The organism is Janthinobacterium sp. 61 (assembly GCF_002846335.1).
Lineage (GTDB): Bacteria > Pseudomonadota > Gammaproteobacteria > Burkholderiales > Burkholderiaceae_D > Janthinobacterium.
The window spans coordinates 5717127-5946371 of record NZ_PJMQ01000001.1; the positions used below are offsets into that span (position 1 = coordinate 5717127).

Here is a 229245-nt window from a genome sequence, read left to right on the forward strand (position 1 = left end):
GTCGCCATCTATGCCCCCTCGTCCAACCCCATGCATCGGGTGAATCTGGTGCGCAAGCGCCGGGTGTCGGCCGACCACCAGTTTACAACGGAAGCGGACGCCATGACGGAAGCGGGCGAGGTGGCCGTCAAGCTGGTCGAGCGGCGCCAGCGCCGCTATGTCTTCCATCCCTGATGCCATTGCGCAGCATCCTGCAGCGCGCGCCATGGCAGGATTTGCACGCGGCCGGAATGCACGGCTTCCAGCGCCACGTGCGTGACGGGTTCATCGGGCGTGGCAGCTGCGCATAGCTTGATGACGAGGAAGTGTTTTTCCTTGTTGGCTGGCGTGACGGCCGTCCATTTACTGTTCAGTAATTTGCTCGGACGTACGTTGTTGTGCTTTTGAAGGTGCATGGCGGCTCCCGGATTGGCGTGATGGCGATGTTGCCATTATCATGCCATACCTGCCACGCACGAGGACCGCCATGAAACGCCAGCTGCACCTGCTCGTCATCGACCCGCAAAACGATTTTTGCGACTTGCCCGCCACCTGGCTGCCGCCAGGTTCCGCGCCGGCCTTGGCCGTGCCCGGCGCCCACCAGGACATGCTGCGCGTGGCGCAGCTGATCCGTGAAGGGGGCGGCGGTTTGACGCAGATCAGCGTGACCCTCGACGCCCACCACCGCTATGACATCGCCCACCCCGCCTTCTGGCGCACGGGCGATGGCGGTCCCGTCGCGCCGTTTACGCAGATCAGCGCGCAGCAGGTGCGCGCCCGCCTGTTCCTGCCCGCCGCCAGCGACGCCTTGCCACGCGCGCTGGCTTACCTCGATGCCTTGCAGCAAGCGGGGCGTTACCAGTTGATGGTGTGGCCCGTGCATTGCGAGATCGGCAGCTGGGGCCAGAATATCCATGCGGCCGTGCGCGCCGCCTACAACGCCTGGGAAGTGGATCAGCTGCGAGTGGTCGCCAAGCTGAGCAAGGGTTCCAACCCCTGGACCGAGCATTACTCGGCCGTCATGGCGGAAGTGCCCGATGCCCAGGATGCGGCCACCCAGCTCAACCTGGATTTCCTCGCCACCCTGCTGCCGGCGCAGCAGATCTATGTCACGGGCGAAGCGGGCAGCCACTGCGTGAAAGCCAGCACCGAGCACATCGCCGATTATCTGGAAGCGCAGCAAGGCAAGCCGGCCCTGTCGCGACTGGTGCTGCTGACCGACTGCATGAGTCCCGTCACGGGCTTTGCAGCGCAGCAGCGCGACTTCCTTGCCGCCATGCACGAGCGCGGCGCGCGCCTGGCGTCGTCCGCCGAGGTCTTGCCCGAGTTGCTGTCCAACGCGCTGGCCTGAGCCACTGTCGAGCGTTCCCTGCTGAAATGCTTGCGGTGGCGTACTATTCTGGCTTCAGGAAGTTGGAGAAAACACACATGACCCCGATAGTGCGCAGTTTGCTGGAAACCGATCTGTATAAATTTACAATGTGGCAAGCATTGCTGCACGGTCATCCGAACACCCATACCGAATACGAATTTGTCTGCCGCAACGCGACCGCCTTCCCGCTGGCCGAACTGAAGGTCGAGCTGGAAGAGCAGCTCGACCACCTGTGCTCGATGTCGTTTGCCGACGACGAGCTGGCCTATTTGCGCACCCTGCGCTTCATGAAGAGCGATTTCGTCGACTTTTTGACGGTGTTCCGCTTCCAGCGCAAGTTCATCGACGTCAGTACGGATGGCGACACCTTGCTCGTGCATGCGGCCGGGCCGCAAGTGCACGTGATGGGTTTCGAGATTTTCGTGTTGTATATCATTAATGAACTGTATTTCCGCCGCTTCGACCTTGATGTGGCCATGCGCGAAGGGCGTCACCGCCTGGGCTTGAAAGTGGCGGCCGTCAAGGAGTTTGGCAAGCTGCCGCGGCGCAAGCATCCGTTTGAGTTTTCCGATTTCGGCGTGCGCCGGCGTTTTTCCGGCGCCTGGCACGATGAGGTGGTGCAGCGCCTTGCGCATGAAGTGCCTGAGTATTTCAAGGGCACGTCGAATGTGTACCTGGCGAAGAAGCTCGGTATCGTGCCGATCGGCACGATGGCGCATGAATACATGCAGTCATTCCAGTCCTTCGGCGTGCGCCTGCGCGACTTTCAAAAGGCGGCTCTGGAAGACTGGGTGCAGGAATACCGGGGCGACCTGGGCATCGCCCTGACGGACGTGGTGGGCATGGACGCCTTTCTGGCCGACTTCGACCTGTATTTCGCCAAGCTGTTCGACGGCTTGCGCCACGATTCGGGCGACCCCGTCGAGTGGGGAGAGAAGGCGCTGGCCCACTACGCGGCCCTGCGCATCGACGCCAACACCAAGCGCCTCGTGTTTTCCGACGGCCTGGACCTGGACAAGGCCTTCGCCCTGTACCAGCACTTCGCCGACCGCATCATGACGGGCTTTGGCATCGGCACCAATCTCACCAACGACGTCGGTTTGACGCCGCTCAACATCGTCATGAAACTGGTGCGCTGCAATGGCCAGTCGGTGGCAAAACTGTCCGATTCGCCGGGCAAGACCCTGTGCAAGGATGAAACCTTCCTTGCCTATCTTCGGCAGGTGTTTCACCATCCTGCCGTGCAAGTACCGCTCTAGAAGCCTGCGACCACCGTGTTCATGTGCTCGACCTGGGGAGGGGCGGCAAAGAATTCGCCCACCAGGCCGCGCCATGCCTGGAAGTCGTCGCTGCCGCGGAAATGCACGGTATGGTCTTCCAGGGTGCTCCAGCCCACCACCAGGCGGTAGGCATCGCCGTTTTCGATCGAGCGCTCCAGGCGCATCGATACGCAGCCGCGCGCGCGCTGGAACAGGGGCACGGCTTTGGCGACGGCCGCCTCGAAAGCGTCATGCGTGGCCGATTTGATCTGGATGTGGGCAATTTCAAAAATCATGGCAAGTTCCACTGTGGAATGAAGGAAGCCTGATCTTGCCATAGTTTGGCCGCGCGGGGGAGGGCCTCAGCCCGCAAGCGCGTGTGCGCCTGCGGGATGGCATGCGCCCATTCCCGTTTCCGTTCCCGTTACTGTGGAGTGCCGATGTCGACAACGAGGCGGAATATGCCGCGCCATGCCGCCATGCCGCCATGCCCTGCTTCGACCTGCGAGCCTGTAAAAAATTCTGCCTCAGCCTGTAAAATCCTCGATCAAGTCGCAAAAGTTTGATAAATATCCAGTATGGCTGCCAAGTCGCGCTAAGATACGCCTTGCGGTGCATTCTGCAGGCAGGGATGCGGGATCAATCTTTCATAGGAGAACTAAATGGCAGCGAAGAAAATTCTGTTTTTGACCGGCGATTTTGCAGAAGATTATGAAACGATGGTGCCGTTTCAGGCCTTGCTGATGCTGGGCCATACCGTGCATGCCGTCTGTCCCGGCAAGAAAAGCGGCGAGACGATCAAGACGGCCATCCACGATTTCGAGGGCGACCAGACCTACACGGAAAAGCCGGGGCATTTGTTCACCCTGAACGCCAGTTTCGACGAGATCGACCCGGCCGACTATGACGCCGTGATGATCGCCGGCGGCCGCGCCCCCGAATACCTGCGCCTGAACGCGAAAGTCATCGCCGCCGTGCGCCACTTTGCCGACGCGGGCAAGCCTGTCGCGGCCGTCTGCCACGGCGCGCAATTGCTGGCCGCGGCCGATGTCATCCGCGGCAAACGCATTTCCGCCTATCCCGCCTGCGCGCCGGAAGTGACATTGGCGGGCGGCACGTATGCCGACATCGCCGTCACGGACGCCGTCACGGATGGCCAGTTCGTCACTGCCCCGGCCTGGCCCGCGCATCCGGCCTGGCTGGCACAGTTCGTCAAGCTGCTGGGCACCGAAATCCGTTTGTAACGTCACACTTGCCCGGCGTGCCAGCATGCCGGGTGTTTATCCTCCCTAGAATCGATTCGAGTTTTTCATGCATGCGCCGCGCAGTCAACCTTCCCGCAAACAACTTCCAGCCTCGCGCTGGCGCCAGCGCCGCCTGGCGCAGGCCGAATCGGGCCTGAGCGCCGCGCAGGAACGCCAGCTGGCCACCCTGCATGAGATCTCCACCCTGCTGGCGGGCCAGCACGCCATCGATGCGCTATGCCGTGGCTTCCTGCGCCATGTAATGCAGTTTGCGCAAGCCGAAGGCGGCACCGTGCGCATCCTTGATCCCCAGCACGATACCGTGCACATCATCGTGCATGAGGGCATTTCGGACGCCATGGTGGAAGAGGAACATTGCATCCGCAACAATGATTGCCTGTGTGGCGCTGCCGTGGCGCAGGGCGTGATCCAGATCCGCGATTTCCGCCAGGTCGATGCGCTGCAGCGCTTCCGCTGCCAGGACGAAGGTTTTATCGCCATCGCCGTTTTCCCCATCCTTGCGCGCGAGCAGGTAGTGGGCAGTTTTTCGCTGCACTTTGCGCGCCCGCAAGCCGTGCATGCGCAGCAGCAGGGCTGGCTGGAGACGCTGGGCCAGAGCCTGGGCATCGCCATCGAGAACCAGCGCCTGATCGCGCGCGAGAAAGAATTTGCCGTCGCGCGCGAACGCAGCCTGCTGGCCGAAGGCTTGCATGACAGCATCGCGCAAAGCTTGAACTTCATCAGCCTGCAAGTGCAGATGCTCGACGATTCCGTGCGCCGGGGCCAGCTCGACGAGGCGGCTGAAGTGCTGCCGCTGATGCGCATGGGTGTCGAGCAAAGCTACCAGGATGTGCGCGAATTGCTGGTCAATTTCCGCACGCGCTGGCATGGCAGCGACCTGGAAAGCAAACTCAGCGAAGTGCTGGCCAAGTTCGAGCTGCAGACGGGCGTCGTCGGCACCCTGGACATGAGCGGCAATGGCGCGCCGCTGGCGCCGGAGCAACAGCTGCAGATCCTGTTCATCGTGCAGGAAGCGCTGTCGAATATCCGCAAGCACGCGCAAGCGAGCAACGTGGCGCTGCGCGTGGAAAACGGGCGCGATTTTGCGCTGCAGGTGCGCGACGATGGCGAAGGCTTCGCCGCCAACCTGCGCGACAAGAAAACGGAGTTGCAGATCGGCTTGCGTATCATGCAGGAAAGAGCCGAGCGGCTCGGTGCGCAATTTGCCATCGACAGCACGCCCGGCGGCGGCACGACGATCTCGCTGGCCTTGCCGGCAGCCCGGCGCCAGGCCGCGTAACATCAGATTCATTCCTACCAGGTAGAAGATACAAATACGTGAACGCTCCAATCAAAATCCTGCTGGTCGACGACCACACCTTGCTGCGCAGCGGCGTCAAGCTGCTGCTGCAGCGCAATCCTCTGTTCCAGGTGGTGGGCGAGGCATCAAACGGGCTTGACGGCGTGCGCCTGACGTCCGAGCTGCGGCCCGACGTGGTACTGATGGATTTGAACATGCCCGGTGTAACGGGCGTCGAAGCGCTGCAGTTGATCTTGCAGGCCATGCCGCAGATGGTGGTGCTGATGCTGACCGTGTCCGAAAACGCGGCCGACCTGGGCGCTGCCCTGCGCGCGGGCGCACGCGGTTACTTGCTGAAAAATATAGAAGCCGAACAGCTGGGCCAGGCCATCTGCCGCGCCGCCGCCGGCGAATCCGTGATTGCCGACGCCATGACGGCCAAGCTGGTGTCCCAGTTCCGCGCGGGGCAGAACGCGCCCCAGGCCGACTACGACAAATTGACGCCGCGCGAGCGCGAAGCCATGGCTTGCCTGGCGCAAGGGCTGAGCAACAAGGAAATCGCGCGCCAGCTGGATGTGGCCGAAAGCACGGTGAAAATCCACGTGCAAAACATCCTCAAAAAGCTTAAGCTCAGCAGCCGCGTGCAGATCGCCGTGTATGCGGTCGAGCGCGAACTGGGCAGATAAAAATCAAGCAAAGCGCAAATAAGCCACGAGGAATGCGCGATTGTTTGATCTGCATGGCGTTCCGGCCTAGACAACCCTAGTTCCTTTGACGTATGGCCTTGACGGTGCCTGCGCATTACACTCTTAGTCATTCGCTAATCTAATAAGAGAGTGTCATGCATAAGGTCAACGTCGATGGCTTGCTATCGAGCCAGGCTCTGTTCCGCCATATTTCCCCTTCGCAATTAGAACAATTGCGCCAGGATGTCGTGCGCGTCGAAGTGGAAAAAGGCAAAGTGCTGTTCCGCAAGGGCGAAGTGGCGGAAGGCGCCTATGTGGTGGTCTTCGGCCTCGTCAAGCTGAGCGTATTCTCCATGGAAGGTACCGACAAGGTACTGGAACTGATCCGCCCGGGCCAGAGCTTCGGCGAAGCCATGATTTTCCTCGATGAGCCGTACCCGTTCTGCGCCGAAGCGCTTGAGCACTGCCTGCTGCTGCGCATCCCGCCGCACGCGCTGCTGCGCCTGCTGGACCAGTCGCCCCGCATCGCGCGCCAGATGATGAACAGCCTGTCGCACCACCTGATGGGTTTTATCCGCAACGTGGAACGCTGCTCCGTGCAGAACGCCACCCAGCGCGTGGTCGAATACCTGCTGCAGGCGTCGGACCAGCAGCGTTCGAACGAGGTCAAGCTGGACTTGAAGAAAAGTCTGCTGGCATCGTTCCTGAACCTGGCGCCCGCCACCCTGTCGCGCGTGCTGCACCAGTTGACGGACTTGCATTTGATTAAAGTTAGCGGTTCGCTGATCCAGATCCAGCCCGATGCCTTGAAGACGTACCGCCATGGCTCCGCCACGGCCCTGCTGAGTTAAGCTTTTTCAGCAGGCAAGGTCAGCCGCCAGAACAGCAGGGCGAGCAAGCTGACCGCCGCGCCCAGCGCGCATACCCCATGCCAGCCCGCCAGCGCATACACGCTGGTGGCGGCAATCGCTCCCATACCGCTACCCACCGCATAAAACAGCATGTAGCACGCCACCAGGCGGCTGTGCGCGTCGCTGTCCTGTTTGAAAATCAGGCTCTGGTTCGTCACGTGGATGGCCTGCCCTGCCAGGTCCAGCGCGATGATGCCGACGATCAGGGGCCACAGGGCCGTACCGGCAAACCCGAGCGGCAGCCATGCAGCGAGCAGCAACAGCAGGGCCGCGCCCGTCGTCCATTGCGCGCGGCCCTTGTCGGCCAGCGCCCCGGCACGCGCCGCGCCCAGCGCGCCGATCACGCCCACCAGGCCAAACGCGCCGATGGCCGCATGGCTATAGCCTTGCGCCGTCAATGGCAGCACCAGGGCACTCCAGAAAATATTGAACACGGCAAACATCAGCATGGCCAGCGTGCCGCGCACGCGCAACACCTTGTTATGCATCAACATGTCCAGCATGGAGGCGAGCAGGGCGCCGTAGGCCAGCTTCTGATTGGATGGCTGCGCTGGCGGCAGCTTGCGCCGCAGCAGCAACAGCAGGGCGCAAGCCATGGCCGCCGAGACGAAATACACGGCGCGCCAGTCGGCGAGATCGGCCACCACGCCGGACAGCGTGCGCGCCAGCAGCAAGCCGATCACCACGCCGCCCTGCGCCATGCCCACCACCCGGCCCCGCTCGTGGCTGGCCGCCGCGCTGGCCGCGTAGGCAATCAAGCCTTGCGTCATGGCCGTGCCCAGCAAGCCCACCAGCAGCATGCCGCCCAGCAGGGCGGCCGTGGAGCGGGCGCAGCCCAGCGCCGCCAGGGTGATGGCCAGCAGGCCCAGCTGGATCAGGGTCAAACGGCGCCGGTTCAGCATGTCGCCCAAGGGCACGAGCAGCAGCAGGGCCAGCGCGCAGCCGATCTGCGTGGCCGTGATGACCATGCCGCTGGCGGCGTCCGTCATGCCGAATTCGTGCGCCAGGGTAGCCAGCAAGGGCTGGGCGTAATACACATTGGCCACGCTGAGGCCGGCTGCCGTGGCAAACAGCCAGACGAGGGTGGGCGGAAGTGCGGTCGTGAGGGGAGGGTTTGTGTCGCGCATAGAGTTGTATATAAGTGGTTTCAAATTAAAACCAGTTGGAGTCTACGCCGGGAAGTTTTAAAATGCAACCACTCAATCGTGGAGACTGCCCGTGGCCAAGCGCAAAAGCCTGAAAACCGACCCCTGTCCCGTGGCGCGCGCGCTCGACGTCATCGGCGAGCGCTGGTCGCTGCTGATCGTGCGCGATGCCTTCCACGGCATGCGCAGGTTCGGCGAATTCCAGAAAAGCCTGGGCGTGGCGAAGAACATCCTGGCCGACCGCCTGCATACGCTGGTGGAAGAGGGCATTTTTACGGTCGCGCCCGCCTCGGACGGCACGGCCTACCAGGAATATGTGCTGACGCAAAAGGGGCTGGCGCTGTTTCCCATCGTCGTCGGTTTGCGCCAGTGGAGCGAGGAGCAGCTGTTCGAGGCGGGCGAGGCGCATTCCACCCTGCTGCAGCGCGGTTCAGGCTTGCCCGTGCGCCGCATCGACGTGCTGGCCGAGGATGGACGCGTCTTGCAGGCGGGCGATACCGTCGTGCATAAGGTGGTCACTGAGGTGGAGCCGAAGGCATGAAGCGCGTGGCCGTCATCGGCGGCGGCATCACGGGCGTCACCAGCGCTTACGCGCTGGCGAAACGGGGCGTCAATGTCACCCTGATCGAACGCCACCGCTATGCGGCCATGGAAACATCGTATGCGAATGGCGGGCAATTATCGGCCTCGCATGCGGAAGTGTGGAACCACAAGGCGACGATATGGAACGCCTTGAAATGGATGGCGCGGCGCGATGCACCACTGCTGCTCAATCCGACTCCCGGCTGGCACAAGCTGAGCTGGTTTGCGCAATTTCTCGCCGCCATGCCGCACTACGAGCGCAACACGATCGCCACGGCGCGCATGGCGATCGCCGCGCGCGAACAATTGTTTGCGTGGGCGCAAACAGAAAACATCGCTTTCGATCATCGCCGCGCCGGCATCCTGCACATTTACCGGGACCGGCGCGGCTTCGAGCGGGCGGCCGGCGTGTCGCGCCTGCTGGCGCAGGGCGGCTTGCAGCGGCGCGCCGTCACGCCGCAGGAGATGCGCGCCATCGAACCGACCCTCACCGGCGACTTTTACGGCGGCTACTACACGGACAGCGATTCCACGGGCGACATCCACAAATTCACCAGCGGCCTGGCCGACGCCTGCGCCCGCCTGGGCGTGGCCTGCCGCTATGGCGCACAGGTGACGGCGCTGGCGCGCGAGCACGGCAAGGTGCGTGTCAGCCTGGGCGAGGACAGTACCCTGTTCGACGCCGTCGTCATTTGCGCGGGCACGGCCAGCCGCGCCCTGGCGGCATCGCTGGGCGACCATGTGAATGTGTATCCGGTGAAAGGCTATTCGATCACCGTGCAGCTGGACGACGAAGCCAGCCAGGCGGCCGCACCCAAGGTCAGCCTGCTCGATGATGCCACCAAGCTGGTCAGCAGCCGCCTGGGCGAGGACCGGCTGCGGGTGGCGGGCACGGCGGAATTCAATGGCATCAATTACGATATCCGCGCCGACCGCATTCGCCCGCTGCTGCAGTGGGTAGAGCAGTGTTTTCCTGGCGTGAATACGCGCAAGGTGATCCCGTGGGCGGGCTTGCGCCCCATGCTGCCCGCCATGCTGCCAAAAGTGGGGCCTGGCAAGGCGCCGGGTGTGTACTACAACACGGGCCATGGCCACCTGGGCTGGACCCTGGCGGCTGCCACGGCGGAGCTGGTAGCAGAGGTGGTGGCTAGTTCTTTGGCAACAAATCGCTGAGCGCGGCGCGACCCTTGACGGTCAGGAAGGGGCCGACCTTGTTGTAGGGCAGCAGGAAGTCGTTTTCGCAGCCGCTGCCGTTCGAGTCTTCCCAGAAGGACACGCCTTCCGGCTTCAGCGACAGGTGGAAGCGGCCGCGGCCGTCGTAATCCGTGCCCTTGCACTCGGCATCGATCTTGACGTCCTTGAACAGGGCTTGCCGCAGGCGGTCCGGCAATTCTGCCTTGTCGTCGCCATCGCTGGCGCTGGCGCCAAACCAGTTCCACACGTCCGTCTCCTGGCCCGTTTTTACGTCCCAGGTGCGGAACCGGATGGAGATGCCATTGGCGCCATAGCCGGCCGGCCAGCGGTAAAACTTGATCGTCACCCAGCGCGGCGACCAGTAGGTGGGCTCCGCATACACTTCGTCTTCCGTCGTGAAGCCGTTGCGGCCCAGGTATTCGCGGCGCGTGGCATAGAAGTCGGCCAGGTCTTTCTTGTTCCTGGCCAGCACGGCGCGCAGTTGGGTATTGATTTTCGCCACGCCATCGCCGGGCGCCATCAATTCCACGGTGATGGTGTCGCCTACTTGCAGGTTGCGGTACTGCTTGCCTTCGAAGGCAATGGCTTTACTCACCTTGGTGCTGGGAAAGTCTTCCAGCGCCAGGTTGTAGGCGTCGCTGGCGCAGGATGGATGGTCGCGGTCGCCTGCCGCTTCCAGCAGGGTCAAGGCCAGCGGCAGGGTCTTGCCGCTTTTCGGGGCTGTCCAGGTGCCGATGAGCTTGTCACTTTGCTTGCCGCCCTGCGGCACATGCAATGACCACGTGCCCGTCGTGTCGCCCTTGGCATCGGACTCGCTCCAGTCGCTCTTGCCGTTCGGCTTGGCCAGCATGATGGGCGTCTTGTAGCGCGTGTAGTAATAATTGCCGCTGCGGTCAGACCCTTGCGTGGGGCTGGGCTGGTTGAAGCAGGCCACGATATTGGCCTTGCCCAAGGTGCCCTGCCACACCCCTTGCACGGGTGGCTCGGCCGCCATGGCGGCGTTCAGGGCGGGCAGGGACAGGCATACAAGCAATGAACGTGGCAAAAAACAGCGCATCGGGTTTTCCGGTGATTGGCGATGGCCGATTCTACATGGCCACTGCCTGGATGTGCCGCACGACAACTAACTGCGAGGGCGCTCCTGCGCCACCACGGTCATGGCCGCACCCAGGTATTGCAGCATGGCCCCGTCGACAAAGCTGCCTTCCATCAGACGCGGTTCCTGCTGGTGCGCCTGGCGGAATTTCAGCTGCGTGGCCGGGTCCGTGCCTGCATAGGAGCGGAACAGTTCCAGCCACTGCCGCGCCAGTTGCAGCACGGCCGGGGCGGTGGGCGGCGTGCGCGCATCCATGGCGGCGCGCACGGCGGCGATCAGGGCCGGCCACTCGCCAGAGCGCTTGCCATAGTTGGCCACGAGGTATGCGTACTCCTGTTCGTCGAGGAAGGGCTGGTACAGCGCTATGCGCGAGGCATTGAAGGCGGCAATGATGAATTGCATCAAGTTCGCATCGATGCTGGTCGTCGCTTGCATGGATGGCTCCTGCGCGTGCATGTCGTTCAGGCGCGCGAACAGGCCGGGGTGGGCGCCCGTGTCGCGCACCAGCTTGACCATCCATTCCGTGGCCAGGGCTTGTGCTTGCGCATCGCCGGGGCCGGCGCCCGCGTCCCTGGCGGCGCGCACTCTTGCCACCAGTGCTTTCCATTCCTGTTCCACAGCCGCGTCCGACAGCAGCGGCAGTTGTTGCAGTTCTTCGTGACTAAAATATTTGTCGTACATGGTCATTAACTCCATCGTGGTGAGCCACTCGGCCAGTTCCGGGGCTTGCCCTTGCGCCAGTTGCGCCTGCAAGGTGCACAGGCGTGCGCGCAGGGTGGATGCCTGTGCGATCTGGCGCTCCAGCATGGCGATCTGCTGCGCCACGATGGCGCTCAAGGGCAGATCCGGGCCGGCGAGTGCGTTGGCGATCTCGGCCAGCGACAGCCCGAACTTGCGCAGCGCCATGATCCGGTGCAACCGGTCCATGTCGCTGTGCTGGTACAGGCGGTAGCCAGCGGGTGTGCGCGCCGAAGGCGAGAGCAGGCCGATGCTGTCGTAGTGGTGCAGGGTGCGGATAGTGAGGCCCGTGAGCCTGGCCAGTTCACCGATTTTCAACAGCATCGTCTTCTCCCTTTCTTCAGTGCGTGCAGCCACGATGGCGCCTGACGCTACGTCAGGGTCAAGCAGGAATGTAGCAGAGGGCCCTGAAAAAAACGGAAAAAGAATCCGTTGACCTTCATTTTTTTGTACGGTATATTTATAAAACCGCATGACGACGTCAGCCAAACAAGCAGGTTCGGGTCAGGTGGAATGACGGAATAGTCGTTGTGCGGCGCAGCAAGTTGCGCCATTGGCCGGGCTGGAAAGATAATCCGCGCAGACGGATTTTTTTCGCAGTTGAGTTGTACGTTAAATATAATATGCCACCGGCAAGATCCGGGCGGCGAGAGAGACGACCATGATGAAAAGTATCGTTTGCGATACGCCCGGCAGTTTGCGCATGGAGCAGCGCCCCGTGCCCGTGCCAGGCGAGGGCGAAGTGCTGCTGCGCATACGTCGCGTCGGCATCTGCGGCACCGACATGCATATCTTCCGCGGCACTCAGCCTTTCCTCAGTTACCCGCGCGTGATGGGCCATGAATTGTCCGGCCATATCGACAGCGCGCCAGCCGGCTCGCGCCTGGCAGTGGGCGACCAGGTCTACGTGATGCCCTACCTTTCCTGCGGCAGCTGCGTGGCGTGCCGCCAGGGCAAGACCAACTGCTGCACCCGCATCGAAGTGTTGGGCGTGCACCGCGACGGCGGCATGAGCGAATACCTGGCGCTGCCCGAGCGCTTTGTCTTCAAGACCGAAGGCATCTCGCTCGACGACGCGGCCATGATCGAATTTCTCGCCATCGGCGCGCATGCCGTCAAGCGCGGCGCGGTCGATGCGGCCAAGCGCGTGCTGGTGGTGGGTGCAGGCCCGATCGGCATGGCCGTGATGCTGTTCGCATCGTTGAAAGGCGCCGAGGTGACGGTGCTCGATGGCCGCGCCGATCGTCTGCAGTTTTGCCGCGAGGCGCTGGGCATCGTCCGCACGGTGGCGCTGGGCGAGGGTGACAAGGAGCAGTTGTCGGATGCCACCGGCGGCGAATTTTTCGACGTGGTCTTTGACGCCACTGGCAATATCGCCGCCATGGAGCGAGGCCTGGATTTTGTCGCCCACGGCGGCAGCTACGTGCTGGTCTCCATCGTGCGCGATCGCCTGTCCTTTTCCGACCCTGAATTCCACAAGCGCGAAACGACCTTGCTGGGTAGCCGTAACGCCACCGTCGACGATTTCGAGGAAGTGGTGGCGGCCATGAAGGCAGGCCTGGTGCCGACCGCGCTGCTCAATACCCACCGCACCACGCTCGACGACTTTACCGGCGTGCTTGATCGCTGGATGCAGCCCGAGGCTGGCGTCATCAAGGCCATCGTCGAGGTCTGAGATGGCGCATTCCAACCCCATACTTCAATTTGGCACCAGCCGCTTCCTGCAGGCGCACGCCGACCTGTTCGTCAGCGAAGCGGCCAGCCAGGGCGAGGCGCTGGGCAATATCACCATCGTGCAGACCACGCACAGTGCGCAGGGCGCGGCGCGCGTGGCGGCGTTTCGCCGCGGCGGCGGCTATCCCGTGCGCATCCGCGGCTGGCAGGATGGCGCGCCAGTCGATGAAGAGCGCCGCTCCCACGCTGTCACGCAAGCCTGGCAAGCCGGCAGCGACTGGCGGCAGGTGCGCGATGCGGCCCAGGCCGCGTGCGTGATTATCTCGAATACGGGCGACACGGGCTACCAGCTGGATGAGGCCGACCACGCCGGCATGCTCGACGGCGCGGCCGTCCCCGCCAGCTTCCCCGCCAAACTGCTGGTGCTGTTGCACGGGCGCTTCCAGGCCGGCGCCGCACCCATCTCGATTTTTCCGTGCGAACTGGTGGCCGATAACGGAAAGGTGCTGCGCCAGGTGGTCGTGACACTGGCGCGGCAATGGCGGGTTTCGCCAGACGCCATCGCCTATCTGGAAACGGGCTGCTTGTGGATTAATTCCCTGGTCGACCGCATCGTTTCCGAGCCGATCGAACCGATAGGCGCGGTGGCCGAGCCCTATGCGCTGTGGGCCATCGAGGCGCAGGAGGGCATGCTGCTGCCGTGCCGCCATCCGCAACTGGTGGTGACGGGCAGTCTGCGCGAGTATGAACAGCGCAAGCTGTTCCTGCTTAACCTGGGCCATACCTATCTGGCGCAGCTGTGGATGGAGCGCGGCAGCCCGGTTGGCATGACGGTGCGCGAGGCGATGGAAGATGGTGGCATGCGCGCCTCGCTGGAAGCCGTGTGGCAGGAGGAGGTGCTGCCCGTGTTTGCCGCCATGGGGACGCCGCACGGTGACGCCGCGCTGGCCTATGTGGCGCAGGTCAGGGAACGTTTCGGCAACCCCTTCCTTGCGCACCGCCTGGCCGACATCGCCCAGCACCACGCCGGGAAAATCCAGCGCCGCATGGCGCCCGTGGCGGCACTGGCGCAGCAGCTCTGTCCCGCCCTGGCGCAACCGCGCCTGCGCGCCATGCTGGCGCCGGGAGCGCAGCCATGAACGCCCCGGTCAACGCAGTTGTTTCTTTTTCGGCATGCCGATCCAATCCGATATCGACTAAAATGGCCTACTTATCCACTTTCCTTTTCGCTGGCATAGCGCGTTCATTCATCCATGTCCAAACCCGCCACCGTCTTCAAGCGCAGTACCAATCTGCTGTTGCAATTTCTCGCAGAGAATGTCGCAGTGGGCGAGATGCTGCCGACGGAGCAGTTCCTGACGACCATCTGCCAGGGCAGCCGCACGGCGATCCGCAGCGCGATCGCTTACCTGTCGACGCGACGGCTGATCGGCAGCCCGGCGGACCGGCGCTTGCTGAGAAAGCCCATACCGGGCGACTACTTCGATATCTCCGAATTGCAGTCGGGGGCAGAGCGCATCCAGCAAGTGCTGATGGAGCGCGTCTACCAGCGCGACATGCCGCCCGGCGCGGAATTTTCGGAAGCGGAGCTGGCGCGCGAGGCGGGTGCCAGTACCGTCAGCGTGCGCGAATTTTTGATCGGCTTTTCGCGCTTCGGCCTGATCGAAAAGAAGCCCCGCGGCGGCTGGCGCCTGTGCGCGTTCGACCGCTCGTTCGCCACCGAACTGGCGGACATGCGGCGCATGTTCGAAATGGCGGCCGTGGAGCAGTTTGCGCACCTGCCGCATGGCGATCCGGCGTATGCGGAACTGGCGCGGCTGATCAAGCAGCACGAGAAGCTGGCGGCCAGGATAGCCACGCGCCACAATGCCTTTCCGGCGCTGGACCGCGAGTTCCACACTTTCCTGATTGGCCTGCTGAACAATCGTTTCGCCCAGGGCTTCTACGATATCGTCTCGTTTGTCTTCCACTATCACTACCAGTGGGACAAGGGCGAGGAAAAGGGCCGCAACCAGTACGCGGTGCAGGAGCACCTGGCAATCTTGCGCGCGCTGGCGGAGCACGACATACCGAAGGCGCTCGCGTGCATGCAGGAGCACCTGGATTCATCGCGTCGCACCATGCTGTCCTCGATAGGCACGCGCGAAAAACTGAGCCAGCCAGGCGCCTAGCAGCCTTTGCCGGGGAGGGTGCGCCATGAGCCTCGCTTCCCCGCCTGCCAGCCTGCTGCTGATGTCGCCCGAGGACAACTGCCTGATCGCCAGGACAGCCCTGGCCTGCGGCGACGTCGTGGCCATCGATGGCCAGCCAGTCACCCTGGCGCAAAACATCCTGATCGGCCACAAGGTGGCGCGCCGCGCGCTGGCCGTGGGCGACAAGGTGTTGCGCTATGGCGCCCTGATCGGCAGCATCACGGCCCCCGTCGCCATCGGCGAGCACATCCATACGCACAACCTTGCAAGCGATTACATCCCCACGTTTACCCTGGGCCAGGACGGCCACCATTTCCTGGACAAGGACGACCAAGCATGAACGCTCCCGTAACGACACCCGCCCTGTCGGGCTACCTGCGCGCCGATGGCCGCAAGGGCATCCGCAATATCGTGGTGGTGGCCTATATGGTCGAATGCGCGCATCACGTGGCGCGCCTGATGGTCAACGCCTTTCCCGGCCAGCCCGTGCACCTGATCGGCTTTACTGGCTGCTTCCCGAACGAGTACGCGGACCAGGTGATGCGCCGCCTGCTGACGCACCCGAATGTGGGTGCCGTGCTGCTGGTGTCGCTGGGCTGCGAAGGCTTTAATAAATATGGCCTTTCCAGCGCGGTGGCCGACAGCGACCGTCCGGTCCACACGATCACCATCCAGGAAAACAGCGGTACGCGTCCCAGCGTGCGCAGCGGCACGGAATGGATAGGCTGGGCCCTCGAGCATCTGGCGCGGCAAGAGCGCGTGCCGATGGGGATAGATGAGCTGATCGTCGCCACCATCTGCGGCGGCTCCGACAGCACCAGCGGCATCAGCGCCAACCCCGCCGTCGGCGTTGCTTTCGATACCCTGATCGCGGCCGGCAGCCCCTGCATCTTCGAAGAGACGGGCGAACTGGTGGGCTGCGAATACCACATGCAGCGGCGCGCCGTCAGTCCGGACCTGGGCAATGCCATCGTCGAGACCGTGGCCAAGGCCGCTCGTTATTACACCATCATGGGGCACGGTAGCTTCTCGCCGGGGAACGCCGATGGCGGCCTGACCACGCAGGAGGAAAAGTCGCTGGGCGCCTACGCCAAGAGCGGTTCCTCACCCATAGTCGGCATTCTGAAACCCGGCGACCAGCCAGCCGGCGGCGGCCTGTACCTGCTCGACGTGGTGCCGGACGGCGAGCCGCGCTTCGGTTTTCCGAACGTGTCGGACAACGCGGAAATCGTCGAACTCATTTCCTGCGGTGCCCACATCACCTTGTTTACCACGGGCCGCGGTTCCGTGGTGGGCTCGGCGATTTCGCCCGTCATCAAGGTGTGCGCCAATCCGCAAACCTTCGAGCGTCTTGCCGACGACATGGATATCAACGCCGGCAAGATACTCACAGGAGAAGCCACCCTGGAGGAAGTGGGCGCGGAGATTGTCGCCGCCGTGCTGAACGTGGCCAATGGAGAACTGAGCCGCTCGGAAGACCTGGGTCACCAGGAATTCGTGCTGACCTATAAACAATTCGATGCGGTGGGGCCAGGCTGTTTCCCGCTGCGCGCAGCATGATGGCCACGGCGATGGATGTCATGGATACCACGCGACGCCGTACCCTGCCGCGCGGCGGCTTGTCGCTGCCCTGCATTGGCATGGGCTGCGCGCCGCTGGGCGGCCTGTACCAGCCCGTCTGCGACGCGCAGGCGCGCGCCACGCTTGATGGCGCCTGGGACGCCGGCGTGCGCTTCTTCGACACGGCGCCGTTCTATGGCTATACCCAGTCCGAACACCGGCTGGGCGCGGCGCTGCGCGAGCGGCCCCGCAATGAATTCGTGATCAGTACCAAGGCAGGGCGGCTGATGCGGCCCGACGCCTCCGTGCGCCCCGGAGACGACGGCTTTGCCGCGCCGCTGCCGTTCCGCCCCCATTACGACTACACATATGACGGCGTCCTGCGTTCGCACGACGATAGCCTGCAGAGATTGGGGCTTGAGCGCATTGACATCCTGTTCGTGCACGATATCGGCAAGGTTACGCATGGCGAGCGCGATCAGCAATACTGGCGCCAACTGACGGCCGGTGGCGGCTTTCGCGCGCTGGAGCAGCTGCGCGCCAGCGGCCAGGTGAAAGCCGTGGGCCTGGGCGTCAACGAATGCGACGTCGTGCTACGGGCGATGGCGGAGTTCGACCTCGATTGCACCCTGCTGGCCGGCCGCTACACCTTGCTGGAACAGGCCTCGCTGTCACCGCTGCTGGACGCCTGCGTGGAACGCGGCAACGCCATCGTGGTGGGCGGTCCATTTAATTCCGGCGTGCTGGCCGGTAACGGCAAATTCAATTACGCCGATGCGCCGAGCGCGATACTCGAGCGCGTGGCGCGACTGGACGCCGTTTGCCGCGAATTTGGCGTGCCCTTGCAGGCTGCCGCCTTGCAGTTTCCGCTGGCCCATCCGGCCGTCGCGTCCTGCATCCCGGGCGGCCAGGACCTGGCGCAGCTACGCCAAAACCTGGACTGGTTCGCCACACCGCTGCCCGACGCCCTGTGGCTGGCGCTGCGGGAAGCGGACCTGATTGATGCGCGCGCGCCGCTGCCTACGGGAGTGGCCGCATGATGCGCATCGACGCCCACCAGCACTTCTGGCAGCTTGCCGCGCGTGCCGGCAGCTGGCCGCCGCCATCGCTGGCCGCCATTCACCGCGATTTTTCCCCGGAAGACCTGGCGCCGCTGCTGGCCGAGCATGGCATATCTGGAACCGTGTTGGTGCAATCGCTGCCTTCGGAAGACGATACGTACTGGATGCTGGCGCTGGCCGGACAGGACAGCTTTATCCGCGCCGTGGTGGGCTGGACCGACTTGATGGCGCCTGATGCACCCGTAGCGATTGCGCGCCTGGCGTCGCACGCCAAGCTGAAAGGTTTGCGCCCCATGCTGCAGGACCTGGATGACGATCAGTGGATCGCCGATCCTGCACTGGCGCCAGCTTTGACCGCCATGGTGGAGCAAGGCCTGCGGCTGGACGCGCTGGTGCTGCCGCGCCACTTGCCCGCGCTGCTGCGTTGTGCCCGCAACTATCCGCTGCTTCCCATGGTGATCGACCATGCGGCCAAGCCGCCGATAGCCGATGCCGCCTTCGGCTCCTGGCGCGAAGACATGGCGGAACTGGCCGCGCTGCCGAATGTGCACTGCAAGCTGTCCGGGCTGGTGACGGAGGCCCGGCCTGGCTGGCGCGCGAACGATTTGCAGCCGTATGTGCGGCACGTTCTGGACGTATTCGGCCCCCGGCGCGTGATGTGGGGCAGCGACTGGCCAGTGGTGGACTTGGCCGGCGGATATGCGGCGTGGCTGGCCGCCAGTGTAGCGCTGCTGGCACATCTGGGACAAGAGGATAGAAACGATATTTTTGGACTCAACGCACTGCGCTTTTACGGCATCAACCAGGAAACGCCATGAAAAGAATGGGCATGGTCATCGGCATCGCGCCGGACCGCATCGCTGAATACAAAACCTTGCATGCCGCCGTCTGGCCGCAGGTGCTGGCCAGACTGTCGGCAGCGCATGTCAGCAATTATTCGATCTTCCTGCGCCAGCCGGAAAACCTGCTGTTTGGCTACTGGGAATACCACGGCGAGGATTTTGACGCCGACATGGCGGCCATCGCCGCCGACCCGGAAACGCAGCGCTGGTGGACCTTTTGCGCCCCATGCCAGCTGCCCCTTGCCTCACGCGCCGAGGGCGAGCATTGGGCGATGATGGAACACGTATTTCACATGGCTTAGACCTAAAAAACAAGGAGACAGCATGACCGCCAGACTACAAGGCAAAATCGCCCTGCTCACCGCCGCTGGCCAGGGCATCGGCCGCGCCACGGCCGAAGCGTTCGTGCGTGAAGGCGCTACCGTGATCGCCACCGATATTAACCAGGCCCAGCTCGATGCGCTGAAGGAAGCGACGGGCTGCGCCATCCGCCTGCTCGACGTGACCGATGGCGCGGCGATCACCGCGCTGGCCGACGAGATCGGCCCCGTCGATATCCTGTTCAACTGCGCCGGCTTCGTTGACGGCGGTACGATCCTCGAGTGCGACGAAGCTGCCTGGGATCGTTCCTTCGACATCAACGCCCGCTCCATGTACCGGCTGATACGCGCCGTCCTGCCGGGCATGCTGGCCAGGGGTGCCGGCTCCATCGTCAATATGTCGTCCGTGGCATCGAGCGTGAAGGGGGCGCCGAACCGCTTTATCTACGGCACCTCGAAGGCGGCCGTGGTGGGCATGACAAAATCGGTGGCGGCCGATTTCGTCACGCACGGCATCCGCTGCAATGCGATCTGTCCAGGCACCATCGAGTCGCCCTCGCTGAAGGAGCGCATTGCCGCCCAGGCGGCAGCGACAGGCGTGAGCATAGCTGAGGTGCAGGCCGCCTTCGTGGCGCGCCAGCCGATGGGCAGAGTGGGCCGCGCTACGGAAATTGCCGCCCTGGCTGTCTATCTGGCCTCCGACGAATCCGCTTTTACCACCGGCATGGTGCACGTCATCGATGGCGGCTGGTCCAACTGATTACTACAACGAGAGAAGCACATGAAACTGATGCGTTATGGCGCCAAGGGCGCTGAAAAACCTGCATTGATCGATGCCAACGGCGCCGTGCGCGATTTGTCCGGCGTACTGCCGGACATCACGGGCGCGACCCTGAGCAAGGATAGCCTGGCGAGCCTGGCGGCCCTCGATATCGGCAGCCTGCAGGTGGTGGACTATCCGGGGCGCATCGCGCCGCCATGGAAGGGCGTGGGCAAGTTTTTGTGCGTAGGCCTGAACTATGCCGATCATGCGGCCGAGTCGGGGATGGCAGTGCCGTTGGAACCGGTGTTGTTCATGAAGGCCTCCAGCGCCATCATCGGCGCCAACGACGCGGTGGTGATGCCGCAGGACTCGAAGAAATGCGACTGGGAAGTGGAGCTGGGCGTGGTGATCGGCACCACCGCGCGCTATGTGAGTGTAGACGATGCGCTGTCGCACGTGGCCGGCTACTGCGTCGTCAATGACCTGTCCGAACGCGAATACCAGCTGGAACGCGGCGGCCAGTGGGACAAGGGCAAGGGTTGTGACACCTTCGGCCCGATCGGACCATGGCTGGTGACGGCCGACGAAGTAGCGGACCCGCAAAACCTGGGACTGTGGCTGGAAGTCAACGGCAAGCGCGTTCAGGACGGTAATACTAAAACCATGGTTTTCGGCGTAGCTAACCTGGTCAGCTACATCAGCCGTTTCATGACCTTGTACCCGGGTGACATCATCAGCACCGGCACCCCGCCAGGGGTTGGCATGGGGCAGAAACCGTCGGCCGTGTATCTGAAGCCGGGCGACACCATGCGCCTGGGGATCGAAGGCCTGGGTGAACAGCGTCAGACCGTGCATGCCTGGAATCCGGAACTGATCGACAGTTAACAAAGTGACAGACAGGCGCGCCGCCAAGATGCCTAGACATCGGCGCGCCAGCCTATAGCAGTGGAGTGGAGGAGACACACCATGAAGCAATCCGAAGAGATACTGGCGCTGAACAAGGTCAGCAAGCGCTTTCCCGGCGTGCTGGCGCTGGACAACGTCAGTTTCAGCCTGCGCAAGGGCGAGGCGCATGCGCTGTGCGGCGAAAACGGCGCTGGCAAGTCCACCCTGATGAAGGTGATGAGCGGCGTGTACCAGGCCGACGAGGGAGAACTGGTCTACAAGGGCAAGGTGTGCAGTTTTGCCTGCAGCGTGGATGCGGAAGCGGCCGGCATCGCCATCATCCACCAGGAATTGAACCTTATCCCGCACCTGAGCGTGGCGGAGAATATTTTCCTGGCGCGCGAACCGGTGCGCGGCCTCTTTATCGACCGCAAAAAAATGCACGCCGACGCGCAGGCGCTGCTGGATCGTTTGAAACTGCGCATCGACCCTCGCCAACTGGTCAAGAACCTGTCCTGTGCGCAGCAACAGATGGTGGAAATCGCCAAGGCGCTATCGCTCAATACGGAAGTGCTGATCATGGACGAACCCACGTCCTCGCTGACGGAAAGCGAGACGGGCCAGCTATTCGACATCATCAATGAACTCAAACGCAACGGCGTGAGCGTGGTCTACATCTCGCACCGCCTGGAGGAGATGCAGCACATCATCGACCGGGTGACGGTGCTGCGCGACGGCAAATTCGTCAGCACCGACGATTTTGCCGCCACCACCCTGGATGCCATCGTCGCAAAGATGGTGGGCCGTACCCTGGATGAAAAATTTCCCGACCGCGTATCAAAGCCGACTGATGAAGTACTGCTGAGCGTGAAGGATTTGCACCGCAAGGATGTCTTCGGCCCGCTGAGCTTTGATTTGCGGCGCGGCGAGATACTCGGCTTCTCCGGCCTGATGGGGGCGGGGCGCACGGAAGTGGCGCGCGCCATCTTCGGCGCCGATCCCCTCAGTAGCGGCGCGATCCACTTGGGTGACATGGCGGTGACGATCACTAGCCCCATTGACGCCATCGGACACGGCATTGCCTATCTGTCGGAAGACCGCAAGAGCCACGGCCTGGCGATCCGCATGTCGGTGGCGGCCAACCTGACCTTGACCAATGTAGCGGGGCTGGCTAACCGTTTCGGCTTCATCGATTTCGCCAGGGAAGAGGCGGTGGCGCAGCAGTACATCGCAGCGCTTGGCATCAAGACGCCGACCTCGAAACAGATCGCGCGCAACCTGTCCGGCGGCAACCAGCAAAAGATCGTCATCAGCAAATGGTTGTACCGCGAATCGAAAATCATCTTCTTCGATGAACCCACGCGCGGCATCGATGTGGGTGCCAAGTTCGCCATCTACCAGCTGCTCGACAAGCTCGCTTCGGAAGGCATCGGCGTGGTGCTCATCACGTCCGAGCTGCCCGAGATCATGGGCATGACCGACCGGGTGGCCGTGTTCCATGAAGGGCGTATCAGCGGCATCGTCAATACACGCGAATCGTCGCAGGAAGAGATCATGCAGCTGGCGTCGGGGCGCGTAGTCTGTCCCACCCTTGGCCAGGTGGCAGTCCATTAGAAACAGAAAGCTAAAAAAAATGAATAAAGAACTGATACAAAAATTCGCCGCGCTGGGCAGCCTGTCGCTGTTGCTGCTGGTGTTTTCCCTGACCAGCAACGCCTTTTTCTCCGTCAGCAATGGCATGAGTGTGGCCTTGCAAGTCACGTCGATCGCTTACTTGGGCATTGCCGCCACCTGCGTCATCATCACGGGCGGCATCGACCTCAGTTCCGGTTCCGTGCTGGCGCTGGCTGGTGTGGCCGCCGCGCTCCTGGTCAAGAGTGGCGTGCCCGTGCCAGTCGCGATGCTGGGTGGCATCTTGGTGGGCGCCATGTGCGGCGCTGTCAACGGTTTTTGCATCACGCAATTGAAACTGCCGCCCTTCATCGCCACACTTGGCATGATGCTGATCGCGCGCGGCCTGGCGCTGCAGGTGACGGGCGCGCGCGCCATTTCCGGCCTGGGCGATTCGTTCGGCGAACTCGGTAACGGCGTGCTGTGGCGCATCGAGCGCGACACGGGCGGCACCTTCCCCGAAGTCGTCTTCCCTGGCATTCCGTATCCGGTGGTGCTGATGGTGGTGATCGCCGTGGCCGTCTCCATCATGCTCAGCCGCACCACCTTTGGCCGGCATATCTATGCCGTTGGTTCGAATGCGGAAGCTGCGCGCCTGTCGGGCGTGAAGGTGGGCCGCGTCACCCTGCTGGTATACACATTGTCCGGCGCCTTGTCTGGCCTGACGGGCTGCGTGCTGATGTCGCGCCTGGTGACGGCGCAGCCGAACGAGGGCGTGATGTACGAACTCGATGCGATCGCCAGCGCCGTAATCGGCGGCGCCTCGCTGATCGGCGGCATAGGCACCATTTCCGGCACTGTCATCGGTTCCTTCGTCATCGGCATCCTGCGCAACGGCCTGAATATGAACGGAGTGTCGAGCTTTATCCAGCAAATCATTATCGGACTGGTCATCCTGCTGACCGTCTGGATCGATCAGAAGCGCAACCGCGCCTGAAGCAGCAAGCAGTACGCCGTGAAGTCAATCTACTAAATCTATAATTAAATGAGGACGACAATGAAAACCATCAAAGCTGTGTCGCTCGGTCTGTTGACCGCAGCCTTTGCCCTGAGCTCCAGCGCTGCCTTCTCCGCCCCGGGCGAGATCGCCGTGATTGTCAAGACGACCAATTCCAACTACTGGCAAAACGTCAAGAAGGGCGCCACGGCCAGCGCCGCCGATGCCAAGGGCTACAGCCTGACCTTCCAGGGACCCGCCTCGGAATCGGCCATCGCCGACCAGGTCAGCATGGTGGAAAACGCCGTCACGCGCAAAGTGGCCGGCATCGTGCTGGCCGCGTCGGACCCGGACGCGCTGGTGCCGGCCTTGAAGAAGGCGTGGGAAGCGAAGATTCCCGTTGTGCTGATCGATTCGCTGGTGGCCGACAGCGGCAAGCGCTACTACCAGTCTTTCCTGTCGACGGACAATGAAGCGGCCGGCGAGCAAAGCGCCAAGGCCCTCATTTCCCAGGTCGGCAAGACGGGCAAGATCGCCGTGATGTCATATGTGGCGGGCGCCGGTTCCGAGACGGGCAGGGTGGGCGGCTTCAAGCGCTATATCGAAAAGAACTCGCAGCTGCAGATCGTCGGCACGTATTACTCGCAGTCGCAGATGGCCACGGCGCTGAACCAGACGACCGACGTGCTAGCCTCGAACCCAGACTTGAAGGGCATCTTCGGCGCCAATGAGCCGACAGCCGTGGGCATGGGTCGTGCCATTGCGCAGGCGGGCAAGGCTGGCAAGGTGATCGCCGTGGGCTTCGACGGCAATGAAGACCTGAAAAACTTCGTCAAGGACGGCACTCTGTACGCGACCGCCGTGCAGGGTTCCTACTCGATGGGCGCGCTGGGCGTGAAGACCCTCGTCAGCCTGATCGAGGGAAAGAAGGTCGCGCCTTTCGTCAACACGGGCGTGGTGATCGTCACCAAGGCCAATGTCGATCTGCCGGAAGCGAAGAACGTTCTGTATTGAGCGTCAGCTGATTGTCAGGCGCTGCTTCAATTCCTTGAGCAGCGTGCCGGTCTTGGCAGTGAGCTGGCGCGCCAGCGGCCACGCCAGGGAGAGCGGCAAGCCTGGCGTGGCGCAGGCAGGCAGTACTTCGACGATGGCGCCACTGGCCAGGTGTTCCTGCACCAGCCAGGTCGCCTGCTGCGCGATGCCCAGGCCAGCCAGCACGGCGGCGGTCTGCGCCTCGGCGTCACCCACCGTCAGGCGTGGACGGACCGCGCGCCGTTCCACCCCGTCCTCGCCGGCAAACAGCCATGGCGCCGCCGTGCCGTCGCCCCGGCCATAGGCGATGCAGTCGTGGCCATCGAGATCGGCGATGGTGACCGGCGTGCCGCGCCGCTCCAGGTAGGCGGGCGCCGCGCAAAAGATCAGGCGCTCTTCGCCCAAAGGCATCTGCCCCAGCGTTTGCGGCCAGTTGCCAGGTGCGCCGATGCGCACGGCGATATCGATGCGCTCCTCGAACAGGTCGACGAAGCGGTCGCTGAAGGCGATCGACGGCTGCAAGCGCGGATACTGCGCGCACAGCTCCAGCAGGGCCGGCATCACGCGCAGCCGGCCATACGAGGCGGGCACGCCGATGCGCACCTTGCCGGCCAGTTCGGTCGCGTGTTCAGCCAGGACGTCTTCCGCGTCCGCCAGTTCCTGCAGCACGCGCTTGCAGGTGGCGTAGTAGGCGCGCCCAGCATCGCTCAGTTTCAGCCGGCGCGTGCTGCGTTCGAACAGCAGCACGCCCAGCCGTTCTTCCAGCCGCGCCACGCTCTTGCTGACGGCCGAACTGCTCAGGTGCAGGCGCTCGGCCGCCTTGGTAAAACTGCCCGCGTCGGCCGTGGCGAGGAAGGGCGTGAGGCCCTTTAAATGTTCCGATGAAAACATGATTCGAGAATTTTATTCATGAATGAGGTGAAATAGTATCGTAGATAAGAAGTTCAGTCGCGGATATGATGGTTTTTTCTTTTGGAGGCTTTCTCTCATGCAAAAACACGCCCTCATCATCGGCGCCAGCGGCGTCATCGGCAGCAACCTGGCCACGCATTTGTTGGCGCAAGGCTGGCAGGTGACAGGCGTCTCGCGGGGGCGCACGCCAGTCCCCGCCGGCTGCACGGCCTTGCCGCTCGATGCGACGGATGGCGCCGCCGTCGCCTCGGCGCTGGCGGGCCTGGACGCCAGCCACGTCTTCTTCACGGCCTGGGCGCGCCAGGACAACGAGCAGGAAAACATCCGCGTCAACGGCGCCATGGTGGCCAATGTGCTGGCCGCGCTGGGACCGCAGGGCCACTTGCGCCATGTAGCGCTGGTGACGGGCCTCAAGCATTACCTGGGACCGTTCGATGCGTATGGACAGGGCAGCGTGCCCGTCACGCCCTTCCGCGAAGAGCAGGGCCGCCAGGACATCGACAATTTCTATTACGAGCAGGAAGACCGTTTGTTCGCAGCCGCCGCCCAGTACGGCTTTACGTGGAGCGTGCACCGCCCGCACACCATCATCGGCTACGCGCTGGGCAATGCCATGAACATGGGCCTGACCCTGGCTGTGTATGCGAACCTGTGCAAGGCCAGCGGCCAGCCTTTTGTGTTTCCCGGTTCATCCGCACAGTGGCATGGCCTGTCCGACATGACGGATGCGGGCCAGATCGCGCGCCACCTGGCGTGGGCTGCCGATAGCCCGGCCGCGCGCAACGAGGACTTCAATATCGTCAATGGCGACGTGTTCCGCTGGAAGTGGCTGTGGCCCCGCCTGGCAGCGTACTTCGGCGTGGCAGCGGCGGACTTGCCGGAGACCATCGCGCCCCTGGCCGGCCGCATGCAGGATGCGCCTGCACAATGGCGTGCCATTGCGCAGCAGCATGATCTGGTGGAAACGGACATCAGCCGCCTCGTTTCCTGGTGGCATACGGATGCCGACCTGGGGCGGCCGATGGAAGTGATGACGGACATGGGCAAGAGCCGCAAGGCGGGCTTTCTTGATTACCAGGATACGCCGGATGCCTTCTTCAATCTGTTTGAGAAGTTGAAGGCGCAGCGCATTATTCCGCGCTGACCCGGTCGTGGCCAATCATGTCGTCGGCTTACGCCGTTCAGGCTAAGCCGACCTACCGGGCCATCGTGGTAGTGCGTAGGTCGGGTTAGCGCGCAAGCGCGTAAGCCGACATTCCCACATGCTATTCGGGCTTGCGCCGCTCCTGCGCCCGCTGCCATTCCAGGCCCGGGCGGTCGACGCGGAATTGCAGCAGGCGTCCCTGCACCACTTCCGTCACGTAGGCCGTGCGGCCATCGGGGCCGCCAAAGGTGATGTTGCTGGGCTTGGCGCCGGGTACGCTGATCTCGCGCAAGATGCGCCCTTGCGGCGACAGTTTCACCACCGTGCCCTTGCCGTAGCGCGTCACGTACAGGTTGCCATCGACGTCCACGCGCATGCCATCCATGCCAAAATCGTCAAACTTGATCAGCAGGCGCTTGCCGCTCAGGCTGCCGTCGGCGGCGATGTCATACATCCAGATATTGCGCTGCACGCTTTCGTTCACGTACAACATCTTGCCGTCAGGGCTCACTTCGATGCCGTTGGCCGTGCCCATGGTGTCGAGCGCCAGGGTCACCGTGCCGTCCTGCGCGATGCGCCACACGCGCCCCGTGTTTTCCTTCCAGTTCGGGTCGCTCGCATACAGCACGTCATCCTGCGTGATGGCGATGTCGTTTGGCTGCGTCATGCGCGGCTCGCGCGCGTGGATGGTGAGCGCGCGCGTGCCCGGATCGACCAGGTATATCGTGTGTTCCATGTAGTCGGCCAGATACATCTGCCCACGGCTGCCGAAGCGGATGCCGTTGGCGATGCTGGTGCCGGGCAGGGTCAGGAACACCTCGCCAGTGCCGCCGGGGCTGACCTTGCCGATGGTTTGCTGGCGCGCAAAGTTGACGGCGTAGATATTGCCTTCCGCATCCACTGCCGGCCCTTCTATGCCCTTGGTAAAGGAATGCGCGGGCGTGAAGGTGGTCGTGAGAAACAGCGTCTCGTGCGCGGGCTGGCTGGCGCAGGCGGACAGGTTGGCCAGCGCGGTGGCCAGCACGGCGGTGCGCAGCCAGGGCAGGGCGGTTCGGGAATCGTGCATCAAGGATCTCTGTATGGCAAAGGTGGCGTATGTTACCCGACGCGCGCCAGTCGGGGCGCCAGTCTACGCCTCACCCCATGCCGCCACCCTAGGCCGCCACCACCACCACCAGGTCGGGGAAGTCGTCTTGCCAGCCAGCCCATGCGTCCTGCAGGTGCGCGTGCATGCCGGCGCGTTCTTGCGCCAGATCAAACTCGTCGGCGCTGGCCAGCAGAAAATGGGCAATGGCGCGCAGGGTAGCCGGGTCGGCGTGGATGGTCACGTCGGAACAGGGCAGGGGGCGCTCGGCGGCCTGGTCTTGCAGATAGCAATGCAGCGATAAATGTGGCGTCATGGGTGTCAATTGTTGGTGTGAAAGCCCAGCATGGCGTGCGCCAGCAGGTCGGCGCGCGCGGCCGCCTGTTCGGCGTGCGAGAGGAAGCAGTGGATCCGGCCATGCTGCTGTTCGCAGCGGCCATGGGCTTGCGTGGCCGCGCGCAATTCTTCTCGTAATTTCTCTGCGCGAATTTGACGACCTTGCCGCGCCTGCTGCCGTAGCGTTCGACGCGCTCGCCTGTCTGCGCGAACCAGGCAAACAGTTGCGCGCTGGCCGAAGCGGGAATGAAAGGACTATCCTGGGTGAATTCGCCGACGAGGAAATGGTATTGGTCCATACGGCAATGCACGGAGAGGGTATCGAGGGGCATACTTTTGCATGGGATGCCAAATGCTGTCAATGCGTTCCTGCGGGCCCACTTCAAGCGACCTGATGCGTATGTATTTGATTTAAATGAGATTCGCGCCGCATTGCGGTTACACTAAGTCTGACTATACTTCAATAACAGCCATGGTTCTTGTTCACGGCGGCGCTGGCAATCCCACGGAGGCATCATGTCTTATGCGAATCCCACCACCCATAATGGGTTCCTGATCTCGGCCTACGCCTGCGAACTGCCCGAGGGGTGCTGGCAGGGACAGTTGGTGCTGAGCAAGTGCGGCTTTGAAGATGTCCGGCAAGCCAATCTGGAAAATCGCAGCACGCGGCACGAGGCGGAGCAATCGGCCCTGGCCATGGGGTGGCAGCTCGCCAATTACGTGCTACCCCTGCGCACTGTTGACGATAAGTAATCTAATTCTTTCATTTCGTAAGGAAAATAGAGTATCGTGCTCAGGTAGAAAGCAATACACCGTATGCAGCAATAGAGCTGGCGTGCGCGGCGATGTCTGAGTGAGCGCCGCGGAGCGAAGAGTTGTCCTTGAGGCCGGCCCCCACAAGCCGGACACCGTCACCATGCACCACACAGCACTCTCGCCGGATCCTGAGGATGCGCCCGCCCAGCAGTTGCCAGCCGAGCCAAATTTGCATGACTTGCACGGTCGTGAAGTCAAGCTGCTGCGCGAAACGATCAATCAATTGTTGATCATGGCCAAGATGCAGGTGCAGGAGAAGGAGAAGGATAAATCCGACGCCTTCGGCCTGTTGATCATGCAGTTGCGCGAAGCCAATCAAAACCTGGTGCTGGCAACGTTTGGTGCACAGGACATGCAAGCTTCCGCTGAAGCGACGACCGTGCGCCAGACGGAGTTCCTGGCCATGCTGGCGCATGAGTTGCGCAATCCCTTGCAGCCGCTGGCGATGGCCAATGACTTGCTGGCCAAGAAGGTCGACCTCGATCCCCAGCTGGCGCACGTGCATGGCGTGATCGGCCGTCAGGTGGCGCACATGGCGCGCCTGATCGACGACTTGCTCGATGCATCGCGCGTCAGCAGCGGTAAGATCACCTTGCAACTGGCGCCTATCCTGCTGAGCGACATCATCGCCAGTGCCGTGGAAGTTGGCCAGGCCAGCATCAGTCTACGCCAGCAAGTGCTGAGCGTGAGCTTGCCGAAGGAAGCACTGGTCATCGAAGGAGATCTGGTGCGCCTGACGCAGGTGTTTGCCAACTTGCTCATCAATGCAAGCAAGTTTACGCACGAGTTTGGCCATATCGACATCGTCGTCAGGCGCCAAGATGATTTGGTGGAAATTGCCGTCAGCGACGATGGCGCCGGCATCGCCCTCGATATCCAGCCCTTCATCTTCGATTTGTTTACCCAAGGCTTCCGCTCGCTGGAGCGGGCGCAGGGCGGCTTGGGCATCGGTCTGTCGCTGGTGCGCATCATTACCCAGTTGCATGGCGGCACCGTGGACGTGTTCAGCGCTGGGGTCGGCTTTGGCAGCCAGTTTGTCTTGCAGTTGCCCTTGTCGTCGCTGGCACCGCTGTCGCAGGGGATGCAGGCGGAACCTGCGGCGTGCGCATTGCCGCGCCGCGTACTGCTGATCGAAGATAATGCCGATGCGGCGGAAATGCTGGCGCTGCTGCTGACGCAGGACGGCCACCATGTCGACGTGCGCAATGACGGCCCCAGTGGCTTGCGTGCCGCGCTCGATGCGACCTATGATGTGATCGTGTGCGATATCGGCTTGCCGGGCATGGATGGCTTCCAGGTCATCAGTGCGACACGCGCGGCCCTGGTGCCGCCTCTGCCATGCTTTGTCGCCGCATCCGGCTACAGCCAGCTTGGCGAGTACGACCGCGCCGGCGAGGCAGGGTTTGACCATTACTTGGTAAAACCCATCAATATCGACGCCTTGTTGAAAATAATCACGGCAAAGGCTCCGCGCTGATGGGTGAAGGAGCCCTGATGCTTTTTTTTAATATGGTCCAAGCACCGAAAACCGCAGAGAAAAGATCCGATTATGGCCACAGTCCATGAACAGCGGCAGCGCAGGATAGAGCACGCGCTGTTACGCGACCCAGGTGCGGTGGTAGACGTCAGTATTCGCCTTTGGGAGCAACTGGCCACTGAATTGAATCAGATCATAGGTGAGCGGGGCGTGGAGTCGATGTATGCCCGTAGTCTGCACCAGAGTGAGAAACAGTTCAGCTGGTTGACCCCCCATCCGCCGCAAGCATTGGAAGCTGCGATGACCTCCTTGCGCGCCAGCCTGCAGGGACAGGCGGACACCGCTGCCTGCGCGGCAAGCACGGCGATGTTGATGCACTTCATCAACACCCTTATTTTATTAATTGGCGAACTCTTAACGAATAGCATCCTCCTCAAAGCCTGGGGTGATGACGTTGTGAATAATGCTGGAACGGAGCCGAACGAATGAACAAAGTCACCATCCATCGCCTGGAAACTGGCGTGCCGGGACTGGACGAACTGCTGGGCGGCGGAATACCGGAGTTTTCTTTCAATCTGGTGGCGGGCACGCCAGGCAGCGGCAAGACGACGCTGGCGCACCAGATCATGTTTTCCCTCGCCACGCCGGAACGCAAGGCGCTGTTTTTCACGGTCCTGGGCGAGCCACCGCTGAAGATGCTGCGCTATCAGCAGCAGTTTCCCTTCTTCGATGTGGATAAGATCAACGAGTCGATCAAATTCGTCAATCTGTCGGCTGACTTGCTGGAAGGCGATTTCGACCGCGTGCTGGCGCGCATCGCCGAAGAGGTCGAGGCGTTCTCGCCCAGCCTCGTCTTCGTCGACTCGTTCCGCTCCGTGGTGCAGTCGGCCAAGGCCATGGACGCGGGCCCAGCCGGCCTGCAGAATTTCGTGCAGCAACTGGGCGCGCAAATGACCAGCTGGCTGGCCACGACCTTCCTGATCGGCGAATACCTGGCGCCCGAGGCCGAGTCCAGCGCCGTGTTCACGGTCGCCGACGGCATCCTGTGGCTGTCGCAGCTCGTGCACCGCGACGCCATGGTGCGCAAGATCCAGGTGGTCAAGATGCGCGGACAGGCGCAAAGCCTGGGCGTGCATACCTTCCGCATCAATGATGATGGGGTGGAAATTTTTCCCCGCGCGGTGCTGAAGACAAGCGGCATGGGGAAGGTCAGCATTTCCGGCAATGAACGCCTGTCGATGGGCGTGCCGGAGCTCGACCGGATGATGGGCGGCGGCTTGCCGGCCGGCTATTCGCTGCTGCTGGTGGGGCCGTCCGGTTCCGGCAAGACCGTGCTGGCCACGCAATTTCTCACGGAAGGCGTGCGCTGCGGCGAGCCTGGCGTCATCGCCGCCTTCGAGAAAAGCCCGAACCAGCTGCTCAGCCATCAATTGAACACCCTCGTCGATTCCGGCCAGATCGGCGTGATCAACACGCGCACGCTCGACCTGTCGCTCGATGAAATCCTGCACGACCTGGTGAGCATGATCACGCGCATGAAGGCCAAGCGCGTGGTGATTGACTCGCTGTCCGGCTTTGAAATGGCGCTGGCCTCCATGTTCCGCGAGGACTTCCGCGAATCGCTGTACCGCCTGGTGGCGGCCTTGACGGACATGGGCGTGTCCGTGCTGATGACGGCCGAGCTGGAAGACCAGTACACCATGTTGCGCTTCAGTTCCTACGGCAACGCCTTCCTGGCCGACGCCATCGTCATGCAGCGCTATATCGAGCTCGAAGGCCAGTTCAAGCGCGTCGTGTCGGTGGTGAAGGTGCGCGGCAGCGGCCACAGCAAGGATATCCGTTTCTACGATATCGACGCCGAAGGCTTGAAGATCGGCACCGCCCTCAGCCAGTACCAGGGCATCCTGTCGGGCGAGCCTTATCGGGCCTAGGGGAACTGTTGGTGACAGCTGAGTTGAGGCGTATGATGGAAGTGCGGCCATGCGGACGGTGATGGCCGTGCGCACAGAGGATCAATGCGTCTTCTGTGTTTCCGAGCTGATCAAGAGGAGATATGATGGACAAACCCGAATTCGTCCTGGCCGCGAAAGCCATGGAAACGCTGGAGATGTATCAGACCTTCTATGGCCATTCGGAGGAATACCAGGCGCACCAGCAGGAAGTGTTGAAGCTGCTGCGCCACAAGGGCGCCTCCCTGCTGGTATCGGATCATGGCCCGGCGAAGTTCTTGCTGGCCTTTGCCGATGCGCTGGAAGCGGCCAGCTTGCCTGGCGAGTATGTGCCGCTCAACCGCAGGTAGGGCGAACCTGCCGCGGCAGGGAAGGTCGTCTTTTCCGAGGGGGCGCGGCTAGCCGCCGTTCGCTCCTTCGTTCAGCGATACCCTAGGTAGCCGCACGGTAAACACCGTGCCGCATTCCAGGCTCGACTCGGCGCCGATGGTGCCGCCATGTGCGCTGGCAATTTCACGCGCGATAAACAGACCCAAGCCGATACTGGTGGCATTTGGCGCCTTGTGATCGTCGGAAATGGCCAGCTGTACGAGGGGGTCGAAAATGCTCTTCAGCGACGCTTCCGGGATCTGGCGGCCGAAATTCTTCACTTGCACCACCGCCGTATCGGCATCGCCGCAGGCCGTGATGCTCACGGGCTGATCGTCGGTGCGGTATTGCGCAGCATTGTTGAGTAAATTGGAGAACAGCTGGGCAAGGCGGGCCGCATCGAAATCGCCGATCATCTCGCCCGTGGTACTCAGTTCAAACTTGCATTGCGGGTGGGCGGCCGAGGCATCCTCGACGGCCGTTTTGCAGATTTCCCCCAGATCGCCCAAGCTGGGCGAAATGGGCATGCGCCCCCCCAGTTGAGTCCTGGCAAATTCCAGCAGATCGTTCACCATGGTTGTCATGGTGGCCGCGCTGCGGGCGACCCGTGCACCGATCTGCACCGTGGAAGATGCGCTCGCGCTCGGCCTGCTCAGCAGCGCACCCGCCATCGTCATCGTGCTTAGCGGACTGCGCAGATCGTGGCTGAGGATGGCGAGAAAGGTATTGCGGGTGCGGTCGCTCTGCTGCGAATACCGTATGGCCGATTCCTGCAGCGCCTGGTCTATCGCTTCATTGAAGCGCAAGATATCCAGCGTCGCCGTTTTCGACGTCACCGACACCTGTGCCATCCACAGGCGCAGTACGCTGGCCCGCATCGCGCGAAATTCCGCCGTCAGCTGCGGCAGCGTGAAGCCAATCTGCTGGCGCAGGGAACCATGCGTGGCGGCTGCCGTTTCCTTGCCCGTTATTTCCGATACGCCCGTGGTCGATTTCTTTTTCCGCTGCGCCGCGTTCTCGATGACATCCATGTCGCGCACGATGGTTTCCAGCATCTGCTTAGCATGATCGCGCAATTCCGCTTTCGAGATGGCGGTTCCAGGAATGGGGAGTGACCTGGCGAAGAGTTCCCACTCTTCCAGGATCGGCTCCAGATGGCCGCTTATAAAGCGCGATAGTTTCACGGTGGACCAATGCGGTGATGGAAGAGCAGACAGTGTACGCGGTTGAGGCGAGGGATGGGGCAATATGAAAAATCCGCGTTTATCCCCGGGCTGAATTTCAAGCATGGTCAACTCCGTTATGCCCAACGGTGGGGGAGCTGGCATTGTTTCGCATTCCGTTTCATCGGGAGTTGCGGTATCGCAAACTAGAGCAAGCTGGTACGAAGGTGTTGATCGCGGTGCTGGCGTAGCGGGTTTGACCATTGCTCTCGGCGGCGCGTGTGCCAGCCTTGTCCATGTACAATCGGCAACATACGGATCGACGTATCCGCTCCTTCACTGCGGAGTGCGCTTGAGCGTGACACAAATATTGCAAACCTGGCTACTAGCCTGGCGGGAAGCCTTCACGTGCGTTGGCCTGGGACTGCGCGACGCGCGTCATGCTGGCCTGTGGTGGCGCTCCGCGCTGTGGTGCATGGCGGTCGTGGCGCTGTGGCTGGGAGTGTATAGCTACTTCGGCCGTTTTTTTGTCGAGCTGAGCGCCATGCTGGCACTGGTGTCCGTCACCGGCTTGCTGGGCCTGGGCGTGATGGACGGTGTCGGGACACTGGCCAATGGGCCTGCCACGCTCTCGCAGATGGGCAATATTGCCGGCAGCCTGGGCAGCGCCGCCAAGGCCCTGCTGTCGATCGGTCAGATCGCCCTGGCGCTGCTGGCGCTGGCTGCTTTTTTCTATGTGATCGTCTTTATCGTCGGCGCCATCGGTACGGCACGCTTGCCGTTGCGCTGCTTGTTGCTGGAGCGCGCCAAGACCGTGGCGGCGCGCCGCTATGCCAACTGGCAAGCACCGGCCGGCCTGGATGCACCCGCCGCGCGCCCCGCCTGGCGGCGGCGCCTGTTGCTGCTGCTTTCCCTGCTGATTCCCCTGTGGGCCATGTGCGTGCTGATCTCGTACTTGCTTGCCTGGAATGTCCAGATGATTTACGGCGCGGCAGCTGAAGAGGTACTCGGCGCGGAACAGCAAGCGGCGTTGCGCCGCGAACAGCGCCCGGCTATTTTTGCCCTGGGGTTGCTGTTGTGCTTGCTGATGCTCGTGCCGGTCCTCAATTTATTGTTGCCAGCCTTGCTGTGCACCAGCGTTTGCCATTTGCAACGCCGCGGCTGGCGCGCAACAAAATTAGCAATCAAAGTGGAGTGAACAAGGAGTGAACATGAGTGAACACGCAAGACGCGCCACCCTGGAGCGCGCGATTGAAATTGCCGCCGCCACCCATGCCGGCCAGAAGGACAAGGGCGGCGCGCCGTACATACTCCACCCCTTGCGCGTCATGCTGCGCGTCGCCCCCGGCGCCCAGCAGATTGTCGCCGTGCTACATGATGTAGTGGAAGACAGCGACGGAAAAATCAGCTTCGACGACCTGGCACGCGAAGGATTTTCCCAGGAAGTCATCGACGGCGTGCGTGCCGTGACCAGGATCGATGGCGAATCGTATGAGGATTTCATTGCCCGTGCGGCCTTGAACCCGGTCGGCAAGGCCGTCAAGCTGGCTGATCTGGCTGAGAATAGTGATTTGTCGAGGATAGAGGCGCCGACGCAGAAGGATCTGGAGAGGGTGGAGAAGTATCGGAGGGCGATTGGGGTTTTTGGTGGTGAATTGAGTTGACTACATGATGGCCGGTAACACTTGCGGGCAAAGGTAGATAGGGAGGCGAGTTATTTTGTTTATCTGAATCTATAACTTATCAGCAACCGGGTAAGATTGCGCTCTCCAGCATGAGAATTAAGGAACCAAAAAACATGAGCATCGGCTGGGTGGTAGAGATTATCATTAAAGATTAATTTTTTGTCAATGGATATGTTTGATTTTTATTGATTTGACCTTGTCGCAGGATATATATATCGAAAATATATTGCGTCCGACCTGATGGCAACGGTAGAAAATTTTACAAACTCGAATATCAGTGACTTCTATAATTTTATAAGGATCACTGTTTTTTGCTGAATTATATTTTTTGATATTTTTTGGAAATAAAATTTCTGATGTGGTATCGTGGCGGTAAATATATTAATCTAAGGATTTGTTATGAGCTTTCCCATACCAGAATTTTCAAGGAAGCAAGTGCAGCGGGCCGGATATACTTTGGTAAATTTCGAGGAGAGTGAAGGTGATTTTGACATGGATGCTTGGCATGATGCATTTCTTGTGCTTACAAACTGGAGAGCTTGTCACGGTTACCCAATAAATACGTTTCAAGCAACTTTAAGGAACAAGCTAAAAAAAATTGATCCTGATGCACTTGTTGCGCAACGGCTGAAAAGAACGCCGTCGATTATAAATAAATTGCAACGAATAAAAGGAATGAATTTAGCTCGGATGCAAGATATCGGCGGATTGCGTGCCGTTGTAAATTCGTTGCCGCAGCTTCAGATTCTCCACCAAGAATATAAAACTACGATTTTCACGCACACATTGGTTTCCGAATATGATTATGTGAAAGAGCCAAAAGAATCTGGGTATCGCAGCGTTCATCTTATTTATAGGTACAAACTACGCTACGATTCGCCTTATGATGGCCTTCAACTTGAACTTCAAATGCGAACTAAGTTACAGCATGCATGGGCTACGGCAGTTGAAACAATGGGGACATTCCTTCGGCATTCTTTGAAGTCGAGCGAAGGGCCGGATGAATGGCTAAATTTTTTTGCACTTGTATCTTCGGCTTTTGCCCACTCCGAGAAAATGCCACTCGTGCCAGGCTATGAACACCTATCAAAGGCCGAAACGTACAGGAAGACGAAAGTAGACTCCGAGCGTTTAGGAGTGAGAGAAAAGCTCGAACGATTTAGTAGTGCGGTACGTGCAATCCCCACTACCGGAAAGAAAAGAGCGGCTTACTACCTAGTTGAACTTCAACTTACGGGAGATGACTCTAATGTGAAAATCACCTCGTTTGCAAGGGATAAGCTAGAAGAGGCAAATACGCAGTACAGCAGCGCTGAACGAGAGGCCAAATCGACCGGCACACAAGTAGTATTGGTTGCTGCAGGCTCTATTGAATCTCTAAAGCGTGCATACCCGAACTATTTTCTTGATACTCACGAATTTTTGACGCAGCTTGAAAAAATTGCACGAAGCAAGTTTTCGATTGTTGAGTAATTTTCACTTCTTAGCAATTGGGAGAAACTGCCTGCGGCGCAAAACCTAGTCAGACGAATCGGAGAGGGTTGCGCTTGCAAGCGCAACCCGGTTTTGCGGCGCCGAGCTGCGCTCGCCGAAGGCCCCGCAAAACCCCCGCGCCCGTGCTGGACGCGGATTCGATGCCCGCGCTCTGCATGCATGGAATAAATAAAAAGGGCCTCCCCGCCAAAACGGGGAAGCCCTTTTATTTATTCAGTGGTGGAGACGGCGGGAATCGAACCCGCGTCCGCAAGCACTCTACAGACAGTTCTACATACTTAGCACTATCATTTAATTTAACTCAGCCAGCACGGATGTGCACGTTATGGGCAAGCGAGTTACCTATTATTTAGTCGGACGCTAAGTAACCCAGCATACGACGAGTCCCTGTAAATGACTCTAGAGCTTTTGACGGCCCACCCCAGGGACGAGGTGTTCTAGAGCTAACAGCGATTAAGCTGCCAGTGCGTACGAGTTATCGTTTGCAGTTAAGTTTTTTCAGGTTGTATTTACGAGGTAGCCCGCCCTCGGTATGCCCTGCGCTGCTTTGCAACCCACGTCGAAACCAGGTCGTCCCCACAGAACCTTCATTGTAGCGCAAAGTTCACACTCTTGCATGATGCATTCGTGAGTTGGCGCGTCAGATCAAGCGGCGGCTGATTTACGCCGCCAGTTGCCGCGCCTGCGCCGCCTTTACCACCTCACTGACCAGTTCCAGCAGGGCTTGCGGCGTGTCCAGCAAATGGTCGGCGTTCCAGTGCTGCGGCTCGACAGGGCCGCAGTAGCCCCAGGCGCAGGCTACCGTGCGCATGCCGGCGGCGCGGCCAGCCTGGATGTCGCGCAGGTCGTCACCCACGTACCAGCAATCTGCTGGCGCCAGGTCCAGGCGGCGCGCCGCTTCCAGCAGGGGGGCGGGGTGCGGTTTCGGGTGGGCCATGGTGTCGCCCGAGATCACGCAGCCGGCGGCGCTCAGGCCGATCTGGCCCACCAGCGGGTCGGTGAAGCGGGCGGCCTTGTTGGTGACCACGCCCCAGGCCAGGCCCAGTGCTTGCAAGCCGTCGAGGAGGGCAGGGATGCCGTCGAATAAACGGCTTTCCACGGCCAGGGCTGCTTCGTAATTGTTCAGGAAGCCGTCTTTCAGCGCTTCGTAGCCGCTTTCGCCAGGCTGGACGCCATAGGACGCGCCTATCATGCCGCGCGCGCCGGCCGAGGCGGTGGGGCGCAGGATGTCATACGGGGTCGGCGCCAGGCCGGCGCGCGCGCGCAACAGATTGATGGCCGCTGCCAGGTCGGGCGCGGTGTCGGCCAGGGTGCCGTCGAGGTCGAACAGGATGGCGCGCGGGGCTGGCAGTTGGTCTGTAATCATGGCGGGCAAAGTGTGTCAAGTAAGAATGAAAAATGGCGGCCGCAGCCGCCTTGTATTGTGCGTGATGGTTACAGCGGCCGGGTGCAGGCCACCAAATAATTGACGCTGGTATCGCTATTAAGTGAGTAAATCTTGGTCAGCGGATTGTAGCCCATGCCGCGCATGCTGTTGAGATCCAGGCCGGCGCTGCGCGTGTATTGCGACAGTTCTGCCGGGGTGATGAATTTGTCATAATCGTGCGTGCCTTTCGGCAGCAGGCGCAGGATGTATTCGGCACCCAGGATGGCGAACAGATACGCTTTCGGGTTGCGGTTCAGGGTCGACAGGAAGACGTGGCCGCCCGGCTTGACCAGGGTGGCGCAGGCCTTGACGATGGCGGCGGGGTCCGGCACGTGCTCGAGCATTTCCATGCAGGTCACGACGTCGTACTGGCCCGGCTCTTCCTCGGCCATGGCTTCGGCGGCGATCAGCTTGTAGCGCACCTTGGCGCCCGATTCCAGGCTATGCAGGTCGGCAACTTTCAAGGCCTTGTCGGACAGGTCGATGCCCGTCACGTCGGCACCCTTGCGGGCCATCGATTCGGCCAGGATGCCGCCGCCGCAGCCGATGTCGATCACGCGCTTGCCGGCCAGCGGCACTTTCGCGTTGATCCATTCCAGGCGCAGGGGGTTAATTTCGTGCAAGGGACGAAACTCGGAAGTGGGGTCCCACCAGCGGTGGGCCAGCTCACTGAATTTTTGGATTTCAAGGGGGTCGGCGTTCATAGGTCGAATGATAGCGGCAATTTTACAATTGGGCAGCCACGGACGAAAAAAAACCCCGCCTTGGCGGGGTTTTTCATGCTGTCCTTGACTTGCGCGATGACTTGCGGCAAGTCCAGGGGATCAGCTATTACTTGTTGCGGGTACCAACAACTTCGATTTCCACGCGACGGTTTTTCGCACGGCCTTCGGCAGTTTTGTTATCAGCAACAGGTTGTTTTTCGCCTTTGCCTTCGGTGTACACGCGGTTGCTTTCAACGCCTTTGGTGACCAGGTAGGCTTTGACAGCATCAGCACGACGTACCGACAGTTTTTGGTTGTAAGCATCGGTGCCGACGGAATCGGTGTGACCCACAGCGATGATGACTTCCAGGTTGATGCCACCCAGTTGTGCGGACAGCTCGTCCAGCTTGGCTTTGCCTTCTGGCTTCAGCGTAGCTTTGTCGAAATCGAAGAATGCATCAGCAGCGAAGCTGACTTTTTCCGAGGTAGGAGCAACGACGACTGGTACTGGTACGACAGGTGCTGGTGCAGGTGCTGGTACGACTGGCGCTGGTGGAGCTACGCATTTGCCGTCTTGCAGGGTTTCTGGCTCAACGCACAGTGGCACGTCGCAACCTGGCACCGCGTCAGCAGGTGTCCAGTAGCCGGTGCGCCAGCACAGACCGAATGGATCGCGCACGATCACGCCGCGGGCATCTTGCACGTAAGCGCTTTTTGGGCTTGGTGCTTTGATGTCAGTGGTAACTGGCGCGAATGGTGGGGAGGTTGGGGTTTGGGCCGAAGCCGAGCCAGCAATCACTGCGGATGCAGCGAAAAACAGCGTTACAAATTTATTCATTCTTTTTTCCTTTCGGGGGGTGATATCCGCAGAACAACACTGCGCTACTGGTGCTACGTGCCAAGATTTTATCATGTAGACCATATGCGCTCGTTTCAGATTGCGAAACTAGCAATTAACTTCCCAGTCATTTTGCCACACGCATCAGGGGCGCACGGCCGTGGTTAAATCAAAGCTTGCCCGATTTTAGACCGCGCGTTGTTTTTGCGCAACGAAAATGCCCGTTTGTAACGCATCTGTAACAATTGATCGTTTTTTTTTGCCACTTTGAAGGGCAGCCGTCTTGAACTGATATTGCCAGTGTGCATTATCGGCAGGCTGGCGTGCACGGCCCTGGTGCAATCTGACAATATTGTCGGCATGGCCAATTTGTACAGGTAGCTGGGCGCGCATGCTAAAATCGTGCGCTTGACTGTTAAGAGTGTCGAGCAAATGCCCACGGCGGCACTGCATGGCCTGCAAGTACCCCTGCGGTACAGGTACCGGCCGCGCCGCCCGCCCGCCGATTTGCCCGGGCACTCTGCGACATGGAAGCCGGGCCGCGCCAGCAGCGCGCGGTGCGGCGTCCACGACGACAGCCGCCTAGGATATGCAGTATTGCGTCATACATTGCGTAACAGATAAGTTAACCACAGCCCGAGATCAGTCGAACCGCCAATGGATCAATTCGCAAAAGAAACAATTCCTATTTCCCTCGAAGAAGAGATGCGCAAGAGCTACCTCGATTACGCCATGAGCGTGATCGTCGGTCGCGCCTTGCCCGATGCGCGTGATGGCTTGAAGCCAGTGCACCGCCGCGTCTTGTTCGCGATGCATGAAATGAATAACGTGTGGAACCGCCCTTACGTCAAGTGCGCCCGCGTGGTCGGCGAAACCATGGGTAAATACCATCCCCACGGCGATGCCTCGATCTACGACACGCTGGTGCGCATGGCGCAAGATTTTTCGCTGCGCTACATGCTCGTCGATGGCCAGGGCAACTTCGGTTCCGTCGACGGCGATGGCGCCGCGGCGATGCGTTATACCGAGTGCCGCCTGGACAAGATCGCCGGTGAGCTGCTGGCCGATATCGACAAGGATACCGTCGACTTCCAGCCCAACTACGATGGCAAGGAAAAGGAACCGACGGTCTTGCCGACGCGAATCCCGAACCTGCTGATCAATGGCTCGTCCGGTATCGCGGTCGGCATGGCGACGAACATTCCGCCACACAATATTACCGAAGTCATCGATGGCGCGCTGCACGTGCTGCGCAACCCGGAATGCACGATCGATGAATTGATCGAGCTCATTCCCGCTCCCGATTTCCCTACTGCCGGCATCATCTATGGCGTGTCGGGCGTGCGCGACGGCTATCGCACCGGCCGCGGCCGCGTGGTGATGCGCGCCAAGACCCACTTCGAAGAATACGGCAAGGATGGCGGCCGCATCGCCATCATCGTCGACGAGCTGCCATTCCAGGTCAACAAGAAATCCTTGCTGGAACGCATCGCCGAGAACGTGCGCGACAAGAAGCTCGACGGCATTTCCGACATCCGCGATGAATCCGACAAGTCGGGTATGCGCGTGGTGATCGAGCTGAAACGGGGTGAAGTGCCGGAAGTGGTGCTGAACAACCTGTACAAGCAGACCCAGTTGCAAGATACCTTCGGCATGAACATGGTGGCCCTGGTCGATGGTCAGCCGAAGCTGCTGAACCTCAAGCAGATGCTGCAATGCTTCCTGTCGCACCGCCGCGAAGTGGTCACGCGCCGTACCGTGTTCGAACTGCGCAAGGCGCGCGAACGGGGCCACGTACTCGAAGGCCTGGCTGTCGCGCTGGCCAATATCGATGACTTCATCGCCATCATCAAGGCCGCGCCGACGCCGCCGATCGCCAAGGTCGAGCTGATGGCCAAGGCCTGGGACTCATCCGTCGTGCGCGAAATGCTGGCCCGCACGGGCGACGGCACGACGCCGGGCGGCATCGATGCCTACCGTCCGGAAAACCTGCCGAAGCACTACGGCATGCAGACGGATGGCCTGTACAAGCTGTCAGACGACCAGGCGCAGGAAATTTTGCAGATGCGCCTGCAGCGCCTGACCGGCCTGGAGCAGGACAAGATCGTCAACGAGTACAAGGACGTGATGGAACATATCGCCGACTTGCTCGACATCCTGGCCAAGCCGGAACGCGTCACCGTCATCATCACCGATGAAATGACGGCGGCGAAGAACGAATACGGCGCCGGCAACAAGGACGTGCGCCGCTCGCAGATCGAGCTCAATGCCACCGACCTGGAAACGGAAGACCTGATTACGCCGCAAGACATGGTCGTGACCCTGTCGCACACCGGTTACATGAAGGCGCAGCCGATTTCCGAGTACCGCGCACAGAAGCGCGGCGGACGCGGCAAGCAGGCCATGGCGACCAAAGAGGAAGACTGGATCGACCAGCTGTTCATCGCCAACACGCACGACTACATCCTGTGCTTCTCGGATCGTGGCCGCATGTACTGGTTGAAGGTGTGGGAAGTGCCGCAAGGCTCGCGCAATTCGCGCGGCAAGCCGATCGTCAACATGTTCCCACTGCAAGACAACGAAAAGATCACCGTGATCCTGCCGCTGTCGGGCGAGAACCGCACGTTCCCGGAAGACCATTACGTCTTCATGTCGACCAGCCTGGGCACCGTCAAGAAAACGCCGCTGAAGGACTTCAGCAACCCACGCAAGGCCGGCATCATCGCGGTCGACCTGGACGATGGCGACTTCCTGATCGGCGCGGCGCTGACCGATGGTCAGCACGACGTGATGCTGTTCTCCGATTCGGGCAAGGCAGTGCGCTTCGACGAAAACGATGTGCGTCCGATGGGTCGCACGGCGCGCGGCGTGCGCGGCATGAACCTGGAAGAGGGCCAGCACGTGATCGCCCTGCTGGTGGCCGAGAACGAGCAGCAGTCGGTGCTGACGGCCACGGAAAACGGCTACGGCAAGCGTACGCCGATCACCGAGTACACGCGCCATGGCCGTGGCACGAAGGGCATGATCGCCATCCAGACCAGCGAGCGCAACGGTAAAGTGGTTGCCGCGACCCTGGTCGATACCAGCGATGAAATCATGCTGATCACCACCGGTGGCGTCCTGATCCGCACTCGCGTGTCGGAAATCCGCGAGATGGGCCGCGCGACGCAGGGCGTGACCCTGATCGCCGTGGAAGACGGCACCAAGCTGTCCGGCCTGCAGCGCGTGGTCGAGACGGATATCGACGAAGTCGAGCTGACGACGGAGGCGGGCCTGGAGGCCGCGGCTGCGCCGGCAGCGGCTGAACCAGCCGATCCTGTTGATCCGGCCCAGCCGGAGTAAGATGATTGGGGCTCTTTCGGGAGCCCCAATTGCTATTGGCGTGCCATGTGCGGCGCCAGCCTGCCTACCCCCAGGTAGTTCCCCCGCTTTTGTAAAGTCCCGCATGCCATGAGAAAAATCGTCGCCACCTTCTTCGCCGCGTTTTCGCTGGCCTTCCTTGCAACCCTGCCGGCCCAGGCCCAGAGCGCGCAAGCCACGCCCGCCCGCCAGGCCGCGCCCAGTCCCGCCATGAAAGTGGCCGTGCGGCGCATGCTCGACGCGATGCAGTTCCCGCAGCTTACGCGCAGCATCTTCGACCAGATGCTGCAATCGGTGCCCGCCATGATCCGCCAGTCGGCGCAGCAGCAAATCAGCAGCAACCCGAAGCTGGACGAGCAGCGCAAGGCGCGCGCGCTGGCCAGCGCCGAGGAGGAAATCCCCGTCGCTATCGCCACCCTGACGCAGGTACTGGCCGACCCGACCCTGATCGACGATCTGAGCGCCGAAATGGTGCCCCTGTACGCGCGTTTTTACACGGTGCAGGAAGTTGAGCAGCTGACGGCCTTCTACAAGTCGCCGCTGGGACGCAAGATGCTGGCCACGATGCCGCAACTGTCGGCCGAGTCGATGGCCATCAGCCAGCGCGTGCTGATCCCCCGCGTGAATGCCGTGCTTGAGCAAGTCATGCGGGCGGCCACGCAGTCGCCCCAATAACTCCATTTTTCCAAGGACCGTATCGTGACCCATATCTACAATTTCTCCGCCGGCCCCGCCGTCCTGCCCAAGGAAGTGCTGGCCCAGGCGGCTGCGGAAATGCAGGACTGGCATGGCAGCGGCATGTCGGTGATGGAAATGAGCCACCGTGGTCCCGAATTCATTTCCATCTACAAGCAGGCGGTGGCCGACCTGCGCGAACTGCTGGCGGTACCCGAGAACTACAAGATTCTGTTCCTGCAGGGTGGTGGTCTGGGCGAGAACGCCATCATCCCCATGAACCTGGTGGGCCTGGCCGCGCAGCAGCCGGCCACCATCGACTTCGTGCACACGGGCTCGTGGTCGGGCAAGTCGATCCAGGAAGCGGCCAAGTACGCCAACGTCAATGTGGCCGCGTCCTCCAAGGCCGCCCGTTTCACGGGCGTGCCGCCGGTCTCCGAGTGGAAGCTCACGCCGGGCGCTGCCTATCTGCACATCTGCACCAATGAAACCATCGATGGCGTGGAATTCCAGCAAGCGCCGAATCTGCCAGCAGGGACCACCATCGTGGCCGATATGTCCTCGCACATTTTGTCGCGTGTCATTGACGTATCGCAATATGGCGTCATTTTTGGCGGCGCGCAAAAGAATATCGGCCCGGCTGGCCTGACCCTGGTCATCGTGCGCGAAGATTTGCTGGGCAAGGCGCTGCCGATCTGCCCGTCCGCTTTCGAATGGACCATCGTGGCCGAACATGAATCGATGTACAACACGCCGCCCACCTACGGCATCTATATCGCCGGCCTGGTTTTCCAGTGGCTCAAACGCCAAGGTGGCGTGGCAGCCATGGAACAGCGTAATATTGACAAAGCGGCGCTGCTGTACGCGGCGCTCGATGCGGACGATTTCTACCAGAACCGGGTCGACCCCGCATACCGCTCGCGCATGACCATCCCGTTCTATCTGCGCGACGAAAGCTTGAACGACGCATTCCTGGCCGGCGCGAAACAGCGCGGCCTGCTGCAACTGAAGGGCCACAAGTCCGTCGGCGGCATGCGTGCATCGATCTATAACGCGATGCCGATCGAGGGCGTGCAAGCCCTGGTCAATTATTTGAACGAGTTTGCCGGACGCTAGAATGCCTGCCAAAAAGTCCAGGGCGTTGTTGCATTGCCTTGTCGTACATTCGTACTGCCAGCGGCAACACGCCTGGCCCTGATCATTTTGTCCGGTATTCTCATGAATAAGCGCGCCGGCCCGCCGCCGGCGCAGGCCGTGCGGCCATGATTGAAGTACAGCTGACGAAACAAACAACCATGACCGATAAATTGAAACCGCTGCGCGAACAGATCGATGCGATCGACGCGCAAATCCTCGAACTGCTGAACCGCCGCGCGCAAATCGCCCAGCAAGTGGGTCACGTGAAGGCCGAAACGCAGGCGCCCGTGTTCCGCCCCGAGCGCGAAGCGCAGGTGCTGCGCGGCGTCGCCGAGCGCAATCCCGGCCCCATGGGCGACCGCGAAGTGCAGACTATCTTCCGCGAAATCATGTCGTCCTGCCGCTCGCTGGAAAAACGCGTCACCGTCGCCTACCTGGGCCCCGCCGGCACCTTCAGCGAACAGGCTGTCTATCAGCAGTTCGGCAGCGCCGTCGAAGGCTTGCCGTGCGCGTCCATCGACGAAGTGTTCCGCTCCGCCGAGGCGGGAACGGCGGATTTCGGCGTGGTGCCGATCGAAAATTCCTCGGAAGGCGCCGTCAACCGCACGCTCGACATGATGCTGCAGACTAGCCTCATCATCAGTGGTGAAGTCGCCATTGCCGTGCACCACAGCCTGATGACGAAGAGCGGCAACATGGACGGCGTGACGTCCATCTGCGCCCATTCGCAGGCGCTGGCGCAGTGCCAGGTGTGGCTGAACCAGAATTACCCCCACATCGCGCGCCACGCCGTGGCCTCGAACGCCGAAGCGGCCCGTATGGCCGGAGAAGATGGCACGGTGGCGGCAATCGCCAGCGAACTGGCGGGCGCGCAGTACAAGCTGGGCGTGGTCAAGGGCCATATCCAGGACGACCCGCACAACCGCACGCGCTTTGCCGTCGTAGGGACCTTGCAGACGGCGCCGTCGGGCAAGGACCAGACGTCACTGGTGCTGGCCGTGCCGAACAAGGCGGGCGCCGTGTACCAGTTGCTGGCGCCGCTGGCGAAGCATGGCGTGTCGATGACGCGCTTCGAGTCGCGCCCGGCGCGCATGGGCAGCTGGGAGTATTATTTCTATGTCGACGTGGAGGGCCATGTGCACGACCCTGCCGTCGCTCAGGCGCTGGCCGAGTTGCAAGGCAATGCGGCGTTTTTCAAGGTGCTGGGGTCGTATCCGGTCAGTCTGTGACGCCGACGGTGGTGTCGGATTACGGCTTGCAGCCTAATCCGACCTACAATAAGCCGTAGCTTGGGTTAGCGCAGCGTAACCCAACAACAGCCACCAGCCTAATCATTCACCAACTTTTAAAGAACACCATGTCTAAAAATATCGGTCCAGAATACGTCCGCGCCATCGCCCCTTACCAGAGCGGCAAACCGATCGCGGAAGTCGCGCGTGAATTCGGCCTCGATGAGGCAGCCATCGTCAAGCTGGCATCGAATGAAAACCCGTACGGCATGCCGGAATCGGCCAAGCAGGCAATGATCGCCGCCATCGATGACCTGGGCCGCTACCCGGATGCCAACGGCTTTGACTTGAAAGCCGTGCTGTCGAAGCGCTATGACGTGCCGGCAGACTGGATCACTCTGGGCAACGGCAGCAACGACATCCTGGAAATCGCCGCGCACGCCTTCGTGCAGCATGGCCAATCCGTGGTGTACTCGCAGTATTCGTTCGCCGTGTACGCGCTGGCCACGCAAGGCCTGGGCGCGCGCCACATCGTCGTGCCGGCGCAAGCTTACGGCCATGACCTCGACGCCATGGCGGCGGCGATTGCCGACGATACGCGTTTGATCTTCATCGCCAACCCGAACAATCCGACCGGCACCTTCCTGACCGCAGCGCAGCTCGAAGCGTTCCTGCAGAAGGTGCCGCAGCACGTGGTGGTGGTGCTCGATGAGGCCTACAACGAATTCCTGTCGGCCGACGACCAGTACGAATCGACGGCCTGGGTGCGCCAATATCCGAACCTGGTTGTCTCGCGCACTTTGTCGAAGGCTTACGGCCTGGCCGGCCTGCGCATCGGCTTCGCCATTGCCCAGCCGGTGCTGACGGATTTGATGAACCGCATCCGCCAGCCGTTCAATGTCAATTCGCTGGCGCAGGCCGCCGCCATCGCTGCCCTGAACGACAAGGCATTCCTGGAGCAAAGCGCGCGCAACAATGCGGCCGGCTACCAGCAGTTTACGGAGGCGTTCACGCAGCTGGGCCTGGAATTCGTGCCGTCGCACGGCAATTTCGTGCTGGTGAAAGTGGGCGATGACGACGGCGCCGGCGCCAGAGTCAACCTGGCGCTGCTGAAACAGGGCGTGATCGTGCGCCCCGTGGGCAGCTACGGCTTGCCGCAATGGCTGCGTATTTCCATCGGCCTGCCGCAGGAAAACGCCATCTTCATCGCCGCGCTGACGAAAGCGCTGGCCTGACGATATGACGACGCCTGCATTGAACAAGGTAGTTATCTTTGGCGTAGGCCTGATCGGCGGCTCGTTCGCGCGCGCCTTGAAGCATGCGGGCGCGGTGACCAAGGTGGTCGGCATGGGCCGCTCGCCGGCATCGATGGCGCGCGCCCTGGAGCTGGGCATCATCGACGAGATCGGCGGCGACATGGCGCAAGCCGTTGCCGGCGCCGACCTGGTGCTGCTGGCCGCGCCCGTGGCGCAAACGGGCGCCATCCTGGCGTCCATCGCGCCGCATTTGCAACCGGGCACCATCGTCACCGATGCGGGCAGCACGAAAAGCGACGTAGTGGTGGCCGCGCGCGCAGCGCTCGGTGGCAAGGTGGCGCAATTCGTGCCCGGCCACCCGATCGCGGGACGCGAGACGAACGGGCCTGACGCGGCCATCATCGATCTGTATCAAGGCAAGAAAGTGGTGCTCACGCCTCTGGCAGAAAATAGCGCCGCCGATGTGGAACGGGTGGCGGCCGCGTGGCGCGCCTGCGGCGCCATCCTGCGCAACTTGAGCCCCGAAGAACATGACAAGGTGTTTGCCGCCGTCAGCCATCTGCCGCATTTGCTGGCCTTTGCGCTGGTCGACGACATCGCCAAAAAGTCCCACGCGGGCCTGCTGTTTCAATACGCGGCCAGCGGCTTTCGCGACTTTACGCGCATCGCCGGCTCATCGCCGGAAATGTGGCGCGACATCAGCCTGGCCAACCAGCCGGCGCTGCTGCAGGAACTGGATGCCTACCTGGCGCAGTTGACCACCTTGCGCGCACACCTGGCGGCCAACGACGGCGCCGCCATCGAGGGCGTGTATGCGAACGCCCAGCACGCGCGGCAGCAATGGATCGAGGCGATTGAAACGGCGGAAATTCCTGCCGCGCCCGCACAATAAATACTCAAGGATTCCAGCATGACCCAGACCAAGCACTACCCTCACCATATCGATCTGAAACCGGTGATGCACGCCGAAGGCACGGTGCGTTTGCCCGGCTCGAAAAGCATTTCCAACCGCGTGCTGCTGCTGGCCGCGCTGGCCAAGGGCACGACGAAAATCATCGACTTGCTCGCCTCCGACGACACCTTCGTCATGCTCACGGCACTGACTTCGCTGGGCGTCAAATGGACACAGGATGACATGACGGGCGACCCGGCCACGGCCCACCAGGTGCACCACGTGGAAGGCTGCGGCGGCGTCTTCCCGCACCACGAGGCCCACCTGTTCATGGGGAACGCCGGCACGGCGATCCGCCCGCTGACGGCGGCGCTGGCCGTCATCGGCGGCGACTACACCCTGCACGGCGTGTCGCGCATGCACGAGCGCCCCATCGGCGACCTGGTCGACGCGCTGAACGCCGTCGGCACGCAGATTGAATACACGGGCGAGCAGGGTTTCCCACCGCTGCGCATCCGCCGCGGCCACATCCACGCCCAGCGCATCGCCGTGCGCGGCAATGTGTCGAGCCAGTTCCTGACGGCCCTCCTGATGGTGGCGCCGCTGATGGCGCGCGACCATGCGGTGACCATCGCCGTAACGGGCGAGTTGATCTCGAAGCCGTACATCGAGATTACGCTGAACCTGATGCGCCGTTTCGGCGTGACGGTCGAGCATGACGGCTGGCAGTCGTTCACCGTGCAGCCGGGCCAGCAATATCAAAGTCCGGGCACCATTCACGTCGAAGGCGACGCTTCGTCGGCCTCGTATTTCCTGGCGGCCGGCGCCATCGGCGGCGGTCCCGTGCGCGTGGAAGGCGTGGGACGCGACAGCATCCAGGGCGACGTGCGCTTCGTCGAAGCCTTGCAGCAGATGGGCGCTACCATCACCATGGGCGAGAACTGGATCGAAGCCCGCTCGAACGGCGTCCTGAAAGCCGTCGACATGGATTTCAACCACATTCCCGACGCGGCCATGACTATCGCCGTGGCCGCCCTGTACGCAGATGGTACTTCGACCTTGCGCAATATCGCCAGCTGGAGGGTGAAGGAAACGGACCGCCTGGCCGCCATGGCAACAGAGTTGCGCAAGCTGGGCGCGCAAGTGGAAGAGGGTGCCGACTACCTGCGCGTGACGCCGCCGGCACAGATTCTTGCCGCCACCATCGACACGTATGACGACCACCGCATGGCCATGTGCTTCTCGCTCGCCTCGCTGGACGGCGCCGCGCGCCGTGGCAATGAAATGCGTATTAATGACCCGAAATGCGTGGCCAAGACCTTCCCCGAGTATTTCGCCGCATTCGCGGGGATTGCCAAAGATACCTTGATTTAATTAATTTTTTAACACTATGTCAACCTCCAACATTCCAGTCATCGCCATCGACGGACCCACCGCTTCTGGCAAGGGCACGGTGGCGCACCGCGTGGCCGACAAGCTGGGCTTTCATTACCTGGATTCGGGCGCGCTGTACCGCCTGACGGCCCTGACGGCGCTGCGCCGCGGCACGGACTTGCGCGACGAGCATGCGCTGGCCAAGCTGGCCGAGCACTTGCCCTGCCATTTTGCAGGCGGCGAAATCCTGCTGGCGCAGGAAAACGTTACCGAGCAGATCCGTGCCGAAGAAGTGGGCAACACGGCGTCGAAAATTGCAGTTTTGCCAACCGTTCGGCATGCGCTGGTGGGCTTGCAGCTGGGTTTTCGCAAGACGCCGGGCCTGGTGGCCGACGGGCGCGACATGGGCACGGTGATCTTTCCGCATGCCCCATTGAAGGTATTCCTCACGGCCAGCGTCGAGGCGCGCGCGCAACGGCGCTACAAGCAATTGATAGACAAGGGTTTTTCTGCTAATATGGAAGACCTTCTGATGGATTTGCAGGCGCGGGACGAACGTGATACTCACCGTGCGATTGCGCCGCTGGTCCCCGCGGAAGGGGCGCATGTCCTCGATACGTCGGAAATGACGGCAGATGTTGCCGTTGAAACCGTGTTGAAATGGTATGCCGCCGTAACAAAATAGCGTCTTTTTGCTATGTGGTGCCCGTGACGGCCCCTGGCCAGTCCGGGTGTGTCAAAAACCTAACCCAGTTTAAGTCGCATGGTGCGATCTCTGCTGGTTAACTTGTGTGAACCCTATGTCTACTGTTACAACTAACGAATCTACCGGTATGGAAAGTTTTGCTGCGCTCTTCGAGGAATCGTTGTCGCGTCAAGATATGCGCTCCGGCGAAGTTATTTCCGCTGAAGTCGTGCGCCTCGACCACAATTTCGTGATCGTGAACGCTGGCCTCAAATCCGAAGCATTCATCCCTGTCGAAGAATTCAAGAACGACCACGGCGAACTGGAAGTCAAAGTTGGTGACTTCGTTTCCGTGGCGATCGAATCGCTGGAAAATGGTTTCGGCGATACCATCCTGTCGCGCGATAAAGCCAAGCGTCTGGCTTCGTGGCTGGCTCTGGAAAAAGCGATGGAATCGGGCGAAATCGTCGTCGGTACCGTCAATGGTAAAGTCAAAGGCGGTCTGACCGTGTTGACCAACGGCATCCGCGCATTCCTGCCGGGCTCGCTGGTTGATACCCGTCCTGTCAAAGACACCACCCCATTCGAAGGCAAAACCCTCGAATTCAAGGTCATCAAACTGGACCGCAAGCGTAACAACGTGGTTCTGTCCCGCCGCGCCGTCATCGAAGCTTCGATGGGCGAAGAGCGTCAGAAACTGATGGAAACGCTGAAAGAAGGCACGGTCGTGACCGGCGTCGTCAAAAATATCACCGACTACGGCGCGTTCGTGGATCTGGGCGGTATCGATGGCTTGCTGCACATCACCGACCTGGCATGGCGCCGTGTACGTCACCCGTCGGAAGTACTGACGGTTGGCCAGGAAATCACCGCCAAAGTCCTGAAATACGATCAAGAGAAAAACCGTGTTTCGCTGGGCGTGAAACAACTGGGCGACGATCCTTGGACCGGTCTGTCCCGTCGTTACCCACAAAGCACCCGTCTGTTCGGTAAAGTAACGAACCTGACCGACTACGGCGCATTCGTGGAAGTGGAACAGGGTATCGAAGGTCTGGTACACGTTTCCGAAATGGACTGGACGAACAAAAACGTTGCTCCTAACAAAGTTGTCCAACTGGGCGACGAAGTAGAAGTGATGGTTCTGGAAATCGACGAAGAGCGTCGTCGTATCTCGCTGGGTATGAAACAGTGCAAAGCCAACCCTTGGGATGACTTTGGCGTTACCCACAAGAAGGGCGATAAAGTCCGCGGCGCGATCAAATCGATCACCGACTTCGGCGTGTTCATCGGCCTGGCCGGCAACATTGACGGTCTGGTGCACCTGTCCGACCTGTCCTGGACCGAAACCGGCGAAGAAGCCGTGCGTCGCTTCAAGAAAGGTGACGAACTGGAAGCCATCGTTCTGGCCATCGACGTTGAGCGCGAGCGCGTTTCCCTGGGCGTCAAGCAACTGGAAGGTGACCCATTCAACAACTTCGCAGCCATGAACGACAAAGGCTCGCTGGTAACCGGTACCGTTAAATCGGTTGAGCCTAAAGGCGCCGTGATCCAACTGTCCGAAGAAGTTGAAGGCTACCTGCGCGCTTCCGAAATCTCGCGCGACCGCGTTGAAGATGCTGGTACGCACCTGAAAGTCGGCGATACCGTCGAAGCAATGGTGTTGAACATCGACCGCAAAGCCCGTGGTATCCAACTGTCGATCAAAGCGAAAGACAATGTTGAAACCCAGGAAGCCATGCAGAAGATGGCAGCTACCGACAACAACGCAGCTTCGGGCACCACCAGCCTGGGCGCCTTGTTGAAAGCTAAGTTCGATAACAAGAACTAAGACTGCGGATACGGCAGATGACAAAGTCCGAGCTGATCAACCGCCTCGCTGAGCGTTATTCTCAGCTGGTGGCGAAAGATGCGGAGTATGCCGTCAAGACCATTCTCGATGCGATGACCAACGCCCTGGCGACCGGTCAGCGTATCGAGATCCGCGGTTTTGGCAGTTTTGCCCTGAACAGCAGGCCCCCGCGCATCGGTCGCAACCCGAAATCCGGCGACAAGGTGATGGTTCCTGAAAAACGGGTACCCCACTTCAAACCGGGCAAACAGTTGCGCGAGCGGGTGGACGCGATGGTCGGGCAACCGATTATCGAGGATTAATCGTCTGCTGGAAGGCGACATAAAGAGCGGCGTCCTTGGATGCCGCTTTTTTTTGTTAATATGCTGAGAATACCTGACATAAGCTACTGCGCGTCGCGCTTTGCGGCCTGCGATGCTCACCGTACTCAAGTACGGTTGCGCTTCTTGGCCACAAATCACTGACGCTCGCTACGCTTCTGCCAGGCATTCCAAGGTTGTGCCATACGGGCATTTTTTGTACTTTCTGGGCGTATCGATGAAAATCATCTCCACCATCGTTGGCTGTGTTCTTTTCGTCTTGTTCTTCAGTTTTGCGCTGAAGAATGCGCAGGTTGTCGACCTGCATGTTTTCCTCAATTATGAAATTCGCGGCCCCCTGGTCCTGATGCTGCTGGGCTTTTTTGTCGCCGGCGCCAGCCTGGGCGTCCTGGCCCTGACGCCGACCGTGTTTCGTCACCGCCGCGAAGCAAGCAAGCAAAAAACCACCATTGCCGCGCTGCAAACCGTTGGCGTGGCCAGCAATGTCCAACCGCAACCGGACAGCGTGAGCGCGCAGTAAGCGGCGCCATCGCTCCTATCTCTCTTACTCGAATAAAAACAATCGCATGGATTTTGAACTCTGGTGGCTCTTGGGTATCCCGGTGTTTTTCGCGTTGGGCTGGATTGCCGCGCGTGTTGACATTCATCAACTGGTGTCCGAATCGCGCAGCCTGCCGCGCAATTACTTCAAGGGCTTGAATTTTCTGCTTAACGAACAGCATGACAAGGCCATCGATGCCTTCATCGAAGTCGTCAAGCTGGACCCGGAATCGGCCGATATGCACTTTGCGCTGGGCAACCTGTTCCGCCGCCGCGGCGAGACGGAGCGCGCCATCCGCGTGCACCAGAACCTGCTGGCGCGCCCGGACTTGCCGGTGGAACAGCAAGGCCACGCCGCCTACGAGCTGGGCATGGACTACCTGAAGGCAGGCTTGCTGGACCGCGCCGAAGAAACCTTCAATAGCCTGATCGACACGCAATATGCGGCCCAGGCGCGCCGCGCGCTGCTGGAAATCTACCAGCGCGAAAAGGAATGGCCGCGCGCCATCGAAGCGGCCGTGGGCTTGCAGGAAGCGGGCGCCGGCGCGCGCCAGAAGGAAATCGCCCAGTTTTATTGCGAACTGGCGCATGACGCGCTGGTGCACATGAAGCCGGACGACGCCATGCCGTTGCTGGAAAAAGCCCTGCTGACAGACCGCAAGAGCGTGCGCGCCACCATCCTGACGGGCGACGTGCTGCTGGCGCGTGGCGACGTGGAAGGCGCGCTGACCACCTGGCGCCGCGTGGAGCAGCAAAGCGTGCCGCACGTGGCCCTGGTGGCGCAGCGCCTGATGGATGGCTACACCAAGGTGGGGCGTGCGCAGGAAGGCGTCAATCTGCTGCGCTCCTACCTGGAAGAGGCGTCGTCGATCGACCTGATCGAAGTCGTCTTCAAGGCTGTCATCGAACTCGACGGCGTGGAAGCGGCGAAGCAGCTGGTCAGCGCCGAGCTGCGCCGCACGCCGACCTTGCTGGGCCTGGACAAACTGCTCGAGGCGCGCATGATGGATGCGCCGGCTGCCATCTGGTCCGAGCTGTCGATGGTGAAGAACCTCGTGCATGGCTACACGCAGAAGCTGGCCCGCTACCAGTGCAGCCACTGCGGCTTCAAGGCACGCCAGTTCTACTGGCATTGCCCGGGCTGCAACAAGTGGGAAACCTACCCGCCACGCCGCACGGAAGAATTGAATGTCATGAACTGATCAATCGTACACGCCACCTTGCCCCGCGCAACGTGGCGTGTACTCGTATTTAACACCTATATTTCAGAAATACGGCACAACCATGAAAATCACCATTATCGGCACGGGCTATGTGGGCCTCGTGACGGGCGCCTGCCTGGCGGAGCTGGGCAACGATGTTTTTTGCCTCGACCTGGACGCACAGAAGGTAGCCTTGCTCAACAGCGGCGGCATCCCCATCCATGAACCGGGGCTGGAAGAAGTCGTGGCGCGCAACCGCGCCGCCGGCCGCATGACCTTTTCCACCGACGTCGAGGCCGCCGCCGCGCACGGCGTGATGCAATTCATCGCCGTCGGCACGCCGCCCGATGAAGACGGCTCGGCCGACCTGCAATACGTGCTGGCGGCCGCGCGCGGCATCGGCAAGTACATGAAGGACTTCAAGGTCATCGTCGACAAGTCCACCGTGCCCGTTGGTACGGCCGAAAAAGTGCGTGCCGCCATCCAGGGCGAACTGGACGCGCGTGGCGTTGCCGCCACGTTCTCGGTGGCGTCCAACCCGGAATTCCTCAAGGAAGGCGCGGCCGTCGAAGACTTCATGCGACCGGACCGCATCGTCATCGGCGTCGATGCCACACCGGATGGCGATCGCGCGCGCGAGTTGCTGAAAATCCTGTACGCGCCGTTCAACCGCAACCACGAGCGCACGTACTGGATGGATGTGCGCTCGGCCGAATTCACGAAGTATGCGGCGAACGCCATGCTGGCTACGCGTATTTCCTTCATGAATGAACTGGCGAACCTGGCCGACAAGGTGGGTGTCGATATCGAGGCCGTGCGCCACGGCATCGGTTCCGACCCGCGCATCGGCCACAGCTTCCTGTACGCGGGCTGCGGCTATGGCGGTTCCTGCTTCCCGAAAGACGTGCAGGCGCTCGAGCGCACGGCACGCGGCTACGGGCAGGAGTTGCTGATCCTGCGTGCCGTCGAAGCCGTCAACGACCAGCAGAAGCAGGTGCTGGGGCGCAAAGTGGTCACTCGCTTCGGCGAAGATCTGACGGGCCGGCATTTCGCCGTGTGGGGACTGGCCTTCAAGCCGAATACGGACGACATGCGCGAAGCGTCGGCCCGCGTCCTGCTGGCCGACTTGCTCGGTCGCGGCGCCACGGTGGCCGTGTACGACCCCGTCGCCATGGCCGAGGCACGCCGCGTGCTGCAACTGGACTTGACGCCGGAGCAACTGGCAAGGGTGCGCTTTGCCGACAGTTCGAAGGATGCGCTGCAGGACGCCGATGCGCTGGTCATCGTGACCGAATGGAAAGCCTTCCGCAGTCCCGATTTCGAGCAGGTCAAGGCGCGCCTGAAGCAGGCCGTGATCTTTGACGGACGCAACCTGTTCGAGCCGGCCGTCATGGCCGAGAATGGCATCGAATACCACGGGATCGGTCGCTCGATCCTGACACGCGCATGAGCGCCCACGAGGTGGCAGCCTTGACGGCGCCGGCCGCGCTGGCCCAGGTGCGCCTGCTGGTGGTGGGCGATGTGATGCTGGATCGTTACTGGTTCGGCGACGTCAGCCGTATTTCACCGGAAGCACCGGTGCCCATCGTGCGCATCGAGAAGCGCGAGGAGCGCCTGGGCGGCGCTGCCAACGTGGCACGCAACGCCGCCGCGCTGGGAGCGAAGACGAGCCTGCTGGGCGTGGTCGGAGACGACGAGGCCGGCAGCCAGGTCGAGCGCCTGCTCGAGGGGGGCGGCATCCACAGCTATCTGCAGCGCGACGCGGCCATTTCCACCATCATCAAGCTGCGCGTGATCGGCCGCCAGCAGCAGATGCTGCGTATCGACTTCGAGGATGCACCCAGCGATACGGTGCTGCGCGACAAGCTCAAGCAATTCAATGCGCTGCTGCCGCACTACGACGTGGTGATCCTGTCGGACTATGCCAAAGGCAGCCTGGTGAATGTGGCCGAGATGATCAAGGCTGCCAGGGCCGCCGGCAAGATCGTCATGGTCGACCCGAAAGGTGATGATTTCAGCCGTTATGCAGGAGCGTCAGTACTCACTCCGAACAAGTCCGAATTGCGCCGCGTGATCGGTAACTGGAATACGGAAGAGCAATTGACGGAGCGCGCGCAGCAGGTGCGTGCGCAACTGGGCCTGGAAGCCTTGCTGCTGACCCGCTCGGAAGAGGGCATGAGCCTGTACACGGCCGATGAGGTGTTGCACATGCCTACCGATGCGCGCGAAGTATTCGACGTCTCGGGCGCGGGTGATACGGTGATCGCCACCATGGCGGCCATGCTGGGCGCCGGCATGGGCCTGGGTGACGCCGTGCGTACGGCCAACCGGGCCGGCGGCATCGTCGTCGGCAAGCTGGGCACGGCCACCGTTACCCGCGAAGAGCTGTTCCCGCAGTAATCGCCGCTGTATTCCACATCTTGCCTGCGCCGGCCGTTTGATCTGGCGCAGGTTGTCCCCTTCTTCCGCTGTCCCGTCTTGTCAACCGTATCACGCCCCAGCCGTTAAAGCCGTTAAGGCGCTGTTCCTCCCTTGCGTTCGAGTTATCTTGAAACCACACCACGGAGAGATACCCATGTTCAAAAAAATACTGCTGGCCATCGTCACCCTGATCGCGACGATGGGCTTTGCCTTTGCCCAAGTCGATGTCAACAAGGCGGACCAGGCGGCACTCGACAGCGTCAAGGGCATCGGCCCCGTCACGTCGAAAGCCATCGTCGATGAACGCGCCAAGGGCGGCGCCTTCAAGGATTGGGCTGATTTCGAAAGCCGCGTGAAGGGCATCGGCCCGAAAAGTGCCGTGAAACTGTCGGAAGCGGGTTTGCAGGTGAATGGCCAGGCCAAGTCCGGCGCGCCAGCGGCCCCGGTGGCGAAAGCTACCCCGGCAAAAAAGGAAGCTGCTGTGAAGGAAGTTGCAGCGAAAGAAGCCGCACCGAAGCCAGCTGCTGCGACCGACACCGCTGCGGCGCCAGCCAAGACAGCCGCTGAAACGAAGAAAGAAGCTGCTGCCGCGAAGAAAGAAGCCAAGGCCGCCGCTGCAGCTGCCAAGAAAGAAGCCGCCGCCGCCAAGGCTGCCGCTCCTGCCGCTCCTGCCGCCGCAGCCGATGGCGCCGCGCCGGTGAAAAGCGCTGCGGAAGCGAAGAAGGAAGCTGCCGCGGCCAAGAAAGAAGCGAAGGCTGCCGCCGCTGCCGCGAAGAAAGAGGCGAAGCTGGCTGCCGCTGATGCGAAGAAGGCTGAAGCCGAGAAAAAGTAAGCGTGTTGCTGTAAAGCGTGTTGCGTGGTGGTGCCGCGCAGCACGAGAAGAAAACCCCGCGTGGTACCGGCCGCGCGGGGTTTTTTTATGCACCTACAACTGCGACTCGATCGGCAGCCAGCGCATCACGGATACCAGCATGCGGCGCCAGAAGCCCGCTTCGGGATCGTGCGTCCACACCTTGGCGGGCTCTTCGGTGGCGTCGGACCATCGCAGGGCGCCGTTGTCGAGGAATACACGATAGCTGGTATCGCTAGCCGTCGAGTGCAGGAACAGCGTGCGCATGTCGGCCGCCAGCGCGGCATCGTCGAACAGCACGCCCATCTCCGTGTTCAGCTGGGCCGAGCGGGGATCGAGGTTGAAGGAGCCGACGAAGCCTCGCTGGCCATCCACCACCACGGCCTTGGTATGCAGGCTGGCGCGGCTCGAACCCATCAGGCTGATGCGCTTGCGGTGCAGGGTCTTCAATTCAAACAGGTCCACGCCCCCGCCCAGCAGTGCTTCGCGGTAGCGCGCATAGCCCGCGTGCACGAGGGCAACGTCGGTGGCGGCCAGCGAGTTGGTCAGCACCTGGACCTTGACGCCGGCGGCGACCTTCTCGGCCAGGGTCTGCGTCAGCGCCTGGCCGGGCACGAAGTAGGGCGAAGTCAGCAGCGCTTCTTCACGCGCCTGCGTCAACAGGGGCAGCAAGCTGTGCATGAGCCAGTGCTCGCTGCGCTGCAAACTGGCCACGGGCGCAGCTTTTTCCGGCGGGTCCGACAATACTTGTACCTGCGCGCTCCAGTGCAGGCGCAAGCGGCCATCCAGGTGGGCCTGCAACTGGCCCGCATCGGTCAGTTGCCGCAGGTAGGGCGAGGCGCCCAGTTCGCCCGTCAGCGCATCGAGGCGGGCGCGCACAGCCTGCAGTTCCGCAGCGCCCGCGTTTTTGCCGGCATGCAAGGCGCCGATGGGGATGACGGCGCGGCTGTTCCAGAAGCGGTCAAAGATGTCGCTCGTCTGCTGCACGGCGGGCCCCACCAGCAGCAAGTCGGCATCCTGGAAATTGACTTGCTCGGCGGCATCGAAGTATTCATCGCCGATATTGCGCCCGCCGACGAGGGCGACCCTGCCGTCGACGATCCAGGCCTTGTTGTGCATGCGCCGGTTCAGGCTGACGGCGCGCAAGGCCATTTCCATGGCGCGCAGCCAGATGCCATCGCGGTTGCGGCCCGGATTGAAGATGCGCACGTCGATCAGCGGATGGCTGTCGAGCGCGAGGATGGCGGCGTCCTGGCCTCGCGCGTTGATATCGTCGAGCAACACGCGCACGCGCACGCCGCGGTCTGCCGCGCGCAGCAGTTCGCGCACCAGCAGGCGTCCCGTGACGTCGTTGTGCCAGATGTAGTACTGCAGGTCGATGCTGCGGCCCGCCTCGCGCGCGCTCAGGGCGCGCAGGGCGAACGCTTCGAGATTGTCGTCGATCAGGGCCGTGCCGCTCTGGTCCGGGCGTTGCGCCAGCTGCGGCGCCAGCACGCGGTCGAGCAGGGTGGCGTCTGCAGCGACGGGCAAGGCTGCTCCCGGTGCGCCCAGCGACCGTTCGGCAAAGCGCCCATAGCTGTACAGGGCGGCGATGCTGAGCAGGGCAAACAGCGTGGCCAGCAGCAGCAGTTTGACGAACATGCGGCGCACCGTCAGCGGACCGCGCGCTTGGTACGGCGTGCGGTGTAGAGGGGGGACTGGCGCATGCGGGTGTCTTTCCTGAGCGGGACGGGTAGTGGCCGATTGTAGCAGTTTCTGCAATGCACGATTTTCATCCTGGAACATCCTTGCCTGCCGTCAAAAATGCGAGAATGATCAATCATCAATGTTAATGATCAGGAGACTGCGGCATGGTTGGGATGTTGACGGGAGTGACGGCAGCCATGCTGTCGGCGGGCATGGCGGCAGCGCCGGGTGCCGAAGTGGTGCAGCCGCAGATCGAGCGCGTCGTGGCGCAGATATCGCCGCAGCGCATTGAGGCGCACGTGCGCAAGCTGGTCAGTTTCCAGACGCGTCACACCATGTCCGATACCGCGTCCGACACGCGCGGCATCGGCGCGGCCAGGCGCTGGATCAAGACTGAGCTGGAGCGCTGCGGCGCGCAGGCGGGCGGACGACTGCAGGTGGCGTTCGACAGCCATGTGGCGCCCGTGTCGAAGCGCATTGCGAGGCCGACTGAAATCGTCAACGTGGTCGCGACCCTGCCGGGCAAGCAGCCGCAATCGGCCGGGCGCATCTATGTCGTCAGCGGCCACTACGACTCGCGCGCCACCGACGTGATGGATGCGCAGGGCGACGCGCCCGGCGCCAACGACGACGCATCGGGTACGGCGGCCGTGATCGAGATGGCGTGCGTGATGGCGCGCTACCAGTTCGATGCCACGCTCGTCTTCATGGCGGTGGCGGCCGAGGAACAGGGTTTATTGGGTTCCGGCCATTGGGCGCAGCAGGCGAAGTTGAACAAGCTCAACATCGCCGGCATGCTCAACAACGACATCATCGGCAGTTCGCGCGCCGACGACGGCACGGTCGATGGCGGCCAGGTGCGCCTGTTTGCCGAGGGCATCCCTGCAGTGAAGGAAATGAGCGATGGCGTGCGCGCCCTGGTGGCGACGGGTGGAGAAAATGATTCCATCTCGCGCCAGCTGGCGCGCCACGTGAAGCAGGTGGGCGAGCGCTACGTACCGGGCTTTACGGTCAACGTCATCCAGCGCGCCGACCGCTACCTGCGCGGCGGCGATCATATGCCTTTCCTCGCGCAAGGCTACGCCGCGCTGCGTTTCACGGAACCGCACGAGGATTTTTCCCACCAGCATCAGGATGTGCGCGTGGAGCATGGCGTGCAGTATGGCGATTTGCCGCAATTCGTCGACTACGATTATGTGGCGAAAGTGGCAAGGGTGAATGCGGCGGCGCTTGCTTCTCTGGCCTTGGCGCCCGCCGCGCCCGCCGGCGTGCAGGTGCGCACGGCCCAGCTGGAGAACGCCACTTCGCTGCAATGGCAGCCGAACACGGAGCCGGACCTGGCCGGCTACCGCATTGTCTGGCGCGCCACCACGGCAGACCAGTGGCAGGGGGCACAGGACGTGGGTAATGTCACCGAGGCCAAGGTCAAGCTGTCTAAAGATAACTATTTCTTTGGCGTCCAGGCCATCGATCGCGACGGCAATGTCAGCGTGGCAAGCTACCCCATGCCGTTGCGCTAATCAGGAACCGACTGGCAGGCGCGCAAGAAAGCCGTGAATCTGCGAAACAACCGCCGCCCCTTCGCCCACGGCGGCGGCCACGCGCTTGGTCGAGCCGGCGCGCACGTCACCGATGGCGAACACGCCCGGCACGCTCGTTTCCAGCGCGGCACGGTCCGGCAAGTCGGGCGGGTAGATTGCATGGCCGTGGGCGCGGCATTCGGCGCGCGTGACGTCGAAGCCCGTGCGGATGAAACCCTGCTCATCGACGGCCACGGCGCAGTCGTGCAGCCAGTCCGTGTTCGGATCGGCGCCGACGAAGAGAAACACGCGGCGCACGGCGCAATCGCACTCTTCGCCCGTTTGATTGTTGTGCCAGCGGGCGCCCGTCAAGCCATCGTCGTCGCCTTCGAGGGCGATGATTTCCGTGTGCGTGTGCAGGGTAATGTTGGGCGTGGCGGCGATGCGCTCGATCAGGTAGCTCGACATGCTGGCAGCGAGGCCCTCGCCGCGGATCACCATGTGCACCCTGGCCGCGTGGGCAGCGAGGAATACGGCCGCCTGGCCGGCCGAATTGCCGCCGCCCACCAGGATGATCTCTTCCTGCTTGCACAGCTTGGCTTCGATGGGCGAGGCCCAGTAGTACACGCCCCGTCCTTCATACGTTTTCAGGTTGGCCAGCGATGGCCTGCGGTAGCGCGCGCCGCAGGACAGCACCACCGTGCGGGCGCGCACCTGGGTGCCGTCGCACAGATTGACGCGCAGGGGCCAGCTGTCGCATAGCAAGTTGGCGGCGCTGGCCGGGGTAGCGATTTCGACGCCGAATTTTTGCGCCTGCACATAGGCGCGCCCCGCCAGCGCACGGCCGGAAATGCCGGTGGGAAAACCCAGGTAATTTTCGATGCGCGCGCTGGCGCCCGCCTGGCCGCCATAGGCGCGCTGCTCCAGCGCCAGCACCGATAGCCCTTCCGAGGCCGCATACACGGCCGTGGCCAGACCGGCTGGCCCGGCGCCCACCACCAGCACGTCGAAGATCTTGTCACCGGACAAATCGGGCAGCATGCCCAGGCAGCGTCCCAGTTCCGCATTGCCGGGATTCTTCATGACCTTGCCGTCGGGACACACCACCAGCGGCCATTCCTGCTGCGTTGGCTGGTAGCGCTTGGCCAGCGCGGCTGCCGCCGCATCGCTGGCCGGGTCGAGCACCGTGTGCGGGTGGCCATTGCTCGACAGGAAACTTTGCAGGTGGAACAGATTGCCATTGCCGCGTGGCCCCACCAGCACGGGGCCGCCTGAATTGACTTCGATCAAGGCCACGCGGCGCAGGATCAGGGCGCGCACGATGCGCTCGCCCATTTCCGCTTCTGCCACGATCAGCGCGCGCAGGGATTCCGAGCTGATCACGAGCACATCCACGTTGCCCACGGCATGGCCGTTGACGAGGGCGGGGCGGCCCGACAATTGCGCCACTTCGGCGATGAAGTGGCCGGGGCCGACTTCTCGCATCAGCGAGGTGCGGCCCAGTCCCTCGTGACGCGTGACGGCGACGTGGCCCGCCAGGATGACCAGCATGCCGAAGCTGCTGCTGCCCGCCTCGAACAGGGTGGCGCCGTCCGCATAGTGGCAGACCGCGCCATAGCGCTGCAAGCGGCGCAGTTCCGCTTCGGTGAAAACGGGGGAAATCTGGTGCATGCGGCCCTGGATATCGAGGCTGCTGGCCTGGACGGGATCGTCCTGCGTGGTTTCGGGGATGAATTCGGGTGCGCTGCTGCTCATGACTGATCCATTGATTGAATAAGCAAATTACTAAAATAACTAACCGTCACGAGTCTAGCGCATGCGCGCGCGGCTCGCTGGCGCAACGCACGCGGCAGCCCTGGCATGGCGCAAAGTCAGGCGCCATGCGGCCTGGCGCGCAGGCGGGAGCAGCGTGGGCTGCCTGGCGGGGCGGCGGTTTTTAGCCATACGCCGTCCAGCATCTCATATTAGAATGGGTCTTTGTTGAATTTACTCAAACAGACACGATGGCTTACAAGACACTTGAAGATACGATAGGCAATACCCCGCTGGTGCAACTGACGCGCTTGCCGGGCGCCGATGCGATTGCGCGCAACAACGTCATCCTCGGCAAGCTGGAAGGCAACAACCCGGCTGGCTCCGTGAAGGACCGCGCCGCCATGTCCATGCTCAAGCGCGCTGAAGAGCGCGGTGTCATCAAGCCAGGCGATACCCTGATCGAGGCCACCAGCGGCAATACGGGCATCGCGCTGGCCATGGCCGCCGCCTTGCGCGGCTACAAGATGCTGCTCCTGATGCCAGACAACCTCAGTGTGGAACGCCGTCAGAGCATGGCCGCATACGGCGCCGACATCTTGTTGACGCCGAAAACGGGCGGCATGGAATATGCGCGCGACCTGGCCGAGCAGATGCAGAAGGATGGCCGCGGCGTGATTCTCGACCAGTTCGCCAACGAAGACAATTCGCGTGCCCACTATGAAAGCACGGGGCCGGAAATCTGGCGCGATACCAATGGCCAAGTCACCCATTTCGTCAGCGCCATGGGCACGACGGGCACCATCATGGGCGTGTCGCGCTATTTGAAGGAACAGAATCCCGCCATCCAGATCATCGGCGCTCAGCCAGAGGATGGATCGCAGATTCCCGGCATCCGCAAATGGCCGGAAGCGTACTTGCCGAAAATTTACGACAAGTCGCGCGTGGACCAAGTGGAATACGTGAGCCAGGGAGTGGCTGAGCGCATGGCGCGCAGCCTGGCGGCGGAAGAGGGCTTGTTCTGCGGCATCTCCGCGGCCGGCGCCTGCGAAATTGCGCTGCGCATCTCGCAAACGGTGGAAAACGCGACCATCGTGTTCGTCGTCTGCGATCGCGGCGACCGTTACTTGTCGACGGGTGTCTTCCCTGCCTGATGCAGGACGCCCAAGCGAAGCTCGCGCGGCGCGCTTTGCGGCCGGCGATGCTCACCGGCTCGGCGCCCCCGTGCAGAGCACGGTTGCGCTTCTTAGCCACAAATCATTACCGCTCGCTACGGTTTTGTTGGGCGTCGATACAGCGTTGGGAATACGGTAGGAAATTATATCGGCCAGAACGGCCTGAGAAGTGCTGGAAATACCCCCTCCCCATGGCGGGGAGGGAAAACCTGCGAAACTGGCAGGATCAGCCTTGTGGCATTTCGCCTTCTTTTGGCTTGAATTGCTTGTCGCTGATGCGGAATTTGTTACGACGGTCACCCATCAGGTAACGCAGGTCGCGAATGCTCAGGTCGCTCACTTCATGCATGCGGATCAGCAGCGAAGCGCCGACGGGCAGGCGGTGGTGACGGATTTTGCTGATGACCGGTGGCGCGACTTCCAGCGCGCGGGACAGCGCTGCGTCATTTTTCAGGCGCAGGTTTTCGATCAGGGTATCGAGCAATCTGTTTGGGTTGTACTGGAGCAGATCGTCGGAGTCCGAATCGCTGTTCATATCAATGCCGACTTGGTTTGTCATGATGTTAATGTTCCTTCTGTAGTTGCACTGCAAAGTAAAAAACACTCGGAGCTCGCTCTTGCTGCGTTCATGTTCATTCTTTACCAAAAGGAACGAATTCACACACGGTACGATCCGGGATACAGTTTTTCATGATATATACACAATTGTACAGCAGGATTCAATTTCAGACCGGAAAGCCTGATAATCTTGCTTTGCGCAAAATAAGTGTTGTCTTGTTGCAACAGCTATTTATTCTTTATTATGCTCTATCATAGAACAAAAATTGTACTTTGACAAAAGTTAAGTGTAGAACCATTTCTGTATTCCGTGCCGCACAAAGGCTGGCGAGCGAGGCTGGCACATGTTATCGCTCCCACCATAGACCTGTTTGCTGGTCGCTTCAACATCGCTTACGCTTTCTTACAAGTAATATTATAACTTTACACTGACTTTCGGTTAGCGTGCGCGCACTTGGCTGATGGCCTTGCCCAAGTCGATGACAGACATGGCATAAAAATAACTTCTGTTGTACTGAGTTATAGCAAAAAAGTTATTGCTTGCCAAGTGATACTCAGTTGCTTCTGAACCATTTTGCAGATCGATCAAGCCGAACAGCATGTTCTGGGGTGGGGATGAGACGGTACTCACGCCGGCTTCCTGCAATTCTGCCAACCGGTACTTGGCTTGCAAGCCCTGACCGATGAACTTTTCCCAGGCGTGGCTGGATGAGACGGTGACGCGATACGTGCTGATGGCCGGATCATCGCGCCGCCAGCCGTGTTCGACGAGGAAATGCGCCACGCTGCCGATGGCGTCGGCGGTGGAATTGCGCAGGTCGATGTGACCATCGCCATCGAAGTCCACCGCGTATTTCATGATGCTGCTGGGCATGAACTGGGGCAGGCCGATGGCGCCCGCATACGAGCCGAGCAGGGTCAAGGGATCGATGCCATCCTTGCGTGCGTACAGCAGCGCGTTTTCCAGTTCCCCCTTGAAGAATTCCATGCGCGCGGCGCGCGTCGGGCTTTCCGGATAGGAAAACGCCAGGGTCGTCAGCGCATCGAGCACGCGGAAACGGCCCGTGTTGCGTCCGTACACGGTTTCCACGCCGATGATGCCGACGATGATTTCGGCCGGCACGCCATAATCGCGTTCGGCGCGCGCCAGCGCTTCGGCATTCTCTTCCCAGAATTTCACGCCCGCATTGATGCGCACCGGCTCGATGAAGCGGGCGCTGTAGGCTTGCCAGTTCTTCGGCTTGCCAGGCGGGGCCGGCTTCATCAACTGCACGGTTGACTCGACATAGCGCACCTTGCCGATCAGGGTATCGAGTTCGGCGCGGTCAAAACCGTGCTTGGCGGACATTTCATCGAGGAAGGCGCGTACTTCTTTCCAGTTGGCATAGTCGACAAACTCACCTTCGAAGTCGAATTTCGCCGGTGCTTTTTTTGCCGTCGCCTTGGCGGGCGGCGCCTTTGCCGCACGCACGGCACGGGCGCGGTCGGCTGCGGAAATATTGCTGTTTTCGCCCGCGTGCGCGGTCGCCAGGCACAGGGGAAGGGAGAGGAGCAGGGACAGGGCGGAGGTTTTGATCGGTAACAAGGAGCGTCTCATCGGCATTGGGTTAACAGGCGGCGCAAGCTGTGCCGCGCGCGGGATTGTTCGTATGGGTTGGCATTACCATACTTCATCGCGGCATAGATTGCCAGAAACTGTGCGATGGCGGCATGCGTTTCGGGCGTGGCTTTGCCTGCGGCCAGGCGGGCAGCATAACCGTGCGGCCCTTCATGCGGCGCACGGCTGTAGCCGCGCCGCGCCTGCTGGCGGCAAAACTGTGCGTACAGGGCCTCGAGGGGATCGCCTTGCCGCGCTTGCCACCACCAGACCAGTACGCCGGCCATGGCGGACAGCAAGGCCAGCACGGCGCAAGCGAATGCCAGGGTCCTAGCCGGCAAATTTTTCACACGATCGAGCATGGCGCGCTGGCGTTGCGGCGTGGTGTCGAGCACCCAGCTGCTCCAGGCGTGCTCGGCTTGCTGCCATTGCTGGCGCCACGCGGCAATCGTTCCGTGCGCGCCGCCATCGAGGCCGGCCAGGGCGCGCCAGGCCGTCAGCGGCGACGGGGCCGCTGGCAGGGCGGCGCCCAGGTTGCGCTCCGTGCGCAGGGGCGCAACGGCGCTGGTGGGGTCGACGCGCACCCAGCCCCGGCCCGCCAGCCACACCTCGCTCCAGGCATGGGCATCGGACTGGCGCACGCTCAAGCTGTTGTCTGCAGCGTTGCGCAGGCCGCCCTGGTAGCCCGTGACGACGCGCGCTGGGATGCCCATGGCGCGCATCAGCACGACAAAGCTGCCCGCGTAATGCTCGCAGAAGCCCGCCTGCGTGCTAAACAGGAAGTCATCGACGCCTTGCTTGCCCAGCAGCGGTGGCTGCAGGGTGTAGCGGAATGGCGCGCGGCGGAAATACTCAAGCACGGCGGCGATGGCGTCGGCGGGGGCCAGCGCGCGCGCGCCGCTGCCGCGCAAGGCGCTGGCCCAGGCCACGCTGCGCGGGTTGCTGCCAGCGGGCAAGGCCAGCCATGGCTGCTGCTGGGTCAAAGACAAGCCCGCCTGCAGCCGGTAGCGGGACTGGGAACTGGCGCGGTAGCGCACGGTCGAAGCAATGGGCTGTATGGTCAGCACTTCCAGCGCGGACGACACGACATACGGATTGCCGGGCAGGCGTTCGATGCTGCGCGGCAGGTCCAGCGCGAAAATGCGCCGCTGGCCGCTCGCTTGCAAGGTCACTTCGTATTGGCTGGGCTGGCCTTCGAGGGTGATGTCGATGCGGCTGTCGCTGGCAGGCGCATGCCGGCCGGCGCCCCGGCGCGTCCAAGTGGCGCCATCGTAGTCACCCAGCACCACGCCGCGCCAGTACAGCTGGTCTTGCGGCGGAATCGTCGTGGAAAAGCGGGCCGTGAAGACGGGTTCGCCCGACAGAGCCAGCGAGGCGATCGCGCCCGGCTGCATGCTGTCGGACAAGCCCGTGCGCGCCTGCGCCCCTTCTGGTGCTGCGCCCCACAGGGGGCCGTCGACGCGCGGCACGGCAAGAAACATCACGGCCGCCAGGGGAATGGCCAGCGCCAGCATGCGCCCGAGCAAGCCCAGCCTTTGCGCCAATCGGGGCTGCAGCGTGCCGTACTGGGCCGAGAGCAGGGCGGCCAGCAGCACGATGACGGTCGCGAGCATCCAGGCGGCGCTGAGGATGCCTTGCGCATGGAAAAAATTGGCCAATAGCAAAAAGAAACAAAGGAAGACGAAGACAAAAATGTCGCGCCGGCCATGCATTTCCAGCGATTTCAAGGCCAGCATCAGGGCCAGCATGGCCACGCCCGCATCGCGTCCCAGCACGCTGCCATAGCTGGCGTACACGCCGGCGATGCCCAGCAGGGCCAGCGGCGCCAGCACGCTTAGCTGCGGCTGGCGCTGGCCCCGCACGGTAATGATGGCGCGCCACAGCAGCGGTGCCGCTGTCGCTACCGACAACCACGGGGGCAGGTGCTGCGCATGCGGTGCCAGCACCATGGCGGCGGCCAGCAACAGCAGCAGGATGTCGGCCTTGTCGCGCGGCAAGCTGCTCAGCCAGCGCATCATGGCGTTTCCTGTCGCTGAGGCAAGCCATGCAGGGCCAGCGCGCGCAGGCAGGCTTCGCGCTGATTGGCGCCCAGGGCCGGCGCCAGAGTCAGCGCACCCAGGCGCAAGCCATACGGCAGGCCCATGCGTTCCGCCTGCAGCACCCAGGCTGCCAGGCGTGACAGGCGCGCTTCCGGCGCCAGCGCGTGCAGGGCCGCGTGGTCGAGCATAAGGTTGCCATGCGTGCCGTGCGCTACGCCCGTTGGCGCGTCGGCACCAGGCTGGAAGTGCTTGCTGAACAAATGCTCGCCATCATGGCGGGCGATCTGGCGCCAGGCCAGGCGCTGCAAGGGGTCGCCGGCTTGGTAGGCGCGCACGCCCGCCAGTTCCACGACTCCGCCGCGCGTGCCAGGCTGCCGGGCCTGCCGTACCGTGCCGGCCAGCAAGGGCAGCGGTGGCGCATTCTGTTCTGGCTGTGGATACACGAGCACGCGTGCGTCGGGCCGCCAATGGCACCAGGCGACAAACAGGCCCAGTGGAAAACTGCCGGACAGGAGGATGGATGGCGCATCGAACCAGCCCCGTTGCGGTGCCGGCATGCCGATGCTGACGGCCGTTTCCCCGTGGGCGGCGATATCGGCCAGGCTCGGTGCTCGCGGCGAACCGATGATGGCCAGGCGGATCGCATGGCGCGGGCGGGTGCTGCGGTTGATCAGGTGCAAGGTAAAAAAAGCGTGGCTGCCGGCAAACACGGGCTCGCCCGGCGTGGCCGCCAGCGACAGTCCCGCCAGGTTACGGCTGGTAAACAGCATGTCGGCGATAGCGCAGGCGGCCGCGAAATACGTCAGCGCATAGCCCAGGCCCAGGCGGTAATTGACGGCGGCGATCCACAGTGCCAGCAGCAGGGCGGCAAACGCCAGACCCGCGCGCGAGGGGCGGATGTGCACGCGCTGCGCGCCCAGCCAGGGGCGCGTGGGCAGCCATGAAATATTGCCCCAACGCATGCCGGTCAGACGGGGATACTCAACAGCATGTGCTGCAGCAGGGCGCGGCTGTCCGTGGACCCTTGCGCCGCATGCAGGCGGTGGGCGCAGACGGGTAACAGTACGGCTTGCACGTCGTCGGGCGTGACGTGGTCGCGTCCGGCCAGGGCGGCCCAGGCGCGCGCCGCCTGCAACAGGGCCAGCGCGGCGCGCGGGCTGAGGCCATCGGCAAACACGCCCGGCACGCGGGTGGCATGCACGAGGGCCAGCACGTAGTCGACGACGGCGGGCGAGGCGTGGATGGCGCGCAGGCCCGCTTGCGCCTGCAGCAATTCTTCCGCGTTCATGACGGCCGGCAAGGTTTGCAGCATGGCGCGGCGGTCGGCGCCCAGCAGCAGCGCCCGTTCGGCTGCCGTATCGGGGTAGCCCAGAGTGACGCACATGAGAAAACGGTCGAGCTGAGATTCAGGCAGGGGGAAGGTGCCCAACTGGTGCACGCAGTTTTGCGTGGCGATGACGAAAAACGGCTGCGGCAGCGCGTGGGTGACGCCATCGAGCGTCACTTGCCGCTCTTCCATCGCTTCGAGCAAGCCCGATTGCGTCTTCGGCGTGGCGCGGTTGATCTCGTCGGCCAGCAGCACTTGCGTGAACAGGGGACCTGGGTGGAAGATGAAGCTGCCGCTGCCGCGGTCATACACGCTCATGCCGGCCACGTCGGCCGGCAGCAGGTCGCTGGTAAATTGCTGGCGCTTCCATTGCAGCCCCAGCGAGATGGCCAGCGCATGGGCCAAGGTGGTCTTGCCCACGCCAGGCACGTCTTCGATCAGCAGGTGGCCGCCCGCCAGCACGCAGGCGAGGGTCTGGCGGATCTGGACATGTTTGCCAACGAGAACTTCGCCGATCTGCTGTGCGGCCTGGTGTATTTTCGAAAACATGTTATTTCTATCACAGTACGTGAGATTATTTAATTTACAATCGCTTTGGCCAGGTCAAATGGCGCCGCCCGCCCGCTGCGCGCTCGTGGTAGATTAGAGTGACAGCAAACGCGGCAAGGGTGGCACAGACCAGCCAGTGATTTTATGCGAGAACGCGCCAGGCAGGCAGGAATGCTCTGCGGTAACTCCGGCGTGCGTTCCCGGTATGGATAGAGAGCAGAGACAGAGGTAACCAGTACAGCGCATGAGCACAGCCATTTATACCCATCCCGATTGCCAGCGCCATGAAATGGGCGACTGGCACCCTGAATCGCCGGCCCGCTTGCAGGCCATCAACGATCAATTGATCCTCGCGCACATCAGCGACCTGGTCGAGCACCGTGACGGCGCGCGCGCGCAAATGTCTGACATCGAGCGCAACCACAGCGCCACGGCGATCGGTCTGGTGCGCGACAATGTGCCGCCCGAGGGCGACTACTATCCGCTCGACGGCGATACCTTGCTCAACGCGCACAGTTACGACGCGGCGCTGGCGGCGGCAGGTTCGGCCGTGGCTGCCACGGACGCTGTCATCGATGGCGAGATCAGCAACGCCTTTTGTGCGATCCGCCCGCCCGGCCACCATGCGCGGCCCAGCGAGCCCATGGGTTTCTGCCTGTTCAACAATGTCGCCATTGCCGCCAAGCATGCGCTCGACGTGCGCGGGCTCGAACGCGTCGCCATCGTCGACTTTGACGTGCATCATGGCAATGGTACGGCCGAATCCGTGGCGAACGACCCGCGCATCCTGATGGTGAGTTTTTTCCAGCACCCGTTTTATCCGTACAGCGACGTCGAGTCCTACACGGACACGCGCGTCAACGTGCCCGTGCCGGCCCGCTCGAAGGGCGATGCCGTGCGCCAGCTGGTGCTTGACCACTGGTTGCCGGCGCTGCACCGGCAGCAGCCGCAGATGATTTTCATTTCCGCCGGTTTCGATGCCCACCGCGAAGACGACGTGGGCGGCATGGGCCTGGTGGAGGCCGACTACACGTGGCTGACGCAGCAGATGATGGCCGTGGCCAATCAGTATGCCAAGGGCCGCATCGTCAGCTGCCTCGAGGGGGGCTACAACCTGTCGTCGCTGGGCCGCAGCGTGGCGGCGCATGTGAAGGCGCTGGCGGAGCTGTAAAGGTTGAACTGTCACTACAGCAGGCTGGGACGGCTGCGGGAATTCGTGTGGCGGTGGGTCTGGTAGTCGAGTGCGTCGCCGGCCATGAAGCGGCGCCAGGCTTGCGTATAGACGCCTGCGGACTTGTCCGCGTCGAAGCTGTCGAGCTGCAACATGTCGCGGTGGTGCTTGATTTCATTGACCAACTGGTCATACAGCACTTGCAAGCCATAGCTGTCCGCGCTCTGGCGCTTCAGGCGCTCTTCCAGTTGCGCCACCTGTCCCCGTAACTGCAGGTTTTCCTTCTTCCACTGCAACAGGCTGCCATTGCGCGGCACGCGCTTGGGCGTCGCCTTGGCCGGGCGCGGCCTGCCACGTTCGCATTCCCCATGTGCCGCTGGCGCCATGCCAGTGTGTTCCATCATCATATCGACCTATCCCCATCGCGTATCTCCCGGAGCCAGCCCGGAAAATAATTGCTTTTCATTTAAGAGGCGATATTAGAGCACATTTTTTTGTTTCCTTCAGTAAATATAAAAATCCAAGTGGAAATATTTGAACTGACTTCGCGGGTGCGCCTCACTGGCGCAGCGCTGCCTTCATGGGCGCTACGGGGGGCGCTTCCGCCATGTTGCCGTCGTCGGCGTAAGTGATGGTCAGCAGGGTGTCGTCCTCCCAGCTCAGGTCATGCAGCGGCGGTACGTAGCGCTGGCGGTCGTCCGTGACGCGGATGTCCAGCGTGCGCTCGCCAGAGCGCGCCTGTACGGCCAGCAGTTTGCGGAACACGGGAAACGGCACGTGGATCAGCGACGAGTGGCAGGGCCCTCCCGCCAGGCGGAACAGCTTGCGCCGGACAAAGGGCAGGTCATCCTGCTCGACTGCCCAGCGGATTTCGCATTCCAGGCGCAAGTCGCCCAGGCGGCGCACGTTCTGGGGCAGGCCCGGCGTGTGGATGTCGGCGCGCCAGCGCAGGGTGTCGCGCTTCCTGTTGCTGACCAGGTCGGCATTCGCGTCGTAGGCGGTCTTGTCGCGCGTCAAGGTGAAGCCGCCGTCCGCCGCCAGGGGGACGGGAATCGACAGGTTGTCAGCCGACAGGTGCAGAGTCACGCCATCGAGCCTGGCCTGGGGCGTGGCAGGGAACAGCATGAAGCGCAACGGTGCGCCCGGCGCCAGGCGCTGGTGGTCGGCATACGCGTCGAGTCCCTTGAGCATGGTGCGGTAGGGGCGCAGGTCGGGATCGCGCGTACCTTGCACGTCGACAACCGGCTGCATTTCCTGGCGGGCCGTGTCGCCAGGCGCCGCCGCCAGTTCCTGGGCCATGGCGGGCAGCAGACAGGTGCAAAGCGAGGCGAGGAGGAAAAAACGGGGAAGTTGCATGGAACGCGTGCCAGGTTGAGCGTGCAATGGGGAAACCGGCCAGGCTGGACGGACTGCGAATCTTATCATTCAAGTAACTGCTAAATTATCACCAATTGTCTCGTCCTCGTCGCACGACTGGCGCTGGCGGCGGAAAATGGGACGTCGTGGCGGCAACCACGTAAAATAGCGGATTGACTGAACGAACTGAAGGCAAGAGCATGGCGATACAATGGTACCCAGGACACATGAACGCGGCCCGCAAGAAAGCGGCCGAGACCATGGAAAATACCGACCTGGTGATTGAAGTGGTGGACGCGCGCCTGCCGGCAGCCAGTTGCAATCCCATGGTGGACGAGCTGCGCCTGTTCCGCCAGCGCCCTTGCCTGAAGATACTTAACAAGACCGACCTGGCCGATCCGGCTGCCACTGCCGCCTGGGTGGCCTATTTCAATGCCCAGGAAGGCGTGACCGCGTATGCGATGACGACCAAGAAGCCGGGCGATGTGGCGCGCATCCCGGACCTGGCCAAATCGCTGGCGCCGCACCGCGGCGTGCCGACCAAGCCGCTGCGCATCATGATCATGGGCATCCCCAACGTGGGCAAGTCTACCCTGATGAATGCGCTGCTGAAAAAGCGCGTGGCCAAGGTGGGCGACGAACCAGCCGTGACGAAGATGCAGCAAAAGTTGTATCTGGATAAAAACACTATCCTGGTCGACACGCCCGGCATGTTGTGGCCGAAGATCGCCATCCCCAGCGATGGCCTGATGCTGGCGGCCAGCCACGCCATCGGCTCGAACGCGCTGATCGAAGAGGAAGTGGCCGTGTTCCTGGCCGAGGAATTGCTCAAGCGCTATCCAGACTTGCTGGCGGCCCGCTATGGCACCAAGGTTGGTGAAGTCGACGCCATCGGCGTGGTCGAGGGCATTGCCGCCAAGCGCGGTTTCCGCATCAAGGGCGGCGACTACGATTTCGAGAAAGCTTCGCATACCTTGCTGCTGGACTACCGCAGCGGCATCCTCGGGCGCATCTCGCTGGAAACGCCCGACACGCGCGCGGCCCTGCTGGCCCAGCACGCGGCCGAGATGGCGGAAAAAGCGGCCATAGCGGCAGCGATTGCCGCCGAAAAGGCGAAGAATGCGGCGCGGGGCAAGCGCGGCACGTAAGAAGAAAAGCCGCTAGCTAGCGGCTTTTTTAAATTCTGGGGTCAGATCCCCGATGACGTTGGCGCTGAATCAATCGTTAGCGGTGTTGAGGGTCTGACCCATGCCCCGGCATTTCCGCGTTCGGGTTTCATTGGGCTGCGTTGCCAAACCTGAAACTGCTCACGGCCAGCGCCCCAAAGAAATCTTCCTCGTGGTACACGACGTGCGCCGCTTCCTGCTCGGCCGCACCGAGCGCCACCATCAGCGGCAGCAGATGGTCTTCCTGCGGATGGGCCTGGCGCGCACCGGGCGCCTGGTCCCAGGCCAGCAGCTGTTGCAGCCTCTGTTCTGGTGGCAAGGCCATCGTCTGGCGCAGCCAGGCGTCGAAGCGGTGCGAGGCGACGGCGCCCGCCTGGCCGAACTGGCGCAGGTTATGGTAAGACAGGCCGCTGCCAACGATGAGTACGCCCTCGCGGCGCAGGCTGGCCAGCGCGCGACCCACCTCGACGTGCGTCAGCGGGTCGTAGCCGTGTTTCAGCGACAATTGCACCAGCGGCACGTCCGCTTGCGGGTAGATGGGGAACAGGGCGCTGAAGGTGCCGTGGTCGAAACCCCGCTCGTGGTCCAGGCGCGCCGGATGGCCGGCTCCGTCAAGCAACTGTTTCACCTGCGCCGCCAGTTCCGGCGCGCCGGGCGCCGGGTACTGGATTTGATACGTGTGCGGCGGAAAGCCCGAATAATCGTAGATCATGCCCGGCTGCGGGCTGGCCGAGACGAGAAATTGCGGCCCTTCCCAGTGCGCCGTGATGACCAGCACGGCTTTCGGGCGCGCGCCGATCTGGCGCGGGATATCTTGCAAGGACGCTTCGAGCACGTCGTAGCGGTCGCCGAACTGGTCCTTCATGAACGGCCACGGGCCGCCGCCGTGCGACAGGAAGTAGGTGGGGAAAGTCTGTTCTTGCATGGCGGCTCCTGAGGGGAATGGCTGATGCTATCGATGATAGTCATGCTCGGTCAGTTGATCAAGATCGCAATTATTGATATATCATTTCCATTTTGTTGATGATGGGGTGCTCATGGATACCTTGCGCAGCATGCGCGTGTTTCGCGCCGTGGTGGAACTGGACAGTTTCGTGCGCGCCAGTGTACGTCTGGATCTGTCGGCGGCGATGGTCAGCAAGCATGTGATGCACCTGGAGCGCCACTTGGGTGCGCGGCTGCTGAACCGCAGTAGCCGCCATCTGAGCCTGACGGAAATCGGCAAGGTGTATTTTGAACAGTGCCGTGACATGCTCGACAATCTCGACGAGGTGGAGGCAACCGTGGGTCGCACGACGGTGGTGCCGCGCGGCATGTTGCGCCTGAGCGCCCCTGTCTGGTTCGCCAACGCCATCTTTACGCGCACCCTGGTGGCTTACCGCGAGCGCTACCCGGAGGTTACGTTCGACATCGACTTGAGCGGCCGCGTGGTGAACCTGGTGGAAGAGGGCTTTGACCTGGCCCTGCGCGTGAGCCAGGCGCCGTCGTCGACCCTGATCGCGCGGCCCATCGGCAGCATCGCCTTTCACCTGGTGGCCGCGCCCGCCTACCTGGCGCGCGCCGGTCATCCGCATGTGCCGCAAGATCTGGCGCAGCACGCCATGATCAGCTATTCGCTGTTATCAAACGGCAATGAATTAACGTTTGACGGCCCGCAGGGACATGAAACAGTGAAGTTCTCGCCCGTGCTGCAATGCAATAACGAAAGCCTGCTGCACGCGGCCGCGCTCGACGGCATGGGCATCGCGCTGCTGCCGTCGTGGCAAACGGATGCGGACTTGGCGGCGGGGCGGCTGGTGCGCCTCTTCGATGATTTCAAGCTGGCGGTCGGCAGTGTGTACGCCGTGTACACGAGCCGCCGCTATCTGTCGTCGAAAGTGCGCACCTTCATCGACTTCCTGGCCGATGAAGGGCGCCTGGGGAGATAACATCACCAGGCGAGCGAGCGCTTGACGTCGATCAGTGCGAACAGGCGCGCGCTGCGCATCCACGCCAGCACCAGCGTTGCCAGTAGCGTCACCACCAGGCCAGCCACGATGGCCAGCGGATCCGGGGCGGCCAGGTTCAGGCGCGCCACGCCCAGCAGCGCATACAGCGCCAGTCCCAGCATGGTGATGACAAGGTAGATCGCCAGGCAGGCCAGCGGACGTCGGCGCAGCATGCCCAGGCCCCGCCACCAGGCCTTGACGGCCGAAGTGCGGCGCCGGTCGATGGCCAGCGCCGCGCGGCCCGCATCGAGCGTGGCGCAAGCCAGCAGGAACAGCAGGCCCGTCACCAGCAAGGCCAGATGACGGGCCAGGTCGGCATCGGCTTCCAGGATGGCTTTCGCCGCGTGCTTGTCAGCCAGTTTCAGCGCGCCGGCGCCGATCGCCAGCACCACGCCCAGCGGCACTATGCTCCATAGCAACATGCGCAGCATGCGGCCGTATTCGCTGAAGGCGCCCGTTAGCAGGGGACCGAAGCCGGCGGGCGCAGGGGCGCGCGCGGCCGTCACCACCAGGCCGCTCAGCAGCGGCGACAACAACAGGGTCAGGATGATGCCGGCGATGGCGGCCTGGCTGATGGCGGCGCCGTTGCGTTCCGTGTTGGCGATCAGGTCGGCGAGGGTCATCAGGTCTAGCTTGTGCGCCAGGGCCGCCGCATGCACGGCCTGATCGAGGCTGGCGCTCAAGGTGCGCCAGAGGGGAATGATGGCGACGACGGTCGGTATCAGCAGCAATCCCAGCCACAGCAGCAGCAAGCGCCATTGCAGGGCGGCGCGGCTGGCGCGCATGGTCAGGGTCAGGCCGCTGGCCCGTGTCGTGGAAGTGGCGCTCATACGATGGCAATCAGGGAAAGGAGGTATTGGAAGGCGGCGGCGAGGTCGAAGCTCCAGCGCCGCGCGGCCGAGGTATCGGCCTTCAGGGTGCGGCTGTCATCGAGCTTGTTGACGTCGAGGTAGTGCACACGGTCGGGATCGAGTTCGGCCGAGACGGCCTTCACGGACTTGCTCCAGGTGTAGCGCTGCCACAGCTGGTCGTTATCCCACACCACGCGTTCGGCTGTGCCGTCGGCAAATTTCACCAGCAGCACCTGCGGCACGGGCGCGCCGCGGCGGCGCAGGACCACGCTGGTGAGATACGGATAGGGCCCCGTGCCGGGCTTGGCGTCCGGGTGCGCCTTGTCCCACGCCTCGCGCACTTTTTTCTCTTCCTTTTCCAGCGCCTCGGCCGTGCGTTCCACGCGCTTGCCGTTCACCAGCACCATGCCGGCCAGCGGCGTCTGCTCTTCGCTCGTGAAGCTGCCGATGCGGTCGTCGATATTCGCGCTGGCATAGACTTGCTGCGCGAAGACCTGTTCCACGATGCGCCGCTGGCCCGTCGCCTCGGCCAGCGCTTCGCGCAGGTCGGCCACGCTGGGGTGGCGGAATTTCCACTGTTCGTAGTACGCCTTGAAGCCCCGTTCCATGGCCTCGCTGCCGATGCGCGCTTCCAGGTCGCGCATGGTGATGGCCGTGCGGCTGTAGACAGGCCCCACGCCCTGCAGGCGGTTCCAGGCATTCTGGCCCAGCGGGTCGGCGGCATCCTGGCGCGGCGCACCCAGGCGCTCGCCTTCGAAGACCTTGAAGGAGGGCGCGAAGCCCAGGCGCTTGAGCAGGGGCGTGGTGGCGTGGATGTCCTGGCCGCGCGCGCGCAGCATGCGCTGGTCCCAGTACTCGTTCAAGCCTTCGTCGAGGATGGGTTCCTCGAACTCGTTCGAGGCCAGGATGCCGTAGAAATAGCCATGTCCGAATTCATGGATGGTGACGAAATCGAGGCCGAATCCGGCCAAGGTCTTCGGCTGCAGCGTGGCGTAGCTCGAGGCGGTGATGAAGGTCGGGTATTCCATGCCGCCCGCTTCGGCCGCATTAAACGGCGGAATCACCACTGTCAGGGTCTTGTACGGATACGCGCCCAGGGTGCGCGAAAAATACGTGAGCGAGTCCTTGGCCGCCTGCAGCGCGGGCCCCGCGTTGGACGCGTACTCGGGCGGGTACAGTACCTTGATGGCCACCGGCGGGCTGCCTGGACCGCTCCAGTTGCCTGTCAATGGCTGCGCGCTGCGCTTGTCGGCCGTCCAGGCGAAATCGTGCACGTCGCCCTGCACATAGTGATGCGTGAGCATGCCGTCCTTTTCCAGCGGTGCGCCCTGCAGCTCGCCCGTGGCGCCCACCGTGTATTCCTTGGGCACGGTCAGCTTCACGTCGTAGTTGCCGAAGTCGGCGTAGAACTCCGAATTGAGGTGGAATTCATGCGCGTTCCAGCGCGGCGCGGTGGCGCCCCGTTCGCCGGGCAGTTCCAGCACGGCGATCTTGGGGAACCACTGGCCGACCAGGTGGAAGCTGCCGAAATAGCCGGTGCGCGCGATGACGCGCGGCAACTGGTCGAAGAAGCGGATGTCGAGCGTCGTCTCCATGCCCGGCGCGACGGGCTGCGGCAGGTCGACGCGCACGACCGTGCGGTCGGTGGCCGGGCCGTTGTCCGGCTGGACGAAATGCCAGGGCGCCGTGGCGCCGTTCTGCGTCATGCTGCGCAGTTCGATATAGCCCCATTCGCCGTCGCGCGTCTCGACGCCCGAGCGGAAGCCCTTATCGAGCTTGCGCTTCTCGGTGAAGAAGGTCGAATGTTCGCCTTCGAACGCATTCAGGTAGAGGTGCAAATATACGCTGCTGACCGCTTGCGCGCTTCGATTGCGCCAGCGCAGTTTCTGCTGGCCGGCGATGGTGTGTTTGACGGGATCGAGCGTCGCTTCGATCTGGTAGTCGACCACGCGGTCAGACAGGGTCGCTTGCGCAGCCGTGCGCGCACCGCCCCAGGCGTTGCTGGCGCTGGGCTTGCTGACGGCGGACGCGTGCGGCAAGGCCAGGGCAATGCCGTCGGCGGCCGGCGCCAGCGCGATGGCCGCGCTGGCTGGCTTGCCCTGGCCCGGCTGGGCGAACAGATCGGCCTGCAGGGCCAGGCCGGCCAGCAGCATGGCGGCGATGGAGAGGGCCTTGAGCTTGCCCGAGACGGGGAAAAAACCAATGCTGCGGCGCGTGCCGCGGGGACTTGGCGGCCCCCGGCGCGTTGTGCTGTGACTTCCCATGCGTGACTCCTACAGTGACTTCTTATTGTTGTTGATTTTCAAATGCAGTCGGCTGCGCCCAGGATCGCCGGGCGCACCTCGCACTTTACTTAATATACCTGCAAAAATGCCAAATAACCAATCAAATATGGGAGTGCCGCAAGCACCGCCGGAGCGCTGCTTGCGGCGCCGCGCGCCGTGCGTATAATGTTTCGCTTTGCCATCCCTCTGCCCCGCTACCGTGCGCCCGCCTCCCGGCAGCGCAGCCAGCTTCCCGCCATGATGCCTGCCTCTCCCGCCCTGACCATCGCCATGCGCACCTTGCTGCTGTGCGCCCTGGCCATGCCGGCGTGCGCCCAGGACAGCGTGGATGGCGGCGCGGCCGGCGTCACGCATGGCGACTTGTCCGCCGAACTGGGGCAGGGCGGCCAGCACAGCGTGCGCGGCGCTCTGTCGCGCGACCAGGATGGCATGTCGCTCGATGTGGCCATCGACGGGCAGCGCAATGGCAATTACCGCGATGGCAGCGTGTTTCACCAGCATGGCTTCAATGGGGGCGCCGAATGGAAGGCGCGGCAGGGGCGCTTCGGCTTCAGTGCCGACCAGCTGAACCAGAACACCCGCTATCCGGCGCCCGAGGCGCCGTTCCTGGCCCTGCTGGCGGCCCGCCCGGAAGACCTGTACCGCTACGAAGTGCGGCGTGCCAGCGCCTTCGTGCAGCGCTATGTGGGCAATTTCGAGCTGGGCGTGGAACTGTCGCAGCGGGAAAAGCGCGCCACGGCCCACTATGCGGGCGAGGAGGGCAGCAGCGAATCGAGGTACAGCAGCCGCCGACGGCAACTGGCGCCCCGCGTTCGCCATTACGGCAAGGTGGGCGGCGTTGGCACGGACACGGAAGTGGGCCTGGACCTGATGCAGTGGGAGCGGCGCTCGGGCCGCGACGCGCCGGGCCGCGATGGCGATGGGCTGCGCCGCCAGTACTCGCGTGCGCTGCTGCTGCGCGAAGAACTGGCTTTTGGTGGCGCGTATGCGCCGCGTTTGCTGCTGGGGCTGCGGCATGAACAGTTCCAGCTCGATCCGGCCGACATGCCAGCCGGCGGCAGCGACTGGGAAAACCAGAACGCGTGGGACTTGCAGGGCAGCTTGCAGCTGCGCCCGGAACTGAGCGTGTACGCCAAGGCCGCGCGCAGCTACCGCATCGATGACGACGGCTATACCCGCGCCGGCTACCGTCCCCTGGCGGGACAGCTGCGGCGCGAAACGGAAGTGGGCGCCACCTTCGGCGACGCGGCGCGCAGCGCTTCCGTGCGCGTCTTCAGCGAGCGCCTCAGCAACCAGATCGTCTTCGACCAGAGCCTGGGCCAGCTGGGCTTTGCGGGCAACCTCGACCCCTCGCGCCGCGATGGCATCGCCATCGAGGCCAGCATGGCGCTGGCGCGCGACTGGCGCCTCGACGCTGAGCTGCGCCAGGTGCATGCACGCTATGACGACTACGCCTACGATGGCCCGGATATCGCCCTCGTGCCCAAGACCCTGGCCAGCCTGCGCCTGTACTGGACGGGGCAGGCCGGCGCCAGCGCGGACGTCGGCGTGCAATGGCTGCGCGCGCTGCGCTATGGCCCCGATTTCGCCAACAGCTGCCTGGCGCAAGTGCCCGCATTCGCCACCGTGGACGGGCGCTATGTGCGCAAGCTGGGCGCCTGGGAGCTGGAACTGGCCGGCAGCAACCTGGCCAACCGCCGCCATTACGGCGATGCGCCGGGCTGTCGCTCCAGCATTTACCTCAACGATGCGCGCCAGCTGCGCGTGTCGGCGCGCTACCATTTCTGAGACTGGGGCGCAGCGGCGCTTAAAAGTGGCTTAATCAGGCGCAAACGGAGCGTGCAAACGTGCTTTTTTTCCGGCCTGGCCTCATCGCCCGCCGCAAAAAGTGGTAATCTCGCCCCGTTCACGACCACTTTATGATGAAGGATTAATATGCGTTTTATGCGTTTCTTGCGTCCCCTGCTTGCCGCCGTCACCCTGGTGGCGGCCACCGGCGGCGCCATGGCGGCCGATACCGGCTTTACCACGCTTCCGACGCCAGTGCGCACGGACACGGGCAAGAAGGTGGAAGTGGTCGAGTACTTCATGTATTCCTGTCCGCATTGCTATGCGCTCGATCCGCTGATGCACGACTGGGTCAAGAAACAGGGCGACAAGATCGCCTTCCGCCGCATCCACCTGGCCTTCAATGGCCCGAAAGATCCGCAGGCGCACGCCTATGCCACCTTGGAGGCGATGGGCCAGCTGGACCAGTTCCACGACAAGATCTTCCGCGCCATCCACGTCGAGCGCAACCGCCTGAACCGCGATGACGCCATCCTCGAGCTGCTGGTGAAGAACGGCATCGACAAGGCGAAATACCTGGATATGTTCAATTCCTTCGGCGTGCAGACCAAGCTGAAACGCAATGAGCAGCTGATCACCGCCAGCAAGATCGACAGCGCGCCGACCATCGTCATCGATGGCCGCTTCGTCACGTCGCCGGCGCAGCTGTCGCGTCCTGGCCAGTCCGAGCCGCAGACCCAGACAGCGACCCTGCGCGTGATGGATGAACTGGTGGCGCGTGTCCTGAAAGAGCGCGCTCCCGCGCCAGCGAAGAAGTAAGCGGAGAACGTCATGAAACAGCTGCCCTGGACCTTGTGCGTATTGGCCCTCGCCCTCGTGGCGTGGCTGGCGCTGGCCGTCGTCAACGTGGAAAACCAGCGCAATGCGCTGGTCACCAAGGCTTGCGTGGACCCCGCGTTCAAGAACGAGGTCGACGCGAAATGCCTGGCGTCCGTGCAGTCGCGCGAGCACTGGTGGCAGCATCTGAGCTACGCCATGACGCATTTCAGGTCATAGAACACCGGATAAAATCTACTGCGCGTCGCGCTTTGCGGCCGGCGATGCTCACCGTACTAGAGTACGGTTGCGCTTCTCGGCCACAAATCACTGCCGCTCGCTACGATTTTCTCCGGTGTTGTGACGATGAGGATGGATAGGAAAACTGCCCGCTTTGTGCGGGCTTTTTTACGTCTGCTGGTTGCGGGTATCATGAAGCCACAACCATTCTGGAGGAACGATGAAGGAAGTGATCTTGATTACTGGCAGCAGCCGCGGCATCGGCGCGGCGACCGCCCTGTTGGCGGCGCGCCAGGGCTATGCCGTCTGCGTCAATTATGTGCGCGATGCGCGGTCGGCCGAAGAACTGTGCGCGCGCATCATGGCTGGCGGCGGCGAGGCCATCGCCGTGCAGGCCGATGTCGGCAATGAAGCGGACGTGGCGCGCCTGTTTGATGAAGTCGATGCGCGCCTGGGGACCTTGACGGCGCTGGTCAACAATGTGGGCGTGCTGGAGCAGAAATGCCGGCTGGCCGATATTTCCGTGCAGCGCCTGGAACGCGTGCTGCGCACCAATGTAATCAGTTACTTTTTGTGCTGCCAGCAAGCCGTGCGGCGCATGTCGACGGCGAACGGCGGCCAGGGCGGGCGTATCGTGAATGTCTCGTCGGTGGCCGCGCGCATCGGCTCCCCGGGCGAATACATCGATTACGCGGCCTCGAAAGGCGCTGTCGATACGCTTACCCTCGGCCTGGCAAAGGAAGTGGCGGCCGAAGGCATCCGCGTCAACGGCGTGCGGCCCGGCATCATTTATACGGACATCCACGCCTCTGGCGGCGAGCCTGGGCGGGTGGCGCGCCTGGCGTCCGGCGTGCCCATGCAGCGCGGCGGCGAGCCGGAAGAAATCGCCGGCGCCATCCTGTATCTGCTGGGGCCGGGTGCGACGTATGTGACTGGCAGCCTCCTCGACGTGGCGGGCGGGCGCTGATTTTCAACTCGGCTTCAACTTATTTTCAACTACAGCAAGCAATTGATTCAGGCGTGAGGCCAATTATCAATTAATGCAAGCGAGTCCAGAATGGCGATGTGCGATGTGCACACCGATCAACCTACCTGGAACTACCATGTCCGCTTCCGCTTTTTCCCCCGCCATCCTGGCCCTGTCGCTGCTGGCCGCCGCGCCAGTCCATGCCACCATGAACCTGCCCATGCCCGCCCACCTGTCCGGCGCCAGCGCCACCGGCGCGGTGGCGCTGGCGGCGCGCCGCTACGCCGCGTTCTGGCAGAGCGGCGATCCGGCCCTGGCGCGCCTGGCGCTGGCCGACAATTTTATTGACCGCACCTTGCCCGCTGGCCGCCCTCAGGGGCTGGCCGGCCCGCTGCAGGCGTCGCAAGTGTTTCACGCCGCCGTTCCGGACTTGAAGGTAGCCATCGAAGAGATGCTGGTAGCGGGCGACCGGGTCACCCTGCGCCTGCATTTCACGGGCAGCTTTACGGGCGTCTTCCCCACGCCGCAAGGGATCGTGCAGGGACAGGGGCAAGCCATCGATTTTCAGGCGTTTGATTTGTACCAGGTCGATGCGCAGGGGCGCATCAGCGAGAACTGGCACCTGGAAGACAACCTTGCCCTGCTGCGCCAGCTGGGCGTGCTGCCACCCTGAGGTAGCCTAGTTCTGCGCCGGCAGGGCGGCGAACTGCTGCAGCAGGAAGTCGATCAGCAGGGCGACGCGCGGCGGCTGGAAGCGGTTGCGCCGGTACAGCAGGTTCAGGGGGACGCTATCGGCAAAGTAATCGTCGAGCACCGTTTGCAAGCGCCCCGCGCGCAGGTCGTCGCCGATGTCGAGCAGGGATTTGTAGGCATAGCCATGGCCGGCCACGGCCCAGCGGCGGATGATTTCGCCGTCGTTGCTGTGCCAGGCCCCCTGCAGGCGCAGGCTGTGGCGCTTGCCGTCTTCTCGGTAGCGCCATTCCTGCGGCGCGCCGTCGCCCGCCGTGAGCACCAGAGTAGGCAGCATCGTCAGGTCGCGCGGCACGTTCGGCTGGCCCACCTTGGCGGCCAGCGCGGGCGCCACGCACACGACGCGCCGGCCCGGATGCAGCAGGCGCGCCACCATCTCGCTATCGGGCAGCTCGCCGTAGCGGATGGCCAGGTCGATGTCGTCGTGCACCAGGCTCGCCGTGGCGTCCGTCAGGGTCAGCGCTTGGCGCACCTGCGGGTGCAGCGCGGCAAAGCGGTCGAGCATCGGCAGCAGCAGCTGGCGGCCGATATCGGAGGGCGCCGAGATGCGCACCACGCCGTGCACGGCGCCGGCGTCCCCGTGCAAGCCGTCTTCCGCCTGCGCCAGCAAGTCCAGCGCCTGTTCGCTGTACAGGCGGTAGTGCCGGCCTTCTTCCGTCAGGCGCAGCTGGCGCGTGGTGCGTTCGAACAGGGTGGTGCCCAGTGCGGCTTCCAGGCGCCCGATGGCGGCGCTGGCGGCGGCTGGCGACAGGCCTTGCTTGCGGCCGGCGGCGGAAAAGCTGCCCAGCGCCGCGGCGTCGAGGAACAGGGCGATTTCTGCCAGGCGCCCGGCGCCGCCGCTGCGGCTCATGCGGGGTGCGCGGCCGCAGGCTTGGGTGCGGGCGTTGAAGGGGGAGCAGAATGGGGCGTGATCACCACGGTGCAGGTGGTGCCGGCCACCAGGACCTGCTTCCTGTCTTGCTCGTCGATGTGGATGCGCACGGGCACGCGCTGCGCCAGGCGCACCCAGTTGAAAGTGGGATTGACGTCAGCCAGCAATTCGCGGCCCGTGGCGGCGTCGCGGTCGGTGATGCCGCGCGCGATGCTCTCGATGTGGCCATGCAGGGTGCCGCCGCTCATCAGATTCATTTCAGCCTTGTCGTCCTGCGCCAGCATGCCCAGCTTGGTTTCTTCGAAGTAGCCGACGACATAGTACGAGGCGCTGTCGATGACGGCCAGCTTGGCCGCGCCGACGGCGGCGAAATCGCCCTTGTGCACGTTCAGGTTGGTCACGTAGCCGCTGACGGGCGCGCGCACGGTGGTGCGTTCCAGGTTCAATTGGGCCAGCGCGCGGGCGGCCAGCGCGGCCTGTACTTGCGACGAGGCCGAACTGGCGGCAAAGGCGGCGCTTTCGCGGCTTTCCGTGGAGATGATGCTGGCGTCGAGATTGGCGCGGCGCTGCGCTTCCTTGCCGCGGCGGCCCTGCTCCGTCCTTTGCGTGGCCAGCACGGCGTCGGCCTGCGCCAGCGCGCTCGCATAGCGCTCCTTGTCGACGACGAAGAGGACGTCGCCTTTTTGCACCACCTGGTTGTCGCGCACCAGCACGTCCGTGACAGTGCCGGCCACGTCGGCGCTGATGTTGACGATATCGGCCTTGATGCGCCCGTCGCGCGTCCATGGCGATTCCATGTAGCGGTTCCAGACAGTCTTGCCTATCCAGAGGGCCGCAGCCAGGAGCAGCAGGGTGATGGCATAACGGGTCAGTTTGGCTACCATGTCGGCATCCTTTCCTTGATCAGATTGAACATTTTTTTTATTTGAACGTTATTGGTACAGCGATAAAGCCAGCGCGCCGAAGATGGCGATGAAGATGCACAGCCGCGCCAGCGAGGGATGCCACACCATGCGGTAAACGCCCAGCCAGCCCAGCACGCGGTCGAGCAGGGTTTGCAGGCCGATGCTGAGGATGAACAGGGGTAGCAGGGTAGGAATCAGAATTCCGAACAGGGCGAATTCACGCGGCATGATGGTCTCCGGCGCCAGGCGCCACGTTGTCGAGTAATGAGGTGTAGATCGAATGCAGGTCGACCAGCGCCGTCTGCAGGCGCACGCCCCGTTCCGGTGCCGTGCCACTGGCAGCCTGGGCCGCCCGCACCACGGCGCCCGCCTGCAGGGTGGCGGCCAGCGCCCCCTGCAGTTGCGCTTCGCCGCGCGTGCGCAGCCAGGCGGCGATGCTGTCCACGCAGCGCTGCAGGGCGTCGCGCGCGGCGCTGTTGCCGGAGGAACTGGCGATCAGTTCGCGCAGATCGATCACCGAGTGGCCGATTTCCAGCAAGGTCAGGGCCTGGCGCACGACGGCGCGCGTGGCGACACCCGGCGCCGGGCCGGCCGCCGCGTTGAGCTGGCTGAGCAGGTCGCGCACGCGGTTGTCGAAACGGTGTTTCACGCGGCGCGCTGGCGCTGTGCACGCATGCAGGGCTTCACGCCACAGGGCCGGGCCGATATGGTCCTTGTGGCCCATGGTGTGCTCGGGCAGCAGCACGGCAAACACGAGGGCAGCCAGCATCAGGCCGACGATCAGCGCCATGCCCGTATTGAGAAAAGCGGCGCCATCGACATGCATCACGTTGGTCGGCGCCATCTGTGTGATAAAGGTCGACACGCCCAGGCCCACGCCCAGCTTGGCGGGATTCGTCATCAAATACAGGCCCACGGCCAGGAAGGGCGCAAAACTGAGCACCAGCATGGGGAAGCCGTCACCGTGCACCAGCACGAAGTACACGCACACGAGCGACAGCGGCATGGCGATCAGAAAGCCCGCCAGCACTTGCCGGATCATCATGATGGGGCGCGGCGAGGACGAGGCCAGCGCGCAGAACACGGCCGCCATCAACATCGCCGTGCTGGCATGGGGCCAGGCCAGGAAATAGGCGCCCAGGGCCAAGAGGGCCAGGCTGATGGCCGCACGCGCACCGCTGGCGATCACCAGCGCGGGCGGCGTCTTTGGCGCATACGCCTGCGGCGTGCTGATGGCCAAGGGCGTGTCATGCGCCAGGCTGAAATAGACTTCGTGAAAGCGGCTCATATCGCGCGCGAAGCGTTCCAGCAGTTCGCACATGGTGTCGAAATCGATGCGCTGCGCATGGTTGATGTGCGCACTGTCAATCTCCGCGCGCGCCAGCGCCAGCGCCGCTTGCAGATGCCGCTGCATGGTGTCGAGCGAGTCTTGCGAAGGCGTGGCTTGCAGCGCTTCGGCGACGATGGCGTACAGGGGTGCGCAGGCTTGCATCACTTGTGTCTCGCCATCGCGCTGCAGGCGGTCGAACAGGCGGTGGAAAGTATAGAAGGTAGTCAGCGCCGTCATGAAGGTGGCGTTAAAGGCGTGCAGCTTGCGGTTTTGCGCGCGCACGTGGCTCACCTTGCTGGTGACTTCGAACAGGGCGGCCGAGCGGCCCAGTTCCAGCGCCGCCACGTCGGCGGCAAATTGCAAATGCGTCAGTTCCACTTGCGCCGGCGTGAGTTTTTGCTGCAGCACGTCCTGGCAGAAAGTGAGGAATTTGCCGTAGCGCGCCTGCACCGTGCGCATCACTTGCGTGCCTTGGTGACGCGGCAGCAGCACGCTGGAGACGGCGGCCGAGCAGATGATGCCCAGGCCGACTTCGGCCACGCGCGTGACGGCCAGCGCGAACGCCTGCATCGGCTGCTCGATGGCGGGCAAGACGATCATGCAAGCCGTGTAGCCGGCCAGCACATACACATACGACTGGGCGTTGCGGTGCAGGGCCGAGCCGCTCGTGCACAGGCCCACCCACAGGGCCAGGCCGGCGAACAGCAGCACCGGCTGCTGCGGGAACAGGCCGATCAGGGCCAGCGCGGCCGTGCATCCCAGCAGGGTGCCACACAAACGGTAAAAGCTTTTTTCCAGCACCATGCCGCTGCTGGGCAGGGCCAGGATGATGGTGGTGGTCATGGCCGTGCTGGGGGAATCGAGTCCCAGGCGGTAGGCCAGCCACAGGGCGCAGAACGCGGCGATCAGGGTCTTGCCGACGTAGATCCAGCGTTCGCCTTCCGTCTTGCGCCAGTCCTGCAGCGCCAGCGCCAGCCAGTGGGCCGCCCGGGTCAGGGGGCCTTGCGTGAATGTTGTTGCTGTGGCTGGCGTCATCGATAGGCTATCAGTTCTGGTTGTTGAGATTGTTCAGGTTGCGCAACTGGCGCATGTACAGCTTGTCGAGCACTTGCAGCTCTTCGTCCGTGAACCCTTCGTACAGGGCCGAGGTTTCCTGGTACACGTCGGGCAGCGCCGTTTCGATCAGCGTGCGGCCCTTGTCGGTCAGCGAAATCATCACCGAGCGGCGGTCGCCGGGGCGCGTGCCGCGGTGGATCAGGCCGCGCGTTTCCAGGTCGTTGCACACGCGTGTCAGGTTGGCCGGTTTTTCATGGCACGCCATGCCCAGGGTGCAGGCGTTCGACGTTTCGTCGTCCGTGCCGTACAGTACGGCGAGCACCATGTAGCTGGCATCGACCAGGTCGTGCTTTTTCAGCGCGGCATTGGTCAAGTCCTTCATGCCTTTTTGAATGTGGTACGTCATGCGCAACAGGCGCATCAGTTCCATGGGGAAGCCTGGCATGCGCGTGCGGATGTTTTGCAGCCGCTTGGAGGTGGCGTCAAAAGCGGTCATGTCATATTCCTTCATGTGTGAATAAAGCTCCGATTGTATCTTGTTGAGCCATGGCAATGCCAGGATTGCAAGCTTAGATCCCGCCTCCTAATGCATTCATCAAGGAAACGTACAGGTCCAGCTCGCGCGCTCCATTTTGCGCCTGCTGCTGCTCTTCCGCCAGCAGGGCCACTTGCGTGTTGAGCATGTTGATGGCGTCGCTCATGCCGGCCTTGTAGGCTTTTTCCGCCAGGTCGCGCGCGCGCTGTGCCGTGGCCAGCGCCTGCACCGTCAGCTGGTGCTGTTTTTCCAGCGATTGTGCTTTGGTGACGGCATTCGCCACCTCCGACATGGCGTTGATGACGGTGGCGTTGTACTGCTCCACGGCACCGTCGTACACGGCCGTCTGGCTGCCCAGCTGGGCGCGCAGGCGGCCGCCGGCAAAGATGGGCAGGCTCAGCGCGGGCGAGATGCCACGGATGTCCGAGTTGGCGTCAAGAAAATGGCTGAAGCCGAAGGCCTGGAAGCCGGCAAAAGCCACCAGGTTGACGTTCGGGTAAAACTCGGCCTTGGCCGCATCGATGCGCTGCGCCGCCGCTTCCACCCGCCAGCGCTGGGCGGCGATGTCGGGCCGGCGACCGATCAGGTCGGCCGGCAGGGCGGCGGGGATGGCCAGCGGCTGGTCCAGGCGCAGCACGGGGCGCGTGAGCGCCGCGCCGGCTGCCGGCCCCTTGCCCGCCAGGGCCGCCAGCTGGTTGCGCAGCAGGGCCAGCGACTCGGCTGACTGCTCCAGCTGGCGGCGACCTGCGGGCAGAGTAGTTTCGATTTGCGCCACGTCAATATCGGTGCCGATGCCGGCCGCCTTGCGCTGGCGCGTGATGTCGAGGATGCGGGCGCGCTGCGCCAGGCTGCGTTCGATCACGTCCTGCAGCTGGAATTCATACGATAGCTGGATATAGGTGCGCACCAGCGCCGTTTCCAGGGCCAGGCGGGCCATCTGCGATTCGGCCGAGGCCATCTGCACGTCGCCCAGGGCGGCGGACAGGGCGGCGCGGTTGCGTCCCCACAAGTCCAGATCGTACGAAGCCGTGACGGTGGCCTGGTTGCGCCAGGCGTAATTGCCGGCCAGGGGCGCCGGCGTGCTGCCGTGCTGTGAATACAGTTCGCGGTTGATGGAGACATTCGCGTCCGCCTGCGGGCGGGTCTTGTCCTCGGCCGCGCCAGCCAGCGCCTCGGCCTGGCGCACGCGCGCCTGGGCGCCACGCAGGGTGGGGCTGTCGGCCAGCGCTTGCTCCATCAAACGGTTCAATTGGGGGTCATGCAAATCTTGCCACCATTGTGCGCGCGGCCACTGTATGGCGGCGCTGGCGGCGGCATCCATGGCCTTGCTGGCCGCCAGCTTGTTGGCGTCGAGCATGGCCGATTGCGGCGCGATTTGGCCCATGTCGGCGCAAGCGCTCAAGGCAAGGATCAGGCTGGCGGCAAGCAAACAGCGGTGCAGGGACATGCAGTGACTCCGGGAGGCGATAGTGTTGGGGGTGCTGCTGACAGCTCGCCGCGGTGAGCGTCGGGAGTGGCCCGAGTGCTGCGCCGCAACTGAGTTGTTACTGACTGAAACCGGCTGACTGGTTTCTTATTGCACGACGTGCTTGGTGGTTTGCGCGACATCAAAATCCGCTTCCGTTTGCGGGATCAGGCCAGCCTTGCGGGCGGCGTAGAACTCGGCCATGACTTGCTCGCGCGTCACCTTGCTGGTGGCGGTGGCCGGCGTTTTCGGATAGTCGACTTCGCTGGTGGCGATTTCGCCGGCGTTGCGGGCACGGATGTATTCGGCCGTGACTTGCTCGCGGCTCAGCTGCTGGCTGGTGGCCGGCGCCGTGCTTTGTGCGAAAGCCGAGGTAGCGGTGGTGATGGCAAACAATGCTGCGATAAGTGATTTGGCTTGCATGATAAAACTCCAATATGTGCATGATGGCTGGGTGGATGGGCCGGCTCGCCACGTACCGGTCGGTTCGGCGGCAAGGCGCTGGTAGGCGCCTTGCCGCCGATGAAGCAGTTTCTGGATGAGAAGGTGCTTACTTGAATTAACTATAGCAATGAATAGTACATTTGTGAAGTACTTTTTGAAGATATTTGTGCGCCGCCGCATTTCCCCCCCGTGGAGAATGCCGTGCAGGCGTGCGCCGCTGGCTGGGCGAGGGGAGTAAGCTGGTTTTTTTATCAAGAGGAGTCAGCCATGAGCGGCAGCACACTCGATCCGGACAATTTGCCCGTCATGCCCGACCGTGTCCTGGGCAGCGGCCATGGCAAGGGCACGCTGGGGCCCAGCGACAGTTCTGACAGCGGCAGCGACATGCAGGGCGTGCCCGGCCAGGATGCAGAAGAGCTCGATAACGACAGCGATGCTGCCGGCACTGGCGATCGGGCCGGCGTGGAGCCCCACAACGGGGCACCCGATGGCGGCGACATCGACGTCGATCATGTGGAGCGCATGGTGCCCGTGCCGCCGGCAGAGGAGGAGGGCAGACCGCGCACGCCGCAGGTGCCGGCGCCGCGTCCCTGATCCGGGCGGCCGACTGAGAATAGCCGCCACGAATTACTGTCCCTCCTTCGCCTTCAGCGTAAAATGAGGTTAAGGCGGCGTGCGCGCCGCCATGGCCAGCCGGCCGGCACAGGATAGGATGTCAGAGGATGCAAACGCAGATGTCGGAAGAAAAAGAAAAAGACTTGATGTTGATGTACCGCGAGACGCGGCCACGCGAGTTTTTTGGCGAAAAAAGTAACACCAATCACCTGGCCTGGAGTTTGCTGGTGGTGTTGCTGGCGCTGGCGTTCTGGCTGGTCGTGGCCCTGGCGGCGGCGGAAAACCAGCGCTATGCCCTGGCAACGAAGGCTTGCCAGGATCGCGTGTTCCCCGCAGAGATCGACACGTCTTGCCTGAAGCAAGTCAAGTCGCGCGATCACTGGTGGCAGCATGTGGGCCATGCGCTGGTGCGCATGGGCGCCTGAGCCGGGCGCGATCCGGCGGAACTTGGCCGCCGCGCGAGGGCGATGATACGTCGATGGAGCGATGAGGCGGGAGGCGCCATGCCACGCGATCATTCGCGCGAGCAGCCGCAATGGCTGCTGGCGCGCTACAGTGCCTTGACGGCGCGCCAGTTGCTGTGCGCCTATGGCTTGCTATGCCTGTTTTCCCTGACGATTGCCGCCGCCTTTGCGCTGCGCGGCCTCTGGACCATTCCCGCCTTTTCGTTCGCCGAACTGGGCCTGGTGGCCATCGCCCTGCTGCATTACCTGCGCCATGCGCGCGACTATGAGCATATCGCCCTGCGCGACGGCGAGCTGATCGTCGAACAGGTCAGCGCCGGCCACTGCCGGCGCCACCACTTTTCGCCGTGGTGCACGCGCATCGCCGTGCCGCAAGGGCCGCGCCAATTGATACACATCAACGATATGCGTGATGCTACACGGCATGTGGCGGTGGGCGTCTTCGCCACGCCTGAACGGCGCCGGCAGGTGGCGCAGGAGCTGCTGGCCCTGCTGCCACCGCCAATGTCGCCGCCAGCGCCGCCGTGACTGCGTTACACGGCCCGCGACGGGCCTTCCCACAGGTTGATATGGCCTTCGCGCGCCTGCACGTCGATGGCGGCGAGCTCGTCGGCCGTGAACGTCAGTTGCTGCAGCGCTGCCACGTTTTCGCGGATTTGCGCGCTGCTGCTCGCGCCGATCAGGGTCGAGGTGACTCTTGGGTCGCGCAGCACCCAGGCCAGCGCCATCTGCGCCAGCGTTTGCCCCCGCTGGGCGGCGATCTGGTTCAGCGCGCGCACGCGGGCCAGGTTTTCCGCGCTCAGGTGCTTTTGCAGCAGCGAGCCGCCGCCGGGGCGGTTGACGCGCGCATCTTGCGGCACGCCATCGAGGTACTTGTCGCTGAGCAAGCCCTGCGCCAGTGCCGTGAACGTAATGCAGCCCATGCCTTGCTCTTGCAGGGTATCGAGCAAGCCGTCTTCCTCGATCCAGCGGTTGAGCATATTGTAGGCCGGCTGGTGGATCAAGCATGGCACTTTCCACTCTTTCAGCAGGGCGGCCGCCTCGGCCGTCTTTTGCGGCGAATACGACGACAGGCCCACGTACAGCGCCTTGCCCTGCTGCACGGCGGTGGCCAGCGCGCCCATGGTTTCTTCCAGCGGGGTGTCGGCGTCGTAGCGGTGCGAATAAAAGATGTCGACGTAGTCCAGGCCCAGGCGCTGCAAACTTTGGTCCAGGCTGGCCAGCACGTATTTGCGCGAACCGCCACCCTGGCCGTACGGACCGGGCCACATGTCCCAGCCCGCCTTGGTGGAAATGATCAGTTCATCGCGGTAGGGCAGAAAATCATCGCGCAGCAGCTTGCCGAAATTGCTTTCCGCGCTGCCATATGGCGGGCCGTAGTTGTTGGCCAGGTCGAAATGTGTGATGCCCAGGTCGAAAGCCGTGCGCAGCATGTCGCGCTGCGAGGCCAGATTGTTGCTATCGCCAAAGTTGTGCCACAGTCCCAGGGACAGCAGCGGCAGTTTCAGCCCGCTGCGCCCGCAGGTGCGGTATGGCATGCTGTCGTAGCGGTTCTCGGCGGCGTGGTAGGTCATGGCATCTCCTGGTTGAATGAAGCGCTTATTTTCGCGCAAAATCAAGGTGTGCGTGCGCCTTGTACGCGACCGGGCACGCCTTACAATGGGCGTTGAGGAATCTTGCAAGGAGCGGTCATGGAAATCGAATTGAAATTGTTGCTGGCGCCGCAAGACGCACCCCGCCTGCGCGCGCACCCGCTGCTGGCGCAGCTTGCGCAAGGCGAGCCACTGGTGCTGCAGATGCACGATATGTATGTCGATACGCCCGATTTGCAGCTATGCCGTCACCAGGCGGGCTTGCGCGTGCGCCAGGTCGACGGGCGCTGGATGCAAACCCTGAAGGCGGGCGGCAGTGTCAGCGGCGGCTTGCACAGCCGCCACGAATGGGAAGGCGAAGTTCCCGGGCCGCAGCCGGACCTCGCCGCGCTCGACTCCGTCATCGGCCGCAAGCAGCCCATCCGAGCGCTGCTGCGCCAGGACGCCATCCGCGACGCTTTGCAGCCCGTGTTTACCACCCGCATCAAACGCACCGTATGGCAGCTGCGTACGCCGCAGGGCGACCAGATCGAATGCGTGCTGGACCAGGGTGTTATTGAAAGCGGTGCCGATGGGACCGTGCGCAGCGTGCCCGTCAGCGAGATCGAACTGGAATTGAAACAGGGGCAAGCGGCCAGCCTGTTCGACGTCGCGCTGGCCCTGCTGCAGGACGTGCCGCTGCAGCTGGGCCACCTGAGCAAGGCGGAACGCGGCTACCGCCTCGCAGCGCCGCAGCCTTTGCGCGCCGTCAAGGCGCAGAGCCTGGCGCTGGACGCGGCCATGTCGGTGGAGCAGGTGTTCCTGGTCATCGCCGGCAATTGCCTGGAGCAGGTGAGCGGCAACCAGGATGGCGTGGCGGCGGGCGAGGACGTGGAAAGCGTGCACCAGATGCGCGTGGGACTGCGCCGTTTGCGCTCGGCGCTGGGCATGTTCAAATCCCTGCTGGCGCTGCCGGACGCCTTGAAGAGCGAACTCGGTTGGCTGGGCGGCGCGCTGGGCGAGGCGCGCGACGGGGACGTGTTGGCTGGCAATACCCTGGCGCAGCTCGATGGCGAGGCGGCCACGGAGGTGGCGGCGCTGGTAGCGGCGGCGCACGCGCAGGCACGCCGCAAGCACGTGCAAGCGGCCAAGGCCGTCACCTCGGCGCGCTACACGGCTTGCATGCTGGGCTTGCAGCGCTGGCTGCAGGCGCGCGCCTGGCGCGACAGTTGCTCCGTGCGTCAAGTGCGGCGCCTGGACGCGTCTATCTGCCCGTTTGCCCGCGCTACTCTGCGCAAGGATCAGCGCCGCCTGTTAAAGCGGGGAAAAGACTTGCCGAAGCTGGCGGCGCCGGCGCGCCACCGGGTGCGCATCGCGGCCAAGAAAGCCCGCTATGCCACTGAATTTTTTGCATCCTTATATGACGCAGGGCAGGTCCGGCGCTACGTGAAGCGACTGTCCGTCTTGCAGGACGAACTGGGCTGGCGCAACGATATCGAGGTGGCGGACGGCTTGCTGCGCGCGCTGGCCGAAATGCAGCCTGACCTGTTGCAGCCTGCTGCCTATGTGCGCGGCTACCTGGCAGGGCAATTGCAGGGCGGTGCAGGCAAGGCGCTGGCGCGGCCATGGCGGCGCTTCGCGGCCGCCCCTTTGCCGTCGAAGGGCAGCATCGGGCAGGCCTGACAAGCTTGTCGTCCCTTGCAGCCTGTCCCCATCGTTGAACTCATTTACTGCTGGCACTTCTCATGAACGCAGACGGCGTTGATCGTCGTCGCATGGCGCAGCATGCGAGCGGCGCTGCACAAATTTTTCCAGGTCCATGAGCGTCAAGGGACGGCTGAAGAAGTATCCCTGGTAGGCGCGACAACCGTAGCGCGCCAGGAAATCACGCTGTGCCAGCGTCTCGACGCCCTCTGCAATGACGGCGATGTTCAGGCTGCGAGCCAGGGCGATGATGGTTTTGGCGATCGATGCGTCGCTAGGGTCATGCGTCACGTCGCGGACAAAAGACTTGTCTATCTTTAACTGGTCCAGCGGCAACCGCTTGAGATAGGCCAGGGAAGAATAGCCCGTGCCAAAATCGTCGAGCGAAAAACCGACGCCGTGCGCTTTGATTGCGGACATCTTGGCGATCACGCCGCCAACGTCGGACACCAGCAGGCTCTCGGTCAGCTCTAGCTTGAGAAGATGTGGGTCGGCGCCGCTGCAAGCCAGTGCAAACAGCACCTGATCGACAAAATCGTCCTGGTTGAACTGGCGCACGCTGACATTGACCGCAATGCTCAGATGGCGCATGTCGGGATGTCCGGCCCAGGCGACCAATTGTGCGCAGGCCGTTTCAAGCACCCATTGTCCCAGCGGCAGGATCACGCCGATTTCTTCGGCCAGCGCAATGAAGTCGCCTGGCGGCACCAGTCCGCGCAGCGGGTGTTGCCAGCGTACCAGCGCTTCGACGCCGGTAACGCCCCCACGGTGGTCGATTTGGGGCTGGTAGTGGAGTATCAACTGGCGGCATGGAATGGCGTCGCGCAAGTCCGTTTCCAGCGCGGCCCGTTCCAGCATGGCCACCTCCATGGCGGGATCGAAGAAGCGCAAGGCATTGCGTCCCACCGCCTTGGATTTGTACATGGCCAGGTCCGCCTGCTTGAGCAGATCGTCGATGCTGGTCAGATTGCCCATGAAGAGCGTCGCGCCGATACTCGAGGTGCTGCGGTGGGTGACCTGGTTGAGCCAGTAGGTCTGGCTCAGTTCCTGCAGGATCTTGTTGCCGACGATATCGACCTGGGCCGCCGCCTGTTCCGCATTCACATGCAGGTCCGTCAGCATGACGACGAACTCATCGCCGCCCAGGCGGGCCACGGTGTCGCCAGCGCGCACGCAGCCGACCAGGCGCCGCGCGACTTGATTGAGCAGGAGGTCGCCCATGTCGTGCCCAAGCGTGTCGTTGAGTGTCTTGAAGTTGTCCAGATCGATGAACAGGACGGCGCCATGGTTGCCGCTGCGCAGGCTGGCCTTCTTCGCCTGCTTCAGGCGGTCCAGCAGCAAGATGCGGTTGGGCAGCTTGGTGAGTTGATCGAAGAAGGCCAGTTGCTGTATTTGCTTCTCTGTCTTCTTGCGTTCGGCCCGCCGCAAGCGGTGCCGTTTTTGTATGATCAGCAGCCCGAGCGTGCTGAAAATGGCAACCAAACCGAACAGGACGCTTTGCGCATACAGGCTCTGGCGCCACGGCGCGAACAAGACCTCGGTGTCGCGGCTCACGGCGATGCGCAGCGTCGTCCCGAAGAGGGGCGCGCTCGATGGCACATTGCGCTCGGCGACCATGCGCTGCTTGTCGGCGCCGCGCGGTAACCCGGGCATCTGGGCGTCAGTCCGGCGTGTAGACGCGAGGTACAACTGACCATCTTCGCGTGAGATCGAGCTATGGACATCGCGCGCATAACGAATCGAATCGAGCAGGTCGGAGAAATAGGCGGGCGCCAGGCTGACCATGACGATGCCGCCAAAGCCGCCCTGAAACCCGCTGATGCGGCGGCACAGGCTGATCGCGCCGGGAGCGGCGGTGTTGCCAGGCGGTGCGCTAACGTGCAGCAATTGCGGATCGGCGAGTCGCATGGCTTTCTGGAAGCAATCGTTTTGCCTGAAGTTTTCGTCCGCCAAGCCGGCGTCGCTGCCCGCCACCACCTGCCCGTCAGGACCGATGACCAGGATGGGACGGATGCCGATCAGCGCATCGCTGATCACTTTGAGCGAGTGATTCGCCCGCCGCAGGTGATCGTCTTGCGCCTGCCAGGCCGCCAGTTCGTCGATGATGCTGTCGATCACGCGCTTGCTCAACTTCAATTGCGGCGTTAAATTCTTTTCCACGATTTCCGCCTGCATCGCCAGTCGCTCGTGTTCCTGCGTATCAATCCGGTGATATTCCTCGTACTGGGTGAATCCGATGAAGCCGGCCAGTGCCGACAACACCATGGCGTGGATCAGCCATTGCTGGAAAAAGTGTTCATTTTTGATGTGCTGCGGTGCGGACATGGAAGGTAGGGGGAGGTTCTGGCGCGGCAGCCCGTTGCCACTGGCTTGCTTTGGCCCGGATGGCCAAATGCTTTTGTTGCAAATGAGAAAGTGTAGCGGGGCATGCGTAAGCAAAATGTAAATTGCTTGGTCGGGCACGTAAATATTTCGTAAATTCCGGCCCTGTCATCCCGCAACCATTTGCATGCGCAGTGCCAGAAGGGGGATGGATCTACCTGGCAGGTGCGCGGTGCCGGCCTGGTCCAACCTGGCCTGCGTTACGCGCTGATGTGAAGCATGCGTTCACATGTAAAAAAGGAAGTTATTACCTTACGGTAAAAACTTCCTTTGAGAAAATATGACAATTTTCATGTCATATTTTTATGTCAAAATCTCGTTGACGTTGACAAGAGAAACGCGCTTACGCGAAGTTCTTGGCAACGAATTCCCAGTTGACCAGGCCCCAGAACGTTTCCACGTACTTGGCGCGCAGGTTGCGGTAGTCGATGTAGTAGGCGTGTTCCCAGACGTCGCAGGTCAGCAGTGGCTTGTCGCCGGTGGTCAAAGGGCAGCCGGCGTTCGAGGTGTTGACGATGTCGACGGAGCCGTCGGCTTTTTGTACCAGCCAGGTCCAGCCCGAACCGAAATTGCCCACGCACGACTTGGTGAATTCTTCCTTGAACTTGTCGAACGACGACCATTTGGCGTTGATCGCGTCAGCCACGGCACCGGTAGGAGCGCCACCGCCGGCCGGCTTCATGCCGTTCCAGTAGAAGGTGTGGTTCCATACTTGCGCAGCATTGTTGAAGATGCCGCCCGACGATTTCTTGATGATCTCTTCCAGCGACAGGTTCTCGAACTCGGTACCCTTGATCAGGTTGTTCAAGTTGGTGACATACGCCTGGTGATGCTTGGCATAGTGGTATTCCAGGGTTTCTTTCGAAATATGCGGCGCCAGAGCGTCCATTTCATACGGCAGTGGTGGCAGAGTATGTTCCATGTGATGTCCCTTTGTGGTGAGTGTTCGGAGTCTTCCGGCCCGGGCCGGAGGGTTGAGCCTTGCGTGCTTGAACCAAGCATTCTTGCTGAACGAGCCACTATTGTAAAGCGGATGCGCCATTGCTGCAGATTCCGGCACGCGTCGCGGATGCTGGTAGCGTAGTGATTCTCGTTTAGCTTAAGTCGCAAGGAAATGGTCCCTGCCGCAAGCCTCAGCGGATGCGCCGCGTGGTTTCTCGCACAATCAGTTCCAGGGGCGGAATGGCCGCCTGCACCGCTTCCCCATTGATCAGGCCCAGTAACGCTTCGGTGGCGATGCGGCCGATGTCATACAGGGGCTGGCGGATGGTCGTCAGCGGCGGCGTCGTGTAGGACGAGCCGGGCAAGTCATCGAAACCCACGAGCGAGATATCGTCGGGCACGCGGATGCCCTTGCGGTACAGGCACAGGCGCACGCCATAGGCGGACAAGTCGTTGGCGGCAAAGACGGCGCTGAATTGCTGTTGTGTCTCGAACAGGTGGTTCATGGCCAGCATCCCACTTGCCTCGTGGAAATCTCCTTCCGCCATCAGCTTCGGGTCGATGGCGATATCCGCCTCGCGCAGCGCGCGCTGGTAGCCCGTCAGGCGCTCGTTTGCGTCCGTATTGTTGGCGGGGCCGGACACGAACGCGATGCGGCGGTGGCCCAGTTCCACCAGGTGGCGCACGGCCAGGTAGGCGCCGTATTCGTTGTCGAGCTTGAAGCCAATGGCGCTTCTGGTCGCCAGCAGGCGGCCGGTCGAGACGATGGGCCGCTGCTGCGAGAAATCGAGCACGCTCTGGTCCGAGATACGCCCGGACAGCAGGATGATGCCATCGACCTTCCTCGCCAGCAGCAGGCGAATGCGGTCGGCCTCTTCCTGCGCATTCCAGTGCCCGCTGACGATCACGGACGCATAGCCCGTGTCTTTCAGACCGTCGTCCACGCCGCGCAGGCTTTCGTCGAAGAAGGGGCTGGAAATATCCTGCACCACGATGCCGATGGTCATCGAGCGGCCCTTTTTCAGACCCTGCGCCATCTGGTTCGGCGCAAATTTCATCTGCGCGATGGCCGCCAGCACGGCGTCGCGCTTGTCGTCGGAGACCCTGGCCGTGCCGTTCAGAATGCGCGAAACAGTGCTGGGCGACACGCCGGCCTGGCGGGCCACGTCGAGCAGGGTAGAAGGGGGAGCAGCGTGGGCGCTATCGTTCAAGGTGATTCCTGGGTGTCAAGATGGCTGGTTGTCAGTGCTCTGAAAACCTTTTCAGTGAAAGATTACCATAAACGGCCGATGACGACCGCAGGTCGGCGCAGGTCCGGGCAGGTCAGGGTAGGTCGGGTTAGCCCGCAGGGCGTAAGCCGACACAGCGCAGCCAACAAAGCGCAGGAACCATGCTTTTGCCGCCAACAATGCGTCGGATTACGCGCTCACGCGCTAATCTGAACCAGATGTGAAAACGTTTTCACAAAAAACAACGGCAGCTCAAATGACGAATTTTTGCATTTTTTCATAGGAGAATCCGCGCCACGGCGTGCAGCTTGCCATGCTGCCCTCAATAAAAATGACAACTATTTCGGTTGACTTGATTTTCTTTGCGGTGTTAAATGGATACATGGTGTGAAAACGTTTTCAAGATAGAAGACGCTCAATAAACGGAGATGAAATAATGAAGTCAAGCATCCTTGGCGCAGCCTCCCTGGCCGCGCTGACCCTGGTCTATGGCGCGGCCGCTGCGCCCGTCGCGCCGCCGGTGCCGACACTGGCCCCGGCGACCATCACTGTCGCCTCCTTCCCCGACCTGGACCGCGCCGTCAAGACGGCCTTGCCCCTGTGGGAAAAGCTGTACCCGCAAGTGAAGGTCAAGCTGGTCAGTCTGCAGATCGATGACCACCACAACTCGATGACGACGGCGCTGGCGGCCGGTGCGCGCCTGCCCGACGTGATGGCCATCGATTTCCGTTATGTGGGAAGCTTCGCCGAATCGAAGGGCATGGAAGATTTGCTGCAGCCGCCTTACGGGGCAGGGCAGTACCGCGCCCTGTTCGTGCCGTTCACCTTCGTGCAGGCGACCAGTTCGCGCGGCACTCTGGGCGCCATGCCGGCCGACTTGGGGCCAGGCACCTTGTTCTACCGCAAGGACTTGATGGACAAGGCGGGCATCAAGGAGGCCGACCTGACGCAATCGTGGGAGTCGTACATTGCCGCCGGCAAGAAACTCAAGGCCGCCACCGGCACCTATCTGCTGGCCGGTGCCAGCGACCTGGCCGACATTGTTATCCGTGCCAATCTGAAAGATGGCGAAGGCATTTATTTTGGCGACAAAGGGCAGGTGCTGGTCGACTCGCCGCGCTTCGTGAAAGCGTTCGAACTGGCCAAGGCGGCGCGCGTCGCCGGCATCGATGCGCGCACCGTGGCCTGGACGGGCGAATGGGCAGAGGGCTTCAAACGCGACAAGGTGGCCAGCCAGATGATGGGTTCCTGGCTCAGCGGCCACCTGGCCAAGTGGCTGGCGCCGGAGTCGAAAGGCCAGTGGCGCGCGGCGAACCTGCCCGCCGGCGCGCTGGCGTCGTATGGCGGCTCCTTCTACGGCATCCCGAAAAAGGCGGCCAACAAGGCGCAGGCGTGGGAATTCATCAAGTTCATGACCGTCAACAAGGATATCCAGCTGCACTCGCTGAAGGAAATCGGCGCGTTTCCCGCCCTGAAGGCGGCATATGCGGATCCGATGATGGACGAGCCGCAGCCGTACTTCGGCGGGCAGAAAACGCGCTTGCTGGCGCGCGACACGGCGGCGAAAATCCCCGTCATCCGCGTCGACAAGTTCGACGCCGTGGCGCGTGACATCGTCAACATGGAGCTGGAAAGCGTGCTGGCGCAAAACAAGGACATCAAGACGGCCCTGGCCGACGCCAAGGCCCTGATCACCCACCGCGCGCGGCGCTAGGAGCAGCATGAATACGACCATGCCTTGTGCCGAGGGCGCCGCCGCTGCCACGCGGTCCGCCAGGAAACGCTACGACAGGAAAAAATGGGCGCCGTACATTTTCATCAGCCCCTTCTTCATCCTGTTCGCCGTTTTCAGCCTGTTCCCGCTGCTGTTCTCTATCTATTTGTCGTTCAACCAATGGGAAGCTGCCAGCGGCGTGGAAGCCATGCAGTGGGTGGGACTGGATAACTACAAATATGCCCTGAGCGATCCGTGGTTTTTGCGCTCGCTGGGCAATACCTTGTGGCTGGCGCTGGCCTCTGGCGTGCCGCAGCATCTGGTGGCCATTCCGCTGGCGGCCTTCATCCACAACAGCTTCAAGCGCTCGCGCAACCTGGTGATCGGCATTTACTTTTTACCGTTCATCACGTCCAGCGTGGCTATCGCCATGGTCTTCAATACCCTGTTCTCGCGCGACTATGGCCAGATCAATGTGCTGATTCAATGGTGCGCCAGCCTGCCGCTGGTCGGCGCCCTGTTCCCCGCTGAGTCGATTGACTGGTTGGGCAGCTCTCTGTTCATCAAGCCGGCCGTCGCCTTCGTCATCTTCTGGCGCTACCTGGGCTGGAACCTGGTGTTGTATCTGTCGGCGCTGCAGGTGATCCCCAAGGATTTGTATGAAGCGGCGACCATCGATGGTGCCTCGAAGCGCCAACAATTCTGGTACATCACCTTGCCACAGCTGCGCCCCATGATCTACCTGGCCGTCACGCTCACCATCATGGGCAATTTGCAGCTGTTCGAGGAGCCGTTCGTGCTGGTGGCCGAGTCGAGTGGCGTGAGCCAATCGGTGATGACGACGGCCATCTTCGTCTACAAGACGGCGTTTTCCTCGGGCGACTTCGGCACGGCGTCGGCCATTTCCTGGCTGCTGTTCCTGATTATCGCCAGCACCACCTGGGCGAATAACCGCATCTTCAGCCGCAATGAACGTAATGAACGCAAGGAGGCCAAATGAACACCACGCGCTGGACGGCTTACACCATGGTGGCCATCGGCGCCCTGATCATGGTCGCGCCGTTCTACTTCATGTTCGTCTTCGCCACGCACACGAGCGCGGAGATCTACAGCCTGCCGCCGCCGCGCTGGTTCGGCACGGCCCTGCTGCACAACCTGGAACTGCTGCAGGAACGCCTGCCGTTCTGGCGCAATATCGGCATCAGTCTGTACGTGGCGCTGATGACAACTGCGCTCACCCTGTTCTTTTGTTCGCTGGGCGGCTACGCCTTTGCCATGTACGAGTTCCGATTCAAGCGGCCCCTGTTCACCCTGGTGATGGCGTCGATGATCATCCCGTCCTTCATGAACATGATTCCGACCTTCATGCTGATGGATTTCCTCGGCTGGCTGGACCAGCCGCGCGCCCTGTACGTGCCGGGAGCGGCCGGCGCGCTGGGTATCTTCCTGATGCGCCAGTACATCGGCACGGCGATACCCAGGGACCTGATCGAGGCGGCGCGCATCGACGGCTGCGGTGAATTTGCCATCTACTGGCGTGTCGTGCTGCCGCTGATCGGCCCTGCCATGGGCACCCTGGGCCTGATCACCTTCATCAATTCCTGGAACAATTTCATTACGCCGCTGGTCGTCATGCGCTCGGTCGAGAACTACACGATCCCGCTGGCCCTGCGCAGCATGCAGGCGCCGAACAACACGGAGTGGGGCGCGCTGATGACGGGCGCCGCCATCGCCGTACTGCCGCTGCTGCTGATGTTTTTTGTCGCCTCGAAGCGCCTGATCGAGGGCCTTACGCAAGGCGCCGTCAAAGGCTAGAACTCTCTTAACCACTCACACTGACATGACTACCATGCATAACGACGACACCGATACCAACTTTCCCGCCACCTTCACCTGGGGAGTGGCCACCAGCGCCTACCAGATCGAGGGCGCCGCCGCCATCGACGGCCGCGGCCCGTCCATCTGGGATACCTTCAGCCATGCTGATGGCAAGATCATCGACGGCAGCAATGGCGACGTGGCCTGCGACCATTACCACCGCTACTTTGATGACGTGGAGCTGATCGCCAGCCTGGGCGTGAACGCCTACCGTTTTTCCATGTCCTGGTCGAGGGTGCAACCAGCCGGCTCGGGCGCCTGGAACGAGGCGGGCTTCGATTTCTATGCGCGCCTGCTCGATGCCCTGGCTGCCAAGGGACTCGATGCCCATCTGACCCTGTACCACTGGGACTTGCCGCAAGCCTTGCAGGACGAGGGCGGCTGGCTCAATCGCGCCACCTGCTACCACTTCGCCGCCTACGCGGCCGAGGTGGCGCGCCGCTTCGGCCACAAGGTCGTCAGCATCGCCACGCACAATGAACCTTGGTGCACGGCCGTGCTGGGCCACGGCACGGGCCAGTTCGCCCCCGGCATGGCCGACCCGGCCGCCGCCGTGCAAGTGTCGCACCATCTGCTGCTGTCGCACGGCCTGGCCATGCAAGCCATGCGCGCCGTCAATCCGCCCGCCAAGCTGGGCATCGTGCTCAATCAATGGACGGCCACGCCGGCCACTGACAGCGCCCAGGACCGGGAGCTGGCCGAACTCGAATATGCGCGCTCGGTGCAGTGGTATATGGACGCCATCTTCAAGGGCCGCTACCCGGCGCTGGCCCTGAAACACGTAGACGCTTCTGTTTTAGCTATTTTTGAAAACGATTTCACAGATATTAAACAGCCCATCGATTTCCTCGGCGTGAATTACTACACGCGCGCTTACATGAGCGCCGAAACGCCGCCGCGCAAGCCTGAATGCAAGCTCGGCGTCAACGACATGGGTTGGGAAACCTATCCGCAGGGCTTGACGGAGCTGCTGGTGGGGCTGCACCGCGAATACCGTCTGCCGCCCGTCTACATCACGGAAAACGGCATGGCCGTGGCTGACAAGCCCGTTGACGGCAAGATCCATGACCAGGCGCGCATCGAGTACGTGCAGCTGCACCTCGATGCCCTGCGCGCCGTGATCGCACAGGGTATCGACGTGCGCGGCTATTTCTACTGGAGCCTGATGGATAACTTCGAGTGGAATTCTGGCTATGCCAAGCGTTTCGGCATGCTGTATGTCGATTACGCCACGCAGCAGCGCAGCTTCAAGGACAGCGCCCTCTGGTACCGCGACTTCATCGCCGCGCAGCGCGCGTCCCACGCTGCCGTCCTGGTCGGGGAGCATTGAGATGGCTGCCATTTCGCTACGCGGCATCCGCAAGACCTACGGCGACGGCCCGGAAATCGTCAAGGGCCTGGACCTCGATATCCACGACGGTGAATTCATGGTTTTTGTCGGACCATCCGGCTGCGGCAAGTCGACCCTGCTGCGCATGATCGCGGGACTGGAAGACATCAGCGCGGGCCAGCTGCACATCGGCGACTTGCTGGCTAACGACGTGGCGCCGGCCGAGCGGGGCATCGCCATGGTCTTCCAGAGCTACGCGCTGTATCCACACATGACGGCGCGCGAGAACATGGGCTTTGCCCTCAAATTGGCAGGCAAGCCGGAAGCCGAAGTGCGCGCGGCAGTGGGCAAGGTGGCGGAGATCCTGCAGATCACGCACTTGCTTGACCGCAAACCCAAGGCCCTGTCCGGCGGCGAGCGCCAGCGCGTTGCCATCGGCCGCTCCATCGTGCGCCAGCCCAAGGTGTTTTTGTTTGACGAGCCGCTGTCCAACCTCGACGCGTCGCTGCGCGTGCAGACGCGCATCGAGCTGGCCAAGCTGCACCAGGAACTGGGCACCACCATGATTTACGTGACGCATGACCAGGTCGAGGCCATGACACTGGGGGACAGGGTGGCCGTGTTCCACGGCGGCCACCTGGAGCAGGTGGGGGCGCCCCTGGACCTGTACCGCCACCCGGCGAGCCAGTTCGTGGCTGGCTTCATCGGCGCGCTGCGCATGAATTTTTTGCCGTGCGCGGCCGTGCCGGCACTGGCCAGCCAGATCGGTGGCGAGGCCGGCATGCTGGTCGGCATACGTCCCGAGCACCTGCGTCTGGTGCCGCGCAATGAGGGCTACGGCGCCACCGTCACCCTGATCGAGCAGCTGGGCGATGCGCAGATCATCCACGCAACGCTTGACGGCAGCATCGATGGCGACAGGCATGCGGTGGCCATCAAGCTGCATGGCGAGGCGCGCCACGCGCTGGCGCAGGGCAGCGCCATCGGCTTCGCGCCGGAAGAAGGTCATGCCTTTCTGTTTGACACGGCCGGGCGCGCCGTGGCGACCCATTGAACCCGCACGGAGGCGACATGACTTCAGATTGACACCCAAAAAATGTGCAGCAATAGCCAAAGAGCTATGTGATCATCATTCAACCAGCGGTACAGGAGACAACAACAATGCAACAGCTTAAACGCAATACCATCGCCCTCAGCCTGGCGCATGCGACCTTCGCCCAGTTCATCTTGCTGGGCAGCGGCGCCGCGCTGGCACAGGAGGCATCCAGCACCACGGCAGCCACGGACGTGGCAAAACCGGCCGCCGAGCAGATGGACCGCATCGTCGTTACGGCCACGCGCCGCAACACTTTCGTGCAGGAGACGCCGCTGGCCGTCACTGCCTTCAACCAGGACACCCTGCAAAACAATCAGGTCAAGGATCTGGCATCCCTGGCCACCATGGTGCCCAGCCTGGTTGTCGAGCAACATGGCGATTCGGGCGGCGTGCACGTCTACATGCGCGGCGTCGGGTCGGCCAACCACACGGAGCTGGGCGACCCGGCCGTCGCCTTTTATGTCGATGGTGTGTACTCGCCGCGCCCTCAGGGCGCCACGGCGCTCATGTATGACCTGTCCCACGTCGAGGTGGCGCGCGGACCGCAGGGTACGCTGAACGGCCGCAATTCGACGGCAGGCGCCGTCAACCTCGTGTCGGCCGCGCCAAGCACGGCCAAGTTCATGGGTTCGGCCGGCATCACCGTGGGCGATTACCGTCATTTGCAGACGCAGGGCATGTTGAATATCCCGTTTTCCGACGACGTGGCGCTGCGCATCGCCGCCATCAAGGATAGCCACGACGGCACGGTGGACTTCCGCCGCGGCTCGAACGTCATGCCTGGCACGGCCAAGTATGGCGCAGGCGACCAGATGGGCGTGCGCGCCTCGCTGCTGTGGAAAATCACGCCGCAGCTGCGCGGCACCTTTATCGCCGACTACTTCCTGGACCAGGGCGCTGGCAACGTCTACCTGGCGGCCGAGCCGAAAGGGGGCGAGAAGCTGCGTTCGGCCCTGATCGACACGCCGGGCACCCTGGACCAGTCGATTTTGACCTACAAGGGCAAGCTCAATTACAAGCCGACGGAGGCGCTCGACTTTACTTACCTGGGCAGCTGGAGCCGCTACAAGCGCCAGAACAGCAACGATGCCGATGCGGGCCTGTTCCCCGGCTTCAAATCGGAAAACCGCACCGACTGGGCGCAGTTCGACAGCTATTCGCACGAGCTGCAGGCCCGTTCTGACGATGATGCGCCATTCCAGTGGGTGGCCGGCCTGTTCCTCTTCAATGAAAAGAACAAGGTGCGCTTCGATATCGACCGCAGCCAGATTTCGCAGGCGGCCGTGCAGCAGGATATCGCCAACGGCGCCGTGATTTTCGTGCAGCCCACCGTGGGCCAGTATGCCTCGGCCATGTCCTTCATCCAGGGCGACCGCCAGCTCAAATCGAAAGCCGTGTTTGGCCAGGTCAGCCAGCAAGTGACCGATACGCTCAAGCTGACGGCCGGCGCGCGCTACACGAAAGACCATAAATTCGATATCGGCGGCAAGAACTGGGCCTGCCCGAACTGGCCCGCGAACACGCCGCTGGGCACCACCGTGCTCACCCCGGACCAGATGGCGCAGCTTGTCACGCCCGGCACGGGCTTGGCCAACACGCATAATATCGGGCCCGGTGGTGCTATCACGGCGGCCAGCTGCGGCAATACGCCTGGCGACAATACGGCCGACCTGAAATACGGCCAGGCCACCTGGCTGGGCCGCATCGAGTACAAGCTGCGCTCCGATATCTTGCTGTTCGGTTCCGTGACGACGGGCTTCCATTCGCCGGCCATCGGCGACGGCGGCGCCACCACCAAGCCGGAAAAGCTGACCAGCTATGAAATCGGTTTCAAGTCGGACTTGCTGAATCGCCAGCTGACCCTGAATCTCGATGCTTTCCTGATGAAATACAAGGACAAGCTCGAATCGCAGGTGGTCAACAGCGTGCTGGCCAATTTCAATGCGGCCGGCGCCACCGTCAAGGGGCTGGAAGCGGAGTGGGTGTGGCGGCCAACGTCGGTCGACCGCCTGACGGGCAACGCCACCTGGCTCAAGGCCGTATACGATAATTTCATGTCGTGCGACGTCGACGCGGCACGCGCGAATGGCCAGTCCTGCGGCTCGACGGCGCCTTTGGTGAACGTGGGCGGCAGCACGATGAAGCATGCGCCGAAGTTTTCCACGACCGTCCAGTACGAGCATGATTTCAATGTCGCCGGTGGCCAGCTCACGCCGCGCGCCTCGGTGCACTATGAAACCATGTCGTACGTGGGGGCGGGAGCCTTCAACGGCGACGTACCAGGCCATGCGGGTGTCAAGCGCCAGGAAGCCTACACCACCCTGGACCTGAGCCTGCGCTTCCAGCCGGCGAACAAGGCCTATACGGTGGAAGCGTTCGTGCAGAATGCCACCGACAAGGCGGTCAAGCTGGACGTCAATGAAATCTGCACGGACGTGGGCATGCCATGCCAGCCCACGCAGCAGATCTACGGCGCCTTCTACAATGCGCCGCGCACGGTAGGCGCGCGCGTGTCGATGAAGTTCTGATGGCGTAGCGACAGAGTAGTAGCAGTAGCAGTCCACTCAGTAGGGCAGGTGTTGGGCCGGGGAGTTTCCCCGGCCTTTTTTACTCTAACGCTTATTCCAAGGTGGCCTGCACGCTGGCGATGCCGATCTGCGCGCTGCCTTCGGCCAGGCGCACATTGACATTCTGGCGCGCCTGCAGCTGTGCCGGCGAGCGCACGATGGCACCTTTTTCATCGCGCAGGATGGCGTAGCCGCGTTCCAGGGTGCGCTGGGGATTCAATAGTTCCAGCTGAGCCGACAGGCCGTCGAGGCGGTGGCGCCGCTGCGTCACCAACTGCGCCATGGCCGCGCTGCCGCGGCGCTGTGCTTCCAGCAGGCGCGCGCGCGGTGCCGTGACGTCGGGGCGCAAGGCCGCCCAGCGCGAACGCAGGCGCTCAAGCGCATACCGCGACTGGTTCACGGGCGCGCGCGCCGCATGCGTCATGGCTGTCGACAGGGCCAGTAGCTGCAAGCGCTGCTGCTGCAACTGCGCCTTCGGGTTGAGCAGGCGGCGGCTATGGCGGTCCAGGGTCTGCGCGGCATCGTCGAGGCTACGGCGCATGGCGCGGCGCAGGTCGGCCGCATCGGCACGCAAGGAGGCCATCCAGTCGGCGCGCGGCGTGGCCGCCAGTTCGGCTGCCGCCGTCGGCGTGGCGGCGCGCAGGTCGGCCGCGAAGTCGGCGATGGTGAAATCGGTCTCGTGTCCCACGCCGCTGATCACGGGCATGGAGCAATCGGCGATCGCGTATGCCACGGCTTCATCGTTGAACGACCATAAATCCTCGATGCTGCCGCCACCACGGCACACCAGCAGCACCTCGCACTCGGCCCGCAGCGACGCCGTGCGGATGGCGTGCGCGATTTTTTCCGGTGCCTGCTGTCCCTGCACGGGCGTGGGGTAAAGAATGATGTTGATGTGCGGTGCGCGGCGCTTGAGGGCGATCAAGACGTCGCGCAGGGCGGCCGCCTGCGCACTGGTGACGATGCCGATGCTGCGCGCGAACATGGGAATGGCGCGCTTGCGCTCCTGGTCGAACAGGCCCTGCGCAGCAAGCTTTTCCTTCAGTCGCTGGAACGCTTCATACAGGGCGCCCACGCCGGCGCGGCGGATGGCTTCCACGTTGATCTGGTAATCGCCGCGCGCACCATACAGGGTGACGAGGGCGCGCACTTCAACCTTGTCGCCTTCGCGCGGCGTGAATCCCGCATATTGCGCGCGACCGCGGAACATCACGGCGCGCACCTGGGCGCCATCGTCTTTCAAGGTGAAGTACCAGTGGCCGGAGGCGGCGCGCGTGAAGTTGGAAATCTCGCCGGCGATCCAGGTCAGGGGGAAGCTGCGTTCCAGCAGGCGCGCGACTGCCTGGTTCAGGGCGCTGACGGTCAGCACGGGTGGGGCGGCAAAGCCGCTGTCAGTGGGGGTGTCGGTCATCATGAAGCGGGAGAGGGAAGGGAGCTGTCCACATATTATCGGCGAGGTCATGCTTATGTCATATATCGCGCAAAACAACAAGTTCTATTTCTAAGTAATTGATTTCATGCAGAATTCCTGTATGCCTGATTTGCGTGCACAGGGAAAAAAACCTTTAATATCAAGCACATCAGTGTACCCCCTGCCACTTACGCACAAAGTTATCCACAGAAAATGTGCGGAACTTTTTGCCTTGGACAAATGTTGCCGGACAGGCCCGCCAATTGCCGATAAGTTGCCTTGCTACATTTTTGCGCACGGAAATAAAGCCCATATGAATCAATAGCTTAGTATGCCATGCATGGCCTTGCGCACAATCTTATCCACAAAAAATGTGCAGAACTCTCGCGCAGCGCCTGATTTATCCACTGGAGCGCCCATGGCATGGCTTGCCTGAATTTTGCGCAGCATAAAAATATCCATATAAATCAATAACATAGAATAAAGTTGCATGCCTTGCTCACAATCTTATCCACAGAATGTGTGCAAAACTGCATAAATCATTTCGCCTTTTATCCAGGTTTTCCACCGCGCGGCCACCCCTTCGTGCTGCGCATTTTTTAAGCATCAAGAAAAACTCCTTTAAAATCAATGCTCTTGTGAGGAGTTGATCCGCTTGCTCACAATCTTATCCACACTTTATGTGCGGAACTGCGCTGGCGGTGGAAAAGTGCCGTTCGACGACGTTTTTTTGCATGAAAACCCCTGCTTTTTACATCTTGCTACATTTTTATGCAGGACAATAAAAACGATATAAATCAATGTACTTGGCGCCTATTCTTGCGCTTGCGCACAATCTTGTCCACAGATTGTGTGCAGAACTTTGACCGTGTAGTTGGTGCTTGTGTCGGGCTGGCTGCCACTTTTTTGCGCATTGATTTAATTTACTTTGAAATCAATGACTTAATTCAATTCCTCGGCTTTGCGCACAATCTTGTCCACAGTAAATGTGCAGAACTCTTCAAGTATTAATTTATTGACATTGACTACTGTCGATAAGCTGCTATGCCTGTATTTTGCGCAGTAGCATAATCTCCATGTAAATCAATGACTTGCGTGTTGTACTTCATGCTTGCTCACAATCTTATCCACACAAAGTGTGCAGAACTGTGTGCCGGTGGTGCCGGCCCGCCGTGCGGTGTGGACAAGTACGCATGCAGGCGCCACTTGCCGCCGGCGCGGCAACGCGCTACATTGCGCCATTCCTGCGCCGACATACAATCGGACTCCGGCGCTCGGTACAATACAGGCTGTCCGGGCGCTCCATCGCCTTCCCTTTACCAGGAGTTTCTTTTGCTCGCTATATTTCAAGCCGCTGGCTGGCCCATCTGGCTGTTGTTGATCGCTTCCATCGTCGCCCTGGCCCTGATCATCGAGCGCCTGCTGTACTTGCGACGTGGCAAGATCCTGCCCCGCAAGCTGTTCGATGAAGTGGTGCAGGTGTATCGCAGCGGCAAGATCACGCCGGACACGGTGACCAAGTTGGAAGACAATTCGCCGCTGGGCGTGGTGCTGGCCGCCGCCCTGCGCAACGTCGATGCGCCGCGCGATGTGATGAAGGAATCGATCGAAGAAGCCGGTAGCGGCGTGGCCCACGTGCTGGAACGCTACCTGACGACCCTGGGCACCATCGCCACCCTGGCTCCACTGATGGGCCTGTTTGGTACGGTGGTGGGCATGATCGAAATCTTCGGTTCGCAAAACGCCAGCGGTTCGAATCCCGCACAATTGGCCCACGGCATCTCGGTGGCCTTGTATAACACAGGCTTCGGCTTGGCCATCGCCATGCCAGCCCTGATCTTCTACCGCCACTTCCGCGCCCTCGTCGACAGTTTCGTCATTGACATGGAGCAGCAAGCGGTCAAGTTCGTCGACATCGTCCATAGTGGCCGCCAATGAACTTCCGCAAAGGCAAGGGGCGCGAAGACCCCGAAATCAATCTGATCCCGTTCATCGACGTGCTGCTGGTGATCCTGATCTTCCTCATGGTCAGCACCACCTACAGCAAATTTACGGAGTTGCAGATTACCTTGCCGACGGCCGATGCCGAGCAAGCCAATGACAAGCCGCAGCAGATCGACGTCACCATCGATGCCAAGGGCAACTACACGGTCAACCGCGAACCGGTCTCCTTCCGCGACGTGGCCGGTCTGGCCGATGCCCTGCAAAACGCGGCGAAGGCCGCCAACGGCGGCAAGGCGCCCGCGCAGACGCCCGTGGTGGTGGTCAACGCCGACCAGTTTGCCATGCACCAGATGGTCATCCACGTGATGGAAGCGGCGCGCCTGGCCGGTTATGAAAAGCTGACGTTTGCGGCGCAGGCTGGCGGCAGCAAATAAGCAGGCAGGATCGGCCTGTAGGTCGGCTTAGCCGGCACGGCGTAAGCCGACAAAGCCGCCGCCTAGCATGTCGGATTACGCTGCGCCTGACGGCGCAGCTAATCCGACCTACACTATTTTTACGTCTTCCTTCATGCCCACATCCTCCCCCGCCAAGCTTGAAACCACATTGACCCGCGCCTGGCTGACGCGTGGCCCGCTGGCGTACGCGCTGTGGCCCGTGTCCTTGCTGTTCGGCGCCCTGAGCGCCGTGCGGCGCGGCCTGTACCGGGCAAACATCCTGAAATCCGCGCGCCTGCCCGTGCCCGTCGTCGTGGTTGGCAATATCTTTATTGGTGGCACGGGCAAGACCCCGCTGACGATCTGGCTGGTGCAAGCCTTGCGCGAGGCGGGCATGCGCCCGGGCGTCATTTCGCGCGGCCATGGCAGCGCCGACCGGCTGCCGCGCGCCGTCACCACGGCTTCCACGCCGCAGCAGGTGGGCGACGAGCCGCTGCTGATCTTCCAGCGCGGCGGCTGTCCCGTGATGGTGGGGCGCGACCGCGCGCAAGCGGGAAGGGCACTGCTGGCTGCGCACCCGGACGTCGACGTGCTGGTGACGGACGACGGCTTGCAGCATTACGCTTTGCGGCGCGACGTGGAAATTATGCTGTTCGACGGCCGTGGCGCCGGCAATGGCTGGCTGCTGCCGGCCGGCCCGCTGCGCGAATCGCCGCGCCGCCGGCGCGACGTGACGGTGATCAATGCGCCCGAACTGGGGCCGGCACTGGTGGCCAGGATCGCGCCACAGGGCGGGCTGGTGGTGCAGATGCTGCTGGCCGGTGGCGTGGCCGAACGTATGGTGAATCGCGGCGAAAGCATGCCGCTTGAAACCCTGGCAGCCAGCGGCCAGCGCATCGTGGCGGCGGCCGGTATCGGCAATCCCCGGCGTTTCTTTGCCATGCTGCGCGGGGCCGGATTGGACTTCATGGAACTGCCCTTGCCCGACCATCACGACTTCCTCGATCAGCCATTTGCGGCACTCGACACGGATGTGATCTTGATCACCGAGAAGGATGCAGTAAAATGTGCGCAAATTGAACATCTCAAAGATGACCCGAGACTGTGGGTCGTCCCCGTCAGTGCGCGCATCGATAGCGCGCTGGCCCAACAAATTGTGGAGAAATGTCGTGGACGCTCGACTGCTTGATATCCTGGTCTGCCCTGTTTGCAAGGGTCCGCTTGAACTCGACAAGAAGGCGCAGGAATTGATTTGCCGCGCCGACCGCCTCGCCTATCCTATCCGCGATGGCATCCCCATCATGTGGGCGGACGAAGCGCGCACCCTGCAAGACGCAGTGGAATAACGATGGCGTTCATCGTCATCATCCCGGCGCGCCTGGCCTCGACGCGCCTGCCGGGCAAGCCGCTGGCAGACCTGGGCGGCAAGCCGATGGTGGTGCGCGTAGCCGAGCAGGCAGCCCTGTCGGGCGCCGCGCGCGTCATCGTCGCCACCGACCATGACAGCATCCGTGCTGCCTGCGCCGCGCATGGCGTGGAAGTATGCATGACGCGCGCCGACCATCCGTCGGGCACGGACCGCATCGCCGAAGTGGCGCGCACGCTCGATTTGCCGCTCGACGCCGTCGTCGTCAACCTGCAGGGCGACGAACCCCTGATCGATCCGTCCCTGCTGGCCGCCTGTGCGGCGCAGATCAGCGCCGCCGTCCCCATGGCCACCTGCGCCCATCCGCTGCACGACATCGCCGACGCTTTCAACCCAAATGTCGTCAAAGTGGTGCTGGATAAGAACGGCCGTGCCTTGTATTTCTCGCGTGCGACGATTCCGTGGCACCGCGATGGCTTCGCGCAGTCGAAAGACTGCTTGCCGCATGGCTACGTGCCGCTGCGCCATATCGGCCTGTATGCGTACAGCAATGCGTTCTTGCAAGAATATCCGCAATTGTCCCCATCGCCGCTGGAAGCGATCGAGGCGCTGGAGCAGTTGCGCGTGTTATGGCACGGTGTTGCCATCGCCGTGCACGTCACGGACTCGGCCCCGGCCGCCGGTGTCGACACGCCGGAAGATCTCGAACGCGTGCAGGCGCATTATCACGCCCTGTAAGCCCTACCCGCAAAACGGCAGGCGTGCAAATATAATTGTGCGCCTGCAGTAAAAACCACATTTTGTAACGTGCGCCGCGCTAATTTCTGGCTTTGATCAATCAGGGCATAGCAATTCGATAGCAAACTGGCGCTTCGGGGATTTTTTGTGGTAAGTTTCGTAGGGAAAGATAGCCATAGCAACATCATCTAAAAATAATTACACATACCACCATCCAAAATCTGTTTTTTAGGAACTTTTCAATGCGTCTGATACTTTTAGGAGCACCCGGTGCCGGCAAGGGCACCCAAGCTAACTTCATCAAAGAAAAATACAGCATTCCACAAATCTCCACGGGCGACATGCTGCGCGCGGCGATCAAGGAAGGCACGGAACTGGGCCTGGCAGCGAAAAAAGTCATGGATGCGGGCGGCCTCGTGTCGGACGACATCATGATCGGCCTGGTCAAGAACCGCCTGCAGGAAGCCGATTGCGCCAATGGCTACCTGTTCGACGGCTTCCCGCGCACCATCGCGCAAGCGGACGCCATGAAAGATGCCGGCATCAATGTCGACTACGTGCTGGAAATCGACGTGCCTGACGCTTCGATCATCGAGCGCATGGACGGCCGCCGCAGCCACCCGGGTTCGGGCCGCGTCTACCACGTCAAATTCAATCCGCCCAAGGTCGATGGCATTGACGACATCACGGGCGAACCGCTGATCCAGCGCGACGACGACAAGGCGGAAACGGTCAAGAAGCGCCTGGACGTGTACCACAACCAGACCAAGGTCTTGCTCGGTTATTACAATGACTGGGCCAAGTCCGGTCTGCCAGGCGCGCCGAAATACCGCCGCATTGCCGGCGTCGGTCCGGTCGAGCAAATCCGCGACAGTGCATTTGCCGCCCTGGCGGATTAAGCAGTTTTTAAAAGCGGACCTGAGTGTCCGCTTTTTTTGTGCCCGCTTTTCGCCAGCGGTGCCGTGTCGTTTTCGTAGTTCAAGTTTTTTGCAGGTCGTGTTTTCCTGGCTGCGCGTGCCTACCCGGTGCGGTCTGCAGCTGTTGGCAATGGCGTCGGATAAAAACAGAAGGGGACGATATGGCAGCCAGTTTGTGGTTTGCAGTAGCCTGCGGCGTGGTCGCAGTCATTTACGGTTTGGTGTCGCGTAGCTGGATCCTGAGGCAGGATCCCGGCAACGCGCGCATGCAGGAAATCGCCCTGGCCATCCAGCAGGGCGCTGCCGCCTACCTGGCGCGCCAGTACCGCACCATCGCCATCGTCGGCGTGGTGCTGCTGATCGCCATCTATGCGCTGCTTGGCCTGCATACGGCGCTGGGCTTTTTGATCGGCGCCGTGTTGTCGGGCGCCTGCGGCTTCATCGGCATGAATGTCTCGGTGCGGGCCAATGTGCGCACGGCGCAGGCGGCCACGCTGGGCATCAACCAGGCGCTGAACGTGGCGTTCAAAGGCGGGGCGATTACCGGCATGCTGGTGGTGGGACTGGGCTTGCTGGGCGTGACCCTGTTCTACTGGCTGCTGGTGACGACGGGCGCGCCCGGCCTGACCCAGCACGACTTGATCAAGCCCCTGATCGGCCTGGCCTTCGGCGCCTCGCTCATCTCCATCTTCGCGCGGCTGGGCGGCGGCATCTTCACCAAGGGCGCCGACGTGGGTGCGGACCTGGTGGGCAAGGTCGAGGCGGGCATCCCCGAGGACGATCCGCGCAACCCGGCCGTCATCGCCGACAACGTGGGCGACAACGTGGGCGACTGCGCCGGCATGGCGGCCGATCTGTTCGAAACCTATGTCGTGACCCTGATCGCCACCATGCTGCTGGGCGCACTGCTGATGGCAGAGGCCAGCAGCACGGCCATCATCTACCCGCTGCTGCTGGGTGCCGTCTCCATCCTCGCTTCCATCGTCGGCTGCTCCATGGTCAAGACGGCCCCCGGCAAGAAGATCATGTCGGCCTTGTACACGGGCTTGTGGTGGGCGGCCGGGCTGTCGCTGGTCGGCTTTGCCGTGGTGACATGGCTGCTGTGGCCCGACGACGCCATGCGTTACAAGATGATGGGCGCCACCGTCGTCGGCATCGTGCTCACGGGCCTGATGGTCTACATCACCGAGTACTATACGGGTACGGATTTCAAGCCCGTGCGCCATATCGCCGAAGCGTCGACGACGGGTCACGGCACGAATATCATTGCCGGTCTGGGCGTGTCGATGAAGTCCACCGCCTATCCGGTGCTGGCCGTCTGCATCGCCATCCTCGTCTCGTATCAATTGGCTGGCCTGTACGGCATCGCGATTGCGGCGACTTCGATGCTGTCGATGGCGGGCATCATCGTCGCGCTCGACGCGTATGGCCCCATCACGGATAACGCGGGCGGCATCGCGGAAATGTCGGGCTTGCCCGACTCCGTGCGCGCCATCACCGATCCGCTCGACGCCGTCGGCAACACCACCAAGGCCGTTACCAAGGGCTACGCCATCGGCTCGGCGGGCCTGGCCGCGCTGGTGCTGTTTGCCGACTACACGCATGCGCTCGAATCCGTGGGCCAGCACATCACCTTTGATCTGTCGAACCCCATGGTCATCGTTGGCCTGTTCATTGGCGGGCTGATACCGTATCTGTTCGGTGCGATGGCGATGGAAGCCGTCGGCCGCGCGGCGGGCGCCGTGGTGGTCGAGGTACGGCGCCAGTTCCGCGACATCAAGGGCATCATGGAAGGCACGGCCAAGCCCGAATACGACAAGGCCGTTGACATGCTGACGGCGTCCGCCATCCGTGAAATGATCGTGCCGTCCCTGCTGCCAGTGGTGGTGCCCATCGTCGTGGGCATGCTGCTGGGGCCAGCAGCGCTGGGGGGACTCTTGATGGGCACCATCGTGACGGGCCTGTTCGTGGCCATTTCCATGACCACGGGCGGCGGCGCCTGGGACAATGCGAAGAAATACATCGAGGATGGCCATTTCGGCGGCAAGGGTTCGGACGCGCACAAGGCGGCCGTCACGGGCGATACGGTGGGCGACCCGTACAAGGATACGGCCGGTCCGGCAGTGAACCCCTTGATCAAGATCATCAATATCGTGGCCCTGCTGCTGGTGCCGCTGCTGCCGGCCACGGGCTGGCTGGCGGTCAAGGCCCCGGCGCCCATCCACGCGCCCGCACCGCCCATCCTGGCGCCGGCCACACCCGTGCAAAGCTTGCCCGCGCAGTAAGAGGGCGCCATCCTTGCAGCCCCGTGGCCCGCGCCGCGGGGCTGTTTGCGTTTTGTACCGGTGAAACTTTCCTGCCGTCCATATCCTCGCGTATCAAAGGTGAGCAATTGTTACGGCGCCTTTGCTTGTGCCCGCCCTCTGCCAATAATGGAGTGAGCTTTACAGTCTGGCATGGATGGCAGGAGGATGTCATGGATAGCAATAACACAGGCCGCTGGGCGTCGCTGGCGCTGGCAGCGGTAATGGGACTGGCGGTGGCGGGCGGCGCCTGGGCCGCTCCCGGCGGACATTCCGGACACGGCGGCCATGGCGGTTTTCACGGCGGCCACGGCCACTTCCATGGCCGTTCGCACGTGGGCGTCTGGGTGGGATCGACGTGGGGTTACGGCTATGGGCCGGGCTGGTATGGCGACCCGTGGTATGGCTATCCTTATCCGTATGGGCGCACCTTGATCGTGCAGCCGCCGCCCGTAGTACCTCCTGTTTACATCGAGCAGGGCGGCGAGCCGACGGCGCAGATGTGGTATTACTGCGCGCGGCCACAGGGCTATTACCCCTACGTGACAAACTGCAGTGCGGCATGGCGTGCCGTGCTGCCGACCAGCGTGCGCTGACGGGGAGGCGAATATGAACACGAGAACGTTGATGGGGCGTGCCGGTCTGCTGGCGCCCTTCTTGCTGACCGCCTGCACGGTGCTGCCGGAGGGGCCGTCGGCCATGGTCTTGCCGGGCACGGGCAAGAGTCTTGAACAGTTCCGCGGCGACGACTTGCAATGCCGCGCTTATGCGCAAGGCCAGTTGGGCGGTAGTTCGGCGCAGCAGGCCAGTGTCGACAGCGGCGTGCGCAGCGCGGCGCTGGGCACGGTGCTGGGTGCGGCGGCCGGTGCCGCCATCGATGGCGGCCATGGCGCCGGCGTGGGAGCGGGAACGGGTCTGCTGTTCGGCGCGCTGGCGGGCACGGGTGCTGCCGACAGTTCCTCGTATGGCATGCAGCGCCGCTACGATAATGCGTATCAGCAATGCATGTATGCGAGTGGCCACAAGGTACCTGTCGCCGGGCAGATGCTGAGCGGCGTGCCGGCAAATGCCGCAACGCCGCCGCCCGATACGCCGCCGCCCCGTTACTAGGCCTTAAAAACCAGGCCTTAAAAACGCGAGGTCAGGCCAAGGAACATACGGCGTCCGGGCACGTAGTAGTCGACCAGTCCATCGGCCATCGGTCCCTTCTTGAACAGGTTTTGCACGCCGCCGCGCACGGTCCACTGGGGCGTGACCTTGTACGACACGACCGTGTCGACGATGGTGTAGGCCTTGTCGGCCAGCTTGCCGGCATCGAGTTCCTTGCCCGTGTACTGGGCCGACACTTCGCCGAACAGCTGGTCGTTGACTTGCCAGCCCAGCGCCGAGTACCACGACAGCTTCGGCGTGGACAGCAGGTTGGCGCCCGTGGTCAGGTTTTTCGCTTCCGCCATGTAGGTCACGTTGTTGCGCCAGTTCAGATTTTTCGTCAGAGGGATGGTGGCCGTCGCTTCCAGGCCGCTGGTGCGCGCCTTCTGGATATTCGTCATCTTGGTCCACCAGCGCTGCTGGTAAAAGCCCAGCGGCGCATAGTCGATCTTGTTCTTGAAATCCGTGTGGAAGTAGGTCAGGCCCACGTCCCAGCCATTCTGTTCCCACGCCACGCCGATCTCGCCGGCCGTGCTCGTTTCCGGCTTCAAGTCTGCATTGCCAGCCATGTAGCAGGAGCCTCTGATGTAGCCCAGCGGTTTGAGACTGCCGCAACCGCGTCCGCCAGAGTTGGTTGCCGCCGCCGGCGAGTTTTCCTTCAGGCTTGGGGCGCGGAAGCCTTGCGAGACGCCGCCCTTGATGGTCCAGGCGGGGGCAGGGTGGTATACCAGGTACAGGCGCGGGCTGTAGTGGTTGCCGAACTTGCTGTGGTGGTCGAGGCGCAGGCCGGCTGTGACCGTCAGGTTGTCGCGCAGGAACAGCTGATCTTCCGCAAACAGGGCCGAGGTGGTACCCGACAGGGTCGCGCCGCTCACAGTGTTGCCCAGGTAATCGGTGGGCACGGTGCCTATGGTGTCCGTGTTCGTCAGCTCCTGGTGCTTCCACTGTCCGCCCATCACCAGCATTTGCTCGATGCCGCCCCAACCGAGCCGTTTTTCCAGGCTGGCATCGAGCGTGCTATCTTTGGATTTCGCTACCGAACCGACGACTTCGTTATCGAAGTCGTTGTGATACAGGTTGACCATCGTCTTGCCGAAGTCCCAGCGGCCTTCGTACCCGACGCTGACGCTCTTGCGTATCAATTTGTTGGCGCCCCAGCTGTAGACCAGCGGATCGCCATTCTCATCATGCGCGCTCGAATCTCTGGCTTCCTGCCTGCCATAGCTGGCATCCAGCGACAGGTTCTGTTTCTTGCCTAGCGCCCAGGTCAGCTGGCCCGAGACAGTCTGGTTGCGTTCGCCGCCCATGGCGCCAGCTTTGTCGAAGAATTTTTCATCGGGATTCTGACGCGACTGGCTTACGCCCAGGCGCATGCCGACCGTGTCCGACAGGGGGCCTGCCAGGTTCACGCCCAGCTGGTGCGCCGTGCCGCGGTCGCTGTCCTGGGGCTGCGTGTAGTTGGCCGTGGCCGAACCGTTCCACTTGCCCGGCACCTTGCGCGTGATGATGTTGATCACGCCGCCCATGGCGTCCGAGCCGTACAGCGAGGACATCGGGCCGCGTACCACTTCGATGCGCTCGATCATGTCGGGCGAGATCCAGTTCAAGTCCTGGCGGCCCAGGTCGGGACGGTAGGCCGTGTCGGCCGAGCTGCCCATGCGCTTGCCGTCGACCAGGATCAAGGTGTATTTGTCGGGCAAGCCGCGCAGCTTGATCTTCGACGCCTCGCCTTCGGGGCTGGTGCCGCCCGTCACGCCGGGGATGCGGCGCAGCAGGGTGTTGAGGTCGTAGACGGGCTGGCGCTCGATTTCCTCGCGCGTGATGACGCTGATGCTGGCCGGCGCATCCTTGATGTCGATGGCCGTGCCAGACGCGGTGACGACCACCGTATTCATGGTGGGATCGGCGGCCACATTGCCTTCGGCCCAGGCGTTGCTGACGGCCAGCGAGAGCAGGCAGGGCAGGAGCAGGGCGGCGGAATGCATGGAGCGGGCGGGAGCGGAAACGGGTCTTGCGAAGACGGGACTACGCTTGGTCATGGTGAACTTTCCGGATGTTGTTATTTCCTGGCTGCCTTCCGGGTGGCTCGGGTATAAATGAATAAAAAATAATAAAATGCGCTCGAATTCAGTTAATGAGAATAAGAATCGTTCTTATTGTAATGCCATCCTGGCAAGAAGGAAAGTGCTGAAAGGAAATAAAACACCGTTGCAGCGTGCGCATGGCAGGTGCAAACGTGAGAGTGTTATCTTGACTGGCATCTGGCGCGGCGTGTGCCAATAATGAAAGTAGTGCGATGGTTACTGGGGGAGGCGGCATGAAGACGATGACAAAAACGATATCGGCACTGGCCTGTACCATGCTGCTCGCCGGCGGCCATGCCTGGGCACAGGAGAAGGCGGCGTCCGAGTCCTTGCCCATGTGCCAGCTCGACCCGCGCGACAGCAGCAAGCTGGCGGTGGAACCTTGTCGTCCTGCGCCGCCCGTGCAGCCGCGACGTTCTGTGGCGCAAGTAATCGGCCGCATGCCCGTGCAGCGCACAGCGTCGCCCGTCGTGCCCATGCCGCCCTTGCCGCCCAGCCCGGCCGTGCCCATGCCCGGCGCGCCGCAGCCCATCGGTGCCTGCGACACAGGCGGTTGCCGCGACGCGGCCGGCGCGCGCTACAACGGCGCGGGCAATGCCACGCTCGATGCCAATGGCCGTATCTGCCACCGCAATGGTGCTTTCATACAGTGTTTTTAGCCCTGCCATTCGTTGCCGCTGCAAGTTTTCGCTGAGCGCGCGCAAAAAGTGGCTACAATTGTCGCCGACATTACGTTTACGTAAACGTAATGATGGCATCATGCACCATGCAACCATCGGGCGCCGGGAACACGGCCCTTATCACTCAGGAGATTTCATGCAGATTCAGGACAATGTATTCATCATCACGGGCGGCGCATCGGGTTTGGGCGCGGCCACGGCGCGCATGCTGACGGCCGCTGGCGGCAAGGTCGTGCTGGCCGACGTGCAGACGGAAGCGGGCCAGGCGCTGGCCGCTGAACTGAACGGCGTGTTCGTGCAGTGCGACGTGACGTCGGAAGAAGATGGCATGGCCGTGGTGGCAGCGGCAGGCAAGCTGGGCACATTGCGCGGCCTGGTCAACTGCGCCGGCGTGGCGCCGGCCGTGAAAACCGTGGGCAAGGATGGCCCGCATCCGCTGGCCCTGTTCCAGAAAGTCGTCAATATCAACCTGGTGGGCACCTTCAATATGTGCCGCCTGGCGGCCGATGCCATGGCCAAACAGGATGCGACCGCTGAAGGCGAGCGCGGCATCATCATCAACACGGCTTCCGTGGCGGCCTACGATGGCCAGATCGGCCAGGCTGCATACGCTTCCTCGAAGGCGGCCGTGGTAGGCCTGACCCTGCCGATGGCGCGCGACCTGTCGCGCAACGGCATCCGTGTGATGACGGTGGCGCCTGGCATCTTCGAGACGCCGATGCTGCTGGGCATGCCGGCCGAGGTGCAGGATGCGCTGGGCAAGATGGTGCCCTTCCCATCGCGCCTGGGCAAGCCCGGCGAGTACGCGCAACTGGTGAAAGCCATCGTGGAAAACGTCATGCTCAATGGCGAAACTATCCGCCTCGACGGCGCCATCCGTATGCAGCCAAAGTAAGAGCACCTGGGCAATGCCCAGGGCGTTGTTGCATGGCCTCGCCGTACTATTCGTACTATCTTCGGCCACGCGCCTAGCCCTGAACATCGCCAGGCACTCTAACGAAGGCAGTGCCTTGGCGGGCATTTGATGTAGGATACCCCCGTATGGGGCGTACAGCCTTGCTCGGCTGTGCGCCCTTTTTTTATCGGAGAATCCATGATCACATTGAAGCCGCTGGCGCTGAGCCTGACCTTGCTGGGAGCGCTCGCTGCCAGTCCCGTATTTGCCGAGGTGCCGCAAAAGGCGCCGGAAATCGCCACTGCGTATGCGGAAAAATCGGGCTGGGCGGCGCAGAAATTCATGGTCGCCGCCGCCAATCCGCTGGCCGCCGATGCCGGCTACCAGATGCTGAAAAAGGGCGGCAGCGCCATCGACGCGGCCATCGCCACGCAGCTGGTGCTCACCCTGGTCGAACCGCAGTCGTCGGGCATCGGCGGCGGCGCTTTCCTGCTGTACTCGACCGCCAAGGGCGTGCAGGCCTTCGACGGACGCGAAACGGCGCCTGCCGCCGCCGATGAACACCTGTTCCAGAATGCCGACGGCAGCCCCGTTTCGCGCGCCACGGGCGTGGTGGGCGGGCGTTCCGTGGGCGCGCCGGGCGTACTGCGCATGCTGGAACTGGCGCACAAGGAGCATGGCAAGCTGCCGTGGGCGACCCTGTTCGGCCCCGCCATCAAGCTGGCGCACGGCGGCTTTCCCGTCAGCCAGCGCCTCCACGGCCTATTGAGCTGGGACCAGGCCCTGAAGCGCGACCCTGTCGCCGCCGCGTATTTCTATGACCAGGACGGCAAGCCCTGGTCCGTCGGCCACGTGCTGAAAAACCCGCAGCTGGCGCGTACCTTGCGCGAGATTGCCCGTGGTGGCGCCGACGCCTTTTACCAGGGCCGCATCGCGCGCGACATCGCCGCCAAGGTGGCGTCGCATCCGACCAATCCGGGCAAGCTGACGGCGACCGACATCGCCGGCTATCAGGCCAAAGTGCGCGAGCCCGTCTGCAGCGACTACAAGGCATGGACCGTGTGCGGCATGCCGCCGCCATCGTCGGGCGGCATCGCCATCGCGCAGATGCTGGGCATGCTGGAAGTGAAGGATATCCGCCCGTATGCGCCCGTCGATGGCGTGCTCGATGCGCAAGCGATTCACCTTTTCTCGGAAGCGGGGCGCCTGGCTTACGCTGACCGTAACCGCTACGTGGCCGACACGGACTTCGTGCCGCTGCCGGGCAACGGCATTAGCTCCATGCTCGATAAAACCTATTTGGCGCAGCGCGCGTCGCTGATCGGCGAGAAATCCATGGGCCGCGCCTTGCCCGGCACGCCGCCCGGCATGCAGGTGGCGTGGGGCATGGACAATGCCTTGCAGCGCCCGTCGACGTCGCACCTGGTGGCCGTGGATGCCTTCGGCGGCGGCCTGTCGATGACCACCAGCGTGGAAGACGCCTTTGGTTCGCGCCAGATGGTCGACGGCTTTTTGCTGAATAACCAGCTGACGGATTTCTCCTTCGATTCGCGCGATGCGGATGGCCCGATCGCCAACAGAGTCGAAGCGGGCAAGCGTCCGCGCAGCGCCATGTCGCCCACCCTCGTGTTTGAAAAGGGGACGCACAAGCTGGTGCTGGCGACGGGATCGCCCGGTGGCTCGTCCATCATCAATTATGTCGCCAAGGTGCTGGTGGGTACCATGGACTGGGGCTTGAACGTGCAGCAAGCGATCAGCCTGCCGAACTTCGGCAGCCGCAATGGCCCGACGGAACTGGAAAAGGGCCGCGCGCCGGCTGCCCAGGTCGAGGCGCTGCAAGCCATGGGCCACGAGGTGCGCGTCATCGAACAGAATTCCGGCCTGCAGGGCATCATGCGCCTGAATGCGCATGGCAAGGATTTCTGGTTCGGCGGCGCTGATCCGCGCCGTGAAGGCATGGTCAGGGGAGATTGATTTTTTGATTGTTATTGTTGTTGAGCCCAAAGGCAAAAGCCGGGGGCAGTTCCTGCGGAAGCGGAATGCGGGGCCGTATTCCCCCAGCGGGGCTGACCCCGAAACTTTTCCACAAAGTATCAAGACCCTGCTAATCTGCCGCCATGGGAATGCAAAATAAAACAGGCTTGATACTCACGGGAGGGGGCGCCCGTGCCGCCTACCAGGTGGGCGTGCTGCAGGCAATTTCGGCAATATTGTGGGAAGCGGGCTGGGCGCCGGCGCGCAATCCGTTCGACATCATTTGCGGCACCTCGGCCGGCGCCATCAACGCCACGGCGCTGGCTTGCCGGGCCGACAATTTCGGCGAAGGCGTGCAAAAGCTGCTCGACGTGTGGCAGCATATCCAGGTCGAGCAGGTCTACCGCGCCGATTCGCTGGGCGTGATCCGCTCCGGCGCGCGCTGGCTGTCGCTGCTGTCGTTTGGCTGGCTGCTGCGCCAGTGGCATGCGTCGCCGCCCAATTCCCTGCTCGACAATACCCCGCTGGTCAGCCTGCTGCACCGCATGCTCGACTTGCCGCGCCTGGACGCGGCGCTGGCCGATGGCTTGCTGCATGCGCTGGCCGTGACGGCGTCGTCGTATTCGGGTAGCCGCCACATGACGTTTTACCAGACGGCCGCCGAGATCGCGCCCTGGGTGCGCACGCAGCGCCTGGCCTTGCAAGACCAGATCGGCGTGGAACACTTGCTCGCCTCGGCCGCCATCCCTTTTATTTTCCCCGCCGTGCCCCTGTACGTGGGCGGCCAGCGCGAGTACTGCGGCGATGGATCGATGCGCCAGCTGGCGCCGATTTCCCCGGCCATCCACCTGGGCGCGAACAAGGTGCTGGTGGTGGGGGCGGGGCGCATGACGGAACCGGCACCCGCCGCGTCCGAAGCGGCGCGCTACCCCAGCCTGGCGCAGATCGCGGGCCATGCGCTGTCGTCGATCTTCCTCGATGGCCTGGCCGTCGACATCGAACGCCTGAATCGCATCAACCTGACCCTGTCGATGCTGCCGCCCGAGTTGCTGGGCAAGACGGCCTTGCGGCCGGTGGAATTGCTGGTCATCGCGCCGTCCGAGCGGCTCGACGCCATCGCCAGCCGGCATATCGGCAGTTTGCCGCGTCCCATCCGCACCATGTTGTCGGGCATCGGCGCGGCAGAAGCGCGCGGCGCGGCATTGGCATCGTATTTATTGTTCGAATCGACGTATACTAACGAGTTGATCCGTCTTGGACAGCGCGATACGCAAGCCCGCAAGGATGATGTCCTGGCGTTCTTTGGTTCTTGAGACGGCCCTTGGAGCGGCGTGCGGGTTTTTCGCGTTTTTTTTGACAGGACGATTGTGCTGGTATTTCGACGTGCTTGCGAAGTGGTATTGCTGTTGTCTTTGCTGCTGCCAGGCGGCCCGACCGTGGCGGCGCCTGCGCCCACCCTGCGTTTCGACCAGCTCAGCGTTGAACAGGGCCTGGCGCAGGAATCGGTGCTGGCCATCGCCCAGGACCGGCAGGGCTATATGTGGTTCGGCAGCCAGTCTGGCCTGAGCCGCTACGATGGCTACCGCATGGTCGTCTACAAGAATATCGAAGGCGACAAGACCAGCCTTGCCGACAACTGGGTCGGCGAACTGCATGTCGATAGCCAGGGCCAGCTGTGGGTCGGCACTGACAATGGCCTGGACCGTTTCGACGCCGCCAGCCAGACCTTCATCCATTACGTCCCGGCCGAAAAGAGCAAGCGCGGCAACGGCAACCGGCATATTCACGCCATTCTCGACGATGGCGCGCGCGGCTTCTGGATCGCCACCTCGGACGGCTTGCAGCATTTCGATCCCGCCACGGGCGTCTTCCGTACCTGGCACCATGAAGAAGGCAATCCGCACAGCCTGGGCGACAATGAAATCAAGGCGCTGGCGCTGGACGCGCAGCAGCGCCTGTGGATAGGCACGGTAACCGGTCTGGACATGCTGGCGCCGGGCAGCGAGCGCTTCGAGCATTTCGCCGTCGACACGGCGCCCGGCTCGAAGTACAACGTGATCCAGTCGCTGCTGGTCGACCGCCAGCAGAACCTGTGGATCGGCACCATGGCCGGCGCCGAGCGCTGGCGCCTGGGAGGCGCCGGCCAGGCGCCGCAGTCACGTCTGCGCCTGAATGAAAAACAGGGCTTTTCCGCCATCCGCGTGGCCAGCCTGTACCAGGATATTGACGCCACCGTCTGGCTGGGCAGCAATGCCGATGGCCTGTTCCGCTGGCTGCCCGGGAGCGATACCTTCCTGCAGTACCGCCACCAGACGGGCGACAAGTTCAGCGTCGCCGACAACCAGCTGTCATCGCTGTACCGCGACCGAGCCGGCACCTTCTGGGTCGGCTCCTGGTACAACGGCGTGAGCCGGGTCGACCTGGGCAGCGGCGGCTTTTCGCGCATGGCGCGGGCGCCCGGCGATGTGGGCGCGCTGGCGGACAAGAAAGTGCGCGCCGTGGCCGACGCTGGCAATGGCAAGCTGTGGCTGGCCACCAAGGGCGGCTTGAAACTGTACGACACGCGCGACGGCAGCTCGCGGCTGTTCGACCTGCGCAGTTCCCCCGGCATGTCGCGCGACGAGCAGGTCACCACCCTGTACAAGGCGCCGGGCGGCACCCTGTGGGTGGGCGGCTCGACGGGTTTGCACCGCTTCGATCCCGCACTGGGGCGTTTTTTTACCATGCGCTTTGCCGCAGGTGATCCGAACAGCGACACCATCCGCAATGTCATGAGCGACCGCAGCGGCATGCTGTGGGTTTCGACGCGGGGCGGCGTGCACCGCTTCGACCCCGTCAGCCGGGCTTTTACCACTTACCGCCACGATCCGGCCGATCCGAACAGCCTGTCCGACAACATGGTGCGGCCCGTGCTGGAAGACGGCAAGGGACGGCTGTGGATAGGCTCTTTCCACGGCCTGGACTTGCTCGACCGCGCCAGCGGCCACTTCCGCCATTTCCGCCACGATCCGCAAAACCCGCATAGCCTCAGCCACGACGAGGTGCACTACCTGCATGAGGACAAGCGCGGCGTGCTGTGGGTGGGCACGGCCAATGGCCTGAACCGCATGGATGTCGACGCGAAAGGCGAAATCCGCTTTCGCCGCTTCTTGCGCAAGGATGGCATGGCAGACGATGCCGTCGCCAGCATCCTGGGCGACGATAACGAGCAGCTGTGGCTGAGCACGAATAGCGGCATCACGCGGCTCGACATGCGCAGTGGCCTGTTCCGCAATTACGACAGCGCCGACGGCACTGTGGAAGGCTCGTATTTCGATGGCGCGGCCCTGCGCGCGTCGGACGGGACCATGTATTTCGGCGGTTTTAACGGCATGACGGCATTCGTACCGCAGGATATCCACGACAACCGCGTGCCACCGTTGGTGGCCATCACGGAGCTGCAGATTTTTAACAAGCCAGTGGCCATCGGCCGCGGCGAGTTCGCGCACGTACTCAAGACGGCGATCGACCATACGCGCCAGCTGGTGCTGACCAACCGCGAAAGCGTCTTTTCGCTGGAATTTGCGGCCCTGCATTTCGCTGCGCCCCAGCGCAATATGTTCGCCTACCGGCTCGAAGGATTCGACCAAGACTGGGTCATGACGGATGCGGGGCGGCGCTTTGCCACCTACACCAACCTCGATGCGGGCAATTACGTGTTTCGCGTCAAGGCGGCCAACAAGGATGGCGTGTGGAACGAGAGCGGCGCCACGCTGGCCATCACTATCCTGCCGCCGTTCTGGAAAACCTGGTGGTTCCGTACCCTGTTGGCGGCACTGCTGCTGGGCGCCGTGTATGGCGCCTACCGGCAGCGCGTGCGCGCCCTGCGGCGCCAGCAGAACGAGCTGGAAAAACTGGTCGGCGAACGCACTTCCGAGTTACAGAGCAAGGAAATCGAAGTGCTGGCCCAGTCGGAAAAGCTGGCGCAAGTCAACAGCAGCCTGACGAAAAACGAGGAAAGCCTGCGCCAGGCCAAGCGCAAGGCCGAGGATGCGACGCGCCAGAAGTCGGAATTTTTGGCCAATATGAGCCACGAGATGCGCACGCCGCTGGCCGGCGTGATCGGCATGCTGGGCTTTGCCCTGCGCGACGAGCAGCTGCACGACGCCACGCGGGAGCAGATCCTGCGCGGCCAGGCCAACGCCCAGTCGCTGCTGGTGATCATCAATGACTTGCTCGATTTTTCCAAGATAGAGGCGGGCAAGCTGAGTATCGAAAATATCGACTTCGCGCTCGGTGCAGCGATCGAGACGGTCGTCAGTCTGTTCGAGGAGCAGGCGGCCGCGCGCAGCATCGGTTTTGCCATCGATTTTGCGCCCGACCTGCCGCCCTTCGTGGTGGGGGACCCGACCCGCTTGCGCCAGGTGCTGGTCAACCTGGTCGGCAATGCCTTCAAGTTCACCCAGCGCGGCGGCGTCAGCGTGTGCGTCGAACGAGCCGGCGTGGCAAGCGGCAGGGGCGGACGCCGTGTCAATCTGATCCGTTTTACCGTCAGCGACAGTGGCATCGGCATCGATGCGGACGCGATGGCGCGCCTGTTCCAGAAGTTCGAGCAGGCCGACGCCAGCACCACGCGGCGCTACGGCGGCACGGGGCTGGGCCTGGCGATCTGCCGCCAGCTGGTCGAACTGATGGAGGGCGAGATCGAGGTGGCCAGCACGCCGGGTCAGGGCAGTACCTTTGCCTTCACCCTGCCGCTGGCCGATGGCGTGGCGCCGCCGCTGGTGCCGCAGGTGGCGCTGGCGCCGCACAGTCACCAGTTGCGCGTGCTGTGCGCGGAAGACTTCCCCACCAATCAGATCATCATCCGCGTCATGCTCGAAGAGCTAGGGCACAGGGTCGACGTGGTCGCCAACGGCGTGCTGGCGGTGGCGGCGTGCGTGCATACGCGCTATGACCTGATCCTGATGGACGGGCGCATGCCGGAGATGGACGGCGCTACGGCGACGCGTTTGATCCGTGTGGGCGGCTGGCCGGACCAGCCCGTGCGCGACCAAGAACTGATGATCGTGGCCCTGACGGCGAATGCCAGCGAAGAGGACCGCAGTCGCTATCTTGGCGTCGGCATGGATGATTTCCTCAGCAAACCCGTGGACGAGGCGGCGCTGCATGGCTTGCTGGCGCGCGCCATCGAGCGCCAGCTGCAGCGCGGTTTCATGTTGCCGCGCATGCCGTCGAACGCGCCGCGCGGCGTCGCGCGGGGGCAGGCCGAACTCGATGCCCTGTTCGGCATCGCGCCGGCAGTTCCTGTCGCGGCGCCTTCCCCATCCATCCGCAGCGGCGAACTGCAACGGCGCATCCGCGTTGCCTTCGTTGCCGACCTGGAGGGACGCCTGCGTGAACTTGACGCCGCCCTGGCAGCGCAGGACAAGGACAACGCCGGGCGCCTGTTGCATGGTTTGAAGGGCAGCGCCGCCTATCTCGATGAAACGCAGCTGCACATGCTGTGCACGGAAATGGAAGAGGCGGCGGACGGCGGCCGCTGGACGCAGGTGGCCTTGCATTTGCCGCAATTGCGCGCACTGTTGGCGCAAATAGCCGTTTCGGGCAAGGAGATGTAAAATAGGCAATGCCGGCCATCGAGCGCGCGGTGAAACTAGGAAGTAGACGGCCAGGCCCCTGACGCTGCCGGCAATGGAGAAAGCAATGAAAGTACTGGTGGTTGACGATGATGTCGTGTCGCGCATGGTATTGATGCACCTGATCGACAGCTGCGGCGTGCACGATATCGTGGAAGCCGAAGATGGTGCTGCAGCGTGGGAGCAGCTCGAAGGCGGCTTGCGTCCGTCGCTGTGCTTCTGCGATTTGCGCATGCCGCGCCTGTCCGGCATGGAGCTGCTGCAGAAAATCCGCTCCGACAGCGCGCTCGATGCCATGCCCCTGGTGCTCGTGTCGTCGGCCAATGACCAGGACACGGTGCGTGACGCAGTGCAGGCCGGTGCTGCCGGCTACATCGTCAAGCCCTTCCAGCCGGAGCAGGTGCGCCAGCATATCGACGCCTGCTTCGACGTCTCCGCATTGCCGGCCGAGGCGCCGCGCGACACCTTGCAGCGGCTGGGTATCGACAGCGAACGCCTGCTGGCGTATCTGACGGGCTTTCAGGGACAGATCGACGCCGCCAGCGAACAGGTCGACGCCTTGCTGGCGCGCGGCGAACCGGCCCAGGCGCGCCAGCAGCTCGAACGGCTGCACCTCGGTTGCCGCACCCTCGGTCTACATGGCGCGGAGGCCGGCATGATGGCCCTGCTGCAGGCAGCGGTGCTCGATAGCGGCCAGATACAGGCGGCCCTGGCCGCGCTGGCGCGCAGCGTGGCGCAGCAGGCGCGCCGGCTGCGGAAACAGGACGACCCTGACTGAATCTGCTGTTTTCTGCTTGCCGGGAAAATACTTTAGGTTTAAAGTATCTGCTTCCGGGCCTTGTGCACGCGCCCGTCACCAGCCAGGATGAGCATGAGCAGCGACCCTTCGCCTAGCACCGCATCTCCCCAGGACGACTTTGCGCGCACGCACCTGCCGCCGCGCGCACTCTGGCCGCAACTGTGCCTGGCCTTGCCAGAGCTGCAGTATCCGGCGCGTCTCAATTGCGTCGCCGTGCTGCTCGATGCGGCCGTTGCCAGCGGTGGCGGCGAGCGCACCGCCATCCTTGCCGACGGCCAGCGCTGGACTTACGCACAGCTGGCGCGCCAGGTCGACCGCATCGCCCACGTGCTGCGGACGGACCTGCGCCTGATCCCCGGCAACCGCGTGCTGCTGCGCGGCGCAAATACACCCATGATGGCTGCCTGCCTGCTGGCCGTGCTGAAGGCCGGATGCATCGCCGTGCCCACCATGCCGCTGCTGCGCGCGCGTGAACTGTCCACCATCATCGCCAAGGCGGAAGTGAACGCCGTGCTGTGCGCGCAGGGCTTGCGCGGGGAACTCGATGGCTTGCCCGGCTTGCCGGCCATGCTGTGCTTTGGTGCCGATAACGCCGAACTGGAACAGCGCATGGCCGCCCACGATGTACCCTTTGCCGCATTCGACACCGCAGCCGACGACGTCTGCCTGATCAGCTTTACCTCGGGCACGACGGGTGTACCCAAAGGCACCATGCACATGCACCGCGACCTGCTGGCCATCTGCGACTGCTTTCCCCGCTCCATGCTGCAGGTGTGCGCCGACGATATCTTCATCGGCACGCCGCCGCTGGCCTTCACCTTTGGCCTGGGCGGCTTGCTGCTGTTTCCCCTGCGCTTTGGCGCGGCCACCGTGCTGCTGGAAAAACTCACGCCCGAGGGCCTGCTGCGCGCTATCGGCGCATACCAGGCCACGATCTGCTTCACGGCGCCCACCTTTTACCGCCAGATGGCGCCCCTGGCCGCGCAGCACGACGTGCGCAGCCTGCGCCTGTCCGTGTCGGCCGGCGAGGCGCTGCCGCTGGCCACGCGCGATGCCTGGCAGGCGGCCACGGGGCTGGCCATGACGGACGGCATCGGCGCCACCGAGATGCTGCACATCTTCATTTCCGCCACGGGCGAGGGCATACGCCGCGGCGCCATCGGCAAGGCCATCCCCGGCTACCAGGCGTGCATCGTCGACGACGCCGGCGTGCCGCAGCCGCCCGGCGTGACGGGCCGCCTGGCCGTGAAAGGCCCCACCGGTTGCCGCTACCTGTCCGACCCGCGCCAGCGCGAGTATGTGCAGAACGGCTGGAACCTGACGGGCGACACTTTCGAGATGGATGGCGACGGTTACTTCTATTACCGCTCGCGCAGCGACGACATGATCGTCTCGGCCGGCTACAACATCGCCGGCCCGGAAGTGGAGGAAGCGCTGCTGCGTCATCCGGCCGTGGCCGAATGCGGCGTGGTCGGGCGCGCCGATGCCGAGCGTGGCCAGATCGTCGAGGCGCACGTGGTGCTGAAGGACGGCTTCCAACCCAGCGACGCGCTGGCAGCGGAACTGCAGGACTTCGTGCGCCAGCAGATCGCTCCTTATAAATATCCGCGCGCCATCCGCTTCCTGCCTTCCCTGCCGCGCACGGAAACGGGCAAGCTGCAGCGCTTCAAACTTCGCACGGACACTCCATGAATATCGTCTGCATCGGCGGCGGCCCCGCCGGCCTGTATTTCAGCCTGCTCATGAAAAAGCAGAACCCGGAGCACTGCATCACGGTCATCGAGCGCAATCGCCCATACGACACGTTTGGCTGGGGCGTGGTGTTTTCCGACCAGACCCTGGGCAATCTGGCCAGCGCGGACGAGCCGACGGCGCGCGCCATCCTGCAGGCGTTTAACCACTGGGACGATATCGAGGTCCACTTCAAGGGCGAGACCGTGCGTTCGGGGGGGCATGGCTTTTGCGGCATCGGCCGCAAGCGCCTGCTCAATATCCTGCAGGCGCGCTGCGAGGAACTCGGCGTGCAGCTGGTGTTCGAGACGGAAGCGCAGGATGACCAGGCCATCGCGCGCCAGTACCGCGCCGACCTGGTGATCGCCAGCGACGGCTTGAACAGCCGTATCCGCACGCGCTATGCGGCCAGCTACCAGCCCGAGATCGACCAGCGCCATTGCCGCTTCGTCTGGCTGGGCACGCGGAAAAAATTCGAGGCCTTCACGTTTGCCTTCCGCCAGACGCCATATGGCTGGTTCCAGGCGCATATCTACCAATATGACGGCGATACGTCGACCTTCATTGTCGAAACGCCCGAACACGTGTGGCGTGCGGCGGGGTTGGACAGCATGAGCCAGGAAGAGGGCATCGCCTTTTGTGAGGCGCTGTTCGCCCAGGAACTCGATGGCCAAGGTTTACTGAGCAATTCGCCGCACTTGCGCGGCTCGGCGCAGTGGATCACCTTTCCCCGCATCGTCTGCCGGCAATGGGTGCATCACCAGGATGGCGTACCCGTCGTGCTGATGGGCGACGCGGCCCACACGGCGCATTACTCGATTGGCTCCGGCACCAAGCTGGCGCTGGAAGACGCCATCGAGCTGGCGCGCTGCTTTGGTCAGCATGCGGATAGTGCTGCTGGTACTGATGCCGCGCTGGCCGCCTACCAGCAGCTGCGCGCCATCGAGGTGCTGAAAATCCAGAGCGCTGCGCGCAATTCCATGGAATGGTTTGAAAACGTCGAGCGCTACAGCGCCATGGAGGCGCCGCAGTTCGCCTATTCCATGCTCACGCGCAGCCAGCGCATTTCGCATGAAAACCTGCGCCTGCGCGATCCACAATACGTGGCCGATTATGAACGCTGGCTCGCGCGGCGCGCGGGCGAACAGGCCGGCGTGGCGCTGCCGGACGTAGCCATGCCGCCCATGCTCACGCCGTTCAGGCTGCGCGGCGTGCTGCTGAAAAACCGCATCGTCGTCTCGCCGATGGCGCAGTACAGCGCCGTCGATGGCGTGGCGGGCGACTACCACCTGATGCACCTGGGCGCGCGCGCCATCGGCGGCGCGGGACTGGTTTTTGCCGAAATGACCTGCGTGTCGTCCGACGCGCGCATCACGCCCGCCTGTCCCGGCATGTACAGCGAAGCGCATACGCAGGCCTGGCGGCGCATCGTCGATTTCGTGCATACCGGCAGCGATGCGAAGATCGCCTTGCAGCTGGGCCACGCGGGGCCGAAAGGCTCGACGCGGCCCATGTGGGACGGTATCGACCTGCCCTTGAGGGAAGATAACTGGCCGCTGCTGGCGGCATCCGAACAGCAATACCTGGCCGGCTTGTCGCAAACGGCGCGCGCGGCCACGGAAAGCGACCTGGCGCGCATCGAGCAGGACTTCGTGCGCGCTACGCTGGCGGCCGCCGTCGCCGGTTTCGACTGGCTGGAACTGCATTGCGCGCATGGATACTTGCTGTCGAGTTTTATCTCGCCGCTGACGAACCGTCGCACGGACGAGTATGGCGGCTGCCTGGAAAACCGCTGCCGCTATCCGCTGCGCGTATTCCGCGCCATGCGCGCCGCCTGGCCGCAGGACAAGCCGATGAGCGTGCGCATCTCGGCCCACGACTGGGTCGAAGGCGGCATCACGCCCGACGATGCTGTGCTCATCGCGCGCCTGTTCAAGCAGGCCGGCGCCGACCTGATCGACTGCTCCTCAGGCCAGGTCAGCAAGCTCGAACAGCCCGTGTACGGGCGCATGTTCCAGGCGCCGTTCGCCGACCGCGTGCGCAACGAGGCGGGCATCGCCAGCATGGCCGTTGGCTCTATCTTCGAAGCTGACCATGCCAACAGCATCATCGCCGCCGGGCGCGCCGACCTGTGCGCCGTGGGCCGGCCGCACCTGGCCAACCCGGCCTGGACCCTGACGGAGACGGCGCGCATCGGCTACAGCGGCGCCGGTGCAGCGTGGCCGAAACAGTACCGGCCGGCGCAGCTGCAGCTGGAGCGTAATCTGCAGCGCGAGCGCCAGCTGGCCGCTGCCAACACGGGCCTGACCCCGCAACAGGTGGCCGCGAGGCTGCTGGAAGGATGACATGAACAAGGAGCAACAGGGCGGCGCATTGGCCGACAAGCACGCGCTGGTGACGGGCGCCGGCAGCGGCATCGGCCTGGCCTGCGCGGGCGCCTTGCTGGACGCGGGCGCCAGGGTCACCCTGGCCGGGCGCGACGGCGAGCGCCTGGCGAGTGCGCGCATGCAGCTGGAAGAGGCGGGTCACGCGGGCAGGGTGGCCATCTGCGTGCTCGACGTGAGCGTGGAAGCGTCCGTGCAAGCGGGTTTCTCGCAGGCCGCCGCGCATTTCGGCCGCATCGATATATTGATTAATAACGCAGGCCAGGCGCACGCCGCGCCGTTTGGCAAGACCGATGCCGCCATCTGGCAGCAGATGCTGGCCGTGAACCTGACGGGGGTATTCCACTGCTGCCAGGCCGCCATGCCGGCCATGCTGGAATCTGGCTGGGGGCGCATCGTCAATGTGGCGTCGACGGCGGGCCTGAAGGGCTATCGCTATGTCAGCGCCTATGTCGCCGCCAAGCACGGCGTGATCGGCCTGACGCGCGCGCTGGCGCTGGAAGTGGCGCCACGCGGCGTCACCGTCAACGCCGTCTGCCCCGGCTACACGGAAACGGAGATGGTGGCGCAGGCGGTGCAGAACATCGCGCGCAAGACGGGGCGCGGCGAAGACGCGGCGCGCGCGGAACTGGCGGCGGCCAATCCGCAGCAGCGGCTGGTACAGGCGCGCGAAGTGGCCGATGCGGTGGCCTGGCTATGCCTGCCCGCGTCAGCCGCCATGAATGGACAATCGATCGCCGTCGCCGGCGGTGAAGTCATGTAGACAATGGATAAAATGGATAATGAACGCGACCTTCCGCAGGCCGAACCGGTGCTGGATCTGGCCAGCCGCCTGACGCAGGACCACCACCAGTCGCTCAAGCTGTGGCTGCGCATGCTGTCGTGTACCGTGAAAATCGAAAACGAGGTGCGCACGCGCTTGCGCGCCAGTTTCGGCATCACTTTGCCCCGCTTTGATTTGATGGCCCAGCTCGAGCGCTTTCCCGATGGTTTGCGCATGGGCGAACTGTCCAAGCGCATGATGGTCACGGGCGGCAATATCACGGGCATCACCGACCAGCTGGAGCAGGAAAAACTGGTGCTGCGCGTGGTCGATCCGAAGGACCGCCGCTCGTACAGCGTCAAGCTGACGCCAGCGGGCCGGCGCGCCTTTGACGAAATGGCGCGCGTGCACGAAGGCTGGATCGCCGAACTGCTGCAGGGCGTGATGCCGGACGACAAAACCCAATTGATAGACCTGCTGTCGCAGATGAAGCAGCAGCTTAATGACATCTCCCTAAAGGACTGACCATGCGCCATCTACCCGGCCAGCCGCAAGACCTGCCAGGCAATCGTGCCAGCCTGGCCAACTACGTCGCGCGGCATTTTCTGTTTTCCGTCGATGCCGGCGTCGCCACCTTGACCTTGCACCGTCCCGAGCGCAAGAATCCGCTGACCTTCGATTCGTATGCGGAGTTGCGTGAGCTGTTCCGCGCGCTGGCGCATGCAGACGATGTCAAGGCTGTGGTCATCACCGGCAGCGGTGATAATTTTTGCTCGGGAGGCGACGTGCACGACATCATCGGCCCCCTGACGAAACTCGATATGCCCGGCCTGCTGGCGTTTACGCGCATGACGGGCGATGTGGTGAAGGCCATGCGCGCCTGCCCGCAGCCCGTCATCGCCGCCATCGACGGCATTTGCGCTGGCGCCGGCGCCATGCTGGCGCTGGCCTCCGATATCCGCATCGGCACGGCGCGCAGCAAGACGGCCTTCCTATTTACCCGCGTGGGGCTGGCCGGTTGCGACATGGGCGCCTGCGCCTTGCTGCCGCGCGTGATCGGCCAGGGCCGCGCCGCCGAGCTGCTGTACACGGGGCGCTCCTTGCCGGGGGCGGAGGCCGAGCGCTGGGGCTGGCTCAACCGCCTGGTCGAGCCGGAAGAACTGGCGCAGGCGGCGCAGCTGTTCGCCGCCGGCCTGGCCAGCGGCCCCACCTTCGCGCACGGCATGACGAAAAAAATGCTGCAGCAGGAGTGGAACATGGGCGTCGACGAAGCCATCGAGGCGGAAGCGCAGGCGCAGGCTATCTGCATGGCGACCAACGATTTCCACCGCGCCTATCACGCCTTCTTGGCGAAGGAAAAACCGCAATTCGAGGGCGATTAAGACGATGAAAAATACACGCGACACGACTTACCTGGACTGGCCGTTTTTCGAGGCGCGCCATGCCGAACTTGAACGCGATCTCGATGCCTGGGCAGCGCAGCACCTGAGCGATGCCCATGGCGCCGACGTCGATGCGGCCTGCCGCGCGCTGTTGGCGCAGCTGGGGCAGGGTGGCTGGCTGGCGCATGCCACAGGCATCGACGGCAAGATCGACACGCGCGCCATTTGCCTGATGCGCGAAACCCTGGCACGCCACGACGGCCTGGCCGATTTCGCCTTTGCCATGCAGGGCCTGGGGGCGGGCGCCATCGGCCTGTTCGGCAGCACGGAGAACAAGGCGCGCTATCTGCCCGATGTGGCCGGCGGCAAGCGCATCGCCGCCTTTGCCCTGTCCGAGCCGCAGGCCGGCTCCGACGTGGCGGCGATGGCGTGCGCGGCGCGCCGCGACGGCGACGAGTATGTGCTCGACGGCGAAAAGACGTGGATCTCGAACGGCGGCATCGCCGACTTTTACGTGGTGTTTGCGCGCACGGGCGAAGCGCCGGGCGCGCGCGGCATCAGCGCCTTCATCGTCGACGCCGACAATCCCGGACTGGAGATCGCCGAACGCATCGCCGTGATCGCGCCGCATCCGCTGGCGCGCCTGCGTTTTGCCAATTGCCGCGTGCCCGTGTCGCAGCGCCTGGGCGAAGCGGGGCAGGGCTTCAAGGTGGCGATGGCGACACTGGACGTGTTCCGCACGTCGGTGGCTGCCGCCGCCCTGGGTTTTGCGCGGCGCGCCTTCGATGAAGCGCTACGCCACGCGACAAAGCGCCAGATGTTCGGCCAGACCCTGGCGGACTTCCAGCTGACGCAGGCCAAGCTGGCGCAGATGGCCACCGGCATCGACGCGGCCGCGCTGCTCACCTACCGCGCCGCCTGGCAACGCGACCAGGGGCGCAAGGTAACGAAGGAAGCGGCCATGGCCAAGCTGACGGCCACGGAAACAGCGCAGCAGGTGATCGACGCAGCCGTGCAGATGTTTGGCGGCATGGGCGTAGTCAGCGGGCATCCGGTCGAGCGCCTGTACCGCGAAATTCGCGCCTTGCGCATCTATGAAGGCGCCAGCGAGGTGCAGCAATTGATCATCGCGCGCGAATTGCTGCGCGAGGCGGCCAACGCATGAACGGCATGAACAATGAGGGAAGCAATATGCAAGTTTTACAACCACCGGGATGGGCCAGGCCGCGCGGCTATGCGAACGGCGTGGCCGCCAGCGGACGCACGGTGTACGTCAGCGGCATGATAGGCTGGGATGCACAGGGCCAGTTTCACACGGACGATTTCGCGGGGCAGGTGCGCCAGGCGCTGCAGAATATCGTCGCCGTGCTGGCCGAGGCGGGCGCCTTGCCCGAGCACATCGTGCGCATGAACTGGTATGTGCTCGACAAGAAGGAGTATGTGGCGGCGTACCCGCAAATCGGCGTGGCCTATCGGGAAATTATAGGCAAGCACTACCCGTCCATGACGGCCGTGCAAGTGGCCGGCCTGATCGAGGATCGTGCCAGAGTGGAAATCGAAGTGACGGCCGTGCTGCCTGACTAAATTTCCTTCACGAAATATTGCTCTTTGATATCTAAATTATAAATATAAAAATACCATCTATCGTGTTATATTGGTAATCGTAAATGATGCGTTGTTTTACCATATTGATAATTGAGGTGCAAGATGCGGAACAATTTCAGAGCAGCAAGATGTGCGGTGTTGGCGATGTCCTGTGTGTGTCTGGGTGCCCAGGCCGATTCCGGTACGTCACTACTCACTCCCGCCTACCAAACGCAACTGGAAAACTGGCTCGGTGAAGGGCAGTTGTCTTTGAATAATATTTATACCAAGGCGGCCGGTGATACTTCGCTGGATTTTCACAAGGCTTCCGATGGCAAGGGGCGCACTTTTTCTGTCATGGAGGCAAGCAACAGCTCTGGGCAGACCTGGCTCGTGGGTGGATATAATCCGCAAAGCTGGAGTTCCACCGATGGCATGCATGTGACGATGGACGATAGTGCCCGCACGGCCTTCCTGTTCAACTTGACGAGCGGTTTCATGCTGCCGCAATTGAAGCAGTACTTCAATGGCGATGGCATCGGCAAAGATCAAACGTACAACAATGCCGATTATGGCCCTACCTTCGGCTATGGGCATGATTTGTATGTTCCGCGGGATCTGACGAACGGCGGCAGCTCTTTGCTTTACACCTACAATTATCTTGGACAGCCATCGACTGGCGTCAGTTTGCTCGATGGCTCCATCTGGAAGGGCTACGATGTGAGCTATGGTGCCATCCAGATATTTTCCATCAGTGCCGTGCCCGAGCCGGCGATGTTGCAGCTGTTGCTGGCTGGCTTGTTGCTTGTCGGTGCAGGCGCCGTGCGGCGCAGGAAATTCGGCGTGGCGCCGTTTGCAACGTTGCATGTCAAGTAAGGCGGCGCGCTTTTACGGGATCCGCAGTGTGGCGAAAATGGTACGCAGGGATGGCTGACTGCGACGGTGCGCGTGGTCGCGGCCGTGCTGCGCATACCGGCAGGCCGGGCGGGCAAGAGTTCGTCTCGTCATCAAGTTGAGAATAATAAACAAACATTGCCGTCAACAGCATAAACTTGCCATTACTGGCCGCTAAAGCGTTACGTATAAGCAATTTTATGGAATCGCACCGTGTTATTTAATTCATTTCCGTTCTTTCTGGTGTTCTTGCCGTTGGCGTTGCTGGGATATTTTCTCCTGTCAAAATATTCACTGCGCTTATCCATTATCTTCCTGTTGCTGGCCTCGCTGGCATTCTATAGTTACTGGGATATCGCCTATCTGCCGCTGCTGCTGCTCTCAGTCTGCTGCAATTTCAGCATTGGCCGGGTTGTCTCGACCCGTCAGGAGGCGGGCCGCAAGCGCGAGGCCAAGCGCTGGCTGTGGGCCGGACTCGCCTTCAATTTGTCGCTGCTGGTGTTTTTCAAGTATTTTGATTTTTTGATCAGCATTGTTGCCAACCTGACGGGGGCGCCATTCCAGCCCCTGGGCATTACCTTGCCTATTGGTATCTCGTTTTTCACCTTCACTCAAATCGCCTACCTGGTCGATTGCCACGCCGGCAAAGTCAAGGACTATCAACCGGAAAGCTATGGTTTGTTCGTCACCTACTTTCCCCACCTGATCGCCGGTCCCATCCTGCATCACAAGGAGATGATGCCGCAGTTCGTGCAGGCCGAATCCCATGTTTTCAGCCGCGGGCGCCTGATCGTTGGCCTTTCATTCTTCACGATTGGCTTGTTCAAGAAAGTCATTCTGGCCGATGGGATCGCACGCTACGTCGCTCCCGTCTTCGATCTTCATCACGCCCATTTGAGCATGCTGGAGGCCTGGGCCGGTGCGCTGGCATATACCTTTCAGCTGTATTTTGACTTCTCGGCGTATTGCGACATGGCCTATGGCCTGTCCTATATGTTCGGCATTATCTTGCCCATTAACTTTTTCTCGCCATACAAGGCGACCTCGATCATCGATTTCTGGCGCAGGTGGCATATCACGCTGTCCAATTTCCTGCGCGATTATCTGTATATCCCCCTGGGTGGGAACCGCAAGGGCGGGTTCTTGCGATACCGCAACCTCCTGATCACGATGCTGCTGGGCGGACTGTGGCACGGCGCCAACTGGACCTTCGTGGTATGGGGGGGCTTGCACGGCTTGTATCTGATCGTCAACCATGCACTGCGCCATCTGTTGGGCGAGCGCAGCAACCTGGCGGTACGCGCCGGGGGCGCATTGGCGACGTTTTTTGCTGTGGTGCTGGCCTGGGTGTTTTTTCGCGCGAGCTCGATCGACGTTGCGCTGGACGTGCTCCAGGCCATGTGTGGTGGCACGCTGACGCCCGCCATGCAGGAAAGCATGCTGGGTGTGAACCGCATCATGCAACTGAGTTCCTGCCTGTGGTGGCTAGGCGTGTGTGCCGCCATCGTCTTCTGCATGCCGAATGTGTATGAGTTGCTGGGGCGAGGCTTGCGCCTGTCGGCAGAGCAGCAACTGGAAAGTGGCCGGGGCAGCATCTTGCTCGGGGGCATGTTGATGCTGTGCCTGGTCTTGCTGGCAATTAGCGAGACGCGTGGCGTTTCTGAATTCTTGTATTTTAATTTCTGATAAATAATATGCGCTCCATATTTGCGATAGGCCTGGGTGTGCTGGTTACGGCACTGGCGCTGGAAGCGTTCCTGCAATGCATGCCGGTGGTGTCCGGCTTGCGCATCGAGCAGAGCAGTGAGCAGCGTCCGTATTCCCGATATCTGCCGCAGCAGGAATACGTGTATTCGCACGGCTGGGCCCTGGCGAATGCACGGCATGGGAAGACGAATCGGCAAGGCTTTACCAACTCGCCTGATTTCAAGGATGATGCTGCCGTTCTTGTCATCGGCGACAGCTTTATTGAAAGCTTGATGCTGGAGTATCCGGAAACCCTGCAAGGCCAGCTGAACCAGGCCCTGGGCGGCGGCGTGTATGCGGCTTCCGCCTCGGGCAACGGGTTTGCCGACGCCCTGGAAGTGTTGCGTCATACGCGTGCGCAGCTGCATCCGCGCACGGTAGTGATGTTTGTCGAGCCGATGGACATGCTCGATATCCTGGCGCCAGCGCAGCGGGGCCATAGCATGTTTGTCAGCGAGGGGAGCAATATCAAGCTGGTGCATGTTCCCTATGTCGAGCCCAATGCCAAGCGGCTGCTTGCCTATTCGGCTCTGGCCCGCTATATCTATTACAACTTGAAATTTCCTGACTGGTTGGTGAGCCAGTTGCACCGCAGCCCTCCTGCTGCTGCGCAGGATACGGTCGCCGGCGCGCCTGATGCGCGCCGTGCCGCCGCGCTTGAGTACTACTTGACGCAATTGCGCGCGCTGGGCGGCGCTGGCGATACCCGCATTATCTTCCTGGTCGATGCTGACCGGAACATGCTGTACGCGCCGCAAAAGGCTGTGCCTAACTGGAAGGCGGGCGATCGCGCATTTTTTATCCAGAGTGCAAGGCGACACGGCTATCAGGTGGTGGACATGCAGCCCGTATTCGCGCGCCATTGGGAGCAACAACGCGAGCGCATGGATTTCCTGCCGGTGGACGGCCACTGGAATCCGGTGGCGCACAAGCTGGCGGCACAGCAAATCCTGCCCTTGCTGCCTTCGGCATCGCCCGGCGTGCCAGCGCCATTGCGCCAGGTGGCAGGGCACTGAGGCGCTGGCCCCACGCACATGCCCGCTTGCCGGACTGTTAATGGCCGGCACTAGCCTGTATAATGCCGCTGCGCGTGTCGCCATCGTACAATGGATAGTACAAGGTCCTCCTAAGCGATTCAGGAGGACAGGTAGTAGTCGCTAAGTATTTGATTTTTATAGGAAGTAGCCCCTTCCAATCCGTCGAAATCCACTCCAATCCAAGGCACTCTTGGAACAAATTTGGCACTGGAGCACGGAAAAATAGTAGGCTAGATACGAGAACAGGTAGCCATTGCTACCTGTTTTCTTATGGAGTGTCGATCTGTGGTGTCCCCACCAGGAATCGAACCTGGATCTGATTCTTAGGAGGAACCTGTTCTATCCATTGAACTACAGGGACACACGATCAGCCACGCACTATAACAGTAGAACGAGTCCTTAGACAAGAAGTGAGTAGCGATGATCAACGAACAGCTTATTGATTATTTGAAGAAAAAAACCAAAGGCAAGTTGCTCATGTCTCCTGAACAACTGTCTGAAGAAATCGGTATCCCTACCAAACAGCAATCCAAGCTACGAAAAGAAGGCAGGTTTCCTATCCCCTTCAAAAACATAGGACGGCTGGTCTACTACTCAATCTATGACGTGGCTAACTTCTTGTTGAATGGTGAAACGTCACCTAGCAAAGACCTTGCGCAAGAAGCACCACCACAGAGCGCTATCAAGAAGAAGCCAGCCAAACGGTCAGCAAATGTGCAAGACCTGTCCCATATCTTCCTACTCAGAACCCTTGCTAAGTCTTTGGAAGAAAGAGCTACCGCTATGCTCCAGCTGTCTGAACAACTAACAGACTTTGCCAATAGGAAAGAAATGGTGGTAAGCTTTGAAGAGAAGTTTCCAGCCAAGGAACTATAGAACTCGTTTTCTTTTCGCGGTGGGAATAATTTTCAAGAAAAATCAAACTAAACTATTATTGGAAATATATGCACGCTAGATTCAATCTTGATCCGGGATCAAGAAACTGGGCAAGATACATTCCCACTGGTAAAATAATCCATGAGGCAAACAAGATAGTAGTTGAAACTGATCTAAAAATTTTTGAAGATGCGAGTGGGTATTTAAACGCAGAGGAAATTATAGCTAACTGGTTCCCTACAATCAAAGCAAATGTTTTTCTATCTCATTCGCACAACGATGAAGATGTTGTTATTGGCCTTGCAGGGTGGTTAAAGGAAGAATTTGGACTCAAATCATTTATAGATTCAACAGTTTGGGGATACTCAGACAAGCTCTTAAAGCTGATAGATGACGTTTATTGCCCAAGTCTCACTGGGGAAACTTATAACTATAGAAAAAGAAATCGCTCAACAAGTCACGTACACATGATGCTTTCAACTGCACTCATGGACATGATTGACCAATGTGAATGCATTATTTTCGTCAATACACCAAGCTCTTTCAAACCTACCGACTACATTAATAGACGAGGAAAAACCGAATCACCTTGGATTTATTCTGAAATCGCAATGACTAGAATGCTCAGGCAGAGATCGCCTAAAGCTCACAGACATCAATTTTCTCTAGACTCGGTTACCGCTTCACTAGAACATCTTAATGAAGGAAAAGAATTGCTCGTTAATTATCCAGCTGATCTACTTCATCTCACGCCTTTAAGCATTAATGATTTAGATGAGTGGTCAAAAAAAGAGAATAACAAAAAGAATTATGCCTCTTCCTTAGATACACTTTATCAGATGAAAAAACAACATGGCCAGTGACGAAAAAATTGCACACCTGGGATTCATTCAAGGTGTCATCAACAGGATGGTAGGGAACTCGTTCTTAATCAAAGGCTGGCTTGTGACTTTAGTCGCGGCAACATTCGCCCTATCGGCAGATAAAACTGATCCAAACTTCACATATTTAGCGGTTTTCCCAGTAATATTTTTTTGGTGGCTTGACGCTTACTTCCTACATCAAGAAAAGCTTTACCGAAAACTATATGAGAAAGTTGCGGACGACATAGAGAGCAGTGCTACCTTCTCAATGAATGCTTACAAATACAAAGATGAAGTTAAGCCTTTATATAGCGTATTCTTTTCGAAAACTCTAAGCATTTTCTACGGAGCAATCACTGCCTTAACAATTATTGTCATGTGGAAGGTGGTTAATCTGATAAAGCTCTGTTGATTGCCGCAATAAAAAAGCCCGTCATAATAACAGGCTTAATTATTCGTTAGATTCGGCACCACCCGGTTTCTAACAGTACACATCTTGACAATCCGAAAATTTCCAACATAAGTGTACTGCCAATAAAAAATCTATGATGGTTGATGCTTTAAGATTATCAAAAAATTAAATGAGCTTGCTCTTGGTAAAACAAGGGCATTTTTTATGCCCGAATGGAAGGTGGATTGATATGTTATATGTCGCAGGGCAATCCTTATAGAGAAATACACAATCATTAAACATAAAAAATAGATAAATACTATCTATGCAAAGAAGAACTCGCTAGAGATCTGTAGCAGTATTTAATTTTAGAAAAGCGTATTTTTTTCAACTACCTCCAATTGACAAAGCCGATTCAATTGTTAGCATGGAAAATAAATAGGAGAAACCATGCTAGACAAGATATTGAAGGGTTTAGGAGTTTTAGTTTTAATTGGGTTGTTTTGCTCACTGTTCATACCAGACTCCAAGCCGAAGGATACGCAGGTTAAATCCCTCTCAGGCACTCAGGCAACTGGCCCTAAAAAAGACCCACTGGCTGACTCTCTTCGTTTGACGGTGACAAAGATAGAAGGTGGAAATTACAACACGATTGCTAATGCTTACTCCGAGGCCGTCATGACCCTTGTAATTGAGAACGCCAGTGGGCAAAAGCTCAGTGGCTTCGCTGGCGACTTGATCATCAAGGACATGTTTGGGGACGTGGTAGCCAATGCAAGCTACAAGTATGACAAAGACATTCCACCAGGGACAATCGCCAAGACGATCACTTTACCTCTCAATATCATCGACAGACCAGCGCAACGAGTGCTTAGTATCAGCAAATGGACTACTGAATTTCAAGCAGTTACGATTTTGACACCATGAGCACTACCTTTGGCTTCTTTGCTTTTTTCGATCTAAAGAGCAGCATTTGCATGAAGTCTAAATTTATGTAGCAAAGAAGTAAGAAGATAGTTGACGCAGATTTTTATCCGTCATACAGTACAATCATCAACAAGAAAAACGACAATGTAGTGGCATCTTGAACCTTTCAAGCTACTACGGTCTAACTATCTAACGTATTTACTGGAGAAATTCATGGCAGAAGCAAAAAAACTCTCGTTGGCTGACATCCTTGCAAAACGCAAAGAGTTTGAAGATATGGTGGCCGCTCAGTTGCAATCGGAACGTCCTGCTGCCCTGGCAAACGTCCTGGAACAAATCGAGCTGTTTAACTTCACTGCTTCTGAACTCGGTCTTCATGCAGCGCCTGTCGCACGTGCTTCTACAGCCAACGCATCAAACAAAGCCGCTGGCACTCGCGTCATGACTAAGCCGCTTAAATCCACCAAGGGCGAAGAGACTGGTGTGTGGCTGGCCCACCCTCCAAAGTTCCTGGAAGCTGAAGGTGCTTTTGCAAGTTACAAGGCTGGTAAGTCTGTTGATGCATGGCTGGTCACTCCTGCCGACAAAAAAGCCAAAATCAACTTCTTGAAGAAGCTGGCAAGCCGTGAAGGTAAAGTTCCTAACAAGGACCAGTTGGGTGACATCACTGAAGCTGAATTTAAAGCAGTGTAAGGTTCATAGGGTAGTAAAATCAAGAGCACCTTCGGGTGCTTTTTTCTGTTGACAGCCTCAATCAGCCTACGAAGACATACCAATGAACATTGCGCAAGTAGAAGAAAAAGTAAAAACCCTTGTTGGCAATATTGATCAGGCTGAATTCCTGTTTAATCTGCTAGATTGCTACGGTAAGCCGAAGGCATCCATTACCCGTTTGAAAATCGTTGGAAAAGGCAGCTACAACCTCTCCAAAAATGCAGATGAAGTGCTGTGGAAAAAGCAAGTTTATTTCAAGGCCACCGACAGTGACAAGCTCCTGTCCGTCATCGATGAGATGAAGCATGCAGACATGGTTGCAAAGCACCAGCCACGCTTCATCATTGCTATCAATGATACTCAGCTTCTAGCCATTGATACCAAGACAGCAGACACCTTAGATGTCCCTCTGGCCGAACTGAACAAGAAGTTTGACTTCTTCCTTCCTTGGGCAGGATTAGAGAAGGCTCAAGCACAAAGCGAGAATCCAGCAGATGTCAAAGCCGCCGAAAAAATGGCGAAGCTGTTTGACCTACTCAGAGATAACAACGCTGCTACAACCACTCAGGAAATCCACGCTCAAAACGTCTTCCTGTCCAGGATCTTGTTCTGCTACTTCGCAGAAGATACAGGGATATTTGAGCCGCCAAAGCTGTTCACAAATCACATAGCTTCTCACACGGCTGTTGATGGCAGTGACCTTGACGACTATCTAAGCAAGATTTTTGATGTAATGAACCAGGAACACCGCAAAGGTCTTCCTGACTACATCACAGACTTCCCTTATGTGAACGGCGGATTGTTTGCCGACAAGCTGCCTGTACCGAAATTCAATCGGAAGTCACGTGCCATGCTCATCGAGTGTGGCGCTGATCTGAACTGGTCAGAGATCAACCCCGACATTTTCGGCTCGATGATTCAGGCCGTGGTTGACCCCAGTCAGCGGGGCAACATGGGCATGCACTACACGTCCGTGCCCAACATCATGAAGGTCATTGAACCGCTCTTCCTTAACGAACTGAAGGAAGAGTTTGAGAAGCACTCTGATAGCAAATCAAAGCTGGAACAGTTACTTCTCAGGCTTGAACACCTGAAGATTTTCGACCCCGCTTGCGGATCGGGCAACTTCCTGATCATTGCCTACAAAGAGCTTCGCACGCTTGAGATGGAAATCTTCAAACGATTGAAGGAGCTTTCCAAAGAAGGCCTCATTCCTCTGTCACGAATAAAGCTATCCCAATTCTATGGCATAGAACTGGATGACTTCGCCCATGAAATCGCCATCCTGTCGCTGTGGCTGAAAGAACATCAGATGAATCTGAAGTTCAAGGCACTCTTTGGGCATAGCAATCCTGCACTTCCTTTAAAAAACAGTGGAAACGTGGCTTGCGACAATGCGGCCAAAGCCGACTGGCTAAAAGTGTGTCCCGCAGAATCTGGGTATGAAGTTTTTATTATTGGAAATCCTCCTTATCTTGGTGCACGCTTGCAAGACAAGGATCAAAAGGATGACATGGAATCCACCTTTGGGGATGAAGTGGCCTACTCCAATCTTGATTATATTGGTCTTTGGTTTTACAAGGCTGCAAAATATATTCATCAATCACAGTCGCTTGCTTCTTCCGCATTCGTCAGCACTAACTCGATATCCCAAGGAGAGCAAACCGCGATCCTCTGGCCGTCAATCTTTGAAATGGGTATTGAAATTGGATTTGTGCACCAAAACTTTAAATGGGAAAATAATGCAAAAAATAATGCCGCAGTCATATGCGTCATTATCGGATTAAGGAAAATAGGTAGTCAACGTCAAAAATTTATCTACTCATCAGGAACAATTCGGACTGCAAAAAATATTGGCCCATACTTAGTTGATTCTGGAAATGATGTTATTCGCAAGCAAAGCAAGCCATTAGCAGACATTCCACCAATTTGCTTTGGAAGTATGCCGAATGATGGGGGAAATCTTCTTCTTACCCCAGAAGAGGCTCAGGATCTGATAAAGCGTGACTCTAGCATAAAATCTCTAATTCGGAAAACGGTCGGTTCACACGACTTACTTCATGGCGAAGATCGTTATTGTTTATGGTTAAACTCCACAAATTATAAATTCAACACTGAAATTACTGAGCGAGTTCAGGCCACTCAAAAATTAAGGGCTGCAAGCTCCCGAGCATCGACCAAAGCACTGGCACAGACACCCTATGCTTTCGGTGAAGTACGCCACCGTGACGGACCATCAATCGTCATTCCTCGCCATAGCAGCGAAAAGAGAAAGTATATTCCGATTGGGTTTTTGGCGAATTCCGAAATCATCAATGATTCAGCGTTTGCCATCTATCACGCCACCCCGCTCTTATTTGGAATACTATCCTCTTATGTCCATACATTGTGGGTCAGCACCGTAGGCGGACGAATAAAAACAGATTTTAGATACTCAGCCGCAGTCTGCTACAACACATTTCCTCTGCCAAAAATCAATCAAGCGCTGAAAGTATCGATTGAAGGGGCTGCACTTGCGATTCTTGCTGCTAGAGAGGCGTATCCTGAACTCACTCTTGCGGACATGTACGATCCTGGCAACGAGCCCCCCGATCTTCTTGATGCTCACCAAGACCTTGATCTGGCAATTGAATCACTCTATCAGAGCACCCCGTTTAAGTCAGATGAAGATCGGCTTGCAGCCTTATTTAAAACCTACAAGAAGATGACTGGAAGCAAAAATGCCTAATATCGTTGACGTAACCTATGGCCAAACTGGTAAAAGCACCAGCATCAATAAATATGGCATGCGGGAGATGCAAGAGCGTGCTTTTGAAGCTCGCAATGCGCAATACCTCCTTCTAAAAGCACCTCCTGCTTCTGGTAAATCACGTGCGCTCATGTTCATTGCACTAGACAAACTCATCAACCAAGGACTGTCCAAAGCCATTATTGCCGTTCCTGAAAAGTCCATTGGCGGTTCCTTTGACAGTGTGGAACTGAGCAAGTTTGGTTTCTTCGCTGACTGGACGGTAGAGCCGAGGAACAACCTTTGCACACCTGGGGGCGACAAGAGCAAGGTTCAGGCTTTCGTTAATTTCTTGAAGAACGACGCCAAGATTCTGATCTGTACACATGCCACGTTACGGTTTGCTTTTGAGGCCATTGAAGAGTCTGAGTTTGATAATGTGCTTCTTGCTATTGACGAATTCCATCACGTCTCTGCTGATGGTGAAAACCGTCTTGGCGAACTGCTCAGGACCGTGATGGCCAAGTCAGATGTGCATATCGCAGCCATGACAGGCTCCTACTTCCGTGGGGACAGTGTGCCGGTTCTGCTTCCCGAAGACGAAGCCCAATTCACCAAGGTCAGCTACAACTACTATGAGCAGCTAAACGGCTACACGTTCCTCAAGTCCCTTGGTATCGGCTACCACTTCTACCAAGGCAGCTACGTTAAGCGGCCAGAACCTCACATCCCTAGCGGCATCGAATCGGTACTAAACACTGACCAGAAGACCATTCTCCACATACCTAATGTGCAATCAGGCGAGTCCACCAAGGAGAAGCATGACGAGGTTGATCGGATTCTTGACTACATCGGCACCGTCACCCACCGTGATCCTGACACGGGCATTATTCATATGGTGCGACATGGCGACGGCAAACAATTAAAAGTTGCCGATCTCGTCCACGACGAACCCAATGCACGTGAACGCACCGTTGAATACCTTCGCCACATTAGCAAGCCAGAGGACATGGATCTGATTATTGCCCTTGGCATGGCGAAGGAAGGCTTTGACTGGAAATTCTGTGAGCATGCCCTGACGGTTGGCTATCGTGGATCACTCACTGAGATCATTCAAATCATTGGCCGCTGCACTCGTGACAGCGACAACAAAAGCCATGCTCAGTTCACTAACCTGATCGCCCAGCCTGATGCAGAAGACGACTTGGTGAAGCTGTCCGTCAATAACATGCTCAAGGCCATCACCTGCTCCCTGCTGATGGAACAAGTTCTGGCCCCCAACTTCAAGTTCAAAACGAAGCAGAACGACGACGACAAAAGCACCGACACCGAGATCAAGGTTCGTGGCCTGAAGGAACCAACGTCGAAGCGAGTAAAGGATATCATTGAATCCGACTTGAACGACCTGAAGGCTGCAATCCTTTCTGACGACAAGATCGTGAAGGCACTACCTGGTAACGTTGATCCCGAGGTCATCAACAAGGTTATGATTCCGAAAATCATCAAAATAAAATACCCTGACCTTAGTGATGAACAAGTTGAAGAGCTTCGTCAGCATGTTGTGGTTGATTCGGTCATCAAGAATGGTGAAATCAAGCAGGAAGGTGACAAGCGCTTTGTCCGCATGGCCGACAAATTCATCAACATTGACGACCTGCACATTGACTTGATTGATCGAGTCAATCCCTTTCAGAAGGCGTTTGAAATTCTGTCCAAGTCACTGACCACGAAAATCTTCAAAGTTATTCAGGATACGATTGAAGCAACTCGTGTGCAGATGAGTGATGAGGAAGCCGTCTTGCTTTGGCCGAAAATCAAAGCATTCTTCACGGCGCAAGGCAGGGAGCCGAACATTAGTTCTTTGGACCCTCTGGAACGTCGTATGGCTGACGCCCTGGTCTACCTCAAAGCCCAACGCAGACAGCAAGGGGTATAAGTCGTGGAGAAGGATTCACTTCTAAAAATTCTGCAAGACGATGATTTGGGCTTACTCAACATTAAGCCCAAGCGTGCTGCTATCACTGTGGATGAACGACTGCTTCAATCGTTCCAGCAGATCAATGATTTCTACCGTCAGCATGGCAAGGAACCAGAGTCCAACCCGGCCGACATCCTTGAGTTCCAACTCTTCAACAGGCTCAAGGGACTACGGGCCAGCAAGGAGAAATGCGAAGCCTTACAGGAGGTTGATGAGTTTCACTTGCTCACCTATATGGAGCCAGCCAAACCCATCACCTCAGTGGCCGACATCTTCGCGGACGATTCGTTTGGGCTACTGGACAACGAAGCGGCCAGTATCTTTGAGCTCAAGCACGTCCCAAAGTCTCCTATGGACATGCCTGAGAAGATCGCACAGCGCAAGCGTTGCAAGGACTTTGAGCAGTTTGAGCACCTGTTCAAGCAGTGCCATTCGGAGCTGACCGCCGGCATTCGTGAAGCACGCCAATTCACTGGGGAGCAGCAGATCCAACCTGGTCACTTCTTCGTGTTGCATGGGGTCATGGTATATGTGTCAGAGGTCGGAGAGAAGGAAGTGAAGAATGGCAAGGTCAACGCACGCCTTCGCTGTATCTTTGAAAACGGCACCGAGTCCAACATGCTGCTTCGGTCCCTGGCTACGGAACTCTACAAGGATGCGACGGGTCGCCGTATTCTGGATCACCACGAGAAGGCGCTTGAAGCTCTAGAACAGATTCAAGCAGGCGACAAGAAGTCAGGCTACCTCTACGTACTTCAGTCCCTCAGTCAAGTGCCAGAAATCGCAGACACGAAGAACCTCTACAAGATTGGCTACTCCACTGTTCCAGTGCAGGAACGAATCAAGAATGCTGCGGAAGAGCCAACCTACCTGATGGCCAAGGTGAAGGTCATTGCTGTGTTTGAGTGCTACAACCTCAATCCCCAGAAGCTGGAACTGTTGCTCCACACCTTTTTTGGCAGTTCCTGCTTGAACGTCGACGTCTATGATAAGCAAGGTAAAAGGTTTTCACCGAGGGAGTGGTTCATAGCACCTCTGCATATCATCGAAGCAGCAGCAGTCATGCTGATCAATGGTGAGATTGTGAATTACCGATATGACCCTGATGCTCAAAGTATAGAAGAACGATAAAGACAGTTAAATAAGGATGACAACAATGAACTCTCAGCTTATTACGCTCTACCATTTCACCAATAGACCAAACATTGAATTGATTCTCAAAGAGAATAATATCAAGGCAGGCCTCTATCGCAAAAACGGAAAACTTGAAAAAGGCTTAATCAGCTTAACCACGGACATAGATCCATATGGTCATGGTCTAACTGATGGGCGTGAAATATCGGTTCCACAAGCGAAGCTACTTGTATATGGGACAGAAAAAGATGATAAATATTTCTGTGTTGATAACACAGAATTTTGCATTCGGCTATCAATTCCAATCGCCTCTGTGATCCTTGCATCAAGTATGCACGACAAGGCTGAGTTAGATCTATTAGAAAAAACAGGGCATCTTCCATGCTCAAGGCACGCCAGCACTGCAGAACTTGTACATGTCGCAAGTCTTCTATCAGCAGGAAAAATAACAGGAAAATCTGCTACTTGGTGGTATCACAAGGGCGATCTGGCTTTAGGTTTGGTTCAATATGATGTTCTTCATAAGTTGCAGAATGGTAGTTACTCTCTTTTAAATAAAGGAGCAACTGGCGATATTGATCTGGCTCCCATTCAAGCGCCATCAATATTTGCGTATTCTTAGGAACCGGCACTTTTTTCAACTCATCATTTATCATAACTTCTCCTTGATAGATAATTCAATGTATTAAATTTAACTTTTAAGTCAAGTATATTCTGGCTATTATTCTTCTTATTGGATTAAATAGAACGACAACTAAGGAAGCAGGATGAATGATAAGCAAGTTGCGGAACTGCGGAAATTTCTCAGTAAGATTACCGATCCCAAGATCAGTGCATTTATTGATTTGAAGAAGCTCTGCCAATCTGGCATCTACAACCTCGCAGTGCAGATGGCCACGGAGCATGCGATTGAGCACAAGAATTACATGTATTTAAACAGTATTTTTGGTTTGATAGATGACACGCCATATGCAATTAACTTCATCACCGCTCTTCGGCCAAGGCTCAACTTTACCCTAACCGATACCAAACCCCGTAAGCTCAAACATGCGACTCTTCACCAAGTAACACAAGCTCCAAATCAACCTACGGCCAAACCGATTGCCGTTAAAAATCCACCACCTAAGCAAGCAAAGATATACGACAATAAGCGAGAAGTGAGTGAGGACGTGATGGACTCACGACTCATGCTACCTGGGAGTTATGGGGCGGGAAGAAGACGATAAAAAAGTATGTTGATTTAAACGAAAAACTCCCCTAGCTCCTTTTTTCCTCTTCTGCACTTGGTCACGTCAGTGAGAGTGCTTCGCCACTCTTCTGGCAAACATGCATATAGTGAAAGACCATCCGACGTGGAGATGCATTAATGATTCTTATTGTTAGGTTTGGGGAATTTACAAAAAATCGTGTAAAGTGCTATCTATCGTCAAACCATTGAAGGAACTTATGCCTACTTATCAGGAATACCAAGCGAAAATCGCTGAACTGCAACAACTTGCCGAAGCTGCACGCAAGGACGAAATTGCAGGCGCCAAGGCAGAAATCGCCTCTATCATGAAGACATATGGTCTGAGCATTGAAGACCTGAAAGATACCAAAACGAAGCCTGTCAAAGCTCCCAAGTCAGTCGCTGTAAAGTATCGCGATGATGCCACTGGCGAAACCTGGACAGGTCGTGGACGTCCTCCACGGTGGCTCGATGGCAAAGACAAGAATCAGTTTCTAATCAAGTGATTCAGGGGCAACGTTTACCCTGGCTGAAGTATCTCCAAGCCACTAGGTAAAATGCGAAAAGCACCTACGGGTGCTTTTTTCCTTCAAGAATATAGGACGGCTCATCAGAAACTGTGCTGTTGGGTATGTTTAAATGGATTAAGAACGTATAAAAAATAAAAGGCTAGTCAGTTAAGACTAGCCTTTTATTTTCGTTAGATTCGGCACCACCCGGTTTCTAACAGCACACCTCTTGACAAATTAAAAATTTACAATATAAGTGTACTACCAAAAGCAATTTAATAATAGTGTATTAATATAAATTTGTCAACAATTAATTTTATGAGTTGCTCTTGGTAAAAAATCAAGGGCATTTTTTTTGCCCAGAAAGATAGATTGAAGTGTTATATGTCATTGGGCAGCGAGAGTAATCAAGCGATTAAAAAGACCCCTTACTCAGCATCGTTCAATCTAGGAAGAAGACAGAATTTTGAGAAAGCTTGTTCTTCGTTGCGCTACAGAGCGACGAACAAATACAGAACTTGAGTGATTGGGAACTAATTGGCAACCAGGAAGTATCCTGTGATCCACCCAACAAGCAATTTCAATATTCTGGAAGTATTCAGTTAGTCATTTGTGTGACGAAAAGAGCATGACTCATAAAAGTAAAGTAATTTGGCGAAACAATTACAGCGATACGGCATAAGATAAGTCCGAACAGTAGAAGGTGAGAATCTACTAAATTAGCCAAATGAAACGAGTCCAATAGCACAAGTGCCACTATGCAGATAGTGGAGCTTCTTTCAAAGCTACTGACGGCAGATTATTCGTACCGATCTGCCACAAGCCAGATGTTGGATGGTGCGAGCAAATATAGGTTTAGGCTTACTTCTTTAAAAGGAAGGTCCTGGATACCCTGCACCCTACCGTTAGATTGGTAGAAAGAAACCAGGATTCGGAAAGGTTGCTAACAACCTCACGGGCCGCAGTTTAATTGAATAAACTCGGGACGAGCAATATTGCTCTGGAACTCAAATTTGTTGAGAATTTTCCAGTTTGCAAGGGATAAGGCTTTGCCGCAGTTTCTTAAGAAACAAGGTAAAGCAATGTACTATCTATAAACATATTAATTAATCATCATCCAAGCAAAGATGATGATGACTCAGTCAAGCAAAGAACATTCTCGTAGAGGTTCTATGAAATAGAATAAAATGGGAAAGCGCAAAAACTTGACAAAATCCTTTAAATTTCATAAATTTCATATATAAATAAGATAATAAGGATTTATATGAATATTGCAGAAAGAAGAAAGCTAGAAGCAGCAGCAAACAAACTTCTTAAAGGATCAGGAAAGAAGTCTAAAGCAAAATACCCTGGAACTAACCTGCCGTTTAAGATTTTCACACAAACTCAGGGTGCATTTATTCCCAATCACGTTCCCAATTGTATTGAGATTTCAAAATTGGAAGACATCAATAGCCGACAAAATAAAGGCAGGTATGAAAACTTGCCAAACAAAACCTATTACAAAATCAATCTAAAGACCCCTGGCATCTATTTTTACCAACACATGGAGATAGTGTTGCGTAAAGATTTCTATTACAAACCAGGCAATTCTGGATTTTTCTTACTTACTATTGATGGAAAGATTCAGCCATTGACTGATGAAGAAGCCCGCGAAAGATTTTCCAAATAATTATGGACAAAACCCATTGCTCAGCGCCGTAGCGTAGACGAATAGTAGGTTTAAATCGTATTTAATAGACTTTATCGAATAGGTGCTCCTACTTAACAATACACAAAAAAATACGCCTGTATTGCACGTATAACCCCTAATGGATGGTTCTCCCGTTATTTATCATATCAACTAAGCTTGTCCTGTTTCGATAGCCAAGATATAGCATTAAGTTAATTGTGGTTCATTGAAGTCAGTGGCCCGGCTGGGAGCACCTACTTCATTTGCTGCGCAAACAAAGCAGGGAGAGGTAAGCCATGCAGCAAAATGACGATGAGCACCCACCTGATGCTCATAATCTTAGCCAATGCCAATGATCGATCACGTAAGTGTAGAGTGCTACGACACTCTTCCAGGAGATCATGCAACGGTTATAAAAACTCTCTTCCTTACATCTTTTTCTTCTTCAGGTTTCTGTAAAAGTTCTTATCTATGGGATCAAATTCACCCACCTTCTCAGAAGCTGCTTTGATCTCTCCTGCCTTTTTGAAGACAAAAGGAGCTAGTATAGTAGCCGGTGGTATTAAAGATAGAAATGCAAGAAATCTTCTTACTTTAAATGCTCCTTTTAAGACTCTATCATCTGATATCACATCGCCGTTTTTAGCTTGTACAGCACAAAGGAACTGGTGCTTAAAATGAGTATTGAAATTCTTTGAGTCAGCGAACTGAAAAGCTCTGCCAGTCTTCATAGCAATCGCCATTTTTTTGTTCATAGCAACACTTTCAAACCTAACTGTCTCTTGATCATTTTTTATCTCAACATACTCATAGACCAAGAATTGTCCTTCATTAGTCACAATGCCATTACCACATAATTGACCTGTTATTGTCTTTAATATTTCACCCATATTTTTCCTTTTCATTGTTCTTCTATTTTGACAAAACAATTAAGAAAGTCAATCAGGGTTGACGTTTCGAAGGCGCAGCGAAACCTGAGCGTCATCGAAATCGAACAAAATTCTCATGCAAAAAAAGGTTATTATTGCAACACAAATATACTTAATGCACCACAGCCGTCTCTCGCCAATCCGTTTCTGGAAAATACCCCACCTCTTACAAGCAGCGCTGGTGGAGCGATTTTCGATACTCAGATCGAAAATAGACGCAAAATTTCGCGTTTCTCTCACGATGTGGCGTACAAATATTGCTTTCCGTTTCGTTTTTGTTATAGTTGACTCATCAATTGGAGAAAAGCATGAGCACACGTCAAACAGCAGTGATTAATGGTCTTCTGGCTGAGAACATTGGCAAAAACGATTTGGTCCGCTCTTACGAGTCTAAGTCACACGCTGCTGAACGCCGGGCATCTGATGCTGAACATAGTGCTCGCATGAATGAAAATTCAGCTAGGGTGGCTGATATTTTGAGTCTCCGTGTGGAGCGACTTGAGAATGAACTTCGTGAAAGTAAGAAAGAAGTACAAGCACATAGAGAGCTGCTTTCCCGCCCTATGAAGGAAATCGCAGACGTGAGTAGCGACTTCAAGAAGACATACGAGATCCAACAGCAGATGCTGGCTGAGTGGATCATGGGGCAAAAGGCATATCGTGAGACGGCCATGCAACTTGGCATTGCTTTGGAAATGACTCCAGAACAAGTTCAAAAGGTTGCGGCTCCTAATTACAAGGCAGTGCTTGAGAATCGCACAGAGCACGGCAACGACGCTACCACCAGTCCTACCCTTAGCACCTATGCCTCAGCAATCCTGGAAGCCCGTAAGAAGAGCGGCAAAGCATAATTTTAACTCATACACTAAAGCACCTTCGGGTGCTTTTTTCACTCATCGCTGTTGACTTTATCTTTTCATTTCATATGTTGATCCTAAACAGGAGGACGGCATATGAAGTGGTTTTCTAGAATACTTAAATTGATAAGAAAGATTTTATCTATGTCTGACCATAGTTTTATTCCCCGCGATAAAGTCACTCAGTTAATTGATATTCGTCAGGTAGTGGCAGGATACGTAATTAAGACTTCCGATGGCACCAAGATAGCTATCGCCATAAAAATTAACAACATTTGGTACTCAATCGCTTTTGATGCCTCATTGGATGCGGAGCTTAGTAAAGCTCTTGGTTATTCCTATTCGGAAGTTTATATTGACGAATGGGCTCAACTCATTTTCGAATATGGAACTATCCTAGAACTCTTGGACAAAAAAGTAATGGAATCTAAGCCTAAGGTAGGGAATAAATTCAATCCAGCCAAAAAATGAACAAGGAAAATAATCCGACGACATCCCCTTATTCCTTGTCCGAAAAAAAGAAGCACATTGAGAAAATTTGGGAGAAAATTCTTAACTCAGAAGCCAGTAAAAATTTCCTTGATGAACAGATCAAGAAAGCTGAAACTATCTTAAACCTCAAGACCAAGTAAAAGCACCCCGAAGGGTGCTTTTTTTATTCCTCTTGTATATCTTTAGGTGCTTCTTCGGGCTCAACCTCCTTCTTCTTTGCCACGCTTACTACTCCATAAGCTTTAGCCATATGTGCCATCATTGCAGGTCCATCATTAGGATTTTCGCTGACTGCTTTATTGAATACATCTTTGAATTGTGGGCCAAGCGCTGCACTCGCTTTCTTCAGATCACTGACAGCCTTTACTGCTTTTCCATTGTCTATCCCACCAGTCTCATTGTTAGCCACTGACCGAATGTAGTCACCGGCGCCTTCGCCAAACTGCTCCGTTGCGTGAGCAAGTAAAGAGTTTGTCACGATCCCTTTAGAGATCTCACTCACAGCCTCCTTTGCGCCACCGTAAGAAGCGAATCCTTCACCTGCTGAGGTTTGCATAGCACCAAGAAATGCAGCCCCTGCATCCTCTCCATGAGGCTCTAATGAATTAACAGCATTGGTCAAATGATGCATCTTCTCCTGGCTTTCAAAACTATCAATATTGTCTGCCGTAATACCCATCATGGAAGCTACCTGATCACCACCGCCACCACCTAGAGATTTATCCATACCAGCTTTAAGACCGTCAAATTCTTTTCTGTTCTTCAAGCCTTGAAAATCCTTATTCTTCGCCTCATTAGCTTCATTGTCTTTCTTTGTTTTGAAATTCTTACCAATGTCACCCAACTGTCTTGCACCATTTTGCATACTTTGAGTAAGTCCACGTCCAGCAGTGAAAGACGCAACTGCTGCAAGACTGCCTTGTGATCCTTCGCCCATCTTACCTGCATATTGCCCAAGCTGATCTCCACCACCACCGATCCATCTCATAAGCTCATCAGGAATAATATGCATCAAGCCAAATGTCTTTTTAATAAATGAAAACATTATGCCTACATAGATAGCAGTACCAGCAATCATACCTATAAAAAATCCAAGACCTTTACCGTCACCTTGACTAAATGAGAATACCTGGAAGAAGACTTTATTGATAAATTCACCCATTACAGAAGAGATCACTATCGCGGCAATAAAACCAAATATTGCCAAGCATGGTCTTAGAAGAAGCCCAAGAACCATCATATATCCATTTCCACCTTTACCAGTCAAATCGTCGCCGTTTGGGTGAAGGTGCATAATTGCCCATAACGGTGCAGCAATTATACTAATTACAACAGCGATCAGCCATCCCCCTAAGATTCCTAGCCACATCATGAACGGCAACATTGGTATTAAGTAGCTCGCTGTAAAAGAAGTTGCAGCCAAGGCCATGATTGGCAAACCTAAGAATCCTATAATGATAAATAATGCATTAGATACCGTTGTAGCTATCGCAGACGCTGAAGGAAATAGTGAAGCAATACCAGCAGCACCAGTTACGCCAATGAGTGTCAGAATCATTCCTGTCCAGAATGCTTGAAGTCTGGAACCCATTTCGTTGATAACTATGACTGGATGCCTCGTGTCATTTTTCAAGTTATACAGATCAATAGAAGTCAAGCCGCGAGTAAGTGCATTCATGATGCGCCCACTAAATCCTAACTCTTGGGTCGCTTTAGAAGCCTGGTTGTCCTTCTTAGAATTAATTGCATTAGCTGCTGAACCATAGTCAGGGTTTCCAGCAGCAATGACCTTCAGTCCAGTAGCTTGCAGCGATTCAGCTTGATCATTGAATGCAGACTTTGAAAACTTGCTATCTGGCACCGCAGCTAAAGCATTAGTAATCTTGTTATTGGTCACAACGGTGTTCATGAAGTAGGCACCTGCCATGAACCAACCATACTTATGAGCAGATTTTGTAGTGTCACTCGGTAACATAGCAACCGCGTTAGCCGCTGTCTTCACAGCAGCCATGTAGTCCATAGTTGCTACCTTTACAGCTTTCGCATAAAACTTCCCAGCACCTTCAACATCCAGGTTGTCTCCCTCCTTAACAAGCTCCTGGGCTGCTTTTTCTGCCACTACAATCATTGCCGCTGTTGCAAGCTCATGTGTTTTATTGATTAGTTGAATATCAGTTGGCTGGAACAAGTCATCTAACGGACCCAAATATCCTCTGTTTGTTGTAGTCGGACCATCGGCCACAGATGAATTCTCAATCTTTTCCCCAAATGTCACTTCGCCACAATCGTTCTTTGACCAACCTGAAGCGATACCTTTTTGATCACCAAAGTTGTAGGTTCTATTGCTATCGTCATACACCGTAGCATAGTTATATCGGCTTTTTATCGTCAACACACTATCAGTCTCTCCGACAGCTTTCTTATTAGACTCAACACAGACCTGAGCCATGAAAATATTTTCGGCTAGTAACTTCACTTTGTCTTCAGTGTTTTTATTGATACTCAAATTGGCTGATACACCGGGGGTTTGCATGTATGAGTCCCATACAAGATCGGCCAAGCCAATACCTTGCAACACTAACCACATGACCATTTGCTGCATCATGCAGTAACCTCCAGGCAAAACTGGTAGCACCAGAGCAGTCCCAAGCGAATAGCGTATTGGTATCCAGACAGAGGAAAACTTCTTGCCTAACATCTCTCCATCGTGCGCTGTTCCCAAGGTACCCGCTAGTAACGTGTATGTAGCAAGGATGCCGCCAATGAGCAAGATTGCTCCATTAAATGTTGAGACGGCGCTGCCAAACGCATCGTTGCCGCCGCTAGAGACTAGTGAGCCAAATATCTGCCCGAGCACCTTTACACTAATGTCGTCGGCAACTGGCTCAAATGGGCCACTTGCAAACGCCAATCTTGGCAACATCGTTACCAAGAATAAAATCCACATCTTTTTCATGTCTACTCCCCTTTTTTATATTTATCTTATTAATTTACAAGACAAAAAACAAAAGGCAAGAAAAATTGCATTTATACCATTAATATTAGATGCTGTAGGCTGGGGTTAGGAAGGCTACGACCTTCCTCCGGGATATCAAGCAGGATAATAAATTCCACTCTTCAATGACGATTGCCCAATAAAAAAGCAAACGGATAAACCGTCTGCTTAGTAAGCCTTACAACCTGGGGAGTCTCTTGCTCATCAATCAATCTAATTGAATATATGCAATTGTCAATATATTTATTAAATTATTTTTCCATTTTTCAATAAGTAAATTCATTATTAATTTATGCATGATCTTCACCTATAGTGTGAAATATTCTAGAAATCAAATATCAGGAATGAGCTAAACGTCAAACGTTAGGTTACTACCTTTGAGTGGCTGTACAAAATTTCCTCGCTAAAACATAATACTCACCATACAGCGACGACATACAAACAGGTAAGAAATTACCTACAGCGATTAACCCACTAACTGCCAACTAAGCGGATGGTCCACTTAGAAGGAGGGAAAAACATATGACATAAACTAAAAAATAAAGGAATAAATATGAATATCACCGAACAAAACTATCTTCTTAACATCGACGGCCAAGCTGGCATCAAAGCAGTTGCAAACCAGTCCATTGACTTGGTGCTTACCGATCCTCCTTATGGCATTGCAAGCAAGAACAAGCTCACAATGGTAGGTGGAAAAATCGTTTCCACCGAAGACGCATGGGGTCACGACTTCAAAGATAGCTGGCCGTGCATTGAAGCCTACTATGAATGGCTTAAGCCCTTCATTGCTGAGTTCGTCCGGGTTCTCAAAGACAACGGCTCCCTTATCCTCTTCTTGGACCGTAAATATACTGGATTGATTGCTCACTACATCGAGCGTGACTTCCACTTGAACTTCAAGAACAAAATCTACTTTAAGAAGAAAAACCCTATCCCAAGTACTGGCTGGAACTACAGGTCCACTATCGAAGAAGCCGTGTGGTTTACGAAAGGCAAACAGTACACCTTCAACTTCGGTAAGCAGTCCGAAATGACACAGGTCTACGAGGGTCCCATCGGTAGGAAGAAGACTAAGCATCCAACTGAAAAATATTCCTGGATGATTGAGCCCCTGATCAAGAATCACAGCAAGCCTGGTGACGTGGTGCTCGATGCCTTCGCTGGATCAGCCACCACCCTGGTAGTAGCTAAGAAACAGGCTAGAAATGCCATTGGCTTTGAGAAGGACACACGGTTTTTTGAGATGGCCAAGGCCCGCATCGAGGCAGAGCAGCTTGAGCTTATCTTCACCGAGCCTGGGGATGACGCAACTATCGTGGGGGAGCTCGATAAGCTCATGGATGAAGAAATGACCGACCTGGTTGCGGCATAAGGAGAGCAGACATGAAAAATATTAATTGCCTGCAATACTGTATCAATGGAATGAATGACAGGATTTTCAGCTTCGCCAACACCAAGGAGGGGAAGAACCTCATTGCAGTCTACAAGAAGTTCTTCTTCACTCCTGAAAACCAAATCAGGGAGCTTCTGATTGCCTATAACAGCTACTTCATGGTTCAAGCAGCAATGCAGCTTAGTGGCAGACCGAAGACCCCAAAGGCTGTGACTGAGTACATGGCTTCTGAGGACTTCAGCAAACTGCAAGATGAACTGGCAAAGACAGTTCAGGATAATTATCCAATGCTCATGTCTTGCCTGAAGAGAAAACAAAAGCGAAAGCTTGAAGCATTGTTTGCATAAAGCCAAAGCACCTTCTGGTGCTTTTTTCTTTCCTAAAAATTTGACTATTTTATTAATTTTAATAATATATATTTATATCAAAGGAAAATAATAATGAAAACAAAATCAACAATAAATATTGCGATTGGTACATTAGTTTTTTTAATCATAAGCCTCAATAGTTCACATGCCAAAGAACAAACTGCAAGAATGGATTGTGACTCAACGTGCGTTGTTCCATCTGGAATGTTAGACCTCATTCCTAAAGCACATACATTCCCAGCCACGCCGACCGTACCTGCTCCAAAACCTACTTGCGGTCCTTCTGGGGGATCGATTCTTCCAGCGGCACCTAGTACATTTCTTTGTTCCTCTGGAAATCCAAGTGTAGTTTTAAGTACAACCAACGATGGTGAAACTACCTATAAATGGACTTGCAGCAATACCAAAGGAGCAGCCTCTTGCATGGCCTATAAACGAGAACCAGGTGTGTGCGGAGCGAGCAATGGCACCACTATCTCATCGACTCCTGACATGTTATGCGCAAGTGGAGATCCAAGCAATCTAAAATTGAATGGGAATCAATATAGCTGGTTCTGCACAGGTAACTACGGTCCGAAGTCTTCATGCACTGCCCAACTCTACACACCACTACCACCTGCATGTGTTGAACCACCTACTCTTATTCAGTGGGGTGGTTTCAGTTGCACATCCAGTAGTGGCCCTATACTCTCTATGTTGGCAACTAGAAGTGTATCAACAGGGACCTTATTACCATTGAGCTCTTGGGTAGAGGCACCCGGAAATCCACAGGTACCATCTGGCTATAGCTGCTCTGCACCTCAACCTACTGGAATCTCTGGAGGATGCTAATAGTAAACATACACATAAAAAATTAAAATCAAAAATCATCAACGATTGATTTTTGATTTTCCCACATTATCTTGAATATATAACGGCTTATGAAGTTCACAGCAGATGATTGCAGAATGGATTTTGGCCCAACGTGCCTACAAGGAAACGGATACCTCTTTTGGTCTTTTGGTGGGTAAAACATCTGAGGAGCTAACGGTGATCACCATTTGCTTAGTCACGTTAGTGGGAAGGCCCGACCTTCCTTCCGATAGATCGCCTGCAACGAGGGGCAGCCCCAATCAAAAAGCACCCGGAGGTGCTTTTTTTTATACCTGATCAACAATTGTTGGTATTTGTGGTGGCTCACCATCCCTCTGCACCTGATCTGGGCTGTTCGCGTCAAAGTCAGATCTATCTTGACTTGCCCCACCCTCTAACTAGACCGACGCTCTAGTGCGCTGCCTTCACCTTGATCTATGCCCTGTTATCAGTCAAAATCATATGAATTTAACTACTACTACCTACAGTGATGACCAATGACAGCGTGAAGCAAAAAGCAAAGCACGAAAAGCTGAAGAAACAGATTGGTTCCAGGATCAAAAGGCGACGGGAAGCGACCGGCTACACCCAGGACATGGTGGCTCAAAGGCTTGGTATAGGAACAGCAGCTTATGCAAGATACGAACAGGGGACGGCAGAGCCGTCGATCACCAGGCTATCCGACATGGCCGACATCTTTGAATGTGGCTTGGACGAACTGATCATAGATAGCAGCGTTCGCGTTGAAGATCAAGCCAAGCGTATTTATTTGGCATTGGAAGACGTTTCGGTCTACGACCGCGAGAGCATCATGCAGGTACTAGAACAGGTCTGCAAGATCGCTTGGAACAAGTCCCGAACAAGAAAATTGCCAGTGGACATCTAACTGTCCAGAACCAGCGATAAATTAATAAATATAAATCGTTTCGCCTATGCATACAAGGAAGCTCTCTCATGGAGCTTTTTTTATTGCACTCACAGTCTTGATTTCTTCCTTCAATTTAATAATATTAATTATTATGGAGGAAATATGAAAAAAATCAATGAAGCAGTAGTGGAGAAATCTATTCCAGTAACAAAAAGAGGTGGAAGAATAGTTTGGATGTTAAAAAATTTTATACATCGTCAAGATGGCCCCGCGATTGAGGATGTAGATGGTAGCCGAGAATGGTGGATTAATGGAAAACTTCACCGTGATGATGGTCCTGCCTTTGAATCTGCTAATGGTAGAAAAGAATGGTATCAGCACGGAAAGCTCCATCGTGATGATGGCCCCGCGATTGAAGACCCTGACGGTATGACTGAATGGTTTTTAAACGGCGTGGAATACACCAAATCGGATTTTCCGCTTAACAAGGTCAAGAGTGTCCAGTCCGCGCTTGAAACACTTGATGATAGTCAACTTAGTGATGTGTCAAACATTGTCTCAGCTATGCTGGCACTGAGAAAAAATTTAAACTCAGCAGTATATACTAAAAAACTAAAAAAAAATTCTTAATAAAGAAAACTTATTTTGGTATTTTTTTCATACCTATAAATTCATCATACTTTTCATTGACTTTACTCTTCGCTTCAATAGCATTGTATAGTTTAATGGAGAGTAAGTATGAAAAATGGAAGACATGTAGAGTTTGGTGATGTGTATTGGTATCTAAACGGCACCTTTCACCGCGAGGATGCACCCGCCATCGAATATCAAGACGGAACAATGCTCTGGTACGCCAATGGGGAAAAACATCGAGAAGATGGTCCCGCTTGTGAATTATCAGACGGTTCTAAGTTTTGGTATAGAAATGGACTACGGCACAGGGAAGATGGGCCAGCAAATGAATACTTTGACGGAACAGTATCATGGTACTTGAATGGAAGACAATATCTGGAAAGTGAATTCAATGAAATAATATCCAACAAGAAATTATCCAGATACACAGGCGAAATCATTCCTGCTGTTGAGAAAAGCGTCAAAGAACAACGTTCAGAAGTATCAAAAGAAACGAATTTCTTTCAAGATTCAAACAACAATCTAAAAGATAGTAAGCTAGGCAGTCCAAGCATGGAGCTTGCTTTTGACATCAAAGATAAGTTAGCAAACAGCAACGGCTTGAAGAAAAATAAGTTTTTGAGACTTGGCATGGGTGCATTAATGACAATGGGGGCTGCATTTCATAACGCTGCTGTCGCAACCGATCATGCTGTTGAATTCTTAGGAACGAAAGCAAAAAAGTATCTTCCAAGATCTAAATATTCTTCCGATCAACATGACAGGCCTACCATCAGAAGTTCTGCTGAAACCAAAGAGACGATTAGCGATCTAAGAGAAGATTTTATTAAACAGAAAAAAATACTTAAAATTGATAATTCTTTCAAGTTAAAGCGATGAAGATTTAAGACATGCAGACCACCTAAGTGGTCTTTTTGCCATTAAAAATATTTTAGAAAAAAAGCTAAAAATATTATCAATGAAAGATATTTATTTCTCTAATCTTGCCCTTCAATGCGATCTCAACCTTCTTCTCAGTCGTGAGGATTTTTTGATTTGTGACGTCACCAACTAAAATTTCACTTCCGCCACCATCCGTGTAAAGAAGATATATTTCTTGCAAGCCATTGGGATGGTTTTTTATCTTGAAGATAACTCGGTCATTTAATGGATACAAATCACCATATAACTCAACAAATTTCATCTTAAATACCTTTCTTCGATAGTTGGTTTTTCGTCTAAAGCTATTTCTTTTCTTTATTTTCCTGATACTCATGTTGCTCTCCTTTTAGAGAACAACTTACAAAATCATTTAACTCTGTCAAGATCTGTAAGCCAGAACGCTCCGACGTTCTTCCAATACATGAAATTCTCTTTGGGGGCTGGCGCCAGCCAAGGGGCAGCAAACTAACTATAACCCCTATTATTGCCTAGAAAGTGTGACAATGGGTGGTCAGGTCAAATCGATTTCCAGTACGTAGGCTGGCACATGCTTACCATCATGAAAAGCCTTTCCTGCTGGGTAGTCCTTCCTCACCAATGTTTCAGAGAACCACGACAGACTTGCGCCAGCGGCGAACACTACCTCGTTCTCATGGCCAAGAGCCATACCCTTACGTTTGTACGCGAACGCCTTTGTCGCGGACTCTGCAACTCGTATGACGAGTAGATCGATACGCCCCGCTTCGTAAGCCTTGCCGTTGTGGTCTGCATTTCTCAAAGCCACTTGAGGACAGAGAGAGGTCGACAACGGCCTATCCGTGACCAACGAGGTTCCACCTAGCCATACTCCCGCATGGAACAATACCTGCCCTGGTGGGAGGTAGCGCCCGAACTCGTTGATCTCCTTGTTTACCTCATATGCATCGTAATGGGGGTAGCTGCTTTTGTATTTTTTAAGCCCTGGTGGAGTTGCCCTTGGCATAGCTAGGCGCCACTGGTTATAGTTGTGATCGCAGTCCAAGGCATTATTGACATGATTCCCTAATGCGCCATCAGCCCCTACTTTAGCCATATATATAGCCGCTTCAAATCCGTTAGTAACGGTAGCGATTAACCTATCGTTTGTGCGTGCATACATCGTCCCAGTTCGACGGAAATCCTCTAACATTTCTTCTTGAGTGGCATCTCTGGTGGTCCACACTTCAAACGGCTGGCTGAAGGGATCAACTATCGGTAATATCATGTGCACTATCCTTGTCTCATTGCTGTTCTCTAAATTATGCCATATCCATAGAGCAACAAAAGCAAGTCACGTGACCTGAGTCCTTTGAAAGTAAAAAAGCACCCGAAGGTGCTTCCCGATTCCTCAAAGTTGATTCAATTTACCGCTTCAATCGTTGCCTGCTTTCCTTGCTGAATAATCTTCACCGTCTGACCAATCCTGAAACCCACATCACTGGTCGTGATCGGCACTACCGCACCGTCAGGCATCCTTACCTGCAAATCCATGACGGATCTCAGCTCTTCCCTTTTTCCAACCTGACTCCCGGCCGCAGCACCAGCGAGAGCACCCAAAACCGTCATGGCTTTCTTGCCATTGCCCTTGCCAAACTGATTGCCCAACACACCACCGGCCAAACCACCGACTACAGCGCCAGTCGGGTTTGCATGCTGCTCCAACACTTGGCGAGGCTGTGCCGCAACGACCTGGCCGTAGATCACCAATGGCGGTTCTCCACGAACTGCTGCACAGCCTGTCAACACCAACACCATGACCAGCAAGCCATTCCTTGCGGCGCCAATACATTTGCCTCCATACCCTTGGTGCAGCTTCTTCATAATTCCCCGTGCAGTTATCGTTCGTCGAAATACCTTGCCAACCGGCCAAGGCATTATCAACTCAGAACTTAAACCAAATATTCAGAATTGATATCCAACTTTAACGTACGTTCTTCTTTTTCGGGCTGAGAATTTACCACCATAGAACGAAATAAACGAAGAAGATCTAAACGGCGAGGATCACCACTTGGGTTTAACACCTCTAGACGTTTCACCTTCGTCAAAAAAATCTTTTCTCAGAGCTAAAATTCTGTTCTCTACAACTTTCACTGACTTGCCGTAATAACCACTAACATAGGCAAGCTTCCTGGAGTCAAACGGCTTCGGTAGGAAGTCTTGGTCTGGAATCTTGATCCCATGCCGGTACCACTCCGTTACGCCGTCAGAACCTTCCACAGCCGGTCCCTTCATACGATGCAGCTTTCCCTCTTGGTACCAAGCCTTCGCTCCACTGCCAGCTTCTACGGCTGGCCCGTCAACACGGTGTAACTGACCGTCCTTATACCAAGAGCAACTACCGTCTGCATTGACGACTGCAGGACCGCCGATACGGTGTCTAAGCCCACCAACCCACCATTCCTTGGCACCATCTCCCCATATGACTGCTGGACCATCTTCTCTGTGCAACTCCCCTTGGTGATACCAGGATTTTGAACCATCACTCTCTATACACGCAGGGGCATCTTCTCTATGCAGTTGATCATTAAAATACCAAAGTTCCAAGCCATCTTCTTCATATCGTCCATTCTTCAAAGGGGAATCTCCTAATTTACCCCTAGAACGAGACTAGCGTATTGCAAGCAAATATCAATAGAAATCCAGTATCGACTTTAGCGAGATTTTGAAGTTACACACGCAAGATTTTACTCTTCAGCCAAGCAATAAAAAAAGCACCTTCCTGGCGCTTTTTATCTTAACATTCCACCGCTACACCAGTAAAAATCATATGAATTTAACTAAAAAGAGGTAATTAGGGAGAGGGTAGCGTGAGCAAAAAGTAGTGAAAAATCCTCACTAATACCTGCTACCCCAGCCTACTTAGCAACGTCAAACCTCAGCACCTCTTCAAACACCTTGTTTCTGGCCTTCGCATCTTTGATCAATGCGCTAGCTGGCATGACATACAGGTGAAGAGGTATCTCACTATTCAAACCAATCGAGAAATCGTTATAAACGACTCTATCATTCAAAGAAAAGACATCCTTGAATCCAGTTTGCTTCATATCCCTGTAGAACGCATCATCAATTTCTACCACTGAGAAAGCAAAAACCTCACGCACTGTTCCTATCTTTTCGGCAAGCTCACTGGCATAAAGCCTACATTGCATTAAGGCTTTATTATTTTCAAAAATGTCGGCCCCAGGTTTTTTAAATTCAATGATCACAAGCTTATTAGGATGGTTTTCGCTGTCTTTTGAGAAAAATACTGCGACATCCGGGCGACGCTGTTGTTTGACTTCTACCGAGTGTCCAACATCCTCAATGATCTTCGCCAGCGTTTCTTCGCTGTAGATGTTGGAATAGGACAAAAATTTATCATCCACCAGCCAAACATTGTTCTCTCTAATCTCACTGCCGTCTGTGCGCTTTGGAAGGATAGCGTTATGTAATGCATCTTCAGCACTAGTAGGGGGCATACGAGCAAGCGAGTCAATCACTAATGCTCTATGAACAATGAAACGAGCCAAGTCCTCACTGGCAAGGTGCGACACATCATCTAACGACACAGGCCGTCCACTTTCCAACGCATCAATAAGCTGGTCTTCTTTCCTGGCTTGTTGAGCTCTGTAAGTCTTGACGACCTCATCAGCATCAAGCAACGCAGCATTGCCTCCAAGTGAATCTAATTTTATAAATGGATAGTATTTCTTGAGTTTTTCAATATTATCAATCTTAAATTTATCAATATCTCCTTCAGCAGATTCATTAATCATCTTCATGCATTCCTCGTGAATACGAGGCGTCAGTTTTTCCCGACTAATGGGAGACACCATATCTGTATCCTCATCCGTCTTAGGAAGTTCAAGGCGTTGACGCTCAATATTTGAACGATGATTAAAGTAGTCGGAAGTGACAAAAATCAGATGGCGGCAAATGTCAAAGCGTTTGCTAATTACATACTCTTCAATACACAACTGGTCAGCGCAGAGCATGGCAACAATACCCTTGCGAGGCGCATCATCCCTAAACAGGTAACATTTGAACTTCTCACCTTCGACGTCAAATTCGTTCTCAAGCTCAGCCTCAATTGAGTCACCAGAAAAAACATATACCTCGTCAAAAGGTTGGCGTGAATTATGTGTAAATCTAAGACTAATGGTATGACCAGCTTGGTGTTTTAAGAACAAGATCAAGCGTAAATCGTCGCATATTGAGTTAACTAATTTCGTTACTTGCGTGTTGATCTTATCCTTTAAGTCCATGAGCATGATGCTTGTACTTCGTGCACCACCCTTTGGTGACTTTTTCACGTCATCCAGTTTGAACTCCGGCGTATATGGGAACTCTACAAGTTCGTGCTCGAGCTGACTTCTTATTTGGACAGTTTTGGCGTATTTAAGAAAAGCAAGACGGCCAACGCCTTTGCCGCCAATGTTGTCCTTATGGCTGGTACAAATTTCGTCAAAAAAGTTCAGGTTCTCACTGGTAAAACCTACACCGTCATCAATGATAGTGATCGCCTCCAGACTACGGCGTTCTTCACTACCAGGTGAAAGTTCTTGTTGCCGCTCTGAGAAATGAAGATCAACAGAAATGTTGTTGCTTTCAGCATGAATGGCATTGGTCAGTGCTTCACGAATCACGTCACGTGCACTAACCCCACCTCGGTAGTGTTCAGCGATAAATTTTCTTAAGTTAATTCGTGCCACTGTCTGCCCAATTCATCAGAGTTCGCAAGCAATGCCTGCCGTATAGGTTAGCTGAACTAGCGTCAGCTTTCACAGTTTAACTCAGGCCCACATGGAGTAGCAATCTAAAAAATAGCACCCGAAGGTGCACTTGTTAAATTTATGGAATCAATAAAAAACTGATACAATCAAATTATCACTATATGTATCTGGTTTTATATATTGACCTGAATTTACTTTTCCATAAATAGTATTGGTTTGTACTTCACCACTTCCTTTTCCACTCCAAATTGATCCACCATCTCCTGGTAGACCATTCCCCCATAATGCCACTCTACCTTCGTCAACATAAAGGTTGTAGCTCAATTTGTCATTGTTCCCGGTAATTGTGCCAACCATTTCGCGTGATCTAATCTCTCCAGAACTACCACTGCTAAGACCTAACTTATATTGAACAGACTTACTACATGTAAAACTGATGGTTCCTGTTGCATTTACGGCATCTGCTGAATTAATGGTTCCAAAATTCACATTTGTCGATGTTACAGAGCAACTTGAGTTCATTACTGCATTTGCTTGGAAGTTACTCGTCGTACTTCCAGCCATCGCAGTGCTAGAAGCAAAAGTAACAAGTAACGCTGCTAATATTTTTCCCTTTTTCATTTATATTTATCCTTTTTTATAGTTATATTTTAATACTAACAATTGACATTCACAAGTCAACATAAAATTATTGCAAATTAAACACTAATTCATGCCGGCAACATAAAAGCCAAACCCCACTTGGCACAGCGCAAGGCAAATGCTGGCATTGCATACATTGCTATGTCCCATCCACAGCCTCAAAACCTTACTCACGGCTGATACGCCAGTGAGAGTGCTTCGCCACTCTTCTACACATGAGGTCCCTTGAGGGACCGGCGCAAGCCAAGGGTGCTTCTTGAAGGTTATTCACCTTCCTCATCATGCTCCGCACCCTCGTTTCCCTTGACCCTAGCCAACTGCCTTTTGAGCTTATCCCTCTCCTTTTTCATTGCATGGAAATCCTTAGCCAATTTTAAAACCTCTCGCTCAAGTGATTCTTTCTCATCGGCCCATTCTTTGGTTTGCCTCTCAAGCTTTATTTCGTTGCTTTTAGCTCTAAGCATAAACGTCAAAAAGGTAGTGTTGAAACTAAACTTACCTCCATCGTCTATGACTTCCAAAACGTTCAAAGGAAGATAATAATTCAGAGGCTTTTCCCCACATGCTTTTAAATATACCAACCTATCGTCAGGCTCACTCATCTTGATCGCCTCCACGATCTAAATTGTTGGAATCAAAGAGGCTGCTATCAACATCACCTGAATTCTTGACCACGTTCCTAAGACCTTCAAACTTCTCATGCTCTCTCTTATTCAATCCATCGAGAAACCACTTCTGCTTCATCTGATACTCAATATCTTTATCAAGTAGCTCTTCAATTCTTTCTTCAAAACTCATCCCTTTAGTGGCATAAATATACTTTGCCTGCATGTATGTCGCTCTGGAAATACGCGGACCTATCCGTACCGTACCCTTTACAGCTTTAATTATTTCTTTTGCCATGATTAATTCTCCTAATGGTTCCCAAATCATTTAAGCGCAAGCTTTACTGAAGTCAACCCCAGTAACTCATCTTCTTTTTCTGGCACTGAGTCATAGCCGTCATGGATAAAAAATAAAATTACACAATCAGTTCATGTCGCATAGACACATATATGTCGCATGGGATTTATCACAAATAGAAATAACTATTCATTGCGCTCATGTCTCATAGACACAAACATGTCGCATGAAACTTAACGCACACAGAAATTACGACGCATTGGCCTCATGTCTCATAGACACAAGCATGTCTCATGAACGTGAAACCACATAGGAATTACAACACATTGGCTTCATGTCGCGTGGAGTCATCCATGTCTCATGAACACGATTACACATAGAAATTATGACTCATCAACATTAACTTCCATATAAATTATGACTCATTAATATTACTTCCATGCAAATTCTTATACATGAAATATTTACTCATGAGACGTGAGTAAATTTGACATCCAAAATCGTTACGCTAATCTTTAAAGGAGGGTCGTTACTCCTACCCCCTACAAACAGGAAAAAACAAAGAAATTTAGTTAAAGCAAGGTCAATCAATCCTACGTTACCCATTTCATGGCTACTTTAGGTTGAATATTGTGGGTTTCACCCACACCCGCTGCTGCCGCGAGGCTCGAAAAATTAACAATAAGGATCGTTAAATGAAGTATAAAAAAAAGAATATTGACCCTAAAGTCAAACAACGCTCAGGACAAACCGGCGTCGAAGCCAATAAATCAAAACGAACTAAGCGTTTTGAAATCAGATTCACACCTGAAGAGTGGGCCGCTCTTCAAGAAAGAGCAATCGAAGCAGGAGCTTCTTCTACCGCCATCCATGCTCGCGCCTTGCTTCTACCAAGTAATCACCAGGCTAACAATGAGACAAAGGTAGAACATAAGCTTCGTATTCAGCTTCTCGCTTCATTGGGAAAAATAGGTAGCAATATCAATCAGATTGCCCGTGCTCTCAATCGCATGAAGGTTTGGAACTCTACAACACAGGGAATGTTCGAAGAACTGACAAAAATTCAAGATGGCGTTTCCACCATAACAACAATATTTAAGGAACGAAAATGAAGAACGGAAGATATGAAAATGTTGAAGCGGTCTACTGGTATTTGAATAACCAACTACACCGTGAAGATGGTCCAGCTATTGAACGTCTGAGTGGCACCAAGGAGTGGTATCTGAACGGCCAGAGACATCGTGAAAATGGCCCTGCTGTTGAATCAGCGAACGGCACCAAGGAGTGGTGGTTTAACGGTCAGCGACATAGAGAAGATGGACCTGCCGTTGAAGCTTTAGATAAATCCAAGCATTGGTATCAGCATGGAAAAAGACATCGTGAAGACGGCCCAGCCTTTGAATGGTTCCATGCCAAAAAATACTTCTTAAACGACCAAGAACTCACAGAAGAAGAATTCAACCAGTGGCTCATGAAGAAAAAACTCAATGAAAAACTTCATGCCACCTTTGAACCAAAATCTAAAGAGAAGAAGAAAAAGATATGAATGTCACCATTTTTTCAACTGGCAAAGGAGGTTCTGAATCAGCCGTTAGATACCTACTCAGTGACACCGATCATGAAGGCAAGAAACGCTCTATCCTTCCTGAGATTATTTTTGGCGATCCACTTACCTTTGAAGACATAGCCAATGCTACCAACAGGCTGCACAAGTATACTTCGGGTGTCGTCGCCTTCCGCGATAACGAATCCGTGACACCTGAACAGATCAACACAGTCATTGAAACCTTCCGTTCGACCTTCATGCCTGGTCTGAAGGTGGATGAGAACTTTGCAGACTTCTGGGTGGCCCACAGGGACAAGGGCAATCTTGAGCTTCACTTCCTGGTTGCCAACACGGAACTGACCACCGGCCAGCAGCTCAACATTCATCCACCTGGTGAGAAAAACATAGCTTTTTTCAATGCATTCTCTGCCGTCATGAACGACAGCTTGGGCTTCGCCCAGGTTGTGGCCGATCCTCTCAAAATCTCTCTTAAGCCTTTTGAGGCCAAGTCTCCAAACGGCAAGAAGGATAAGAAGGCTAAGAACGACTTCGCCAAGGTCCTCCACTCAGAAATCACCAATGGCTTTGTCAGCAATCGCAACCAACTCATTGGCTTCATAAAGCGTAACGGTGTGAACGTGGACAAGGTAGGCACCGACTTCATAACCGTGCGACTACCTGGCGCACAGAAAAACACCCGCTTGAAGGGGCCACTGTTTGCCAAGGACAGCGATTATGCAGCAATCGTTGCCGATCATCACCAAGCCAAGATCCCGAGGTTTCTGTCCCCTTCTGAAGCCCAAGAACAGAAGGACAAGCTCGTAGCAGGAATCGAGGCCAGAACAGCTTTCAATCAGCGTCGCTACCTCACTCCCAAACCTGGTGCGAATCGCAATAGAGCCACTGCCAAGAGCTCGCAACCACGTCCTGATACCAAGGACAAGCAAGTCAAGGAACATCAACCTGGCAAGGACAGCGCCGGCACTTTGGACAAGCACCTAGTCACATTGAAGGAACAAGCAGATCCTGCCACGACTGGTCCGCAGGCGAACCTTCCACACCGAGTAGCACGCCGCAACGACGATAAGGAGCAGGCCAGCACGTTACCTTCAGTCATGGGTTCGGCTCTTGGTGGATTGGAAGCGCAGATAGGCAGCATGTCCATGCAGTACCACAGCCTGCTTCTTATGCTGGCAAGCGCAAAGGGGCCAAGAGCTTTCAAGCTCAAGTCCCAGATTATGATCATAGAACAAAAACTGGCAGCATTAAATCTTGAGCTTGAGAAAAAGAAATTACAACTCATCATAGATCCACAAGTCAAGCCAATATAAAAAAGCACCAAAAGGTGCTTTTTTAATCAATCAGTTCATTTTCCTACACTACAAGACTCGGAATAGTTTCCATGAGGTTGTCCTTGACTATCATAGCCTTGACAAACCCATATATGTCTAGTTTCATCATCTGCCACATCAACGAATCTTCCAAGTGCGCAACTATTTTTTGCCGGGCCACAATGACCGTAGATTACAGATACGGTTGGTAGCTCTGCTGGTTTTTCCTCCACAGGCTGATACTGAGGAATGTCTTGCGTGACGCTAGGGACTATAGCTGGAACAGGAGTATCTTTTTTGGCACTGCAAGATTCTGAGTAGTTGCCATGAGGCTGACCTTGTTCGTTATACCCCTGGCAAACCCATATATGCCTGGTGGCATCATCTGCAACGTCAACAAATTTACCAGTCGCGCAACTATTCGATACCGGGCCACAGTGACCATAGATTGCAGTCTGCTGTTGTACAAACTTATTGCCATATTGCTGCTGTGCTATGTTGTTGTTTTGGTTGCATATGTTCTCATACAACCCCAAAAATGGCTGAGTAGTAGGTTTTGGCTTAGAGCAAAGTTCAAAAGGATTTGATACTGCGCTGTTGTAGATCCCAGATATTGAGGCACCATTTTGAGCCCAAGCACAACTCATCAAACAACCCAATACTAGTAATATTTTTTTCATCTTATCTCCCTGTTATTTTTTCTACCATTAATATACAAGGAATTTTTAATAAATCAAATTTGCCATTACTCAGTTAAATTCATATGATTTTAACTTGACAGTAATCTGACTCCTGCTATATGTACAAAAACAGGAGAGGTCATGATCAAGAAAAAGAACAATACATATAAGCACATAAAAGACAACATCACAAAATTAACACTCATTCAGCAGGCAACGAGCATATCACCAGAAACACTAACAGCAATTTTTCTCTCCACTGTCGAAGAAGAAAATCTTCACATAAGGAAGAAGACTCAAGAGGGATACTGGAATTGGGACTTAGCAGACAAAACAGCTTACAAATACTTCGGAAGGCAGTCAGCAAAATATCGCAAGGAAATGCAGTCTAATGATAGCTTTACAGTTATGCTTGAATTTATAAAATCAGCATCCTTGAGCAAAGGATACTTCGGGCATAACTATAACGAATTAATAGCTCACTATCGAAATGAGGAAGCGAAACTAAAGAAATTTTCACGTAAAGCTTTCATTGAGGCTCACCCAATCACGCCAAGCATGTCACCGAAAGAGAAGGCATTGAGAAATCAAAGATTGGGAAAAATCTCTGTAGAGCATTGGATAGGTGATATTGTCCATTACGACTACTTCAATCAAGCACCCGGATTCATGATGGAGAAAGTAAAAGCCGCCATTGACGCCATTAAATTGTATGTAACGAATCTTCTCAATGACAAGCAATTAGACATCGATCTCATGAAGCTAACAACCAACCAAAGGCTCGAAATTAAACTACAACCTAAACCACAGGTAGCGAAGAAGAAGGTGATCAAGATATAAGCATTCACCACCTGGTAAAAATCCACTTATCCCAGTCAGAAAATGCCGGTAGGCCAGAACGCCGCGACGTTCTTCTAAGCTATGAGGTCCGAGGACCGGCAACAGCCAAGGCGTCAGAAGTCAGCTCAAGTCCGCATTGATTGCATTGCGTTGAGAAGGTCCATCGGATCAGGTGGGTTAGTTCTAGCAAAGAATTCAGTACCAACAAGAATTGGTTGATATTGAATGTTGTATCTTGCGTTGAACTCAGCCGCTCTTCCAATTAATATCATGTCATTAAAGTGTTGAGGTGCTTTATAGTGTTTTACCAATCTTGGAGGAAGTGCCGCATCAACAATGGTGTCACCACCCAAGGATACCCATGCATGAACATTCTGTGCTCCTTCTAAGCTTTCTGTAGAGAGAACTTCTGCTTGCAAGCTCTCCAACGTCACTTCAAATTCGTCAGTGGTATTAATGATGACGTTTCCGAGAATGATGTTGGCTTCAATACCACGGCTATTAAGCATTGCAAAAATATTTGTAGATAAGGTCTGGCAAGAATTTCCCCAATAGCCAGGAACCGCCATATTCAATATCCCCGACAGACGACCTAGCAACTCAGATGTAGCACGCAAAACATCATCTTGAATCTGAGCTTCCACAGCAATCAGAGGAGGGCGTGTAAAACCTAACTTCCTTGACTGAAAAAAAGCTTCGGCAAGTTTATCAATGTAGATTTCAGAATAATTATCAACCATACTGCCATCTTTCATATTTTAAAAATAAATAGATTTTTTATCGCATCTAATTAAATGTCTATGTCGCGTAACGAGCTATGCAGCCCCCACACATCCACTCACCGTCATCATAAATCCCCCCAGTCATATCGGTATGCTGGTTGCACCACCCACACTCATGAGAAGCATGAGTATCCTCAGACTTAACTCGTTTTGGCTCTGTATAGCCCACTTGGTTGGACGGCAACAGCTTCGGATCTGGTGGTGTAGCGAACCTGCCGCAGTTGCTACACCAATGACCACCGTGGTGCTCAATCGTGCTGGCCTTCTTGCAATGAGGACAGACAACCTGGTCATGCACAACCACCACCACCATATTGGGGCTTACGAGCTCTGCAATGCTCTCCACTCGCTTGCAAATCATGCCGTTGGTGTTTAGGTGCTTCAGCAGAGGGTCGAATCCTTTGTCGCCACTGAGCACGAAGCACTGGGTATCAGGAGCTGTTTCAAACGTCCTACCCAACTCAAAGGCTATGTGGAAGTCCAAGGCATTCTTGCCGCTACCTGATATTTTCAGGAAGTCCACACGGCTGAACCTATGGATCGTTGCTGGCTTCTTGGCAGCTTTTGGAGGGTTCTGATTGGCGCCGACGAAAATGATGGCCCTGAAGCTCTCATCGAGGAAAGACAAGTCAACCTTTTGCTTGTTCTCAAGGTCAACCAACAGCAGCTTTTTTGTCATTACAGTACCTATCTCGCTGGCAAATGCCTGCTTGTCCCTATAATAGTAAGTGACTTGGAGCCTCGAGTCATTGCGACATACAAATCTTTAGCATCAAGTGCATCCGCATCCAAAATAACCGCATGATCGTATTCCAAGCCTTTTACCAGCAACGTAGTACCGATTAGCTTTCTATGGCTAATAGGCCGTCCTGTGTGCCGCATGTCTCGCTGGTAGAGAATTGCAGAATCCGACAAAGTTTTGGCATCGCCGTCAATATGAATTTTCAAAACACTGAGGAAACGATACAACAGATCACGACGATAGGCAGAGGTTTCTGGATTGTCCTTAAGAGCGAGGAAGAAGGACTTAAGATGGATGATTTGCGGATTGTTAAGGTATGCATTTGCTGCCTGCAGGACCAAAGGATATTTGGTGCCCTTGTTTTGATTCGCAACTTCCCCCCGCTTGGTACCAGCAGTCAAAGTATCTGCTACTCCAGTGAAGCATTTTTTTGCAAACTCTAATGTTAGCAGAAAGCACTCTTGGTGGTTTTTCGCAGCGTCAAGCTTCTTGAAGAATGCATGAAGCTCCTTGCCTTCAACCTCTTCAATGGAAGAAAATCGGCCTGCCATAGTTCTGGCCAGAAGATGCGTTTTATTCTTTGACTGCTGATCTCCGCCATGTAGAGCAATCACACTCTCGTCATGGCCTAACAGGCCGCACAACGATGAATACTGTTTTGAAGAGAGATATTCTGAGTCAGTGTAAACACGCTTCACAGAAGGTGGAAGACCGTGCAGCAGATCAATTTTCTGGCCTTGCTCCAGAGTCGCCCTGGCCGCCTTCAACCAAGCCCCTAATTCTGGCTGTCTAGCATTTTCCCAACGCCAAGGGGTTTCTAACTGCCCTAAACAGTCAAAGTGGGGATAAATACTGACGTCCCAATCAACAGGCTTGCCTCCGTCAAAGTCAAAGATAGCTTGCATGGGATCACCCAAGACGCGGCATGGCAGGACCTCGGCTAACGCACACACAAGCGTGTGTTGGAGATCTGAACAGTCTTGGTATTCGTCCACATAGACGCCGGCATAACTGCATACGATAATGTGACGGATGAACGCCTTGGTAAGCAAACCTGAACAGGATTCATAAAGCTTGTTCCACTGCTTACTTGTTGGGTTGTCCACCTTCCAACCTGACCCCTTGGGATAGGCCAAGCACAATCGCAACGACCAGCTTGCTATTGTGTCAACTTGATACAGCGATGCGGGCACCTTCAAAGCCGCCATCTTGGCCTTGATTGAATTCACACCCGCAAACGTGTGAGTCAGGATGAGCTGCCTTTGTTTGGCAGTTTTGACAGACATGGCAATCAGATGGGTCTTGCCGTATCCAGCAGGGGCAATTACATATCCCTTGGTAGTGCAGTTGGCAAGCGTGATTGCCAGTTCGTCAGACATTGGATGCCCATTTCCACAGCAGGGCAAGCTTCAAAGCCGTGTCCTTTTTTGAAAAATCAGGATTTGCGAACGCTGGGCTTACGGTTGAAAACCACTTATCGCCTCGCGTAATATCTTTGAACCAGTTACAGTCTTTCGCCGCAAGGCCGATGGCTGCTCGTATTTTTGGAGTATCTACCCAAATATCCATGTCTTTATCCAAGTCCTCCTTGAACTTTGAATGAATTTGATTATGGGTTGGATAAGCAAGTTCTTGAGCAAGCTTCACACTAGCAAGGACGCTGGCCCACGGCAAATCATTGAAGAGCCGCTGCTCCAACGAAAGCTTGTCGTCCCAGACATACACAGGCACACCGAGTTTTTCCAATTCAGCTTTGTCGGCAGGAGAAAATTGATCATCTGCATCGGCGTCAGCAAAAACACACGCTTGGTAGCAGAGGGAGTGGAAGGCTTTCGCCATTGCCTTGACCTTGCTGCCGCCCCCGGCATTGAGAAGGGCGATACCATGATAAGAAAAGGGATCACCACCCATCCCCACCTGGTAGTCGTCAAAGCCTCTGAGAAATCCAACTTCGGTGGCACCTTCACAAACGACAACTTTCTTAGCCAAGAACGCTTCAGCGCTTGAACGAATTTTTCCTTGGACTTCGTGTTCTTTTAAACTGTCGCTTGAGGCAGAAATAATTTTTACAACACCGGCCTTACTATGGACGACATAAAGCTCACTTATAGTGAGTTCACGCAGCACTACAGGCGAGTGCGTCGTCAGGAAATATTGACCCCGCTTGTCTTCCCGCACATGTTTGATGAGGCGAGAAATTCGGTGCGGCTCTAAGCCAAATTCAACCTCATCAAACAGAGTGATATGGCCTTCGTCCAAACCTACTTGTTGAATGCCGCACAGGAGCATACGCCGAGAACCCAACCCCAACTGACGCAGTGGGATGTCACCGTCATGCAGCGCCAAGCCGCCCACCTTCAGGTTGATGGAACTCAAATCTAGATGGGCTTGGTAGGAGGTGATGACCGGCACGCCCAAGAGTTTGGCAATCTTTTGCGACTTCTCGGCAGCCGCGTCAAAGTTCTTCAGCGTCACCAAGCGGTCGACGTCCAGCGACGTGCGGGCAGTTCTGGAGGCCGTAGCCAAGAGCTCGTTCAAGCTTTGGGCTTCGGTTAGTTTTGCCAGAGCAGTGCCAGTGGCCCACGATAGCTGTCTCTCACTGTAAGCACCGATCAGCCCGACACTGACCTTGTTGCGATCTGCCTGCTTAAACGGCACACCTTCAGGAGTCCGATCTGTAAAGATAACCCACTTCGGCTCCAATTCTTTTCCGACAGTCATGCGAACTGTGAGGACTGCCTCAAGGTGATCATCCTCTTCATCAAAGAGCTCCTGAGTTACCTTATCCCATCCTCGTTGATGATTGCCATATTTTTGCACTGAGCAGAATTCGGGTATCAAGTCACCAAAGGTCACTTCAATGACAATGCCATCCTCAACCTTGCACTGGTGGAAATCTGCGTCAGTAAAAGTGGGATTCCATTGAGGGTAGAAGGCATAGCGAATGGCTTCCAATATGGTGGACTTGGAAGAGTCTCCCTTGCCAATCAAGCAGAAAATATCGGCTTGCGGCAAATTCCATTCAAGTTCTTTAACTCCGCGAAAGTTCTTGATAGTTATTCTTCTGATTTTCACGCAGAAAATTCCTCAATTTATCAAAGTTTCAAGAGGAACGGCCACGACCGCTCCTAAGCCACACAATCCAAGCAAACTGCCAATTCTCATACGACAGAAAATTTAGCAATCTTCTCAAACTGTTCAGAAGGAGTGTCAAGCACTCCCAGTCTCACGACAATCACGGCTGCGGGAACATAGTCAGCAACCTCTTCTGCCCGGCTATCGGTCCATTAGCTACGACAAACCCCTTATCACTTCGGTCTACGCATTAGCTCTCATTTGCCCAAAGCTTCGCTCCGATGTCACTATGCCTCAATGTGGCATATCGTTTCAAGGTGCTCAACTCAATATGTCCAGAAATTTTGCTAATTTCAATATCAGTAAGATTTGTATTGACAAAATACCAACTTACAGCGCAGTGTCTCAGATCATGAATTTTGAAGTTGGTGACTTTTCCATTTTTGCAAATCACCTTGAATCTGCCAGAAAGGACGGAGCTACTAGCCCAATAATTCCCAAAGACCAAAGATTGGCCTGGCTTCTTCAACTTCATGAGCCGGTCTTTAATGAAGTGGTAAAACTCTGGTCTAAGTGGAACCTTCCTATCTTCTGCATTCTTCTTGTCAGCGATTTTAGTATTTTCTTTTGGAACGAAGATGTATGAATGGCTTGGGTCTTTACCATTTAAGTGAATTTCATCCCACCTAAGAAGAAGGCTTTCTCCAGCACGCATACACGAATAGTATTGCCACAGAAGAAGACACTTCCATTCTTCTTGCTTGACATACATTTTATCTGTTGCATCCAACAATCTATCCAACTCACCAGCTTCCAGAATCCTGTCGCGTGGAATCCATGCTTTAGGTGGGGAATTCTCATCAAAAGGCTTACGGTCAAATGTATAGTCATGATGCTTGGCATGCCACATCAATGATGTCTTGATGGCGTAATAGAGCTTTCTGATAGTGCTTTCGCTGTATGTTTTTTGCACCAACTGACCAGTCTTCTCATCTACCACTTTACGGCCATCGTACAGAGGATGAGACTTCTTTTTAGTTGCTTGATCTGGAACCTTCTGTTCCAGCTTGGTCTTAAGATAAAGTGCGAAAGTGCCTGCCTTGAAGTTGCCAAGTGGCACACTTCCAATCTCAAGTTTGAGCTTTTGAAGGTCATAACGTTTGCCATCTGCGACAGTGTTATGCTTTAGATACTCAGTGAAAATCTGAGCTAAGGTGAGCTTTTTGATTTTGGTGATGTCGACGGACTCACCACGGTCAATCTTGGACTTGACGTCACGAATGAATTTTTCAGCTTCTTTTTTGGTTTTGCAAGTCTTGCTAACAGCAACGCCAGCTTCGCGCACTCGCACCAAGAACGAGACATCCCCATTCACACCAACTCGTTCAGTGATCAACTTACCTGCCATCCTAGCCTCTCCTATGTACGGTCCAAGTTGGAACTTGGAACAAATTTGGAACATTTTGGCTAGAATAGCGTACCTACCTCATATAAGTATATGTAATTAAAGAGATTTTTTTGCTTATTAGTGTTCCCTCCTAAGACTTAAATGCAGGTTCGATTCCTGCTGGCGACACCACATTCCACGCAGCGCGCGTCGGCGGCCCGAGTCCCTGCGGGCGAAAGTTACTGGTCGATGGCGATTGAAGTCCGAGTTATCGGTACAATGCGTGCTTCATTCATCTAATCGGCGGCTGTTTTGTACACCACGCGGTGTGCAGGGAACGGCGCCCGAGCACTCTTACTCATTATGGCTGTCATTTCTCTTTCATCGGCGCAACTTGCGTTCGGTCACGTCGCGCTGCTCGATCACGCGGAATTTTCACTGGAAACCACGGAGCGGGTCGGCTTGATCGGTCGCAACGGCACGGGTAAATCGTCGCTCTTGAAGGTTATTTCGGGCAAGTTCAAGCTCGATGACGGCTTGTTGGTGATGCAGCAAGGCATCAAGATCGCCTATGTGGAGCAGGAGCCGCAATTCGACCCGGACATGTCCGTGTTCGACGCCGTCGCCTCCGGCATGGGCGAATCGCAGGCCTGGCTGAAGGAATATGACGCATTGACGGGCCAGTTTGGCCAAGGCAATGACGACGAATTGATGGAGCGCATGCACGACATCCAGGTGAAACTCGATGCGGCCGATGCATGGAGCTTGCCGAACAAGGTGGAAACCGTGCTCGACCGTTTGAACCTGACGGGCGACATGCTGATGAAAACCCTGTCGGGCGGGATGCAAAAGCGCGTGGCGCTGGCGCGCGCGCTGGTGTCGGCGCCCGATGTGCTGTTGCTCGATGAGCCCACCAACCATCTGGACTTCAGTTCCATCCTGTGGCTGGAAGGCTTGCTGCGCGACTTCAAGGGCAGCGTACTGTTCATTACCCATGACCGCTCCTTCCTCGACAACGTTGCCACGCGCATTATCGAGCTCGACCGCGGCCGTTTGCTGTCGTATCCGGGCAACTTCACGGCTTACCAGACGCGCAAGGCGGAGCAGCTGGAAATCGAAGAAGTGGAAAACGCCAAGTTCGACAAGTTCCTGGCGCAGGAAGAAGTGTGGATACGCAAGGGCGTCAAGGCGCGACGCGTGCGTGACGAAGGCCGCGTGCGCCGCCTGGAAGCGCTGCGCCTGACGCGCAATGCGCGCCGTGACCAGCAGGGCCAGGTAAAACTGGACGTGTCGGCAGGCGAACGCTCGGGCAAGATCGTGGCGGACCTGGAAAACGTCTCGAAGATCTACGGCGACAAGGTCATTGTCAAGGATTTCAGCGCCACCATCTTGCGCGGCGACAAGGTCGGCCTGATCGGCGCCAACGGCGCCGGCAAGACCACCTTGCTGAAGATGATCCTGGGCCAGGAAGAGTCGGACACGGGCACTATTCGCCTGGGTACCAAGCTGCAAGTGGCGTATTTCGACCAGATGCGTACGCAGCTGAACGAAGAAGCGAACTTGATGGAAACTATCGCGCCGGGCAGCGACTGGGTCGAGATCAATGGCCAGCGCCGTCACGTGATGACCTATTTGAACGACTTCCTGTTTGCGCCGGAACGCGCCCGTTCGCCCGTCAAGTCGCTATCCGGTGGCGAGCGCAACCGTTTGCTGCTGGCGCGCCTGTTCGCCAAGCCGGCCAACGTTCTGGTGCTCGATGAACCGACCAATGACCTGGATATCGATACCCTGGAATTGCTGGAAGAGTTGCTGGAAGAGTACACGGGCACCGTCTTCCTGGTCAGCCATGACCGCACTTTCCTCGACAACGTGGTCACGCAGGTGATCGTCGCCGAAGGCGAGGGCAAGTGGCGTGAATTCGTCGGCGGCTACACGGACTGGGAGCGCGTGCGCACCTTGCCGATCGCCACGGCGCCAGCCAGCAAGCCGGCCGTGAAGGTCGAGGCTGCCGCACCGGCCGCCAAGCAGAAAAAGCTCAGCTACAAGGAACAGCGCGAGCTGGAAGAATTGCCCAAGCTGATTGCCAAGCTGGAAGACGAGCAATCGGTGCTGGCCGCCGAGCTGTCGCATCCGGACTTCTACAAGAAGACGCCAGCCGAAGGCAAGCGCTTGAACGCCCGCGTGGCCGAAATCGAAGGCGAATTGCTGGAAGCGTTGGAAAAATGGGAGCAGATCGAGGCGCGCGCCAACGGTTGATGCTTTTTTGTATACCTTGTTGTAATTAAGCCAGGATATTTGCCACGGCAACGATACGGCTTGATATAATTATATAATTATATTTATTACATCGGGGTATGCATGTTTGTCATGAAAAACACGCGCTCCGGACCATCGCGTCCGGCGCGTGGCTCCACCTCCGATGCGCGGCAAGATGTTTGACCGCGCCGCCTTGCCCCGGGTAGCGCCATTCCTGGCCTATCTCTCCTTCATTTTCATTGCCGACATGCTCGGTCGACTGGGCGTTGCCGCGCAGGATTTGCGCTGGCTGTATGCCGTCAAGATCGGCGTCGTGCTGGGCATGTTGTTGTACTGGCGCCGCAGTTATTCGGAATTGATGTGGACGCCGCTGGGCGCGCGTGCCATTCTCGGGGCGCTGGTCGCGGGTGTTGTTGTTTTTCTGTTGTGGATCAATCTCGACGCCCACTGGATGCGCATTGGCAATCCCGATGGCTACGATCCGCGCAACGATGGCCGTATCGAGTGGAGCCTGGTGCTGCTGCGTATCGCCGGTGCCGCGCTGGTGGTGCCCGTGATGGAGGAGTTGTTCTGGCGCTCCTTCCTGTTGCGCTGGATCGACAAGCAGGATTTTTTGCGGGCTGATCCCCGCCTCGCCAGCGCCAAGGCCTTCGTCATCAGCGTGTTGCTGTTTGGCTTTGAACATAATTTATGGCTGGCCGGCATCGTGGCCGGTGCTGCATATAGTTTGTTGTACATGCGTAGCCAGTCCCTGTGGTCGCCTATCCTCGCGCATGGCGTGACGAACGGCGTGCTGGGGCTCTGGATTATTTCTGGTGGGCATTGGATTTACTGGTAGTATTGCCTATCAACTGTGTGATCTTTCGAAGATAAAATCCATGTTGAATTCCTTGCGTAAAAAAGCCGTTGCCGTTGCCATCTCGGCAAGCCCATGCCTGCACGGCGCAATCTTTCTGGCCAGCACCTTTGCCAGTGGCGCCGCGCTGGCCGATATCAGCGACACTATCAAGCCTTTCGTTGCCGCGACGTACTCGTACGATGACAACCTGATGCGCTTGCCGGATGTGGTGCCGGGTTTTTCCGGCCCCCGCTCGGACACGTCGAAGATGCTGCAGGCGGGCTTCCTGTTCAACCGTCCCATCGGCCGCCAGATACTGACGGGCCAGGCCAAGTGGTCGAAGGTGAGCTTCAACCGCTTCAGCCAGTTCGACTACGATGGCAAGGATTACCTGGCCGACCTGGAGTGGCACATCGCCAACCACCTCGAAGGCCATGTGGGCGCCAGTTATTCGCAGAGCCTGACGCCGTTCAACGATTTTCAGAGCACTTTGCGCAATTTGCGCACGGAGCGCCAAGAATACCTGAATGGCGCCTGGCGCTTCCACCCCAGCTGGCGCGTGCGCGGCGGCCTGTCGCGCAACCGTTATTCGTACGACTTGCCCTCGCAGGCTTTTTCCAACTGGACGGAAGACGCGACGGAATTTGGCGTCGACTACCTGGCGCCCAGCAATAGCCGCATCGGCCTGCAGTTACGTCACTTGAACGGCAACTATCCGAACCGCAATGCGTTCGATACCAGCATTTACGGTAATGGCTATACCCAGGACGAGATCAAGGCAAACGTGTATTGGGAGCTCAGCGGCATCACGCAGATGGAGTTTCTGGGCGGCTGGGTGCGCCACCGTAACAGCTTGCTGTCCGGGCACGATGCCAGCGGCACGAATGGCCGGCTGAGCGTGTACTGGAAGCCTTTGGGCAAGGTCAATTTCACGGGCGTCGTCTGGCGCGAATTTGGTTCGGTCGACAATTCGCTGGTAACGAGCAGCCTGAACACTGGCGCCAGCGTGGGCACCACGTGGGCGGCCACGTCGAAGGTGAGCGTCGATGCGCAGCTGCGCCAGGAACGGCGCGATTTCTCTGCCGTCAGCGGCCTGGTGCTGCCTGGTGACGGCCGCGACACCACCCGTACCGCCTCGCTTGGCGCCACGTATGCGCCACATCCGAAAGTCCAGCTTGGCGTACGCCTGTTCCACGAGCGGCGCGATGGCGTCGCCATCGTCGATAGCGGCGGCTATCGTGCCAAGGGTATTTCCTTCAATGGCAGCGTACAGTTTTAAAGATCAACATGACTGTCAATGATATACCTCTGATCTCGTTTTTTCAGCGCGTCCTCGATCCGATGATCATCATGGGCCTGCTGTATCTGCTGACGCTCATGTCCGGCGCGCCGTTTACCGGCTATACGCTGGTGTTGATGATACTCGCCGTCTTCATTGCGTCGACGGTGTTCCATCACGTCGATCCTTACCGTACCTGGCGCAGCGGGCGCATGTTGGCCTATGCGCGCGATATTCTGGTGGCCTGGACGATCACCGCGCTCATTCTGACCTTCCTCGGCTCGGCCACGGGCCTCACTTATCACTTTGATACGCAGGTGGTACTGGCCTGGTTTATCCTCACGCCATTTGTGTTGCTGGCAGGGCACTTGGCGGGGCGCAAGTTCAGCCTGCGTCCTGATGGTGAAAGCGAAGTGCGCTCGGTGGTCATTATCGGAGCCAATGACGCCAGCCTGAAGTTTGCCACCATCATCGAGCGCAATCCGAATCTCTTCATGAGCGTGCGCGGCTTTTTCGACGATCGAACGGATGACCGATGGCCTGAGAGGATGCGCGAGCCCATGCTGGGTAAAATGAGTGATATAGCCGCCTATGTGCGCGAACATAATATCAAGATGATATTCATCAGCCAGCCGATTTCGGCCCAGCCGCGCATCCGCAAGATGCTCGATGAGCTCGAAGATACGACGGCGTCCGTGTACTTCTTGCCCGATATTTATATTTTCGATCTGATGCAGGCGCGTTTCGACAACGTGGGCGGCATGCCCGTGATCGCCATCCGCGAATCGCCGTTCACGGGCTTTAACAGCATGGTCAAGCGCAGTAGCGATATCGTGCTGGGTCTATTGATCCAGATTATGTTACTGCCCGTGATGCTGGTCATCGCCATCGCCGTCAAGTTGACTTCGAAGGGGCCCGTGATTTTCCGCCAGCGCCGTTATGGCCTGTATGGCGAGGAGATTATTGTGTATAAATTTCGCTCAATGACCGTTAGCGAGGATGGCGACAAGGTGGTGCAGGCCACCAGGAATGACCAGCGCCTGACCCCCATTGGCGCTTTTCTGCGCAAGAGTTCGCTTGATGAATTGCCGCAGTTTATCAACGTGCTGCAAGGGCGTATGAGTATTGTCGGGCCGCGTCCGCATGCGGTAGCGCACAACGAACAGTACCGCAAGTTGATCAAAGGCTACATGTTGCGCCACAAAGTCAAACCTGGCATCACTGGATGGGCGCAAGTCAATGGCTTGCGCGGTGAGACGGAGACCCTGGACAAAATGGAGGCACGCATTCATTTTGACCTCGATTACTTGCGTAGCTGGTCGTTATGGCTCGATTTGTGGATCATCATGCGGACCGTGAAGGTGGTGCTGAAACGCGATAATGCACATTGACAGGCAGGCGGAGGGGGAGGGATTTATTTTGCGCTCAGTCAATACGCGATAAAATATGCGCACACAGGTCATCCTCGGGATTACCTGTAGCCCCCGCCTCTGACCTAGTGCCTATGCCTGTTATGGGTTCGCGTCTTGTGCCGACCCTTCCTTGCCTGCATCCACTGCAGGCTACCCGCGTATCAGCTGCGTCTGAGCAAGATCTATTGCGTACACAGAAGGCTATTGCTTAAAAATATTGCACTTTGGGAAGTGGTCCATTCGGGGGAACTTTGTCGACAAGTCGACACCAGAAACAGTTGTATTAAAACCTTCTTCGTAGATTTTTAAGCAAATGATTTCCCATTTCCTTGTATTTTGTGTATGATATTTTATTATATTGATAATTGTTTGCATCAGATCACTAATTTCTGAAGATGCGTGTTGTTTTAGGCAATGCTCCATGTCGGTAGGATATTGCTTTTTGGTAATTAATTGCGTTTTTGGAAGCTAAATCGAAGGAGTAATTTTGAATCATTTTCACAACTCTGGTTTGACACTCCGCAGATCAGTCGCCAATACGCGATGGTCGGGTGTTGCATTGGTCCTATTGGTCGCTGTCGGATTGTCTGCCTGTGGCGGCAAGGAAAAAAGAGTCGGCCAAGCATTGGCGAGCGTCAATGGTGAGGAAATTACGGTATTGCAACTGAATGACGAGTTGCAGCATGCCAATGTACCCGCAGTTCAGCAAGAGACGGCCAGCAAGCAATTGCTGGAGTCGTTGATCGACCGCCAGTTATTACAAAATGAGGCCGTCAAAGACAAAATCGACCGTGACCCCAAAGTGGTACAAGCAATTGAGCGTGCCAAGGCCTTGATCATTGCCCAGGCCTACATGCAAAAACGCATCGGTGCGATTGCCAAGCCGACAGCGGCCGAGGTGGAAGAGTACTTTAACAAGAATCCGCAGTACTTTAGCCAGCGCAAGCAGTTTGATATGCGTCAACTGCTCATCGCCACGGCGGACATGAATGATGATCTGAAGGCGGCGATGGATCGTGCGAAGTCGCTGGAAGAAGTGGCGGCATGGTTGGACGCCCATCATGTCAAGTTTGGCCGGATGCAACTGTCGCGTACCAGTGCCGATCTCGCGCCTGAATTGAGCGCCAAGCTGGCATCTATGCCGGCAGGTCAGCTGTTCATCGTCCGCGAAGGTGAGCGTACCTTATTGATTTCCCTGGCCGATATCAAGGATAGCCCGGTGGTGCTGGCGCAAGCGACGCCGCAGATCGAACAATTCCTCTTCAATAAGAAGAACAAGGATGCCGCGCAAGCCGAGCTGAAACGCTTGCGCGCCAGCGCCAAGATCGAATACCTGAACAAGACCGAGAAGTCAGCATCCGCATCCGCATCCGCGGCAGGCGTTTCAGTGCCGGTGCCGGCACCGCCCGTCGCTGCACCACCGGCGCCGTCGGCTGATAATGGCGAGGTGAATGCGCGCGCCGGGCTTGGTTTGAAGTAAGTGCAGGCAGGTATTTTGGGGTACAACAGAGTTTTTAAAAGGATAGAGCAAATCATGAAACGACTTGCAATGTGGATAGCAGCTGCACTGATGGCCTGCAGCGTTGGTATGGCAGGTGCCGCCGAGGTATTGCTCGGTGCTGGTGATGTGCTGAAGATTTCCGTGTATGGCAGTCCTGATCTTGGCCTGGAAACACGTGTCAGCGAGGCCGGTAACATAACATTCCCCCTGGTAGGGGCAGTAGCTGTGGGAGGCTTGTCTGTTGCTGCGGCAGAGAAAAAGCTTGGCCAGGCGCTCGAAAGTGGCGGTTTTTTACGCAAGGCTCAAGTTAATATCATTGTGACTGCATTGCAGAGCCAGCAAGTGTCCGTGCTGGGTCAGGTAAATCGGCCTGGTCGCTATCCGATCGAGGGCAAGCGTAGCCTGCTCGATATTCTGGCCATGGCTGGCGGCCAAGGTCCTGACGCCGGAGATGTGGTTAGCCTGATACGCAAGCGCGCTGACACCACCACCAAAGAGACTGTTGACATCGTCGACATGATGCGCAGTGCAGATCTGGCCCGCGACTTTGACTTGGCTGGCAACGATATCCTGTATGTCGAACGTGCGCCACGTTTTTATATTTATGGCGAAGTGCAGCGTCCGGGTGCATTCCGCCTGGAGCGCTCGATGACTGTGTTGCAAGCCCTGTCCGTTGGCGGAGGTTTGACGCAGCGCGGTACGGAGCGTGGCGTGCGCATCAAGCGCCGCGATGCTGCAGGTGTCATGCAAGTGCTCGATGCCAAGCATGACGACGTCATCCAGGTCGATGATGTCGTGTATGTCAAAGAAAGCTTGTTTTAAGCTGCATAGTTCCGGCGCGCCGGCCTGACTGGCTTTGTTTTACTGATATGAGAGTTAATTATGAATTTCCACCAGTTTTTGCTCGTCTTGTTTGTCCGCAAACGAATCTTGCTATTCACTTTGCTCATCACAGTCGGGGCGACGGTGGTGGTGAGCCTCATGCTGCCCAAGACCTATAAGGGTACGGCGTCCGTGTTGATCAGCTACAAGGGCGTCGATCCAGTGACCGGACTGGCATTGCCTATGCAGTTGTTGCCGGGCTATATGTCGACGCAAATCGACATTATCAGCAGCAAGAACGTGGCGCTGAAGGTCGTCGATCAGCTGCGGCTGGCGGAAAGTCCCGCCGTCATTGCCCAGTTCAATGAGGTGACTGAAGGCCAGGGCACCGTGCGCGACTGGCTGGCGGATCTGTTGCTGTCCAAGCTGGAAATCGTGCCGTCGCGCGAAAGCAGCGTGGTCGATATCAGCTTCAAGGGCAACGACCCGCAGTTTGTCGCGGCCATCGCCAATGCTTTTGCTGATGAGTACCAAAAAACCAGTACTCAGCTGAAAGTCGATCCATTGAAAAAGGTGGCCGTGTATTTCAATGAGCAAACGAAACTGTTGCGTGACAGCCTGGAAGCGGCGCAAAGCCGCTTGTCGAAGTACCAGCAAGAGCACGGTATTGTCAGCGTGGATAACCGCCTCGACGTGGAATCGAACCGCTTGAACGATCTATCCGCTCAATTGGTCGCCGCGCAAGGCCTGTCGATGGAGGCGTCGTCGCGCCAGCGCATGGCCGAAGGCAATGCGGGCTCTGAGTCGCCCGATGTGGCGTCGAACCCGCTGGTCCAGAACTTGAAGCTGAGCCTGGCAACGTCTGAATCGAGGCTTGCCGAGATGGGGCAGCGACTGGGACGCAATCATCCTCAATACGAAAGCCTGCGCGCCGAGGTCGAACGCATGCGCAGCGAACTGGCTGACAGCACGCGCGTGACGTCAAATTCGGTCAGCAAGAACGCCGGCATCATGCAGCAGCGCGAAGGCTCGGTGCGCGCCGCGTTGACGGCACAAAAAAACAAGGTGCTTGAGTTGAACCGTACCCGTGACGAAATGGGCGTGATGCAAAAAGATGTGGAAAGCGCCCAACGCGCCTTCGATATCGCTTCGCAGCGCTTCTCGCAGACCAGTATCGAGGGCAAGTCTGAACAATCCGATATATTCCTGCTCAACCCTGCCGTTGCACCGATCAAGCCTGCTGGCCCAAAGGTCATGTTGAATACGCTGCTGGCCCTGTTCCTGGGCGGCTTGCTCGGTGTGGGCTTTTCCTTGCTGGCGGAAATGCTGGACCGCCGCGTGCGTTCGGAAGCTGACCTGAGCGAATTGTTGCAATTGCCTGTGCTCGGTTCGATCGACTGGAGTGCGCCGACACGTCCGCGCCTGAACCGATTTAAATCGTTGTTGCCGCGCAGTTTGCGTTTTAATTAAGTAATTAAGTATTGGGGATAATATGAATCCAGCATTGCAACCGCTAGTATCTGCGACGCCGCGGACTGCCGACTCAAGCATCGGTGCACTTTTGCTTTCCTTGGGCAAGATCACGCCTGAAAGTGCCGAACGTGTCCTGCGCATGCAAAAGGAGTTGGGCATACGCTTCGGCGAGGCCGCCCAGCGTCTTGGGCTGGTGACTGAGGCGGATATCCAGCAAGTCCTGGCGCGCCAGTTTGATTATCCCTATCTGCAGCAGGGAGAGGGCAAGTATTCCGACAAGCTGATCGCTGCCTACCAGCCTTTCAGCCCGCAGGTGGAAACCTTGCGCGCCATCCGCAGCCAGCTGATGTTGCGCTGGATGGCGCTGGGTCGAAAATCTCTGGTGGTGGTCGGTGTCAATGATGGTGACGGCACCAGCTTGTTTGCTGCCAACCTGGCCGTGGTATTTTCCCAGTTGGGCGAACAGACGCTGCTGGTCGATGCAAACTTGCGTAATCCCAGCCAGCACGAGATTTTCGGCATGGAAGGCCGCCAGGGCTTGTCGGACATCCTGGCCGGTCGGGCCGAACGCGATGTGATTACGCGCATCGAATCGTTTGTCGACCTGTCCGTGCTGGGCGCTGGCACCTTGCCGCCGAATCCGCAGGAACTGTTGAGCCGCCCGGCATTTTCCACCTTGCGCACCGAGCTCGAAGCGACGTATGACGTCGTGCTGTATGACTCGGCGGCATTCTCGCTCGGTTCCGATGCGTTGGCCCTGGCCGCGCGCACCGGTGGCGTACTGCTGGTGGCACGCAAGAATCACACTCCGGTCGCCGACATCAATGCCATGACTGAACAGATGCTGCATAGCGGCGCGCAAGTAATCGGCTCGGTACTGGTAGACTTCTGATGAGTACGAGCACTCGACCTGACCTGGGGAGTAGCCTGCAAGGCCGCGATTTGCTGCTTGAATGGCTGCCTATCGTGGTCGGATTCGCAGTGCTGTATGTGCCATCGTTTTACGGCTTGTTTACCGGCATTTGGATGACCGAGGAACAGGCGCACGGTCCCATTATTCTGCTGCTCGCGTTCTGGCTCATCTGGCGCCAGCGCGAACGGATATTGGCCGTCGCGCAATTTAACCGTGCCCCACTGTTGGGCTGGGTGCTGTTCGTCGCCGGGCTTCTGATTTACATTGTTGGCCGTTCCCAGCAGATTCTTGCCTTCGAGATTGGCTCCTTTGTCATGCTCACGGCTGCCATCCTGGTGCTCAAGCTGGGCGTGGAGGCGCTGCGTGTGGCCTGGTTTCCGTTCTTCTTCATGTTGTTCATGATTCCGCTGCCAAGCTCGGTCGTCAGTGCGCTGACCTTGCCAATGAAGATGGCTGTCTCGTATGTGTGTGAGCATATCCTGTACTGGTTCGGCTATCCGATAGCACGCACTGGCGTGATTTTGCAGATCGGCCAGTATCAGCTTCTGGTAGCCGACGCTTGTGCTGGTCTGCAAACGCTGCTGACGCTGGAAGCGCTTGGCCTGTTCTATCTGAATCTGGTGCGTCATACCTCGGCTATCCGCAATATAGGCCTGGCGATCCTGATTATTCCTATTTCCTTTACCGCAAACGTGATGCGCGTGGTCACATTGACGTTGGTCACTTATTATTTCGGCGATGCCGCAGGACAGGGTTTCCTGCATGGTTTTGCGGGGATGGTGCTATTCATTAGCGCGCTGGTGTTGATTTTGAGCCTGGACTCCTTGCTGCAGTGGCTGGCACGGTTGTGGCATGCCCGAAAGGTGGCTTCATGAAAAAGAGTACGATGATCAGCTGGTCCATGGCGGCCATGATGCTGGTCGGCGCCTTGTGTACCAAAGCGGTCACGCCCACGATGCGCCTGGCCGATACGCGTGCGCGGGTCATCCTTAGTACGGCGATTCCGGCCAAGTTTGGCGATTGGCAGGAAGATACGACCCAGATCGCTGCGGTGATCAACCCCACCACGCTCGCAGAACTCAATAAAATTTATGCCGAAACCTTGTCGCGCACGTATGTGAACTCGCAGGGCGAGCGCATCATGCTGTCGATCGCCTACGGTACCGACCAGCGCGACGATCTGTCCGTGCATTTCCCGGAGGGCTGCTATGGCGGACAGGGTTTTGCGGTAGGCGAGACGACCCAGATATCGCTGCCTACCAAGGCAGGTGCGATATCCGCGTCCCGCATGGTCGCCACACTCAATAGCCGTATTGAGCCGATCACGTATTGGGTCGTCGTTGGCGACCAGGCGGTCCCCACTTTGTGGGCAGTCAAGAAGGCCAAGCTGGCGTATGCCATGCGGGGCCTGATTCCCGACGCAACTCTGATGCGGGTATCGAGTATCGGCGGCGATACAGAAGAGGGTTATCGTTTGCAGCAGGCGTTTGTTGAACAGTTGCTGCAGGCCATGCCTGCGAACTTGCGCCAGCACTTTGCCGGCACCGCGCTGTAGCCGGTGCTCTGACAGCGTTTCACCTTTTGAGCCCGGCGTCCACGCCGTGCATGGAATATATATGAGTTTTTTCCCCCAGAAACTGCGTTTGAACGCCACCCCTGCGCAAGCCGTACGGGCCAGGCCAGGCAAGGCCAAACAGGGCATGCCTGGCCTGAGCGCCTTTTTGCTGATTCTTGGAGGATTGGCGACGGCGCTCGTGCTTGGCATGGTTATCGCTCTTGGGGAGATACAGCTGACCGTTGTACTGACCGGCGCGCTGATCTTCATACCGATCCTGCTGCTGGTGAGCACGAAAAAATTGATGCCTATCCTTTTCTTCGCTGTGTTTTTCATCTCAGGCGCTGTCCAGTTTTTTTTCGAGATGCGTTTGGCAACATGGATGGCCAGCGGGCTGAGCGCCCTGTTTTTTGCCCGGGCCATTCTCGAGGCGAGCTTGTCGAACCGCTTGGGGAGCGATCATTTGGGCGCCCACTCCCAGGGCGCGACGCGCGTCATTGTCGCCGTGTGGATATATTTGGCATTTTATGCCTTCAGTATTTTTCTCGGTCACGCCACGACTGGGCAGTTGATTTCCACCCTGCGTTTCTGCTTGCCAATGTTTGGCGTGCTGTTTGCCATGTACTGGTTCGAATGGTCCGACAAACGCTTGCTGCTCTTGTGGTCGATGGTGGTTGTCATTGCGTTTATGCAACTTCCGCTGGTCGTATATCAGCACTTCTTCATGATAAGCAGCCTGGGCTGGGATAGTGTCGTCGGTTCTTTCGGTGCGAATATGAGTCCGGTACTGGTTCTATTTACCGTCGCAGCCATGCTGTATATGCTGGCGCGCTGGGTACGCGGTATCAGCCCCCTGTGGCAGGTGGTGTTCGTCTTTGTGATTGGCCTGGCGATCATTCTGCTGGGAGAGGTCAAGGCGGTTTTCCTGTGGCTGCCTTTGGGGGTCTTCTGGATCTTGCGTCGCAGGGTCATGAAAAATATCATGGCGTTCATTGTTTTTGTGGCGCTGATGTCGGTGATCAGTTCGGGCATCTTCATGACCTACCACGCCCTGTATTGGGGCGAGGGCACCAAGACTGAAACAACCGAAGACAAGGTGAATACCTTGGGCGCCTATGCGGTCGACCCCAATAACATTAATTACGTCACCGGTGAAGTCAGCCGTGCTGCGACACTGGCGTTTTGGTACAACGATCCCGCACTCACCATTCAGGAGCGCCTGATCGGCTCCGGACCTGGCGCCAGCGCGGTCAGCCCGACTGTTGGACGCGGTGTAGTCGCGGCCCGTTACCGCACCCTGCAGATTGGCTCCACCGGTATGGCGACGCTGCTGTGGGACGTCGGGATACTTGGAACTTTGGCGTACTTATCCATTTTTGTGCTCGGAATTCGCCTGGGCATTCGTTATGTGGCGCGTAGCGGGGAGAGCGCCGAACGCTTGGCAATGGCGGACACGAGTACCGTCATGCTGATGCTATTCGTGAGTACGCTGGTGTATAACCGCACCCTGATAGACGAACCTGCAATGCAATTGGTGTGCTATTTCTGCCTGGGCTGCATCGTGCAGTTTGTACGTTTTGGCCAGCCTGCGAACCCCGTGGACAAGGCCGCTGAAACCCTGCCTGATAAGGGCAAGAATTTACGCGAAGTCATTGCGTAAATGAGTACCGCAAACAAGGCATTTGGCAATCTGGTCAAAAATAGCTCGATGATGTTCTTGCTGAATGTGGCGGGCGCAGGTGTGAGTGTGCTGACCATACCGGTGATGCTGGCTATTGCGGGCGTGGAGGCGTATGGCCATCTGGTGCTGGTGCAGTCGATTGCCTTGACGGTATTTACCATCTGTGGCTTCCAGTATTGGCAAGGCATGTTGGTAGCGCTGCCGGGCCACAACATCGAGGCCGCATTATTGCGCGGCGCTGTCATCAAAAGCGCCCGCTATGAATTGCTGGCGATGCTGGCCGTGGTGCTGGTGGCCTGCGGCTTGGCCCTCTCGCCATTGCCTCAAGTTAAGGATTTTTCCGGCTTAAATCTGTTGTTGCTGTCCCTGGCGGCAGTCTTTCCCGTGATCGGCACGCACAATGCCTATTTCAGGCTGGTCAATCAATACAATGTGCTGATGTATGCCGGTTTTCTGACCAATCTGTTCAAGCTGATTGTACTGTTTGCCGTGTCGCACTATCACCCCACCTTGTCGAGCATGGTACTGGCGTATACGGTGCCGGAAGTGCTACGTTGCCTGGTCCTGTTCTTCCTGATTTTCCGCAGCAGATGTGGGATCGAAGGAGCACTACCGGAGACTGAGCTGCGTCAGGGGCGCCTGATGGAAGCGGGCAAGTGGAGTACCTTGCAGGCAATCTGCGACCTGCCCGTGGCGCAGCTTGATCGTATCATCATTGGTTTCGCCTTACCTGGGGCCAACCTCGGAGTCTTCAGTATTTTAAAGCGCATCTATTCCCTGGTGAATCTGGCCACGGCACCATTTTATTCTGCCTCGATTCCTGCGTTTGCCGAACTCGTTAATGCTGGCGATTTGAGGGGGGCATTCAGCTTGTGGATCAAGACGATGAAGATGTTGTTTTGCGTGACGTCAGTGGCCGGTATCCTGTGTTATGTGAGTCAATTCCTCTGGATGCCGAGACTCTTCCCCGTGCTGCAAGATTATTTGCCGGAATTTACCGTTGTTCTTTTGACCGCTGTCATCGCCGGTACTTTCGTGACCACGCATTCGTTTTACTGGGCGCTCGGGAAATTGCGGGAAACGACGATCATTGCTGTGGCGACAAATATATTTTATTTGCTGAAATTGTGGCTGCTGACTGTGTATTTCGGATTATTTGGTGCGGTACTTGCCTTTCTTATCCATGTCATATTTGTAGCCGCTGTCATAATCGTCTTGCTGAAAAAAATTCCCTTGAGGTATAAATGATTCCTAAAGTTATACACTACTGCTGGTTTGGCCGGGGCGAAATGAGTACCTTGCATCGCCGCTGTATTGAGTCCTGGAAGAAATATTGTCCAGAATATGAGTTGAAATTATGGAATGAGGATAATGCCGACATTGACAATGATTATTGTCGGGAGGCGATTATTCAAAAGAAGTGGGCCTTCGTTGCGGACTGGGTACGTTTCGATGTGCTGTCCAAGCATGGTGGCATCTACCTTGATACTGACCTGGAGTTGATTACGTCGCTCGATTCCGTGCTGGGTTTGCGTGGTTGCGTGATGGCACGCGAAACGCTCGAGGATGTGGGCCAGGGCTACGGTGCTGGATTTTTGGCGTGCGAAGCAGGCAATCCTGTGATGGCGACGGCCTGCAGCCTGATTTTACGCGAACTGGTGGCGCGGCGCCTATTCGCTACTTCGCCTATGGTGCTGAAGAGAGCGGTGGAGTTGGATCGCGGCGGGAACAGCACGCAACTTGATCCAGTTACCTTCTACCCATTTAATCCATATGATCGTAGCAATCCGCGTAACGCAAAGCAATTGATGTATAGCGATATTACCCCGCAGACTATTGGCATCCATCATTACGGACTGTCGGGATCTTGGTTCAATAGCCGCATCAAGCGGCTGATGTTCAAAATTCTTAAAGGATCAGTGTTGCAGCGCCGTTGGGATATTTCCTTTACACCGTTCGAGAGCGACAGCCGTATCGCCGATGTTGGCTGATGTCCCTGACAATGTTTACGTTTCTGGCAGCGCTAGTATCATGCAGAACGGTGCCATTTCGGGAAAGACGTGGTGAGCACATAACGTTGCGGGTCCTGAGGAAGCATCTGCTATGGCTTGGTGAATAATCACCCTAATCCAGACTGGAAGAGCCTGGCAGTTGACAGGCAAGCGCTCTTCCATCTTCGTGAATCCAGACTTCCATTGCCAACAATTCCGTCGAGTACGCCAATCTGGCTGAATGTCCTGCGCAGCCTCGGCGGCTCAGGCCCTTGTTGTTGGACATGCCAATGAGCGGCTTCTGATTATGTAGTCACAATCTGCTTGTCAGGGCTGTTGCATATGTGCGGCTCTGATGCTTCTCTAGCCCCTATAAGGCTGTCATCCTGTGATGTCATGAGTGGCTGTCTGATCGGTGCCACGCTTATTGATGCCATGCTAGCAATATGTTACTATTATTGCAAATACCCCATCGACACAGTGACTCAACCATGTATCGTCGTTCTTCCCGCTTTACGGATGATCGCCTTGCTCTAAGTGCTGGCCGTCCATTACAGCGATGGCGCATCTTTGCTGGCCAGCCGTGCACTTTTCTTTCCTGAATGGTGGAGCAGCATGAAGCCGGATTCTATCAGGACATTTGTATGGAATGGTTTTTTTGCAGTCTCATTAATTTTTCATGGCCAAAAATGTTCCAGTGATACATTTTTAATTTTTCAATTTCCTGGCTGCTTATGGTCTTTGGTTGTATTTAGCGCATCTTTCATTGATTTTCTTTATCCTGAGTTTTGATCAGGCATTTGTGCCACAGCCCGTTCGAATTGATGCGGCAATTCATTGCATGCTGTATTTATTAGCTGTTGTTGCTGCTTCAATTCTGTTGTGGGCAGCAAGTGAATGACATGCGGCGGCGGTGAGGAATTTTTTGTTTGCGAGGCTGATCAATTTACGAATGGCCTGATGGTTGAATGTATATTTGCATTGGATTTTGCCCTGGTGTCAAGTTCTTCACGAAAAACGCCAAGGGTGTTTTGTATTGAATTTCTGCTTGATCGTATCAGGATTTCCAAATGTGGATAAGTTAAATGTCGATATGTTGTGAGGAAAAATGTTACCCATTATAGTTTTCATCTCTCGCGTAAGTATATTCCGGAAATTTTATGCGCGCGTAAAGTCCTTGGTTTGGAAGGTCAAATTTCCAGCATTGGATGTGGTTGCTGATTTTGAGAATATTCTCTTTATCGCTCACCCTGATGACGATGTTATTTTCTTTTATAACTATATCAAGGAACATAAGCCGTTTGTAGTATGCCTGACCAATGGCGATAATTTGGCGCGCCGCACGGAGTTTATTTTTGCAATGAGAGCATTTGGAGTAAAGGGCATCATTCATGATTTTAAAGATGTTTTTAATGAGTCCTTGCCGGAATCCGAATTGGAATATGTAATCTCTCACTATTTGTCGTTGAAGACCTGGCGTACCGTTGCTACGCATAATGCTGAAGGCGAATACGGACATAGCCACCACATGCAAATTTCGCACTGCGTCAGGAAGTTAGTTGATTTCTCATCTTCAGTTCTGTTGATGCCGCCTGTCTTGAAAGAGTTGGAAACGCCAAAATTTCTCGCAAAAAATATCAATGCGAAAATAAGTTTTCTGGAAGAATTTTATGCGACGCAAGCCCATGGCATATTAAATTGCGGGCCTGTTTATCGCCGTTGGGTGGATTTCGAAGGCCTGGTGCGGCAATGGCCTATTTGTGATATTAAGCAAGATGTGCAAGTTGGACAACGCTGATGAAGAATTATGGCGGGAAATACCACGATGATGGAGCTGCAGATTAATTTGCCACTATTCACCGTGTGCCTCAGTCTAAGACGATTGCAATATCCTCACATCTCGCCTTCAGCCGTGCGGAAATGTATTCAACCTCGAATATTCTGGTTGAACCCAAGGTCTTGTTTTTAAATATTCAAAGATGCTGCAATTGAATGCCGGGAATTGTTCCATAGTTTATGGGGGCGGTATGGCACTGCGTTTTGTGCTGTATCTGCTGGCGATTGATATATGTCAGCTCTGTGGGGGGGGGCGGCAGTCGTATGCAACACCTTTAGTTTTTTTGCATTTGAAAAATTGATAAATTTTCCTGCGGGTATCTGAATTATATTTTAACAATATATTGAAATTAAATCATTTTTTCAGTGGAGTTATTCAGGTTTTCAGTAATGAAATTTGATGAATTATGAGAAATATTTCCAGTATGAATATTGTTTTCAGGTTCATTAATTTGCTTGAAATGTTATGTTTTTTGCAGCTTGAATGATTGTATTTATATATTGTAATTGGTGTGCTTGGAGAAGATTTTTTTTGGGCTTTATTATTGGTTTTATGGCTGTTTGTTGACTTCTGGTAACGCAATTTCTTTATATCAGGTGTATAGTTGTGAAAAGGAAGTACGAGGAGTGATATTTAAGTACAGTGCATAAGAATGAAACACTGTATTTTTTATACGGCAGCCCGGCAAGCTTGATGAGGTTGCTGTGTCACTCCCGCTTATGTCCGATTATTCTACTGCTGGAGCCAATAATGATTCACAAGAAGTCTTTTTTTTCCGTCGGTCTTGCGTTGACGATGAGTGTATGTTCCGGGCCGGGCAGGGCAGACTGGGCAGAATCGACAGATTTATCCGTCGTGCGACCAGCGCCTGCGGATCGCCAGATACAAGCGCAGAACCCGCCAGCCTTTGCGTGGTCGCGCTATCCCAGCGCAACCAAGCCTCCTTCTTACACGCTGGAAGTGCAAAAAAATGGCGCGACGGTCGCAACGTTTACGTCGACCAGTAACGTTTACTTGCCTTCAAAGGCTTTTGCTGCCGGTGAGTACACCTGGCGGGTGCGGCCCAGCACCAAGGTTGACTGGTCGACGCCGCGCAGCTTTACGATCGACAGTTCGTCGCAGTTGTTTGAAGTGCCGGAAGCGGGGACGATCAAGGCCAGGATTCTGGCGCATGCGCGTCCGCGCCAGCAGGCCAGCACTTTTCTGCCTAGGTCCAAATGGACGCAAGCCATGATTACAGCACGTGGCCCGGCCCTGACTCGGCTGAGTTCGTACGTGAGCAGCCAGATTGTTGGCCAGCAATACGCGTTGGCAGCTCCCTCGGATGCAAAATGGCCGTTGACCTCGACCATGCCGTCGGCGACGCGGACTTTATACATTAACCAAATTTCACAGTCTGTGGGCGATATCAGCAATCAGGCGCTTGGTGCGGCGGTGCTGTATCGGATCACAGGCGAGTCGAAGTATCTGCAGGAAGCGCTGACCCGAGGCGACCAACTGGCGGCGCTCAGTCCCGCTGGCATGACGAGCTATGTCAATCACGATATCGGATCGAACACCATTACAATGGCATTGGCGAAGACTGCGGATTTGCTCTTCGCCGAATTGGCGAAGGATGGAGCACGCAAGGCCCGCTGGATGGCGTCGATCAATGCGCGCTTTGGAGCGCTGTACGCCGATCTTTCCAGCGACGATGGTCGTCTCGACTACCAGCCGTATGATTCCCACGGTACGGAGGCACGAGGTTTTCTGGCTCTGGTCTCGACCTTGACGATGGGTGATATCCCTGCTGCTGATAAATGGTTCGATTTCTCCTTCCGTCCCTATGTTAATTCCATCAGTGTCTGGAGCGGCCCGGAAGGCGGCTTTTCCAATGGCACTGCCTACGGCATGTACAGCGCGGACAATATGTTGCAAATGTGGCAGCCGATGGCCGAAATCACAGGCGTGAATATCTTCGATAAACCCTGGGCTGCCGGATTTTCACGCTACCTGATGCAGTTCGTGCCGCCAGGAGCGCCCGGCCATGTGTTTGGCGATGCGCACGAGGAGGATATGTATAACTTTGTGCTGAAAGGTTTTTCGTCGCGCATCAAGTCGGCCAATGCCGCATGGTATGCCAAGAATATACCAGGCGACGAAGATGATTTGACATTGTTGCAAGCGCCATACCCGCTGCCGGTCCAGACGGTTACCGACGCGCCGCTTCCTCCAGCAAATGCCGCCTTGTATCCGAGTATCGGCTGGGTCGCCATGCACAGCAATTTGTCCGACCTCAAGCGCACCTCGGTGTATTTCAAGTCCAGTCCCTACGGTTCCTATAATCATAGCCACGGGGACCAGAATTCGATTGTGATCGATAGCGGTGGACGCCGTTTGTTGATTGAATCGGGTTACCAGGACTATTTCTATTCGCCGCTGGGTCTGTCATGGTATCGCCAGACCAAGGCTAAAAACGCCATCACTTTCAATAATGGCGTTGGGCAAATCATCGATCAAAATACGCAGAATCTGGCCATGAATGGCAAGATCACGGCGTTTTCCACGACGCCAACACTGGACTATGCCGCCGGCGATGCGACGCCTGCCTATGGTGGCGCACTGAGTTCGGCCGTGCGCAAGGTATGGTATGTGCGCGGACAGGATGCGGTGGTCGTGGTCGACAAGCTGAGCGCGCCGACGGCGCTGTCGTTTGAATGGAATCTGCATGCGGGTGGGCCGATTCTCAAGGAGAGTTCGACTGCTGTGAAGATTAGCAAAGTCGACCGCACGCTGTGTATCAGCTCCCTGGGCACTGAAAGTAATGGCTATCAAGTCCGCTCAGGACCGCCGCCAAAGCAGGGGACGACGGAAGACCATGGGGCATTCGTCAAGTCGGTGAAGGCGAAGTCTGCCGAATTTATCGTATTGCTTGACGTGGGATGCAAGCGCCCCAAGACGACGCTTACGTCGACACAGACGGGCAGGGTTCTGAAGGTGGGAGCGCAGACGATCACGATACCGAACTAAAGAAGTGACGTTCACACAGGCACTGTCATGCAGTGCCTGGCTTGATTAGCCTGCGGCGTGCCGCAGGCTTTTTTCAATCTGACAACAGAAACCGCTCGATTTCTTCCCCCGGCTGCTGCCACGCTCGAGTGCTGCTTGGCCTGGCGAATCTGGTTGCTGAGCTTGGTCCTGAAATCAGCGTCTTGCAAGGCACGCAGCAGCGCGCTGTGCATGGCGCAGGCGTCGCTGCGTGGGACGAATCCTCCGTTATCGCGACTCAGGGTGGCTACGATCGCCTCATCGCATATCGCAATCAGCGCTCTACGTTGCGCAGCACGCGCAGAAGCACGCTTTGGCCGCAGGCCTCCCCTTGACTCTTGAAGTGCATGGCAAGGACCCGACTGTGCACCGGCAGTGCTTCAAATTTTCCTTCAGCAATATCCCGGTACACCATGGCATGGGGGTAACTGCAGCATCAATCTGCTTGTACGCTGAGGCGACGATGCGGTTTGGCGCATCGATATCGCGCGTCGCCCTCAATCACAGTGCATCGTCGCGATTGGAATAGCCACCGCTGACAATAAAGCCATCACCGCCCATGTCCGCCGCATCTGCCCGGCCATCGGGCGCCTGGCGCCACCGAAGGAAATGCACGGCTGTCGTATCCATGCCGACGTCGTCGAGCAGATTCCGGACTTCGCCTTGAGAAAAGGCGATAAACCCCATGGGTAGCGTCGCCAATGGCCGGTCCGGTTGCAATACGGCGCAGCCCGCTGCCCATGGATGAAGCTAGCCATGACCAGTAACTTGTTGGGACGAGGCAACATTCTGAAGCGTATCATGGCAAGTATCGGCAGCGATTGCCAGTCGAACACCAGGATGCGGTCGCTGGGCGTCCAGGGGCCGCACGCTCGCAGCAATGGTGGGGAGAACATGGACTTCAGAATGCATTTCTTGCTATGTATCCCTGCAGCGGCGTTTGCCGGCCCAACGATGCTCACTTGCGCTGGCGCAAATGATTGACTCCATCGCGATAGTTGCCAGCTTGCGACAACAAAATATGCATCATCGACGCCTCGCCAAAAAAATGCAATTATCACATTAACTACATCCCGAGCGACATATGCACGTAAAAAGATGTTATCAAGATAATTTTTTGCCGAATGGTGATATATTCTGCAAGTTTTTTCCGTCGTAGTGAGCCGTATTCGGCCTCTATTTGCATTTTTCGGCTATTTTTCTGATCGACTATGTTCCTAAAAATTCTGCAGTTCGTGCCCGAGACCTTGCCCACTTTCCGCGCCGATGTCAGCGTGTTGTTTGGCAAGTATCTGCCCCGCCACCAAGTACTGTGCGATGTGGTCGGCAAGGCGTCTCCCGATGCCCCCGACCTGCAAGGCTTCCGCTCGGTGCGTCGACCAGCTTACCAGCGTAGCCGGGTGCGTCGTGAGCTGGCCTATTTGTGGCTGAGCCTGAAAGCCTTGCTGGAAGCGAAACGGGGAGAGTGTGATGCCATCCAGGTGCGCGATATGGTACCGCTGGGCTGGCTGGCCATGCTGATCGCCCGATGCAAGGGCATTCCCTTCTATTATTGGGTGTCGTACCTGATGAGCGAAGGGCGCATTGAGCGGGCGCAGGAACAATTGCAGCGCGGCGCAGGCTGGCGTAGCCGGCTGGTGCTATGGAAGGGGCAGCTGGAGCAGGCCTTGTTGTACAAGGTGGTCTTGCCGCGCGCGCAACACGTTTTCGTGCAAAGTGACGCCATGCTGGCGGTGCTGCAGGCGAAGGGTATTGCAGGACAGCGCATGACAGCGGTGCCGATGGGCGTTGATATGGAGCTGCTCGGCAAGTCCCAGCCTCAGCCGCTCCGGCCGGAAGGCTGGGAGGATGTGCCCCTGATTGCCTATCTCGGTACGCTGGACAAGTCGCGCCAGCTGGAGCGGGTGATCGACGCGCTGGCGATCATGCGCGCAACTTCACCGACGGCTTGCCTGCTGTTGATAGGCAATTCGCCGACGCCACACGATGAAGTCATGCTGCTCGAGTATGTGCGTCAATTAGGACTGGCCGAGGCCGTGCGTATCACGGGCTGGCTGCCATCGGCGCAGGCGTGGGAATTGCTGGTTGCCGCCGATGCAGCCGTGTCATTCATCCCCCGCGGGCCGCTGTACGACGTCAGTTCGCCCACCAAGCTGCTCGAGTACCTGGCGCTTGGCATGCCAGCCGTGGGGAATGACACGCCAGACCAAGTACATGTACTGGAAAGTAGCGGCGCCGGCTGGCTGACCGCCAGCGACCCCGCTGCGCTGGCGCAGGCACTCAATGAAATCCTGGGCGATCCTGCTGCCGCGCGCAAACGGGCCGCCACGGGGCCAGCGTTTATCGAAGCGCAGCGCAGCTACCGCGAACTGGCTGCCATGCTGGCCAAGCGCTACCGTACCTTGTTGTCCGCGCTTCCCTGACGGCGCTAGCACAGTTGCGGGGGAGGTTGTTATGTCATGGGCGCAGTAGAGTCATTAAACAACAATAAAACTATTTTGGAAAAATGTCGTGTTTTTGCCAACCTTGTTGCTAAGAAATAAACTATACTCCCGGATATGACTACTATCATGTTGCTCGGTCCTTCCCTGGGTGCCGTCAGTGGGGTGAGCACTCACTTGAATCAGCTGTTGCAGTCAGCGTTACCGCGTGAGTTTCGCTTCGTGCTTTTTCAAGTCGGTAGCGAGGGCAGGGGGGAATCGCTGCCAGGCAAAGTGTGGCGCCTCTTGCTTAGCCCTGTCCTGTTTCTCATCGCCTTGTTGCGTGAGCGTCCGGCGATCGTGCATTTGAATACGTCGATGGAGCCCAAGAGCTATTGGCGCGATGTCGTGTATCTGGCAATTGCCAAGCTGATGCGTAAAAGGGTTGTTTATCAGGTGCATGGCGGCGCCTTGCCGCAAGAGTTTTTCGGTGGCCGGCATCTGTTGACGGGCCTGCTGCGGCGCGTCCTGCGCCTGCCCGATGCGGTGGTGCTACTGGCGCAGTGCGAATTGCGCGGCTATCGCAGCTTCGATGCAACCCTGGCGCTGGAGGTGATTCCGAACGCCATCGATGCGGGTCTGGACGCGGGTGCCAAGCCGCTTGCGCCGCAGCGCCCGTTGTCTCTGGTGTACGTGGGCCGCCTGGTGGACAGCAAGGGGCTGTTTGAACTGATCGAGGCGATGCAGTTGGTGCGCGGTGCCGGCGTGGCGGCGAGCCTGTCGCTGGTTGGCAGCGGTCCGGACGAGGCGGCACTGCGCGAGCGGGTGGCGGCCTTGGGCTTGGAGGACACAGTGACTTTCCTGGGACAAAAATTTGGTGCGGAGAAAGACGCGGCGTGGCGCAATGCCGACCTGTTCGCCTTTCCCACGTATCACGAGGGTTTGCCGTATGCATTGCTCGAAAGCATGGCGGCGCGTACGCCGGCGCTGCTTTGCCCCGTGGGCGCGATTCCCGATGTGGTGCAGGATGGCATACATGGCGTATTCGTGCCGCCGCGCGATCCGCAGGCGCTAGCCGATGCCATCGTGCGCCTCGATGGCGACCGCGCCTTGTTGCAGCGCATGGGACAGGCGTGTCGCGAGCGCATCGAGAGCCACTATACGGTCGAGCGGCTGGCGCAGGATTTCCGCCGCGTCTACAGCGCGTTGCTGGCGTCGCCAGCGCTCTAGTCGGTCCCCTATTTTTTAAGCGAGCCATTATGTGCGGTATTGCCGGTTTGATTTTCCCTTCGTCCGTCGCCGGCATGCCGGCTGCGCTCGACGCCATGGGGCGCGCCATCGCGCACCGCGGCCCCGATGACACGGGCGTGCTGCTGGCCAATAGCGCCGATGGTGCTTGGCAGCTGGGCTTGTTGCACCGGCGCCTGTCCATCATCGATATCGCCACGGGGCACCAGCCGCTGGGCAATGAAGATGGTGATGTACAAATCATCTTCAATGGTGAAATCTATAACTTCCAGCCTCTGCGCGACGAGCTGATCGCGTTGGGCCACCATTTCCGCACGGCTTCCGACACGGAAACCATCGTGCATGCCTACGTGCAATGGGGCGAGGAGTGCGTACAGCACTTCCGCGGCATGTTTGCTTTTGCCATCTGGGATGCGCGCCATGAGCGTTTGTTCATGGCGCGCGACCCCTTCGGCAAGAAACCCCTGTTTCTGTGGCAGCACGAAGGCAAGCTGGCTTTCGGCTCGGAAATCAAGGCCCTGCTGGCCTTGCCGGACGTGGCGCCGCAGGCTGACCAGGCCGCCATCTGGGATTATTTTGCCTACCGCTACGTGCCGGGCCCGGCTACTTTATTCCAGGGTATCCGCAAGCTGGCGCCCGGTTCCACGGCGACATGGGAAAACGGCGTGCTGCGCGAGCGCGTGTATTACACGCCGCCCGACAGCCGGCCCCGCTTGGCGGCGCCGTTGCCGGCCGACCCCGTCGCCACCTTCCTCGACAAGCTCGATGAATCGGTGCGCATCCGCATGATTTCCGACGTGCCTTTCGGCGCTTTCTTGTCCGGCGGCATCGACTCGTCTGCCGTGGTGGCGCTGATGTCGCGCCATGCGGGCGTGCCCGTGAAAACCTTTTCCGTCGGTTTCAAGGAGGGCGGCTTCAGCGAACTGGCGTATGCAGCCGATATCGCCCGCCAATTTTCCACGGAACACCATGAGCTGGAAGTGTCCGTCGACCAGGTCATCGCCTTGCTGCCCGACCTCGTGCGTTTCCGCGACGCCCCCGTGGCCGAGCCGTCCGACATTCCCATCTACCTGCTGGCGAAAGAATCGCGCAAGACGGTCAAGATGGTCTTGACGGGGGAAGGCTCCGATGAAATCCTCGGCGGCTACCCCAAACACGTGTACGAGCGCTATGCGGGCAATTATCAGATGCTGCCGGGCTTGCTGCGCCACGGCCTGATCGAGCCGGCCATCGGCGCCTTGCCCTACCGTTTCCGGCGCGCCAAGACGGCCATCGTCAACCTGGGCCTGGAAGCGTTCGACGAACGCATGCCGCGCTGGTTCGGCATGATGTCCGACCAGGAACGCGCGCGCCTGGTGGCCATGCCGGCGCCGTCGCGCCAGCGCGACCCCTCGCTGGGCTGTGGCAGCGCCGGCAACAGCGCCTTGCGCCGCATCCTGTGCTTCGACCAGCTGAGCTGGCTGCCCGACAATCTGCTCGAGCGGGGCGACCGCATGACTATGGCGGCCTCGCTGGAAGCGCGCATGCCCTTCATGGACCACGAACTGGCCGCGTATGTATCGAGCCTGCCGGACGAGTACCGCGTGCGCGGCCGCACCACCAAGTGGATCTTGCGCGAAGCCATGAAACAGCTGCTGCCGCAAGCCATCCTGGAACGGCCGAAAGTGGGCTTCCGCGTGCCCGTCAACGAATGGTTCCGCGGGCCCATGAAGGATTATCTGTACGAGCACCTGACGGGCGCCGAGTCGCGCACGCGCCACTACTACCATGCGCAAGCACTGCAGCAGGTGCTGGCTGAACACGTGGCTGGGCGGCAAAACCACGAGAAGCTGCTGTGGAGCTTGCTCACCCTGGAAATCTGGCATCGCCAGTATTTGTGAGAGGCCCATGCTGAGCAATCTGTCCTGGAAACTGAACCGCTTGCGCGCCATGGGGGCGCCCGAGGTGGCGCACCGCGTGCGCGATGCGGTGCAGCAACGGCTGCAGGCGCGTGGTTACGGCCTGGCGCTGGCGCCGCCACCCGCTGTGCGCCAGCGTTTCGGCGCGCCATGGCTGGGACTGCCCATTGATGCGGCGCCGCACCAGGCGGCCGCCGAACGCATCCTGGCGGGCCGCTTCGACGTCTTTGCCTTGCGCGATGCGGACCTGGGTTTCCCTCCGCAATGGAACCGCGATCCGAAGACGGGCACCGTGGTGCCGCTGGGCTTTGGCAAGACACTCAATTACCGCGATGAAGCGGTGGTGGGTGACATCAAATGCCTGTGGGAACCGAACCGCCACCTGGCCGTGGCCGACCTGGCGATGGCGTATCGACTGGGCGGCGACCTGCGCCATGCGCGCGGGGCGCAAGCCTTGCTCGAATCGTGGTGGCAGCAGTGTCCGTATCCGCTGGGGCCGAACTGGAGCAGCGCGCTGGAACTGGCCTTGCGCCTGGTCAGCTGGTCGCATGCGTGGCACTTGCTAGGTGGCATCAACAGCCCCCTATTTGAGGGCGCGCAAGGGCAGGCGTTCCTGCAGCGCTGGCTCGACAGCATCTACCAGCATTGCCACTTCATCGCCGGCCACTTTTCGCGTCACTCATCGGCCAACAACCACTTGTTTGGTGAATTGACGGGCTTGCATATCGCCGCGCTCACATGGCCTTGCTGGCCGGAAAGTGCCGGCTGGCTGACGCAAACGGAACGCGAACTGGAAGCGCAGGCGCTCAAGCAAAACGGCGCGGATGGTGTGAACCGCGAGCAAGCTATTTATTACCAGCACACGGTGGCCGACGAAATGCTGCTGTGCGTGCTGGCGGGCCGCGCGAATGGCCGGCCCCGCTCCGCCGCTTTCCTGCAACGCCTGGAAGCCATGCTGGAATTTATCGCCGCCATGACGAACGTGGCGGGCGAGGTGCCGATGATCGGCGACGCAGACGACGCGCTGCTGGCGCACTGGGACAAATCCCCTGGCGCCAATCCCTACACCTCGCTGCTGGCCAGCGGCGCGGCCCTGTTCGGTCGCGCCGATTTCAAGGCCAAGGCACGCACCTTCGACGAGAAAAGCGCCTGGCTGCTGGGCGCTGCAGGCAGCCAGGCGTTTGACGCCTTGCCGGACGTTGCGCCCGAAACCTTGCCGCGCGCTTTCCCCGATGGCGGCTATTACGTGATGGGTGCGCGTTTCGATACGCCAGGTGAGGTGCGCCTGACCGCTGATGCCGGTCCGCTGGGCTACCTGGGCATTGCCGCACACGGCCACGCCGATGCGCTGGCGCTGACCTTATCTGTGGCGGGCCAGGCGGTGCTGGTCGACCCGGGCACCTATGCCTACCACACGCAAAAACAGTGGCGCGACTATTTCCGCGGCACCAGCGCGCACAACACCGTGCGCATCGATGGCCGCGACCAGTCCGAGTCGGGCGGCAACTTCCTGTGGCTGCGCAAGGCCCAGGCCCAGTGCCTGGCGTGGCGTGACGATGCCGACGGGCAATTCTGGAGCGCCAGCCATGACGGCTACCTGGGCTTGAAAGATGCTGTGCTGCATCGGCGCGAGGTGCGCGTGGCGCCCGGCGCCGCGCTGATCGTGGTCGATGACGTGCTCGAATGCCAGGGGGCGCATGAGGTGGAGCAGTTCTGGCACTTCGATCCCCGCTGCCGCTTGCAGCTGGACGGTCATGTGCTGCGCGTGGCGGGTGACGCTTTCTCGCTGGAAATGCATTTGCCGCCCTTGCCGGATGCCTCCGTGCAACTGGTGTGTGGCCGCGACGATCCGCCGCTGGGCTGGATTTCGCGCCGTTTTGATGAAAAGCAGGCTGCACCTGTGCTGGTTTGGCGCGGGCGGCTGCAAGGCACGGCCACCTTGCGCACGGAGTTTCACCTGAGTTTGGCTACCCCTGATCTGTCAGAAAATACGAGGAAAACATGAAAATTAGCATATTTGGTTTGGGTTATGTGGGTGCCGTCTCGGCTGGTTGTCTGGCAACGGATGGACACGAAGTGATCGGCGTTGATCCGAACAGGACCAAGGTGGAGCTGATTAACCAGGGCACCACGCCCATCATTGAAAAAGACATCGGCGAGATGATCGCCGCCACCGTGAAGAGCGGCCATTTACGGGCCACCTTCGACGTGCGCGACGCCGTCTTCGGCTCGGACATGTCGCTCATCTGCGTGGGCACGCCGTCGCAGCTCAATGGCAACCTGGACCTGAGCCACGTGCGCAAGGTGTGCCAGGAAATCGGCGCCGCCATCCGTGAAAAAGACAGCTTCCACGTCGTTGTGGCGCGCTCGACCATGTTGCCCGGCTCCATGCGCTCGCTGGTGATCCCGACCCTGGAAGCGGCCTCCGGCAAGGTGGCTGGCGTCGATTTCGGCGTGTGCAACAATCCGGAATTCCTGCGTGAAGGCACGGCCGTCTACGATTACTACAATCCGCCGAAGACGGTTATCGGCGAGTCCGATGAAAAGGCCGGCGCGCTGCTGGTGCAGCTGTATGAAAAGATGGACGCGCCGCTGGTGCGCACGGATGTGGAAACGGCCGAGATGGTCAAGTACACGGACAACACCTGGCACGCCGTCAAAGTGGCGTTCGCCAATGAAATCGGCAATATCTGCAAGGCTGTCGGCATCGATGGCCACACGGTGATGGAAATCTTCTGCCAGGATACCAAGCTGAACCTGTCGCCGTACTACATGAAGCCGGGCTTTGCCTTCGGCGGCTCGTGCCTGCCCAAAGACGTGCGCGCACTGACCTACAAGGCGCGCAGCCTGGACCTCGATTTGCCCTTGCTCAATTCCATCCTGCCATCGAACCAGAAGCAAGTGGAAAAGGGCATCAAGATGATCGTCGACAAGGGCGCGCGCAAAGTGGGTATCCTGGGCTTTTCGTTCAAGGCCGGTACGGACGACTTGCGCGAGTCGCCGCTGGTCGATGTCATCGAGTATCTGCTGGGCAAGGGCTACGAGCTGAAGCTGTACGACAAGAATGTCAACCTGGCCGCCTTGACGGGCGCCAACCAGGATTACATCCTGAACATGATCCCGCACATTTCCAAGCTGATGGTGGACAACATGCAGGACGTGCTCGATTTTGCCGACACCATCGTCATCGGCAATGGCGCGGCCGAATTCAAGACCGTACCAAACAGCCTGCGGCCGCACCAGCACATCGTCGACCTGGTGCGTATCAGCAAAGAACAAAGTGGAGAACAGTATGACGGCATCTGCTGGTAAAACCGTGGGCATGGGAGCCCAGCCGAGGCGGGTGCTGATCCTGGTGGAAAACCTGCCTTCGCCATTCGACCGGCGCGTGTGGCAGGAGGCGACCACCCTGCATGCGAACGGCTATGAAGTGTCGATTATCTGCCCGACGGGCAAGGGCTATGAAGCGCGCTACGAAGCCATCGACGGCATCCATATCTACCGCTACAACCTGCCGCTGGAGGCGGAAGGGGCCAAGGGTTACCTGGTGGAATATTCACTGGCCCTGTTCCATACCTTCCGCCTGGCATGGAAAGTCCATTTTGCCCGTGGTTTCGACGTGGTTCACGCCTGTAATCCGCCTGATTTGCTGTTCCTCATCGGCGGCTTCTTCAAGTTGACGATGGGCAAGCGTTTCCTGTTCGACCACCATGACATCAACCCCGAGCTGTACGAAGCCAAGTTCGGCCGGCGCGATTTCTTTTACAAGCTGATGGTGCTGTTCGAGCGCTGGTCGTTCCAGAGCGCCGACGTGTCGATCGCCACCAACGAGTCGTACAAGAAGATAGCCATCGAGCGGGGCGGTATGAAGCCCGAGGATGTCTACGTGGTGCGCAGCGGACCCAAGCTGGACCGCTTGCGCGTGCTGCCGCCCGTGCCAGCACTGAAGAAGGGCCGCAGCTACCTGGTCGGCTACGTGGGCGTGATGGGCGCGCAGGAAGGCATCGATCTGCTGCTGCAGGCGGCACAATACATCGTGCAGACCTTGAAGCGCGAGGATGTGCAGTTCGGCCTGGTGGGCGGCGGCACCTCGCTGGAACAGATGAAGCAGATGGCGCAGGACCTGGGCATTGCCGACTACGTGACGTTTACGGGGCGCGTGCCGGATCAGCAATTGCTGGAAATGCTCAACACCTCGGACGTGTGCGTGAACCCGGACGTGGCCAACGACATGAACGACAAGTCGACCATGAACAAGATCATGGAATACATGGCCCTGGGCAAACCGATCGTGCAGTTTGATCTGGTCGAAGGCAAGGTTTCCGCACAGCAGGCATCCTTGTATGCATTGAAAAATGATCCTGTCGACATGGCGCGCAAGATCGTCGAATTGCTGGACGACCCCGCCCGCCGCGAGCAGATGGGGGCGTTCGGCCGCCATCGCGTGGTCAACGAGCTGGAGTGGGAATACGAAGCGCCCAAGCTGCTGGCCGCGTATGCGCGCCTGTTTCCCGCTGCCGCGCCTGCCGCTTCGGTGACCTTGAGCAAGGACGGCCGCTGAGTGTGTCGCCTGGCCAGCCAGGCGCAACCCTGATGGAGCATGTTCGACCGTGACAGCAATGATATTGGCGGCAGGCCAGGGCACGCGCGTGCAGCCTGGCGTGGTACTTGATGAAAGGATCGCCTTCAAGGATTATAGTGTCGACCGTGCCGGCCAGATGCTGCATGTTTCCCAGTATGAGACTGAGGCCTGGGGTAATGCACGCGACCCCCGTAGCTTGCGCTGCGCTGCAACCCCGCCGGCCCTGTATGCTGCCCAATAAACTGTTTTTGAAATGACACCATGAAAATTTATCCAGTCATCCTGTCCGGCGGTTCGGGCACCCGTCTCTGGCCGCTGTCGCGCGCCGTGCTGCCCAAGCAGTTGTTGCCGCTGGTAACGGACAAGACCATGTTGCAGGAAACGGCGCTGCGCGTGCTCGGCCTGCCCAACCGCCGTGCCGGTGATAGCGGACTGGCCGATATCGACGTCATGCCGCCGCTGGTGGTGTGCGGCAATGAGCACCGCTTCATGGTGGCCGAGCAGCTGCGCGAGATCGGCTTGCCGCCGCTGGGCATCCTGCTTGAGCCCGTGGGGCGCAACACGGCGCCAGCCGTCGCCGTGGCTGCGCACTTTCTGCTGGCCATCGACCCACAGGCGCTGATGCTGGTCTTGCCGGCCGACCATGTCATTACCGATGTTGCCGCGTTTCACCAGGCCATCGCCCAGGCTGCTCTGCTGGCGGCCGATGGCGCGCTGGCCACCTTTGGCATCGTGCCGACGGCGCCGGAAACGGGCTATGGCTACATCCGTAGCGGCGCGCCCGTGAGTCCGGGGGCCGTGGGCTGCAAGGTCGAGCGCTTCGTGGAAAAGCCGGACCTGGCCACGGCGCAGTCGTTCCTTGCCGCCGGTAATTATTTCTGGAATAGCGGCATGTTCATGTTCCGCGCCGAACGCTATCTGGGCGAGCTGGGGCAATTTCAGCCGGCCATGCTGGCCGCCAGCGAGGCGGCCGTGCGCGATGGCTATCGTGACCTCGATTTCTGCCGCCTGGAAGAGAAAGCCTTCGCCGCCTGCCCATCCGATTCTATCGACTATGCCGTCATGGAGCATACGGCGCATGCCGTGGTGCTGCCGGCCGCCATCGGCTGGAGTGATGTCGGTTCCTGGTCGGCCCTGTGGGAAGTGCAGCAGAAGCAGAGTGACGCCAACGGCAACGTGGTGCGCGGCGACGTATATCTCGATGGCGTCAGCAATTGCCTGGTGCGCGCCGAGCGCCGCATGGTGGCCGTGCTCGGCGTGCAGGACTTGATTGTGGTGGAAACGGACGACGCCGTCCTGGTGGCGCACAAGGACCAGGTGCAGCGCGTGAAACAGGTGGTCGATCACTTGAAGCAGGCAGGGCGCAGCGAGCATGTGCAGCACCGCAAGGTGTACCGCCCGTGGGGCAGCTATGAAGGCATCGATATCGGCGAACGCTTCCAGGTCAAGCGCATCACGGTCAGTCCTGGTGGCAAGCTGTCGCTGCAGATGCACCATCACCGTGCCGAACACTGGGTGGTGGTCAGCGGCACGGCGCAAGTCACGTGCGGCGAGAAGGTGACCTTGTTGACGGAAAACGAATCGACGTATATCCCCATTGGCATGACGCACAGGCTGGAAAACCCGGGCAAGCTGCCCTTGCACCTGATCGAGGTGCAGTCTGGCAGTTACCTGGGAGAGGACGATATCGTGCGCCTGGAGGATGTGTATCGGCGTGTCTGATGGGCGCCTGGGGCTGTGCGGTGCACTACTCGTCAAGTGGAGCCGGATGCATGACGTCGGGAATGCAGTCGCTCTTGATGATTGCCCCAGGGTTTCCTGCAACGATGGAGTACGGGGGGATGTTCTCGCTGACGACGGCGCCGCCCGCAATGCGGCTGCCGCGCCCTATAGTGATGCCGCCCGTTATGATCGCATGCGGACCGACCCATACTTCATCTTCCAGTGTCGGGTAGCCCGTAATGCGCTGTCCATCTGCGCTGATGCGGTCACGCCGCCCCAGCGTTACGCCATGAAATAATGTCACATTTCGGCCAATGACTGCGTCAGGACTCATGACCATTCCCCAGCCATGCGTCAGGGCAAAACCGGCCCCAATTTTTGTTTGCCAAGGGAAATCCACGCCGGCCATCGAGGAAGCGCATCGATGCAGCAGCTTGCATGCTGGCAGCAGCAACTTCCCCGGGCCTTTGGCATTGCGCGCTGCCTGGCATAGCCGGGCCGTTGCCACCACGCGGAATGTGCGACTGCGTATCGCAGCCTGCAGCGTCAATAGCGCGCTGCTGCGGCCAAATTGACGATAGGTATCTGCCCGTAATTCCATCCATGCTGACATGTGCGCCCCAGTACAATAAAAGATTGTTTGATATGATTTTAGCAATTATAACCGTATCCATATTGTTGTGCTCAACGAATAGTATTTCTAACTTATCAAGAAATGATGCCACAAGGAAATTGATAATTAAGAATAATGCAGCATAAAAAATTGATTTATGCATTCCCATGTCTGATTTGATAAGATGAATTTAGGTGGGGGCGTTGTTATCCGCAATCCCATTTGCTGGGATCTCATGAAGAAACATACTTGATCGATACATGCACAGTCAGACAACGGGGGCATAGGGAAAAAACCTGGGGTTACCCGTCTTGACGTGGACAGCGCTTTGTTCCGCCTGTCGATTGCATGGGACTATAATCATTTGGCACAGCTGGCGGCTGCCACATGGCGGCTTCGATACTACCTCATCGGGCGAGATTCACCATTGCGTAACTTTTTCTGTTTTTCGCTGGCGCTGGTCGCCGGTATCGCGTACGCCGATGCGCCGCCTGCGGCGCCACGATTGCAGCCGTCGCAACTGGCCATCGTCATCAACGATGCCGAGCCGAATAGTATCGAAGTGGGGGAATATTACCGCCAGGCCCATACCATCCCTGTGGCGAACGTTGTGCATGTGAATATCCCCAACCGTCCGCGCAATCTCAGCGCAGATCAGTTCGCGCAATTGAAGGAGCGCATCGACGCGCAGCTGAAACCCGAGATCCAGGCCGTGCTGATGGTGTGGAGCGCCCCATATGCCGTCGAATGCAATGCCATCACGTCCGCCTTCACCTTGGGCTATGACGGGGATCAATGTGCGAAGACCTGCGGCCCGGGCAAGCCCAGCGCGTATTTCAACAGCGAGGTGGGCCAGCCCTACAAGCAGCTGGGCATGCGCTTGTCGATGCTCTTGCCTGTCGATTTCGTGGACGAAGCCAAGGCCGTGGTGGATCGCGGCAAGGTCATCGGCTTTTCCGTGCCGGCCGCCAGCGCCTATTACCTGACGACCAGCGATGCGGCACGCAACAGCCGTGCCGCTTTCTTTCCGCCGGCCGGCGTCGTGCTCCAGCGCAAGCTGACCATCAAGAACCTCAAGGCGGACAGCCTGGAAGGGGCGAAAGACATCATGGTGTACCAGACGGGGATGGCCAAGGTGGCCAAGCTGGAGACCCTGCATTTCCTGCCCGGCGCCCTGGCCGACCACCTGACCTCGTATGGCGGTGACTTGCAAGGCAGTAGCCAGATGAGCAGCCAGCGCTGGCTGGAGGCGGGTGCGACGGCCAGCTATGGCACCGTCAGCGAACCGTGCAACTATTGGCAGAAGTTTCCCAATCCGACCGTGCTGTTGCGCCGCTACCTGTCCGGCAGCACGGCACTGGAAGCGTACTGGGGCAGCGTGCTGTGGCCAGCCCAGGGCCTGTTCATCGGCGACCCGCTCGCCGCCCCGTATGCGCGCTTCCGGCGTTGAAGCCTGATTCTTTCAGGCAATAAAAAAGGCCCTTGCGGGCCTCTTTCATCTTGCTGCGTTATTTGCTCTTGCGGCGGCGCGCCAGGGCGACGAGGCCCAGTCCTGCCAGCAGCATGGCATAGGTTTCCGGTTCCGGCACGGCTGGAATGTCCGGCGTCACGGCAGGAATGTTCGGCGTCACGGGAATGACGCTGCCGCCCGTGAAGCCGCCACCGGAGCCGCCACTGCCAACACCACCGCCAGTGACAGGCAAGCCTTCGCCGAGCGACGACGAGAAGATCAGTGGAGTGTCGTCGACACTGCGGGCCGGGTTGTACGAACGGCCCGGGCCGCGGTATCCGGCGGCGTCATCGAAGGGACGGTTTTCTTCGGCGGCGCCGAAATCGCGCGTGGCAACACGATAGTTACGGTCGCTGCTGGCGAGCGCCAGGCGCGGCTCGCTGACGTCAGCATCGGCTGGCAACTGGCGCGTAGCCAGGCCGTGCGTTTTGTCGGTCGATTGAACTTTGCGGAATTCCTGGTCGGACATGCCGCCTTCAAATTCCGGTGTCTTGTTGAGGCCGTCGCTGATGCGATTGCCGAAGCCAATGAAGCCGTTGGCCAGGCTGCAGGCGCTGTAAGTGCCGTCCAGATTGGCATCTTTCGCCTTGCCATTCGCCGATTGCGTGCTGGCCTGGCAATTTTTTTCATTCTTTTGCGCAGGCGCGGCCGTCTGCGCCTGGGCGCTGGCGCCGAACAGCATCAAGGCTGCGGCCAGCAGCAAGGGGCGGGATGAGGCTGGCGTGAAAATTGGTGTTGGCATGATCGATCTCTCAAAAAGCATGGAAGGGTGCGTCGTTTGACGCGTGTATCCACATGCGATTGTTGCCTCTCCCTTCCAGGCTACTGTTGCGAGCAAGGTTGGGAGTGCGTTTCAAGGTCAGGCATGGATGGGGCCTGCACCACTGGGTCTGCTAGTGCCGCTTAATGTCTTGTCAGTAACTAAACTTATTTGTTTGAATTATATCATGTTGTCCTGCCGTGCACGCGCCGGGATTGCTTTGTAAAGTATGGCGTTGCTGAAATGATACTGTCGGAAAGCAGCCGCCTGCCTGGATTCTGTTTGATCACAGCTGCGTTGGGCTTGTTGAAATGCTATCGCTGACATGTTCTTCTATATCGGGCGAGACTCGCGCGACGAGGGGCAAGGCACAGATCATCGCAGTAGGGCCAGCGCGACCAGTGTTTCGCCACGGACACGTCATCATGCGGTATGAGGTGCGCGCGCTTGCCACGAACCAGGCAGGCGCAGCTTGGACCCGGTGCCCTGGCAGGCTTCGGCAAAACGGGACACCACATGGCTGACCATGAAGGCGCTGACGATTTTTCCGCGCACCGTGTCGATGCGCTGCTGGTAGTCGAGGTGGCGCGACAAGGCACTGCTGCCCTCGGCCTCCGTGACGATGCCGCTGTATGACGGGGAAACAGTTCGCCATGCTCTGCCGGTGCGGCGGAAAAGGGCCTGCCTTCGCGCAAGCCCTTTAACAGGCGCGCGAGCCCGCTGCGGGGAGACAGCGCAGCTTCCTTTTCCAGCAAGACTTCCGGCGCCTATGCCTGTAGCGCCAGCGCCTGAACCCGCGTCGCCCGAGGTGGCGGGGGCCGCAGGAAGAGGCTGGCGCGCAGCAGGCCCCCCCCCGATCTGCTGTAACTATAAGTCAATGTGGAGCGATACGGAGAGAACTATTTTCTTTGGGAAATCCCTATATGCCCGCAACCATTTCGCATGGGAAATACTTATTTTAAATGAAATTAAGATAAAATATTTGCAATTAATCTAATGCTTTTATGCTACTATTCCGCTTGGTACTTTCGGTACTAAAACGATGGCTGGCACCACTTGGCGGCCATAAATTACTTTTAAGGGCTAAATTATGAAATTGAAATTTATCGCGGCAGGCATTCTGGCTGCAGCATCGTTCAGCGCGTCGGCGGCCACCTACAATCTGGGTATCCTGGATCCAAGCGGTTTTGATACCCGGGCATCCATCACCACCAATTTCGCTGCCAATACGGTGATCGACGATTTGTGGACCTTTAAACTGCTGACGCCATCGTCGGCGTCTTTCGGTGCATTGCAAACGTTTTCCGTTCCCGAAGGCGCGATCAGCAACTTCGCCGCAACACTGGTGGGCTATGGCGACCTGACCTGGGCATCGGTAGCCGGCATTCAAAGCCTGAGCTGGGCGGGGCCGTTGGCGGCTGGCAGCTATGAGGTGCGTGTTTCGGGCTTGACCGGTTTGCAGAACGGCCAATATGTGGGCACGGTGTCCGCCTTGCCCGTACCGGAACCGGAAACCTACGGCATGCTGCTGGGTGGCCTGGCGCTGGTTGGCTTTGCGGCACGCCGCCGCGCCCGCAAAGCCGTTTGATTTTTCCCCGGCTAGCATGACAAAACCCGCCGAGGCGGGTTTTTTTTGTTTCTACAACATGCGTGATGGTGACAACGTCCCAGGCATGTTGTCAGGCGTGGCGCTTGAAGTCGCGGAAGCGGAATCCCACGAGGAACAGGGTGGCAAAGTAAGCCACGCCGCACAGGCTCACCAGCAAGGCCAGGGCACCGGCCCGCAACAGTGGATGGGCTTGCATAGTGATCCAGTCGATGCGCAGTGCGCCGAAGGCGGCCACGCCGCCCATGACGATGAGCGCCGGCAGCAGGCGCAGGAAGAACTTGGTCCAACCAGGTTTGGGCGTGTAGATGCCGCGCTTGCGCAAGCCCCAATAGAGAAAAGTGGCGTTCAGGCAGGCGCCCAGGCCGATCGACAGTGCCAGGCCGGCCACCGCGATGTAGGGCACGAACAGCAAATTCATCAGCTGCGTGGCGATCAGCACGCCGATGGCGATTTTCACGGGCGTGCGGATGTCCTGGCGCGCATAGAATGCGGGCGCCAGGGTTTTCACGAGGATGATGCCGATCAGGCCCAGGCTGTAGGCCACCAGCGGTTCCGTCGACATGGTCACGGATTCGGCCGTAAATTTACCGTAGTGGAAGAGGGTGGCGATCAGCGGCGTGGCCAGGGTTGCCATGCCGACGGCGGCCGGCAATGCCAACAGGAAAGTCAGGCGCAAGCCCCAGTCCAGCAGGGCCGAGTATTCCGTCTTGTCGCCATCCACGTTTGCCTTCGACAGGCTGGGCAGCAAGATGGTGCCCAGGGCCACGCCCAGCATGGCGGTGGGAAACTCCATCAAGCGGTCCGCATACGACAGCCAGGAAATGCTGCCTTCGGCCAGTCGCGACGCGATGCTGGTATTGATCATCAGGCTGATCTGCGCTGCCGAGACGGCGAACACGGCCGGCCCCATCTTCTTCAGCACGCGGCGCACGCCGCCGTCGGACAGGCCGATGGCGGGATTGATCGACAGGCGCGGCAGCATGCCGATCTTGATCAGGGCAGGAATCTGGATGGCCACCTGCAGCAAGCCGCCGGCGAACACGGCAATTGCCATGGCGTAGATCGGCTGTTTCAGGTAAGGGGCGAGGAAGAGCGAGGCGGCGATGAATGATAAATTGAGCAACACTGGTGTGAAGGCAGGAATCTTGAATTCGCGCCAGGTATTCAAAATGCCGCCAGCCAGGGCTACGAAGGACATACAAGTAATATAAGGGAACATCAGCCGCGTCATCCACACGGCCGCGTCGAAGGCGCCGGGGTCCTTGGTCAGGCCCGTGGCGATCGCATACACGAACCACGGCGCGCCGACGATGCCGATGAGGGATACGAGCAGGGTTGCCCAGACGAGGGTGGTGGCTACATGGTCGGCCAATTGCTTGCTCGCTTCCTGGCCATGCTGGTTCTTGTATTCCGACAAGATTGGCACGAAAGCTTGCGAGAACGCACCCTCGGCAAACAAGCGGCGCAACAGGTTGGGGATGCGGAAGGCAACAATGAAGGCGTCCGTGTAGGCGCCGGCGCCAAAGGCGCGCGCGAACAGGCTTTCACGTAATAATCCGGTTACACGGGACAGCATGGTCATGCTGGAGATGGCGGCGAGGGTTTTAAGCAAGTTCATGGGGGCAGATTATAGCCGCCCGCTGTACCGTTAAACGCTTAAAATATGGTAACAAACGCTGCGGATTCGCCCTTGTCAGGCCCATTTCCAGGTGTTTTTGGCGTCACACACGGTTTTTTGATTTGCCCCCGCTTGAAAATATCGCTATAATCGAAGGCTGTACAGAATTCTGTTACGCAGACACTAATGTTTGACAGGCACTGGTTTGGCACACATGGTTCGGCAGACGCACAGAACGCACCGGTTGGCAAACACTAATGTTTGCAAACGCACTTTGACCCTGTTTTAGGAAATTCCATGGCAAATACCGCACAAGCGCGCAAACGCGCTCGTCAAGCAGTTAAGCAAAACGCACACAATTCGTCCCAACGTTCGACCTTGCGCACGGCTATCAAAGCTGCTCGCAAAGCGATCCAGGGCGGCGACAAGGCAGCAGCTGCTGCAATCTTCCAAGCATCCGTGTCGACCATCGACCGTATCGCTGACAAGAAGATCATCCACAAAAACAAGGCAGCTCGCCATAAGAGCCGTCTGGCAGCTGCTTTGAAAGCACTGTCCGCTTAATATTCACCAGCAGGCAAGCCACCACGGTGGCCTTGCCTGTGCCGGCACGCTGGCACTGGTTGAAAAGCAAAAACCCGCAGATTTATTCTGGCGGGTTTTTTCGCGTTTTTCATTTTTTATTCGCTTGTTTTTGCGGCCCTGTCCGCGCTGGACAGCGGCCGGCCGCCACGGTCTAGCGCGCTGCGGGCAGGTTGCCGATGCTCATGCCCGGCTTGATGTTCTTTTGCTTGAACCAGCCCAAATGCATTTCCAGCGCATAGCGCACGGGCACGGTCCTGGTCGAACAATGGCTGTCGAGCGTGTACGCTTGCATGTCTTCGATGTTGACGATCTTGCCACCGGCATCGATAAAGGCCACGGACAGGGGCAGCGGCGTGTTTTTCATCCACATGCATTGCGTCGATGGGTTACCGAAGACGAACAGCATGCCCGCATTGGCTGGCAACTTTTCGCGGTACATCAAGCCTTGTTCGCGTTGCTCTTCCGTGGCGGCCACTTCCGCGTGGATTAAATGCATGCCGGCCGAGAGCTGCAAGCTCTTGCCTTGTGGCGCTTGTGCTTGCGCAATGCTGGCGCAAGCCATCAGGGCGGTGGAAAGGCTGAGGCGGCGAAGGGATGTTTTCATGGCGCGGGACGGTGGCAGCGAAGCGGCGATTAAGCCATGCTGGCGGCCGCCTGGTCAAGCATGCTGCCTGGCGGCGCCGAAAGCGTGGGGTTACAGCAACATGGTTGCTGCCGTCATCCCGGTGACTGCGCCTATTTCACGGGCTTGCCTGCTTCAGCGGCAGGCTGCTTCGTCTTGCGCGGCTGGGGAATCAGGCGCGGTGCATCGGTTGCGGCCGAGGCCTTGGTCCGCGCCGCATCTGTCGCCGCCGATGCGTTGATCGAGGCTGCTGCCGGCTTGAGGGCATCGGTGGCGGCCGAGGCATGGCTGGCAGCCGATGCAGGTGGCGGCTTGACGGCATCGGTAGCAGCGGAAGCGTGCACCTGGGCGCCCGATTGGGCCAGTGCGGCGCCGGCAAGCAGGGAGGCGGTCAGTGCCAGTATTGCTTTTGTCATCATCTTTCCTTTTTCGTCATGTGAAGGTGAGATGATTTTAATGCATTATCTAAAAATAAATAGTGCTTATTGGCAAAATTCAGTGCTGACGCCGTTTTTTCTTGTCCTGCTCACGTTTTTCCAATGTTCTCGGCCGGCACTTCACACCATTCGCCGGGCAGCAGAGGGTGGCTGGCCAGCGAGAACGGGCCGATGGCGCTGCGCACCAGGCGCAGGGTGGGCAGGCCGACGGCAGCCGTCATGCGCCGCACTTGCCGGTTTTTTCCTTCCTTTAAAGTTATCGCCAGCCATGAGGTCGGCTTGTCGGCGCGCGCGCGGATGGGCGGGTTGCGTGGCCACAGCCAGTCCGGCTCGGCGATACGCACGGCCTTGCAAGGCTTGGTAGTGAAATCGCCCAGGTCCAGTGGCGCCTGCAGGCGCGCCAGGCTGGCGGCGTCGGGCACACCATCGACCTGCACCAGGTAGGTTTTCGCTTCCTTGCGGTCGGGGTGGCTGATCTCGTGTTGCAGTCGGCCGTCGTCCGTCAGCAGCAGCAAGCCTTCGCTGTCGGCGTCGAGCCGGCCGGCCGGGTAGATGCCGGGAATGGTCAAATGGTCGGCCAGGGTGAGGCGGCCGTCCTGCGGCGAAAACTGGCACAAGACCTGGAATGGTTTATTGAAGAGGATGAGTGGCATGCTGATAGATGAATTGATGCAAACGATGGTGACCGCTGATTGGCGCCGCAAAAGCGTGGCGCCCTGTAAGATACTGGTGCATAATGTGAAACGCTAGTCTTATGTCTTATAGAAGACTTGAGTCAGTGTGGCGATAAGGTTCTTTGGCGCAGCATTCTGCATGGCGATGCGGATGGCCCTGCTGTTCCTTCCCTGCTAAAGTGCGTTGTTGCCGCCATGTTCGGACTTGTTTTTGTAAACTCTGCAACCGCAGAGCGCGTCGCCGGCCTGTGTTGCCCGCCAGCGGTGTATCCCACTTCGGAGATCACGATGTATCAACATATCACTGTACCTGCTGACGGCCAAAAAATCACCGTCAACGCCGATTTTTCGCTGAATGTACCAGATAATCCCATCGTTCCCTTCATTGAAGGCGATGGCACGGGCATCGATATCAGCCCGGTCATGATCAAGGTGATCGACGCTGCCGTGGCCAAGGCCTATGGCGGCGCGCGCAAGATCAGCTGGATGGAAATCTATGCGGGCGAGAAATCGACGAATGTGTACGGTCCCGATGTGTGGCTGCCGGAAGAAACGTTGGCCGTACTGAAAGATTACGTCGTCTCCATCAAGGGGCCGCTGACCACGCCCGTCGGTGGCGGCATCCGCTCGCTGAACGTGGCCCTGCGCCAGCAGCTCGATTTGTACGTCTGCCTGCGTCCCGTGCGTTACTTCACGGGCGTGCCATCGCCCGTGAAAGAGCCGGAAAAGACGGACATGGTAATTTTCCGCGAAAACTCGGAAGACATCTACGCGGGCATCGAATACCAGCAAGGCTCGCCCGAAGCCAAGAAATTGATGGATTTCCTGATCAATGAAATGGGCGTGACCAAGATCCGCTTCCCGGCCACGTCGGGCCTGGGCATCAAGCCCGTGTCCATTGAAGGCACGGAGCGCCTGGTGCGCAAGGCCATCCAGTACGCAATCGACAATGACAAGCCATCCGTGACGATCGTGCACAAAGGCAACATCATGAAGTACACGGAAGGCGGCTTCCGCGACTGGGCGTATGCGCTGGCGCAAAAGGAATTCGGCGCCGAACTGATCGATGGTGGTCCATGGTGCAAGTTCAAGAATCCGAAGACGGGCCGCGATATCATCGTCAAGGATTCCATCGCTGACGCGTTCCTGCAACAAATCCTGCTGCGTCCGGCCGAATACAGCGTCATCGCCACCTTGAATTTGAACGGCGATTACATTTCCGACGCGCTGGCGGCGCAAGTGGGCGGCATCGGCATCGCGCCGGGTGCCAACCTGTCCGACTCCGTCGCCATGTTTGAAGCGACGCATGGCACGGCGCCAAAGTATGCGGGCAAGGATTACGTGAACCCCGGTTCCCTGATCCTGTCGGCGGAAATGATGCTACGTCACATGGGCTGGCTGGAAGCGGCCGACCTGATCATTTCGTCGATGCAAAAGTCGATCGCCTCGAAGCGCGTCACCTACGATTTCGCCCGCCTGATGGAAGGCGCGACGCAAGTATCGTGCTCCGGTTTCGGCCAGGTGATGATCGAGCATATGTAACTGGAGGGGCGGGGCAGGGTGCAGCGCACCCTGCGGACGAAAAAAAACCCCGTCAGGAGACGGGGTTTTTCACATCTGAGGGCCGGCGATGCTTAGGCTGCTTGGATGTTGGAAGCTTGCTTGCCTTTAGGGCCTTGCGTGACTTCGAATTGAACTTTTTGACCTTCTTTGAGGGTCTTGAAACCGTTCATGTTGATTGCGGAGAAGTGAGCAAACAAATCTTCGCCGCCGTCATCTGGAGTGATGAAGCCAAAACCTTTGGAATCATTGAACCACTTAACTGTACCTGTTGCCATAAAAAGAACTTTCAAAATTAAAACAAATCACACGAGCCATAAAAGCAAGAAGCTTCTTGCCCCCTCCTCGACGTCTCACTTCTTATCAAGCTGTACATTACTGCAACAGTCGATACAGCATTGTTGGCGGAATAAATAATGAAGTCAAGCGCTTTTCCATCGATATTGCCAAATTCTTCACGGCAACCAAAAAAGCAACTCTTGATTTTGACAGCAAGGTCGCCATCTGCGCACTATTAAGAAAACGCGTAAGATTGAAAACAATTGGAAAGGCGTAGATATTGCGCATGACAACCACTGTGAAAGCATTAGAATAAGCGTATGGCAACCAAGCACGACACAGAAACCCTGCTGGAGCGGCAAGTGCTGAAGCCGCCACCGCTCTACCAGGTGGCCTTGCTCAATGACGACTACACCCCGATGGAATTTGTGGTGGCCATCATTCAGGAGTATTTCAACAAGGACCGTGAAACGGCGACGCAAATCATGCTCAGTGTTCATCGCTACGGCAAAGGAGTGTGCGGCGTGTTCTCTAAAGATATAGCGTGTACCAAAGTGGAGTTCGTTTTAACGCATGCGCGCAAGGCGGGGCACCCCCTGCAGTGCGTGATGGAGGAAGTATGATTGCGCAGGAATTAGAAGTAAGTTTGCACATGGCGTTTGTCGAAGCTCGGCAGGCACGGCACGAATTCATCACGGTTGAGCATTTACTGCTGGCACTGCTGGACAATCCCTCCGCTGCAGAGGTGTTGCGTGCCTGCGCGGTCAATATAGAGGACCTGCGCAAGACCCTCACCAATTTCATCGGCGATAACACGCCGACCGTGCCTGGCACGGGCGAAGTCGACACCCAGCCGACGCTTGGTTTCCAGCGCGTGATCCAGCGCGCCATCATGCACGTCCAGTCCGCTTCGAATGGCAAGAAGGAGGTCACGGGCGCCAATGTGCTGGTGGCCATCTTCGGCGAAAAGGATTCGCATGCGGTCTACTACCTGCACCAGCAGGGAGTGACGCGCCTGGATGTGGTCAATTTCATTTCGCACGGCGTGCGCAAGGACCAGTCGACGGAAAGCGCGAAAGCCTCCGAAGGCGTGGAAGAAGCGCCCGTCGATGGCCAGCCGAAGGAAAGCCCGCTCGACCAGTTCACGCAAAACCTGAACAAGGCCGCTGCCGAAGGCAAGATCGACCCCCTGATCGGGCGCGAGGAAGAAGTCGACCGCGTGATCCAGATCCTGTGCCGCCGCCGCAAGAACAATCCCTTGCTGGTCGGCGAGGCGGGCGTGGGCAAGACGGCCATCGCCGAAGGGCTGGCTTACCGCATCACGCAAAGCGATGTGCCGGAAATCCTGCAGAATGCCGTCGTGTATTCGCTGGATATGGGCGCCTTGCTGGCAGGTACCAAATATCGCGGTGACTTCGAACAGCGCCTGAAAGCCGTGCTGAAGCAATTGAAGGATAATCCGAACGGCATCCTGTTCATCGACGAAATCCACACCATCATCGGTGCGGGCTCGGCTTCGGGCGGCACGCTGGACGCCTCCAATCTGCTGAAACCGGCATTGGCGAATGGCCAGCTGAAATGCATCGGCGCGACCACGTACACGGAGTTCCGCGGCGTGTTTGAGAAAGATCATGCCTTGAGCCGCCGTTTCCAGAAGGTGGACGTCAACGAGCCGACCGTCGAGCAAACCGTGCAGATCCTGCGCGGCTTGAAATCGCGTTTCGAAGAGCACCATGGCGTGAAATACTCGGCCTCGGCCCTGTCGACGGCGGCCGAACTGGCGGCGCGTTTCATCAATGATCGCCATCTGCCCGACAAGGCGATCGACGTCATCGATGAAGCGGGCGCGGCACAGCGCATTCTGCCGAAGTCGAAGCAAAAGAAAACCATCGGCAAGGCCGAGATCGAGGACATCATTGCCAAGATCGCGCGCATTCCGCCGCAAACGGTCAACCAGGACGACCGCAGCAAGCTGCAGACGATTGACCGCGATTTGCGCAACGTGGTGTTTGGGCAAGATCCCGCCATCGACGCGCTGGCGTCCGCCATCAAGATGGCGCGTGCTGGCCTGGGCAAGACGGACAAGCCGATCGGCTCCTTCCTGTTCTCCGGTCCTACCGGTGTCGGCAAGACCGAGGTGGCCAAGCAACTGGCCTTCATCCTCGGCATCGAGCTGATCCGTTTCGACATGTCGGAATACATGGAACGCCACGCGGTCAGCCGTTTGATCGGCGCGCCACCGGGCTATGTTGGTTTCGACCAGGGCGGTTTGCTGACGGAAGCGATCACCAAGAAGCCGCATGCAGTCTTGCTGCTCGATGAAATTGAGAAAGCCCATCCGGACATTTTCAATATCCTGCTGCAAGTGATGGATCATGGCACCTTGACGGATAACAATGGCCGCAAAGCCGATTTCCGTAACGTGATCATCATCATGACGACGAATGCGGGTGCGGAAAGCTTGCAGAAAGCCTCGATCGGTTTCACCAATTCCAAGCAGGCAGGCGACGAGATGGCCGACATCAAGCGCATGTTCACGCCGGAATTCCGCAACCGTATTGACGCGACCATCAGCTTCCGCGCGCTGGACCAGGAAATCATCCTGCGCGTGGTCGACAAGTTCCTGATGCAGCTGGAAGAACAGTTGCACGAGAAAAAGGTTGAAGCCGTGTTTACCGAGAAGCTGCGTGCTTTCCTTGGCAAGAAAGGCTTCGATCCTTTGATGGGCGCGCGGCCGATGGCACGCCTGATCCAGGATCTGATCCGCAAGGCCCTGGCTGACGAACTGTTGTTCGGCCGCCTGGTCACGGGCGGACGGGTCACGGTCGACCTCGACGACAAGGACCAGGTCTTGCTGGAATTCCCGGAACCGCCAGACGCGGCGCCGACAGCTGCACCGGAAACGGTGGAAGTGGAATAAGCGCAGCCTGGCTGCTTTCAAAAAGAACCCGCCCACGCAAGTGGCGCGGGTTTTTTTACGTGCATACCATCAGTCAAGGAAAGTGTTGTTAAAATAACCTTGTTTAAAAATAGGTATTGCTTTTGCACAAGCTATGCAAGAATCAGGATCCCGGTGTCGGCCATGCCCCGCATCGTTTCGTGTCCCTGGCTCTTGAAAGACTGCTCAATGAAAATTTCCCGCACTCTCGCTTCCCTCCTGTTTTCCGCCGGCCTGCTGGGCAACGCCGCCGCTGCCGCCGCTCCTGCCGGCAGCTATTTCCGCTTCCCCGCCGTGCGCGGCGACACCGTCGTCTTCACGGCTGAAGGAGATTTGTGGAAAAGCAGTGTGCGTGGTGGCGCAGCGCAGCGTTTGACCACGCATCCTGGCTATGAAACGAACGCGGCTATTTCGCGCGACGGCCTGTGGCTGGCGTTTTCCGCCGCCTATGAAGGGGCACAGGAAGCGTATGTGATGCCGCTGGCCGGCGGCTTGCCGCGCCGCATTTCCTTTGACAATGGCGGCGTGCTGGTGCTTGGCTGGACGGCGCAGGGCGAGGTACTGGTCAGCACGCAAAACACGGATGGTCCCGCCTCGCGCCGCATCGTCGCCGCCATCGATCCCGTGAAACAGACGCGCCGCGTGTTTCCCGTGGCCGACGCCAACGACGCCGTGCTCGACGACGCGGGCAAGACCCTGTTCTTCACGCGTTTCGGCCTGGCCATGACCAACGACAATGTGCGCAACTACCGGGGCGGCGCGCATGCCACCCTGTGGCGCTATGATCTGGGCGGCAAGGGCGAAGCTGTGCGCATGCATACGGAGCCTGCCGTGTTGGCGGGTAACAACAAGCGCCCAATGTGGTGGCAGGGCCGTGTCTACTATATTAGCGACGCGGGCGGCAGCGACAATTTATGGAGCATGCTGCCCGACGGCTCCGACCGCCGCGCCCTGACGTTCCACACGCAGTGGGACGTGCGCAACGCCGCGCTGGGCGATGGCAAGGTCGTCTACCAGCTGGGCGCCGATTTGCACGTGCTGGACCTGAACGTTCCTGCAACAGGCGCTTCGCAGCCGCTGGCCATCAGTCTCGTGTCCGATTTCGATCAGCAGCGCGCACGCCAGATCCGCTCGCCACTCGATACCTTGAGCAATGTCCAGGTGTCGGGCAAGGATGAGCGCATCATTCTCACTGCAAGGGGCCGCGTCAGCATCGCCGGCACGGGCAGCCTGCGCCGCGTCGATATCGCCATTCCCGAAGGGGCGAGGGCGCGCGATGCCGTCTTTTCCAGCGACGAGAAATCCGTCTTCGCCATCGTCGACACGAGCGGGGAAAACGAAATCTGGAAGTACGCCGCCGATGGCTCGGGCAAGGGCGAGCAGCTGACGACGCAGGGCGATAATCACCGTTGGAAACTGTATCCATCACCGGACGGACGCTGGCTGGCGCACACGGATAAAAAAGGCCGCTTCTGGCTGCTGGACCTGGCAACGAAGGGCAACCAGTTGATCGATGACGCAGGCAAGGCGGGCGTGGACAAGCACGACGAAGTGCAATGGTCACCCGACAGCCGCAATCTGGCCATCGTGCGCGTGGCCAGCAACGAGCAGCGCGAGCAGATCGGCTTGTACAACCTGGCATCGAAGCAGCTGCAATTCGTCACCAGCGACCGCTATACGTCCGGTTCGCCCGTGTTTTCGCCCGATGGGCGCTGGCTGTATTTCCTGTCGGCGCGTAATTTCCAGCTGGCCAACGGTTCGCCATGGGGCGACCGCAACATGGGCCCCGTGTTCGACAAGCGCATCGGCGTGTATGCGCTGGCGCTGCAGCCGGGCAACCGGTTCCCGTTCCAGCCCGACGATGAGCTGAGTCGCCCGGGCGTCAAGCCGGCCGAGACGGACGATGAAAAGGCGGCCGAACAGGCGGCAGAAAAGGCCCTGGAGAAGGCGGGTGGCAAGACGGCCGTGAAGAAAGCACCAACCGCGCTGCCGGCCATCGTCAGCCAGGGTCTGGCCGAGCGCCTGTATGAAGTGCCGCTGGCGGCGGGCAACTACAGCGCGCTGGCCGCCGATGACAAGCGCCTGTATTTCCTTGAGCGCGACAGCGGCGAGAACAAGTCCAGCCTGAAGACCCTCGCCATCGGCAATACCGGCTCCAAGCCGGAACTGCTGGTGGCCAATGTGCGTGAATTCGACCTGGCGTCGGATAAGAAACACCTGTATTACAGGACGGCGGCGGCCACCGGGCCAGGAGAGATGCTGGTGATCGAGGCGGGCGCCAAGCTGCCGGCCGACCTGTCGAAGGCAAAAGTCAAAGTCGACGACTGGACGTTTGTGTCGAATCCGCGCCTGGAGTGGAAGCAGATGTTCAACGACGCCTGGCGCTTGCACCGCGACTTCCTGTACGACGCGAAGATGCGCGGCGTGAACTGGAAGGCCGCGCGCGACAAGTAT

The 229245-nt window shown here is 58.3% G+C and carries 209 protein-coding genes, 1 tRNA gene and 1 other RNA gene (2 of these 211 running past the window's edge); 144 read left to right on the plus strand and 67 right to left on the minus strand.

Going from position 1 to position 229245, the window contains the following annotated elements; genetic code table 11:
* Positions 1-174, plus strand: the 3' portion of a protein-coding gene (locus CLU92_RS25935) for a hypothetical protein (RefSeq protein ID WP_143452650.1). The gene continues 81 nt to the left of window position 1, outside the view; the window shows 174 of its 255 coding nt (coding positions 82-255); the start codon falls outside the window, past its left edge; the stop codon is at positions 172-174.
* Here the strand turns inward: CLU92_RS25935 and CLU92_RS25940 are convergent.
* Complete coding sequence (locus CLU92_RS25940) at positions 156-395, minus strand: TIGR02450 family Trp-rich protein (protein ID WP_101484204.1); 240 nt, start codon at positions 393-395, stop codon at positions 156-158. The genes CLU92_RS25935 and CLU92_RS25940 overlap by 19 nt on opposite strands.
* 71 nt (positions 396-466) lie before the next feature.
* Here CLU92_RS25940 and CLU92_RS25945 point away from each other — a divergent pair, with 71 nt between their 5' ends.
* Entirely contained in the window at positions 467-1330 is an 864-nt protein-coding gene (locus CLU92_RS25945) for a cysteine hydrolase (RefSeq protein WP_101484205.1), read from the plus strand.
* A gap of 77 nt (positions 1331-1407) precedes the next feature.
* On the plus strand, positions 1408-2610 hold the full coding sequence (gene pncB / locus CLU92_RS25950) for a nicotinate phosphoribosyltransferase (RefSeq protein ID WP_101484206.1): 1203 nt from the start codon (positions 1408-1410) through the stop codon (positions 2608-2610).
* Here pncB and CLU92_RS25955 read toward each other — a convergent pair.
* Positions 2607-2906, minus strand: coding sequence for an antibiotic biosynthesis monooxygenase (locus CLU92_RS25955; protein WP_101484207.1), 300 nt, complete (start codon positions 2904-2906; stop codon positions 2607-2609). The two genes, pncB and CLU92_RS25955, sit on opposite strands and share 4 nt — an antisense overlap.
* A 366-nt stretch (positions 2907-3272) precedes the next feature.
* Between CLU92_RS25955 and CLU92_RS25960 the strand changes: the two genes are divergently transcribed.
* From CLU92_RS25960 to CLU92_RS25975, 4 genes are all read left to right on the plus strand, one after another.
* Entirely contained in the window at positions 3273-3854 is a 582-nt protein-coding gene (locus CLU92_RS25960) for a DJ-1/PfpI family protein (protein ID WP_101484208.1), read from the plus strand.
* Between the two features lie 67 nt (positions 3855-3921).
* Entirely contained in the window at positions 3922-5154 is a 1233-nt protein-coding gene (locus CLU92_RS25965; RefSeq protein WP_101484209.1) for a GAF domain-containing protein, read from the plus strand.
* Between the two features lie 38 nt (positions 5155-5192).
* A complete protein-coding gene (locus tag CLU92_RS25970) occupies positions 5193-5840 on the plus strand; it encodes a response regulator (protein WP_101484210.1) in 648 nt (215 codons plus the stop codon).
* A gap of 155 nt (positions 5841-5995) precedes the next feature.
* Positions 5996-6691, plus strand: a complete 696-nt coding sequence (locus CLU92_RS25975; RefSeq protein WP_101484211.1) for a Crp/Fnr family transcriptional regulator — start codon at positions 5996-5998, stop codon at positions 6689-6691.
* Here the strand turns inward: CLU92_RS25975 and CLU92_RS25980 are convergent.
* Positions 6688-7878 carry an MFS transporter gene (locus tag CLU92_RS25980; RefSeq protein ID WP_101484212.1) on the minus strand — a complete coding sequence of 397 codons (1191 nt, stop codon included), beginning with the start codon at positions 7876-7878 and terminating at the stop codon, positions 6688-6690. The two genes, CLU92_RS25975 and CLU92_RS25980, sit on opposite strands and share 4 nt — an antisense overlap.
* Positions 7879-7969: 91 nt before the next feature.
* Here CLU92_RS25980 and CLU92_RS25985 point away from each other — a divergent pair, with 91 nt between their 5' ends.
* Positions 7970-8437: a helix-turn-helix domain-containing protein gene (locus CLU92_RS25985; RefSeq protein WP_101484213.1), complete on the plus strand. Its 468-nt coding sequence runs from the start codon at positions 7970-7972 to the stop codon at positions 8435-8437.
* Positions 8434-9651, plus strand: coding sequence for a D-amino acid dehydrogenase (locus CLU92_RS25990; protein ID WP_101484214.1), 1218 nt, complete (start codon positions 8434-8436; stop codon positions 9649-9651). The genes CLU92_RS25985 and CLU92_RS25990 overlap by 4 nt, the downstream gene beginning before the upstream one ends.
* Here the strand turns inward: CLU92_RS25990 and CLU92_RS25995 are convergent.
* Complete coding sequence (locus CLU92_RS25995) at positions 9626-10729, minus strand: hypothetical protein (protein ID WP_101484215.1); 1104 nt, start codon at positions 10727-10729, stop codon at positions 9626-9628. The two genes, CLU92_RS25990 and CLU92_RS25995, sit on opposite strands and share 26 nt — an antisense overlap.
* A 66-nt stretch (positions 10730-10795) precedes the next feature.
* The gene (locus CLU92_RS26000) at positions 10796-11830 is read right to left on the minus strand and encodes a MerR family transcriptional regulator (protein WP_101484216.1); all 1035 of its coding nucleotides are present in this window, start codon (positions 11828-11830) and stop codon (positions 10796-10798) included.
* A 340-nt stretch (positions 11831-12170) separates the two neighbouring features.
* On the opposite strand from CLU92_RS26000, the gene CLU92_RS26005 reads away from it, so the two are divergent.
* The 13 genes from CLU92_RS26005 (at position 12171) to CLU92_RS26065 (ending at position 24425) form a co-directional block, all read left to right on the plus strand.
* The gene (locus CLU92_RS26005; protein ID WP_101484899.1) at positions 12171-13181 is read left to right on the plus strand and encodes a zinc-binding alcohol dehydrogenase family protein; all 1011 of its coding nucleotides are present in this window, start codon (positions 12171-12173) and stop codon (positions 13179-13181) included.
* Position 13182: 1 nt separating this feature from the next.
* Positions 13183-14319 (plus strand): D-mannonate oxidoreductase, encoded by a 1137-nt coding sequence (locus CLU92_RS26010; RefSeq protein ID WP_101484217.1) that lies wholly within the window; start codon positions 13183-13185, stop codon positions 14317-14319.
* A 114-nt stretch (positions 14320-14433) separates the two neighbouring features.
* A complete protein-coding gene (locus CLU92_RS26015) occupies positions 14434-15351 on the plus strand; it encodes a GntR family transcriptional regulator (RefSeq protein WP_101484218.1) in 918 nt (305 codons plus the stop codon).
* A 25-nt stretch (positions 15352-15376) separates the two neighbouring features.
* Positions 15377-15712 (plus strand): UxaA family hydrolase, encoded by a 336-nt coding sequence (locus CLU92_RS26020; RefSeq protein WP_101484219.1) that lies wholly within the window; start codon positions 15377-15379, stop codon positions 15710-15712.
* The gene (locus CLU92_RS26025; protein WP_101484220.1) at positions 15709-16932 is read left to right on the plus strand and encodes a UxaA family hydrolase; all 1224 of its coding nucleotides are present in this window, start codon (positions 15709-15711) and stop codon (positions 16930-16932) included. The genes CLU92_RS26020 and CLU92_RS26025 overlap by 4 nt, the downstream gene beginning before the upstream one ends.
* A gap of 20 nt (positions 16933-16952) precedes the next feature.
* Positions 16953-17972, plus strand: coding sequence for an aldo/keto reductase (locus CLU92_RS26030; protein ID WP_373918807.1), 1020 nt, complete (start codon positions 16953-16955; stop codon positions 17970-17972).
* The gene (locus CLU92_RS26035) at positions 17969-18811 is read left to right on the plus strand and encodes an amidohydrolase (protein WP_218973474.1); all 843 of its coding nucleotides are present in this window, start codon (positions 17969-17971) and stop codon (positions 18809-18811) included. Before CLU92_RS26030 ends, CLU92_RS26035 begins: the two co-directional genes overlap by 4 nt.
* Entirely contained in the window at positions 18808-19137 is a 330-nt protein-coding gene (locus CLU92_RS26040; RefSeq protein WP_101484222.1) for an L-rhamnose mutarotase, read from the plus strand. Before CLU92_RS26035 ends, CLU92_RS26040 begins: the two co-directional genes overlap by 4 nt.
* Before the next feature lie 22 nt (positions 19138-19159).
* Positions 19160-19915 carry an SDR family oxidoreductase gene (locus tag CLU92_RS26045; RefSeq protein WP_101484223.1) on the plus strand — a complete coding sequence of 252 codons (756 nt, stop codon included), beginning with the start codon at positions 19160-19162 and terminating at the stop codon, positions 19913-19915.
* Positions 19916-19936: 21 nt separating this feature from the next.
* On the plus strand, positions 19937-20803 hold the full coding sequence (locus CLU92_RS26050; RefSeq protein ID WP_101484224.1) for a fumarylacetoacetate hydrolase family protein: 867 nt from the start codon (positions 19937-19939) through the stop codon (positions 20801-20803).
* 81 nt (positions 20804-20884) lie between these two features.
* Positions 20885-22417, plus strand: coding sequence for a sugar ABC transporter ATP-binding protein (locus CLU92_RS26055; protein WP_101484225.1), 1533 nt, complete (start codon positions 20885-20887; stop codon positions 22415-22417).
* A gap of 19 nt (positions 22418-22436) precedes the next feature.
* Complete coding sequence (locus CLU92_RS26060; RefSeq protein ID WP_101484226.1) at positions 22437-23411, plus strand: ABC transporter permease; 975 nt, start codon at positions 22437-22439, stop codon at positions 23409-23411.
* Positions 23412-23471: 60 nt separating this feature from the next.
* Positions 23472-24425 carry an ABC transporter substrate-binding protein gene (locus CLU92_RS26065; RefSeq protein WP_101484227.1) on the plus strand — a complete coding sequence of 318 codons (954 nt, stop codon included), beginning with the start codon at positions 23472-23474 and terminating at the stop codon, positions 24423-24425.
* A 3-nt stretch (positions 24426-24428) separates the two neighbouring features.
* On the opposite strand, the gene CLU92_RS26070 is transcribed toward CLU92_RS26065, so the two are convergent.
* The gene (locus tag CLU92_RS26070; protein WP_101484228.1) at positions 24429-25334 is read right to left on the minus strand and encodes a LysR family transcriptional regulator; all 906 of its coding nucleotides are present in this window, start codon (positions 25332-25334) and stop codon (positions 24429-24431) included.
* A 97-nt stretch (positions 25335-25431) separates the two neighbouring features.
* Between CLU92_RS26070 and CLU92_RS26075 the strand changes: the two genes are divergently transcribed.
* Positions 25432-26499 (plus strand): SDR family oxidoreductase, encoded by a 1068-nt coding sequence (locus CLU92_RS26075; RefSeq protein ID WP_101484229.1) that lies wholly within the window; start codon positions 25432-25434, stop codon positions 26497-26499.
* 121 nt (positions 26500-26620) lie between these two features.
* On the opposite strand, the gene CLU92_RS26080 is transcribed toward CLU92_RS26075, so the two are convergent.
* Both CLU92_RS26080 and CLU92_RS26085 read right to left on the minus strand, forming a co-directional pair.
* Positions 26621-27565, minus strand: a complete 945-nt coding sequence (locus CLU92_RS26080) for an SMP-30/gluconolactonase/LRE family protein (protein WP_180338589.1) — start codon at positions 27563-27565, stop codon at positions 26621-26623.
* Positions 27566-27653: 88 nt separating this feature from the next.
* A complete protein-coding gene (locus tag CLU92_RS26085; protein WP_101484230.1) occupies positions 27654-27899 on the minus strand; it encodes a hypothetical protein in 246 nt (81 codons plus the stop codon).
* A 2-nt stretch (positions 27900-27901) separates the two neighbouring features.
* Here CLU92_RS26085 and CLU92_RS27915 point away from each other — a divergent pair, with 2 nt between their 5' ends.
* From CLU92_RS27915 to CLU92_RS26110, 6 genes are all read left to right on the plus strand, one after another.
* The gene (locus tag CLU92_RS27915) at positions 27902-28057 is read left to right on the plus strand and encodes a hypothetical protein (protein WP_166674909.1); all 156 of its coding nucleotides are present in this window, start codon (positions 27902-27904) and stop codon (positions 28055-28057) included.
* A 378-nt stretch (positions 28058-28435) separates the two neighbouring features.
* Complete coding sequence (locus CLU92_RS26090) at positions 28436-28672, plus strand: hypothetical protein (RefSeq protein ID WP_101484231.1); 237 nt, start codon at positions 28436-28438, stop codon at positions 28670-28672.
* Between the two features lie 163 nt (positions 28673-28835).
* Complete coding sequence (locus CLU92_RS26095; RefSeq protein ID WP_257562060.1) at positions 28836-30212, plus strand: hybrid sensor histidine kinase/response regulator; 1377 nt, start codon at positions 28836-28838, stop codon at positions 30210-30212.
* A gap of 72 nt (positions 30213-30284) precedes the next feature.
* Positions 30285-30701, plus strand: a complete 417-nt coding sequence (locus CLU92_RS26100) for a hypothetical protein (RefSeq protein WP_101484232.1) — start codon at positions 30285-30287, stop codon at positions 30699-30701.
* On the plus strand, positions 30698-32143 hold the full coding sequence (locus CLU92_RS26105; RefSeq protein WP_101484233.1) for an ATPase domain-containing protein: 1446 nt from the start codon (positions 30698-30700) through the stop codon (positions 32141-32143). The genes CLU92_RS26100 and CLU92_RS26105 overlap by 4 nt, the downstream gene beginning before the upstream one ends.
* 122 nt (positions 32144-32265) lie before the next feature.
* Positions 32266-32511, plus strand: coding sequence for a hypothetical protein (locus CLU92_RS26110; RefSeq protein ID WP_133993815.1), 246 nt, complete (start codon positions 32266-32268; stop codon positions 32509-32511).
* Between the two features lie 48 nt (positions 32512-32559).
* On the opposite strand, the gene CLU92_RS26115 is transcribed toward CLU92_RS26110, so the two are convergent.
* Entirely contained in the window at positions 32560-33714 is a 1155-nt protein-coding gene (locus CLU92_RS26115) for a sensor histidine kinase KdpD (protein ID WP_101484235.1), read from the minus strand.
* Positions 33715-34045: 331 nt separating this feature from the next.
* Here CLU92_RS26115 and CLU92_RS26120 point away from each other — a divergent pair, with 331 nt between their 5' ends.
* From CLU92_RS26120 to CLU92_RS26130, 3 genes are all read left to right on the plus strand, one after another.
* Positions 34046-34891: a hypothetical protein gene (locus CLU92_RS26120; RefSeq protein WP_101484236.1), complete on the plus strand. Its 846-nt coding sequence runs from the start codon at positions 34046-34048 to the stop codon at positions 34889-34891.
* Between the two features lie 13 nt (positions 34892-34904).
* On the plus strand, positions 34905-35357 hold the full coding sequence (locus CLU92_RS26125) for an HD domain-containing protein (RefSeq protein WP_101484237.1): 453 nt from the start codon (positions 34905-34907) through the stop codon (positions 35355-35357).
* A 420-nt stretch (positions 35358-35777) separates the two neighbouring features.
* On the plus strand, positions 35778-36851 hold the full coding sequence (locus CLU92_RS26130; RefSeq protein ID WP_101484238.1) for a RelA/SpoT domain-containing protein: 1074 nt from the start codon (positions 35778-35780) through the stop codon (positions 36849-36851).
* A gap of 238 nt (positions 36852-37089) precedes the next feature.
* Here CLU92_RS26130 and ssrA read toward each other — a convergent pair.
* The 5 genes from ssrA to CLU92_RS27580 form a co-directional block, all read right to left on the minus strand.
* Positions 37090-37450: a transfer-messenger RNA gene (gene ssrA, locus CLU92_RS26135) on the minus strand.
* A gap of 83 nt (positions 37451-37533) precedes the next feature.
* The gene (locus CLU92_RS26140; RefSeq protein ID WP_101484903.1) at positions 37534-38238 is read right to left on the minus strand and encodes an HAD family hydrolase; all 705 of its coding nucleotides are present in this window, start codon (positions 38236-38238) and stop codon (positions 37534-37536) included.
* Positions 38239-38306: 68 nt separating this feature from the next.
* On the minus strand, positions 38307-39002 hold the full coding sequence (ubiG, locus tag CLU92_RS26145; RefSeq protein ID WP_101484239.1) for a bifunctional 2-polyprenyl-6-hydroxyphenol methylase/3-demethylubiquinol 3-O-methyltransferase UbiG: 696 nt from the start codon (positions 39000-39002) through the stop codon (positions 38307-38309).
* Between the two features lie 127 nt (positions 39003-39129).
* Positions 39130-39840, minus strand: coding sequence for an outer membrane protein OmpA (gene ompA / locus CLU92_RS26150; protein WP_035825645.1), 711 nt, complete (start codon positions 39838-39840; stop codon positions 39130-39132).
* Positions 39841-40026: 186 nt separating this feature from the next.
* Positions 40027-40233, minus strand: a complete 207-nt coding sequence (locus CLU92_RS27580) for a hypothetical protein (RefSeq protein ID WP_143452651.1) — start codon at positions 40231-40233, stop codon at positions 40027-40029.
* A gap of 264 nt (positions 40234-40497) precedes the next feature.
* Between CLU92_RS27580 and gyrA the strand changes: the two genes are divergently transcribed.
* The 15 genes from gyrA (at position 40498) to CLU92_RS26225 (ending at position 57612) form a co-directional block, all read left to right on the plus strand.
* Positions 40498-43182, plus strand: coding sequence for a DNA gyrase subunit A (gene gyrA / locus CLU92_RS26155; protein WP_101484240.1), 2685 nt, complete (start codon positions 40498-40500; stop codon positions 43180-43182).
* A gap of 108 nt (positions 43183-43290) precedes the next feature.
* Positions 43291-43875 (plus strand): DUF2059 domain-containing protein, encoded by a 585-nt coding sequence (locus CLU92_RS26160; RefSeq protein ID WP_101484241.1) that lies wholly within the window; start codon positions 43291-43293, stop codon positions 43873-43875.
* A 24-nt stretch (positions 43876-43899) separates the two neighbouring features.
* Positions 43900-44991 carry a 3-phosphoserine/phosphohydroxythreonine transaminase gene (gene serC / locus CLU92_RS26165; RefSeq protein ID WP_101484242.1) on the plus strand — a complete coding sequence of 364 codons (1092 nt, stop codon included), beginning with the start codon at positions 43900-43902 and terminating at the stop codon, positions 44989-44991.
* Positions 44992-45170: 179 nt separating this feature from the next.
* Positions 45171-46241, plus strand: coding sequence for a prephenate dehydratase (gene pheA, locus CLU92_RS26170; protein WP_101484904.1), 1071 nt, complete (start codon positions 45171-45173; stop codon positions 46239-46241).
* Between the two features lie 128 nt (positions 46242-46369).
* Positions 46370-47476 carry a histidinol-phosphate transaminase gene (hisC, locus tag CLU92_RS26175; protein WP_101484243.1) on the plus strand — a complete coding sequence of 369 codons (1107 nt, stop codon included), beginning with the start codon at positions 46370-46372 and terminating at the stop codon, positions 47474-47476.
* 4 nt (positions 47477-47480) lie between these two features.
* Positions 47481-48389, plus strand: a complete 909-nt coding sequence (locus CLU92_RS26180) for a prephenate dehydrogenase/arogenate dehydrogenase family protein (RefSeq protein ID WP_101484244.1) — start codon at positions 47481-47483, stop codon at positions 48387-48389.
* 18 nt (positions 48390-48407) lie between these two features.
* Entirely contained in the window at positions 48408-49763 is a 1356-nt protein-coding gene (gene aroA, locus CLU92_RS26185; protein ID WP_101484245.1) for a 3-phosphoshikimate 1-carboxyvinyltransferase, read from the plus strand.
* Positions 49764-49779: 16 nt separating this feature from the next.
* Entirely contained in the window at positions 49780-50448 is a 669-nt protein-coding gene (gene cmk / locus CLU92_RS26190; protein ID WP_101484246.1) for a (d)CMP kinase, read from the plus strand.
* A gap of 115 nt (positions 50449-50563) precedes the next feature.
* Positions 50564-52276, plus strand: a complete 1713-nt coding sequence (rpsA, locus tag CLU92_RS26195) for a 30S ribosomal protein S1 (RefSeq protein ID WP_071650172.1) — start codon at positions 50564-50566, stop codon at positions 52274-52276.
* Between the two features lie 17 nt (positions 52277-52293).
* Entirely contained in the window at positions 52294-52599 is a 306-nt protein-coding gene (locus CLU92_RS26200; protein ID WP_008446215.1) for an integration host factor subunit beta, read from the plus strand.
* 235 nt (positions 52600-52834) lie between these two features.
* The gene (locus tag CLU92_RS26205; RefSeq protein ID WP_077400759.1) at positions 52835-53137 is read left to right on the plus strand and encodes a lipopolysaccharide assembly LapA domain-containing protein; all 303 of its coding nucleotides are present in this window, start codon (positions 52835-52837) and stop codon (positions 53135-53137) included.
* A 46-nt stretch (positions 53138-53183) separates the two neighbouring features.
* Positions 53184-54359 (plus strand): lipopolysaccharide assembly protein LapB, encoded by a 1176-nt coding sequence (gene lapB, locus CLU92_RS26210; RefSeq protein ID WP_101484247.1) that lies wholly within the window; start codon positions 53184-53186, stop codon positions 54357-54359.
* A gap of 82 nt (positions 54360-54441) precedes the next feature.
* On the plus strand, positions 54442-55809 hold the full coding sequence (locus CLU92_RS26215; protein WP_101484248.1) for a UDP-glucose/GDP-mannose dehydrogenase family protein: 1368 nt from the start codon (positions 54442-54444) through the stop codon (positions 55807-55809).
* Positions 55806-56759 (plus strand): D-glycero-beta-D-manno-heptose-7-phosphate kinase, encoded by a 954-nt coding sequence (gene rfaE1 / locus CLU92_RS26220; RefSeq protein ID WP_101484249.1) that lies wholly within the window; start codon positions 55806-55808, stop codon positions 56757-56759. Before CLU92_RS26215 ends, rfaE1 begins: the two co-directional genes overlap by 4 nt.
* Before the next feature lie 175 nt (positions 56760-56934).
* Positions 56935-57612 (plus strand): helix-hairpin-helix domain-containing protein, encoded by a 678-nt coding sequence (locus tag CLU92_RS26225; RefSeq protein WP_101484250.1) that lies wholly within the window; start codon positions 56935-56937, stop codon positions 57610-57612.
* Between the two features lie 93 nt (positions 57613-57705).
* Here CLU92_RS26225 and CLU92_RS26230 read toward each other — a convergent pair whose 3' ends face one another.
* Complete coding sequence (locus CLU92_RS26230) at positions 57706-59271, minus strand: phospholipase D family protein (RefSeq protein ID WP_101484251.1); 1566 nt, start codon at positions 59269-59271, stop codon at positions 57706-57708.
* Positions 59272-59480: 209 nt separating this feature from the next.
* Here CLU92_RS26230 and CLU92_RS26235 point away from each other — a divergent pair, with 209 nt between their 5' ends.
* The gene (locus CLU92_RS26235) at positions 59481-60836 is read left to right on the plus strand and encodes a M28 family peptidase (RefSeq protein ID WP_101484252.1); all 1356 of its coding nucleotides are present in this window, start codon (positions 59481-59483) and stop codon (positions 60834-60836) included.
* Here CLU92_RS26235 and CLU92_RS26240 read toward each other — a convergent pair whose 3' ends face one another.
* Entirely contained in the window at positions 60837-62591 is a 1755-nt protein-coding gene (locus CLU92_RS26240) for a cyclic nucleotide-binding domain-containing thioredoxin-disulfide reductase (protein ID WP_101484253.1), read from the minus strand.
* Positions 62592-62839: 248 nt separating this feature from the next.
* Here CLU92_RS26240 and cysM point away from each other — a divergent pair, with 248 nt between their 5' ends.
* Positions 62840-63742 (plus strand): cysteine synthase CysM, encoded by a 903-nt coding sequence (cysM, locus tag CLU92_RS26245; RefSeq protein ID WP_101484254.1) that lies wholly within the window; start codon positions 62840-62842, stop codon positions 63740-63742.
* 247 nt (positions 63743-63989) lie between these two features.
* On the opposite strand, the gene CLU92_RS26250 is transcribed toward cysM, so the two are convergent.
* The 5 genes from CLU92_RS26250 to CLU92_RS26270 all read right to left on the minus strand — a co-directional run bounded on the left by CLU92_RS26250 (position 63990) and on the right by CLU92_RS26270 (position 69833).
* Positions 63990-64322 (minus strand): hypothetical protein, encoded by a 333-nt coding sequence (locus CLU92_RS26250; protein ID WP_101484255.1) that lies wholly within the window; start codon positions 64320-64322, stop codon positions 63990-63992.
* 438 nt (positions 64323-64760) lie between these two features.
* Complete coding sequence (gene mltB, locus CLU92_RS26255) at positions 64761-65906, minus strand: lytic murein transglycosylase B (protein WP_101484256.1); 1146 nt, start codon at positions 65904-65906, stop codon at positions 64761-64763.
* Positions 65907-65914: 8 nt separating this feature from the next.
* Complete coding sequence (locus tag CLU92_RS26260) at positions 65915-67936, minus strand: DUF3488 and transglutaminase-like domain-containing protein (protein WP_101484257.1); 2022 nt, start codon at positions 67934-67936, stop codon at positions 65915-65917.
* Positions 67933-68919 carry a DUF58 domain-containing protein gene (locus CLU92_RS26265; RefSeq protein WP_101484258.1) on the minus strand — a complete coding sequence of 329 codons (987 nt, stop codon included), beginning with the start codon at positions 68917-68919 and terminating at the stop codon, positions 67933-67935. Before CLU92_RS26265 ends, CLU92_RS26260 begins: the two co-directional genes overlap by 4 nt.
* 5 nt (positions 68920-68924) lie before the next feature.
* Positions 68925-69833: a MoxR family ATPase gene (locus tag CLU92_RS26270; protein ID WP_101484259.1), complete on the minus strand. Its 909-nt coding sequence runs from the start codon at positions 69831-69833 to the stop codon at positions 68925-68927.
* Positions 69834-70077: 244 nt separating this feature from the next.
* Here CLU92_RS26270 and CLU92_RS26275 point away from each other — a divergent pair, with 244 nt between their 5' ends.
* A complete protein-coding gene (locus CLU92_RS26275) occupies positions 70078-71004 on the plus strand; it encodes a histone deacetylase family protein (RefSeq protein ID WP_101484260.1) in 927 nt (308 codons plus the stop codon).
* Positions 71005-71018: 14 nt separating this feature from the next.
* Here the strand turns inward: CLU92_RS26275 and CLU92_RS26280 are convergent, their stop codons facing one another.
* Both CLU92_RS26280 and CLU92_RS26285 read right to left on the minus strand, forming a co-directional pair.
* Positions 71019-71411, minus strand: coding sequence for a hypothetical protein (locus CLU92_RS26280; RefSeq protein WP_143452652.1), 393 nt, complete (start codon positions 71409-71411; stop codon positions 71019-71021).
* Positions 71412-71562: 151 nt separating this feature from the next.
* Complete coding sequence (locus tag CLU92_RS26285) at positions 71563-72360, minus strand: hypothetical protein (protein WP_143452653.1); 798 nt, start codon at positions 72358-72360, stop codon at positions 71563-71565.
* 200 nt (positions 72361-72560) lie between these two features.
* Between CLU92_RS26285 and ylqF the strand changes: the two genes are divergently transcribed.
* Positions 72561-73508 carry a ribosome biogenesis GTPase YlqF gene (gene ylqF / locus CLU92_RS26290; RefSeq protein WP_101484263.1) on the plus strand — a complete coding sequence of 316 codons (948 nt, stop codon included), beginning with the start codon at positions 72561-72563 and terminating at the stop codon, positions 73506-73508.
* 127 nt (positions 73509-73635) lie between these two features.
* Here the strand turns inward: ylqF and CLU92_RS26295 are convergent, their stop codons facing one another.
* Positions 73636-74451, minus strand: a complete 816-nt coding sequence (locus CLU92_RS26295; protein ID WP_101484264.1) for a class III extradiol ring-cleavage dioxygenase — start codon at positions 74449-74451, stop codon at positions 73636-73638.
* 112 nt (positions 74452-74563) lie between these two features.
* On the opposite strand from CLU92_RS26295, the gene CLU92_RS26300 reads away from it, so the two are divergent.
* Entirely contained in the window at positions 74564-75454 is an 891-nt protein-coding gene (locus tag CLU92_RS26300) for a LysR family transcriptional regulator (RefSeq protein WP_101484265.1), read from the plus strand.
* A gap of 2 nt (positions 75455-75456) precedes the next feature.
* On the opposite strand, the gene CLU92_RS26305 is transcribed toward CLU92_RS26300, so the two are convergent.
* Positions 75457-76344: a hypothetical protein gene (locus tag CLU92_RS26305; protein ID WP_101484266.1), complete on the minus strand. Its 888-nt coding sequence runs from the start codon at positions 76342-76344 to the stop codon at positions 75457-75459.
* Complete coding sequence (locus CLU92_RS26310) at positions 76341-78629, minus strand: M1 family metallopeptidase (RefSeq protein ID WP_218973475.1); 2289 nt, start codon at positions 78627-78629, stop codon at positions 76341-76343. The genes CLU92_RS26305 and CLU92_RS26310 overlap by 4 nt, the downstream gene beginning before the upstream one ends.
* A gap of 258 nt (positions 78630-78887) precedes the next feature.
* Here CLU92_RS26310 and CLU92_RS26315 point away from each other — a divergent pair, with 258 nt between their 5' ends.
* The 5 genes from CLU92_RS26315 (at position 78888) to CLU92_RS26335 (ending at position 83134) form a co-directional block, all read left to right on the plus strand.
* Positions 78888-80438, plus strand: coding sequence for a TonB-dependent receptor (locus CLU92_RS26315; protein WP_180338591.1), 1551 nt, complete (start codon positions 78888-78890; stop codon positions 80436-80438).
* 147 nt (positions 80439-80585) lie between these two features.
* A complete protein-coding gene (locus tag CLU92_RS26320) occupies positions 80586-81257 on the plus strand; it encodes a thiol:disulfide interchange protein DsbA/DsbL (protein ID WP_101484268.1) in 672 nt (223 codons plus the stop codon).
* 12 nt (positions 81258-81269) lie between these two features.
* On the plus strand, positions 81270-81494 hold the full coding sequence (locus CLU92_RS26325; protein ID WP_101484269.1) for a hypothetical protein: 225 nt from the start codon (positions 81270-81272) through the stop codon (positions 81492-81494).
* 220 nt (positions 81495-81714) lie between these two features.
* Positions 81715-82461, plus strand: coding sequence for an SDR family oxidoreductase (locus CLU92_RS26330; RefSeq protein ID WP_101484270.1), 747 nt, complete (start codon positions 81715-81717; stop codon positions 82459-82461).
* Between the two features lie 136 nt (positions 82462-82597).
* Entirely contained in the window at positions 82598-83134 is a 537-nt protein-coding gene (locus CLU92_RS26335; RefSeq protein ID WP_101484271.1) for an ester cyclase, read from the plus strand.
* A 6-nt stretch (positions 83135-83140) separates the two neighbouring features.
* Here CLU92_RS26335 and CLU92_RS26340 read toward each other — a convergent pair whose 3' ends face one another.
* The 7 genes from CLU92_RS26340 to CLU92_RS27920 all read right to left on the minus strand — a co-directional run bounded on the left by CLU92_RS26340 (position 83141) and on the right by CLU92_RS27920 (position 89796).
* On the minus strand, positions 83141-84061 hold the full coding sequence (locus CLU92_RS26340; RefSeq protein ID WP_101484272.1) for a LysR family transcriptional regulator: 921 nt from the start codon (positions 84059-84061) through the stop codon (positions 83141-83143).
* Positions 84058-84966 carry an efflux RND transporter periplasmic adaptor subunit gene (locus tag CLU92_RS26345; RefSeq protein WP_101484273.1) on the minus strand — a complete coding sequence of 303 codons (909 nt, stop codon included), beginning with the start codon at positions 84964-84966 and terminating at the stop codon, positions 84058-84060. Before CLU92_RS26345 ends, CLU92_RS26340 begins: the two co-directional genes overlap by 4 nt.
* A gap of 48 nt (positions 84967-85014) precedes the next feature.
* The gene (locus CLU92_RS26350; protein ID WP_101484274.1) at positions 85015-85215 is read right to left on the minus strand and encodes a DUF1656 domain-containing protein; all 201 of its coding nucleotides are present in this window, start codon (positions 85213-85215) and stop codon (positions 85015-85017) included.
* Complete coding sequence (locus tag CLU92_RS26355; protein WP_257562132.1) at positions 85205-87352, minus strand: FUSC family protein; 2148 nt, start codon at positions 87350-87352, stop codon at positions 85205-85207. Before CLU92_RS26355 ends, CLU92_RS26350 begins: the two co-directional genes overlap by 11 nt.
* Positions 87353-87362: 10 nt before the next feature.
* Entirely contained in the window at positions 87363-87869 is a 507-nt protein-coding gene (locus CLU92_RS26360) for a MarR family winged helix-turn-helix transcriptional regulator (RefSeq protein ID WP_101484275.1), read from the minus strand.
* Between the two features lie 73 nt (positions 87870-87942).
* A complete protein-coding gene (locus CLU92_RS26365) occupies positions 87943-89355 on the minus strand; it encodes an efflux transporter outer membrane subunit (protein ID WP_101484276.1) in 1413 nt (470 codons plus the stop codon).
* Positions 89356-89481: 126 nt separating this feature from the next.
* Positions 89482-89796, minus strand: coding sequence for a DUF4148 domain-containing protein (locus CLU92_RS27920; protein WP_166674906.1), 315 nt, complete (start codon positions 89794-89796; stop codon positions 89482-89484).
* Positions 89797-90084: 288 nt separating this feature from the next.
* Between CLU92_RS27920 and CLU92_RS26375 the strand changes: the two genes are divergently transcribed.
* The 3 genes from CLU92_RS26375 to CLU92_RS26385 all read left to right on the plus strand — a co-directional run bounded on the left by CLU92_RS26375 (position 90085) and on the right by CLU92_RS26385 (position 91424).
* Positions 90085-90411 (plus strand): hypothetical protein, encoded by a 327-nt coding sequence (locus tag CLU92_RS26375; RefSeq protein WP_101484278.1) that lies wholly within the window; start codon positions 90085-90087, stop codon positions 90409-90411.
* Between the two features lie 128 nt (positions 90412-90539).
* On the plus strand, positions 90540-90857 hold the full coding sequence (locus CLU92_RS26380; RefSeq protein ID WP_101484279.1) for a hypothetical protein: 318 nt from the start codon (positions 90540-90542) through the stop codon (positions 90855-90857).
* A gap of 78 nt (positions 90858-90935) precedes the next feature.
* On the plus strand, positions 90936-91424 hold the full coding sequence (locus tag CLU92_RS26385) for a DUF2244 domain-containing protein (RefSeq protein WP_166674905.1): 489 nt from the start codon (positions 90936-90938) through the stop codon (positions 91422-91424).
* A 5-nt stretch (positions 91425-91429) separates the two neighbouring features.
* Here the strand turns inward: CLU92_RS26385 and mgrA are convergent, their stop codons facing one another.
* A complete protein-coding gene (gene mgrA / locus CLU92_RS26390; RefSeq protein WP_101484281.1) occupies positions 91430-92470 on the minus strand; it encodes an L-glyceraldehyde 3-phosphate reductase in 1041 nt (346 codons plus the stop codon).
* Positions 92471-92587: 117 nt separating this feature from the next.
* Here mgrA and CLU92_RS26395 point away from each other — a divergent pair, with 117 nt between their 5' ends.
* Positions 92588-94150 carry a CYTH and CHAD domain-containing protein gene (locus CLU92_RS26395; RefSeq protein ID WP_101484282.1) on the plus strand — a complete coding sequence of 521 codons (1563 nt, stop codon included), beginning with the start codon at positions 92588-92590 and terminating at the stop codon, positions 94148-94150.
* Between the two features lie 60 nt (positions 94151-94210).
* On the opposite strand, the gene CLU92_RS28520 is transcribed toward CLU92_RS26395, so the two are convergent.
* The 3 genes from CLU92_RS28520 to CLU92_RS26410 form a co-directional block, all read right to left on the minus strand.
* Entirely contained in the window at positions 94211-96496 is a 2286-nt protein-coding gene (locus tag CLU92_RS28520; protein ID WP_101484283.1) for a bifunctional diguanylate cyclase/phosphodiesterase, read from the minus strand.
* A 400-nt stretch (positions 96497-96896) separates the two neighbouring features.
* Positions 96897-97475, minus strand: coding sequence for a superoxide dismutase [Fe] (gene sodB / locus CLU92_RS26405; RefSeq protein ID WP_071078930.1), 579 nt, complete (start codon positions 97473-97475; stop codon positions 96897-96899).
* A 211-nt stretch (positions 97476-97686) separates the two neighbouring features.
* Positions 97687-98706: a LacI family DNA-binding transcriptional regulator gene (locus tag CLU92_RS26410; RefSeq protein WP_101484284.1), complete on the minus strand. Its 1020-nt coding sequence runs from the start codon at positions 98704-98706 to the stop codon at positions 97687-97689.
* Positions 98707-99160: 454 nt separating this feature from the next.
* On the opposite strand from CLU92_RS26410, the gene CLU92_RS26415 reads away from it, so the two are divergent.
* The 6 genes from CLU92_RS26415 to CLU92_RS26440 all read left to right on the plus strand — a co-directional run bounded on the left by CLU92_RS26415 (position 99161) and on the right by CLU92_RS26440 (position 107270).
* The gene (locus tag CLU92_RS26415; protein ID WP_101484285.1) at positions 99161-100438 is read left to right on the plus strand and encodes an ABC transporter substrate-binding protein; all 1278 of its coding nucleotides are present in this window, start codon (positions 99161-99163) and stop codon (positions 100436-100438) included.
* 7 nt (positions 100439-100445) lie between these two features.
* Positions 100446-101438: a carbohydrate ABC transporter permease gene (locus tag CLU92_RS26420; protein ID WP_257562149.1), complete on the plus strand. Its 993-nt coding sequence runs from the start codon at positions 100446-100448 to the stop codon at positions 101436-101438.
* The gene (locus CLU92_RS26425; RefSeq protein WP_101484286.1) at positions 101435-102253 is read left to right on the plus strand and encodes a carbohydrate ABC transporter permease; all 819 of its coding nucleotides are present in this window, start codon (positions 101435-101437) and stop codon (positions 102251-102253) included. Before CLU92_RS26420 ends, CLU92_RS26425 begins: the two co-directional genes overlap by 4 nt.
* Before the next feature lie 25 nt (positions 102254-102278).
* Positions 102279-103646, plus strand: a complete 1368-nt coding sequence (locus tag CLU92_RS26430; protein WP_101484287.1) for a GH1 family beta-glucosidase — start codon at positions 102279-102281, stop codon at positions 103644-103646.
* A gap of 1 nt (position 103647) precedes the next feature.
* Positions 103648-104700, plus strand: coding sequence for an ABC transporter ATP-binding protein (locus tag CLU92_RS26435; protein WP_101484288.1), 1053 nt, complete (start codon positions 103648-103650; stop codon positions 104698-104700).
* 107 nt (positions 104701-104807) lie between these two features.
* Positions 104808-107270 carry a TonB-dependent receptor gene (locus tag CLU92_RS26440; protein WP_101484289.1) on the plus strand — a complete coding sequence of 821 codons (2463 nt, stop codon included), beginning with the start codon at positions 104808-104810 and terminating at the stop codon, positions 107268-107270.
* Between the two features lie 91 nt (positions 107271-107361).
* On the opposite strand, the gene xseA is transcribed toward CLU92_RS26440, so the two are convergent.
* The gene (xseA, locus tag CLU92_RS26445) at positions 107362-108723 is read right to left on the minus strand and encodes an exodeoxyribonuclease VII large subunit (protein WP_101484290.1); all 1362 of its coding nucleotides are present in this window, start codon (positions 108721-108723) and stop codon (positions 107362-107364) included.
* Positions 108724-109038: 315 nt separating this feature from the next.
* Positions 109039-109212: a hypothetical protein gene (locus tag CLU92_RS27925; protein ID WP_166674904.1), complete on the minus strand. Its 174-nt coding sequence runs from the start codon at positions 109210-109212 to the stop codon at positions 109039-109041.
* Positions 109213-110052: 840 nt separating this feature from the next.
* Here CLU92_RS27925 and CLU92_RS26455 point away from each other — a divergent pair.
* The 9 genes from CLU92_RS26455 to CLU92_RS26495 all read left to right on the plus strand — a co-directional run bounded on the left by CLU92_RS26455 (position 110053) and on the right by CLU92_RS26495 (position 117532).
* Positions 110053-110658 carry a MotA/TolQ/ExbB proton channel family protein gene (locus tag CLU92_RS26455; protein ID WP_101484292.1) on the plus strand — a complete coding sequence of 202 codons (606 nt, stop codon included), beginning with the start codon at positions 110053-110055 and terminating at the stop codon, positions 110656-110658.
* Positions 110655-111098, plus strand: a complete 444-nt coding sequence (locus CLU92_RS26460; RefSeq protein WP_101484293.1) for a biopolymer transporter ExbD — start codon at positions 110655-110657, stop codon at positions 111096-111098. The genes CLU92_RS26455 and CLU92_RS26460 overlap by 4 nt, the downstream gene beginning before the upstream one ends.
* Positions 111099-111231: 133 nt before the next feature.
* Positions 111232-112287, plus strand: a complete 1056-nt coding sequence (gene lpxK / locus CLU92_RS26465; RefSeq protein WP_101484294.1) for a tetraacyldisaccharide 4'-kinase — start codon at positions 111232-111234, stop codon at positions 112285-112287.
* The gene (locus CLU92_RS26470) at positions 112268-112444 is read left to right on the plus strand and encodes a Trm112 family protein (protein ID WP_101484295.1); all 177 of its coding nucleotides are present in this window, start codon (positions 112268-112270) and stop codon (positions 112442-112444) included. Before lpxK ends, CLU92_RS26470 begins: the two co-directional genes overlap by 20 nt.
* Before the next feature lie 2 nt (positions 112445-112446).
* The gene (kdsB, locus tag CLU92_RS26475) at positions 112447-113202 is read left to right on the plus strand and encodes a 3-deoxy-manno-octulosonate cytidylyltransferase (protein WP_101484296.1); all 756 of its coding nucleotides are present in this window, start codon (positions 112447-112449) and stop codon (positions 113200-113202) included.
* Between the two features lie 242 nt (positions 113203-113444).
* Positions 113445-114101: an adenylate kinase gene (gene adk, locus CLU92_RS26480; RefSeq protein WP_101484297.1), complete on the plus strand. Its 657-nt coding sequence runs from the start codon at positions 113445-113447 to the stop codon at positions 114099-114101.
* 179 nt (positions 114102-114280) lie between these two features.
* Positions 114281-116404 carry a sodium-translocating pyrophosphatase gene (locus CLU92_RS26485; protein ID WP_101484298.1) on the plus strand — a complete coding sequence of 708 codons (2124 nt, stop codon included), beginning with the start codon at positions 114281-114283 and terminating at the stop codon, positions 116402-116404.
* Between the two features lie 191 nt (positions 116405-116595).
* Positions 116596-117018, plus strand: coding sequence for a hypothetical protein (locus CLU92_RS26490; RefSeq protein WP_101484299.1), 423 nt, complete (start codon positions 116596-116598; stop codon positions 117016-117018).
* A gap of 13 nt (positions 117019-117031) precedes the next feature.
* Positions 117032-117532 (plus strand): YMGG-like glycine zipper-containing protein, encoded by a 501-nt coding sequence (locus tag CLU92_RS26495; protein WP_218973476.1) that lies wholly within the window; start codon positions 117032-117034, stop codon positions 117530-117532.
* A gap of 17 nt (positions 117533-117549) precedes the next feature.
* Here CLU92_RS26495 and CLU92_RS26500 read toward each other — a convergent pair whose 3' ends face one another.
* On the minus strand, positions 117550-119610 hold the full coding sequence (locus CLU92_RS26500) for a TonB-dependent receptor domain-containing protein (protein ID WP_101484301.1): 2061 nt from the start codon (positions 119608-119610) through the stop codon (positions 117550-117552).
* Between the two features lie 278 nt (positions 119611-119888).
* Between CLU92_RS26500 and CLU92_RS26505 the strand changes: the two genes are divergently transcribed.
* The 16 genes from CLU92_RS26505 to CLU92_RS26580 all read left to right on the plus strand — a co-directional run bounded on the left by CLU92_RS26505 (position 119889) and on the right by CLU92_RS26580 (position 141121).
* Positions 119889-120314 (plus strand): hypothetical protein, encoded by a 426-nt coding sequence (locus CLU92_RS26505; protein ID WP_101484302.1) that lies wholly within the window; start codon positions 119889-119891, stop codon positions 120312-120314.
* A 157-nt stretch (positions 120315-120471) separates the two neighbouring features.
* Positions 120472-121230, plus strand: coding sequence for a 3-hydroxyacyl-CoA dehydrogenase (locus tag CLU92_RS26510; RefSeq protein WP_071078915.1), 759 nt, complete (start codon positions 120472-120474; stop codon positions 121228-121230).
* Positions 121231-121428: 198 nt separating this feature from the next.
* On the plus strand, positions 121429-123204 hold the full coding sequence (ggt, locus tag CLU92_RS26515; RefSeq protein ID WP_101484303.1) for a gamma-glutamyltransferase: 1776 nt from the start codon (positions 121429-121431) through the stop codon (positions 123202-123204).
* A 143-nt stretch (positions 123205-123347) separates the two neighbouring features.
* Complete coding sequence (locus CLU92_RS26520) at positions 123348-124517, plus strand: patatin-like phospholipase family protein (RefSeq protein WP_101484304.1); 1170 nt, start codon at positions 123348-123350, stop codon at positions 124515-124517.
* An 81-nt stretch (positions 124518-124598) separates the two neighbouring features.
* Positions 124599-128804, plus strand: coding sequence for a two-component regulator propeller domain-containing protein (locus CLU92_RS26525; protein WP_373918975.1), 4206 nt, complete (start codon positions 124599-124601; stop codon positions 128802-128804).
* 85 nt (positions 128805-128889) lie between these two features.
* A complete protein-coding gene (locus CLU92_RS26530) occupies positions 128890-129600 on the plus strand; it encodes a response regulator (protein ID WP_101484305.1) in 711 nt (236 codons plus the stop codon).
* 93 nt (positions 129601-129693) lie between these two features.
* Entirely contained in the window at positions 129694-131313 is a 1620-nt protein-coding gene (locus CLU92_RS26535; RefSeq protein WP_101484306.1) for an AMP-binding protein, read from the plus strand.
* Entirely contained in the window at positions 131310-133697 is a 2388-nt protein-coding gene (locus CLU92_RS26540; RefSeq protein WP_101484307.1) for a bifunctional salicylyl-CoA 5-hydroxylase/oxidoreductase, read from the plus strand. Before CLU92_RS26535 ends, CLU92_RS26540 begins: the two co-directional genes overlap by 4 nt.
* 1 nt (position 133698) lies before the next feature.
* A complete protein-coding gene (locus CLU92_RS26545) occupies positions 133699-134499 on the plus strand; it encodes an SDR family NAD(P)-dependent oxidoreductase (protein ID WP_101484308.1) in 801 nt (266 codons plus the stop codon).
* A gap of 12 nt (positions 134500-134511) precedes the next feature.
* Positions 134512-135024 (plus strand): MarR family winged helix-turn-helix transcriptional regulator, encoded by a 513-nt coding sequence (locus CLU92_RS26550; RefSeq protein ID WP_101484309.1) that lies wholly within the window; start codon positions 134512-134514, stop codon positions 135022-135024.
* Positions 135025-135026: 2 nt separating this feature from the next.
* On the plus strand, positions 135027-135881 hold the full coding sequence (locus CLU92_RS26555; protein ID WP_101484310.1) for an enoyl-CoA hydratase family protein: 855 nt from the start codon (positions 135027-135029) through the stop codon (positions 135879-135881).
* Positions 135882-135885: 4 nt separating this feature from the next.
* On the plus strand, positions 135886-137046 hold the full coding sequence (locus CLU92_RS26560; protein WP_101484311.1) for an acyl-CoA dehydrogenase family protein: 1161 nt from the start codon (positions 135886-135888) through the stop codon (positions 137044-137046).
* Positions 137047-137072: 26 nt separating this feature from the next.
* Positions 137073-137465: a RidA family protein gene (locus CLU92_RS26565; protein WP_101484909.1), complete on the plus strand. Its 393-nt coding sequence runs from the start codon at positions 137073-137075 to the stop codon at positions 137463-137465.
* A 123-nt stretch (positions 137466-137588) separates the two neighbouring features.
* A complete protein-coding gene (locus CLU92_RS26570; protein ID WP_101484312.1) occupies positions 137589-138341 on the plus strand; it encodes a PEP_CTERM-anchored TLD domain-containing protein in 753 nt (250 codons plus the stop codon).
* 231 nt (positions 138342-138572) lie between these two features.
* Complete coding sequence (locus tag CLU92_RS26575) at positions 138573-140045, plus strand: MBOAT family protein (RefSeq protein ID WP_101484313.1); 1473 nt, start codon at positions 138573-138575, stop codon at positions 140043-140045.
* A gap of 8 nt (positions 140046-140053) precedes the next feature.
* Complete coding sequence (locus CLU92_RS26580; protein ID WP_101484314.1) at positions 140054-141121, plus strand: SGNH/GDSL hydrolase family protein; 1068 nt, start codon at positions 140054-140056, stop codon at positions 141119-141121.
* A gap of 307 nt (positions 141122-141428) precedes the next feature.
* Here the strand turns inward: CLU92_RS26580 and CLU92_RS26585 are convergent.
* Positions 141429-141503: transfer RNA gene (locus CLU92_RS26585), tRNA-Arg, on the minus strand.
* Positions 141504-141562: 59 nt separating this feature from the next.
* On the opposite strand from CLU92_RS26585, the gene CLU92_RS26590 reads away from it, so the two are divergent.
* The 12 genes from CLU92_RS26590 (at position 141563) to CLU92_RS27590 (ending at position 154162) form a co-directional block, all read left to right on the plus strand.
* Positions 141563-142018 (plus strand): hypothetical protein, encoded by a 456-nt coding sequence (locus tag CLU92_RS26590; protein WP_101484315.1) that lies wholly within the window; start codon positions 141563-141565, stop codon positions 142016-142018.
* Positions 142019-142086: 68 nt separating this feature from the next.
* Entirely contained in the window at positions 142087-142881 is a 795-nt protein-coding gene (locus tag CLU92_RS26595) for a hypothetical protein (protein WP_180338592.1), read from the plus strand.
* Positions 142871-143293, plus strand: coding sequence for a hypothetical protein (locus tag CLU92_RS26600; protein ID WP_101484316.1), 423 nt, complete (start codon positions 142871-142873; stop codon positions 143291-143293). The genes CLU92_RS26595 and CLU92_RS26600 overlap by 11 nt, the downstream gene beginning before the upstream one ends.
* Before the next feature lie 429 nt (positions 143294-143722).
* Complete coding sequence (locus CLU92_RS26605) at positions 143723-144199, plus strand: hypothetical protein (protein ID WP_101484317.1); 477 nt, start codon at positions 143723-143725, stop codon at positions 144197-144199.
* A gap of 213 nt (positions 144200-144412) precedes the next feature.
* Positions 144413-144892, plus strand: a complete 480-nt coding sequence (locus CLU92_RS26610; RefSeq protein WP_101484318.1) for a hypothetical protein — start codon at positions 144413-144415, stop codon at positions 144890-144892.
* A gap of 82 nt (positions 144893-144974) precedes the next feature.
* Positions 144975-147641, plus strand: coding sequence for a DNA methyltransferase (locus tag CLU92_RS26615; RefSeq protein ID WP_180338593.1), 2667 nt, complete (start codon positions 144975-144977; stop codon positions 147639-147641).
* A complete protein-coding gene (locus tag CLU92_RS26620; RefSeq protein WP_101484320.1) occupies positions 147634-149577 on the plus strand; it encodes a DEAD/DEAH box helicase in 1944 nt (647 codons plus the stop codon). Before CLU92_RS26615 ends, CLU92_RS26620 begins: the two co-directional genes overlap by 8 nt.
* A 3-nt stretch (positions 149578-149580) precedes the next feature.
* Positions 149581-150750, plus strand: a complete 1170-nt coding sequence (locus CLU92_RS26625; protein ID WP_101484321.1) for a GIY-YIG nuclease family protein — start codon at positions 149581-149583, stop codon at positions 150748-150750.
* Positions 150751-150775: 25 nt separating this feature from the next.
* The gene (locus CLU92_RS27585) at positions 150776-151375 is read left to right on the plus strand and encodes a hypothetical protein (RefSeq protein ID WP_143452657.1); all 600 of its coding nucleotides are present in this window, start codon (positions 150776-150778) and stop codon (positions 151373-151375) included.
* A 145-nt stretch (positions 151376-151520) separates the two neighbouring features.
* A complete protein-coding gene (locus tag CLU92_RS26630; protein ID WP_101484322.1) occupies positions 151521-151979 on the plus strand; it encodes a hypothetical protein in 459 nt (152 codons plus the stop codon).
* A gap of 220 nt (positions 151980-152199) precedes the next feature.
* Positions 152200-152487: an H-NS family nucleoid-associated regulatory protein gene (locus CLU92_RS26635; RefSeq protein WP_101484323.1), complete on the plus strand. Its 288-nt coding sequence runs from the start codon at positions 152200-152202 to the stop codon at positions 152485-152487.
* Positions 152488-153754: 1267 nt separating this feature from the next.
* Entirely contained in the window at positions 153755-154162 is a 408-nt protein-coding gene (locus CLU92_RS27590; protein WP_143452658.1) for a hypothetical protein, read from the plus strand.
* A gap of 428 nt (positions 154163-154590) precedes the next feature.
* On the opposite strand, the gene CLU92_RS26640 is transcribed toward CLU92_RS27590, so the two are convergent.
* The gene (locus CLU92_RS26640) at positions 154591-155052 is read right to left on the minus strand and encodes a hypothetical protein (protein WP_101484324.1); all 462 of its coding nucleotides are present in this window, start codon (positions 155050-155052) and stop codon (positions 154591-154593) included.
* A 347-nt stretch (positions 155053-155399) separates the two neighbouring features.
* On the opposite strand from CLU92_RS26640, the gene CLU92_RS27595 reads away from it, so the two are divergent.
* Positions 155400-155942, plus strand: coding sequence for a hypothetical protein (locus CLU92_RS27595; RefSeq protein WP_143452659.1), 543 nt, complete (start codon positions 155400-155402; stop codon positions 155940-155942).
* Between the two features lie 102 nt (positions 155943-156044).
* Entirely contained in the window at positions 156045-156419 is a 375-nt protein-coding gene (locus CLU92_RS26650; protein ID WP_101484326.1) for a hypothetical protein, read from the plus strand.
* A 184-nt stretch (positions 156420-156603) separates the two neighbouring features.
* Here CLU92_RS26650 and CLU92_RS26655 read toward each other — a convergent pair whose 3' ends face one another.
* Positions 156604-159396: a DotA/TraY family protein gene (locus CLU92_RS26655; RefSeq protein ID WP_101484327.1), complete on the minus strand. Its 2793-nt coding sequence runs from the start codon at positions 159394-159396 to the stop codon at positions 156604-156606.
* A gap of 592 nt (positions 159397-159988) precedes the next feature.
* Between CLU92_RS26655 and CLU92_RS26660 the strand changes: the two genes are divergently transcribed.
* The 5 genes from CLU92_RS26660 (at position 159989) to CLU92_RS27935 (ending at position 164431) form a co-directional block, all read left to right on the plus strand.
* Positions 159989-160810, plus strand: a complete 822-nt coding sequence (locus CLU92_RS26660; protein ID WP_101484328.1) for a site-specific DNA-methyltransferase — start codon at positions 159989-159991, stop codon at positions 160808-160810.
* A gap of 11 nt (positions 160811-160821) precedes the next feature.
* Positions 160822-161178 (plus strand): hypothetical protein, encoded by a 357-nt coding sequence (locus tag CLU92_RS26665; protein WP_101484329.1) that lies wholly within the window; start codon positions 160822-160824, stop codon positions 161176-161178.
* 1363 nt (positions 161179-162541) lie between these two features.
* The gene (locus CLU92_RS26670; RefSeq protein WP_101484330.1) at positions 162542-162937 is read left to right on the plus strand and encodes a helix-turn-helix domain-containing protein; all 396 of its coding nucleotides are present in this window, start codon (positions 162542-162544) and stop codon (positions 162935-162937) included.
* Positions 162938-163081: 144 nt separating this feature from the next.
* On the plus strand, positions 163082-163549 hold the full coding sequence (locus CLU92_RS27930; protein ID WP_180338594.1) for a hypothetical protein: 468 nt from the start codon (positions 163082-163084) through the stop codon (positions 163547-163549).
* 108 nt (positions 163550-163657) lie between these two features.
* Positions 163658-164431 (plus strand): hypothetical protein, encoded by a 774-nt coding sequence (locus CLU92_RS27935; protein WP_180338595.1) that lies wholly within the window; start codon positions 163658-163660, stop codon positions 164429-164431.
* 76 nt (positions 164432-164507) lie between these two features.
* Here the strand turns inward: CLU92_RS27935 and CLU92_RS26685 are convergent, their stop codons facing one another.
* The 8 genes from CLU92_RS26685 to CLU92_RS26720 all read right to left on the minus strand — a co-directional run bounded on the left by CLU92_RS26685 (position 164508) and on the right by CLU92_RS26720 (position 170748).
* Positions 164508-164807, minus strand: coding sequence for a hypothetical protein (locus CLU92_RS26685; protein WP_101484331.1), 300 nt, complete (start codon positions 164805-164807; stop codon positions 164508-164510).
* A 177-nt stretch (positions 164808-164984) separates the two neighbouring features.
* Positions 164985-165716, minus strand: coding sequence for a hypothetical protein (locus CLU92_RS26690; RefSeq protein ID WP_101484332.1), 732 nt, complete (start codon positions 165714-165716; stop codon positions 164985-164987).
* 134 nt (positions 165717-165850) lie between these two features.
* Positions 165851-166312, minus strand: a complete 462-nt coding sequence (locus CLU92_RS26695; protein ID WP_180338596.1) for a glycine zipper 2TM domain-containing protein — start codon at positions 166310-166312, stop codon at positions 165851-165853.
* 180 nt (positions 166313-166492) lie between these two features.
* The gene (locus CLU92_RS27600; RefSeq protein WP_143452660.1) at positions 166493-167065 is read right to left on the minus strand and encodes a hypothetical protein; all 573 of its coding nucleotides are present in this window, start codon (positions 167063-167065) and stop codon (positions 166493-166495) included.
* A gap of 281 nt (positions 167066-167346) precedes the next feature.
* Positions 167347-169182, minus strand: coding sequence for an ATP-binding protein (locus CLU92_RS26705; RefSeq protein WP_180338597.1), 1836 nt, complete (start codon positions 169180-169182; stop codon positions 167347-167349).
* Between the two features lie 147 nt (positions 169183-169329).
* Complete coding sequence (locus CLU92_RS26710) at positions 169330-169824, minus strand: spore coat U domain-containing protein (protein ID WP_101484336.1); 495 nt, start codon at positions 169822-169824, stop codon at positions 169330-169332.
* A 284-nt stretch (positions 169825-170108) separates the two neighbouring features.
* Entirely contained in the window at positions 170109-170447 is a 339-nt protein-coding gene (locus CLU92_RS26715) for a hypothetical protein (protein ID WP_101484337.1), read from the minus strand.
* Positions 170440-170748: a hypothetical protein gene (locus CLU92_RS26720; protein ID WP_101484338.1), complete on the minus strand. Its 309-nt coding sequence runs from the start codon at positions 170746-170748 to the stop codon at positions 170440-170442. Before CLU92_RS26720 ends, CLU92_RS26715 begins: the two co-directional genes overlap by 8 nt.
* Positions 170749-171443: 695 nt before the next feature.
* Between CLU92_RS26720 and mobC the strand changes: the two genes are divergently transcribed.
* The 3 genes from mobC to CLU92_RS26735 are packed head-to-tail and all read left to right on the plus strand — an operon-like array spanning position 171444 to position 173625.
* Positions 171444-171860 (plus strand): plasmid mobilization relaxosome protein MobC, encoded by a 417-nt coding sequence (gene mobC, locus CLU92_RS26725; protein WP_101484339.1) that lies wholly within the window; start codon positions 171444-171446, stop codon positions 171858-171860.
* The gene (locus CLU92_RS26730; RefSeq protein ID WP_180338598.1) at positions 171857-172294 is read left to right on the plus strand and encodes a hypothetical protein; all 438 of its coding nucleotides are present in this window, start codon (positions 171857-171859) and stop codon (positions 172292-172294) included. Before mobC ends, CLU92_RS26730 begins: the two co-directional genes overlap by 4 nt.
* Complete coding sequence (locus CLU92_RS26735) at positions 172291-173625, plus strand: relaxase/mobilization nuclease domain-containing protein (protein WP_101484340.1); 1335 nt, start codon at positions 172291-172293, stop codon at positions 173623-173625. Before CLU92_RS26730 ends, CLU92_RS26735 begins: the two co-directional genes overlap by 4 nt.
* Before the next feature lie 35 nt (positions 173626-173660).
* On the opposite strand, the gene CLU92_RS27605 is transcribed toward CLU92_RS26735, so the two are convergent.
* Positions 173661-174305: a hypothetical protein gene (locus tag CLU92_RS27605; protein WP_143452661.1), complete on the minus strand. Its 645-nt coding sequence runs from the start codon at positions 174303-174305 to the stop codon at positions 173661-173663.
* A 141-nt stretch (positions 174306-174446) separates the two neighbouring features.
* Here CLU92_RS27605 and CLU92_RS26745 point away from each other — a divergent pair, with 141 nt between their 5' ends.
* The gene (locus CLU92_RS26745; RefSeq protein WP_101484342.1) at positions 174447-175145 is read left to right on the plus strand and encodes a hypothetical protein; all 699 of its coding nucleotides are present in this window, start codon (positions 174447-174449) and stop codon (positions 175143-175145) included.
* A 125-nt stretch (positions 175146-175270) separates the two neighbouring features.
* Here CLU92_RS26745 and CLU92_RS27610 read toward each other — a convergent pair whose 3' ends face one another.
* From CLU92_RS27610 to CLU92_RS26765, 5 genes are all read right to left on the minus strand, one after another.
* Positions 175271-175885 carry a hypothetical protein gene (locus CLU92_RS27610; protein ID WP_143452662.1) on the minus strand — a complete coding sequence of 205 codons (615 nt, stop codon included), beginning with the start codon at positions 175883-175885 and terminating at the stop codon, positions 175271-175273.
* Positions 175886-175943: 58 nt separating this feature from the next.
* Positions 175944-176606: a PIN domain-containing protein gene (locus tag CLU92_RS26750; RefSeq protein WP_101484343.1), complete on the minus strand. Its 663-nt coding sequence runs from the start codon at positions 176604-176606 to the stop codon at positions 175944-175946.
* Positions 176607-176614: 8 nt separating this feature from the next.
* Entirely contained in the window at positions 176615-178048 is a 1434-nt protein-coding gene (locus CLU92_RS26755; RefSeq protein WP_101484344.1) for a UvrD-helicase domain-containing protein, read from the minus strand.
* Positions 178041-179744: an ATP-dependent endonuclease gene (locus CLU92_RS26760; protein ID WP_101484345.1), complete on the minus strand. Its 1704-nt coding sequence runs from the start codon at positions 179742-179744 to the stop codon at positions 178041-178043. The genes CLU92_RS26755 and CLU92_RS26760 overlap by 8 nt, the downstream gene beginning before the upstream one ends.
* Before the next feature lie 250 nt (positions 179745-179994).
* A complete protein-coding gene (locus CLU92_RS26765) occupies positions 179995-181152 on the minus strand; it encodes a site-specific integrase (RefSeq protein WP_180338599.1) in 1158 nt (385 codons plus the stop codon).
* A 342-nt stretch (positions 181153-181494) separates the two neighbouring features.
* On the opposite strand from CLU92_RS26765, the gene CLU92_RS26770 reads away from it, so the two are divergent.
* The 15 genes from CLU92_RS26770 (at position 181495) to CLU92_RS26840 (ending at position 201698) form a co-directional block, all read left to right on the plus strand.
* Positions 181495-183387, plus strand: coding sequence for an ATP-binding cassette domain-containing protein (locus CLU92_RS26770; RefSeq protein ID WP_101484347.1), 1893 nt, complete (start codon positions 181495-181497; stop codon positions 183385-183387).
* Positions 183388-183535: 148 nt separating this feature from the next.
* Positions 183536-184225 carry a CAAX prenyl protease-related protein gene (locus tag CLU92_RS26775; RefSeq protein WP_243858406.1) on the plus strand — a complete coding sequence of 230 codons (690 nt, stop codon included), beginning with the start codon at positions 183536-183538 and terminating at the stop codon, positions 184223-184225.
* Between the two features lie 40 nt (positions 184226-184265).
* Complete coding sequence (gene epsL, locus CLU92_RS26780) at positions 184266-185504, plus strand: XrtB/PEP-CTERM-associated polysaccharide biosynthesis outer membrane protein EpsL (RefSeq protein WP_257562221.1); 1239 nt, start codon at positions 184266-184268, stop codon at positions 185502-185504.
* 8 nt (positions 185505-185512) lie between these two features.
* Positions 185513-186895 carry an undecaprenyl-phosphate glucose phosphotransferase gene (locus tag CLU92_RS26785; RefSeq protein WP_101484349.1) on the plus strand — a complete coding sequence of 461 codons (1383 nt, stop codon included), beginning with the start codon at positions 185513-185515 and terminating at the stop codon, positions 186893-186895.
* A gap of 508 nt (positions 186896-187403) precedes the next feature.
* Positions 187404-188396, plus strand: a complete 993-nt coding sequence (locus tag CLU92_RS26790; RefSeq protein WP_373918854.1) for an EpsD family peptidyl-prolyl cis-trans isomerase — start codon at positions 187404-187406, stop codon at positions 188394-188396.
* Positions 188397-188450: 54 nt separating this feature from the next.
* On the plus strand, positions 188451-189239 hold the full coding sequence (gene epsE, locus CLU92_RS26795) for a polysaccharide export protein EpsE (protein ID WP_166674903.1): 789 nt from the start codon (positions 188451-188453) through the stop codon (positions 189237-189239).
* A gap of 60 nt (positions 189240-189299) precedes the next feature.
* The gene (gene epsF, locus CLU92_RS26800; RefSeq protein ID WP_101484352.1) at positions 189300-190709 is read left to right on the plus strand and encodes a chain length determinant protein EpsF; all 1410 of its coding nucleotides are present in this window, start codon (positions 189300-189302) and stop codon (positions 190707-190709) included.
* 22 nt (positions 190710-190731) lie between these two features.
* Positions 190732-191604 carry a chain length determinant protein tyrosine kinase EpsG gene (epsG, locus tag CLU92_RS26805; protein ID WP_101484353.1) on the plus strand — a complete coding sequence of 291 codons (873 nt, stop codon included), beginning with the start codon at positions 190732-190734 and terminating at the stop codon, positions 191602-191604.
* Complete coding sequence (gene xrtB / locus CLU92_RS26810) at positions 191604-192500, plus strand: exosortase B (protein WP_101484354.1); 897 nt, start codon at positions 191604-191606, stop codon at positions 192498-192500. Before epsG ends, xrtB begins: the two co-directional genes overlap by 1 nt.
* Complete coding sequence (gene epsI, locus CLU92_RS26815) at positions 192497-193180, plus strand: exosortase-associated protein EpsI, B-type (RefSeq protein ID WP_101484355.1); 684 nt, start codon at positions 192497-192499, stop codon at positions 193178-193180. The genes xrtB and epsI overlap by 4 nt, the downstream gene beginning before the upstream one ends.
* A gap of 61 nt (positions 193181-193241) precedes the next feature.
* A complete protein-coding gene (locus tag CLU92_RS26820; protein ID WP_101484356.1) occupies positions 193242-194840 on the plus strand; it encodes a hypothetical protein in 1599 nt (532 codons plus the stop codon).
* Entirely contained in the window at positions 194841-196109 is a 1269-nt protein-coding gene (locus CLU92_RS26825; RefSeq protein WP_101484357.1) for a lipopolysaccharide biosynthesis protein, read from the plus strand. It begins immediately after the preceding gene.
* Positions 196106-196852: a glycosyltransferase family 32 protein gene (locus tag CLU92_RS26830; RefSeq protein ID WP_101484358.1), complete on the plus strand. Its 747-nt coding sequence runs from the start codon at positions 196106-196108 to the stop codon at positions 196850-196852. Before CLU92_RS26825 ends, CLU92_RS26830 begins: the two co-directional genes overlap by 4 nt.
* A gap of 1108 nt (positions 196853-197960) precedes the next feature.
* Complete coding sequence (locus CLU92_RS26835; protein WP_101484359.1) at positions 197961-198650, plus strand: PIG-L family deacetylase; 690 nt, start codon at positions 197961-197963, stop codon at positions 198648-198650.
* Between the two features lie 789 nt (positions 198651-199439).
* Complete coding sequence (locus tag CLU92_RS26840) at positions 199440-201698, plus strand: DUF4962 domain-containing protein (protein ID WP_243858402.1); 2259 nt, start codon at positions 199440-199442, stop codon at positions 201696-201698.
* A 519-nt stretch (positions 201699-202217) separates the two neighbouring features.
* Here the strand turns inward: CLU92_RS26840 and CLU92_RS26845 are convergent.
* On the minus strand, positions 202218-202403 hold the full coding sequence (locus CLU92_RS26845) for a hypothetical protein (RefSeq protein ID WP_101484361.1): 186 nt from the start codon (positions 202401-202403) through the stop codon (positions 202218-202220).
* A 524-nt stretch (positions 202404-202927) separates the two neighbouring features.
* Between CLU92_RS26845 and CLU92_RS26855 the strand changes: the two genes are divergently transcribed.
* From CLU92_RS26855 to CLU92_RS26890, 7 genes are all read left to right on the plus strand, one after another.
* A complete protein-coding gene (locus CLU92_RS26855; protein ID WP_101484363.1) occupies positions 202928-204139 on the plus strand; it encodes a glycosyltransferase in 1212 nt (403 codons plus the stop codon).
* A gap of 147 nt (positions 204140-204286) precedes the next feature.
* A complete protein-coding gene (locus tag CLU92_RS26860; RefSeq protein ID WP_257562742.1) occupies positions 204287-205366 on the plus strand; it encodes a glycosyltransferase family 4 protein in 1080 nt (359 codons plus the stop codon).
* A 29-nt stretch (positions 205367-205395) separates the two neighbouring features.
* Positions 205396-207264, plus strand: coding sequence for an asparagine synthase (glutamine-hydrolyzing) (gene asnB, locus CLU92_RS26865; protein ID WP_101484365.1), 1869 nt, complete (start codon positions 205396-205398; stop codon positions 207262-207264).
* A 7-nt stretch (positions 207265-207271) separates the two neighbouring features.
* Positions 207272-209287: an alginate lyase family protein gene (locus tag CLU92_RS26870; protein WP_257562240.1), complete on the plus strand. Its 2016-nt coding sequence runs from the start codon at positions 207272-207274 to the stop codon at positions 209285-209287.
* Complete coding sequence (locus CLU92_RS26875) at positions 209284-210594, plus strand: nucleotide sugar dehydrogenase (protein WP_101484366.1); 1311 nt, start codon at positions 209284-209286, stop codon at positions 210592-210594. Before CLU92_RS26870 ends, CLU92_RS26875 begins: the two co-directional genes overlap by 4 nt.
* Positions 210575-211843, plus strand: coding sequence for a glycosyltransferase family 4 protein (locus CLU92_RS26880; RefSeq protein WP_180338601.1), 1269 nt, complete (start codon positions 210575-210577; stop codon positions 211841-211843). The genes CLU92_RS26875 and CLU92_RS26880 overlap by 20 nt, the downstream gene beginning before the upstream one ends.
* A 282-nt stretch (positions 211844-212125) precedes the next feature.
* Positions 212126-213586 (plus strand): mannose-1-phosphate guanylyltransferase/mannose-6-phosphate isomerase, encoded by a 1461-nt coding sequence (locus CLU92_RS26890; RefSeq protein ID WP_101484368.1) that lies wholly within the window; start codon positions 212126-212128, stop codon positions 213584-213586.
* 25 nt (positions 213587-213611) lie between these two features.
* On the opposite strand, the gene CLU92_RS28380 is transcribed toward CLU92_RS26890, so the two are convergent.
* Positions 213612-213920 (minus strand): serine O-acetyltransferase, encoded by a 309-nt coding sequence (locus tag CLU92_RS28380; RefSeq protein WP_257562244.1) that lies wholly within the window; start codon positions 213918-213920, stop codon positions 213612-213614.
* Positions 213910-214368, minus strand: a complete 459-nt coding sequence (locus CLU92_RS28385; RefSeq protein WP_257562246.1) for a hypothetical protein — start codon at positions 214366-214368, stop codon at positions 213910-213912. Before CLU92_RS28385 ends, CLU92_RS28380 begins: the two co-directional genes overlap by 11 nt.
* A 258-nt stretch (positions 214369-214626) precedes the next feature.
* Here CLU92_RS28385 and CLU92_RS26900 point away from each other — a divergent pair, with 258 nt between their 5' ends.
* Positions 214627-215649 (plus strand): TIGR03790 family protein, encoded by a 1023-nt coding sequence (locus CLU92_RS26900; RefSeq protein WP_101484370.1) that lies wholly within the window; start codon positions 214627-214629, stop codon positions 215647-215649.
* 58 nt (positions 215650-215707) lie between these two features.
* On the opposite strand, the gene CLU92_RS28390 is transcribed toward CLU92_RS26900, so the two are convergent.
* Positions 215708-216451 carry a PEP-CTERM sorting domain-containing protein gene (locus CLU92_RS28390; RefSeq protein ID WP_257562248.1) on the minus strand — a complete coding sequence of 248 codons (744 nt, stop codon included), beginning with the start codon at positions 216449-216451 and terminating at the stop codon, positions 215708-215710.
* Positions 216452-216892: 441 nt separating this feature from the next.
* Complete coding sequence (locus CLU92_RS27940) at positions 216893-217063, minus strand: hypothetical protein (RefSeq protein WP_180338602.1); 171 nt, start codon at positions 217061-217063, stop codon at positions 216893-216895.
* Positions 217064-217559: 496 nt separating this feature from the next.
* Between CLU92_RS27940 and CLU92_RS26915 the strand changes: the two genes are divergently transcribed.
* Positions 217560-218057: an FxDxF family PEP-CTERM protein gene (locus CLU92_RS26915; RefSeq protein ID WP_101484371.1), complete on the plus strand. Its 498-nt coding sequence runs from the start codon at positions 217560-217562 to the stop codon at positions 218055-218057.
* Between the two features lie 91 nt (positions 218058-218148).
* Here CLU92_RS26915 and murJ read toward each other — a convergent pair whose 3' ends face one another.
* Entirely contained in the window at positions 218149-219696 is a 1548-nt protein-coding gene (gene murJ, locus CLU92_RS26920; RefSeq protein WP_101484372.1) for a murein biosynthesis integral membrane protein MurJ, read from the minus strand.
* Positions 219697-219993: 297 nt separating this feature from the next.
* Here murJ and rpsT point away from each other — a divergent pair, with 297 nt between their 5' ends.
* Positions 219994-220260, plus strand: a complete 267-nt coding sequence (rpsT, locus tag CLU92_RS26925) for a 30S ribosomal protein S20 (protein ID WP_010395935.1) — start codon at positions 219994-219996, stop codon at positions 220258-220260.
* A 172-nt stretch (positions 220261-220432) separates the two neighbouring features.
* Here the strand turns inward: rpsT and CLU92_RS26930 are convergent, their stop codons facing one another.
* The 3 genes from CLU92_RS26930 to CLU92_RS26940 all read right to left on the minus strand — a co-directional run bounded on the left by CLU92_RS26930 (position 220433) and on the right by CLU92_RS26940 (position 221993).
* Positions 220433-220885, minus strand: coding sequence for a DUF192 domain-containing protein (locus CLU92_RS26930; RefSeq protein WP_101484373.1), 453 nt, complete (start codon positions 220883-220885; stop codon positions 220433-220435).
* A 131-nt stretch (positions 220886-221016) separates the two neighbouring features.
* Complete coding sequence (locus CLU92_RS26935; protein ID WP_243858396.1) at positions 221017-221319, minus strand: hypothetical protein; 303 nt, start codon at positions 221317-221319, stop codon at positions 221017-221019.
* A 110-nt stretch (positions 221320-221429) separates the two neighbouring features.
* Positions 221430-221993, minus strand: a complete 564-nt coding sequence (locus CLU92_RS26940; RefSeq protein ID WP_101484374.1) for a pseudouridine synthase — start codon at positions 221991-221993, stop codon at positions 221430-221432.
* A 309-nt stretch (positions 221994-222302) separates the two neighbouring features.
* Between CLU92_RS26940 and icd the strand changes: the two genes are divergently transcribed.
* Positions 222303-223556 (plus strand): NADP-dependent isocitrate dehydrogenase, encoded by a 1254-nt coding sequence (gene icd / locus CLU92_RS26945; protein ID WP_101484375.1) that lies wholly within the window; start codon positions 222303-222305, stop codon positions 223554-223556.
* A 92-nt stretch (positions 223557-223648) separates the two neighbouring features.
* On the opposite strand, the gene CLU92_RS26950 is transcribed toward icd, so the two are convergent.
* Positions 223649-223852 (minus strand): cold-shock protein, encoded by a 204-nt coding sequence (locus CLU92_RS26950; RefSeq protein ID WP_010395943.1) that lies wholly within the window; start codon positions 223850-223852, stop codon positions 223649-223651.
* Positions 223853-224173: 321 nt separating this feature from the next.
* On the opposite strand from CLU92_RS26950, the gene clpS reads away from it, so the two are divergent.
* The 3 genes from clpS to CLU92_RS26965 all read left to right on the plus strand — a co-directional run.
* Entirely contained in the window at positions 224174-224476 is a 303-nt protein-coding gene (gene clpS, locus CLU92_RS26955; protein WP_034751577.1) for an ATP-dependent Clp protease adapter ClpS, read from the plus strand.
* On the plus strand, positions 224473-226773 hold the full coding sequence (clpA, locus tag CLU92_RS26960) for an ATP-dependent Clp protease ATP-binding subunit ClpA (protein ID WP_101484376.1): 2301 nt from the start codon (positions 224473-224475) through the stop codon (positions 226771-226773). Before clpS ends, clpA begins: the two co-directional genes overlap by 4 nt.
* A gap of 207 nt (positions 226774-226980) precedes the next feature.
* Positions 226981-229245, plus strand: partial view of a S41 family peptidase gene (locus CLU92_RS26965; protein ID WP_101484377.1) — the 5' portion only. It continues 1098 nt past the right edge of the window; 2265 of the gene's 3363 nt are visible here — the first part of the coding sequence; the start codon lies at positions 226981-226983; its stop codon lies beyond the right edge, outside the window.

What these genes read in the sequence shown, in the direction of transcription:
- CLU92_RS25940 (WP_101484204.1), bottom strand. Translation starts at nt 395, where the DNA reads ATGCACCTTCAAAAGCACAACAACGTACGTCCGAGCAAATTACTGAAC.
- CLU92_RS25945 (WP_101484205.1), top strand. Translation starts at nt 467, where the DNA reads ATGAAACGCCAGCTGCACCTGCTCGTCATCGACCCGCAAAACGATTTT.
- pncB (WP_101484206.1), top strand. Translation starts at nt 1,408, where the DNA reads ATGACCCCGATAGTGCGCAGTTTGCTGGAAACCGATCTGTATAAATTT.
- CLU92_RS25955 (WP_101484207.1), bottom strand. Translation starts at nt 2,906, where the DNA reads ATGATTTTTGAAATTGCCCACATCCAGATCAAATCGGCCACGCATGAC.
- CLU92_RS25960 (WP_101484208.1), top strand. Translation starts at nt 3,273, where the DNA reads ATGGCAGCGAAGAAAATTCTGTTTTTGACCGGCGATTTTGCAGAAGAT.
- CLU92_RS25965 (WP_101484209.1), top strand. Translation starts at nt 3,922, where the DNA reads ATGCATGCGCCGCGCAGTCAACCTTCCCGCAAACAACTTCCAGCCTCG.
- CLU92_RS25975 (WP_101484211.1), top strand. Translation starts at nt 5,996, where the DNA reads ATGCATAAGGTCAACGTCGATGGCTTGCTATCGAGCCAGGCTCTGTTC.
- CLU92_RS25980 (WP_101484212.1), bottom strand. Translation starts at nt 7,878, where the DNA reads ATGCGCGACACAAACCCTCCCCTCACGACCGCACTTCCGCCCACCCTC.
- CLU92_RS25990 (WP_101484214.1), top strand. Translation starts at nt 8,434, where the DNA reads ATGAAGCGCGTGGCCGTCATCGGCGGCGGCATCACGGGCGTCACCAGC.
- CLU92_RS25995 (WP_101484215.1), bottom strand. Translation starts at nt 10,729, where the DNA reads ATGCGCTGTTTTTTGCCACGTTCATTGCTTGTATGCCTGTCCCTGCCC.
- CLU92_RS26000 (WP_101484216.1), bottom strand. Translation starts at nt 11,830, where the DNA reads ATGCTGTTGAAAATCGGTGAACTGGCCAGGCTCACGGGCCTCACTATC.
- CLU92_RS26005 (WP_101484899.1), top strand. Translation starts at nt 12,171, where the DNA reads ATGAAAAGTATCGTTTGCGATACGCCCGGCAGTTTGCGCATGGAGCAG.
- CLU92_RS26010 (WP_101484217.1), top strand. Translation starts at nt 13,183, where the DNA reads ATGGCGCATTCCAACCCCATACTTCAATTTGGCACCAGCCGCTTCCTG.
- CLU92_RS26015 (WP_101484218.1), top strand. Translation starts at nt 14,434, where the DNA reads ATGTCCAAACCCGCCACCGTCTTCAAGCGCAGTACCAATCTGCTGTTG.
- CLU92_RS26020 (WP_101484219.1), top strand. Translation starts at nt 15,377, where the DNA reads ATGAGCCTCGCTTCCCCGCCTGCCAGCCTGCTGCTGATGTCGCCCGAG.
- CLU92_RS26025 (WP_101484220.1), top strand. Translation starts at nt 15,709, where the DNA reads ATGAACGCTCCCGTAACGACACCCGCCCTGTCGGGCTACCTGCGCGCC.
- CLU92_RS26030 (WP_373918807.1), top strand. Translation starts at nt 16,953, where the DNA reads ATGGATACCACGCGACGCCGTACCCTGCCGCGCGGCGGCTTGTCGCTG.
- CLU92_RS26035 (WP_218973474.1), top strand. Translation starts at nt 17,969, where the DNA reads ATGATGCGCATCGACGCCCACCAGCACTTCTGGCAGCTTGCCGCGCGT.
- CLU92_RS26040 (WP_101484222.1), top strand. Translation starts at nt 18,808, where the DNA reads ATGAAAAGAATGGGCATGGTCATCGGCATCGCGCCGGACCGCATCGCT.
- CLU92_RS26045 (WP_101484223.1), top strand. Translation starts at nt 19,160, where the DNA reads ATGACCGCCAGACTACAAGGCAAAATCGCCCTGCTCACCGCCGCTGGC.
- CLU92_RS26050 (WP_101484224.1), top strand. Translation starts at nt 19,937, where the DNA reads ATGAAACTGATGCGTTATGGCGCCAAGGGCGCTGAAAAACCTGCATTG.
- CLU92_RS26055 (WP_101484225.1), top strand. Translation starts at nt 20,885, where the DNA reads ATGAAGCAATCCGAAGAGATACTGGCGCTGAACAAGGTCAGCAAGCGC.
- CLU92_RS26060 (WP_101484226.1), top strand. Translation starts at nt 22,437, where the DNA reads ATGAATAAAGAACTGATACAAAAATTCGCCGCGCTGGGCAGCCTGTCG.
- CLU92_RS26065 (WP_101484227.1), top strand. Translation starts at nt 23,472, where the DNA reads ATGAAAACCATCAAAGCTGTGTCGCTCGGTCTGTTGACCGCAGCCTTT.
- CLU92_RS26070 (WP_101484228.1), bottom strand. Translation starts at nt 25,334, where the DNA reads ATGTTTTCATCGGAACATTTAAAGGGCCTCACGCCCTTCCTCGCCACG.
- CLU92_RS26075 (WP_101484229.1), top strand. Translation starts at nt 25,432, where the DNA reads ATGCAAAAACACGCCCTCATCATCGGCGCCAGCGGCGTCATCGGCAGC.
- CLU92_RS26080 (WP_180338589.1), bottom strand. Translation starts at nt 27,565, where the DNA reads ATGCACGATTCCCGAACCGCCCTGCCCTGGCTGCGCACCGCCGTGCTG.
- CLU92_RS26085 (WP_101484230.1), bottom strand. Translation starts at nt 27,899, where the DNA reads ATGACGCCACATTTATCGCTGCATTGCTATCTGCAAGACCAGGCCGCC.
- CLU92_RS26090 (WP_101484231.1), top strand. Translation starts at nt 28,436, where the DNA reads ATGTCTTATGCGAATCCCACCACCCATAATGGGTTCCTGATCTCGGCC.
- CLU92_RS26095 (WP_257562060.1), top strand. Translation starts at nt 28,836, where the DNA reads ATGCACCACACAGCACTCTCGCCGGATCCTGAGGATGCGCCCGCCCAG.
- CLU92_RS26100 (WP_101484232.1), top strand. Translation starts at nt 30,285, where the DNA reads ATGGCCACAGTCCATGAACAGCGGCAGCGCAGGATAGAGCACGCGCTG.
- CLU92_RS26105 (WP_101484233.1), top strand. Translation starts at nt 30,698, where the DNA reads ATGAACAAAGTCACCATCCATCGCCTGGAAACTGGCGTGCCGGGACTG.
- CLU92_RS26110 (WP_133993815.1), top strand. Translation starts at nt 32,266, where the DNA reads ATGATGGACAAACCCGAATTCGTCCTGGCCGCGAAAGCCATGGAAACG.
- CLU92_RS26125 (WP_101484237.1), top strand. Translation starts at nt 34,905, where the DNA reads ATGAGTGAACACGCAAGACGCGCCACCCTGGAGCGCGCGATTGAAATT.
- CLU92_RS26130 (WP_101484238.1), top strand. Translation starts at nt 35,778, where the DNA reads ATGAGCTTTCCCATACCAGAATTTTCAAGGAAGCAAGTGCAGCGGGCC.
- CLU92_RS26140 (WP_101484903.1), bottom strand. Translation starts at nt 38,238, where the DNA reads ATGATTACAGACCAACTGCCAGCCCCGCGCGCCATCCTGTTCGACCTC.
- ubiG (WP_101484239.1), bottom strand. Translation starts at nt 39,002, where the DNA reads ATGAACGCCGACCCCCTTGAAATCCAAAAATTCAGTGAGCTGGCCCAC.
- ompA (WP_035825645.1), bottom strand. Translation starts at nt 39,840, where the DNA reads ATGAATAAATTTGTAACGCTGTTTTTCGCTGCATCCGCAGTGATTGCT.
- CLU92_RS27580 (WP_143452651.1), bottom strand. Translation starts at nt 40,233, where the DNA reads ATGCGCGCCCAGCTACCTGTACAAATTGGCCATGCCGACAATATTGTC.
- gyrA (WP_101484240.1), top strand. Translation starts at nt 40,498, where the DNA reads ATGGATCAATTCGCAAAAGAAACAATTCCTATTTCCCTCGAAGAAGAG.
- CLU92_RS26160 (WP_101484241.1), top strand. Translation starts at nt 43,291, where the DNA reads ATGAGAAAAATCGTCGCCACCTTCTTCGCCGCGTTTTCGCTGGCCTTC.
- pheA (WP_101484904.1), top strand. Translation starts at nt 45,171, where the DNA reads ATGACCGATAAATTGAAACCGCTGCGCGAACAGATCGATGCGATCGAC.
- hisC (WP_101484243.1), top strand. Translation starts at nt 46,370, where the DNA reads ATGTCTAAAAATATCGGTCCAGAATACGTCCGCGCCATCGCCCCTTAC.
- CLU92_RS26180 (WP_101484244.1), top strand. Translation starts at nt 47,481, where the DNA reads ATGACGACGCCTGCATTGAACAAGGTAGTTATCTTTGGCGTAGGCCTG.
- aroA (WP_101484245.1), top strand. Translation starts at nt 48,408, where the DNA reads ATGACCCAGACCAAGCACTACCCTCACCATATCGATCTGAAACCGGTG.
- cmk (WP_101484246.1), top strand. Translation starts at nt 49,780, where the DNA reads ATGTCAACCTCCAACATTCCAGTCATCGCCATCGACGGACCCACCGCT.
- rpsA (WP_071650172.1), top strand. Translation starts at nt 50,564, where the DNA reads ATGTCTACTGTTACAACTAACGAATCTACCGGTATGGAAAGTTTTGCT.
- CLU92_RS26200 (WP_008446215.1), top strand. Translation starts at nt 52,294, where the DNA reads ATGACAAAGTCCGAGCTGATCAACCGCCTCGCTGAGCGTTATTCTCAG.
- CLU92_RS26205 (WP_077400759.1), top strand. Translation starts at nt 52,835, where the DNA reads ATGAAAATCATCTCCACCATCGTTGGCTGTGTTCTTTTCGTCTTGTTC.
- lapB (WP_101484247.1), top strand. Translation starts at nt 53,184, where the DNA reads ATGGATTTTGAACTCTGGTGGCTCTTGGGTATCCCGGTGTTTTTCGCG.
- CLU92_RS26215 (WP_101484248.1), top strand. Translation starts at nt 54,442, where the DNA reads ATGAAAATCACCATTATCGGCACGGGCTATGTGGGCCTCGTGACGGGC.
- rfaE1 (WP_101484249.1), top strand. Translation starts at nt 55,806, where the DNA reads ATGAGCGCCCACGAGGTGGCAGCCTTGACGGCGCCGGCCGCGCTGGCC.
- CLU92_RS26225 (WP_101484250.1), top strand. Translation starts at nt 56,935, where the DNA reads ATGTTCAAAAAAATACTGCTGGCCATCGTCACCCTGATCGCGACGATG.
- CLU92_RS26230 (WP_101484251.1), bottom strand. Translation starts at nt 59,271, where the DNA reads ATGTTCGTCAAACTGCTGCTGCTGGCCACGCTGTTTGCCCTGCTCAGC.
- CLU92_RS26235 (WP_101484252.1), top strand. Translation starts at nt 59,481, where the DNA reads ATGGTTGGGATGTTGACGGGAGTGACGGCAGCCATGCTGTCGGCGGGC.
- CLU92_RS26240 (WP_101484253.1), bottom strand. Translation starts at nt 62,591, where the DNA reads ATGAGCAGCAGCGCACCCGAATTCATCCCCGAAACCACGCAGGACGAT.
- cysM (WP_101484254.1), top strand. Translation starts at nt 62,840, where the DNA reads ATGGCTTACAAGACACTTGAAGATACGATAGGCAATACCCCGCTGGTG.
- CLU92_RS26250 (WP_101484255.1), bottom strand. Translation starts at nt 64,322, where the DNA reads ATGACAAACCAAGTCGGCATTGATATGAACAGCGATTCGGACTCCGAC.
- CLU92_RS26260 (WP_101484257.1), bottom strand. Translation starts at nt 67,936, where the DNA reads ATGATGCGCTGGCTGAGCAGCTTGCCGCGCGACAAGGCCGACATCCTG.
- CLU92_RS26265 (WP_101484258.1), bottom strand. Translation starts at nt 68,919, where the DNA reads ATGCGTTGGGGCAATATTTCATGGCTGCCCACGCGCCCCTGGCTGGGC.
- CLU92_RS26270 (WP_101484259.1), bottom strand. Translation starts at nt 69,833, where the DNA reads ATGTTTTCGAAAATACACCAGGCCGCACAGCAGATCGGCGAAGTTCTC.
- CLU92_RS26275 (WP_101484260.1), top strand. Translation starts at nt 70,078, where the DNA reads ATGAGCACAGCCATTTATACCCATCCCGATTGCCAGCGCCATGAAATG.
- CLU92_RS26280 (WP_143452652.1), bottom strand. Translation starts at nt 71,411, where the DNA reads ATGATGATGGAACACACTGGCATGGCGCCAGCGGCACATGGGGAATGC.
- CLU92_RS26285 (WP_143452653.1), bottom strand. Translation starts at nt 72,360, where the DNA reads ATGCAACTTCCCCGTTTTTTCCTCCTCGCCTCGCTTTGCACCTGTCTG.
- ylqF (WP_101484263.1), top strand. Translation starts at nt 72,561, where the DNA reads ATGGCGATACAATGGTACCCAGGACACATGAACGCGGCCCGCAAGAAA.
- CLU92_RS26295 (WP_101484264.1), bottom strand. Translation starts at nt 74,451, where the DNA reads ATGCAAGAACAGACTTTCCCCACCTACTTCCTGTCGCACGGCGGCGGC.
- CLU92_RS26300 (WP_101484265.1), top strand. Translation starts at nt 74,564, where the DNA reads ATGGATACCTTGCGCAGCATGCGCGTGTTTCGCGCCGTGGTGGAACTG.
- CLU92_RS26305 (WP_101484266.1), bottom strand. Translation starts at nt 76,344, where the DNA reads ATGAGCGCCACTTCCACGACACGGGCCAGCGGCCTGACCCTGACCATG.
- CLU92_RS26310 (WP_218973475.1), bottom strand. Translation starts at nt 78,629, where the DNA reads ATGGGAAGTCACAGCACAACGCGCCGGGGGCCGCCAAGTCCCCGCGGC.
- CLU92_RS26315 (WP_180338591.1), top strand. Translation starts at nt 78,888, where the DNA reads ATGATGCCTGCCTCTCCCGCCCTGACCATCGCCATGCGCACCTTGCTG.
- CLU92_RS26320 (WP_101484268.1), top strand. Translation starts at nt 80,586, where the DNA reads ATGCGTTTTATGCGTTTCTTGCGTCCCCTGCTTGCCGCCGTCACCCTG.
- CLU92_RS26325 (WP_101484269.1), top strand. Translation starts at nt 81,270, where the DNA reads ATGAAACAGCTGCCCTGGACCTTGTGCGTATTGGCCCTCGCCCTCGTG.
- CLU92_RS26330 (WP_101484270.1), top strand. Translation starts at nt 81,715, where the DNA reads ATGAAGGAAGTGATCTTGATTACTGGCAGCAGCCGCGGCATCGGCGCG.
- CLU92_RS26335 (WP_101484271.1), top strand. Translation starts at nt 82,598, where the DNA reads ATGTCCGCTTCCGCTTTTTCCCCCGCCATCCTGGCCCTGTCGCTGCTG.
- CLU92_RS26340 (WP_101484272.1), bottom strand. Translation starts at nt 84,061, where the DNA reads ATGAGCCGCAGCGGCGGCGCCGGGCGCCTGGCAGAAATCGCCCTGTTC.
- CLU92_RS26345 (WP_101484273.1), bottom strand. Translation starts at nt 84,966, where the DNA reads ATGGTAGCCAAACTGACCCGTTATGCCATCACCCTGCTGCTCCTGGCT.
- CLU92_RS26350 (WP_101484274.1), bottom strand. Translation starts at nt 85,215, where the DNA reads ATGCCGCGTGAATTCGCCCTGTTCGGAATTCTGATTCCTACCCTGCTA.
- CLU92_RS26355 (WP_257562132.1), bottom strand. Translation starts at nt 87,352, where the DNA reads ATGACGCCAGCCACAGCAACAACATTCACGCAAGGCCCCCTGACCCGG.
- CLU92_RS26360 (WP_101484275.1), bottom strand. Translation starts at nt 87,869, where the DNA reads ATGACCGCTTTTGACGCCACCTCCAAGCGGCTGCAAAACATCCGCACG.
- CLU92_RS26365 (WP_101484276.1), bottom strand. Translation starts at nt 89,355, where the DNA reads ATGTCCCTGCACCGCTGTTTGCTTGCCGCCAGCCTGATCCTTGCCTTG.
- CLU92_RS27920 (WP_166674906.1), bottom strand. Translation starts at nt 89,796, where the DNA reads ATGCAAGCCAAATCACTTATCGCAGCATTGTTTGCCATCACCACCGCT.
- CLU92_RS26375 (WP_101484278.1), top strand. Translation starts at nt 90,085, where the DNA reads ATGAGCGGCAGCACACTCGATCCGGACAATTTGCCCGTCATGCCCGAC.
- CLU92_RS26380 (WP_101484279.1), top strand. Translation starts at nt 90,540, where the DNA reads ATGCAAACGCAGATGTCGGAAGAAAAAGAAAAAGACTTGATGTTGATG.
- CLU92_RS26385 (WP_166674905.1), top strand. Translation starts at nt 90,936, where the DNA reads ATGCCACGCGATCATTCGCGCGAGCAGCCGCAATGGCTGCTGGCGCGC.
- mgrA (WP_101484281.1), bottom strand. Translation starts at nt 92,470, where the DNA reads ATGACCTACCACGCCGCCGAGAACCGCTACGACAGCATGCCATACCGC.
- CLU92_RS26395 (WP_101484282.1), top strand. Translation starts at nt 92,588, where the DNA reads ATGGAAATCGAATTGAAATTGTTGCTGGCGCCGCAAGACGCACCCCGC.
- CLU92_RS28520 (WP_101484283.1), bottom strand. Translation starts at nt 96,496, where the DNA reads ATGTCCGCACCGCAGCACATCAAAAATGAACACTTTTTCCAGCAATGG.
- sodB (WP_071078930.1), bottom strand. Translation starts at nt 97,475, where the DNA reads ATGGAACATACTCTGCCACCACTGCCGTATGAAATGGACGCTCTGGCG.
- CLU92_RS26415 (WP_101484285.1), top strand. Translation starts at nt 99,161, where the DNA reads ATGAAGTCAAGCATCCTTGGCGCAGCCTCCCTGGCCGCGCTGACCCTG.
- CLU92_RS26420 (WP_257562149.1), top strand. Translation starts at nt 100,446, where the DNA reads ATGAATACGACCATGCCTTGTGCCGAGGGCGCCGCCGCTGCCACGCGG.
- CLU92_RS26425 (WP_101484286.1), top strand. Translation starts at nt 101,435, where the DNA reads ATGAACACCACGCGCTGGACGGCTTACACCATGGTGGCCATCGGCGCC.
- CLU92_RS26430 (WP_101484287.1), top strand. Translation starts at nt 102,279, where the DNA reads ATGACTACCATGCATAACGACGACACCGATACCAACTTTCCCGCCACC.
- CLU92_RS26435 (WP_101484288.1), top strand. Translation starts at nt 103,648, where the DNA reads ATGGCTGCCATTTCGCTACGCGGCATCCGCAAGACCTACGGCGACGGC.
- CLU92_RS26440 (WP_101484289.1), top strand. Translation starts at nt 104,808, where the DNA reads ATGCAACAGCTTAAACGCAATACCATCGCCCTCAGCCTGGCGCATGCG.
- xseA (WP_101484290.1), bottom strand. Translation starts at nt 108,723, where the DNA reads ATGATGACCGACACCCCCACTGACAGCGGCTTTGCCGCCCCACCCGTG.
- CLU92_RS27925 (WP_166674904.1), bottom strand. Translation starts at nt 109,212, where the DNA reads ATGCAACTTTATTCTATGTTATTGATTTATATGGATATTTTTATGCTG.
- CLU92_RS26460 (WP_101484293.1), top strand. Translation starts at nt 110,655, where the DNA reads ATGAACTTCCGCAAAGGCAAGGGGCGCGAAGACCCCGAAATCAATCTG.
- lpxK (WP_101484294.1), top strand. Translation starts at nt 111,232, where the DNA reads ATGCCCACATCCTCCCCCGCCAAGCTTGAAACCACATTGACCCGCGCC.
- kdsB (WP_101484296.1), top strand. Translation starts at nt 112,447, where the DNA reads ATGGCGTTCATCGTCATCATCCCGGCGCGCCTGGCCTCGACGCGCCTG.
- adk (WP_101484297.1), top strand. Translation starts at nt 113,445, where the DNA reads ATGCGTCTGATACTTTTAGGAGCACCCGGTGCCGGCAAGGGCACCCAA.
- CLU92_RS26485 (WP_101484298.1), top strand. Translation starts at nt 114,281, where the DNA reads ATGGCAGCCAGTTTGTGGTTTGCAGTAGCCTGCGGCGTGGTCGCAGTC.
- CLU92_RS26490 (WP_101484299.1), top strand. Translation starts at nt 116,596, where the DNA reads ATGGATAGCAATAACACAGGCCGCTGGGCGTCGCTGGCGCTGGCAGCG.
- CLU92_RS26495 (WP_218973476.1), top strand. Translation starts at nt 117,032, where the DNA reads ATGAACACGAGAACGTTGATGGGGCGTGCCGGTCTGCTGGCGCCCTTC.
- CLU92_RS26500 (WP_101484301.1), bottom strand. Translation starts at nt 119,610, where the DNA reads ATGACCAAGCGTAGTCCCGTCTTCGCAAGACCCGTTTCCGCTCCCGCC.
- CLU92_RS26505 (WP_101484302.1), top strand. Translation starts at nt 119,889, where the DNA reads ATGAAGACGATGACAAAAACGATATCGGCACTGGCCTGTACCATGCTG.
- CLU92_RS26510 (WP_071078915.1), top strand. Translation starts at nt 120,472, where the DNA reads ATGCAGATTCAGGACAATGTATTCATCATCACGGGCGGCGCATCGGGT.
- ggt (WP_101484303.1), top strand. Translation starts at nt 121,429, where the DNA reads ATGATCACATTGAAGCCGCTGGCGCTGAGCCTGACCTTGCTGGGAGCG.
- CLU92_RS26520 (WP_101484304.1), top strand. Translation starts at nt 123,348, where the DNA reads ATGGGAATGCAAAATAAAACAGGCTTGATACTCACGGGAGGGGGCGCC.
- CLU92_RS26530 (WP_101484305.1), top strand. Translation starts at nt 128,890, where the DNA reads ATGAAAGTACTGGTGGTTGACGATGATGTCGTGTCGCGCATGGTATTG.
- CLU92_RS26535 (WP_101484306.1), top strand. Translation starts at nt 129,694, where the DNA reads ATGAGCAGCGACCCTTCGCCTAGCACCGCATCTCCCCAGGACGACTTT.
- CLU92_RS26540 (WP_101484307.1), top strand. Translation starts at nt 131,310, where the DNA reads ATGAATATCGTCTGCATCGGCGGCGGCCCCGCCGGCCTGTATTTCAGC.
- CLU92_RS26545 (WP_101484308.1), top strand. Translation starts at nt 133,699, where the DNA reads ATGAACAAGGAGCAACAGGGCGGCGCATTGGCCGACAAGCACGCGCTG.
- CLU92_RS26550 (WP_101484309.1), top strand. Translation starts at nt 134,512, where the DNA reads ATGGATAATGAACGCGACCTTCCGCAGGCCGAACCGGTGCTGGATCTG.
- CLU92_RS26555 (WP_101484310.1), top strand. Translation starts at nt 135,027, where the DNA reads ATGCGCCATCTACCCGGCCAGCCGCAAGACCTGCCAGGCAATCGTGCC.
- CLU92_RS26560 (WP_101484311.1), top strand. Translation starts at nt 135,886, where the DNA reads ATGAAAAATACACGCGACACGACTTACCTGGACTGGCCGTTTTTCGAG.
- CLU92_RS26565 (WP_101484909.1), top strand. Translation starts at nt 137,073, where the DNA reads ATGCAAGTTTTACAACCACCGGGATGGGCCAGGCCGCGCGGCTATGCG.
- CLU92_RS26570 (WP_101484312.1), top strand. Translation starts at nt 137,589, where the DNA reads ATGCGGAACAATTTCAGAGCAGCAAGATGTGCGGTGTTGGCGATGTCC.
- CLU92_RS26580 (WP_101484314.1), top strand. Translation starts at nt 140,054, where the DNA reads ATGCGCTCCATATTTGCGATAGGCCTGGGTGTGCTGGTTACGGCACTG.
- CLU92_RS26590 (WP_101484315.1), top strand. Translation starts at nt 141,563, where the DNA reads ATGATCAACGAACAGCTTATTGATTATTTGAAGAAAAAAACCAAAGGC.
- CLU92_RS26595 (WP_180338592.1), top strand. Translation starts at nt 142,087, where the DNA reads ATGCACGCTAGATTCAATCTTGATCCGGGATCAAGAAACTGGGCAAGA.
- CLU92_RS26600 (WP_101484316.1), top strand. Translation starts at nt 142,871, where the DNA reads ATGGCCAGTGACGAAAAAATTGCACACCTGGGATTCATTCAAGGTGTC.
- CLU92_RS26605 (WP_101484317.1), top strand. Translation starts at nt 143,723, where the DNA reads ATGCTAGACAAGATATTGAAGGGTTTAGGAGTTTTAGTTTTAATTGGG.
- CLU92_RS26610 (WP_101484318.1), top strand. Translation starts at nt 144,413, where the DNA reads ATGGCAGAAGCAAAAAAACTCTCGTTGGCTGACATCCTTGCAAAACGC.
- CLU92_RS26615 (WP_180338593.1), top strand. Translation starts at nt 144,975, where the DNA reads ATGAACATTGCGCAAGTAGAAGAAAAAGTAAAAACCCTTGTTGGCAAT.
- CLU92_RS26620 (WP_101484320.1), top strand. Translation starts at nt 147,634, where the DNA reads ATGCCTAATATCGTTGACGTAACCTATGGCCAAACTGGTAAAAGCACC.
- CLU92_RS27585 (WP_143452657.1), top strand. Translation starts at nt 150,776, where the DNA reads ATGAACTCTCAGCTTATTACGCTCTACCATTTCACCAATAGACCAAAC.
- CLU92_RS26630 (WP_101484322.1), top strand. Translation starts at nt 151,521, where the DNA reads ATGAATGATAAGCAAGTTGCGGAACTGCGGAAATTTCTCAGTAAGATT.
- CLU92_RS26635 (WP_101484323.1), top strand. Translation starts at nt 152,200, where the DNA reads ATGCCTACTTATCAGGAATACCAAGCGAAAATCGCTGAACTGCAACAA.
- CLU92_RS27590 (WP_143452658.1), top strand. Translation starts at nt 153,755, where the DNA reads ATGAATATTGCAGAAAGAAGAAAGCTAGAAGCAGCAGCAAACAAACTT.
- CLU92_RS26640 (WP_101484324.1), bottom strand. Translation starts at nt 155,052, where the DNA reads ATGGGTGAAATATTAAAGACAATAACAGGTCAATTATGTGGTAATGGC.
- CLU92_RS27595 (WP_143452659.1), top strand. Translation starts at nt 155,400, where the DNA reads ATGAGCACACGTCAAACAGCAGTGATTAATGGTCTTCTGGCTGAGAAC.
- CLU92_RS26650 (WP_101484326.1), top strand. Translation starts at nt 156,045, where the DNA reads ATGAAGTGGTTTTCTAGAATACTTAAATTGATAAGAAAGATTTTATCT.
- CLU92_RS26655 (WP_101484327.1), bottom strand. Translation starts at nt 159,396, where the DNA reads ATGAAAAAGATGTGGATTTTATTCTTGGTAACGATGTTGCCAAGATTG.
- CLU92_RS26660 (WP_101484328.1), top strand. Translation starts at nt 159,989, where the DNA reads ATGAATATCACCGAACAAAACTATCTTCTTAACATCGACGGCCAAGCT.
- CLU92_RS26665 (WP_101484329.1), top strand. Translation starts at nt 160,822, where the DNA reads ATGAAAAATATTAATTGCCTGCAATACTGTATCAATGGAATGAATGAC.
- CLU92_RS26670 (WP_101484330.1), top strand. Translation starts at nt 162,542, where the DNA reads ATGACCAATGACAGCGTGAAGCAAAAAGCAAAGCACGAAAAGCTGAAG.
- CLU92_RS27930 (WP_180338594.1), top strand. Translation starts at nt 163,082, where the DNA reads ATGAAAAAAATCAATGAAGCAGTAGTGGAGAAATCTATTCCAGTAACA.
- CLU92_RS27935 (WP_180338595.1), top strand. Translation starts at nt 163,658, where the DNA reads ATGAAAAATGGAAGACATGTAGAGTTTGGTGATGTGTATTGGTATCTA.
- CLU92_RS26685 (WP_101484331.1), bottom strand. Translation starts at nt 164,807, where the DNA reads ATGAGTATCAGGAAAATAAAGAAAAGAAATAGCTTTAGACGAAAAACC.
- CLU92_RS26690 (WP_101484332.1), bottom strand. Translation starts at nt 165,716, where the DNA reads ATGATATTACCGATAGTTGATCCCTTCAGCCAGCCGTTTGAAGTGTGG.
- CLU92_RS26695 (WP_180338596.1), bottom strand. Translation starts at nt 166,312, where the DNA reads ATGAAGAAGCTGCACCAAGGGTATGGAGGCAAATGTATTGGCGCCGCA.
- CLU92_RS26710 (WP_101484336.1), bottom strand. Translation starts at nt 169,824, where the DNA reads ATGAAAAAGGGAAAAATATTAGCAGCGTTACTTGTTACTTTTGCTTCT.
- CLU92_RS26715 (WP_101484337.1), bottom strand. Translation starts at nt 170,447, where the DNA reads ATGAGTGAGCCTGACGATAGGTTGGTATATTTAAAAGCATGTGGGGAA.
- CLU92_RS26720 (WP_101484338.1), bottom strand. Translation starts at nt 170,748, where the DNA reads ATGGCAAAAGAAATAATTAAAGCTGTAAAGGGTACGGTACGGATAGGT.
- mobC (WP_101484339.1), top strand. Translation starts at nt 171,444, where the DNA reads ATGAAGTATAAAAAAAAGAATATTGACCCTAAAGTCAAACAACGCTCA.
- CLU92_RS26730 (WP_180338598.1), top strand. Translation starts at nt 171,857, where the DNA reads ATGAAGAACGGAAGATATGAAAATGTTGAAGCGGTCTACTGGTATTTG.
- CLU92_RS26735 (WP_101484340.1), top strand. Translation starts at nt 172,291, where the DNA reads ATGAATGTCACCATTTTTTCAACTGGCAAAGGAGGTTCTGAATCAGCC.
- CLU92_RS27605 (WP_143452661.1), bottom strand. Translation starts at nt 174,305, where the DNA reads ATGAAAAAAATATTACTAGTATTGGGTTGTTTGATGAGTTGTGCTTGG.
- CLU92_RS26745 (WP_101484342.1), top strand. Translation starts at nt 174,447, where the DNA reads ATGATCAAGAAAAAGAACAATACATATAAGCACATAAAAGACAACATC.
- CLU92_RS27610 (WP_143452662.1), bottom strand. Translation starts at nt 175,885, where the DNA reads ATGGTTGATAATTATTCTGAAATCTACATTGATAAACTTGCCGAAGCT.
- CLU92_RS26750 (WP_101484343.1), bottom strand. Translation starts at nt 176,606, where the DNA reads ATGACAAAAAAGCTGCTGTTGGTTGACCTTGAGAACAAGCAAAAGGTT.
- CLU92_RS26755 (WP_101484344.1), bottom strand. Translation starts at nt 178,048, where the DNA reads ATGTCTGACGAACTGGCAATCACGCTTGCCAACTGCACTACCAAGGGA.
- CLU92_RS26765 (WP_180338599.1), bottom strand. Translation starts at nt 181,152, where the DNA reads ATGGCAGGTAAGTTGATCACTGAACGAGTTGGTGTGAATGGGGATGTC.
- CLU92_RS26770 (WP_101484347.1), top strand. Translation starts at nt 181,495, where the DNA reads ATGGCTGTCATTTCTCTTTCATCGGCGCAACTTGCGTTCGGTCACGTC.
- epsL (WP_257562221.1), top strand. Translation starts at nt 184,266, where the DNA reads ATGTTGAATTCCTTGCGTAAAAAAGCCGTTGCCGTTGCCATCTCGGCA.
- CLU92_RS26785 (WP_101484349.1), top strand. Translation starts at nt 185,513, where the DNA reads ATGACTGTCAATGATATACCTCTGATCTCGTTTTTTCAGCGCGTCCTC.
- epsE (WP_166674903.1), top strand. Translation starts at nt 188,451, where the DNA reads ATGAAACGACTTGCAATGTGGATAGCAGCTGCACTGATGGCCTGCAGC.
- epsF (WP_101484352.1), top strand. Translation starts at nt 189,300, where the DNA reads ATGAATTTCCACCAGTTTTTGCTCGTCTTGTTTGTCCGCAAACGAATC.
- epsG (WP_101484353.1), top strand. Translation starts at nt 190,732, where the DNA reads ATGAATCCAGCATTGCAACCGCTAGTATCTGCGACGCCGCGGACTGCC.
- xrtB (WP_101484354.1), top strand. Translation starts at nt 191,604, where the DNA reads ATGAGTACGAGCACTCGACCTGACCTGGGGAGTAGCCTGCAAGGCCGC.
- epsI (WP_101484355.1), top strand. Translation starts at nt 192,497, where the DNA reads ATGAAAAAGAGTACGATGATCAGCTGGTCCATGGCGGCCATGATGCTG.
- CLU92_RS26820 (WP_101484356.1), top strand. Translation starts at nt 193,242, where the DNA reads ATGAGTTTTTTCCCCCAGAAACTGCGTTTGAACGCCACCCCTGCGCAA.
- CLU92_RS26825 (WP_101484357.1), top strand. Translation starts at nt 194,841, where the DNA reads ATGAGTACCGCAAACAAGGCATTTGGCAATCTGGTCAAAAATAGCTCG.
- CLU92_RS26830 (WP_101484358.1), top strand. Translation starts at nt 196,106, where the DNA reads ATGATTCCTAAAGTTATACACTACTGCTGGTTTGGCCGGGGCGAAATG.
- CLU92_RS26835 (WP_101484359.1), top strand. Translation starts at nt 197,961, where the DNA reads ATGTTACCCATTATAGTTTTCATCTCTCGCGTAAGTATATTCCGGAAA.
- CLU92_RS26840 (WP_243858402.1), top strand. Translation starts at nt 199,440, where the DNA reads ATGATTCACAAGAAGTCTTTTTTTTCCGTCGGTCTTGCGTTGACGATG.
- CLU92_RS26845 (WP_101484361.1), bottom strand. Translation starts at nt 202,403, where the DNA reads ATGGGGTTTATCGCCTTTTCTCAAGGCGAAGTCCGGAATCTGCTCGAC.
- CLU92_RS26855 (WP_101484363.1), top strand. Translation starts at nt 202,928, where the DNA reads ATGTTCCTAAAAATTCTGCAGTTCGTGCCCGAGACCTTGCCCACTTTC.
- CLU92_RS26860 (WP_257562742.1), top strand. Translation starts at nt 204,287, where the DNA reads ATGTTGCTCGGTCCTTCCCTGGGTGCCGTCAGTGGGGTGAGCACTCAC.
- asnB (WP_101484365.1), top strand. Translation starts at nt 205,396, where the DNA reads ATGTGCGGTATTGCCGGTTTGATTTTCCCTTCGTCCGTCGCCGGCATG.
- CLU92_RS26870 (WP_257562240.1), top strand. Translation starts at nt 207,272, where the DNA reads ATGCTGAGCAATCTGTCCTGGAAACTGAACCGCTTGCGCGCCATGGGG.
- CLU92_RS26875 (WP_101484366.1), top strand. Translation starts at nt 209,284, where the DNA reads ATGAAAATTAGCATATTTGGTTTGGGTTATGTGGGTGCCGTCTCGGCT.
- CLU92_RS26880 (WP_180338601.1), top strand. Translation starts at nt 210,575, where the DNA reads ATGACGGCATCTGCTGGTAAAACCGTGGGCATGGGAGCCCAGCCGAGG.
- CLU92_RS26890 (WP_101484368.1), top strand. Translation starts at nt 212,126, where the DNA reads ATGAAAATTTATCCAGTCATCCTGTCCGGCGGTTCGGGCACCCGTCTC.
- CLU92_RS28380 (WP_257562244.1), bottom strand. Translation starts at nt 213,920, where the DNA reads ATGAGTCCTGACGCAGTCATTGGCCGAAATGTGACATTATTTCATGGC.
- CLU92_RS28385 (WP_257562246.1), bottom strand. Translation starts at nt 214,368, where the DNA reads ATGGGAATGCATAAATCAATTTTTTATGCTGCATTATTCTTAATTATC.
- CLU92_RS28390 (WP_257562248.1), bottom strand. Translation starts at nt 216,451, where the DNA reads ATGCCAACACCAATTTTCACGCCAGCCTCATCCCGCCCCTTGCTGCTG.
- CLU92_RS26915 (WP_101484371.1), top strand. Translation starts at nt 217,560, where the DNA reads ATGAAATTGAAATTTATCGCGGCAGGCATTCTGGCTGCAGCATCGTTC.
- murJ (WP_101484372.1), bottom strand. Translation starts at nt 219,696, where the DNA reads ATGAACTTGCTTAAAACCCTCGCCGCCATCTCCAGCATGACCATGCTG.
- rpsT (WP_010395935.1), top strand. Translation starts at nt 219,994, where the DNA reads ATGGCAAATACCGCACAAGCGCGCAAACGCGCTCGTCAAGCAGTTAAG.
- CLU92_RS26930 (WP_101484373.1), bottom strand. Translation starts at nt 220,885, where the DNA reads ATGAAAACATCCCTTCGCCGCCTCAGCCTTTCCACCGCCCTGATGGCT.
- CLU92_RS26935 (WP_243858396.1), bottom strand. Translation starts at nt 221,319, where the DNA reads ATGACAAAAGCAATACTGGCACTGACCGCCTCCCTGCTTGCCGGCGCC.
- CLU92_RS26940 (WP_101484374.1), bottom strand. Translation starts at nt 221,993, where the DNA reads ATGCCACTCATCCTCTTCAATAAACCATTCCAGGTCTTGTGCCAGTTT.
- icd (WP_101484375.1), top strand. Translation starts at nt 222,303, where the DNA reads ATGTATCAACATATCACTGTACCTGCTGACGGCCAAAAAATCACCGTC.
- CLU92_RS26950 (WP_010395943.1), bottom strand. Translation starts at nt 223,852, where the DNA reads ATGGCAACAGGTACAGTTAAGTGGTTCAATGATTCCAAAGGTTTTGGC.
- clpS (WP_034751577.1), top strand. Translation starts at nt 224,174, where the DNA reads ATGGCAACCAAGCACGACACAGAAACCCTGCTGGAGCGGCAAGTGCTG.
- clpA (WP_101484376.1), top strand. Translation starts at nt 224,473, where the DNA reads ATGATTGCGCAGGAATTAGAAGTAAGTTTGCACATGGCGTTTGTCGAA.